The following is a 224,916-nucleotide window of genomic DNA, read 5'->3' as shown; positions in this document are numbered from 1 at the left end:
CCCGGACGCCCGAGGAGACCGCGCTCTCCATCGCGGCGGAGATCGTCGCCACCCGGCGCGGCGGAACGGGCGCACCCCTCACGGGCGGGGCGGCACCGATCCACCGCGACCTCACGGGTGTGGCCGCCTGACCTCTGCCGGCCGGTGGCTCGGTCCTGCGGCACCGTCCGGTGGGTCCGTCCGGTGGCAGTGGCACGGCGGGGGAGCCGTGCGGGTGGCGGGTGGCGAGCGGGTGTGTCGTGGCCCTGTCACCGGGCGGGGGACGGTCGAGAAGTGGTCCGTCCCCCTGTCCGGCGGCTCCCCGGTCGCCCGCCCCCTGTCGGCCGGTGGCTACCGGCCGGTGGCGGCTGCCCGGCCGGGCCGTCACCGGGCAGGTGCCGGCGTGTGCCGCGCGTCCGGCCGGCCCACCGCGTGCTCCCCCAGCGGCCCCACCGTCAGCCCCGCCTCCCGGCAGTCGCGCACGATGCCGGACAGGGCACCGAGGGCCGACCGCCAGCTGCCGGGGGCGGAGGCGTGGTCGGTGTCGTGGAGGAGGATCGTGCCGCCTCCGCGCAGGTCCGCCGCGACGGTGGCCCGCACCGACGCGGGCGTGGCGTCCGGCCGCCAGTCCTTCCCCCACGCCGTCCACAGCACCGGCCGCAGACCCGCCCGGTGTGCCGCGGCCCAGCGTCCGGAGGTGAGGATGCCATAGGGCGGGCGGTACCAGAACGGCGCGTGCCCGGCGACCTCGCCCACCGCGTGGGCCGCCCGCAGCAGCTCGCGCGCGTCCCGCGCCGGTGCCGGTGTCCAGGGGCGGTCGTGCGACCAGCCGTGGACGGCGAGTTCGTGTCCCCGCCGGGCCTGTTCACGGGCGGTCGCCGGGTGGCGGACGACGTCCTCGCCGAGCAGGAAGAACGTCGCCCGTACGCCCAGCTCGTCCAGCAGGTCCAGGAAGCGCGGGGTGGACGCAGGATCGGGGCCGTCGTCGAAGGTGAGCGCGATGTGGTCGGGGCGCCCCAGTCCCGCAAGACCCGGGAACGCGCGCCGACGGAACCCCGGCAGCCAGGTCGCGGCCGGGCCGACGTGGGCCAGCGCGAGGGCGACCGGTGCGGCGGCGTACACCGCTGCTCCGACGGCCGGTCTCCTACGCATCGTGTGCCTCCTGTTCCGGCCCGCGCGGACCCGTCACGCCCCCCAGCGGTCCTGGTCGCGATCCCGCTCCCGACCCCGCTCCCGACCGCGGTCACGCTCCCGCTCTCTCTCACGTCCTGGCTCAAGCTCCGCCTGTCGTCCGTCCGGCCGAGGCCCGTCCCGCGCCGCGGGGGCCGTGTCCCACGCCCCGTGGACCGACGGTGCCCGGGCCAGTCCGATGCTGCCGAGGCCGATCAGCGCCACGCCGACCAGCTCGGGCACCACCCGCACCCCGAGGGCGATCTCCTCGCCGAACAGCGTCCAGCCCAGGGCGACACTGGTCAACGCGTCGCCGAGGGTCAGCGCCGGCTGCGACGCCGCGAGGGTCCCCGCCCGCAGCGCGCTCTGGAGCAGCAGGAAGCTGACGACCCCGACGACCGCCGTGGCGTACGGCGGCCACTGGGTCAGCATCGCGCCCACCCCCTGGGGCAGGCGACCGGTGACCTCCTTCAGCAACGCCGCGGTACCGCCGAACGCCACCGCGGACGCCGATCCGAACAGCGCGGCGCGGGGTGCGCCCCGCACCAGGCTGCCGACCGAGGCGAGGGCCGTCACCAGGACGAACAGCACCAGGCCCGCCCAGCCCCAGCGTCCCGGGGTGGCGGTGTCCTGACCGGCCGACGGGCTGGCGGCGCCGAGGAACAGCGCGAGCCCCACGGCCAGGGCCACGAAGGCCAGCCAGGTCCGCAGGTCGGGCCGCCGGTGGAAGACGACGCTGCCGACCATCAGGGTGAAGAGCAGTTCCGTGGCCATCAGCGGCTGGACGACGGCCAGGCTGCCCACCGCCAGCGCGGCCCCCTGCAGGACCGTCGTCAGCGCGAGCAGCGCCGCGCCGCCCACCCAGTACGGGTCGCGCACCAGCCGCAGCAGCGAGCGCACCGCCGTGTGAACGGCGCCCGCCCGGTCCTCGTCCTGTGCCGCGGCCCGGCGCTGCAGGACCGACGCCGCGGCGTTGGACAGTGCCGCGAACAGGGCGAGGACGACGGTGAGGACACTCACCGCCGCGCGTTCCCGCTCATCCTGAAGTCACCCGAACCGCGTGGCCAGTCGCCGGTACAGTCCCGGAGCCGCACCCCGCACCCGGCACGGCAGCCGCAGCCAGCCGGGGACGTACACCTCGTCCCGGCCCCGCACCACCGCGGTGCGCACCGCTTCGGCCACCCGCTCGGCGGACACGGGACGTGGCCGTGACCGCCGGTAGGGCGTCCCGCGGCGCTCGAAGAACGGCGTGTCGACGACACCGGGCACCACATGCGTGACCCCCACCCCGGTGCCCCGCAACTCGTAGCGCAGGGCGTCCGCGAAGGCACCGACCGCGGCCTTGGCGGCGGAGTACACGGCCTCGTCGCGCACCGCCACGCTGCCCGCCAGCGATCCGATGAGCACCACCCGCCCGGCCCCGGCCTCCACCATCCCCGGCAGCACCAGCCGTACCAGCCGCAGGGTGGCCGGCACGTTGATCTCCAGCACCTCGTCGATGGTGTGCGGGGGCATGTCCACGAACTCCCCGGCCCAGCCGACCCCCGCCCCGGCCACCAGCAGGTCCACCGGCCCCACCGTCGCCAAGGTGAAGTCGGCGAGCTGCCGATCGGCGCCGGGAAGGGTCAGGTCCGCCGCGAAGGCGGTGGCCGACGCGTCCTCGGCGACCGCGCGCAGCCGGGACGGGTCGCGTCCGCTGAGCACCAGCCGCCAGTCGCCCTCTTCGCCCAGCCGGCGGGCCACGGCCGCGCCGATGCCGGAGGAGGCCCCGGTCACGAGCGCGGTGCGCGTCCGTGTGCCCCGGCCGCCGACGGGCTCCCGTCGCGGCCGGGCGTGATCCGCGTCGGGCGCGACGACCCGCGGTCCGGGGGCCGACCGGGGGCGGGAGAACGCATGGACCATGAGGACCACCTTGGCTCGGGGCGGACACCGGCGAGCGGCCGACCGGGCGGTCGGGCTCCGGCGTCCGGCCGGACGGGCGATCACGGAGTATCCCCGACGCGGCGCCCGAAACGCCCGCTTATGCAGCGGTTTGGATCGTGCCACACGGGCAACCCGGGCCGCCGTGCGTCCCCGCAGCTCATCGATGTCCCGCCGTTCCGCGGACCCCCCGCCCGGTCCGCCGGACGGCCGACGCCTGCTGGTGCTCAGCGCGAGCATGGGCGCCGGGCACGACACGGTCGCCGCCGAACTCGTCCGGCGGGCCGAGGAGCGCGGTGAGACGGCCGTGACCGTCGACGTCCTCACGCTGCTGCCGTACGGCCTGGGCGGGGCGCTGCGACGCTTCTACCGCGGGTCGGTACGCCACTTCCCCTGGGCGTACGCCCTCCTGTACCGCCTGTTCCTGCGCCCCGGCACCGGACGCCGCCCCGGCGGCACGCCCCTGGCCCGGCTGGCGGGCGGCCGGCTGCGGGAGCTGACCGAGCGCACGGGTGCCGACGTCGTCGTCCCCGTCTTCCACCTCGGCGCCCAGCTGACCGGCCACCTGCGTGCCCGGGGCCTGCTGCCCGTGCCCAGCGTCGTCCTCGTGATCGACTTCGCGGTCCACCGGCAGTGGCTCCACGCCGGCAACGACCACTGTCTGTGCCTCACCCCGGACGCGGCCCGCGAGGTGCGGGAGAGCACCGGCACGCGCGCGTCGACGTGCGGTCCGGTCGTGGCGCCCGAGTTCTTCGCCGACCCTCCCGGGGCGGCCGCGTGGCGGGGTCTCTTCGACCGGCTCGGCCCGGGGCGGCCCGCCGTGGTGCTCTCCGCCGGCGCCTGGGGGGTCGGCTCGCGTCTGCGCCCCACCGTCCGGTTCCTGGCGGATCACGGGTTCCTGCCGGTGGTGCTCTGCGGGGACAACGAGCGGCTGCGCCGTGCGCTGTCCGGGACCCCGGGGGTGCTGGCGCTGGGCTGGGTGACGGACATGCCCGGCCTGCTGCACGCCGCCCGCGCCCTGGTCGACAACGCGGCCGGCCAGACCGCCGTACAGGCGCTCGCCGCCGGGCTGCCGGTCGTGGGGCACCGCCCCATCCCCGGCCACGGTGCGGACGGCGTCCGGCGGATGGCCGCGCTGGGCGTCTCGGACCTCGCCGAGGACGACACCTCGCTGCTCCGCGCGCTGCGACGGCTCACCGCCCCCGGCCCGGCCCGGCGGGAGCGGATCGCCGCAGGACGGGCGCTGTTCACCGACGACGCCGTGTCCCGGTTGCTGGCCCTCACCGACGCCCGGCGGACGTGCCGGTGAGGCGACCCGCGTTTCCCCCACCGGGCCACGGGCACCCGGCCCGCAGGAGAACCGGCGGAAGGAGGCGACGCCGTGCGGCTCGACGCATTCCTGACCCTGGTCCGTGACCGCGGCGAATACCACAGCGACGACGAGGCCGAGCAGGTCAGCGCGGCCGTCCTCTGGGCGGTGGCGTCCCGGGTGGGGCCGGAGGAGGCCGCCGCGCTGGCTTCCGACCTGCCGGAACCGCTGGGCGACGCACTGCGCCTGGAACGCGGGCGCCCGGAGACCTTCGGTCGGGAGGAGTTCCTCCGACGCGTGGCCCAGCAGACCGGGGCCCGGCCGCGCACCGCCGAGTGGGACGCGGGTGCCGTGCTCTCGACCCTCACCGAAGCGGTCCCCGGCGAACGCGTCGACCGTCTCCTGACCCACCTGCCCGCGGACTGCGCCGACCTCTTCGGCAGGACCGCGGAGCGCTGAGACCGACCCGGTTCACGCGTGTGGACGGCGGACCGGGCACGCGGCTCCGGTGAGTCGGTGACCGGTTCGGTGCCCGCGAGCGCGTCCGTCGCGGAAGGTCAGTCGCGCTCGGCCCGCTCCGCGCGCTCGGCGTGCAGCTTCTTCACGCGGGCCGACTCCTTGCGCACGTCGGCCTGGACGTTCTGCTCCCGCTCCAGCCATTCCGGGCGCTCCTGCTTCAGCGCCTCGATCTGGTCCGTGGTGAGCGGTTCCGAGACGCCGCCCCGGTGCAGGCCCGCGATGGAGACACCCAGCTTGGCCGCCACCACCGGCCGCGGGTGCGGACCGTCGCGCCGCAGGTCCCGCAGCCACGACGGCGGATCGGTCTGGAGCGCGTTCAGCTCGGCGCGCGTGACGACGCCCTCCCGGAACTCGGCGGGTGTGGCCTCGAGGTACACACCCAGCTTCTTCGCCGCGGTCGCGGGCTTCATGGTCTGGGTGTTCTGGTGCGACGTCATGGTGACAAGGGTATCGAGCGTCCGAGCGACCGCCGACCACGCCGGGTGACCGCGGAACCCGGCCCTCCCCGGCGACCACGTCCTCGGCCACGGGCATCGACCGGGTCCCTCGCCCCCGGCTCCCGCCCCCGGTCCTCGACCGCGCTCCTCGGCCACGCCCGGTAACCTGGCCGGGTGACAGGCTCGGTAGAACCCCCCTCGTTCCGGCTCGCCTACGTCCCGGGGGTGACGCCCGACAAATGGGTGCGCATCTGGAACGAGCGAGTGCCCGACGTCCCGCTGTCCCTGACCCAGACCACCCCCGCCGAGGCGGCCGGCGTGCTGCTGGGCGGCGACGCCGACGCCGGGCTGGTCCGGCTGCCCGTCGACCGGACCGTGTTCAGCGCGATCCCCCTCTACACCGAGACCACGGTCGTGGTGGTCCCCAAGGACCACCTCGTCACCGCGGCCGACGAGGTGACCGTCGAGGACCTGGGCGACGAGATCGTGCTGCACCCCCTGGACGACGTCCTCGGCTGGGAGCGGCCGCCCGGCCGGCCCGCCCTCGAGCGTCCGGCCACCACGGCGGACGCCGTCGAGCTGGTCGCGGCGGGGATCGGTGTGCTGCTCGTGCCGCTGTCCCTGGCCCGGCTGCACCATCGCAAGGACCTCACGTACCGGACGGTCACGGACGCGCCCGAGTCGGGTGTGGCGCTGTGCTGGCCGGAGGACGCGCACACGGACCGCGTGGAGGACCTGATCGGCATCGTCCGGGGCCGGACCGTCAACAGCACGCGCGGCCGGCCGGCCGCCACGGCACGGCAGCAGGACGAGCGCACCGGAGCGCCCCACGCCGGGCGCAAGCCGACCGCCGGGGGACGGGCCGGCGGCGGAGGGAAGAGCGGCGCCAAGGGCGGAGCCAGGAGCAGCGCCAAGGGCGGCGCCAGAGGCGGAGCCAAGAGCGGCGGCAAGGGAAGCGGCGCCGGCAAGGGCGGGCGGCGCGGCAGGCCCCGCCAGCGGTGACCCGGCGGGGCGGCCGCGTCAGCGGACCGTCGGACTGGGCGTCGGCGCCGAGGTGTTGACGTCCAGCCCGGGCGGTTGGGTGAGGGAGAGCACCGGCTCACCCGGCTGCGGCGCCGGAGGCGTGAGCTGCACCTTGGGCAGGCCGGGCGGGGCCGACTGCTGGAAGTTGACCTGGTCGAAATTGACCAGGCCGGTCTTCTCCAGCACGGTGATGTGGTCCAGGACCGTGTCGTTGGCCTGGTCTGCCAGCTGCCGCACCAGGGAGTTCTTGGTGTTGGCGCGGATCTTGGCGATGGCCGGGAAGATCTGGCCGTGCGTGATGCGCATGATGTTGACCGCCGTCGTGTCGAACTGCTTGCCCGTGGTCCCGTCCACGGTCGACACGAACTGCTGCTGTTGCGGGGAAGCGAGGTTGGGCAGGGTGATGCCCAGCTCGGGCGCGATCTTGCGGCAGGTCGCGTCGAGCCGCGCGTGCCCGACGACGAGGTGCTCCCCGGCCTCCTTCATCTCCGGTGTCGTCCCCCGCTCCATGGCCATCAGCCCCAGCGGGTGCTCCCACAGCCCCGCGGCCCTGACCTTCACCACGAAGTCCCGGTCGGCCTCGGTGAGCGGCCCGTACAGCGTGTTGGTGATGACGCGGTCCTGGGCACTGGACGTGTTCTGCACCCCGAGCATGGTCGGATACGCGAGCGCGGTGAGGGTGAGGACCAGGGCACCGGCCACGAAGGCGGTCCCTGCCGTGGTGCGCGTGATGCGCATCGTGCCTCCTGGGGCGAGGGCAGACTCGGACACCAGGAGGTACGGACGCGGGCGGCGAACCGATCACCTCACCGGGCAAAATCTTGGCGCCCGGTACGGTCAGGCGGCCCGGTCCGCCCGCACGAGCCACTCGTACGCCGCCCGCGCCGTGAACTCCGCCTGCCCTCCGCGCACCAGCAGGTCGGCGGTGGCGAACTCCGGGGCATCGGCCTGCGCCGCGAGGTACGGGACCGCGATGCAGCGCATTCCGGCCGCGTGCGCGGCGGCGGCTCCGGGGGCGGCGTCCTCCAGGACCACGCAGTCGCCCGGGTCCGCGCCGAGCCGGCGGGCCGCCTCCAAGAAGACGTCGGGGGCGGGTTTGCCCTCGGTGACCTCGTCCGCCGAGACGGTCGTGCGCAGCCACGCGTCCAGTCCGGTGCGGGCCAGGATCGCCTCGATGGCCTCGGGCGACGAACCCGACGCCACCGCCAGGGGCACCCCGTCGTCCGCCAGCAGTTCGACGAACGCGCGCATCTGCGGGTACGCGCGGACCGAGGTGCGCGCCAGTTCCAGGTAGTGGCGGTTCTTGACGGCCAGCAGTTCCTCCACCGGGACCCGCAGGCCGTAGCGCCGCCTCCAGTCGGCGACGGTCTCCCGGGTGCTGATGCCCACGTATCCCTCGTGGTCCGCCCATCCGAAGTCCGGCACGCCGTACTCGGCCAGGGTCCGACGGCCCGCTTCGTAGTAGTTCGGCTCGCTGTCCACGAGCGTTCCGTCGAGATCGAAGATGACCGAGATGCCGCCGAGAGTGCTCATGGTGCCCAGCATGCCAAGGGGTCGGGGGTCACTTCCGCGCCGTCCGCCCGATCGACTCCACCAGGGGCAGCAGCCGGTGCGGGACACGCTCGCGCAGCGCCACCTCGCTGCGGGTCCGCACGACGCCGGGCAGGCTGATCAGCTTCTGGACCACGTCCTCCAGGTGTGCGTTGTCGCGCGCCACCACGCGGGTCATCAGGTCACCGCCGCCCGTGATGGAGAAGGCCTCGACGATCTCCGGGACGGCGGCCAGCGCCTCGCCCACCTCGTCCAGGTGGCCCTGGGTCACCTCGATGTGCACAAAGGCGAGGACCGGGTGGCCCAGTGCGGCGGGGGAGAGGGAGGGCGCGGTGCCGGTGATCACACCGTCGCGTTCCAGGCGGTCCAGCCGGGCCTGGAGCGTGCCCCGGGCGACCCCGAGGAGGCGCGCGTACTCGCGCACGCTGGTGCGCGGCCGCTCCAGCAGCAGCCGGAGGATGCGGGTGTCGAGTTCGTCGACCGCCATGGTGCTGCGTCCCTTCGTCGGCCATTGGCTCTTCGGTGGCCGTGGAAGTGCCGCGGAAACTGTACCAATGGCCCACTCGCACGCGGGCCTGTTGAGCCAGTGGTGGGAGGGATGCTCCTATAGGAAGGTCGATGGCGCTGCGGATCCCGCGGCGCCTTTTTCGTGCCGGTGACGTCCGGGTCCGTAGAAGGGGGCGGTAATCAGTGCTGAAGAGGGTGTTCGTGAGCCCGGACCCGGGGCGGACGCGGCTGCGGTTCGCCGCCCGGGCCGTCCTCGGTATCGGTCTGGCCGTCGTCGTCTGCGGCCTGGCCGGCACCTCCCTGGTGGGTGCCGTCACCGGCGGGCTCGCCGCGCTGCTCGCCCTGTTCACCGTCACCGACGCCACCGTGCGCGGGCAGGCGGTGACCACCGCGCTGCTGCCGGTGACCGGACTGCCCGTGCTCGCCGCGGCGGCCGCGCTGCACGACCTCCCCGTGGCACGGGACCTCACCTTCCTCGCCGTCGTCGGCGTCGGCGTGTACGCCCGGCGCTGGGGTCCGCGCGGGCACAGCCTCGGCGTGTTCGCCTTCATGACCTTCTTCGTCGCCCAGTTCCTGCACGCGACCACGGACCGGCTGCCCGAGATGTTCGCGGCCGTCCTGCTGTCCGTGGCCACCGCCGCGGCGGTGCGCTTCGGCCTGTGGTGCTACGAGCGCCGCCAGTCGCCGCCCTCCGCCCCCGCGGCCTCCTGGGCGTACCTGCCGAGCCGTCCGGGCACGGGAGGCGTCGTCCGCCCGGCCCGCATCACCACCCGCCAGGCCGTCCAGGCCACGGCGGGCGCCGGTTTCGCCCTGGTCGTGGGCCAGCTGGTGTCCGACGAGCGCTGGTACTGGGCCGTCGGCGCCACCTGGTGGGTGTTCGTCAACACCACCTCGCGCGGCGAGACCCTGGTCCGCGGCTTCCGCCGGGTCCTCGGCACGGTCGTGGGCATCGGCCTCGGCTTCCTCGTCGCCGTCCCGGTCGCCGGGTCCGCGGTGCCGACCGCCGTACTCGCCGGCGCCTGCGTCTTCGGCATCTTCTACACCGCCGCCGTCTCCTACACCTGGATGATGCTCTGCGTGACGCTCCTCGCCGAGCTGCTCTACGGCCTGCTGGGCGTCCTCACCCCCGGGCTGCTCGCCCTGCGGCTCGTGGAGACCGCAGTGGGCGCGCTGGGAGCCGCGCTCGCGGTGCTGTTCGTCCTGCCCGTCACCACGCACGCCGTCAACGACGCCTGGATCCAGCGCGCGCTGCGCTGCGTCCACGCCTGCACCGCCGAGGCGGCCGCGCGCCTCGCCGGAACCGAGGGCGCCGACCCGGCACCGCGGGTGGCCGAGCTGGAGCAGCTGCTCGGCCGGGTACGGCTGTCGCTCGCCCCGCTCGTGCACCCGCTGAACCCGATGTACGGCCGCAAGCGCCGCGCCCGCCGGGTCCTCGCGCTGCTCGACGACTGCGCCCGGGAGATCCGGGGCCTGGTCGCCGTCGCCGCCGACCCGGAGGCCTCGCACGACGCACGGCTGGCCGCCGCCTGCTGGCGGGTCGAGCACGCCGTCGAGGCACTCACCGCCGGCGGAGCGGTTCCCGCCCGGGCCGACGCACCCGGCGCCACCGAACCCGCGCTGGTCCATCTCCACGGCGTGGAACGCGCCCTGGCCGAACTCGCCGCGCCGCTGCACGCCCCCTCCCGCTCACCGATCGCCGGCGCCTGATCCCGGCCGGCCCCGCGCCACCCGTTTGGTCTAGACCGCAGCTGATCGACTGCTACCGTCGCCCCGGGGCAGACGATCAGTCGGCACTCGACCAGAAGCCGCACGAGCGGCGCGAAGCGTACGAGGCGGCATGAGCCGACACGAGAGGGGCCAGCGGTGGCAGACGGCGGCAGGCGGCAGCGACGGGCGTTCATCGGGTCGTTCACGGCGGCCGGCGGGCCCGGCATCGTCATGGCGGCCGTCGCACCCGACACCGGTGCGCTGACGGTCCTGAACGGCACGGACCGCCTGCCCGACCCCTCCTACCTGGCCCTGGCGCCCGACGGGGACACGCTCTACGCGGTCAGCGAGACGGCCGAGGGTGCGGTGGCCGCCTACCGGGTGAGCGGGGACAAACCCGAGCCCGCCGGGCGGCCGGTGTCCGTCGGGGGCGACGGACCGACCCACCTCAGCCTCCACGCCGGACACGTCCTGACCGCCAACTACGGTTCCGGCAGCGTCACCGCCGTGCCGGTCCGACCCGACGGAACCCTCGCCCGGACCCTCTCCGGCGTCCTGCGGCACACCGGCTCGGGCCCGCACGCCCAGCGCCAGCAGGGACCGCACGCCCACCAGGTGCGGCCCGACCCGAGCGGGCGGTGGGTGGTCAGCGTGGATCTCGGCACCGACTCGGTACGGGTCTGCACCCTGACGGACGGCGCCCTCGCCGTGCACCGGGAGATCGCGCTGCGCCCCGGCTCGGGCCCCCGGCACCTGGCGTTCCACCCGGACGGCTCCCGCGCCTACGTGGTCAACGAACTGGCGCCGACGGTCACCGTCTGCCGCTGGGACGCCGCCGACGGCGTCCTGCAGCCCGTGAGCGAGGTGCCGGTGCTGCCCGGGGCTCCGTCCGGTGACGCCTACCCGTCCGGGATCGTCGTCTCGCCCGACGGCCGCTTCGTGTGGACCGCGACCCGCGGTGAGGACGTCCTGTCCGTGTTCGCCGTGGAGCCGGACGGGCTGCGGCTGTCCGGGACCGTGCCGTGCGGCGGGCACTGGCCGCGGGAGATCACCGAGTCGGGCGGCTTCCTGTACGCGGCCAACGAGCGCTCGGGAGACGTGACCTGGTTCGTCCCGGACCCGGAGACGGGCGTCCCCCGACGGGCCGGCTCGCTCGCGCTGCCCGCGGCGTCCTGCGTGATCTTCGGCTGACCGGCGCGGCCGGCGGCCCGCCGGCGGTTCCGGCGGCCGCACGCCGCAGGTCACACGGTGGCCCCGGCGAACCACACGCCCGTACGACGGAAGGGGCCCGCTCCTGCAACGGAGCGGGCCCCTTCCGTCGTACGGGTCGCGTCGGCGCCCGCCGCGCGCGTCAGCGGACCGGCGCGCCCTGCGGCTGCTGCGGCGAGATGCCGAGCGCCGTCGTGTACTTGGCCAGCGTCAGCTTGCCGATCGCCGGGTAGGGGCCGAGGGGCTCGGCGGTGGAGCAGCCCGCCTCCTGGGCCGCCTCCGCCAGCAGGCTCGCCTCGATCTCCGGACCGATCAGGTACGGCGCGAGCGCCAGCTGCTGGGAACCCGAGGAACGCAGCTGCTCGGCCACCGAGGCGATCGAGCCCTCGTCGTCCAGGGCCGCCGCCATCACCGGCACCGCGAGCCGCGCGGCGAGCAGCATGCCGGTGATCCCGGCCGCCTGCACGGCCTCGTCACCGCCCACGGAGGCCAGGATGATGCCGTCCGCGGCGGTAGCCACGGTGAACAGGCGGGCACGGTCGGCGCGGGCCAGTCCGGCCTCGGAGAGCCGCACGTGCAGCGCCTCGGCCAGCAGCGGGTGCGGGCCGAGCACGTCGGTCAGCTCGGCCGCGATCCGGCTGTCCATCACGGCCTGCCGGATGCGGCGCAGCAGCGCGTTGTCCGGGCCGGCGAGCAGGGGAACGACCACGGCGACGGGGCCCTCGGGCTCCTTCACGTCCAGGCCGGCGGCGACCGCCTGCTCGTAGCGCGCGGCGCGTTCCTCGGCGGCGCGTACGAGCACGGCCGACAGGGAGGGGAACTCCTCGTCGTCCCCGTCGAGGTGGCCGATCCGCGCGTCGAGGCCGGGAAGCTCCGAGCGGGCGATGCTGATGACCTCGTCGGCGAGGCCTCGGGTGGCGCTGCTGGGCGTCCCCGGCACCGCGAGGACGAGCGCCGGCGCGCCCTCGGGAGCCACCAGCGGCTCGGGACGGCGGTGCCGTCCGGGCTGGCGGGGGCGCGGCATTCGTACTGGCAGGCCGGCGGGCCCAGTGGGGGAGCTCATGGCGCCGCATGTTACTGGTTTCCCGGGTTTCCCTGTTCGGGGAGGGTGCAGGTGAGCGGTATCCGTCCGGTTTTGTCGGAAGAGTGATGTACGGATCGGCTGACATCGGCACGATTCACCTCACCGGAGGGCGATTACCGGCCGCCCGGCACGGTTGTCACCCACAGCATCCGGTCATCGCCCGGAACGGTGAGCGAGCCGGCCGCCAGGTCCGTCGCGATGCGCACCGAGCCCCGCAGGGGATCACCCTCCGCGGCCGTCCGGCGCGCGTGCGGCAGCCGCTGCGCCAGTGCCTCCGCCAGGGGGACGACCAGCGGGTCGCCCAGCTTCAGCAGGCCGCCGGTGACCGCGACGCGCGGCTCCCCGTCCGGGGGGCACACCGCGGCGGCGGAGTCGGCCATGTGCCGTGCGGCGGCCCGCAGAACGTCCGCGGCGACCGGGTCGTCGGCGGCGCAGGCGGCCACCTCGGGCGCGAAGGAGGCGAGGACGGCGGGGCGGTCCGTCCGCGGATACAGCCGGCCGGGCAGCCCGGTCACCGGCCCGAACCGCTCCTCGGCCCGGGTGAGCAGCAGCGGGGAACCGCCCTGGCGCCCGTCGTGGGCGCGCAGCGCCGCCTCCAGGCCGGCCCGGCCGATCCAGGCGCCGCCGCCGCAGTCGCCCAGCAGATGACCCCAGCCGTCCGCCCGGCGCCAGCGGACCAGGTCGGTGCCGGTGGCGATCAGCCCGGTGCCCGCGGCGACCACGGCTCCGGCGCGGGGGCCGAGGGCGCCGACGTACGCGGTGACGGCGTCCGCGACGAGCGCGACCGTCCGTACCCCCAGCTCCCGGGCGAGCGCGCCCGGGAGTTCGGCCCGCAGGGCGTCGCCCAGGGTGGCCAGTCCCGCGGCCCCGACGACCACGGTGCCGAGCCGGTCCACGCCGGTCTCCGCGCTCAACGCCCTGGCCATGGGCAGCACTTGCGCCAGCAGGTGCGCGGGATCGATACCCCGTTCCCCGGTGCGGACGGGCTCCCGCGACGAACGCCGCGCCAGCCCCTCCGCGCCGTCACCGCCGTCACCGGCCCTGCCGACGACGACCCGCAGACCCGAACCGCCGGAGTCCACGGCGAGGAAGCCGCCGCTCACGGCAGGCGCCAGTCGACCGGCTGCCCTCCCAGCCGGACCAGCAGGTCGTTGGCCCGGCTGAAGGGGCGGGAGCCGAAGAAGCCCCGGTCGGCCGACATCGGGGACGGATGCGCGGACTCCACCGAGGGCAGGTCGCCCAGCAGCGGGCGGAGATTGCGGGCATCGCGGCCCCAGAGGATGGACACCATCGGCTTGCCCCGCGCCACCAGGGCCCGGATCGCCTGCTCGGTGACCTCCTCCCAGCCCTTGCCGCGGTGCGCGGCGGGCTTGCGCGGGGCGGTGGTGAGCGCCCTGTTGAGCAGCAGCACGCCCTGCCGGGTCCATGGGGTCAGGTCCCCGCTGGACGGCTGCGGGAGGTTCAGGTCGGTGTTCAGCTCCCGGAAGATGTTGACGAGGCTGCCGGGCAGCGGCCGCACCTCGGGCGCGACCGAGAACGACAGCCCCACGGCGTGCCCCGGGGTGGGATACGGGTCCTGTCCGACGATCAGGACACGGACGTCGTCGAAGGGCTGTTGGAAGGCCCGCAGGACGTTGGCTCCGGCGGGCAGGTAGGTGTGTCCGGCGGCGATCTCCGCGCGCAGGAACTCACCCATCGAGGTGATCTGCCCGGCGACGGGTTCCAGGGCCTTCGCCCAGCCCGCTTCGACGATTTCGTTCAAGGGTCGTGGTGCCACGGGCGTCACCCTACTGCCGTACGGGTGACGTGGATCAACCCGTGGCCGAGGCCGGTCCCCCCGGTCCGGATCACCCCACGACCGCCGCGCGCACGCACAGCACGTCCGGCAGGTGGGAGGCCAACTGCTCCCAGCTGTCCCCGTCGTCGGGGGAGGCGAACACCTCGCCGTTGCGGTTGCCGAAGTAGACGCCCGCCCGGTCCGCGTCGTCGGTGCACAGCGCGTCCCGCAGCACCGTGCCGTAATGGTCCTCCTGCGGCAGCCCCGCGGAGAGCGGCTCCCAGCTCTTGCCCGCGTCCGCCGTGCGGAAGACCCGGCAGCGGCGGTCCGCCGGGACCCGGTCCGCGTCGGCGTTGATCGGGAAGACGTAGGCCGTGTCACCGCGGTGCGGGTGGGCGGCCACCGCGAAGCCGAACGTGGACGGCAGCCCCTCGCCGATGTCCGTCCAGCGCGCGCCCGCGTCGTCGCTGCGGTACACGCCCCAGTGGTTCTGCAGGTAGAGCCGGTCCGGCGTCGCCGCGTCCCGTGCGACCTTGTGCACGCACTGGCCGAACTCCGGGTCGGGGTCGGGCAGGAAGACCGCGGAGACACCGGAGTTGGACGGGGTCCAGCTCTCGCCGCCGTCCACCGTGCGGAACACGCCCGCGGTCGAGACGGCGACCGTCACCGACTTCGGGTCCCGCCGGTCGGTGAGCACGGTGTGCAGTCCTTCGCCGCCGCCGCCCGGCACCCACTGGGACCGCGTGGGGTGCTCCCACAGGGGACGGACCAGCTCGAAGCTCTCGCCGCGGTCCTCGGAGCGGTAGAGCGCGGCCGGCTCCGTGCCCGCGTAGACGACGTCCGGCTCGGCGGCGGCCGGGTGCAGCTGCCACACGCGCTCCAGCGAGGCGCCGGTCTCCTTGGGGAACTTCACGGCCGGCCGCGCCGGTTCGGTCCAGGTGCGGCCCAGGTCGTCCGAGTGGAACACGGACGGCCCCCAGTGCGCGCTGTCGCCGCCGGCCAGCAGCCGCGGGGTGTCGCCGCGGGTGTCCAGGGCGACCGAGTACACGGCCTGCGCGTTGAAGTAGGGACTTTCGTCGAACTCCCAGGTGCCACCTTGCCGGCGCCCGATGAACAGGCCCTTTCGGGTGCCCACGGCGAGCAGTACCTCGGTCATGCCGATCACCTCCGCGGCGTCGTCGACGCCTTTGTCTCGGACACGGGCCAGTCTGCACCCAGGCACTGACAGTCACCTCTGCACGGCACGTCGTCGCAGGTCGGGGCGGTGGCGTCGGGTCCGACGCGGGGTCCGGCGCGGGTGCTCAGCCCTCGCCGGGCAGCGCCCGCGCCAGGACGCCGTCGAGGTCCGCCCCGGCCGGCAGCGTGCCGAAGGAGTGCCCCCAGTCGCCACCGAGCCGGCTCGCGCAGAAGGCGTCGGCGACGGCGGCCGGGGCGTGCCGGACCAGGAGGGAGGCCTGGAGGGTGAGCGCCATCAGCTCCACCAGGCGGCGGGCACCGCTCTCGGACGCCTCGGCCAGCCCCGACTCCAGCCGCGCCACGGCCGCGTCCAGGCGGGCGTCCGCCCCGCGCGCGAGGGCGAGTTCGCCGAAGAGGGCGTGCGCGGTGGCGGGGGAGCGGCCGAGCGCCCGCAGCACGTCGAGGGCGTTGACGTTCCCCGAGCCCTCCCAGATCGACAGCAGGGGCGCCTCGCGGTAGTGGCGGGGCATGCCCGACTCCTCCACGTAACCGTTGCCGCCCAGGCACTCCAGGGCCTCCGCGGTGAACGCCGGGCCCCGCTTGGTCACCCAGTACTTGCCGACGGCGGTGGCGATCCGCCGGAACGCCGCCTCCCCGGCGTCGCCGCGCGCCGCCCGGTCCGCCGCGCCCGCCAGCCGCAGGGTGAGCGTCGTCGCGGCCTCCGACTCCAGCGCCAGGTCGGCCAGGACGTTGCGCATGAGCGGCTGGTCGACCAGCCGGGCGCCGAAGGCGCTGCGGTGCCGTACGTGGTGACCGGCCTCGACGAGTGTCTTGCGCATCAGCGTCGCCGAGGACATCACGCAGTCCAGCCGGGTGCAGTTGACCATCTCGATGATCGTCTTGACGCCCTGCCCCTCGGGCCCGACCAGCCAGGCGACCGTTCCGTCGAACTCGGGTTCCGACGACGCGTTGGAGCGGTTGCCGAGCTTGTCCTTCAGCCGCTGGATGCGGAACGTGTTGCGGCTGCCGTCGGGCAGCACGCGCGGCACCAGGAAGCAGGACAGGCCCCCGGGCGCCTGGGCCAGGACCAGGAAGACGTCGCACATCGGCGCCGACGTGAACCACTTGTGCCCGCGCAGCGTGTACACGCCGGGCTCGGCGGTCGCGGTGGCCGCCGTGGTGTTGGTGCGGACGTCCGAGCCGCCCTGCTTCTCGGTCATCCCCATCCCGGCCAGCAGGCCCCGCTTCTCCGTGGGCGTGCGCAGCCCAGGCTCGTACTCCCGGCTGGTCAGCAGGGGTTCGTAGACCTTCGCGAGATCCGGCTGGACGCGCAGCGCCGGGACGGCCGCGTAGGTCATGGACGTCGGACAACCGTGGCCGGCCTCCGTGTGCCCCCAGACCAGCCCACCCGCGGTGCGCGCCACATGGGCGCCCGGGCGGTCGTCGGCCCAGGGCGCTCCCGCCAGCCCCTCGCCGACCGCCACGCGCATCAGGTGGTGCCAGCTCGGGTGGTACTCGACCTCGTCGACCCGGTTGCCGTACCGGTCGTGGGTGCGCAGCACGGGTTCGTGGCGGTTGGCCAGGTCGCCCCACTCCTGCGCCGCCACGCTCCCGGCCCGCCGGCCGAGCCGCCGCAGCTCCTCCTCGGCCCACCCGGCGCCCTCCCGCCGCAGGCCCTCCCGCAGGGCCGCGTCGTCGAAGGCGTCGTAGGGAGCCAGGGGAGGGGGCTGGTTGGTGACGTCGTGCGTGGCGTGCCCCTCCGGACGGCCGGCGGACTCCTCGTACGGCTCCTGCGCGCGTGTCGTCATGCACCCGAGTGTTGCACTCACGCTACGGCCGCAGCAATAGTGCAACACGATGGCCGCACGTACAGTACGTCTCCATGTGGACGGACGACTCGTGCTCGAACGGAGGGACCGGATGAACGATCCGGCACCCCCGGGCGATCTCGCGCTGCGCCCGCTGTCCGCGCGCTCGGTCGTCCTCAGCCTGCTGCTCGGCACCCATCCCCCCGAGCTGCCGGTCCGGGAGCTGGTGCGGCTGGTGGAGGGATTCGGGATCGGCGGGTCCACCGTGCGCGCGGCGCTCAGCCGGATGGCCGCCGCCGGGGACCTGCGGCGCACGGACGGCGGCTACCGCCTCAGCGAGCGGCTGCTGGAGCGCCAGCGGCGCCAGGACGAGGCGGTGCACCCGCGCACGCGCGCGTGGGAGGGCGACTGGGAGACGCTCGTGGTCACCGCCACCGGGCGTGAGCCCGGCGAGCGCGCCGATCTGCGGGCCCGGCTGACCGCGTTGCGCCTCGCCGAACTGCGCGAGGGCGTGTGGCTGCGCCCCGCCAATCTGTGCCGCCCGCTGCCCGCCGGGCTCGACCGGGTGGCCGAGCGCCTCGACGCGCGCCCCGGCCGGCCGTCCCGCGAACTGGCCGCGAGACTCTGGCCGCTGGCGGACTGGTCCGCGACGGCGGGGGCGCTGCTCGCCCGGGTGGACCGGGCCGGGAGCCCGGCCGACCGCCTCACCGCCTTCGCGGCCGTCGTGCGCCATCTGCTCGCGGACCCGGTCCTGCCCTCCGAACTCCTCCCGGACCACTGGCCGGGCGCGGCCCTGCGGGACGCCTACACGCACTACCAGCGGGAACAGGCCCGTCAGGTCCGGACGCGGAGCACCCGGACCTGACGGGGCGGGATCACCCGCGGGTCACCCGCGGCTCACTTGTACGTGATGTCGGACGACGCGTACTTGCAGTGCGTGCCGTCGGGGCCCGAGCCGTTCGAGTCCGGCTCGTCCCCGTCGTCGTTGCCGATGTACTTCTGACACGGGACGATCTTCTTGCTGCTGTCGCCGACGATCGTGATGTTGCGCAGGGTCGCGCTGTCGCCGTAGTTGGTGTTGATGCCGGCGATCCGGCTGCCCTTCCAGCTCACCTCGATGGTGTTGAGGTTGATCGTCCGCTTGTACTGCGTCGAGCAGTTGCCGCAGGAGCGGATGAAGGTGCCGAAGTTCTTGACGGCGAAGTTGGACACGTTCAGCGTCCCGGCGCCGTTGAACTGGAACACCTTGTCACTGGCTTCCTTCGCGCCGCCGCCGGAGACGGTGTAGACGTTCGACGAGGAGGAGCCGCGGAAGGTCGCGGCGTCCTCGCCGACGTCCTCCCACCAGACGTTCTGCAGGGTGCAGCTGCCCTTGCAGTGGACGCCGTCCGCGGCGGGGGCGCCGATGATCACGTTCTTGAGGACGGCGCCGGGTGCCAGTTCCAGGATCGGCCCCTGGTCCTCGTCCTGGCCGCCGGAGCCGAGGTCGCCGGTGCCGTAGAGGCGCTTCATCCCGTAGTCCTTGGTGCCGGACACCGCGATGGTGGAGGAGACGCCCTCGCTGCCGTTGGGGGTCGGCCAGGTCGCGGCGTGCGCGCCGGTGCTCCCGAGTGACATGAGCATGCCAATCGAAAGGCCGAGGGCGGCCAGCGCGCCGGTCGCCGCGCGCCCGTGGGTGCGGAGCCGTGTCACAGGAGTCATGTTCGGGTCCCTTCCGAAGGGAGTGGGGGTTGGAACGGAACATGTACATGAACGCCGTGCATGATGCTGTCCACATCGGTGCGGACGCTGTACGACCCACGCTGCTGGCGCGGGTCGACAGCATCCGTGGCGGTCATGCTGATGAACGGACCGTAGAGGGCAAGCGCTTTCTAGTCAACGCTTCCCGCGAAGATCCCACCCCGTGCTCCGGTCGCGCCCCGTCACATGCCCCAGCCGTACTGGTCCGGCATCCGGACCTCGTCGCCCAGCTCCCGGGCCGCGTGCTGGGCCCAGGAGGGGTTGCGCAGCAGCTCGCGCCCCAGCAGTACCGCGTCGGCCTCACCGTTGGCGAGGATCTTCTCGGCCTGTCCGGCGTCGGTGATCAGTCCCACGGCGGCGACCGGCAGGGTGGTCCCGGACTTCACCCGCGCGGCGAACGGCACCTGGTAGCCGGGCCCGGTCGGGATGCGGACGCGCGGGGCGTTGCCGCCGGTGGAGACGTCGAGGAGGTCGATGCCGTGCGCCTGGAGGTCGCCGGCGAAGCGCACGGTGTCCTCGGGCGTCCAGCTGCCCTCCTCCAGCCAGTCGGTCGCCGAGACGCGGAAGAACAGCGGCTTGTCGTCGGGCCACACCTCCCGAACGGCGTCGACGACCTCCAGGGCGAACCGCGTGCGGTTCTCGTACGACCCGCCGTACGCGTCGGTGCGGTGGTTGGAGTACGGGGACAGGAACTCGTGGATCAGGTAGCCGTGGGCGCCGTGGAGCTCGGCGATCTCGAAGCCGGCGGCGAGGGCCCGGCGGGCCGCGTCGGCGAACCGGCCGACCAGCTCCTGGATCTGCGCGACCGTCAGCTCGGCCGGCACCGGGTGCCGCTCGTCGAACGCGAGCGCGCTCGGGGCCACCGGCTGCCAGCCGTGGGCGTCCGGGCCCACCGGGGCACCGCCCTTCCACGGCTGCGCGGTCGACGCCTTGCGGCCGGCGTGGGCCAGCTGGACCGCGGGCACCGTGCCCCGGTCCCGGAGGAAGCCGGTGATCCGGCGGAAGGCCTCGACCTGGGTGTCGTTCCACAGGCCGAGGTCCTGCGGGGAGATGCGGCCCTCCGGTGTGACGCCGGTGGCCTCGACGACGATCAGGCCGGTGCCGCCGACCGCGCGTGCGCCGTAGTGGGTGAAGTGCCAGTCGCCGGGCGCCCCGGCCGCCGGGCCCTGGGGGGCGGCGGAGTACTGGCACATCGGCGGCATCCAGACCCGGTTGGGGATCGTGGTGCCGCGCAGCTGGAGAGGCTGGAAAAGGGCGCTCATGGAGGGCTGCTCCCAGGTCGAGGCGGGGCGGGACGCTTCGTACGATAGCCCTCGTAGTACGGTGAGTGTCAAACTACGGCGCCCTTCGTACAATGGGCCTTCTCGACGGAGGCCCCTCCTGGACGGTGGGCCCTCCCGGACGACTGGAGCCGCCGTGACCCCCGCCGCCACCGCCGCCGGCACCCGCGACCTGCCGCACCCTGCCCGGGACGAGATCAGGCTGGAGGGCGTGCTGCACGCGCTCTCCGATCCGGTGCGGATGCGGATCGTGCGCGCCCTCGCCGCCGACAGCGCGGAGCTGTTCTCCTGCTCGTACTTCGACCTGCCGGTGACCAAGTCCACCACCACGCATCACTTCCGGGTGCTGCGGGAGAGCGGGGTGATCCGGCAGGTCTACCGGGGCACGGCCAAGATGAACGGCCTGCGCAGGGACGACCTGGACGCGCTGTTCCCCGGGCTGCTCGACGCCCTCCTCGCCGCCGCCGCCCGCCAGGCCGCCCGCCTCGGCGCCGGCTGACGCCCGGTCGGCCGGAGCTGCTCAGCCCGTGGCGGTACGCGCCGCCGCCAGCAGCGACTCCCAGTCGGGCAGCTTCGCCACGCGGCGCCCCAGGGAGGCTCCGAGTTCCGCCTCGGCCCGCTCGATGGCCCGCCATCCGGCCCACTCGACCGGGTCGACGCCCTCGGCGCGCAGCATGCCGAGGGGGTCGGCGGGTACCTCCCGCTCCGCGAGCGCGCGGGCGTCCGCCAGCAGCGATCTGACGGTCTCCTTGGCGCAGGGGCGGTTGCTGCCGATGACGCCGGTGGGGCCCCGCTTGATCCAGCCGGCCACGTACTCACCGGGGACGACGGTGCCCGCCCGCAGGACGCGCCCCGCCCGATGCGGCACCGTGCCGCTCGCCGCGTCGAACGGCAGCCCTTCCAGCGCCACCCCGCGGTAGCCCACCGAGCGCAGGACCAGTTGGGCCTCGATCTCCTCGTACCGTCCGGTGCCCGTCACGCCGCCGCGCCCGTCCGGCGCCGTCCGCTCGAAGCGCACGGCGCCCACGCGGCCCGCGCCGTCCGCCGTCAGCTCCACCGGGCGCAGGAAGAAGCGCGGGTGGATCCGGCGGGCCGCGTCGCGCGGGGGGTGCCCGGCCCAGACGCGCAGCACCTCGACGTTGCGGCGCAGCGGACCGGGCAGGCCCGAGGGGTCCCGGAAGGCCGGGTCCAGCTCCAGCTCCGCCGGGTCCACGAGGACGGAGGTGTCCGGCAGCGCGCCCAGCTCACGCAACTCCTTGGTGGTGAAACGGGCCTGCGAGGGACCCCGGCGGCCCACCACGTGCACGTCGGCCACCCGCCCGGCGGCGAGGGTGTCGAGCGCCGTCTGCGGCATGTCGGTGCCGCTCAACTCGGCCGCGCCGCGGACCAGCATGCGCGCCACGTCGACGGCGACATTGCCCACCCCGATCACCACCGCGGCCCGCGCCCCGCGCAGGAAGCCGCCGTCCACGGCGTCCGGGTGCGCGCTGTACCAGGCCACGAACTCGGTCGCCGACCAGCTGCCCGGCAGGTCCTCGCCCGGAACGCCCAGCCGTCGGTCGGCGGCGGCGCCCACGCAGTACACGACCGCGTGGTAGAGCTCCCGCAACCGAGCGGTCGCAAGGCCGCCCGGGCCGACCGTGACCCCGCCGAGGAACCGCACCCGCTCGTCCTCCAGGACCGTGCACAGGGCGCCCTGCAGGGACTTGATCCTCTCGTGGTCCGGCGCCACGCCGTACCGCACCAGCCCGTACGGGCAGGGCAGGCGGTCCAGGACGTCGACGCGCACCTCGTGGTCGAGCTGCACGAGGCTCTGGGCGGTGTAGCACCCGCTCGGTCCCGAGCCGACGACGGCGACACGCAGCACGGCGGAACTCCTTGCCCTGGGCGGACGGACGGAGGTCGCTGGGGCTTTTCCAGCATCCCACCGCCGCCGCTCCGCTGACAGGGTGCTGCGCCCGGTGAACGACAGGTGTTCCGTGCGTGTTCTGTTCGTATGGAATGTGATCATGCGGTTACGTTGCGTGTGTGCTCGAAGCATCCTTCGTTGATCGTTCTCTTCAGCTTTCCGACCGCTGTCCGGACGACGGGGCGATGTCCGTGCGGCAGACCTGGGTGGTGCGCGAGGGCGGCGACACGACCTCCTGGTTCGACGTCCGGCTGACGTTCACCGACGGCGCCCGGGTGGAGGCGCTCGCCGTGCTCTCCGGTCAGGGCGTGCTGGTGGAGGACGTACGGGCCGAACCGCCCCTGTCCCTCGACGACCTGGCGGCACTCGCCGAGTGGCTGGAGAGCCCGCTCTTCGAGGCGTGCCTGCCGGCCTCCGCCCGCGCCGCCCGGGCCGCCGGCCGGCGGGCCCGTCCCGCATGGCCGCGGGGCAGGGAGGGGCGTCGGCTGGTCGCTCAGGAGTACCGGGCGGCCCGCGCGAAGGGCGCCGATCCCGTGCTCGCGGTGATGTGCGCGACGGGGCACAGCCGGCGGAGGTCGCTCCGGCTGATCGGGCAGGCGCGCGACGAGGGCTTCCTGGCGCCGCGCCGCGCCCGTCGCTGAGGCGTCGCCGGGAGCGTCAGAGCATCCCGCGCATCCGTGAGATCTCGCTCGTCTGCTGGGCTACCACGTCGTCCGCCATCTCCTCGACCTGGACGTTGTTGCCCTGCGACTTCACGTCCGTGGCCATGGTGATCGCCCCCTCGTGGTGAGTGATCATCAGCTTGAGGAAGAGCTGGTCGAAGGCCTTCCCCTTCGCCGCGCGCAACTTCTCGAGCTGGGCCTCGCTCGCCATGCCGGGCATCGCGGCGTGGTCGTGCCCGCCGTCCGTCTCCTTCTCGCCGTGTGTCTTCAGCCAGCCCTGCATCGCCGTGATCTCCGGTCCCTGCGCCGCGGAGATCCGGTCGGCGAGCTTGCGGACCTGGCCGGACCGGGCGCGCTCCGGCACGAGTTCGGTCATCTCCAGGGCCTGCGTGTGGTGCTGGATCATCATCCGGGCGTACGAGACGTCCGCCGAGTTGGGGGAGTCGTCGTCGGCGCGCTGCTCCTCGGCGTCCTGCGCGGAGAGCGTCCGGTTGGCCTCGCCCGGCTTGCCGGGGGCGATCACCGAGGGGCCGGACGAGGCCGCCGACCCGGTGTCCGAACCGGAGTCGCAGGCCCCGAGGCCGAGCACGGCCAGTGCGGTCAGTGAGGCCGTGACGAGCGACGCGCGGGTCGACGCGGAACGGAAGGGCACAACGTCCTCCTGTGGCTGGGCCCCCGGTGGGGGAGGAAAGCGGAACACCTCGTGAGTGCCGTGACCGTCTTAGCACGGTTGGGCGCGTCACTGATCAAAAAACTTCATTGCGAGTTTGTTGCCCCCTGTTGATATGTGCATGGTGAAGACGATACTGCGGGGTGCGTGAACCGTTCCGAAGGGAACGGACGTAGGGAGGAAACAGTGACCCTGTTCAATGACCCGCGAACGCGGCGCAGACGTCTGGGAGTTGCGGCGGCCGCCGCCGGTCTCCTGTCCGCGCTGCTGACGGCCGGCCCGGCGATGGCGACCCCCGACCCGGGTGACGGGCCGGCTGCCTCCAAGGAGGTGTCCAAGAGCGCGCGCGCCGAGGTCCGCGAGGCGATCGAGAGCGGCGAGATACCCGGTCAGGACGAGATCGTCCACTCGGACAACATCGAGCACCTGGCCAACATCCCCAAGGACGCACTGCCCGGCACCAACTCGGACCTGGCCTTCCAGGGCCGGTACGCGTTCGCCGGCAACTACGACGGCTTCCGCATCTTCGACATCAGCAACCCGAAGAAGCCGAAGACCGTCGCCCAGGTGCTCTGCCCGGGCTCCCAGAACGACATCTCCGTCTCCGGAGACCTGCTGTTCCTGTCGACCGACTCCTCGCGCAGCGACAGCAGTTGCAACAGCACCACGCAGCCGGCGACCGAGAAGTCCTCCTGGGAGGGCATGAAGGTCTTCGACATCAGCGACAAGCGGAACCCGAAGTACGTCGCCGCCGTCGAGACGGCCTGCGGCTCGCACACCCACACCCTGGTGCCCGAGCGCAAGAACGTCTACGTGTACGTCTCCTCGTACTCGCCGAACGCCGCGTACCCGGACTGCCGGCCGCCGCACGACGGCATCTCGGTCATCAAGGTGCCGCGCAAGGCACCCGAGCGTGCGGCCCTCGTGGGCTTCCCCGTGCTGTTCCCGGGTGAGGGCCCCGACGGCGGCGGCAACCCGGGCGGGCCCACCAACCCGGGCGTGTCCAAGACCACCGGCTGCCACGACATCACCGTGCTGCCCTCCGAGGACCTGGCGGCGGGCGCCTGCATGGGCGACGGCATCCTGTTCTCCATCAAGGACCCCGAGCGCCCGAAGGTGATCGACCGCGTCCAGGACAACGTCAACTTCGCGTTCTGGCACTCGGCGACCTTCAACCAGAAGGCGAACAAGATCGTCTTCACCGACGAGCTGGGCGGCGGCGGCGCCGCCACCTGCAACGCGGAGATCGGCCCGAACCGCGGCGCCGACGGCATCTACGACATCGTCGGCCGGGGAGACCACCGCGAACTGGTCTTCCGCAGCTACTTCAAGATCCCCCGCCACCAGGCGGACACCGAGAACTGCGTCGCCCACAACGGCTCGCTGATCCCGGTCAAGGGCCGCGACCTCATGGTCCAGGCCTGGTACCAGGGCGGCGTCTCCGTCTGGGACTTCACCGACTCCAAGCGCCCCAAGGAGATCGCCTACTTCGAGCGCGGTCCGCTCACCACGGACGGTGTCACCACGGGTGGTTCCTGGTCGGCGTACTACTACAACGGCTACATCTACTCGAACGACATCGCCAAGGGCTTCGACGTCCTGAAGCTCAGCGACCGGCGCACCGACCCGGCCAAGCGGGTCCACCTGCGCGAGCTGAACACGCAGACGCAGCCGGACTACTTCGACTGAGTCGTCCGTCCGGCCCCGTCGGCCCCGTCGGCCCCGTCGGCCCGGTCCGTCCGGGCCGGCCGGCGGGACCCGCCGGTCGCGAAGAAGCGCGACAGGTCCGTCTCGCACCCCGTCCCGCCGGGCGCCTCGGCGTCCGGCGGGACACCCAGCTCCCAGGCCAGCCGATAGCGTCCGAACAACTCGGCGCGCAGCACCGGCACGGGCATCGGCGCGCCCGGCACCAGAGCGGCGAAGACGGCGCCCATCAGCAGGGCACGCAGCATCGGGTAGTCGCGGTCGACGTCCCGGGAGCCGTGCCGGGCCACCGTGTCCCGCAGCAGCTCGGCCAGCCGCCGCTGCTCCGGGCACGGCACGAAGCCCACCTCGGCCTGGAGCAGGCCCGCCATGTGCTGCCGCATGAGCACCGGCCGGTCCCGGGCGAGGCCCAGGATCGCGTCGATGGCCCGGGCCATCCGCTCCGGTCCCTCGACCGTGCGCGGCTCGCGCTCCAGCGCCTCCTCCAGCGTGCGGTGCATCAGCCGGTGCACGGCGGACTGCACCAGCTGGCGCTTGCCGGGAAAGTAGTACGACACCAGACCGCGCGCCGCACCGGCCCGGTCGGCGATGTCGCCGAGCGTGGTCGCGTCGTACCCGTGCTCGCCCACCAGCTCCACCGCGGCCTGCAAAAGCCGCTCCTTGGAACGCCGACGCAACTCTTCATTGACCGAGGCGCTGCGCGGGGACATGCTGTACTCCTGCGTTGACTGGCTGCCAGCCAACTATACTCAGCGCAGGCGGACGGGCCCCGGTGGGCCCTGTCCGGCTACGTCTGCCTCGGGCGACACGGGGGATCGTCCGAGGCGGACGGCCCGCCCTGCTGGTTGCCTCGGGCTACGTGCCCGGCGGGAGGCCGCTTTCGCCACGTGTCCGCCGGTGAAGCTGCTCCGGTGACGACTTCGGGTGCCCGTCCTTCGCGCCCTCCCCTCGGCAGGCAGTGCCGTGCGGCGCGTTCTTCTGTGCGGCTCGTGCGGCTCGTACGGCCCCGGTGGCCGTCCCGGCCGGGGCGGTCCGCGCAACGGGCGTGGAGGGCGTGGTCAGGGGTGGCGGCGCCGGTGGACCAGTACCGCGACGGCCACGACCAGGGCGCCCATGAGCCAGCCTCCGACGACGTCCGTGGCCCAGTGGACGCCGAGCCACACCCGGGTCACGCCGACGCCGACGACGGAGACCACCGCCACGGCCAGGGCGGCCAGGCGCGCGCCACGGGGGGCGCCGTAGTGGTGGACCAGCCAGACCAGCAGGCCGCACACGAAGGTGGCGGTCATGGCGTGGCCGGAGGGGAAGGCCGCGTAGTGCGCGGAGTCCACGGGATCGGTCCAGACCGGGCGCGGGCGGTCCACCGCCGCCTTCAGGGCCTGCTGGAGCAGGCTGCCCAGCAGACACGTCGCCCCCAGCCACACGGCCGTCCACCGGTCCTCGCGCCGCAGCCACAGCCACAGCACGACCACCGCGCACAGCAGCCTCATCGTCCACGTGTCCCACACCCAGTCGGTGAGGATGCGCATGGCCTGCGTGATGCCCGGCTCGTCGACCGCCCAGCGGTGCGTGGTGCCGGCGATGTCGTCGTCCATGGCGATCAGCGGGTGCCACTCGACCGCGACCAGGGTGAGCAACAGCGCGGAGCACAGGGCGAGTACCCACGTCACATGGAGGGCGGTGCGGGCCTGCGGGGGACCGGGCGGGGATTCGACGGGCGGCGTCTGCATGCTGCGATACTCGCGGACTCGGGGGCTCCGGGGCCAATTGCCGGAGCGGGCGAGCGGTACGGGACCTACCCGAGCGCCCGCAGTCCCGGGACGAACGCCACCAGCACCGGCACGACCGGCACCAGCGCGGCCGCCGCGGTCAGCCGCAGCCGCCGGGCCGCCGTCAACCGGTTCGGCGGGGTGAGCAGCCGGTCCACCCGCTGCGGGACGTGGGCCTGCGCGGTCGGGCAGGGGCCGAAGACACCGCGGTCCTCGTTGAGTTCGACCAGGGCGAGGGCGGTGGTCAGCCGGCCGAAGTGCCGGGAGGCCACGTCGTCGGCGGCGAGTTCGACCAGGCGGTGCATCTCGTCGCGGAACGCCGCGAACACCGGGACCTGCGGGAATCCGTCCGCCAGCGCGGCCGAGCAGTGCAGCAGCCAGTCGTGCCGCGCCTGCGCGTGCCCCTTCTCGTGGGCGAGGACCGCGTCCAGCTGCCGGCCCTTGAGGCGGCGCAACGCGGCGGTGGTGACGACCAACTGCGGGGGAGTGCCGGGCAGCCACCAGGCGTCGGGCCGCTCGCCCTCCAGGACGACCAGCGGCTCCGAGCGGGGCGCCTCGCCGGGCAACAGCGGAGCGCGCAGCAGCAGTTCGGCCCGGCGGCGGCGACGCCGGGCCCTGGCCCGTACGATCTCCCGGGCCAGCATCGCGACGCTCCACAGCCCGCCGCAGGCCAGCGTGACAGCGGTGGCGTCCGCCCACGGGCCGGACGTACCGAGCGCGTAGGCCTCGACCGCCGGGCCCGGAGCCGTCGCGAAGACGTGCCCGCCCACCGCGTGCCAGGCCGCCGCCGCGCTGAGCGTCATCGACAGCGCGCAGCACAGGATCACGGCCGCCACGACGCACTGCCACACCCACAGGGCGACCACCGGTTCGCGGTCCGGCCAGTCGGCCCGCGCGAGCAGCCTGGGGGCCAGGACGGCGGCCAGGGCGCCGAGCAGCAACAGTGCCGCGGGGAGAATCATGGGGGCAGCCTATGAGCGCCGGGGGGCCGGGCGTACGGCCCGCGGCGCAAAGTGACGCAGGCAACGGCCGTCCACCGGGCCGGCGGGTGTGCCGGGCGCACGCCGATGTCACATCGCCAGCAGCATGGCGAGCATCGCGATCCCCATCGAGAGCCGACAGGCCCGGGCCAGCTCCGGCCGATCACCCCACCCCGCCGCCGGAACGCCCCCCGCCGGAACGCCCGTCGGCGGACCGCCGGCCGTCGGAACGCCTCCGGCCACGGCGGCGACCGGTATCAGGCGCACGCCGGTCAGCAGTACGTACCCGGTGAAGTAGAGCAGCAGCAGCCCGGTCAGGATGGGTACGCCGGAAGATCCGTGCCCATGGGCGTGGGCGGGGGAGACCGCCATCGCCACCGCCATGTGCACCATGGCCGCGGCCCCGACCAGATGGTGCAGGTGGTGCCGTCCGGACCGGGCCGCCCACAGGGCGCGCAGCCCGGCCGCCCCGAACACCACCGCGTACACGGGCCAGGCCCACCGCGGCGGAGTGAAGACCGCCGCCGGCACCGCCATGGCGGCCATGCCGAATCCCATGAGGGCCTCGCCGCCCGCCGCGTGGCGCTGCTCCTCGACGCTGCTGCGCATGCGCAGCAGGCAGTAGGCGCCGGTCGCCGCGCAGAGCGCGACCAGCAACCATCCGGACGACGCCGGTCCGTGCACGCGTGCCTCCCCGTTCGACGCTCGCCGGTCGGTCAAGGACTGCCCGGGCCGCGCGGCGCACACGCGAGCGCAAGGAAGTACACGGGGAGTATTCGGGGGAGCGTGGCGGGTCGCCGCAGGTGGCCGAGGTCCAGCTCACACAGCGAGCATTTATTTACAGGTAAAACACCTGTTAAGCTTTTCGTCATGAGCAGTGCGACCCCCACCTCCGGCATCTCACTCGGCCGACGCCTGTCCCTGGCGGGCGTGCTGCGCCTGCGCCGCCCTTCCGAGATCTGGTTCAAGCCCGCCCTCAGTTCGGTCGCCGCCGTGGCTCCGCCCAACCTGATCCTGCTGGCGCTCGGCCGGCTCGACCTCGCGATGTACACCATGGCGGGGTCCCTGTGCGCGCTCTACGCCCACAACCGCCCCTACGCCGCCCGGGCCCGCACCCTGGCCGGGGTGGTGCTCGGCATGCTCGGCGGCGTGGCCGTCGCCCTGGTCACCGCCTCGCTCACGCATGACGCCGTCGTGCTGGTCACCGTCGGCGCCCTGCTGGCCGCCGTGCAGAAGGCCCTGTGCGACGCCACCCGCCTCGGCCCGCCGGGCAACGTGGTCCTGACCTTCATCAGCTCCGCCGCCCTCTTCGTCCCGCAGACCCTCGGCCAGGTCCCCGGCCATCTGGCCCTGGGCGCCGCCGCGGGCGCCTGGGCCTGGATCGTCGGCATGGCTCCCGCGCTCGTCCGGCCGCACGGCCCCGAGCGCCGGGCCACCGCGCAGGCCCTGCACGCGGCCGCCGCGTACGCCGACACCCGCGGCGGCGACGACGGTCACGATCCCGCCCGCGCCGCCGGATATGCCGCGGTGCAGGCCGCCTGGCAGACGCTGCTCTCCCTCCCCGCGACCGGCAGGCGCGCCACCACCCGGCGCGCCCTGGAACACCTCGTGGTCCGTGCCGAGGTCGCGCTCGCCGCGCCCGCCGACTCCGATCCCGAGCGGCTGCGGACCTGGGCCCGCGCCCTGCGCGGCACCGGCCGCATCCCCCGCACCGGCGACGCCCCCGGGGCCGTGGAGGAACTCCTCGGCGTGGAGGCCGAACTCGCCGCCCGTCCCGCGTCCCTGTGGCAGCGGCTCGGTCCACTGACCCCGATCGCTCTGCGCACCGCCCTCGGCTGCGCCCTGGCCGGCTACGCCTCCCTCGCGCTCGGTATCGGCCGCCCCTACTGGGCGCTGGTCACCGCCGCCGCGCTGTACCAGGCCAACCTGACCCTGACGTGGAGCCGTGCGGTCCAGCGCGTGGTCGGCAACGTCGCGGGGGTGCTGGTGTTCGCCGCCATCGCCCCGCTGGCCCACCTCGGGCAGGCGCTCCTGGTCCTGTTCTGTCTCGCCCTCAACTTCGGGGCCGAGGCGCTCATCACCCGCAACTACTGGCTCGGCAGCGTCTGCGTCACTCCGATGGCGCTGCTCATCACCGAGTTCACCGGGTACCGGGCGCCCGGCGAGCTGATCACGGAGCGCGTGGTGGACACCCTCGTCGGTGCCCTCGTCGGCTTCCTGGCCGCCGTCGTCGTCACCGACCGGCGCGCCGGGAGCCGCGTCGGACAGGCGGTGACCGCCGCCGACCGCGCCCGCGAGCACGCCGCCCGCCTCCTCGCCGGGCCGGACCCCGCGCCCGGCGCCCTGGAAGCCGCCCGCCGGGGCCTGGCCGCCGCACTGACCGACCTGCGGACCACCGTCGACGCGGCGGCCGGCGAATGGTGGGGGCGCGCCCTGCCCCAGGAGAGGGTCGTGCTCGCCGAGCAGGCCGGACACCGTACGCTCGCCGCAACGGTCCGACGCCAGGCAGCGCGTGCGGACCGGGAAACGGGCACGAGAGTGGAGGACGTACGGCCATGACCGCAACCGACGGGGGCTCGGCGGCCGGGGACGACGCGAGGGGCGGACCGGGCGGGGACACCGTCGCCGCGGTCGTACGGCAGTGGCGGGCCGTCCACCCCGACCTCGACACCGGGCCGATGGAGATCATCGGCCGCATCAACCGCTGTGCGGCCCTCCTCCAGCAGGCCGAGGACGCTCCGCTGCGCCGGGCCGGCCTCAGCCGCGCCGAGTTCGACCTGCTCGGGGCACTGCGCCGCACCGGGCACGAGCTGACCCCCGGTGACCTGGCCCGGGAGACCTTCTCCTCGGGAGCGGCCGTCACCAAGCGCCTCAAGCAGCTCACCGAGCACGGTCTGGTGGAGCGGCGCGGCGACACCCGCGACCGTCGGGTGGCCCACGTCCGCCTCACGGACGCCGGACGCGACCTCGTCGACGGCATCCTGCCCGAGCAGCTCGCCTACGAGTCCGCCGTGCTCTCCGGCATCGACGGGGCCGAACAGCACGAGCTCGCGGTGCTCCTCGGCGGGCTGCTGGGCCGGCTGGAGGGGCGCCTGGACGCCCTGCGACGGTGACACCCGGCCCGCCCCGGTCGATCACCGCCCGCCCCACGTGCGGTGCGCGGGCTCACCGACCCGGTGCCGTACCGGCGGGATCGCTCCCGGGTCCCGCCCGGGGCCGTCAGCCCCAATTCCGGTCCCGCCCGAGGCCGTGACCCCAGGGTCCCGTCCGGGGCGCCCCCGGGGCCCGCGCGTGGCCGTCAGCGCTCGTCGCCCGCCCGGTAGACGCCGAACATCGCCCCCTGGGGATCCCGCAGCACCGCGATGCGCGGGCCGTCGGGCGGGGACGTGGGCAGCATGAGTACGGTGCCGCCGGCATCCGTCGTGTCGGCCGCGGCGGCGTCCACGTCCGCGACCGCGAAGTACGGCAGCCAGTGCGCCGGTACCTCGTGCGGGAACTTCTCGTCCATCGTCACCATCCCGCCGAAGTCCGCGCCGTCGATCCCCCACTGCGGGTAGCGGTCCGAGGCGGTCACGGTCCAGCCGAACACCGTGGTGTAGAAGTCGGCGGCCCGGCCGGGTTCCCGGGTCAGCAACTCCACCCAGCCCAGCGAACCGGGCGCGTTGAGCAGCTCCGCGCCCGGGAAGGACCACCCCTGCCACAGCTGGAACACCGCCCCGGTCGGGTCGACGGCCACCACGGACCGACCCGAGTCGAAGACGTCGGCGGGGCCCTGCGCGACCGTCCCGCCCGCCGCCGTCACCTGCCGTACGGCGGCGTCCGCGTCGCGCACGGCGAACGAGACGTTCCACGCGACCGGCCGGCCCCGCCGGTCCAGCGGGGCGAGGGCGGCGACGGCCGCGCCGTCGAGGCGGGCGATCGTGTAGCCGCCCGCCTGCGCACGGGTTTCCGTCCCGGAGTGCCAGCCGAACAGTCCGGCGTAGAACCGCTTGGCCGCTTCCAGATCGCTGGTCCCCAACTCGGCCCAGCAGGGCCCGCCGGTCACCGGTTCGTGGAGCTTCATGGCGTGGGGCGTCCTTCCGCTCGACCGCAGACCCGTCCGTCCCCCTCCAGCACGCTAAGGCCGGCTCGTGACCCGGGCCAGCCGGCACGATCCGCCCCGACGGCTCAGATCCCGGGCCGGTAGCGCAAGGGGTGGTCCGCGGGCACCTCGACCAGGACGATCCGGGTCGCGTCCGGGTCCTCGATCCACATCTCGACCAGCCCCCACGGCTCCTGGACCGGCGGCCGCACGATCCCGACCCCCTTGGCGCGCAGCTCGTCGTGGGCCGCCGCAGCGTCCTCCACCTGGAGCCACAGCCTGAGCGAGGGCGAGAGCGGGGTGTCGGCGCGGCCGGAGAGCTCCAGGAAACCGCCGCCGAGGAAGTAGACCGTGCCCCGCTCGTCACCCGTACCGAACTCGCGGTGGACGGCGAGGCCGAGCTGTTCCCCGTAGAAGGCGCGGGAGCGCTCGGGGTCGGTGGGACGGATCAGGATACGGCTGCTGAGTACATGCACCATGCGGCCCGAGCCTAAGGGCGGCGCTACGCTCATCGGTGCCCGCGCCGCGCCCGAGAACGAACCGGAGAAGCCTCCATGGACACCGCCGCCAGCCGACTGACCTACCGCGACGCGACGGACGCGGACGTGGACGCGATCGTCGCCCTCGTGGAGTCCGCGTACCGGGGCGAGTCCAGCCGGGCCGGATGGACCACGGAGGCGGACATCCTGCAGGGACAGCGCACGGACCCCGAGGGCGTGCTCGAGGTCGTCAAGTCGCCGGACAGCCGCCTGCTGACCGTCGAACGCGACGGCGTGCTCGTCGCCTGCTGCCAGCTGGAGCACCGCGGTGCGCACGCCTACTTCGGCATGTTCGCCGTCAGCCCGGTCCTCCAGGGCGGGGGACTCGGCAAGACGATCATCGCGGAGGCGGAGCGCCGCGCCCGCGAGACCTGGGGCGTGACCGAGATGCACATGACCGTGATCTCCGTGCGCGAGGACCTCATCGCCTGGTACGAGCGCCGCGGCTACCGCCGTACGGGAGAGACGACCCCGTTCCCGTACGGCGACGAGCGCTTCGGCATACCGCAGCGGGACGACCTGCGGTTCGAGCTCCTGGTCAAGTCGCTGGTCCGACCCGCGTGACGCTCACGGGGCTCACGCCGTGAAGCGGCCGGTGCGCTTGATCTCCGGGTAGTCGGTCGTCGCGCCGTCGAGACCGAGGGCGCGCACCAGCCGCAGCTGGTCCTGCGTGTTCACCGTCCAGCACAGGACACGGAGGCCGGCCTTGCGGGCCCGCTCCACGATCTCCAGCGTGATGCGGTTGATGTCCAGACACAGGGTCCCGGCACCGGCCTCGACGGCACGGTCCACGACGTCGGGGCCGTAGTACTGCGCGACCAGGGCGGTCCGCACCCCCGGCACCAGCCGGGCGATCTCGACGATGGCCTCGTCGTGGAACGAGATCACCTCCACCCGGTCCACCAGGCCCCGCCGGTGCATCACCTCGGCGAGCGTCCGCGCCGCCGCCGCGTCCTTGATCTCGGCCTGCAACGGCACCGAGACGGCGTCCAGCACCTCCTCGAAGACCGGGATCCGCTCCCCGCGGCCCGCGTCGAGCGCCCGCAGCTCCTCGAGGGTCTTGTCGGCGATCGCGCCCGTCCCGTCCGTGGTGCGGTCCACGTCGGCATCGTGCATGACGACGAGCGCGCCGTCCTTGCTCAGGTGCAGGTCCAGTTCGACGACGTCGAGGCCGGCCCGCTCGGCGGCGACGAAGGAACGCAGGGTGTTCTCGGGTTCGACACCCATCGCTCCGCGGTGACCGATGGTGAGGAAGTTCAAGGCTCGACTCGCTTCCGTCGACGGCGGCGATGGCAGGGCGCAGCCTAACGGCCCTGCCGGACCGTTTCCCCTCTGCCGCGCCTGGTATACGACTCAAGGACCCCGCAGGAAAAAATGCGGTCGAGGACCGGGTCGGGCAGGATAATTTACGGAGGCCTCCCTTGCTGGAAGAAACCTCGTATGCATACGGTGTCCTGACGCTAGCTTCTCCCGTGGAGGATGGGACATGACGGAAATTCTTGTGCAGGTGGGTGCGGAGGAGAACGTTCCTCCGGCGAGCAGGGTGGTGGAGCACCCGGCGTGGCCCGTGCTCAAGGATGCCGTGGAGCGGATCCGGCCATGGCAGTCCAAGGACGGGTCGATCGACTTCGACTCCGAGGGCGCTCCGGACCGGGCCGCCGCCGAGGACGCCGTGCGCCGTGTCGCCGGGGCCGTCCAGGAGCTGTCCCCGTTGCTCCCGCACGACCGCGCCTACCACGAGGCCCTCGTGAAGGACCTCGGCCGGTGGGCCGACAGCGGTTTCCAGGTGCCCGACTTCCTCGACTCGCTGCTGGCCTTCCAGCCCGCCGCGAGCCGCGCGGACGGCCTCCAGCACCTGGTCGTCTTCCCCATGTACACGCAGAACGGCAACCCGGACCGCAACCTCGAAGCGGTCGTGCTGCGCATGGTCTGGCCCGACTGGCTGGCCGAACTGGAGCGCACCCGCTACGACAACCCGCTGTTCTGCGGCATCACCTTCGAGGACTTCACCTCGGGCTACGACACCAACTCGGCCGTCCTCTTCCCGGAGACCATCGCCGTGCGCGAGGCCCCCGAGCGCTTCTCCTGGGGCGGCATCTTCTGCGACCGCGAGGCCGCCCGCTTCCGCCGCGTCACCGAGGCCGCCGTCGGCATCCTCGGCCTGGAGCTGCCCGAGGACATCGCCGCGATGGTCGACGACCAGAAGCGGTGCGAGGAGGCCTTCGTCCTGTGGGACATGGTCCACGACCGCACCCACAGCCACGGCGACCTGCCCTTCGACCCGTTCATGATCAAGCAGCGGCAGCCGTTCTGGATGTACGGCCTGGAGGAGCTGCGCTGCGACCTCACCGCCTTCCGGGAGGCCGTGAAGCTGGAGGGCGACGGCGTCCCGCAGGCCCGTGACGTGCAGTACGCGGTGCTCTTCGACCGGATGTTCCGCTTCCCGGTCACCGGCGAGCGGGTGCGCAACTACGACGGCCTGGGCGGCCAGCTCCTCTTCGCCTACCTGCACCAGCACGACGTCGTGCGCTGGACCGACAACAAGCTCTTCATCGACTGGCAGCGCGCCCCCCAGGTCACCAACGAGCTGTGCGCCGAGATCGAGACGCTCTACCGCGACGGCATCGACCGGCCCAAGCTGGTCCACTGGTTCGCCGGCTACGAGCTGGTCTCCACCTATCTCGCCCCGCACCCGGGCTCGAAGTGGGCCAAGGGCCCCGACGCCCTGGACCTGACCCTGCCGCCGCGCAAACTCGTCGATGACGTGCTTCCGGACGAGTTTCCGCTGAGCATGTTCTACGAGGCCCTGTCCAAGAAGCTCAAGGGCGTGATCGCGTCGACCCGGGGCATCACCAGGGACGGCGCCGAGCGGGCCGCCGCGTGAGCGACGGCACGGACAGGCAGGCACAGGCACAGGCTCGGGAGGCGAGGACCATGGGGAACGGGGCGCTCGACGGCGCGGTGATCGCGGTGGCGGGAGCGGGCGGGCCCGCCGGACGGGCCGCGCTGCTGCGGCTGGCGGAGGCGGGCGCGACGGTCGTCGGTGCGGACAACGACCCGCAGCGGCTGGCCGAGGCGGTCGACGCGGCGCGCTACGCGCACGGCGGCGCCACCGTCACCGGCGAGACGGTCGACCTGCTCGACCGGGACTCCGTCCGCGAGTGGGCCGACGGCATCGAGAAGGAGTTCGGGCGGATCGACGGCCTCGTCCACCTCGTCGGCGGCTGGCGCGGCAGCCAGAGCTTCACCAAGACCAACCTCGACGACTGGGACCTGCTGGAGCTGCTGCTGATCCGCACCGTGCAGCACACCTCCCTCGCCTTCCACGAGGCGCTCCAGCGCAGCGACCGCGGACGCTACGTCCTGATCAGCGCCGCGGGTGCGAGCAACCCCACCGCGGGCAACGCCGCCTACTCGGCCGCCAAGGCCGCCGCCGAGGCGTGGACGCTGGCCATGGCCGACTACTTCCGCAAGGCGGGGGGCGAGCAGGGCCCGACGTCGGCGGCTGCGATCCTGGTCGTCAAGGCGTTGGTGCACGACGCGATGCGCGCCGAGCGCCCCAACGCGAAGTTCGCGGGCTTCACGGACGTGCGCGACCTCGCCGAGGCCGTCGCCGGAGTCTGGGAGAAGCCCGCCGCGGAAGTGAACGGAAACCGTCTGTGGCTGACCGAGAAGCCGTGAACCCTCCGAAGACCGACGCGCGTCGCCACCACGACCCCGAGGTCCGCGGTTTCGCCAGTGACAACTACGCCGGCGCGCACCCCGAGGTGCTCGCCGCCCTGGCCCTGGCCAACGGCGGTCACCAGGTCGCGTACGGCGAGGACGAGTACACCGAGAACCTCCAGCGGGTGATCCGCAGCCACTTCGGCTCCGGCGCCGAGGCGTTCCCGGTCTTCAACGGCACCGGCGCCAACGTCGTCGCGCTCCAGGCGGTCACCGACCGCTGGGGCGCGGTGATCTGCGCCGAGAGCGCGCACATCAACGTCGACGAGGGAGGCGCCCCCGAGCGCATGGGCGGCCTGAAGCTGCTCACCGTCCCCACCCCCGACGGCAAGCTCACGCCCGACCTGATCGACCGGCAGGCCTACGGCTGGGACGACGAGCACCGTGCGATGCCGCAGGTCGTCTCGATCACCCAGAGCACCGAGCTGGGCACCCTCTACACGCCCGACGAGATCCGCGCGATCTGCGAGCACGCCCACGCGCACGGCATGCGGGTGCACCTGGACGGCTCCCGGATAGCCAACGCCGCCGCCTCCCTGGACGTGCCCATGCGCACCTTCACCAACGCGGTCGGCGTCGACCTCCTCTCGCTCGGCGGCACCAAGAACGGCGCCCTGTTCGGTGAGGCGGTCGTGGTCCTGAACCAGGACGCCGTGCGCCACATGAAGCACCTGCGCAAGCTGTCGATGCAGCTCGCCTCCAAGATGCGCTTCGTGTCGGTGCAGCTGGAGGCCCTGCTCGCCAAGGACCTGTGGCTGCGCAACGCCCGCCACGGCAACGAGATGGCCCAGCGGCTGGCCGAGGGCGTGCGGGCGGTGCACGGCGTGGAGATCCTCTACCCGGTGCAGGCCAACGCGGTCTTCGCCCGCCTGCCGCACGAGGTGAGTGAACGCCTGCAGAAGCGGTTCCGCTTCTACTTCTGGGACGAGGCCGCGGGCGACGTCCGCTGGATGTGCGCCTTCGACACCACCGAGGACGACGTGGACGCCTTCGTGGCGGCCCTCAAGGAGGAGATGGCGCGCTAGACCCCGCCGTCGGCCGTCGGGACCGTGCCGACGGCGCGGGTCCGCCGCCGCCCACGGGCCCCTCCGGCCGGCCCGGTCCGCACGACGGATCCGGGCCGGTCCTCGTCCGAAGAGGCCTTGGTGACGCCGAGGCGGCACTTCCCTGATGTGGGCGGCACCCTGTTCGTCGTGCATAGATATGCGGTTACCCGAAAAATCATTGACTGAAAGGTGATCGCGTTCCTATGCTCTGCGGGCATGGAGCTGATCCAGACGTCCCCTGACCTGTCAGACTATCTGGCCGCCGACGATGCCATCGACCATCACCATCCGCGCGTGCGGGAAGTGGCCGGGCGGCTGGCCAAGGAGGCCGAGGACTCGTATGCCTATGCACGCCTGGCCTTCGAGTTCGTACGCGACACCATCCCGCACTCGCACGACTCCGGAGATCCGCGCGTCACCTGGCGCGCCTCGGACGTGCTGGAGCAGCGCACCGGCATCTGCTACGCCAAGGCGCACGCGCTGGCCGCGCTGCTGCGGGCCGAGGACATCCCGACCGCCCTGTGCTACCAACGGCTCGGCGTGCTGCACGGGTTGGTCGCCGTCCGGCTCGACGGCGCCTGGCACCGCCAGGACCCGCGGGGCAACAAGCCCGGCGTGGACGCCCGGTTCTCGCTCGGGCGGGAGCGGCTGGCCTTCACCCCGGACACCGCGGCCGGTGACGCGGACTACCCGCAGCTGTACGCGGCGCCGCACCCGGTCGTCCTGGACGTCCTGAAGGCGGCCACCGACCGCTCCCACCTCTGGGCGACGCTTCCGCCCGGGCTGCCGTCGTAGGGGAGGCGGCCCGGGGCGGCCTCAGTGCGCCTCGGCCGTGCGCACCTGCTCGGGGGTGGGGGCGGTGCCGCCGAGGTGGGCCGGCATCCACCAGGTGTCGTCCGCTCCCTTGGGGCGCACCGGGTAGGCGCGCTGCGCCGCCTCGAGCAGCTCCTGGACCCGCTCGCGCAGCCGGCGGGTGATGGCGCCCGCGTACTGGTCGCGGGGGGCCTCCATCGCCTCGCCGACCCGGATCGTGATCGGGGTGTGGCTACGCTTGAAGTTGCGCGGGTGCCCCTTGGTCCACAGCCGCTGGGTGCCCCACACCGCCATCGGGACCAGCGGGACGCCGGCCTCCTGCGCGAGGCGCGCGGCGCCCGACTTGAAGCTCTTGAGCGTGAACGACTCGGAGATCGTCGCCTCCGGGAAGACCCCCACGATCTCACCGGACCGCAGCGAGTCCAGGGCGTGCGCGTACGCCGCCTCGCCCTGCTTGCGGTCCACGGGGATGTGCTTCATGCCGCGCATCAGCGGGCCGGAGACCCGGTGCCGGAACACCGACTCCTTCGCCATGAAGCGCACCAGCCGCTTCTGGGGCAGCGCGGCCAGGCCGTCGAAGATGAAGTCCAGGTAGCTGATGTGGTTGCTCACCAGCACGGCGCCGCCCGAGCGCGGGATGTTCTCCGAACCCTGGCAGTCGATCTTGAGGTCCCACACCTTGAACAGGGTGCGGGCGAGACCGACCACCGGGCGGTAGACGAGTTCAGCCATGGGCGGGTCGAACCCTTCCTTGTCAGCCTGGGAAGGGGCTCCCAGTCAAAAGTTACGCAGCCGTAGGTTTACGGCTTGTCGCAGATCGTGCCCCAAGAACGGCCGGTGTACCAGCCTTGGTGCCCGCCCACGGCGAGATCCTCATCACGTCCCGGCCCTCCGATGGCCGAAACACGCCGGTGATCCGGGAATCTCACCCGTCCCCCGAGCGCTGCACCTGTGGACGACCGGACTGGTGGCGCGCGTGTGAGGCGTGCCCGGGAGTGCCGCGGGGCGGCGGAACGGAGTGCGCGGGTGGGCGGGCAGGGCGACGGCAGGCGGCTCGATCCATCCGGCCCCCGCCTGGACGCGAACGACCTGGACGGGGAGCTGGGCGCCCGCGCGACGCTCGTCCAGTTCTCCAGTGCGTTCTGTGCCCCCTGCCGGGCCACCCGGCGGATCCTCGGGGAGGTGGCCGGCATGGTCCCGGGCGTCACCCACGTCGAGATCGACGCCGAGGCCCGCCTGGAGCTGGTCCGCGCCCTCGGCGTGCTCAAGACCCCCACCGTGCTGGTCCTCGACGCCGACGGACGTGTCGTACGGCGCGCCGTGGGGCAGCCGCGCAAGGCGGACGTCATCGCCGCGCTGGGCGAGGCGGTGTGACGACCGACACCTCACTGGTGAGGCGTTCTCCACTGCTTCCAGCTTCCGGGACGTATTTGACTGTGTGTGCCACCCGTCGTCAGCCTGCCCCCAGGTCCTCGATCCCCACGCCCCGGACCGAGGCGCCCCGCGGAAGGACACCCCGTATGACGGTCACCCCCGACCTGGCCGCACCGAGGCTCGCCGGTGCCGACCTGCTCCGGTCCGCCTTCCGGCGGCACGCGGCGGGGATCGCGGTGATCACCGCGCGCGGTGACGCCGGCCCCGTCGGGTTCACGGCGACCTCCCTCGCCTCGGTCTCCGTCGAGCCGCCGCTCCTCTCCTTCGGCATCGGCACCGGCTCCTCGAGCTGGCCCGTGATGTCCGAGGCGGAGCACGTCGGCGTCCACCTGCTCGGCGAGCACCAGGAGGAGCTGGCGGCCACCTTCGCCCGCAGCGGCGCCGACCGCTTCGCGCCGCCCACCGCCTGGGGCGAGGGTCCCGAGGGCGTACCCGTGCTGGACGGAGTGCTCGCCTGGCTCGTGTGCCGCGTGGTCGGCCGCGTGCCCGCGGGCGACCACCGGGTCGTGCTCGCGGAGGTCCTGCTCGGCGACCCCACGGGCATCGGCAGCCCGCTCCTCTACCACCAGGGGCGATACAACGGACTGCGGGAGTGACCCCCCTCCGGGGCGCTTCTGCGGGGGCGTCGGGTTCCGGTTACGCTGCGTTGCGAAGGTCACAGTTCAAAGCGCTTGCTTAGCGGGAAAGAACTGGATGTACTGACGAGTAATATTCCGGGCGGAGCGCGGGTCGCCCCGACCGGGATCGGCCGCTTGGGGCGCCTATGCTGCCTGCAAGAGGCAGCACTGAAATGTCGACGCAGTAGGAGAGCCGGCGTGAGCTTGAGGATCGTTGTCACCGTGAAGTACGTGCCCGACGCCACCGGCGACCGGCACTTCGCCGATGACCTGACCGTCGACCGCGACGACGTCGACGGTCTGCTCTCCGAACTGGACGAGTACGCGGTCGAGCAGGCGCTGCAGATCTCGGAGAATTCCGACGACGACGTGGAGATCACCGTCCTGACGGTGGGCCCCGAGGACGCGAAGGACGCGCTGCGCAAGGCGCTGTCCATGGGCGCGGACAAGGCCATCCACGTCGAGGACGACGACCTGCACGGCACCGACGCCATCGGCACCTCCCTGGTCCTGGCCAAGGCCGTCGAGAAGGCCGGCTACGACCTGGTCATCTCCGGCATGGCCTCCACCGACGGCACCATGGGCGTCGTCCCGGCCCTGCTCGCGGAGCGCCTGGGCGTGCCGCAGGTGACGCTGCTGTCCGAGGTCTCGGTCGAGGGCGGCACGGTCAAGGGCCGCCGCGACGGCGACGCCGCGACCGAGCAGCTCGAGGCCTCCCTGCCGGCCGTCGTGTCGGTCACCGACCAGTCCGGCGAGGCCCGCTACCCGTCCTTCAAGGGGATCATGGCGGCCAAGAAGAAGCCGGTTCAGTCCTGGGACCTCTCCGACCTCGACATCGACGAGGACGAGGTCGGCCTGGAGAGCGCCTACACCAAGGTCGAGTCCGCGACCGAGCGCCCGGCGCGCACCGCGGGCACCATCGTCAAGGACGAGGGCGAGGGCGGCAAGCAGCTCGCCGAGTTCCTCGCGGGCCAGAAGTTCATCTGAGCGCCGCTGGTTCCGCTGACCGCCCCTCCCATCTCGCAAGCAGGAGAGAAGAAGTCCCATGGCTGAAGTTCTGGTCTACGTCGACCACGTGGACGGTGCCGTCCGCAAGCCCACGCTGGAGCTGCTGACCCTCGCCCGTCGCATCGGCGAGCCCGTCGCCGTGGCTCTGGGCAACGGCGCCGGTGACACCGCCGCCGCGCTCGCCGAGCACGGTGCGGTGAAGGTCCTCACCAGTGAGGCCGCCGAGTACGCCGACTACCTGGTCGTACCGAAGGTGGACGCCCTCCAGGCCGCCGTCGAGCAGGTGTCCCCGGCCGCCGTGCTGGTCCCGTCCTCCGCCGAGGGCAAGGAGATCGCCGCCCGTCTGGCGCTGCGCCTGGGCTCCGGCATCATCACCGACGCCGTCGACCTGGAGGCCGGCGACGAGGGCCCGGTGGCCACCCAGTCGGTGTTCGCCGCCGCCTTCACCACCAAGTCCCGCGTCTCCAAGGGCACCCCGGTCATCACGGTCAAGCCGAACAGCGCGGCCGTCGAGCCCGCCCCGGCCGCCGGTGCGGTCGAGGCCCTGTCGGTGTCCTTCTCCGCCGCCGCGACCGGCACCAAGGTCACCTCGCGCACCCCGCGCGAGTCGACCGGCCGCCCGGAGCTGACCGAGGCCGCGATCGTCGTCTCCGGCGGCCGCGGTGTGAACGGCGCGGAGAACTTCGCGATCATCGAGGCCCTCGCCGACTCCCTCGGCGCGGCCGTGGGCGCCTCGCGCGCCGCGGTGGACGCCGGCTGGTACCCGCACACCAACCAGGTCGGCCAGACCGGCAAGTCGGTCTCCCCGCAGCTGTACATCGCCTCCGGCATCTCCGGCGCGATCCAGCACCGCGCGGGCATGCAGACCTCGAAGACGATCGTGGCGATCAACAAGGACGCCGAGGCCCCGATCTTCGAGCTGGTCGACTACGGCGTCGTCGGCGACCTCTTCGACGTCGTCCCGCAGCTGACCGAGGAAGTGAAGACCCGCAAGGGCTGAGCATCCCTCCGGACACCGGCCGAGGCCCCCGCGACCGTCCTGGTCGCGGGGGCCTCGGCGTCTGCGCAGGATGGGTGTTGACCGGCGCGTGACCGGCAGATAACTTCGCTCTACGGATTATTGATTCCGTTCAGCGGAAAACAGGAGGGTGTGGGATGGGTCAGCAGGAGAAGGTGGCAACGAGCCTCGCGGGCGCCGTCAGCGAGGAGATCAGTGCCTCCCTCGCGCCGGTCGACGCGGAACTGGAGCGCTGCTACCCCGGCGACCCGGGCACCCGTCAGCCCGTCCACACCGTCTACGTCCCGGGCGACGTCTTCGCCGCCGACACGATCCGCACCTGGGGCGACCAGGCACTCGCGGCCCTCGACGAGCACGCGCCGGACGCCTCATCCTTCGCCGCAGTCCTCGGCCTCACCGACGACCTCGCCGAGCCGGTGTACAGCCGCGTACGCGCCAAGCTGGAGCGCGAACCGATCGAGGACCTCCGCGTCGACTTCGAGGACGGGTACGGCAACCGCTCCGACGCCGAGGAGGACGAGGCCGCGGCCCGCGCGGCACGGCTCATCGCCGAGGCCTACGACCAGGGCACCGCGGCCCCGTACATGGGCATCCGCATGAAGTGCATGGAGGCTCCGGTGCGGGCCCGGGGCATCCGCACCCTCGACGTCTTCCTCAGCGGCCTGATGGAGGCCGGCGGCCTGCCCGACGGGCTGGTGCTCACCCTGCCCAAGGTGACGTACCCCGAGCAGGTCACCGCCATGGTGCGGCTCCTGGAGGCCTTCGAGAAGGCGCGCGGCCTGGAGCCCGGCCGGATCGGCTTCGAGATCCAGATCGAGACCAGCCAGTCCATCCTGGCCGCCGACGGCACCGCCGCCGTCGCCCGCATGATCCAGGCCGCCGAGGGCCGCGCCACCGGCCTCCACTACGGCACCTTCGACTACAGCGCCTGCCTCGGCGTCTCCGCCGCCCACCAGGCCAGCGACCACCCGGCCGCCGACCACGCCAAGGCGATCATGCAGGTCGCCGCCGCCGGCACCGGCGTACGCGTCTCGGACGGCTCCACCAACGTCCTGCCGGTCGGCCCCACCGCGAAGGTCCACGACGCCTGGCGCCTGCACTTCGGCCTGACCCGCCGCGCCCTGGCCCGTGCCTACTACCAGGGCTGGGACATGCACCCCGGTCACATCCCCACCCGGTACGCGGCCGTCTTCGCCTTCTACCGCGAGGGCTTCGAGCAGGCGGCCGCCCGCCTCGCCCGCTACGCCAACCGCACCGGCGGCGACGTCATGGACGAGCCCGCCACCGCGAAGGCCCTCAGCGGCTACCTGCTGCGCGGCCTGGACTGCGGCGCCCTCGACATCGGCGAGGTCGCCCGGCTCACCGGTCTGACCCGCGCCGACCTGGAGGGCTTCTCCGCGCCGCGGCGCGGTGACCTCACGGCATCGGCGCAGTAGGCGGCGGCTGGGTGCGGGGGAGGGGCGCGGGGCCGTCCCTCCGACCGTCGGAGCGCACGTAACGCTCCAGGCCGGAGGCGGTCACCCGGCCTTCCTCGGCGAACAGCCGCGTCCCCCGCTCGCACAGCCGCCGGTCGGCCCGGGCCCGCGCGCAGAACTCCTCGGGCGTAGCCCCGAACAGCCCCCGCAGCCGGGCCGACCCCCCGAGCAGCTCGCCGATCAGCACCCGCTGGTCGCCGGGGTGCCTGCGCACAGCTCCGTCAGCGCCGCGCAGGACACCGTGACGGTTGACGTAGGCGTAGGCGCCGGGCAGGACCGTGCCCTCCTCGGGCTCCACGCGTACGTCGGGCGCGGGGAGCCAGGCGCGGTCGAAGTTGCCGCCCGCCATCGGCACCCCCTCGCTCGCGTCGATCACCGCGAGCTGCTCGGTGTCGAGCCAGAGGACGAACAGCTCCCGTACGACGCCGGGGGCGCCCACCGGTGAGGCGGACAGGTAGCCCATGCGGCTCACATGGGCGGAGACACCGATGTCGACGCCGGTGACCCGGGCCCGGACCATGGGCAGTGGGGCGTCGACCCCGAACTCCGCCATCTTGTGCCGGAGCTGGCCCGGGGAGGCGTTGGAGCCGATGGCCAGTACGGGGACGCGGTCCTCGTAGGTCAGCCGGTCCAGCGGCAGCAGCCGGTCCCCGTCGAGCAGCCCCGACTCCCGCGGCCACGCGCCGGGGTACAGCAGCGGCTTCTCGCGCGGGACCCCGTCCAGCCCGAGGCCCCGCAGCGTCCGGTCGGTGCTGTCGGTGCTGTCGGTGCTGTCGGTGGTGTCGGTGGTGTCGGTGGTGTCCGTGCTGACCGTGGCGTCGGTGGTGTCCGGTGAGGTCCGCGCTCGTAGGCCCGCGTTGCGCCCGTCCGTGGGGTCCTGCGTCACGGGGCCGCTCAGTCCGCCGGCCGCAGCTCGCCCGAACCCCGGGTGACCAGCCTGGTCGGCAGTTCGATGCGGTCGGGCGTGAGCAGGGTGCCGTCCAGCTGCTGGAAGAGCCGCTCGGCAGCGGTCCGGCCGAGGGCCGCCGCGTCCTGGGCGACCACGGTGACGCCCGGCTGGAGCAGGTCGGCCAGCTCGATGTCGTCGAAGCCGACGAGGGCTACCGCGCGCGAGTGCTCGGCGAGCACGCGGATCACGGTGACCGTGACCCGGTTGTTGCCGGTGAAGATCGCGGTGACCGGGTGCGGATCGGCCAGCATCTCCTCCGCCGCTCTGCGCACCCGCTCGGGGTCGGTGACGCCCAGGGACATCCAGGAGTCCTTCACCGGTATGCCCGCGTCCTCCATGGCGGCGCGGTAGCCACGCAGCCGCTCGGCGGCGGTGTGGATGCGGGGCATGTCACCGATGAAGCCGATCCTGCGGTGCCCGTGCGCGATGAGGTGGGTGACACCGTCCCGGGCGCCGCCGAAGTTGTCGGACACCACCACGTCGGCGTCGATCCGGCCCGCCGGACGGTCGACGAAGACCGTGGCGACGCCCGCCTTGAGCTCGGGCTCCAGGTACCGGTGGTCGTCCCCGGCGGGGATCACCACCAGGCCGTCCACGCGCCGCGCGCACAGCGCCAGCACCAGCTCCTGCTCACGGTCCGGGTCCTCCGCGCTGGACCCGTTGATCAGCAGGGCCCCGTGGGCACGGGCCACCTCCTCCACGGCACGGCTGAGCGGCCCGTAGAAGGGGTCGGCCAGATCCTCCAGGACCAGGCCGATGCTGGCCGTACGGCCCTTGCGCAGCACCCGCGCGCTGTCGTTGCGCCGGAAGCCGAGCGCGTCGATGGCCTCGTGGACCCGGCGCTCCGTCTCCGGAGTGACCCCGGGCTCGCCGTTGACCACCCGGGAGACGGTCTTGAGACCGACCCCGGCCCGGGCGGCGACGTCCTTCATGGTCGGGCGATTGCCGTAACGGTTCCCGGGGAGGCGGTCTGCGCGGCGGGGCGTGTGGGGCACGATGCGGTGTCCTGTCCTGTCGTCCACGGGAGTGCGTCGGCTCCTGTCGTCCACGGTGTCGTCCGAGGGGATGTGTCGGTCGTGCGTTTGTATGAGGATGTGGCGTCGAGCATAGAGCCTGGACAACGTTGTCAGATGCGGGAGACACTGTTCATCGCACTCTCCGGTCCTCGTCCCCCACCCGGGGGCCGGTCTGCTGCGTGCTCTTGGGTTCGTCATTCCTTCTTTCTTTTTCGGTCCGACGGGGAGATCCGACTCTGATGCACACCGATCTCGTGGCAGCGCTGGACATCGGCGGTACCAAGATCGCCGGGGCGCTGGTGGACGGCCACGGCCACATCCAGGCCCGCGCGCAGCGCGCCACGCCTGCCCGGGAGGACGGCGACACCGTGATGCGGGCCGTCGAGGCCGTGATCGGGGAGCTGACGGCGTCGCCGCTGTGGGGACGGGCCACGGCCGTCGGCATCGGCAGCGCGGGCCCGGTGGACGCCTCCGCCGGCACCGTGAGCCCGGTGAACGTGCCCGGCTGGCGCGACTACCCGCTCGTCCGGCGGGTCCGTGCCGTCGCCGGTGGCCTGCCCGTCGAGCTGATCGGCGACGGGGTGGCCATCACGGCGGCCGAACACTGGCAGGGCGCCGCCCGCGGGCACGACAACGCGTTGTGCATGGTGGTCTCGACCGGCGTCGGCGGCGGTCTGGTCCTGGACGGACGGCTGCACCCGGGCCCCACGGGCAACGCCGGGCACATCGGCCACATCAGCGTGGACCTGGACGGTGACCCCTGCCCGTGCGGCGCGCGCGGCTGCGTGGAGCGCATAGCGAGCGGCCCCAATATCGCACGGCGTGCCCTGGACGCCGGCTGGCGTCCCGGTCCGGACGGCGACACCTCCGCCGCCGCGGTCGCCGCCGCCGCCCGGCTGGGCGACCCCGTCGCCGTGGCGTCCTTCGAGCGGGCCGCGCAGGCCCTGGCCGCCGGTATCGCGGCCACCGCGACCCTCGTCGAGATCGACATCGCGGTGGTCGGCGGAGGCGTGGGCAAGGCGGGGGACGTCCTCTTCGCCCCCCTGCGCAAGGCCCTGAGCGACTACGCGACCCTGTCCTTCGTGCAGCGCCTGACGGTGGTGCCGGCCCAGATGGGGACGGACGCGGGGCTGGTGGGCGCTGCCGCCGCGGCACTCACGAGGACGGCCGGCGTGACCCCGGCGGGGGTCTGAGCCGAGCGCGGTGGGCGGGCGGGGCGAGCCCGGCGCGTCCGGCCCGACCGGGTGCGGGCGGGAAGCCGGTCATGCGGAACCGGTCGCGCCCATGCCTGCCCCGGAAGGCGGCGGCTCCTCCGGTTCCGGGCCGGGCCGGCGGTGGACCGATTCTGCGGCTCCGGCGCCCCCGGCCGTGACCACGGAGCCGCGACGCAGTTGAAGCAGGGCATGAAGAAGCGCAGCATGCTCGCCATCGCCTCCCTGGCCACCGGTTTCGTCGTCGCCGCCGTCAGCCCCTCCCACTCCGCCCCGGCCGAACTCCCGCTCCACCTCGGTGTCGAGGACGCCGTCGGGACCGTCCAGGACACCGTCGCCGTCGAGAGCCTGAGTGTGGACGAGGACACCCTGGAGCAGCTGGGCTGACGCACGGGCCGCGTCGCACCGCACGGACCGCACGGCGCCGGTGCCCTTCCGAGGGGCACCGGCGCCGTTCCCGTGCGCCCTCAACTGGGCCTGGTTTCCGTGGCAGGGTGGAGCGGGCAAGCCACAGGGGGCCAACAGAAGAGGGGGACCTGTGACCGTCGTCTGGATCAACGGCGCGTTCGGTGCGGGGAAGACCACCACCGCACGGGAACTGATCGAACTGATCCCGAACAGCACACTCTTCGACCCCGAGGTCATCGGCGGTGCACTCGCGCATCTCCTGCCGCCCAAGCGCCTCGCCGAGGTCGGAGACTTCCAGGATCTGCCGATCTGGCGCCGCCTGGTGATCGACACGGCGGCCGCGATGCTCGCCGAGCTCGGCGGGACGCTCGTGGTGCCCATGACCCTGCTGCGCCAGGAGTACCGCGACGAGATCTTCGGCGGCCTCGCCGCCCGCCGGATCGCGGTACGGCACGTCCTGCTGGCTCCGGCGGAAACGATCCTGCGGGAGCGGATAGCGGGCCGCGAGACATCGGAGGGCGCGCCCGACGGTGAGATACGGGTACGGCAGTGGTCGTACGACCACATAGAGCCGTACCGGAACGCCCTCGCCTCCTGGCTGACGGCCGACGCCCACCCGATCGACACCGGGGCCCTCACCCCGTGCGAGGCCGCCGCCCGGATCGCCGAGGCCGTCGGCACCGGCTCCGTCCCGGCCTGCGACATCGTGCAGACACCCGAGCCCACCACCGAGACCACCGCCGCGGGCGTGCTCCTTTTCGACGAGCAGGACCGGGTGCTGCTGGTCGACCCGACGTACAAGCCCGGCTGGGAGTTCCCCGGCGGCGTCGTCGAACCCGGTGAGGCGCCCGCCCGCGCCGGAATGCGCGAGGTCGCCGAGGAGACCGGCCTACGCCTCGCCGACGTACCCGCCCTGCTGGTCGTCGACTGGGAGGCGCCCGTGCCCCCCGGCTACGGAGGGCTGCGCCTGCTCTTCGACGGGGGCCGACTCGGCTCCGCCGACGCGGCGCGGGTGCTGCTGCCCGGCCCCGAACTGCGCGCCTGGCGGTTCGTCACCGAGGACGAGGCGGCCGACCTGCTCCCCCCGGTTCGCTACGAGCGGCTGCGCTGGGCCCTGCGGGCCCGGGAACGCGGGGCTGCGCTCTACCTGGAGGCGGGCACTCCGGTCGGCTGACGTCAGCCGACGGCCCCGTACGTCCGGGCCGAGGCCCGGAGTGCGTCGCCCGCCCCGCGGCCACGGCGGCACCGCCACAAGCGCGGCACCGTGTCCGATGCGCGGCACCGTGCCCGTGAACAGGCCACCTCCGCGTCGTGGCCCGCCACCGTCCGATGGGGGCGCGATGCTACCGGCCGTGTACCCGGGGCGTGGACGACGCGCGCGCCGCCGCCGATGTCCGGCACGGCGGCGGCGGACACCTCGGTCACCCGCGCCGGACGGCCGAGACCGCCCCTAGGGGAGCCGCCGGAACGGGCGCTGCCGACGGCGGAACACGTCCCGAGCGGCTCGAGCGCGACCAGGGCGGGCTCAGCTCGCCGTGCAGGCGCGCGGGAGGAGGGGCGTACTCAGCTCGCCGCGTAGTTGCGCAGGAACAGCGCCTCCGCCACCGACAGTCGCTCCAGCTCCTCGGGGGACACGCTCTCGTTCACGGCGTGGATCTGCGCCTCCGGCTCGCTCAGCCCGATCAGCAGGATCTCCGCCCGCGGATACAGCGAGGCCAGGGTGTTGCACAGCGGGATGGAGCCGCCCTGACCGGCGTACTGCATCTCCTGCCCCGGGAACGCCGCCGCCATCGCGTCCGCCATGGCCTGGTAGGCGGGGCTGGTGGTGTCGGCGCGGAACGGCTGGCCCTGACCGATCTGTTCGACACCGACCCGGGCGCCCCACGGCGTGTGCGCCTCCAGATGGGCCTGGAGCAGCTTGGTGGCCTCGGCGGCGTCCACGCCCGGCGGCACCCGCAGGCTGACCAGCGCGCGGGCGCTCGCCTGGACCGACGGGGTGGCGCCGACGACCGGCGGGCAGTCGATGCCGAGCACCGTGACGGCGGGCCGCGCCCAGATCCGGTCGGCGACCGAACCGGAGCCGATCAGTCCCACGCCGTCGAGCACCCGGGCGTCCCGGCGGAACTGCTCCTCGTCGTACTCCAGACCCTCCCACCCGCTGTCCGCTGCCAGACCGTCGACGGTCGTCGAACCGTCCTCGGCGCGCAGCGAGTCCAGGGCGCGGATCAGGGCGGCCAGCGCGTCGGGGGCCGCGCCGCCGAACTGCCCCGAGTGCAGGTTGCCTTCGAGCGTGTCGACCTTCACCCGGACCAGGGTCATGCCGCGCAGCGTCGAGGTGACCGTCGGCAGCCCGACCCGGAAGTTGCCCGCGTCGCCGATGACGATGGTGTCCGCGGCGAGCAACTCGGGGTGCTGCTCGGCGTACCGCTCCAGGCCGCCCGTGCCCTGCTCCTCCGAGCCCTCGGCGATGACCTTGACGTGCACCGGCACGCCGCCGTTCGCCTTCAGCGCGCGCAGCGCGAGCAGATGCATCAGCACACCGCCCTTGCAGTCGGCGGCGCCGCGCCCGTACCAGCGGCCGTCGCGCTCGGTCAGCTCGAAGGGAGGGGTGACCCAGCCGGCCTCGTCCAGGGGCGGCTGCACGTCGTAGTGGGCGTAGAGCAGCACCGTCTTCGCGCCCTCGGGGCCGGGCAGATACCCGTAGACCGACTGCGTGCCGTCCGGCGTGTCGAGCAGGTCCACGTCCTGGAAGCCCTCGGCGCGCAGTGCGGTGGCTATCCACTCGGCCGCACCCACGCTCTCGCTCCGCGGGAACTGGTCGAAGTCCGCCACCGACTTGAAGGCCACCAGCGCGGCGAGTTCCTCCTTCGCCCTCGGCATCAGGGCGGAGACGGTCTCGGCGACCGGATTCGACGACATGGGCACGCTCCTTGTGGGTGCGACGTTGTACCAAGGAGTACTTGGATTGATGGGCCCGATCCTCCCACAGTGGCCTGCGGCGATGCCCGCCGTAGGATGCGGGGGTCAGGTGCGGCATGCGGTTTGATCGGAGCAGTAGACCATCGTGAGCAGCGAGAACTCTTCGGCGGACGACGCGCGTCAGGTCTGGGACGTCGTCGTGGTGGGCGCGGGACCGGCGGGGGCCTCGGCCGCCTACGCGGCGGCGGTCGCGGGGCGGCGCGTGCTGTTGCTGGAGAAGGCGGAGCTGCCCCGCTACAAGACGTGCGGCGGCGGCATCATCGGTCCTTCGCGCGACACCCTGCCGCCCGGCTTCGAGCTGCCCTTCCGGGACCGGGTGCACGCGGTGACGTTCTCGAACAACGGGCGGTTCACCCGGACCCGGCGCTCCCGGCAGATGCTGTTCGGGCTCATCAACCGGCCCGAGTTCGACCAGCAACTCGTCGAGCACGCCCAGAAGGCGGGCGCCGAGCTGCGCACCGGGGCGACGGTCACACGGGTGGAGCAGCACGGGTCGGCGGTTCCGGACCGGCGCACGGTCGCCGTCGTCCTCCAGGGCGGCGAGACGGTCCTCGCGCGGGCGGTCGTCGGCGCCGACGGCAGCGCCAGCCGCATAGGGGCGCACGTCGGGGTGAAGCTCGACCAGGTCGACCTCGGCCTGGAGGCGGAGATCCCGGTGCCGGAGACCGTCGCCGAGGACTGGAAGGGGCGGGTGCTCATCGACTGGGGGCCGATGCCCGGCAGTTACGGCTGGGTCTTCCCCAAGGGCGACACGCTGACGGTCGGGGTCATCTCGGCGCGCGGCGAGGGCGCGGCGACCAAGCGGTACCTGGAGGACTTCGTCGGCCGGCTCGGCCTCGCCGGTTTCGAGCCGAGCATCTCCTCCGGTCACCTGACGCGCTGCCGTGCCGACGACTCGCCGCTGTCCCGCGGCCGGGTCCTGGTCTGCGGGGACGCGGCGGGGCTGCTGGAACCGTGGACGCGGGAGGGCATCTCGTTCGCGTTGCGCTCGGGGCGGCTCGCGGGGGAGTGGGCGGTGCGGATCTCCGAGGCGCACGACGCCGTGGACGCACGGAAGCAGGCCCTGAACTACGCCTTCGCGATCAAGGCCGGGCTCGGCGTCGAGATGAGCGTGGGCAAGCGGATGCTGGCGGTGTTCGAGCGCCGGCCCGGCCTCTTCCACGCCGCCCTGACCGGTTTCCGTCCGGCGTGGAAGGCGTTCAGGGACATCACGCAGGGCTCGACCTCGCTGGGCGAACTGGTCCGCAGCCACCCGCTGGCACAGCGGGCGCTGGCGGCGATCGACCGGCGCCCCGCGGCTGCCGCGGAGTCCGCGGGCTCCGCGGACTCAGCGGGCGGTGCGAGCGGCGCGGGCGGTGCGGAGGCAGCGGGCGGCGCGGTGGCTCCGGGTCGCGGTCCGGAGGGTGCGGGTGCCGCGGGCGACGAGGTCAGCGGCTGACCTCGATCCGGAAGACGGGATGGTCCGCGGCGGCCGCGGCGATCTCCTCGTCGGAGGACGTGGCGGTGACGCCCTGGAAGTACTGGTTCACTTCCCAGCCCCACTTCTCCAGGTAGGTCCGCAGGATCGGGAGTTTCTCGGCGTCGGGAAGCTCCACCGCGGTAAAGGAGCGGACCTTGCGCCCGACGCGCAGTTCCCCGCCCCCGGCGACGCGCATGTTGCGGACCCACTGGGAGTGACCGCGGGCGGAGACGAGGTACTGCTCGTCGCCGTGAGTGTGCGGGTTCACGGGGACGCGCTGCATCTGTCCGCTCTTGCGGCCGCGGACGGACATCTCGGCGGCGCCGGCGAGGCTGAGACCGTGCCGGGCCAGCCAGCCGATGACGCTGTTGAACCGGACGTTGGCCTTGCTGCCCTTGCGGTAGTACGTCGCTGACGACATCGGTGACCCCCAGGTCGCTTGGGCGCCGAGGGCTCGCCCCGACGCCAAGAGCGTCGCTCTCTTTTGTGAGCACTGCTCTCTGACTGCTTCCAGTGTGCGCGCTGTCGTCATGGAAAAGCAAGAGCGGCGCTCTCGCTTGTGTGCGCCGCTCTTGGATGGGTGCGCTGCTCTCAACTGTGCACGCCGTTCCCAACCGTGCGCACCGCTCTTGTATGCGCGCAGCGCTCTCGTTTGTGTGCACTGCTCCGGCTCTGTGGAACACTGGACCGTATGAGCAGCACCGCACAGGGCAGCACTGCACAGGGCGTTCGCGCCCGCGCCCGTATCGAGGTCACCGCCGCCATCAAGGACGCGGCGCGCGCACAACTCGCGGCCGAGGGTGCCGCCAAGCTCTCGCTGCGGGCAGTGGCCCGCGAACTGGGCATGGCATCATCCGCCCTCTATCGCTACTTCCCGAGTCGCGACGACCTCCTGACCGCCCTCATCATCGACGCCTACAACTCGCTGGGCGAGGCCGCCGAGGCGGCACACGACGCGGTGGCCGACGCCGGGCACACCCGCCGCTGGACCGCGGTGTGCGAGGCGGTGCGCACCTGGGCGCTGGCGCATCCGCACGAGTATGCGTTGATCTACGGTTCGCCGGTGCCCGGTTACAGTGCGCCGACGGACACCGTTCCCGCAGCCTCCCGGGTGGCCTACGTGTTCATGGGCATCGTGCGCGACGCGTACCGGGGGCCGGGCCTGGCCAAGCCTCCGCTGCCCGCCGAGCTGCGCCCCGAAGCCCACCGCATGGCCGCGGACCTCGCCCCCGACCTTCCGCCGGAGACGGTGACGGCGTTCGTGGCGGCCTGGGCCGAGCTGTTCGGGCTGGTCGGCTTCGAGGTGTTCGGGCAGTTCAACCGGGTCGTCGAGGACCGGGAGGCGTTCTTCCGCCACGCGGCGGAGCGGCTGGCCCACGCCGTGGGGCTGGTCTTCCCGTCGGGTTGAGGAAGGCCCCGCGCCGGCAGTAGAGGCGTAGGACTGGACGGGGGACGGGGGACGGGGTGCGGGGGACGTCGACGACGTGACCTCAGCGCAGAGCGCGGCCCCCGCCCACGCACGAGCCCGGCGAGGTCGTCCCGACACGCTTCACGGCGTGGGTGCCCGGGCGGTAACTGGTCTCCCAGGCCTACGAGTCAGGGCTGGTGGGGCCGGGTCGGCCGGGCCGGCTCCCCCGGTCGAACCGGACGAGCACGCTCACCACGCGGGCGAGGAACACCACGACGGCCAGCACCGTGCCCGAGCCGACGAGCAGGCTCCGGACACCCGGGGGCGGACCGAAGAGGTACGCCGGTCCTGCCACGGCTCCGAACAGCACCGCCGCCGCGAACACCGCGCTGCACAGCGCGTATCCGATCTCGATCGTGATCGCGTCCCGTTCGCCCTGCGTACGCCGTTCCCCGTGGGTGTCCATGCGGGCAGTCTCCCGAAAGCGTCCGTCTCCGGCGGTCGGGCCCTGTCTCAGACCACGCACGACTTCTCACGCCACAACGCGGCGAGGGAGGCGTCGCCGGTCACCTCGGGGAACGGGCAGCGGTTCCACAGTGCGGGGTAGAGGCGCGCGGCCGGCCCGGTCACTTCGCAGTCGGCGTCCCCGGTGTCCCCGCGCTCCGTCACCGGTATCCGCGTCGACAGCCGGACGGTCCACACGGCACCGGGCGAGTCCGTCGCCCGCATCCGCAGTGTGCGGGGTACCTCGGTGCGCACGGCGCTCTTCGGTCGGGCGTGGAAGCCGCGCAGCAACTCGTCGATGCCGTCCACCGCCAGCTCCACGCCCACGGGGGTGGGGTCGCCGCCCCTGGCCGACTCGGCGTCGATGCGGTGCACGGTCGTCTCGTGCGCCTGCCGCCGGGCCCAGAACGCCAGGGGCGACGGCGCGGGCAGGAAGTGCCAGCAGTCCACGTCGGGCGAGGCGTCGGCGAGGGTGCCGACGAGCCGTCCGTGCCCTTCCCGGAACCAGGCCAGGAGGGCGCCGCCGTCGAGGTCGGGCAGGCCGCCGTCGCGCCGCGGGCCGGTGTGGCCCTCGGCGACGAACGCTGTCGCCCAGCGGTGCACCATGCCCGTGTGCCGGAGCAGGTCCCGCACCTGCCAGCCGGGGCAGGTCGGCACCGTGGCGTCGGGGCCGGCGAGTTCGGCGGAGGCGGCCAGCAGGTCGCCCTCGCGGCGCAGGACTTCGACGAACGCGGTGGTCTCCATGACGGTGAGTGTGCCGGATGGAGTGACCTCGAAGGGAGACCGCCGGACCGGGTGATCGAGAAGCCCGGGAGACGATCGCCTTCGCTCAGACCGGGGGACACGATCGCCCCGCTCGGCGAGGGACGCGGGCGCCCCCTCAGTCGGGCGCCGCCGCACGCCGGGTGGCGACGGCCACCAGCACCGCCACCGCCGCGAGCGCCGCCACGCTGGTGAGCGCGGCCGGCAGGGAGAACCAGTCGGCCATGAAACCGATGGCGGGCGGCCCGAGCAGCATCCCGCTGTAGCCGAGGGTGGACGCCGTCGCGACGCCGGTGGGGCCGCCCAGCGCGCCTGCCCGTTCCACCGCTACGGGAAAGATGTTGGCGAGCCCGAGTCCGGTGATCGCGAAGCCGAACAGCGCGGCCCACAGTGAGGGGGCGAGCGAGCCGAGGAGCATGCCGGCCACGGCGGTCGTCCCGCCCGCCACCACCGTCGTGGTGCGGCCGAGCCGCTCCAGCAGCGTGGTGCCGGTCAGTCGGCCCACGGTCATGGCGAGCGCGAAGCAGGAGTAGCCGGCCGCCGCCATGCCCGGCGACGCGTCGAGGTCCTGCTCCAGGTGCAGGGCACCCCAGTCGGCCATGGCGCCCTCGCCGTAGGCCGTGCAGAGGGCGATCAGGCCGAAGGTGATGACGAGGCGGCGGGTACGGCCGTCCAAGCGGCGTGGGGCGTCGTCGTCCTCGGCCTTGCGGTCCGGCGGCGCGGCGGGTGCGCAGCGCAGCAGGGCACGGCCCGCGAACAGGGTGACGAGCAGGCCGATCGCGGTGAGACCGAGCAGGTGCCGCAGCGGGGACAGCGACCCGGCGACGAGTCCGCCGAGCCCGGCGCCGACCATGCCGCCGAGGCTGAAGGCCGCGTGGAAGCTCGGCATGATCGGACGCCGCAGCACCGCCACCAGGTCGACGGCGGCGCTGTTGAAGGCGACGTTGATCCCGCCGTAGGCGCTGCCGAACACCAGCAGGACGGCGCCGAGGGCCGGGGCGGAGTGGGTGAGCGGGGGCAGGGCGATGCTGAGGCAGAGCAGGACCGCGCACGCGACGGTGACGGGGTGGCTGCCGTAGCGGCGGCACAGCCGCCCGGTGAGGGTCATGGTGACGACGGCACCGGCGGAGACACCGAGCAGCGCCAGCCCCAGGGCGCTGGCCGAGGCGCCGGTCTGCTCCTTGATGGCGGGGATCCGCACGACCCAGCCGGCGAAGACGAAGCCGTCGAGGGCGAAGAAGGCGGTCAGGGCGATGCGGAGGCGGGTGAGGTCGTCGCGAGGACCCGGCACGGCGTTGTGCGATCGGGCTTTGTTTATTTGCGGCACAAAGGCAGGCTAGGGTCGGGGACGGGACGTCGGCAAGGGCGTCGCCGACCCGTCGTAGGGGGGCGCGACCCGGCGCCGGGTGTCGCATACGCTCGACACCACCATGAAGAACAACCTCACCCCCCTGGGCCCGAAGGCCGACAAGGCCTCGGTCAGACGGCACAACCTCAGTCTGGTCCTGAGAGCCGTGCACGACGCGGGGGAGGTGACCCGGGCAGGGGTCGCCACGCAGGTCGGGCTCACCCGCGCGGCGGTGTCGTCCCTGGTCGAGCAGTTGCTGGAGTACGGCTTCGTCTCGGAGTGGGGCAAGACCAGCAGTGGTCAGGCGGGCCGGCCCGGCACCGTCCTGAAGGTGTCCCGGTCGGGTCCCGCGGGTCTCGGGGTCGAGGTCAACATCGACTACATCGCCGTGTGCGTCGTCGACCTGGCCGGGACCGACCGGGTGCGGCTCGTGGAGCACTTCGACAACCGCGGGGCGCAGCCCGCCGACGTACTGGCCCGCGCGGCGCGGCTGGCGGCGCGCGCCATCGGCTCGGCGGCCGAGCAGGACCTGGCGCCGGTCGGCGCCCATGTGGCGCTGCCCGGTCTGGTCACCGGCGGCACCGTGCGTCAGGCCCCCAACCTCGGCTGGCAGCGGGTCGCCGTGGAGGGCCTCTTCGCCCACGCCCTGCTCGCGCTGCGCCCTGCCCACCGGCCGCTGCCGGTCAGTTCCGACAACGAGGCCAACGCCGCCGCCCTCGCCGAGCTGTGGTTCGGCGCGGGCACCGAGGGCGTGCGCAGCTTCCTGTACCTGACCGGTGAGATCGGTGTCGGCGGCGCGCTGGTGCTCCGGGGCGAGTTGCTGCGCGGTGCGCACGGGTTCGCCGGGGAGATCGGGCACATGGTCGTCGACCCGGACGGGCCGCTGTGCCGGTGCGGGGCCCGCGGCTGCCTGGAGCAGTACGCCGGACAGGCCGCGCTGCTGAAGGCCGCGGGCCTCGACGCCGACGCCGGCGTGCAGGGCGTCGCCGAACTCGAACGCCGCGCCCGGCGGGGCGATGCGGCCGCGCTGGCGGCGATCGAGGGGGCCGGACGCCGACTGGGCGTCGTGGTGTCCGGCGCGGTGAACCTCTTCGACCCCGACGCGGTGATGCTCGGCGGTGTCTACCGCGAGCTGATGGACTGGCTCGCGCCCGCCGTCGACCGGGAACTCGCGCTCCGCGTCGTGTCCGGGCTGTGGACCGAGGACGGGAAGCGGCTGCGGGCCTCCTCGTCCCTGGGCGACGCGGCCCGGGGCGCGGCCGGCGTGATCGTGCGTGAGGTGCTGGCCGACCCGGCGGCGTACGCGGAGCGCGAGGCGGACTGAGCGGGAGGCGGCCGCGGAGCGCCAGACGGACCGACGTGACGTGGGGGCGTACGCGGTGCGCGCGGCGCACCGACGCGGGGGCCGTCCGGTGGCCCCCGCGCGGTACGGCACGTCATCCGCGGTTGGCGGCGATCATCTCCCGGTACCAGCGGTAGCTGTCCTTCGGCGTGCGCTCCTGGGTGTCGTAGTCGACCCGGACGATGCCGAAGCGCTTGTCGTAGCCGTACGCCCACTCGAAGTTGTCCAGCAGCGACCACACGTAGTACCCGCGCACGTCCACGCCCGCGTCCATCGCCGCCCGCAGCGCGCGGAGGTGGTCGCGCAGGTAGGCGACGCGGTCGGCGTCGTGCACCGCGCCGTCGGCCGCGGGCGCGTCGTCCTCCGCCGAGCCGTTCTCCGTGATGTGGATCGGCGGCAGCGCGTCACCGTACTGCTTCTTCAGGCGCACCAGCAGGTCGGTGAAACTGTCCGGGACGACCGGCCAGCCCATCGCCGTCTCCCGGACGCCGGGCAGTCGTACCTCCTCGTAGCGGTTGTCGGTCGCCACCCGCCGCGCCGGGTCGCTCTCGCGGTGCGGGGCGCCGGCGACCACGATCGGGCGGTAGTAGTTGACGCCGAGGAAGTCCAGCGGCCGGGAGATCAGCTCCAGGTCGCCGTCGAGCCGGAAGTCCGCGCCGGTGATCAGCTCGCCCCAGGTCTCCTCCTCGGTGGCCGGGTAGCGGCCCGCCAGGATCGGCTCGGTCCACACCAGGTTGTGCTGGGTGTCGGCGCGGACCACGGCCGCCAGGTCGGCGGGGGAGTCGGTGGCCGGCAGGTTGCGGTCCAGGTTGAGCGTGATGCCGACCTCGCGCACCCCGGCCGCGCGCAGCGCCCGCACGGCCAGACCGTGCCCGACCAGCAGGTGGTGCGCGGCGGCCAGCGCACCGCGGCCCTCCTTGGCACCGGGGGCGTGCCGGCCGATGGAGTAGCCGAGGAAGGAACTGCACCACGGCTCGTTGAGGGTGATCCAGCGCGGCACCCGGTCGCCCAGGTGCTCCGCGACCACGGCGGTGTACTCGGCGAACCGCTCCGCCGTCTCCCGCACCCGCCAGCCGCCCCGGTCCTCCAGGGCCTGCGGCAGGTCCCAGTGGTAGAGGGTGGCGGCGGGTTCGATGCCCGCCGCGAGCAGTTCGTCGACCAGGCGGGAGTAGAAGTCCAGGCCCTTCCGGTTCACCGCCCCCGAACCCTCCGGCACGATGCGCGGCCAGGCGATCGAGAAGCGGTAGGAGTCCACGCCCAGGTCGCGCAGCAGCGCCACGTCCTCCCGGTAGCGGTGGTAGTGGTCGCAGGCCACGTCGCCGGTGTCACCGTTCGCCACCAGGCCGGGCGTGTGGCTGTAGGTGTCCCAGATCGACGGTCCGCGGCCGTCCTCCCGCGCCGCGCCCTCGATCTGGTACGAGGCGGTCGCGGCGCCGAGCACGAAGCCGGGCGGGAAGCTGGGGTACTCACTCATGCTGTGCGGCTCATCTCCATGTGAACGGGGTGTACGGCGTGTACGGGGTGTACGGGGTGAACGAGGTGTACGGCGCGTGTGGCGTGTGCGGCGTGTACGGGGGTCACTTGACGGAACCGCCGGTGATCCCGGCGGCGATGTACTTCTGGGCGAGGACGAGCAGGATCGCCGCGGGCACCGCGGAGAGCACGGACGCGGCCATCACCGAGCCCCAGTCACCGACGTGCGCGCCGATGTACTGGTAGATACCCAGCGTGATGGGCTTCACCTCGTCGGTCGTGTTCAGGGTGAGCGCGAACATGAAGTCGCTCCACGCGAACAGGAACGCGAACAGCCCGGACGTGATCAGCGAGTTGCGGCTCATCGGCAGCACGACCCGGGTGAACGTCCGCACCGGCCCGGCACCGTCGATCTGCGCGGCCTCGATCACCTCGCCCGGGATCGACACCATGAAGGAGCGCATCAGCACGATGGAGAACGGGATGCCCAGCGAGGCGTCCGCCAGCATCAGGCCGAAGTACGAGTTGACCAGGCCCAGGTCGACGTACGAGCTGTAAAGCGCGTTGGCGATCACGATGCCCGGCACCATCTGGGTGATCAGCGTGCCGAACACGATCGTGCGCGAGCCGCGCAGCCCGAACCGCGCCAGCCCGTACGCCGCCGGCGCCGAGACCGCCAGGCAGATGGCGACCGCGCCGAGCGAGACGGCCAGCGAGGTCAGCAGGTGCCCTCCCTGGTCGCTGACGGCCTTGGAGAAGCCGGACAGGTCCAGGGTGCCCGGGACCGGGTCGACCTCGAGCAGCCCCGACTCGGGCTGGAGCGCGGTGTTGAGCATCCAGTACAGCGGGAACAGCATCACGCCGAGGACGAGAACGCCGGCGACGGTGGAACCCCAGCGGCGCCGGGAGGCGGTGGGCGTGTGGGCGGCCATGGACGTCACTTCCCCTCGGTGCGGTTGGCCCGCAGGTAGAACACCGCGAACACGGCGGAGATCAGGATGAGTACGTTGCCGACGACGGCGCCGGCGCCGAAGTCGAGCTGCACGAACGAGTTCTGGTACGTGAGCGTGCCCAGCGTCTGGGTGGCGTCGGCCGGGCCGCCGTCGGTCAGGGCGAGGATCAGGTCGAGGATCTTGACCGTCGACATGAAGCCGAGCACGAGCACGACCGTGATGACGGGCTTGAGCACCGGCAGGGTGACCGACCGGAAGGTCCGCCACGCCGAGGCGCCGTCCAGTGCCGCCGCCTCGTGCAGCTCCTTCGGGATCTCCTGGAGGCCGCCGTACAGGATCACCATGTTGAACGGGATGCCGATCCAGATGTTGACCAGGATCACGGAGACCAACGCCATCTCGGGGCTGGTCAGCCAGGGTGTGCTCCCGCCGATGCCGAGGGTGTCCAGGAAGGAGTTCAGCACGCCCGTGTCCTGGTCGAGGATGCGCCGCCAGACGATGCCGGACACCACCATGGGCACCAGCCACGGCAGCAGGATCAGCGAGCGCAGCACGCCGTTCAGCGGGAAGCGGCGGCTGAAGAACACCGCGAGTGCCATCCCGATGCAGAACTGCCCGAGCAGCGAGCCCGCGGTGAAGACGAGGGTGTGCCACAGCGCCTTGCCGAACAGGGCGTCCTGAAACACGTTGGACCAGTTGTCGGCGCCGTTGAAGGGCGCCTCGCCGGTGAAGAAGGTCTCCGGCGTGTAGTGCTGGAAACTCATCACGACGTTGCGGACGAGCGGGTAGCCGAAGAACAGCAGCATGAAGACGACGGCGGGGGCGACGAACCCCCACTGGGTGAGCCGGCGCCGGCGGGCGGCGCGGGCGGGGTCCGGCGCGGCGGCCGGCGCGGACGCCTTCGCGGGCGTCTGTGCGGTGACGGTGGACGTGGTCATGGGGCGCGTACCTCAGTTCCCGCTCGTGGCCCGCTGCTGGGCGCGCTTCAGGGCGGTCTCACTGGACTGGCCGGTCAGGGCGGACTGGAAGGCGCTCTGCAGGGCGAGCGAGACGCTCGACCAGCCGGCGCCGAGCTGCGCCGTCCGGGAGCGGGCGACGGCCACCTGGTCGGCGAGGGAGTCCAGTTCCGGCACCCGCTCGCGCCAGACCTCGGCGGCCTCGGCGTTGGCCGGGACCATCCAGCTGTTGAGCGCGTAGGTCAGCTGCTCCTTCTCGCTGGACAGACAGGCGACGATCTTCCCGGCGGTCTTCTCGCGCGCCTCGTCACCGGTGTTCGGGACGGTGAGCACGGCGCCGCCCAGCGGGCCCACCGAGTCCTCGCCGGCCTCGGGCACGGGGATGGGGGCGATGCCCCAGTGCAGCGACTTCTGGGCGTTGAGGGTCTCCACCTGCCACGGCCCGTTGATCATCATCGCCGCGTTGCCGGCCATGAACTGGTCGTTGACGTCCGCCTGCGTCCAGTTGACCGTCGACTTCGACAGCGAACGGTCCTTGAGCAGGTCCTTCCAGTAGTCGAGGGCCTCGACCACCTGCGGACTGTCGAGGTCGGTCTCGTCACCGCCGTTGGACCACATGAACGGCGTGAACTGGAAGACCCCGTCCTCCGCGCCGCCCGCGCTCAGCGCCAGGCCGTACTGCTTGCCCCGGGTGAGCTGCTTCGCGGTCTCGCGCAGCTCGGCCCAGGTGGCGGGGACCTCCACACCCGCCTCGTCGAGGACGTCCTTGTTGTAGAACAGCGCCAGGGTGTTCACCGACCGGGCCGCGCCGTAGTACGTGCCCTCGTACGAGCCGAAGTCGACGATGCCCTCGGGGATGTCGTCGGTGCTCAGCCCCAGGGACCTCAGGTCGACCAGCCCGCCCGCGTCGGCGAAGGTCGGCATCTCGGAGGCGTCGAACTGCACGACGTCGGGGAGCGACTTGGACGACGCCATCCGCAGTGCCTTGGTCATCACCTGGGCGGCCGGCACGCTCTGCTGCTCGATGGTGACGCCCAGCCGCTCCCCGCACCGGGCCATCGCCTCCGCGTCCCAGCGGTGGTAGGACTCGTCGGTCGAGGAGTTCAGCACGGTGTACACATCGGCGTCGCGCTGCTGTCCGCAGCCGGTGAGCGCCACCCCGGCGACCAGCACGGAGACGGCGGCGAACGGGGCGACGACGCGGCGTGAGGGTCCTCGCCCGCGGTGCCTGGCGGCAGGAGGGTGTGCTGTCAAGGCGAGCGAAGTGAAGCGCTTCGACATGGTGCGGCCCTTGCTGTCGTACCGTCCGGCTTCCCTGCCGGACCGTTTTGTTTGATGGGATGACTAATACGTCAAGGACCTGCTGTCGCGCTAGAGGAAAGTGGCCCCGGTCTCTCCGCTCCGTGGGGTGAGGGACCTGTTCTTGTCGGTGATCCTGCCTGATCAGAACGGTGAAGTCGGTGCAGAGGGCTCGGCTGCCGGTTTTGTTTTGTGTACGATCAAAATGCTGTGAGACGGCCCCCGTGCTCCCCATCCGACAGCTCCCGCCCCACCCGAGGAAGATCATGAAGTTCACCGACGGCTTCTGGCTCATCCGTGAGGGCGTGCATCTCTCGTACGCGACCGAGGTACGCGATGTGCGCCCCGAATCGAAGCGCTTCACCGCCCATGCCGCCGTGAAGAAGGTGACGCGGAGGGGGGACACGCTCAACGCGCCGCTCCTCACGGTCGAGTGTTTCTCTCCCGCCGAGGGCGTCATCGGCGTCCGCGTCACCCACCACGCCGGCAAGCGCCGTCCGGGCCCCGACTTCGCCCTCGCGGGCGCGGCGGACGGTGCCGGGACGGTGCGCGAGGACGGCACGGTCACCGAGCTGACCAGCGGCCCGCTCACCCTCCGCCTGGACCGCGAGGGCCCCTTCGGCCTCGTCTTCCACGACGCGGACGGCCGCGAACTGACCCGTGCGAACGCCAAGGGCACCGCGTTCGCCACCACCGGCGACGGCGCCCACCACATGCTGAGCCGGCTCGCCCTCGGCGTCGGCGAGCAGGTCTACGGCCTCGGCGAGCGCTTCACCCCGTTCGTGAAGAACGGCCAGGTCGTCGACATCTGGCAGGCCGACGGCGGCACCAGCAGCGAGCAGGCCTACAAGAACATCCCGTTCTACCTCTCCTCCCGGGGCTACGGCGTCTTCGTCAACCACCCCGGTGCCGTCTCCTTCGAGATCGGCTCCGAGTCCGTCGGCCAGGTGCAGTTCAGCGTCGAGGACCAGACGCTGGAGTACTACGTCGTCGCCGGCCCCACGCCGAAGGACGTCCTCGCCCGCTACACCGCCCTCACCGGCCGTCCCGCCCTGCCGCCCGCCTGGTCCTTCGGCCTCTGGCTCACCACGTCCTTCACCACCTCCTACGACGAGGAGACGGTGACGAAGTTCGTCGACGGCATGGCCGAGCGGGGCATCCCGCTGACCGTCTTCCACTTCGACTGCTTCTGGATGCGCGAGTACCAGTGGTGCGACTTCCGGTGGGACCCGGACGTCTTCCCGGACCCGGACGGCATGCTCGCCCGGCTCAAGGCCAAGGGCCTGAAGGTCAGCGTCTGGATCAACCCCTACATCGCCCAGAAGTCCCCCCTCTTCGAGGAGGCCGCCGCCCTCGGACACCTGGTGCGCCGGCCGGACGGCGACGTCTGGCAGTGGGACCTGTGGCAGGCCGGGATGGGCCTGGTCGACTTCACCAGCCCCGCGGCCCGCGACTGGTTCTCCGGGAAGCTCAAGCCGCTGCTCGACCAGGGCGTGGACTGCTTCAAGACCGACTTCGGCGAGCGGATCCCGACCGACGTCGTCTGGCACGACGGCTCCGACCCCGAGCGGATGCACAACTACTACACCCACCTCTTCAACCGCACCGTCTTCGAACTGCTGGAGAAGGAGCGCGGACAGGGCGAGGCCGTCCTCTTCGCCCGTTCCGCGACCGCGGGCGGCCAGCAGTACCCGGTCCACTGGGGCGGCGACTGCTGGTCGTCGTTCGAGGCGATGTCCGAGTCGCTCCGGGGCGGTCTGTCCCTGTCGCTGAGCGGCTTCGGCTTCTGGAGCCACGACATCGGCGGCTTCGAGGGGACGCCCGACCCGGCGGTCTTCAAACGCTGGCTCGCCTTCGGTCTGCTCTCCTCGCACAGCCGGCTGCACGGCTCCTCGTCGTACCGGGTGCCGTGGGAGTTCGGCGAGGAGGCGGTCGACGTCGCCCGCCGCTTCACCCTCCTCAAGCACCGCCTGATGCCCTACCTCTACGGCGTCGCCGCCGAGGCCCACCGCACCGGCGTGCCGATGATGCGGCCGATGGTCCTGGAGTACCCGCACGACCCGGGCTGCCGGACGCTGGACCGCCAGTACATGCTCGGCCCCGACCTCCTGGTCGCCCCGGTCTTCACCGAGGACGGAGAGGTCGAGGTCTACCTCCCCGAAGGGACCTGGACGCACCTGCTGTCCGGCGAGCGCGTCACCGGCCCGGCCTGGCGCACCGAGCGCCACGGCTACGACAGCCTGCCGCTGTACGTCCGCGAGGGTGCCGTCCTGCCCCTGGCCTCCGACGACCGGCGCCCCGACGGGGACTGGCTGGACGAGCCGACGCTGCTGGTCCACCCGCCCGCCTCGCCCGGCTACGTCGCCGAGGTCACCGTGCCCGACCTGCTGGGCACACCGGCCGCGACCTTCCGGGTCCGGCGGGACGGCGACGCCCTGCGGGTCACCGCGAACGGCACCGACCGGCCCTTCACCGTGCGGGTCGCGGGCGGGGCGAGTGAGCGGGGCAGCGGGGAGGTCGCGGTGCCGCTGGTGTGAGGCCGGGCGGCGCAGCGGCACGCGGACGGCGTGTCGCTCCGCCGCACGCGCAGCTCAGCGCCGCAGGGCGCCCAGCGCCGTCAGGAGCCGGTCCACGTCCTCCGCGCTGGTGTACGGCGCGAGCCCGACCCGTACGCCGCCCGCGTCACCGAGACCCAGCCGGCGTGCCGCCTCCACCGCGTAGAAGGAACCGGCGGGCGCGTCGACCGCCGCCTCGGCGAGCTGCCGGTACACGTCGGCCGGGCGCAGCCCCGCCACGGTGAACAGCAGGGTCGGCGTGCGCCGGGCCGCGCGCGAGAACACGGTGATCCCGCCGAGGTCCGCCAGTCCTCGCTCGATCCGTTCGCGCAGCGCGTCCTCGTGGGACTCCAGCGCCGCGAAGGAGGCCACCAGGCGGTCCCGGCGGGAGCCCCGGGCCCGCGGGTCGAGTTCCGCGAGGAAGTCCACCGCGGCCCGCGCCCCGGCCAGCGACTCGTAGGGCAGCGTGCCCAGCTCGAACCGTTCGGGCACGGTGTCGGCGGACGGCAGCAGTTTGTCCGGCCGCAGCGACTCCAGCAGCTCCGCCCGGCCGGTGAGCACGCCCAGGTGCGGCCCGAGGAACTTGTACGGCGAGCAGACCAGGGTGTCCGCGCCGATCGCCGCCAGGTCCACCACGGCGTGCGAGGCGTAGTGCACCGCGTCGACGTGGAAGAGCGCTCCGGCCGCGTGCGCGAGGGAGGAGAGGGCCGGCAGGTCGGGGATGGTCCCGATCAGGTTGGACGCGGCGGTGACCGCGACCAGCCTGGTGCGCGGCCCGAGCACCGCCTCGACGTGCTCGGGCCGCAGCTCGCCCGTGGCCGGGTCGAAGTCCGCCCACCGCACGGTCGCCCCGGCCGCCTCCGCCGCCTGCACCCAGGGCCGGATGTTGGAGTCGTGGTCGAGCCGGGTGACCACCACCTCGTCGCCCGGCGCCCAGTCCTTGGCCAGCGCCCGGGACAGGTCGTAGACGAGCTGGGTGGCGCTGCGCCCGAAGACCACCGTGCCCGGCGTAGTGCCCAGGAGGTCGGCCAGGGCGGCGCGTGCCTCGGTGACGATCCGGTCCGCGTTGCGTTCGCCCTCGGTGTTCCGGCCCCGGTTGGCGAGCGGGAGGGTCAGCGCCGCCGCGATCGCGTCGATCACCGGCTGCGGCGTCTGCGTGCCGCCCGGCGCGTCGAACCGCGCGGTACCGGACTTCAGGGCGGGCACGTGCGCGCGGATCGCGGCGACGTCGAGGGCCATGGCTCAACTCCAGGGACACGGGGGCCGGGCGGGTGGGGGAGGCGGGGCGGGCGGTGCGGTCCTTCGGCCGGGGCGGCGGGTACGTCGTGCGGCGGGGCCGCGGGCCGTACCCGCGACTCCGGGCACATGATCGCAGCCCCCGTCGGGTCGGCGACAGGGGCGGGCGGGGCGTCGTCGGCCCGGCACCGCGAAAGGGCGGCGGCCACGCCCGGCCTCCCCGGACCGTGGCACGGACCCCGGTCGGCGGTCTCCGAGCGTGGGCAGCCCCGCACCCCGACGGCCTTCAGGAGGCGGTGGCCTCCGGCGTCGGCTCCGGTGACTCCTTGTCCCTGCCGCCGGGATGGCGGTGCCGCCAGGTCCAGAAGACCGCGCAGGACAGCAACGCCCATCCGCCCAGTACGAGGAAGGGGAAGGCGTGCTGGTGGCCCTGGAAGTACACCGCCGTGTGCTGCGCGTTGACCGAGGCACCGGGCGGCAGCCACTGGCCGATCGTCCCGAGCGGGGACGGCAGCAGCGGCCAGGACACCGCGCCGCCGGACGACGGGTTGCCGAGGAGCACCATCAGGCCCCAGGTCGGCAGCATCGCCCAGCGCCCGAAGAGGGTGTTGAACATGGTGAAGACCATGCCGGACGCGAACAGGGTGAGCGCGAGGATCAGCCACGACTCGGCGAACGGCAGGTCGAGCGCGTCCAGCAGCCAGTCCACCGTCGCGGCGATGGCGAACCCGCCGAGCAGCGCGTAGGCCACCGTGAAGAGGATGCGTTCGAAGGGGGTCAGCGAGCGCGCGTGCACGCTGAGCTGGATGGCCCCGACGAAGCCGATGATCACGGCGGCCAGGGAGATGTAGAAGATCGCCAGTCCGCGCGGGTCGCCCTCCTGCAAGGGGTTGACCTCCCGGACGGTGACCCGCACGCCCGTCTGCCGCCCCACGGCCGGCGCGGTCTCGGCGAGCACCTCGGCGACCGAGGCACCCGAGGCGCTGGACAGGTCCAGCACTGCGGTCAGTCCGTCGCCGCGGAACTCGAAGAGCCCGAAGACCTCCTGGTCCTGGATCGCCTCCCGGGCCTCGGCCGTGCTGTCGTAGGCGTGCACCTTGACCGAGGCGTTGAGCGCCTTCTCCAGACCGTCCAGGAAGGCCCGCCCCCGGGCCTCCTCGTAGGAGCCGACCACGGCCGTGGGGATCGAGCGCGGCGTCGGATCCGCCATCGAGTACGTGTACGAACCCGCGAAGAGACCCGCCGCGGCGGCGAGGATGAGCACCAGCACGGTGGCCGGCCAGAACGGGGACCGCCGGAAGGTGGACCACCGCTGCCCGCGCGTCGGAGGCTGGGCGTGGGCGCCGTGGGACATGTGGGGCATGCCCCGGACGTTTCCACAGCCGCGGTGAAAGGGCATCAAGAGCGCCCTCGCCCGGGGGTGCACGGAGCGTGACGGCTGCCCCCGGCGACGCGGTGGAGGGAGCTCAGGAAGGGGCCGGGCCGCGGACCACCGGCCGACGGAGCGGGTCGCGGCGGTACCGGAAGGGCGCGTCGGCCAGGAGTTCGGCACCGTCGAGCAATTCCCCCGGGGGTTGTCCAGCCGCTCGCCTTCCACCTAGGGTCTGGCAGGGAGAAAGCGCTTTCTGGCCGGCAGGTGTGCCTGTCCCGCGCCGGTGTCCGATGTCCGAGGAGGACCGCATGCCCCCACGTCCCGCCCGCCACCGTGTCGCCGTGGTCGGCACCGGTGCCGTCGTCACCGGCGGCCACCTGCCCGCCCTCCGCGCCCATGCCGACCGCGTGGAACTGGTGGCCGCCGTGGACGTGGATGGGGCCCGGCTCGACGCCTTCCGGGCCCAGGCCGGCGGGGACGTCGCCGGGTACACCTCGATGGGCGCCATGCTGGACGCCGTACGCCCCGACCTCGTCCTCGTCGGCACACCGCCGTCCCTGCACCGGGAGCAGACGGTGGCCGCCCTGAAGGCGGGCGCCTGGGTGCTGTGCGAGAAGCCGCTGTGCCTCTCGCTCGCCGAGTACGACGACATCGCGGCGGCCGAGGAGGCGTCCGGCGCGTACGCCTCCGTCGTCTTCCAGCACCGGTACGGCTCCGGCGCCGCGCACGCCCGTGACCTGATCGCGCGCGGTGAACTGGGCGCGCCGCTGGTCGCGCACTGCCAGACGACCTGGCACCGCGACGCCGCCTACTACGCCGCGCCGTGGCGTGGACGCTGGGCCGGTGAGGGCGGCGGTCCGACGATGGGCCACGGCATCCACCAGTACGACCTGCTGCTGCACCTGCTCGGCCCCTGGGCGGAGGTGCGGGCGATGGCCGCGCGCCTGGTCCACGACACCGAGAGCGAGGACGTGTCCACGGCGTTGGTGCGCTTCGCGAACGGCGCCCTGGCGACCGTCGTCAACAGCGTGCTCTCGCCCGACGAGGTGAGTCGCGTCCGCATCGACTGCGCCGACGCGACGGTCGAGCTGACCCACCTGTACGGCCACCGCAACGACGACTGGACCTACACCCCCGCCCGGCACGTAGCCCCCGAACGCGCCGCCGCCTGGCGCACCCCGCCGGCGGACGTGCCCAGTTCGCACACCGGGCAGCTCGGTGCCGTGCTCGACGCCCGGGACGCGGGAGCGAGACCGCCCGGCAGCGGCCCCGACGCCCGCGCCACGCTGGAGTTCGCCGCGGCCCTGTACAAGGCGGCGTTCACCGGGCGCCCGGTGCTCGCGGGCGAGATCGCCCCCGGCGATCCCTTCCATACGGCCATGCACGGAAGCCACCCCGGCTGGGCCCCCGAGGAGCGCGCATGAGCACCTTGAGCGTCACCCACGTCCACGGCGACCACGTCGCGGTCACCGCGGCGAACGGCACCGAGATCCTCCGCTACGTCTACCGCCCCGACCCGGAGGCCTTCGAGTCCCGCAAGCCCTACGCCCACCCGGTGCGCACCCTCGCCGGGCGGACGGTGACCGGATACCGCCCCAGCGACCACCGCTGGCACAAGGGCCTGCAGATGACGGCCAGTCACCTCTCCGGGCAGAACTTCTGGGGCGGCAACTCCTACGTCCACGGCGAGGGTTACCGGCCGCTGCCCGGGCGGATCGGCTCGATGCGCCACGACGGCTTCCCCGGTCTCGTCGTCGAGGACGACCGGTTCGCCCTCACCGAGCACCTGACCTGGATCGAGAACGGCGGCGCCGAGTGGGCCCGCGAGGAGCGGGGTCTGACCCTCCACTCGGTCGACACGGCGGCCGGTGCCTGGGCCCTCGACTGGTCGCTGCGCCTCACCAACATCCGTGCCGAACCGCTGATGTTCGGCTCCCCGACCACGGCGGGCCGCGAGCTGGCCGGCTACACCGGACTCCAGTGGCGCGGTCCCCGCGACTTCACCGGCGGCACCGCCTTCGCCCCCGGCGGCGAAGCGGGCGCCGCCGAGTTGATGGGGACCCGGGGCGCCTGGCTCGCCTTCACCGCCGAGCACGACGAGGTCGACGCGCACTCCACCGTCGTCTTCGCGCACGCGCCCGAGAACCTCGACGAGAAACGGGCGATCCACCCCTCGCACTGGTTCGTGCGCGCCGAGCCGATCCCGTCCGTGGCGTTCTCCTGGGCCTTCTTCGAGGAGTTCGAGCTGCCGGCGGGCGCGTCCTTCGCCTACCGGTACCGCATCGTGGTCGCCGACGGCGCCTGGGACCGGGACCGGGTCGGGGCGCACCTGGAAGGACTGCCGTGGTGAGCGGACGCCCTCGTTCGCACGCCGTCCGCGCCCGGCGCGGCCGCTCGTCGGTGAACGTTCACGTCCCCATCCCGTCGGACGTTTCAGAGTTAACGGTTCATTAGGGTGGCGGAGGTGTGAAGGGGTGGGTGAAGTGCGCATCATCTTGACATGAACCTGCGGCCCGAGGGGCGGGTCGCAGCCTCATGGAGGTGTGGGATGCACCGCAGACTCGCCACCGGACTCGCCGCCTCGGCCATGGCAGTGACCACCGTCTTCGCCACCGCCGCGACCGCCGAAGCCGCTCCCGCCGACAAATCGCAGGTCCTCGCGAGCTGGACCCAGACCAGCGCGTCGAGCTACAACACCTGGACCGCCGCGCGGGCGAACCAGTCCGCCTGGGCCGCCTACGGCTTCGACTGGACGACCGACTACTGCTCCTCCTCGCCGGACAACCCGTTCGGCTTCCCCTTCAGCACCTCCTGTGCGCGGCACGACTTCGGATACCGCAACTACAAGGCCGCGGGCACCTTCAGCGCCAACAAGTCCCGTCTCGACAACGCCTTCTACGAGGATCTGAAGCGGGTCTGCGCCGGGTACGGCGGTGCCACCAAGACCGCGTGCAACAGCACGGCATGGACGTACTACCAGGCCGTGAAGGCCTTCGGCTGACGCGCCGTCACACGACCCGTCACACGGAGTCCGGGTGAGGACCGGGCCGGCGCCGCCGAGCGGAGCGGCCGCAGGCCCGGCACCTCGGCGGCGGCCGCCACCGCGAGCGCGGCGGCCGCGCCGGCGACGCCCAGGACGGCGCCCGCGGCCAGGGCCGGCCCGGGTGCACCGCTCGTGTCGCCGTCTGCGGCGGTCGGTTCGCTCATGGGTCCTGCTCCGCGGGGCGAGGGGGTGCGCGGCACGCCCGACAGGGCGGTGGGTACGTCGGCGCACCAGCCTGGCCGGTCCTCGGGCGCGGGGCGCGTCGGTGGGTCCGTCCGGGGGACGGCCGGCGGGGCGACCGGCCGACCGGTGAGGGTCGGCCGGTGGCGGGGAGGCTGGGCAGATGGGTGCGGTCGGGCGGATTCCGAAACCTCGGTCGGCTCGGCATGGCTCACCCCGCTCGCCCGGAGCGGTTGCGAGACGGGTCAGTTCGCGGCCTTGAAGCTCCGCAGGCGCAGGCTGTTGCCCACGACGAAGACCGAGGAGAACGCCATCGCCGCGCCGGCGATCATCGGGTTGAGGAGACCGGCCGCGGCGAGCGGCAGGGCGGCGATGTTGTAGGCGAACGCCCAGAACAGGTTGGACCTGATGGTGCCGAGGGTCCTGCGGGCGAGCCGGATGGCGTCGGCGGCGGCCCGCAGGTCGCCCCGGACGAGGGTGAGGTCACCGGCCTCGATGGCGGCGTCGGTGCCGGTGCCCATGGCCAGTCCCAGGTCGGCCTGGGCGAGGGCGGCGGCGTCGTTGACCCCGTCGCCGACCATGGCCACCGAACGGCCATCGCCCTGCAGCCGCTTGACGACGTCGACCTTGTCCTGCGGCATGACCTCGGCGATCACGTGGTCCGCGTCGATGCCGACCTCGCGGGCGACGGAGTGCGCCACGGCACGGTTGTCGCCGGTCAGCAGCACCGGCGTCAGACCGAGGGCACGCAGCCCGGCGATCGCCTCGGAACTGGTCTCCTTCACCGCGTCGGCGACCTCCAGCACCGCCCGTACCTCGCCGTCCCAGGCGACCGCGATCGCGGTCCGGCCGGCGCTCTCCGCCTCGGCCTTGGCCCGTGCGAGCTCCGCCGGAAGCTCCATGGCCCACTCCGCGAGCAACTGTTCGCGCCCCACGAGAACGGCGTGGCCGTCGACCACGCCCTGCACACCGAGCCCCGGGACGTTGGCGAAGTCCTCGGGGGCGGGCAGCGCGCCCACCCGCTCCCGTGCCGCGTGGGCGACGGCCCGGGCGACCGGGTGCTCGGAGGCGTGCTCCAACGCTCCGGCCAGGCGCAGCACGTCGTCCTCCCGCGCGTCGTCCGCGGTGTGCACGGCGAGCAGGGTCATGCGGCCGGTGGTGACGGTGCCGGTCTTGTCGAGGACGACGGTGTCGACCCGGCGGGTGGACTCCAGCACCTCGGGACCCTTGATGAGGATGCCGAGCTGGGCACCGCGTCCGGTGCCGACCATCAGCGCGGTCGGGGTGGCCAGACCGAGGGCGCAGGGGCAGGCGATGATCAGGACCGCCACGGCGGCGGTGAAGGCGGCCGTCGGTCCGGAGCCGTTGCCGATCCAGAAACCGAGGGTGGCCAGCGCGAGGGCGATGACGACGGGCACGAAGACACCGGAGACGCGGTCGGCGAGCCGCTGGGCGGCGGCCTTGCCGTTCTGCGCGTCCTCCACCAGCTTCGCCATCCGCGCCAGCTGGGTGTCGGCGCCGACCCGCGTCGCCTCGACCACCAGCCGACCGCCCGCGTTCACGGTCGCACCGGTGACCGCGTCACCGACGCCGGCCTCGACCGGCACCGACTCACCGGTGAGCAGGGACGCGTCGATGGCCGAGGTGCCCTCGGCGACCGTTCCGTCCGTCGCGATCTTCTCGCCGGGACGGACCAGGAAGCGGTCCCCGACCTTCAGCCCGGCGACCGGGATCTGCTCCTCGCGGCCGTCGCGCAGGACCGTGACGTCCTTGGCGCCCAGCTCCAGCAGCGCCCTCAGCGCGGCCCCCGCCTTGCGCTTGGAGCGGGCCTCGAAGTACCGGCCGGCCAGGATGAAGGCGGTGACCCCGGCGGCGGCCTCCAGGTAGATGTTCCCGGCGCCGTCGGTGCGGGCGATGGTCAGCTCGAAGGGGTGGGTCATGCCCGGGGTGCCGGCGGTGCCGAGGAACAGGGCCCACAGCGACCACAGGAACGCCGCCGACGTGCCGATGGAGATCAGCGTGTCCATGGTCGCCGCGCCGTGCCGGGCGTTGGTGACGGCGGCCTGGTGGAAGGGCCAGGCGGCGTAGGTCACCACGGGCGCCGCCAGGGTCAGCGACAGCCACTGCCAGTACTCGAACTGCAACGCCGGCACCATCGCCATCGCGATGACCGGGACGGCCAGCACCACGGCGGTGATCAGCCGCTCCCGCAGCGGCCGCAGCTCGTCGGCGGTCTCGGCGGGCTCCGTGCCGGACTCGGACGCGGTGCGCGGCGGCTCCGGTTCACGGGCCGTGTAACCGGTCGCCTCGACCGTGGCGATCAGCTCGGGGACGGACACGTCGGCGCCGTAGCTGACCCTGGCCTTCTCGGTCGCGTAGTTGACGGTGGCGGTGACCCCGTCCATCCGGTTGAGCTTCTTCTCGATCCGGGCCGCGCACGAGGCGCAGGTCATGCCGCCGATGGCGAGTTCCACCTCGGCCGGTGCGCTGGTCGTACTGGTCGTCATGGCAGCTCCTGGTGCGGGGGCGTCGGCCGCGACCCGGTGCGCGGGTCCCGGCGGTGCGGTGGGGGAGGGCGGGCCGCTCAGGCGCGGCCGGTCAGTTCGTAACCGGCGTCGTCGACGACCTCGGCGAGCGCGACGTCGTCCGGCTCGGCCGTGCCGGTCACGGTGACGCGGCCGGCGGCGCGCCGGACCTCGACGCCGGTGACGCCGTCCAGCTCGCCGATCACCCGGGTGAGCGTCGCCTCGCAGTGTCCGCAGCTCATGCCGGCGACGGCGTAGGTGACGCTGACGGCCGGGGTGGCCGGGGTGCCCGGGGTGGTGACGGACGAGGTCATGGCTTCCTCCATGAGGGGGTACGGGTACGCCCCGGGGGTATCCCGGCGGCTCCACCATGTATACCCCCAGGGGGTAAGGCAGGCAAGTCTCCCGGACCGCTTGACTCCCTACCCCCCAGGGGTATGGTGAAGTGCATGAAGGGGCCTCGGAGGAGCGCCAGGCCCGGTATGAGAGGGGACCGACCGCCATGCACACCGGACTCAGGATCACCGCGTTCGCCGCCGCACTGGCCGCCACCTTCGGCACCGCCTACGGCGTAGGCAGGGGAGTGGACCCGGTCGTCGCCGACAAGGCGCCCGCACCCCACGAGACACACGGCCGGCCCTCGACGGAACAGCAGGAACGGAAGGAGGGCGGCGATCACGAGGATCGGGAGAGCGCCCCGCCCGGCGGGCTCCAGATCTCGGAGAACGGCTACACCCTCGACCTCGCCACCGCCCGGGTCACCGCCGGTCAGCGCACCGAACTGCGCTTCACCGTCCGGGACGGCAGCGGCAAGGCCGTCACCGCGTACCAGCGCGAGCACGACAAGGAGCTGCACCTCGTCCTCGCCTCACGCGACCTGGTCACCTACCGCCACCTGCACCCCACCCGAGCCGCCGACGGCACCTGGAGCACCCCCGTCGACCTGCCCCGCGCGGGCGGCTACCGGGTCTTCGCCGACTTCACCCCCGCGCGGAAGGGCGCCGGGAACCTCACCCTCGGCGCCGACCTCGCCGCCTCCGGCCCGTACGACCCCGCGCCCCTGCCGGCCCCGAACGGCACGGTCCGGACCGGCGACTACCAGGTCAGGCTCGACGGCGCCCTGCGCCCCGGCAGGGCGAGCGAACTGAAGCTGAGGGTCTCCCGCCGCGGCGAGCCCGTCACCGACCTGCAGCCCTACCTCGGCGCCTACGGCCACCTGGTCGCCCTGCGCTCCGGCGACCTCGCCTACCTCCACGTCCACCCGAACGGGGAACCCGGCGACGGCGCCACGAAGTCCGGCCCGGAGGTCTCCTTCACGGCCACCGCGCCCAGCCCCGGCACCTACCGCCTCTTCCTGGACTTCCGGCACCAGGGCACGGTCCACACCGCGGCCTTCACCGTGCGGGCCGGCACGGCGCCGGGCACCCGGCCCTCCGCCCCGGCCGCCGAGACGGAGCACTCCGAGGGGCACGGGCACTGACACCCGCCTCCGGACCGTCACGATCGCGGGCCCGAGCGGGCCCGCCCCGCACCCCTAGGCCAGTACGACCCGGACCCCCGCCTCCTCGAAGCCCCGCACCAGGCCCGGGTCGGCCGCGCCGTCCGTGACCAGGGTGTCCACCGACTCGGCCGCGCAGATCCGGGCGAAGGCCCGCCGGCCCAGCTTGCTGGAGTCGGCGGCCACCACCACGCGCTCGGCGCGCTCGCACAGCAGCCGGTTGATCGCGGCCTCCGCCTCGTCGTGGGCGGCGGCACCGTGCGCCACGTCGAAGGCGACCACGCCCAGGACCGCCACGTCGACCGTGATCTGCCCCAACACCCCGTCCGCGAGCGGCCCGATCAACTCGTACGACTGCGCCCGGGCCACCCCGCCGGTCACCACGATCTTGAACTGGGGGCGGACGGCCAGCTCGTTGGCGATGTTGAGCGCGTTGGTGACCACCGTCAACGCGGGCGTACCGGAGGCCAGATCGGTGCGCACGGCCAGAGCGCGCGCCACCTCGGTGGTGGTCGTGCCCCCGGTGAGCCCCACGGCCTCGCCGGGTGCCACCAAGGCGGCGACCGCCTGCGCGACGCGCTGCTTCTCCGAGACCCGCCGGGCGGTCTTGTAGCGCAACGGCAGTTCGTACGACACCCCGTGCACCACCGCGCCCCCGCGCGTGCGCACCAGCATCTGCTGCTCGGCCAGCCGGTCGAAGTCGCGGCGGATGGTCGCGGCCGAGACCTCCAGCTCGGTCGCCGCCTCCTCGACGTCCAGCCGGCCGCGCTCGACGAGCAGCTCCAGCAGCGCCTTCCAGCGGGCGTCGCGCGACATCCGCGCCTCCGTTCCTCGATCTCCCGCGACCCTAGCGCACCGCACTCTTTCCTCGAATTGCTTGATTGTGCTTGAAAGGCCGCTATATCTTGCAGGAACAATCAGCCTGCTGAGCGTGGGGCCAGGGACCGGGGAGTGTGCGGCATGACGTATGTCGAGGACGAGCTCAACAGCCAGCCCGAGTGCTGGGCACGCGCCGCCGAACAGGCGGCCCGGCACACGGCGGCGCTCCCCGCGGCGGGGGAGCGGGTGGCCGTCGTCGGCTGCGGCACCTCGTACTTCATGGCGCAGTCGGTCGCGGCACTGCGCGAGGAGGCGGGACTGGGCGAGACGGACGCCTTCGCCGCCTCCGAGTTCCCGCGGGGGCGCGCGTACGACCGCGTCGTGGCCCTGACCCGCTCCGGCACCACCACCGAGGTGCTGGAGCTGCTCGCCGCGCTCCGGGGCCGCACCCGCACCGTCGCGCTCACCGCCGACCCGGACACGCCCGTCATGACCACCGCCGACGACGTGGTGGTGCTCGACTTCGCGGACGAACGCTCGGTCGTGCAGACCCGGTTCGCGACCACCGCCCTCACCCTGCTCCGCGCCCATCTGGGGCTGCACACCGACGCGGTCGTCGGCGACGCCCGCACCGCCCTCGCGGCCGAGCTGCCCGAAGGGCTCGTCGAGTGCACCCAGTTCACCTTCCTCGGCCGCGGCTGGACCGTCGGACTGGCCAACGAGGCCGGTCTGAAGATGCGTGAGGCCTCCCTGTCCTGGACCGAGGCATACCCGGCGATGGAGTACCGACACGGTCCCATCAGCATCAGTACCGCCGGCACGGCGACCTGGATGCTCGGCGAGGCACCCGAGGGCCTGGCCGGTCAGGTCCGGGACACCGGCGCGCTGTGGGTGCCCGGAGATCTCGACCCGCTCGCCGAACTGGTCCGCGCGCAGCGGCTCGCCGTGGCCGTCGCCGCCGCCCGGGGCCTCGACCCGGACCGGCCGCGGCACCTCACCCGCTCGGTGATCCTCGCCCCCTGACACCCGCCCCGACACCCGCGTTCCCCCGCCCGGGAAGGGAGAGACCGTGCCCCTCGCCACCACCGGTGACCTGGTCGGCCGCGCCGCCGCCGCGCGCTCCGCCGTCACCGCCTTCAACGTCATCACCCTGGAGCACGTCGAGGCCGTCGTGGCCGGCGCCGAGTCCGTGCACAGCCCCGTCGTCCTCCAGGTCAGCGAGAACGCCGTGAAGTACCGCTACGGCCGTCTGCTGCCGCTGGCCCGCGCGGCCGTCGCCGCCGCCGAGGCCGCCGCCGTTCCCGTCGCGCTGCACCTCGATCACGTCCAGAGCGACAGCCTGCTGCGGCAGGCCCCGGACGCCGGGTTCAGCTCCGTGATGTACGACGCCTCCGGGCTGCCGTACGCGGAGAACCTCGCGGCGACCCGGGCCGCCGCCGACTGGGCGCACGCCCAGGGGCTGTGGATCGAGGCCGAGTTGGGAGAGGTCGGCGGCAAGACCGGGCCGGGGAGGGCCGCCGCGCCGCCGCTCGACGCCCACGCGCCCGGGGCCCGCACCCGGCCCGCCGAAGCGCGGGCCTTCGTCGCCGACTCCGGTGTGGACGCCCTGGCCGTCGCGGTCGGCAGCTCGCACGCGATGACGACCCGCACCGCCGCCCTCGACCACGACCTGCTCAAGGAGCTCTCCGCCGCGCTGGAGGTGCCGCTCGTCCTGCACGGCTCCTCCGGGGTCCCGGACGACGAGCTCACGGCGGCGGTCGCGGGCGGCATCGCCAAGGTCAACGTCGGCACCGCCCTCAACCTCGCCATGACCGGCGCGATCAGGGAGTACCTGGCCGCCCGCCCCGACGCGGCCGACTCGCGGGGCTACCTCACCGCGGGCCGGGAGGCCATGGTGCGGACGGTCGCCTCGATCATCCGGGTGGTCGCCCCGACCGCTTCCTGACGGTTGCCTTCGGACGACCGCTTACTGACGGCTGCATTCGGACGACCGCTTACTGACGGCTACTTCCTGACGGCCTTCAGCACCACGAACTTCCGGTCGCTCGCCACCAGGCGGCTGCCGCCGAACAGCCGCCGCAGGGTGACGTGGTAACCCAGGTGCCGGTTGCCGACCACCCACAGCTCACCGCCGGGGCGCAGCACCCGCCGCGCGTCGGCGAACATCCGCCGGGCGGTGGCGTCCGTCGTCGCCTGGTGGGAGTGGAAGGGCGGGTTGTTGAGCACCAGGTCGACACTGCCGTCCGGCACCCCCTCCAGACCGTCACCGACCCGGAACTCGGCCTTCCCCGCGGCCCCGCTCGCCCGGTACGTCGCCTGCGCCGAGGCCACGGCCTGGAAGGACTCGTCGGTGAACAGCACCTCGGCCCCGGGGTCGGCCAGCGCCACCGCGGTTCCCACCACACCGTTGCCGCAGCCCAGGTCCACCACCCGCCGCGCGCCCGCCTTCGGCAGGTGCCCGAGGAAGAAGCGGGTGCCGATGTCGAGGCGGTCGGCGCAGAAGACACCGGCGTGGTTGACGACCTCCAGGCCGGAGAAGGGACCGACGTCGTCGGGGAGCCGGTAGGCGAGCGGCCAGGGGTTGGCGGGCCGCTTCAGCGACAGGTCGGGCGTGCAGAAGACGAGTCGGGCCTTCTTCTCTGCCAGCGAGGTCCGGGTCGGTCCGACGATCCGCTCGAAGAGCCTGAGCGTCGAGGTGTGGATCTCCTTGACCATCCCGGTGCCGACGACGACCGTGCCCTCGTGCAGGGCGGGCGCCAGCCGCAGCAGCTGGTCCTCCAGCAGCGCCAGACTCTTCGGCACCCGCACCAACAGCACGTCGACGCGGTCCGGCGGCGGGTCCTGCGTGGTCAGCAGGCGCACCGAACCCGGCTCGACGCCGGCCCGCTCCAGGTTGGCGCGGGTCGCCTCCCGCGTGAGATGCGAGTCGGTGACCTGCACCGGCCGGTGCGCCGCCAGCGCCGTCACCAGCGCGCCCCAGCGGTCGCCGAGCACCACGACGGTGCCGGACAGCGGGACCTCCCGCTCCGCGAGGTGCCGGAGCAGGTACTCGTCGGAGGCGTCCCAGGCGCGGAGCCGCTCACGAGGGTCCTCGGGGAAACGGGCGAGCACGAGCTCGCCCCACGGTGTCGTCATACGGTCGCTGCGGTCGTTCATCGTGCGACCAGGCTAGCCGAGCCGCAGCTCAGGCCGGGTCGGGCGGAGCGGGGCCGGGCCGGGCAGGATGGGAGAATGGACGCCGAGCTGTTCCCCAGGGCCCCTGCCGAGATCGCGCCCGGCGCCGTCCACCTGCCGGACTGGCTGGACGTGGGGCGGCAGCGCGAGTTGCTGCGGGCCTGCCGCGCCTGGGCCCGCCCTCCGGCCGGACTCCGCACGGTCCGCACCCCCGGCGGCGGCACCATGAGCGCCCGGCAGGTGTGCCTCGGCTGGCACTGGCACCCGTACGGCTACGCACGCACCGTCGTCGACGGCGACGGCGCGCCCGTGAAGCCCTTCCCCGGCCGGCTGGGCGAGCTGGGCCGCCGGGCGGTGACCGACGCGCTGGGCGCCGACGCGGTGGCGGAGGCGCCCTACGACATCGCGCTGATCAACTTCTACGACGCCGACGCCCGCATGGGCATGCACCGCGACGCCGACGAGAGATCCGACGCGCCGGTGGTCTCCCTGAGCCTCGGCGACACCTGCGTCTTCCGCTTCGGCAACCCCGACACCCGCACCCGCCCCCACACCGACGTCGAGCTGCGCAGCGGCGACCTGTTCGTCTTCGGCGGGCCCTCCCGGCAGGCGTACCACGGGGTGCCGCGGGTGCACGCGGGCACCGCGCCGCCCGCGTTGGGACTCACCGGGCGTCTGAACATCACGCTGCGGGTCAGTGGCTTCCAAAGCCTAGACTCGCCCCCATGACCGGCAAGGCGGACCCCCGGGCGGGGGAAGGGACCACCTCCAGGACGCGGTTGGACCGGGGGCGCGGCGCGCTCGGACCCGCGCTGGAGCTCGTGCACACCGGACGCGCCCCCACCCGGGCCGTCCTCACCGCGGAACTCGGCGTCACCCGCGCCACGGCCGGCGCGGTCGCCGCCGAACTGGAGGCGCTGGGCCTGATCCGGGTCGACGCACGGCCCGGCGCGGCGGCCGGTTCGCAGGGCCGCCCCTCGCACCGGCTCGCGGTCGCCGAGGACGGGCCGGTCGCCCTCGCCGCGCAGGTCCACTCCGACGGGTTCCGCGCGGCCCTGGTCGGTCTCGGGGGCCGCATCGTCGCCACCGCGCCCGGCTGCGAGGTCGTCGACGCCGACCCGGCGAAGGTGCTCGGTTCCGTCGTCGAGGCGGGTGCGGAACTCCTCCGCGAGACCGGGCGGCGCTGCGTCGGTGCGGGACTCGCCGTACCGTCCGCCGTCGCCGAGCCGGAGGGCCTGGCCCTGAACCCGCTGCACCTGGCCTGGCCGGCTGGCGCGCCCGTGCGGCGGATCTTCGCCGAGCAGGTGCGCGCCGCCGGTATCGAGGGACCGGCGTTCGCCGCGAACGACGTCAACCTCGCGGCGCTGGCCGAGCACCGGCACGGTGCCGGGCGCGGCGCGCGCGACCTGCTGTGCGTGGCCACCGGCCACCGGGGCGTCGGCGGCGCGCTCGTCCTCGACGGCCGCCTGCACAGCGGCAGTTCCGGTCTCGCCCTGGAGGTCGGCCACCTCACCGTCAACCCCGAGGGCCGCCCCTGCCACTGCGGCAGCCGGGGCTGCCTGGACGTGGAGACCGACCCGCTGGCCTTCCTGACGACGGCCGGCCGCGAGCCGGGACCCGAGGTGTCCCTCCTCCAGCAGTCCCACGAGCTGATCCGCGACCACTACACCGACCCGGCCGTCCGCACCGCCACCGAGACCCTCATCGACCGTCTGGGGCTCGGTCTCGCCGGGCTGGTGAACATCCTGAACCCGGACCGCATCGTCCTCGGCGGACTCCACCGGTCACTGCTCGACGCCGACCCCCAGCGCCTGCGCGCCGTCGTCGCCGACCGCAGCCTGTGGGGGCAGAGCGGCGGGGTCCCCATCCTGCCCTGCGGCCTTGACCACAACAGCCTGGTCGGCGCGGCCGAACTGGCCTGGCAGCCGGTCCTCGACGACCCGCTGGGCGCGTCGGCCTAGCGGATCGCGCCCGGCACGGGGAGCGGGCGGGCCCGCCCGCTCAGGGCGCCGGCCGGTTGCCGCCGCTGGGGGCGCGGCTGAGGTCGACGACGCAGAAGATGTTGTCGTCCGGATCGGCGAGGACGACGAAGTCGGGGTCCGGCGGGTACAGGTCCCACTCGACGGCGCGCGCACCCAGGCCGATCAGCCGCCGCACCTGTGCCCGCTGTTCCTCCTCCGTGTCCGTGAAGAGGTCGAGGTGGAGGCGGGGTCGCGGCTCGGCCGGCGAGGCACTGCGCATCAGACCGAGAGCCCGCCCGGAGCCGTCGGCGTGAGCGAGCGTCCGCCACGTCTCGCTCGTCCACTCCTCCGCCACGATCAGGTCCAGGGCCGCGGTCCAGAACTCCACGGCGCGATGCAGGTCCGTGACGCCGATGACAGGGATACCGAGTCTCAACATGGCTGCGAGCCTACGGCGTTGCTCCGCGCGGCCCGGCCGGGGACCCGGTCGTGCGCGCCCGCCCCGTCCGGGGAGGGCCCGGGAGTACTCCGCGCGAGCCACCCGTACTGCCGCCGGCCGCCGTGCCGGCCCGCCGGCACCCTGACCACAAGCCCGCACCAGGCACCCGTCACGAGACGCACGGGCGCACGGTACGAGGCACCAGGCGACCGGCACGAGGCGACCGGCACCGAACCGCTCGCGGTCGGCGCGTCACCCGCCCAGCAGCCCACCCGGCAGCCCACCGCACGGCCCGCGGCAGCGAGGGGTCACCGCCCGGTCAGCCTGCAACGGCCGACCGGGCGGGAGCGGGTTGGGGCCCGCGCAGGTCGACCGCGTGCTCGACCTCCGCCGCGAAGGCGGCGGCCGGCACCTCCTCGACCAGGCGCCGCGGCGGACGGGCGGAGACGGGTGGCGCGGTGACCGGCGCGCAGGAGGCCGTCGGGAGCGTGAACCAGACCACCTTGCCGGACTCACCGTCCGGCCGGGCACCCCAGCTCTCGCTCAGCGAGGCCACCATGGACAGCCCGCGCCCGCACGTCGCCAGCGGCTCGGCGTCGTCCACCACGGGCAGGCGCGGATCGTGGTCCCGCACAGAGACGGTGAGCCGGTCCAGGAGCAGCTCTATCTCCACGGTGCACGTCTTGTCGGGTTGGGCGTGCAGATGGACGTTGGTCAACAACTCCGTCACGCCGAGCGCGGCCCGGTCGATCAGGGAGTCCATATGCCAGTAGCGCAATTGCGCAGATACGATTCTGCGGACCTGGCCGATCCGCGACGGCAGGGCTTGGAGCTCCACCGTGCAGTGTCTGCTTGGGTGACTGATCACGGCTGCGACTCCCCGACATAGAGGTCCGGAAGAACACGGAGTTCGGATCCAGCAGGGCGCACGCGGCACGCCGCCGCCTGCTGTCGTGGCCGGCGGGCTGGTTCGCAGCGTTATCGCCGGTAAACCCAGAGTGACGTGAGACCAGCGTGACGCAAGGGGTGAGGCACCGCAACTTACGGACATCTCAACCGCGATGCCCGCCCGCCCTGCGCACCGCTTCGATGAAACGGTGAGCCGCGGGCGGACCCGGCTCACCCGGCGCGGGGTCCCGCTCACCGAGGGTCAGCAGGTAACGCGTGCCGTCGAGGTCGGCGAAGGCCCGGTCCTCCGGGGCGAACCAGGGCCGGGAGGCGCGCACGGCCCGCACCGGAGCGCTGTCGATCTCACTGCCGTAGCTGGTGAGCAACTCCACCCTGCCCCCGCTGATCCGGACCGTCCCGGCCCGGGTGAGTGAGCGCAGCCGCTTGCCGATCCGCACCCCCGTGGCCCTGAACTCCGGCTCCGCCATGCCGTCGCCCCCTTGCCCCTCGATCGGCCGGACCGTGTACCGCGCTGGGCCCCCGGTACGGCCGGCTCGTGTCGTGCTCCCGTGTGCGTCCGCGGCGGGTACCCGGTCCCGCCCGCTGGCAGTCTGCCCGCACCACGCGCCGAGCACCAGTACGCACCCTCCCTTTCCGAGGGCGACCGGAGCATTCGCGCGAATGCGCCCCCACCGGGCCGGACGCCTTGCCCCAGGCCTGCCTTTGGTGCCGTCAAAGGTGTGTTTATGCAGGTGAGAAGCGTGCTGTAGGTGCCTATGATCGAGGCGTCGGCCGCGCGACGCGCCGTCGGCGCGCAGCGTAAGGAGCCCCCTCGTGAGCACCCCCCAGCACACCCGTACCGGCGCCACCCTCGACGTCGACCACAGCGATACCGCCTACCGAGCCTGGCTGAAAGAAGCCGTGCGCAAGGTCCAGGCCGACGCCAACCGCTCGGCCGACACCCACCTGCTCCTCTTCCCGCTGCCCGAGCGGTGGGGCATCGACCTGTACCTGAAGGACGAGTCCACCCACCCCACCGGCAGCCTCAAGCACCGGCTCGCCCGTTCGCTCTTCCTCTACGGCCTGTGCAACGGCTGGATCCGGCCCGACCGCCCGGTGATCGAGGCGTCCAGCGGTTCGACGGCCGTCTCCGAGGCGTACTTCGCGAACCTGATCGGCGTGCCCTTCATCGCCGTGATGCCGCGCACGACCAGCGCCGAGAAGATCCGCCTGATCGAGTTCCACGGCGGGCGGTGCCACTTCGTGGACGACTCCCGGCGGATGTACGAGGAGTCCGCCCGCCTCGCGGCGGAGACCGGCGGCCACTACATGGACCAGTTCACCTACGCGGAACGTGCCACGGACTGGCGCGGCAACAACAACATCGCCGAGTCGATCTTCCGGCAGCTGCGGCTCGAACGGTTCCCCGAACCCGCGTGGATCGTCGCCACGGCCGGTACCGGCGGCACCTCGGCGACCCTCGCGCGCTACGTGCACTACATGCAGTACGACACCCGCATCTGCGTCGCCGATCCCGAGAACTCGTGCTTCTTCGAGGGCTGGACCACCGGCGATCCGGACGTCACCTGCGACTGCGGCTCCCGCATCGAGGGCATCGGCCGGCCCCGGATGGAGCCGAGCTTCGTGCCCGGCGCCGTCGACCGCATGATGAAGGTGCCGGACGCGGCGAGCGTGGCCGCCGTCCGGGCCCTGGAGCGGGCCATCGGCCGCAAGGCGGGCGGTTCCACGGGCACCGGACTGTGGAGCGCGCTGAAGATCGTCGCCGAGATGGTGGCCGAGGGCCGCCGGGGCAGCGTGGTGACCCTGCTGTGCGACCCGGGTGACCGGTACCTCGACAAGTACTACTCGGACGCCTGGCTCGCCGGCCAGGGCCTCGACATCGGGCCGTACACGGCGGCGATCGAGTCCCTGCTGCGCACGGGGGAGTGGCCGGTCTGATTCCGGCGCCGCGGCCCAGGGCGGCGGCTACGGGCGGGTCAGTCGCCGGTCCAGCGAGGCGACCGCGTCCCGGAAGGCGCGCGCCAGGCCCGGTCGGGCACGGTTCAGCACGAAACGGAACGGAGCCGTACCGTCCGCGGCGAACGTCCACCGCACGCGCGTACCCGTCCCGGCGGGCGCCAGCCGCCACTCCTCGACCACGGCCCGGGCACCGGGCGCGTTGGTGACGTCCACGCGATAGGCGTACACCTCGGGCCGCCGGGCCGTCAGCACCGTCTCCACGAAGCGCGTACCGCCCCTGAGCCGGATCTCGCGCCCCGCTCCCTCGCCGATGGGCCGGGCCAGCGTCACCGCCGAGAACCACGCGGGCCAGCCCGGCACGTCCTCGGCGAGCGCCCGGAAGACCGCATCCGGAGATGCGGAGATCTCCCTGGCGAAGACCAGGCGTACCGGTGCCTTCTCGACGAAGCCGAGTCCCACCGGACGCAGACGGCGAGCCATGGACGCAACCCCCTTGAGCAGAGCCGCGGACGAGGGTGACCGGGCGGATGGCGCCACGATAGCCGCGGACCGGCCCGGTGTCAGCGGGGCCGGACAGGACGAGGGGGGCGGGCTTCAGCCGGCCGTCTCCGGTTCCCCGGCCGCGACTTCTCCGGCCACGACTTCTCCGGCCACGACCAGGCCCAGGTGCTCCGAGATCTCCGCGCGGGCGTCCGACGGCAGACCGGCGTCGGTCACCAGGGTGTCCACCTGCTCCAGCCCCGCGAAGGAACTCAGCCCCACGACCCCCCACTTGGTGTGGTCGGCGACCACCACGACACGCCGCGCGGACTGCACCAGGCGCCGGTTGGTCTCGGCCTCCGCCAGGTTCGGCGTCGACAGACCGGCCTCGACCGATATCCCGTGCACACCGAGGAACAGCACGTCGAAGTGGAGCGTCGCGATCGCCTGGTCCGCGACCGGCCCCACCAGGGAGTCGGAGGGAGTGCGCACCCCGCCCGTCAGCACCACCGTGGCCGCGCCCTGCCTCGCCCCCGAGGTGCGCTGGGCCACGTGGAACACGTCGGCCACCCGCACCGAGTTGGTGACCACCGTCAGATCCGGCACGTCCACCAGCCGGTGCGCCAACGCGTACGTCGTCGTACCGCCCGACAGGGCGATGGCCGCGCCCGGCGCGACCAGCTCCGCCGCCGCCCGGGCGATGTCCTCCTTGGCGGTCGGCTCCAGACCCGACTTCGCCTCGAACCCCGGTTCGTGCGTGCTGGCCTCGACCACCGGGACCGCACCGCCGTGCACCTTCTCCAGCACGCCCTGCCGGGCCAGTGAGTCGAGGTCGCGGCGGACCGTCATGTCCGACACGCCGAGCTTGCGGGTCAGCTCGTTGACGCGGACCCCGCCCCGGCGGCGCACCTCGTCGAGGATCAGGGCGCGCCGCTGCTCCGCGAGGAGGTTCGGATTCTCACTCACGTACGCCTCGGTCCTTTCGCCGCAAACCGTCCGCCACGCCCGGCGCACCGGCTCCGACGAGGAGTTCTCCCCGCTCCGGTGCGCGGACGTCCCATCCTCGCACGCCGTGCCTCGGGCCGCGCCACCGCCTGTCTGCCGCGCACATGTCATTTCTGTCCCGTTCCGGTGTCGCCTGTCACACGGTTCGGGGAGATCCTGTGCCGAGGGGTGTGCGACGTCCTCGCAACGGAGATCCTTGTGCCCGCGCGGACAGAGCCGACGGCGCGTCACGGGGGAGTGCGGACAGTGGAACAGGCGCAGGAACCGGCCGGGACGGGCACACCGGACGCCCCCGGGCCCGGTGACGGGGGAGACGGGAGAGCCGGCACCGCCCTGGAACTCCTGGTGCACGGAGTGGGCGGCACCACCCCGGCGGACATGCTGGACGACCCGCGGACCGTACGCGTCACGGGCGACGACGTCGCGGCCGTCTTCCGGCGCACCGAGGACGCCGACGCCGAGTCCCGGCCGGAGGACTACCGGGGCCGGCCGGTGCCCGAGGCCTACGTCTGGTGCAACCTCACCTCCGGCAACGGCACCCGCGCCCTGTGGCTGCTCCTCCTGCCCTTCATGGTGGTCAACCTCGCCCACTGGATGCGGCCCACCGCCGAGGGCAGGACGCGCACCGTCCGCCTGTACGGCCTGCTGGTGCGGCTCGCCGGGCTGACCCTGACGGTCCTGCTGGTCGCCGCGGCCTGCGAGGTCGCGCTGGACCTCGTCGCCTGGCAGTGCGCGGGCACGAGGCGCTGCGCCGAGCGGCACTCCTGGCTGGGGTTCCTGTCGCCGACGATGTCGGACGGCGGCTGGTGGAGCGCGCCGGGCCGCAGGCTCGCCCTGGCCGCCGCGGTACCCGCCGCGCTCACCGGCCTGCTGTGGTACCTGTCGCTGCGCACCTGGCGGGCGTACGAGTCCCAGCAGCCGATCGACCGCGGCACAGGACCCGAGGAGGAACCCGCCCGCAACGCCCTGAGCAGGCCCGGTTTCTGGTACGGGCGCCGCCTGGTGGCCCGGCTGCGCGCCGCGCACACCGCAGCCGCCCTGCTGACGGTCGCCGCGGCGGTCGGCGTACCGGCGGCCCGGTTCGACCACCGAGGCGGCGGACCCGCGCCGCTGGACACGCTGGGTTGGCTCCTGACGGCGGCGCTGGCCGCCGGGGCGGTCGCCGTGGTCGCCGTGGTCTGCCGCCGGGGCCGCAGCGAGAGGCGCCTCGACCGGGCCCTGGACGAGCGCCTGGTCCGGCGCCTGCCGCTCGCGGCCCTCCTCCTGCTCGCCGGCGCCCTGCTGTACGGCGGCTGGACCCGCCCGGGGTGGACGTCGGCCGGCCGGCTGCCGGGGGACACGGCCTTCGGCGGACTCGCGCTGGCGCAGGGCCTGCTGGTCATCGTGCTCGCCGTGGTCGCGCACCTGCTGCACCGCAGCCTCCCCGACGCCCGCGCCGCGATCCGCGGCCTCGGCGGCCCCGCCGTCGCCATGCTGGCCTGCGCGCTGGGCGGCGTGATGTCCGGCGGTGTCTCCCAGCGCGTGTCCGACTGGCTGGACGGCACCGACGCCTCCATCGACGGCCCGCCCGTCCTGCTGACCTGGCAGGCGTCCGTCATCCCGCCGCTGCTCGTCGTCGTGCTGCTGATGTGCGCCGTCCTCGCCCGCCACACCTGGCGCCTGGTCCGCGCCGAACGGGCCGCCGTGGAGGAGGGCCACGCCGGCGAGGACGGTGACCCGGGACGCACCCGGCGCATCGCGGTCGCCCGCGCCACGGCCGGTCTCACCGACCGGGCGCCCCTCCTCGTCGCGATCACCTCCGCCGCCACCCTGCTGCTGGGCGCCGCGGCCCTGGTCGGCGCGATGACGACCGACCGGTCGCCTGCCGACGCCGCACGGGGAACGCCCGCCGCCGTGCACGGCGCCGCCGAGACCGCGCAGGCCCTGGGCTCCTGGCTCATCGGCCTCGGCTTCATACTGTTCGTCACCTGGGGCAGGCGCGCCTACAAGGACGCCTCCGCGCGGCGCACGATCGGCATCCTGTGGGACGTCGGCACCTTCTGGCCGCGCGCCGCCCACCCCTTCGCCCCGCCCTGCTACGCCGAGCGCGCGGTCCCCGACCTGACCTGGCGGATGGCGTCCTGGACCCGGGCGACCGGCGGACGGCTGGTCATCTCGGGACACTCCCAGGGCAGCGTCCTCGCCGCCTCGGCGGCCTGGCAGCTGGAACCGTCGGCCCGCAAGCGGGTCGCCCTGCTCACCTACGGTTCCCCGCTGGAGCGGCTGTACGGCCGCTGGTTCCCCGCCCACTTCGGGCCGGCCGCGCTCGACTCCCTGCACACGGAGGTCGACTGCTGGCGCAACCTGTACCGGCGCACCGACCCGATCGGCGGCCCGGTGCGGCTGCCCGGCGCCTCGGGCCCCGCCGTGGACCGCGCCCCCCTCCAGGACCCGCTCAGCTACGGCCGTACCGCACTGCACCCCCTGCCGGCACCGATCCTCGGCCACTCCGACTACCAGGCCGATCCGGCCTTCGCCGAGGAACGACGGCGTCTGCTGGCCCGGCTGCGTCCGGAGGTGCCCGCCCCGCGCCACACCGGCCGGCCGGAGTCCGTCCCCGCGGCGGACGACGGGCCCGGCTCCTGCTGAGGCGACCGCCGGTGCGCTACGGCAGCTCCGGCAGGTCCTCGGCGTAGAGCAGCGTCAGGTCGTCCGTGCTGGGGTCGGTCAGCTGGGCGACCCGGCTCGCGTGCCGTTCCACCATCGCCTCGAACGTCTGGCGCGCCGTGCGGCCGTTGCCGAAGGCCGGGCCCTTCGGCAGTGCGGTGAAGTACTTGGTCAGCGCCTCGGCCGTACCCGGCGCCAGCCGGTACTCGTGCTCGTCGGCCTGCTGCTGCACGATCCGCAGCAACTCCTCGGGCCCGTAGTCGCCGAAGGTGATGGTCCGCGAGAAGCGGGACGCCACCCCCGGGTTGACGGACAGGAACCGCTCCATCTCCGCCGTGTAGCCCGCGACGATCACGACGACCGAATCCCGCTGGTCCTCCATGAGCTTCACCAGCGTGTCGATGGCCTCCTTGCCGAAGTCGCGGCCCGCGTCCTCGGGGGAGAGCGCGTACGCCTCGTCGATGAACAGCACGCCGCCGTGCGCCCGCTGGAACGCCTCCTGGGTGCGGATCGCCGTGGAGCCGATGTGCTCGCCGACCAGGTCCACTCGGGACACCTCGACGAGGTGCCCCTTGTCCAGCACCCCGAGGGAGGCGAGGATCTCGCCGTACAGCCGGGCGACGGTGGTCTTGCCGGTGCCCGGGGAGCCGGTGAAGACCAGGTGGCGTTTGACCGAGGCGGCCTTCAGGCCCGCCTGCTGCCGGCGCCGGCCCACCTCGATCATGTCGGTCAGGGCCCGCACCTCGCGCTTGACGCTGTCCAGGCCGACCAGCGCGTCCAGTTCACCCAGGACCGCCTTCGACGTGCGCGCCGGCTCCCGCGGTCCGGGGTCCGCGATCAGGGACTCCTGCTCGGTGCTGCGCTGGCCGGGGATCGACCCGAGGAGCCCCGCGGTCTGCACGACCGGCTCCGGTGCCGCGGGCGCCGCCGGACCGCCGCTCTCGTCGCTGGTGCAGTCCTCGACCAGCGGGCCCGAGTCGGACCCCGCGTCCGGGCCGGCGTCCGCGAACTCGTACCCGCCGCGCGCGCACCGCTCCGTGCGGCACTTGCGCAGCGTCGTACGGCAGCCGTCGATCACGTGGAAGCCGTAGCCGGCGCTGCCGGTGACGCGGCAGCCGAGGAAACTGCCGCGGCCCCCGGCCGACACGTAGACCCCCGCCTCCGAGGGCGAGTCGACCGTGCAGCGCTCGATGGTCGGGTCGGCGCCCTTGGTGACGATCACGCCGGTGCGGTTGCCGTCCAGGGTGCAGTTGTTGAGGGTGCCGCCACTGCCGTGGTCGCGGAACCAGGCGCCGGTCGCCGCGTCCCGGATGCGGCAGTCGTCGAGCTGGGCGGTGGCCCCGTCGCTGACCGACACGGCGGTGTTGCGGACCTGGGAGAGGTCGCTGTCGACCACGTCCACGCGGGAGCCGCGGTCCAGGACGAACAGCGCGTCCGGCACGTCGTGCACCCGGCAGGAGTCGAGCACCGCGGTGGCGCCGTCGCTCACCCAGACCGCCGGATAGTCGCCGGTGCTGTCGAAGATCTCGCACTGGTTGGCGTCCACCCGCGTGCCCGGGTCCCACACCGACAGGCCGTTGCGGCCGAACTGGCGGACGGTGGTGCGGGTCAGGGTGAGGACGGAGCGGGAGCGCAGGTCGACCGCGTTCTCCGGGATGTCGTGGATCCGGCAGTCGGCGAGGGTGAGCACCGCGTCCGTGTCGAGGGTGACACCGTCGCCCGTGGTGCGGTGCACGTCACAGTCGGTCAGGTGCGCGGTGGCGCGGCCGGTGACCTGCACGCCGCTGCCCCGCACCTCGTAGACCTCGCAGCCCACGGCCTCCAGCGCGGAACCCTCGCCCGTGACCGTGAGGCCCGAGCCCGCAGCGTGGTGGATCCGGCAGCGGTCCAGCCGGGGGTGCGCGCCGGAGCGCACCGCGACGCCCGCCTGACCGGCCGAGACGACCTCGCACTCCTCGAAGACACCGCCCCCGCCGTCGAGGACGGCGATACCGACGCCGGCCGGGTTGTCGACGGTGCAGCGTCGCACCGTGGGACGCGCGCTCGCGCGCACCTCTATCCCGGAGGCCGAACGCGCCACCACCCTGAGGCCCAGCAGCTCCGGTGTACCGTCCTCGACGAGGACCGCGGGCGCCGCCGCGTCCTGGCCCTCCACGTGCAGGTCCTGGATCACCGCCGCGGCCCGCACGGTCAGCGGGACACCGTCGACCGGCGCGATCCGTACCGAGCCCTGTCCGCCCTCGGGCCCGCGGAGGGTCACCGCACGCTGGACGACGAGGTTCTCCCGGTAGGTCCCGGGGGCGACGGTGAGGACGTCACCGTCGGCCGCGGCCTCCAGGGCGGCGGCGAGCGATGCGTACTCACCTGTGCGGCGCCGCCACCGCGAGGTGCCGGTGTGCGTCACCTGGACCGTGCCCTGTGCCATGGCGTTGCTGTGCCCCCACCTCGTCGTACGCGGGTCGTCGCCGATTCGGTTCGGCCGGTCCACCGTAGCGTGCGCGCAGGTGGTGAGTTGACCGGAGCCGGAAGCCCGTCAGCTGCCCGTGCCGGTCCTGCCCCAGTCCGGCCCCGCCCGTTCCCACTCCTGGTCCAGGCGGGCGTACCGGCGGCGGACCAGGCGCCAGACGACGAACCGCCGACCGGCCTCGACCAGGGCCGCGGCCCCCAGGGCGGCGCCGAGCCCGGCGAGGGTGGCGTGCGTCGTGGCGCTGGCGGAGTCGAGCGGCCGGGCCACCGCCCTGCCCTGCCCGTCCGTCCACAGTGCGAAGCGGTCGCCGGCGCCGGGGTCGTCCAGGCCGGCCGTGACCGGACCCTCGTGCCGCGAGCCGTCCGGCGCCGACCAGCCGGCGAGGACACGGCTGCGCAGGTCCCCGCCGACCGCGCCCTCCGGGTCGAGGGTCAGCGGCGGACGCTCCAGGGTGCGTATCACGGTGGCCGTCACCCGGTGCCGGGACTCGTGCTGCTCGCGCACCGAGCGCTGGAGGACGTCCTGTACCGCCCCGCCCACGACCACGCCGATCAGGGGCGCCGCGAGAAGGATCGAGAGCAGTCCGGCCAGGGCCACCCAGGCCTCGGCCAGGTCGGTCCTGCGGCACAGCGGATTGTGCCGCCAGTGCCAGAGCCCTCCGATCGCCCGCACGATCAGCTCCCCCTTCCCGCTCGCCCCCGGTCGAGCCGTGCACACGCGGGCCGTCGGGGGACTCCGTCCTGCGCGGACGACCCCCCACCGCGCTTCTCACGCATCTCTCATGAACCCCAACGCCCCAGGCCGTGGGCCGGGTTCCCGTACTACGGCGCCTGACCGGAATCCGTCCGTGGGGAAGCGACGGGTCACTCGATGACCCGCACCGGGTCGCCGACCCGGACCGTGCCGCGGCCGACCGGCACCAGGTTCTGCCCGAACACCAGCTTGCCGTCGACGCGGCGGTGCCGGCCGAGGCTGTGCAGGGGCTCCCTGCCGCGCCCGGCGGTGCCCTGGTCGGTGGTGGTCACGACGCAGCGTCCGCACGGCTTGGCGACCCGGAAGACGACCTCACCGACGGAGACGAGGGACCAGTCGTCCTCGGCCCAGGCCGCGGTACCGGAGACGACCACGTTCGGCCGGAAGCGCGCCATGGGCAGCGGGCCCTCGTCCGCGTGCTCCCCCTCGGCGATCAGCGAGTTGAGGGCGTCCAGGGAGGCCGTCGCCGTCAGGAGCAGCGGAAACCCGTCGGCGAAGGTGACGGTCTCACCCGGCAGCCCGTACTGCGGGTCCACGGGCCGGCGGGTGGCGGGGTGGTCCAGGTACACCAGCCGCACGTCGGCGCCGAGGAAGGCGCTGTACCAGGCGTGCGCGGACTCGTCCTCGGCGGGAACCGCCTCGACCTTGTCTCGGAAGACCTGGGTGACGACGGTGCTCGTGGCGCGCGGCACCGGCACCGTCAGCGGCTCCCGGCCGGGCGCGGACAGCCGGACGCCGCCGCCGGGCAGAAGCTCGGCGGCGGCCAGGGCGAGGCGCGGCTGCTGGCGTTGCGTGACGACCTTTCCCCCGTCGTCGATCAGCATCCAGCGGCGGTCTCCGGCCAGCCCCCAGGGCTCCACGACGGCCTCCCGGAGCGACAGGCTCCGGGACGACTTGACCGGATGGACGTGAATCGACTGCAGTCGCGCGTTCCCCATGACGCCATCGTGCCAGGTGGCACCGACAAACCCCGGGGTCGGCTCAGTAGCCGCGGTACTGCTGCTGGTTGTACGGGTCCTGGTACGGCGCCGGCGCCGGCCGGGGCGCCGCGGGACGCATCGCCTCGTACCCCGCCGGGCCGGGAGCGGCCGGCCGGGGCTGCTGCTGGTACTGGGGGCCGGGGTACCCGCGGGGCGCGGTCGCCTGTTGCGGGATGTACGCGGCGGGGGCCTGCTGCAGCGGGGCGGGCTGCGGGGCCTGCTGCGGGTAGCCGTAGGAGGATTGCGAAGGTGCCGCCGGGAGGGCGGGCAGGGCCGACGGGAGGGCCGGCAGGTGGCTGGGCGCGTCGTACGCGGCCGGGACCCGGATCGGGGCGATCTGCGGGGTGCCCCGTTCGGCGACGAGGGAGTCGTAGATCGGGGTGTCCGGGAAGGAGGCGGAGTAGTAGCCGCCGCCATAAGTGGAGCGGGGGGAGGTCATGGCACATAAGTTAAGCCCACGATGTGCTGGTTGGGGAGACCGATAAGAGGGTTGTTTTCCGTGCCCGCGGCGCCCTGGTACCACCAATGGGAGCGAACGCGCCGAAATGGGGCGTCACGTCACGCGTTCCAGGGGTAAAGGCCGAGTTCCGGGCGGGTTACCGGCGGTTGTCCCCGCCTCTTCGCACACTCCTCGCCAGGGGTGGGTGGCGGGGGAGCGGGTTGACGCGGAAAACTGGCGGACCCGCCGGGAAACGGCCCGGCTCGGTGGAACGCGATGGGGGCGGACATGTCGATGTCGAAAGGTTCCAACACCCCGGTGCCGACGACGGCGCTGCGGGTGGAGCTGGGCTGGCGGTCCGGCCCCGGGGTGCCCGACGCGGACGCCTCGGCCCTGCTCCTGGTGGGTGGGAAGGTCCGCTCCGACGCGGACTTCATCTTCTACAACCAGCCGGCGCACTCCTCCGGAGCGGTCCGCCACGAGGGCAAGCGGGAGGCCGGCGGCCGGGTGACCGACAGCCTGCTCGTCGACCTCACGCGCGTGGAGCCCGCGATCGAGACCGTCATCCTCGCGGCCTCCTCCGACGGCGGATCGTTCGGAAGAATTCCCGAGTTGTACATCGAGGTCCGCGACGCCGCGCGGAACACCGTGGCGGCCCGCTTCGACAACCCGGGCGCGACCGTGGAGACCGCCTTCGTGCTCGGCGAGTTCTACCGGCGCCAGGGCGCCTGGAAGTTCCGGGCCGTCGGCCAGGGGTACGACAGCGGGCTGGAGGGCCTGGCCACGGACTACGGCATCTCGGTGGACGAACCGCAGCAGGCACCGCCGCCCGCCGCACCGGCCCCCACCGCGCCACCCCCGGCCCCTCCCGTGACGCGGCCGGCCACCGCCCCGCCGCCCGCTCCGGCCGCGCCCCCCGCCGAGCCGGTCCGGCTGACCAAGGTCACGCTCACCAAGGCGGCGCCCTCCGTCTCCCTCACCAAGCAGGGCGGCACCTCCGGCGCCCTGCGGGTCAACCTCAACTGGGAGGTGCGCAAGCAGTTCTCCGGCTGGGCCCGCAAACTGGGCCGCCCGGTCGCCCTGCACGACGACCTCGACCTCGACCTGTGCTGCCTGTACGAACTCACCGACGGCAGCAAGGGCGTCGTCCAGGCCCTCGGCAACGCCTTCGGCGCCCTCCACCAGCCGCCGTTCATCCACCTCGACGGCGACGACCGCACCGGCGCCGTGACGAGCGGCGAGAACCTCACGGTCAACCTGGACCACAAGCAGCACTTCCGGCGCGTCCTCGTCTTCGTGACCATCTACGAGGGCGCCCGCTCCTTCGCCGACCTGCACGCCACGGTCACCCTCCAACCGCAGTACGGCGCCCCGATCGACTTCTCGCTCGACGAGTGCACGGTCCCCTCGACCGTCTGCGCCCTCGCCCTGATCACCAGCACCGGCAGCGACCTGGTCGTCCAGCGCGAGGCCCGCTACCTGGTGCCCGAGCGGGGCGTGAGCCCGCAGCGCACGGTCGACCACGCCTACGGGTGGGGCATGAACTGGACCCCCGGCCGGAAGTGATCAGCCACCCGCGGTGGGCCGGCCCTCGTCCGGCACGACAGCGGGACGTGCGTAGGTGCGGCCCTTCCAGGCCGCACCCCGCCCGCGGTAGTGCTGCACCGCCGAGTCGACCGTCATCAGCAGGTACAGGAACGCCGTGAACGGCAGCAGCGGAGCGAGCCACCCCGGCTGCCGGTAGTAGCGGAGCATCGGCAGGTAGGTGCCCGCCATCACCAGCCACGCCGCGGCGCCGAGGACGGCCGCCACCGCGGACCCCGTCACCGCGCCCACCACCACGGCCACGGGCGGCACCAGGTACACGAGCGCCAGGCCGGCCACGGTCCCGGCCAGCAGCAGCGCGTTGTGCCGCAGTTGCGCGTACGCACTGCGCGAGACCATCCGCCACAGGTCGTGCAGCCGCGGATAGGGGCGCACGCTGTCCACCCGGTCCGCGAGACCCAGCCAGACGCGTCCGCCGCGGCCCTTGACGGCCCGGGCGAGGGCCACGTCGTCGATGACGGCGTGCCGGATGGCGTCCGGGATCCGCGCCCGCTCGGCCGCTTCGGCGCGCAACAGCACACAGCCCCCCGCCGCGGCGGCCGTTCCCGTCCCGCGGCGCCCGCGCTCCTGGGAGATCCACCGGAACGGGTACAACTGCGCGAAGAAGTACACGAAGGCCGGCACCACCAGCCGCTCCCACCCGCTCTCCACGCGCAGCCGGGCCATCTGCGAGACGACGTCGAAACCTCCCGTGCGGGCCGCCGCCACCAGCCGGCGCAGACTGTCCGGGGCGTGCGCGATGTCGGCGTCCGTCAGCAGCAGGTACTCGGGCTCGCGCCCCCGGGCCAGACCGACGCCGTGCCGCACCGCCCACAGCTTGCCCGTCCAGCCGGCCGGCGGCTCCCCCGGTGAGGCCACCGTCAGTGGCAGCCCGCCGTGCCCGCGGGCCAGCTCGCACGCCAGCCCGCCCGTCCCGTCCGTGCTGCCGTCGTCGATCAGGAAGACCTCCGCCCGCCCGGGGTAGTCCTGGCCCAGCAGCGACGGCAGGCTCGTACCGAGGACGGCCGCCTCGTCGCGTGCCGGGACGACGACGCACACCGAGGGCCAGTCGGCGGGCTCCCGCAGCTCGGGCAGCCTGACGTCCGTACGCCAGAAGAAGCCCCGGGCGAGCAGCAGCCACAGCCAGGCGGCGAGAGAGAGGGCGGGCACGACGGTCACGGCGGAAGACCACACATCGGCGCTCACCTGCGCAGTGTGCCCCACGACAGCGGCCCGCGGCGGACCATCGACTATGGTGGCCGGGTGAAGATCGCGCTCATGGACTCCGGAATCGGTCTGCTGGCGGCCACCGCCGCGGTACGGCGCCTGCGACCGGACGCCGATCTCATCCTCTCCCTCGACCCCGACGGCATGCCCTGGGGTCCGCGTACCCCCGACGACCTCACCGGACGCGCCCTCGCCGTCGCGGAGGCCGCGGCCGCGCACCGTCCGGACGCCCTGATCGTCGGCTGCAACACCGCCACCGTGCACGCGCTGCCCGCGCTGCGCGACCGGTTCGAGCCCGCACTGCCGGTCGTCGGCACCGTCCCGGCGATCAAGCCCGCCGCGGCGGGCGGCGGGCCCGTGGCGATCTGGGCGACGCCCGCCACCACCGGCAGCCCGTACCAGCGCGATCTCATCGAGAGGTTCGGTGGCGGCGCGGCGGTCACCGAGGTGCCGTGCCCGGGGCTCGCCGACGCCGTCGAGCACGCGGACGAGGCCGCGATCACCGCGGCCGTCGCCGCGGCGGCCGCCCTCACCCCGGACGACGTGACGACCGTCGTCCTGGGCTGCACCCACTACGAACTGGTCGCCGAACGCATTCGCGCCGCCGTGCAGCGCCCCGGGACGCCGCGCCTGGTCCTGCACGGCTCCGCGGGTGCCGTCGCGGCGCAGGCCCTGCGCCGGATCGGTGCCCGCCCCGAGCCGGGCGCCCCGGCCGAGGGCACCCTCACCGTGCTGCTGAGCGGACGCGAGGGCGTGCTCCCCGCGGCCGCGCTGACGTACGACGAGGGCCGGCTGCTGCGCACGGTGACACCCGCGCGCTGACCGACGGCACGCCCGGTCGGCCCAGTCACCCTGTGCGACCGAGTACCCGCGCAGCGAAACCTGAGTAACCTCATAGCCATGAGGCATCGCCACGGCGAGACCATCCCCCCACCGGACGTCTGGACCGGACGCGCCACCAACCGGGTCCAGTGGTTCCTGGCGCTCATCGGCGCCGCCTGTGTGGCGTTCGGCATCGCGCTGGCCGTCGAGTCGGCCTGGGAGTCGGGCGTCGCCCCGCTGGCCATGGCCGTGGTCGGCTGCATCGCGGCGGGCCTCCTCGTGCTCTTCGGGACGCTGGCCTTCGTGCACGTCGCCCTGAGAGTCGACGAGGAGTGCCTGGAGGTGCGCTGCGGCCACATCGGCGTGCCCCGCCGCCGCATCCCGCTCTCCCAGGTGGTCGGCGCGGAGTTCGCCCCGCACGTCACCCCGCGTCACTGGGGCGGCTGGGGATACCGCTGGAGGCCCGAGAAGGGCACCGCGGTCGTCGTACGGCGCGGGGAGGGCCTGATCCTGCGCCTGGGCGACGGCCACACCTTCACGATCACCGTGGACGACGCGGAGGCGGCCGTCCAGGTCATCAAGAACCGGCTGCGCCCGAAGGCCCCCGGCCCGTCCGCCGAGCCAGCGCCGTGAACCCCGGGCCGGACAGCGTCCGGCCCGGTCACGGCGCCACCGCGCTGTCGGCGGCGCGCTCACCCGCCGTACACTCCGGGGGGTGACAGCCACCGCAACCTCCGTCGGCGAGTCGGATCGGACGCAGCCGCGGACCACGCCCGCCGCGCGCGTCGCCGCCCGGCTCCCGCGCCTCCTTCCGGCAGCCGCCGCCGCGCTCTCCGGAGTGGCGCTCTACGTCAGCTTCCCGCCGCGCGACCTGTGGTGGCTGGCCCTGCCTGCCTTCGCCGTCCTCGGCTGGGTGCTGCGCGGGCGCGGCTGGAAGGCCGGCCTCGGGCTGGGTTACCTCTTCGGTCTGGGCTTCCTGCTGCCGCTGCTGGTGTGGACCGGTGTGGAGGTGGGCCCCGGCCCCTGGCTCGCCCTGGCCGTGATCGAGGCGATCTTCCTCGCACTCGTCGGCGCGGGCGTCGCCGCGGTGTCCAGGCTTCCCGGGTGGCCGGTGTGGGCCGCCGCGCTGTGGACCGCGGGGGAGGCCGCACGCGCGCGGGTGCCCTTCGAGGGCTTCCCCTGGGGCAAGGTCGCCTTCGGGCAGGCGGACGGCGTGTTCCTGCCGCTCGCCGCGGTCGGTGGCACCCCGGTCCTCGGGTTCGCGGTCGTCCTGTGCGGCTTCGGCCTCGCCGAGGCGGCGCGGTGGGCCGTGCGGGCGCGCCGCACCCGCGAGGTACGGCGCGGTGCGGCGGCGGTGGCCCTGCTCTGCGTGGCCGTGCCCGTCGTGGGCGCCGTGGCGGCCCGGCCCCTGGTCAGCGACGCGGCGGAGGACGGCACCGCGACCGTCGCCGTGATCCAGGGCAACGTGCCCCGGGCCGGCCTCGACTTCAACGCCCAGCGCCGGGCCGTCCTGGACCACCACGCGCGCGAGACGGAGCGGCTGGCCGCCGAGGTCAGGGCCGGGAAGGTCGACCGGCCGGATCTCGTGCTCTGGCCGGAGAACTCCTCGGACATCGACCCGTTCGCCAACGCCGACGCGCGCGCGGTCATCGACCGCGCCGTCAAGGCGATCGGCGCGCCCGTCTCGGTCGGCGGCGTCGTCGAACGCGACGGCGAACTGCTCAACGAGCAGATCCTGTGGGACCCGGACAAGGGCCCGATCGACACCTACGACAAGCGGCAGATCCAGCCGTTCGGCGAGTACCTGCCGCTGCGCTCGCTCATCGGGGCGATCAACGACGACTGGACCTCGATGGTCAGCCAGGACTTCAGCCGGGGCACCGAGCCGGGTGTGTTCACCATGGCCGGCACCAAGGTGGGGCTCGTCACCTGCTACGAGGCCGCCTTCGACTGGGCCGTGCGCTCCGAGGTCACCGACGGCGCCCGGATGATCTCCGTGCCCAGCAACAACGCGACGTTCGACCGCAGCGAGATGACCTACCAGCAGCTCGCCATGTCCCGCGTCCGCGCGGTCGAGCACAGCCGGACGGTCACCGTGCCGGTGACCAGCGGCGTGAGCGCGATCATCATGCCGGACGGGAGGATCACCCAGAGGACCGGCATGTTCGTGGCGGACTCCCTGGTGCAGGAGGTGCCCCTGCGCTCCTCCCTCACCCCGGCCACCCGGCTCGGCGTGGCGCCCGAGATCGCGCTGGTGCTGGTCGCGGCCGGCGGGCTCGGCTGGGCCGTCGGCGCGGGTGTGCGCGGGCGGCGCGCCCGTGGCGTGTAGCCGTACGCCGACCGCACGCCCCGCCGGGGCACCGGGGGAGCTCCGGGAGCCCCGTTAGGGTCGGGGCATGGCTACTCCCGACTTCCTCCTCGACCTGCGCGCCACCGCCGGGCATCAGCTGCTGTGGCTCCCCGGAGTCACCGCCGTGGTCTTCGACGACGAGGGCCGGGTCCTGCTCGGCCGACGATCCGACAACGGACGGTGGTCGCTGATCGGTGGCATCCCCGACCCGGGCGAGCAGCCCGCCGCCTGCGCCGTGCGCGAGGTGGAGGAGGAGACGGCCGTCCGCTGCGCCGTGGAGCGCCTGGTGCTCGTCCAGGCGCTGAACCCGGTCACGTACGAGAACGGCGACGTCTGCCAGTTCATGGACATCACCTTCCGCTGCCGGGCCGTGGGCGGGGAGGCCCGGGTCAACGACGACGAGTCGCTGGAGGTCGGCTGGTTCGCGGTGGACGCGCTGCCCGACCTCGGGCCGTTCGGGCAGCTCCGCATCAAGCAGGCGCTGTCCGACGCACCCACATGGTTCGAGACCACTGACTGCCTCTGAAATATGGGGCGTGCCCACATGGGGTGCGAGGGGGGCCCTCCCTAGGGTCGGAGCATGACCTCGCCCAGTGTCCTCCCGGCCCCCCACGCCCCCTCGCTCGACCTCGGCGGCCGTACCGCCCTCGTCACCGGCGCCGCCGGCGGCATCGGCCGTGCCTGCGCGTTGCGACTGGCGGCGGCCGGGGCCGAGGTCAGAGCGATCGACCGGGACGCCGGTGGTCTGGACGCGCTCGCCGAGAGCTGCGCGGACCTCCCGGGCAGCGTGCGGACCCAGGTCCTGGACCTGACCGACCTGGACGCCGCCGAACGCGCCGCCGCCGGCACCGACGTCCTCGTCAACAACGCCGGGTTGCAGCTGGTGCGGCCCCTCGAGGAGTTCCCGCCCGACGTCTTCCACACCGTGCTCACCGTGATGCTGGAGGCCCCCTTCCGCCTCATCCGCGGAGCCCTGCCCCACATGTACGGGCAGGGCTGGGGACGCATCGTGAACATCTCCTCCGTCCACGGGCTGCGGGCCTCGGCCTACAAGGCGGCCTACGTGTCCGCCAAGCACGGACTGGAGGGTCTGTCCAAGACCGCCGCCCTCGAAGGCGCCGCCCACGGCGTCACCTCCAACTGCGTGAACCCCTCCTACGTGCGCACACCGCTCGTGGAGAAGCAGATCACCGACCAGGCCCGGGCGCACGACATCCCCGAGGAGCAGGTGCTGACCGACGTGATGCTGCGGGACAGCGCGCTGCGCCGACTCATCGAACCGGAGGAGGTCGCCGAGGCCGTGGCCTACCTGTGCGGCCCGCAGGCCTCCTTCGTCACCGGCACCTCACTCGTCCTGGACGGCGGCTGGACCGCGCACTGAACCGCGGGCCGGCCCGCGCCTCCGGCAGCCCTGTGGACAACACTGACCGCCCGCGCCGGGTTGTCCACAGGGCTGCCGGGACGACCGTGCGATGGGGAATCCTGTGAGCATGTCCCGTGATCACCTGCAGGCCGCCGAGCGCTCCGTCCACGATGCCGGAGCTCCGGCCGGCGACGCCGGGGACCGGAGGCCCGCCGCCGTCGAGACACCCTTCCTCGAACTGCTGGCCCGGGGCGCCTCCGCCGACGCCTACGAGCAGCCGGAGCTGCTGGCCCGCGCCGAGGGGGCGCCGGCGGAGCGGCTCGCCGCGCTCGGACAGGCCAAGCGCCTCGCGCTCCGCGTGCGCTCGGAGCTGGAGGGCCGCCGACGTCGCGAGGCCGAGCTGTCGGCGCTGTTCGAGACCGCCCACGACCTGGCCGGACTGCGCGACCTGGACGCCGTACTGCGCGCGATCGTGCAGCGGGCCCGCTCGCTGCTCGGCACCGACGTCGCCTACCTCAGCCTCAACGACCCGGCCCGCGGCGACACCTACATGCGGGTCACCGAGGGCTCGGTGGCGGCTCGCTTCCAGCAGCTGCGGCTCGGCATGGGCGAAGGGCTCGGCGGCCTCGTCGCCCAGACCGCCCGCCCCTACGTCACCGACGACTACTTCAAGGACGCCCGCTTCCAGCACACCCGCACCATCGACGCGGGGGTCAGCGACGAGGGCCTCGTCGCGATCCTCGGCGTCCCCCTCATGCTCGGCCACCACGTCATCGGGGTGCTCTTCGCCGCGGACCGGCGGGCCCGCGTCTTCGAGCGCGAGCAGATCGCCCTGCTGGGCTCCTTCGCCGCCCTCGCGGCGGCCGCCATCGACACCGCGAACCTGCTCGCCGAGACCCGCTCGGCCCTCGCGGACCTGGAGCGGGCCAACGAGATCATCCAGGACCGCAGCGGTGTCATCGAGCGCGCCTCCGACGTCCACGACCGGCTCGCCGAACTCGTCCTGCGCGGCGGCGGCGTCCACGACGTGGCCGCCGCCGTCTCCCAGGTGCTGGACGGCACCGTCGAGTTCACCGAGGCCGGCGCGGCACCGGCGCACGCCCTGGAGGCGTCCCGCGCCGAGGGACACGCGGTGCCCCACCGGGCGGACTGGATCGCCGCCGTCGCCGCCGGCGACGAACTGCTCGGCGCCCTCGTCCTGCGCGGCCACCCGGGACTCGACCCCGTCGACCAGCGCACCCTGGAACGCGCGGCGATGGTCACCTCCCTCCTGCTGCTCGCCCGTCGCTCCGCCGCCGAGGCCGAGCAGCGCGTCCGCGGCGAGCTGCTGGACGACCTGCTCGACGCCCGCGACCGCGACCCCCGCCTCCTGGGCGACCGCGCCCGCCGGCTGCGCGCCGACCTGGACGCCACGCACGTCGTGCTCGCCGCCCGCCTCGACGCCACCGCACCCGACGCCGACGAGGAGGCGGACGCGCGCAGACGCCTGTGGGCCGCCGCCTCCCACCTCGCCGCCACCCGCCACGGGCTGGCCGCCGCACGCGACGGCGGCACCGTCCTGCTGCTCCCCCTCACCTCCGGGGACGGCGCCACGGACCTGGCCCGCCGTACCGCCCGGCACCTCGGCACGGCCGTCCACGAGGCGGTCACGGTCGGAGCCTCGGCCCCCGTGGAGGACCTCGCCGCCCGCCCCGACGCGGTGGCCACCGCGTACACCGAGGCGAGACGCTGCCTCGACGCCCTGCGTCTGCTGGGCCGCTCCGGCGACGGCGCCGCGGCCGAGGACTTCGGCTTCCTGGGCCTGCTGCTCGCCGGCGACCAGGACGTCACGGGTTTCGTCGAGCGCACCGTCGGCCAGGTCGTCGCCTACGACACCCGCCGCGGCACCGAGCTCCTGCGCACCCTGGACGCCTACTTCGCCTGCGGCATGAGCCCCGCCCGCACCAAGGACGAACTGCACGTCCACGTGAACACGGTCGCCCAGCGGCTGGAGCGCGTCGGCCGCCTGCTGGGCGAGGACTGGCAGCGCCCCGACCGCGCACTGGAGATCCAACTGGCCCTCAGACTCCACCGGTTGTCGACACCGACGACACCGACGACACCGACACAGCACTGACCCCCGCACGCACGCGCGTACGGGGGTCGGTCCCGGAGCGGGTCAGAGACTGCGCGCACCCGGTGCGCGGGAGGCCGCCGCCTCGGCCTCCTGGCTGACCCCGCCCCCGTCCCCGTCCGCGGGGGACGGCTCGACCTCGGCGAGGTCGCGGTGGCGGGTCTCCTTGGCCACACCCACGGCGATCAGTGTCAGCACCACCGAGGCGATGACGTAGAGGGAGATCGGGGTGGAGCTGTCGTACGCGCTGAGCAGCGCGGTGGCGATCAGGGGTGCGGGCGCACCGGCGGCGACCGAGGCGAACTGCGCGCCGATGGAGGCACCCGAGTAGCGCATCCGGGTCGCGAACATCTCCGAGAAGAAGGCCGCCTGGGGGGCGTACATCGCGCCGTGCAGCACCAGGCCCACGGTGACCGCGAGGAGCAGACTGCCGAAGCCGCCGCTGTCGATCAGCATGAAGAACGGGAACATCCACAGTCCGACCCCGGCCGCGCCCAGCAGGTACACGGGGCGTCGGCCGATCCGGTCCGACAGCGCGCCCCAGGCGGGGATGACCGCGAAGTGCACGGCGGACGCGATGAGCACGGCGTTGAGCGCGGTCTGCTTGGACACGTCGGCGGCGGTCGTGGCGTAGACGAGGATGAAGGCCGTGATGACGTAGTAGCTGATGTTCTCCGCCATCCGCGCGCCCATCGCGATCAGGACGTCGCGCCAGTGGTGCCGCATGACGGCGACCAGGGGGAGCGGCTCGGCCTCGGCCTTGCGCGTCTCGGCCTGTGCCAACGCCTGCTTGAAGACGGGCGATTCGTCGACGGAGAGCCGGATCCACAGACCGACCATCACGAGGACGCCCGAGAGCAGGAACGGTATCCGCCAGCCCCAGCTGTTGAACGCGGCGTCGGACAGCAGGGCCGTCAGCAGCGACAGCACACCGGTCGCCAGCAGCTGCCCCGCCGGCGCACCGGTCTGCGGCCAGGAGGCCCAGAAGCCGCGCCGCCGCGCGTCCCCGTGCTCCGACACCAGCAGGACGGCCCCGCCCCACTCACCGCCCAGCGCGAAGCCCTGGACCAGCCGCAGCACGGTCAGCAGCACGGGAGCGGTCGTGCCGATGGTGGCGTGCGTGGGCAGCAGCCCGATCGCGAAGGTCGCCCCGCCCATCAGCAGCAGGCTGAGCACCAGCAGCTTCTTGCGCCCGAGCCGGTCGCCGTAGTGCCCGAACACCAGGGCGCCGAGGGGACGTGCCGCGAAACCCACGGCATAGGTGAGGAACGACAGCAGCGTGCCGACCAGGGGGTCGGAGTCCGGGAAGAACAGTTTGTTGAAGACGAGGGCGGCGGCGGAACCGTAGAGGAAGAAGTCGTACCACTCGATGGTGGTGCCGATGAGGGAGGCGGCGACGATGCGCTTGAGGTTGTTCGGGGTGGGTGGAGCGGTTGCGGGCGACGACATCGGCACCACTTCCTGGGGATCTGCGGGGACGGTTGTGTGTCGCCATACCGTAGGAAGGTGCAGGTGAGAGACGTATGTGGTGGGACACCATAGTTCGGAGGCGAGCTATGCGCACAGTCTCCATGTGTCCTCACCAAGGGGCGCTTCGGCCGCCTGGAAGGGGGCGGATCGAGCGGCACCTGTACCGCGTAGATTGACATGATTTGCCGATGGCGTGCTGACTCCCGTGCTGGCTCGGTGCCGACCGAAAGCGCACGTCATCACCCGTCCTCACCCGCACACACAGGACTGTGACCCGCAGTTCACGGTGCCCGCGTCTCGTTCCTCGGGCGGAGACAGGCGGCGTCGATGAAGGCGTGCTCGGCGGCGGTGGCGTTGGCGAGCATCACCATGGTCCGGCAGTTGCGGACATCGCCGGTCAGGCCACAGTGCAGTCCCTCGGTGAACTGCGCGACCACCACCCGAGGCCCGGACCGGTTGGACAAGAACTCCAACGAGCCCTGCAACGCTGATGGTTCGGCCTCCTGCTCGGGGTATCTCCTCAGCCGTCACGCCGCGCATCATGCCCGGTCAACGACACCACACGAGCGCCGTCACAGATCTCCGGCTGTGGTACGTGGGCCTCGGAAGACGTAGGCGGCGGTTCCGGCGACGGTGAGTACCGCTGCCACTACGACCGCGGGTCGGCTGTCGGGGGCCTGTGTCTGCCAGGTCAGTGCCTCCCCCGCGGTGCCCGCGCCCGGGAACGCCGTCGCGCCGAGCGTCCACCCGAGAGGCAGGAACCACGAGCGGGCGGTGCCGACCGTGGCCGTCCCCAGGGCGGTCAGGCCCAGCAGGCCGGCCGCGTCGCGGACGACACATCCGAACGGCCCGAACCGCGCGCCGGTGAGCAGTGTGGCCAGCAGCAGCATGAGTACGCATCCCAGGGCCGCGGCCAGGTGGGACATCCGCAGCCACCCCCACGGCCTCGCCGCCGTGCGGTCCAGGGTGTCGTCGGGGCCGCCGAGCGTGGTGGTGGCGACGGCCACCAGGAGCATGACCGTCAGGGCGAGTACGGTGCTGCTCACCTCGCTCCTGACGCTGAAGGCCGTCGCCAGCAGCCACGTGAGAGCGGTGCCCGCGCCGGCCGCGCCGAGCGCCGCCGGCACCTGGCGCGAGCGGACGTAGAGCGTCAGTCCTGTCATCGGGCGCCTCCGCTCAGGAGGTCGGTGGTGTCCTGGCACTTCTGGGCGGCCTGATAGACGGCGACAACCCGGGCTTCGGCCTCGGCTCGCGGCAGTGTCTGCAGTCCCTTCCAGAGCTCGACGGCGTCCGGGTCGTCGAATTCGAGGCCATCGGGACCGGCGGTCGGCTCCCGGTCGAGTAGCCAGTAGGCCGCAGCGGTGGCGACTGTGAAGTTCTGGTTGTCTCCGCAGCTGAGAGGGCTGATGAACACCCTGGTGAGCATCGTCGGTTCGAGCCGTCCCGGGTGGGCGAGGCGACCGTGCTCGTCGACCGTGATAATCATCAGCGCGGTGTCGGCCCGCGACCTCGGTGACGTAGGAGGAGAGAACGTGGAGGTGTCCTCATGGGCCTCGACGATCGATGTTCTCGTCAGGAGTTCCAATGCGTGCCGGGCCTTGGGGGTTACCTCGGGCAGCAACCCTTCGTGCGCCCGGCTGACGCAGACCCGTGGGGTGTCGTCGGTGCACACCAGTTCCTGGGCGACCGGATCGAGCGTCCCTTGGTCGTAGGCATCGCCGGTCGGCACCACCAGGGCCGTGGCCGTGGCCCCGATGGCCAGCGGCAGCAGCGCGGCGAACGCGAACTTATGGTCTTGGACGGTGAAGAGCACGACGCCGGCCACCGCGACCGCGGCCGTCCAGAGTGCCTGGGCGGCGCTGACTCCGCCGTCGACGGTGTCGTAGTCGCTGAACACGCTCATCCCCATGGCCGGGGAGAACGCCGCCGTGAATCCGCCGTCCGGAAGGGCGTGGGGCGCGAGGATCAGTAGCGCGAAGCCGATCAAGGCCAGCGCGGGTGCGGTGGCGAGCGCCGGCACCAGGCGTCCGACGGCCAACCCGAGCCAGACCGAGGCGATCATCGCGACCAGCCCGACGGCCACGACGAAGAACGCGGCCGGCGGCAGGTAGCGCGCCGTGTCGGCGATCCGTGGTGCCGCCGCGAGGAGCGCGACCAGGTAGGCGACGACCACCGCCAGGGCCGTCGTGGCCAGGATCGGCACCATGCGATGCGGTCTCGGGCGGGGCACGGTGGCGAACAGTTCGGCCACGTTCGCCCGGTGCTCGCGATAGGAATGCCAGGCGCCGGCGGCCATCGCAAGGGGCGAGAGAACCGCGAGGTATTCGCGCTGCGTCATGGCCAGCGCCATCCACCCCGTGGACCATCGCCCCGCGGTGGCGTGGAGGATGATCGTGCCGGCGACTGCGATCAGGAGCGCGGCGCCGAGGGCGGCCGAGCGCCGGAGTTCGATGCCGAGGATGCGGTTCATGCGTTGCTCCGGTGCTGGCGCAGGAGTGCGGAGTAGCCGCGTTCCGCCGGGCTGTCGCCCGCGTCGCCCTGCCCACCGCGGGCGGTCAGGTCGTCGGGGGTGCCCTGGAAGAGGAGTCGGCCTTCGTTCATGAGGATGACGTCGGTGCAGGCGGCGGCGACGTCCTCGACGAGGTGGGTGGAGACCAGGACACAACTGTCGGCGCCGAGGTCACGCAGCAGGTCGCGGAAGTCAAGACGTTGTTCGGGGTCGAGTCCCACGGTGGGCTCGTCGAGCAGGAGCAGTTCGGGGCCGTTCACGATGGCCTGGGCGATGCCGGCCCGGCGCAGCGTGCCGCCCGACAGCGTCTTCATCTTGGCGTCGGCCTTGGTGGTGAGACCCACCCGATCGATCGCGCGTTGTACGGCGTCGGGTATCGCGGTTCTGGGCATTTCCTTGAGCCAGGCCATGTACGCGACGAACTCGCGGACAGTGAACCGCGGGTAGAAGCCGAACTGCTGCGGCAGATACCCCAGTTTGCGACGCACTTCGCGCAGGTCGGCACGGCCGTCCACCTGCGCGCCGAGCAGGGTCAATGAGCCGCCGGCGGGCTTGACGACGGTGGACAGCGCGCGCATCAGCGTGGTCTTGCCGGCGCCGTTCGGGCCTAGCACACCGTGCACACCAGAGGTCAGCGTCAGGTCGAGTCCGTCGACGGCCAAGTGCCGGCCGGCCCGAACACGCAGTTCTTTTGCGTGGACGAGCCAGGGATGAAGGGTGGGAGCCGTTTCGGCAGCGCGCACCGCTCGCATGGGTCACTCCTGTTGATCCTGTTGATTGGGGGGTCAGTTGCTACTGCTCAGGCGGCGGAAGCGCGGGGCGGCGAGCGGTGTGATCATGGCGAGGGCCACGGTGGCCACCCCCCAGTCGGCGGTGCTGCCCGGTTGCAGTGCCGGGGGCAGGGACTGGGCCGCCACACTCGGCAGCAGGACCGCCGCGGACCAGACCACCGCGAGTCCGATCGCCGCGCGCCGTACGCCGATGAGGGCGCCGAGCACGAGGGTGGCTGCCGTGAACGCCAGGCACGGAAGCAGGGTGAGGGCCAGCGAGGTCCCGGTGCTCACACCCGCCACCAGCAATGCCGGAAGCACGACGACGAGCACCGCGAGCGTCCGCCGCAGCACCATGGCCAGGCCGGCTGCCGGTGTAGTGGCGATCAGTTCCCAGGCGGGGTCGATCCGCCGGCTCCAGGCCACCGCGACGCCGGGCAGCGGAGCCACCGGGGCCAGCAGCAGCACGAGCGACGGCAGGCTCGGCTCGGCGGAGTCCAGGAGGACGCCACAGCCCAGCACCGCGACGGTCACCGCGAGCCAGGGCAGCAGCGTCCACGCGAGCCAGCGTCGGTGCACGGCCGCCGCTGGGGTGGAATACCGGGTCGGCGACGGGCTCGCTTCGATCGCCTGGCCGAGCGAGACGGCGACACGGTCGAGCAGATCCGTCGTGGCAGGGGTGGCCTCGGCGGCCAGTGACTCACGGCAGTGGGCGCACGCGTCGAGATGGACCTCGATCGACCAGAGCGCGGCGTCATCGAGTCCGCGCCCGCCGTCCGCGTAGCGGGCTAGGATCGTGGTGGTGGGATGAGTCATGAGAGCGCCTTCCGCAACGCCATCCGAGCCCGCCGCGCGCGGGTTTTCACCGTGCCCTCCGGCACACCGAGCAGCACCGCCGTCTGACGGACCGACAGGTCATCGAGCACCATCGCCTGCAGCACCTGCCGCAACTCCGGTGGCAGCCGCAGCAGCGCCTGCTCGAAGTTCTGGTCGACGCGGTTCGCCATCACCTCGTCCTCGGCGGCCGGTGCGGTCGTGTCGAGCAGGGCAACCGTCGGTACCCGCTCCTGCCGGGCACGTCGGCGAAACGCGTCGACGAGACGGTTCGCGGCGATCGCCCAGAGCCAGCCGACCGCGCTGCCCTCGGTAACGGAGCCCGCATAGCTGCCGGCCGCGCGCCAGACCGCCAAGTACGTCTCCTGGAGCACGTCGGCGACGACGTCGTCGTCGGCGCAGCGGCGGCGGAGCCGCACGGCCAACCAGGGCGAAGTACGTCGATACAACTCGTCGAACGCTGCCCGGTCACCACCGGCGACGCGACGCACGAGTTCTGCCTCGTCGAGGTCTGCCATCCCTTTCACGATCAGGGAGACGAAACGACCGTCCATTCAGGTTCTCGGACGCTTCGGCGGCTACCGAAAGCAACGGCGTCTTGCGCCGAGCGCGAGGTCGTCCACATCACCGACCGGCCCGAATCGCACCGTGGGCCTACCCAAGGCCACTCACGCCGGGCGATCGCCCGGCACCTGGGCTGGGGCCTCCACACCGTGCTCCGATACGCGAGCGCCGCCCGCTGGCAGGACAGCATCCGCGAGAACCAGCCCCGACCAAGCAGACCGGACCCTACAAGCCCTACTCGGAACGGCGATGCACGGAGGGATGCACCAGCGTCGCTCGACTGCACAGCGAGCTGATGGTCGAGCAAGCTCCTGTCACCCACGGGATGGTCCGCGCGCACGGCGCCACTTTGCGCGGGGCTCCATCCGGGGCGCCCCCCCCCGGCCGCCGGCGGTGCGGCAGGTGACCGGCTGAACTCTTGGGCTTTCTGCGTTAGTCGGCTTAGCACGACCTCGTTACCAAGACCGCACCCGACCTACGGGACCGGCTGTCTTGATCACTTAGCCGGAGGCGACCCTGTCCTCTCGGGCCGCCCACTGATGAGGAGCGACTTTCACGCCGCACCGTAGTACGACCACCAGCTTCCGCCCGACAGCCTGGCGCTCAGGTGGAGTTTGCTGGTGAACCCGCCCCGTGAGCGGCACAGGCACTCACCTCCTGCACCACCTCCACCAGCCGGGCAAGCAGGGTCTGCGACGGTGTATCGCCCTGGTGTTCTGCCGTTTCGGCACCCTCTGACGCGGGCGTCGTCGGTGGTTCCGTCCGGCCGGCTGCGTGCTGATGGGCCCACACGATGGTGGGAGGAGGGCAAGACCCGCCGTGAGATCATCCGACGCCTCGAGCGTTATGCCGCCCACGAGGCCTTCAACGTGGTCAGACCGGTTTGCCGTACCCCGCGTCATAGGGCGTCCGCAACTCGCGCGAATACGCGAGCACGGGTGGAGGTGCGCCCTGCCTCGGTGTGTTCATCCGCTGCCTCGCGAAATGGTTCAAACGGGGAAGTGTTCTCTTCACTCCCTTCATGCTGTCGCACACCCTTGTGTGTCGGGCAGCGGAGTAGCAGCGTGACCGGGGCAACCTGCGACGTCCAGTCGACCGGCGCCACGTCCGTCGTGAGACGCTGCAGAATCCCTCGCCGTTGCGACCCACTCGGGAAGGAACCAGGAATGTTACGGACCATACGCACGGGAATGACCAGAACCGGCACGCTGTTGGCTGCAGTGTGTCTCCTCCTGGTCGGCACTCTCCTGACGGCGTCACCGGCCAGTGCTGACGCGAAGGGCACCAGCGGTTTGCTGGACGTCACCTGCACACCTCCGAGTAGCGCGGTCTCCAGCTACAGCCCGCCGCTGAGCAACACGCCGCAGAGCTCCCAGTCCACGGTCTCCTATCAGTTCGGACCGTGTCTCTCGCTGTCGCAGCCGGGTATCACGTCCGGGTCGTCCGTCGTCACCAACCCGCCCCGGCAACGAACCTGCCTCGACCTGCTCGCCGGCGGAAGCATGACGATCGTCATCACGTGGAACACCGGTCAGACCAGCACCGTGTCAGCGAACTTCAACACGAACGTGGTGGGTGCGGTACTGGCGGTCGTCATCACCGGGACCGTGACCTCCGGGCTGTTCCAAGGGGACACCGTGATACTGAACCAGACCGGGCCGGCGACCCAGGTTCTGCAGTGCACCCTCGGGCTGGGCACCGTCTCAAGTATCTACAGCGCGGTGACGCTGGAGATCACCTCGATCTGATGCCTGACCCCAGAGCCCGGCATTCCGCGCCCCGCCGGACAATCCGAATCGGTCATGTCCGGTGGGGCATAGGTGGATCGGCCGATATGCGAGGACTCGTACAGGCAGTCTGCGTCGGCTTCTTGCGGCCCTTAGAGTCCTTGCGGGGCAAGCCTTTTTTGTCGTGCAGCGCCTCTACGGCACCGGTTGAACCACGGCATTGAAGGAGACGGCTCCGACGCTGGCCAGGTGCCACCAGCGCGGTTGGCCGCGGCCGTCGGACCGCTTGTTGGGGAGGCATCGTCATGCCGGGGCTCCTCACGCCGGTCCAACTGCGGACCGCGGTGCGTGTCTGCGTACCGCGAGCAGTGCCGCATCGCCGGTGAGGCGGCCTCCCGTGTGATCCAAGACGGCCTCGATGACAGCGTCCAGCAGTTCGGTCGGGCCCACGCCGTCCGGTCGCCGCGGGGACAACAGCTCCAGCCATGACCGCAAGGGGAAGAAGACGCCTGTCTCGTCGCGGGCCTCGGTCACGCCGGCCGTGACCATCAGCACCGTTTCCCGCCGGTCGAGCGGCACGTGCCGCGCCGGGGGCGTGCCCCCGGCCAGATCCGGACCTAGGGCCCGTCGTTTGGATCATCTGATAGTTGGCCAAGGTTCTGCTGACCAAAGAGTCGTTCGCGGTGCCGATTGTGGCGTGCGCGTCGGCGGAGGACTTCTGCGTGGACTCACTGGATGAGCTCGATGTGGGGGTGGGACGGGTCGGTCGGGCAGGCGTGGAGCTGGAGGTTGTAGCCGCCGACGATGTCGATCAGCGTGAAGTTGCCGTCCCGCGCTCCCAGGGGGAGCGGGGCCGGGTTCGTCGGCTCCTCCTCGGCAACCCAGGTTCCGCTGCCGGCGTCCCATTCCGAGGAAGCGATGGTGAGAAGCGGCACCTCGTCCGTGCCGCACTCGGGGCAGGGCCGGTCGACGGGGTCGCCGAGGCCCCAGCCGGTCCAGCCGCCGGTCTTCCAACCCGGCGCGTGGCAGGCGTTGTTCAAGTACAGCTCCCCCGGGTCGTACGCGTAGTTGCTGTACAGTGCCGGGTCGATCGACGCCCATCGGCTCATGTCCTCCAGTTGGGCGCGCAGCTCCTCGGGCAGCTCTGAGGGATTGGGGTACTCCGTGACCTGTTCCGGGGAGAACAGGCACGGCTCCGGGAGGTACCACTGGGACTGGATGACCGGCGGCTCGGGCGGTGCGTCGAGGACATCGGTGACAGTGGCGGAGGAGCGCCAGAAGAGTGCGGTCGTGGGGTGGGCGCGTTCGGCGTGGTCGAAGGGGCACCACAGAACCTGGAGGAGGTCCGCGTCGGGCGGGCGCGGGAAGGCGACGTCACGGGCGTGGAGCTGAGCGACGGGGAGAAGGGGGATCGGGCCGTCGAACCACGGGCGGCCCACCTTGATCCGCTCCCAGTTCTCCCGTTCCTCGGGGGTGACCTCGGGCGCCTCGGGGTCGAGCCGCAGCCGCTGCTCCGCGGCAGCGAGATCGCGGCGCAGCAGCCGGACGTCGTCCGGGGAGTGGACCGTCTGCGACGCGTGCCTGTCGTGCGGCTCGTCGCAGTGCGGCCACGGCTCGTCGGCGGGCCAGAGGAGCGGCCCACCGACGGAACTGTCGTACACAGTGGGCGCCCCCGGCCTCGGGTGCAATCGGATGGCCGACCGCGCCAGTGGAACCAGCTGAGGGAAGAGTGCGGCGATGTCGAACGGCCGTGGCGGGGTGGTGAATATGGTCCTCATAGCAGTGATGCTGCCAGCGGCGTCTGACAATGGGTGTACCGATCCACGTCAGCTGACACCACTGAGCCTGCCTGAGGCACCGTTGCGGCTCATGCCTGCATAACGTCTGCGACGGGGACCGGTACCGCGGCAGGCTCTGCTGTGGCCCGTTCGCCGCCCGAAGGTGGCCGAGGTCGACGCGGCGATCCATACCGTCCCGTCGGGCTGCGGAACGAAAGGCGTCCCCAGCACGCGAAGCGTACCCGGAGGGTGAGGACGGCTGTTGAGCGCCGTGGGGTAACGAATAACTGCCACGCCGCCCATCGCAGACCTTGCCCACCGTCACGGTGAATAGTCCCGAGAGATTCTGTCCCTGACGATTGCGGTGGGTGACGGGCGGGGACGAGCGTCCCGGCTGCCAGAGTGAGACGGCCCAAACATAGTCAGCGCCGGGTCGTGCTGTGCAGCTCCCCAGCGTCCCGGTCGCCGAACAGCACAAACAGCTGCTGCCCGGGCCGACGGCGGTGCGGGAGCCCGCGCCGGGGCCGGGCTCCTCGGCCGCCCGTGCGGGCCCTGTTCGCGTGACACGGGCCCGGGGGAGGGGCGCACCAGCTTGGTGCCGGTCCAGTCCTGCGCCGCCGTCAGGGTGGTCACCTGGGTCAGGCCGACCGCCTGCACCCCTCGTGCACGTCGCTGGGCTCGACGTACCCCTCGCGACCCGTCTTGGGGGTCACCAGCCAGATGCAGCCGCCGTCCTTGAGACCCGTGACGGTGTCCATGAGACCGTCGGCGAGATCTCCGGCGTTCTCACGCCACTACAGCAGCACCACGTCGACGGCCTCAGCCGTGCCCTCATCGAGCAGCTCTGTGTCGGTCACCTCCTCGACCGACTGGCGCAGCTCGTCGTCGCAGTCGTCGTTCCATCCGATCTTTGCGACCGTCTGACCGGGAGTGAACCCCAGTCGCTTACCCAGACGTATCTCCGCGGTCGTCATCGCCGCCCCCGACTTCCTCGACTTCCTCGACTTTCGAGAGGCGGCCTGTCGGTACGCCCTGACGTTTCAACGGGCACCGCCACCCGGGCGTCACGCATAACCGCTGCCCCGAGCCGGACACGCCACGGGCCTCCCGAGACTCCCTTGATGCTCGCTATCGCGACACCGGCAGCGGGGCCCACCGGTTGACCGGCCAGGCGATGACGATGGCCCGGCCGATGACCTGGTCCTCGTCGATGGTTCCACTGCCGGGCAGGTCCTGGTGGTACCGGGAGTCAGAAGAGTTCTGGCGGTGGTCACCCATCACCCAGAGCTTGCCCTTCGGCACCTTGACCGGTCCGAATGGCCGGTCGCCGCAGGGGGTGTTGCCGGGATGGACGAACGGCTCGTCCATCACCTTCCCGTTGACCTTCACAGGACCGTTCCCCGAGCATTCCACGGTGTCGCCACCCACCGCGATCACCCGCTTGATCAGGTTCTTCTCGTCCGCCGACGGCATCAGGCCGACGAAGCCGAGAACCCTCTGCACCGCGTTCGGCTCCTCGGCCTTCTCGGGCAGCCAGCCCCCCGGGTCGTGGAAGACGACGACCTCTCCGCGCTGCGGCTTGGACCCGAACCACGGCGTCAGCTTGTCGACCAGCACGCGGTCGCCCCTCTGCAGCGTGTTCTGCATCGAGTCGGACGGGATCGAGAATGCCTGGACGAGGAACGTCTTGATGAACAAGGCGAGCAGCAACGCGACGCCGAGCAGGATCGGCAGCTCCTTCCACAAGGAGCGCGTCTTCCGCCGGCCGCCGGCCGCCCCCTCGTCGTCGGTTTCACCGTCCCTCGATCTCGACCGTGCGCCGGCGACAAGATCTTCCATAGCCACGCCTCCCATCCCTCCTGCGCCCCCGCTGTGGCGCACCTTCTCCGTGGTGGGCAGCGTGCACAGCGCCGGGCCCACCACCGTGTCAACGAGCGGGAGTTCCCGGCGACCGGCATGCCTCGCCATGCTCCCGCAGGCCGCTCCGTCTGTTACCCGACCAGGTCGGTGAGACAGGAACCTCAGCGGGCACCCACGCGTGCTCGTGGCAGGTTCCTGTCCTGGCACTGCGATGCAGCACGACGCGGAAGCGGGCCGACCGCTGGGACTCGATGCGATCGGCGGAGCCTTGCTCCGGGCGGCAGAACGACACGGACTCCACGTGCCGCTCCAGACGTCTGGTGGTCGAACTGGACACCGACTGAGCCACCGCCCTCCAGTCCCTCGTCGGCCGCACAGGGACAGGCCGTGTTCGACGTCCTTCACGTGGACGGCGCACACCTCACGGCCTAGCCCTGACCCCACCGCCAGACCACCCCGAAGTCCCTGCTCGCGGAAGCGGCGTCGGCTGCGCCCTTGACGCTGTATCCGTCGACCATCGCCCCGGCAACAGCCCGCGCGCGGCTTACCTGGGGGGTGACTGCGGGCGACGAGGCCGTGCTTCGAGACGGGAGCGAGTCGTACCCGCCGGGGTGCGGAGGCGGGACAAGTGCAAGGGCCGCGCCGTCACCGGGCCCCGCACGCTGCTGCTCGCACGCCGTGACCCCACAGACGCCATGCGCTGCACCGGCTGTTGAGACTGCGCGATGCCGTGATCTGCTTGACCACGGCGCATCCGCACGAGTTCCCTACGCCGTGAGGAAGTCGATGAGCGCCTGGCCGATCTTGCCGGGCACGTTCTCCGTGGGGATGTGGTCGGCATCCGGGATGCGTACGAGCGTGGTGTTCGGAATCTCCGAGGCGAATCGCTCGGCGTACTCCACCCTCTCGTGCATGTCGTCCTCGCCCCAGATCAGCAACTTGGGCGTCGTGGAGCACCGTAGTGCCGGGATCAGTTCAAGTGTGTAGCGGTGGTGGGCCGCGCCCGCCAAGGCCATCCAGGAGCGGCGGACCCGCGCTTCGGCCCACGGATCCACGTACTCCGCGACTCGCTGCTCGGTGGCCGCACCGGCGAGTGACCGAGTCACCGCCTGTCGGCGGGCGTCGAGCACGTCGTCGGCGGTGGTCCCCGGGCCTTGGAAACGGGCTACGTGGGGCGCCGGCCAGGAGTCGTAGAGGACCGAATTGACCAAGGCCAACCGGGACACCTCCAGACGGTCGTGGACGAGGAGATGCTGGGCAATCGCACCGCCGATGTCATGACCCGCCACGGCGATCGGCCCGGAAAGCCCCGCCGCTGAGGCAAATCGCATCACCCAGGCCGCAAGGGCCGGGACCGTGGCCGTCTCCAGGGTGAGTTCGCCACCCGAGCGCCCAAGCCCGGGAAGATCGACGGCAAGGGGCCGCAGTCCTCCCGCCGCGAGGTGGTCGAGTACCGGGAGCCAGACCCGGCTCCAGTACGTTCCGTGCAGCAGCAACACGGCAGGACCGTCCCGCTCCACGGACAGGTAGCTGGCCGTTTCGCCGTCCACTGGGACCGTGGACCGGAAGACTCCCGTTTCGGTGATCGCATTCATAGGATCACCGTGCCCGGGGACGACCGTTGCGGCCGAGAGTCTGGAAAGACACCTGTGGGTACTTTCCTGCCATGAGCCTGCATAGAGTGGTGGCCCTGCTCAATCCACCCCAGTCCCCTTTCGAGCTCGCCTGCGCCGCCGAGGTGTTCGGCGCCGTCCCGCAGGACATGCCGGCCCACTACACCTTCCGGATCTGTGCCGAGCGGCCCGGCCCCCTACCGACCACCGTGGGTTTCACGATGCTCGTCGACGCCGGGCTGACGGCCCTCCAGGAGGCGGACACCGTGGTCGTCCCCGGCTGGCAGCCCCCCGGCGCACCGGTGCCGCCGACCGTCACCGACGCGCTGCGGGCCGCCCACCGGCGAGGGGCGAGGATCGTCGCCATCTGCACGGGAGCATTCGTCCTGGCTCGAGCCGGACTGCTCGACGGCCGCGACGCCACCACCCACTGGCGCCGCGCCGCCCAGCTGGCCGCCGCTTTCCCCCAGGTGCGGGTGAACCCGGACGTTCTCTTCGTGGACCACGGTGACGTGGCGACCAGCGCCGGAACCGGCGCGGGCATCGACCTGTGTCTGCACCTGGTCCGTTCCGACCACGGATCCGCCTACGCCGCCCAGATCGCCCGCAACATGGTTCTGCCGCCGCACAGGGAGGGCAGCCAGCGCCAGTACGCGACACAACCCGCACCGGCCAGGGCCGACGAGTCACTGGCGCCGCTGCTCGACTGGGCCACCTCCCGGCTTCATACCCGGCTGACCCTTACTCTCCTCGCCGAGCACGCCGGGCTCTCCAGCCGAACCCTTGCCCGCCGGTTCACCGAACAGCTCGGCACCAGCCCTGGACAGTGGCTGCTCGGGCGGCGCCTCGACGCGGCACGGGCTCTGCTGGAGGAGACCGACCTGCCGGTCGAAGCCATCGCCACGCGGGTCGGACTCGCCTCGGCGGTCAACCTGCGCCGCCGCTTCCGGGCGCATACCGGCACCACACCCGGCACCTACCGGCGGATCTTCGGTGAAACCTGACGGCCGATCCGGCGTCCAAGGGGACGTCGTAGGTCAAGAAGGCACCGCCACCGCGCTGACCCGGCCTAGCGCACGTCCACAGCTATCCAGGCAGTGCTTGTTGTCGGGCACACGAGCCCTCGGCTTGTCGGGCACACGAGTCCTCGGCGAACGTGCAGGTCATCGTGGACGCGGACACCTGCCTGGTGGTGGCTGCGGCCCGGCAACACGGCGGACGCGAAAGCCTGGCGGGACTCCGGCCTGGCCGAGCACTGCCAGGGCGTGACCGTTCTCGGTGACGGCGCCTACATGGGCACCGGCCTGGTCGTCCCGCACCACAAGCGCCCGGGACGTCCCCTGCTCAGGGCGAGGAGGACGACAACGCGCAGCATCGCAAGGTCCGCGCCCGTGTCGAGCACACCTTCTCCCGCATGAAGAACTGCACTGCAGGATCCTCAGTGACCGCCGGCAGCGAGGCGACGGCCTCCACCACGCCGTCCAGGCCGTCGCCCGCATGCACAACATCGCGCTCGCCGCGTGACCCCACACACCCGGACACTGCCCATGCCTGCGAAAGCACGGGCTTCTGCAGCATCCTGTAGCGCCTGTAAAACGAAAGTGGCTGGTTGTGACTATGTGGCCCGTGTTTCCATGCCGGAGTGAACATCGAGAGTTCCGTGGTGCCGGATGAGAGGCCGAGCCGCTGGGTCCGGCAGAGGGCTGATGGTGATGTCGAGGAGTGCGTGCGGATCCTCGCGGAGGTCCATGCGCGCGACGGCTATCCGGTGAACTGGCCGGACCGGCCCGGAGAGTGGCTGTCACGCGGTCCCCTGCTGGGATCCTGGGTTGCCGAACTCGGGGGCGGCCTGGTCGGGCATGTCAGTTTGTCGCAAGGCGGCGAAGACGATCTGGCCCCGACGTTGTGGAACGAGCGGAAGGGGGCGACGCGGGGCATGACCGCCGTGGTCAGCAGGCTGTTCGTTGCCCCGCAGGCGAGGGGGCATCGGATCGGTGCACTGCTGATCGGCCAAGCAGTGGAGGAAGCGCGGCGCCGTGGCCTGCATCCGGTGCTCGACGTCGTCGCCTCCGATACCGCAGCGGCAGCCCTGTATGAGCGGCTGGGCTGGGAGCTGATGGCCACAGTCGAGCAGCAGTGGAGTCCGCACCAGACGGTAGCCATCCGCTGTTATGCAGCGCCATCGTGACGTGGTCAGTCAGTTGTTGCACGCTCGGGGTGTCAGTGAAGCATGCCAGGATCTGAACATGTCAGGTACTGGTAAGGCTCGTGGTCTGGACGTTCTTCGTGCGGACCTTCCCATCTACACCCTCACCTTCGCCAAAGGCTTGTCTCCCACCGAGTTGCTGGGACGCATGGGGGCGGATCCCGAGACCGTGGCGCTCCGCGACTCGGTGGACCTGGTGGACGAATTCGGTGACACCCTGCTCGACGAGGACGAGCCGGTGGTTACAACGGGAAGCGACGGCCTGTGGACCTGGGCGTGGGAGCAGGGCGGCATGCACGGACTGGACGAGGGAGTGCTGTCCAGGGTCTCCCATGGGACGGAGGTCGTGGCGCTCCACTACAACGAGAAGCCGATGTACTGGTTCAAGTACGCGGTCGAGGGCGGCATCGTCGTCGACTTCCACACCCTTCAGCCGCTCGACCCGACCGGCCTGGATCCCCACCGGCTTGAGGCATTCATGCACCCCCTCGGCCTCGTTCCGAGAGGGTGGGCTCCCATACACAGCGTCCTGGCTCTCGCAGAAGATGCCTTCGGCCTCCGGGTGACGCCGGCCGCAGAGGGAGAGGAACGCTGGAGTGGCAGCTTGCTGCCCCTGCCCCTGGAAGAATGACGCTCAGCAGCGCTTCACGCACGACGGCGCCGATCTGGCAGTTCTCGGTGCGGCCGGCGGTGCCGGAGTACTGGAGCTGCTGCACGCCCGCGGAGTGGCGCCCTTCTTGAGTAGGCCGGTGTCGTCGAGGACCAGGACTCCGTCGGCCTCGCCGAGCTTGTCGGCGACGTATGTCTGCAGATCGTCGCGGACGTGGTCACGCATGCGTCGCCGCAGGTCGGCCCGGCCGAAACGGTGGCCGATCCGCAGGAAGGCTTGTCGTCGAGTTCACGGTCTCAGGTCGCGTCGGCAAGGTCGTCCATCACGCGGAGAAGCTGCCCTCATCACCGCGTAGACAGTTCTCGATGTCATTCGTTGGAGGGCCGGTCCGGCAAGACCACCCCTGACATGCCAGCAGCCAACTACACTCCCGGCGATACCTCTGATCAGGCCAGATAGCGAACCGCTGCTGGAGTACTGGACCTCCCTACAGCCGGTCCCCCCTGCTGGGTGGTTCCGGAGGGTGTATGCCTCCACCATCCTTGACGTCCACTTCACAGGTGCGTCGGTCATAGGACTGGTCATTGGGGATCAGTAGCACTCTGGCAACCTGCTCAGGGTGCTCGACGGCGAGCCAGTCGTCGCCCGTCTGGGGATCGTCGGCCGGCCCGAATGCCTGGTAGGAGTAGATCGTCTGGCACCCCAACGCCACACGCTTCTTGTCGACCGCGCAGGCGTCCACTGCGGGGCCGGAATATTCGTCGGCACCGTCGAAGCGGAAGCGGAAGTGGACCCGGTCGCCTTCGGAGGGCACCTGCGGGTGAGGCTCGAGGCGCCAGTCAACGACCGCGGCGGTGACGCCGAGAGGCTGCCCCTTCGTGTTCACGACCTGCACCCTGGAACCGGCCTTGCCGCGCTCCGCCGTCGTGTCGTTGCACCCCAGGGAGGAGCAGCCGGACAGGGCGAGAGTCACCAGAGCCAGCGGGGAAACGGCGATCACCCGTGCAGGTACCACTGAGATGACCTCCGGTCGGGCTGGGGCGGGGCATTACACCACGGATTCTGTCAGCTCCGGCGTGCGGGCCGAGGCGCGCGCAGGAGCGGAACAGCTCTGGATCGCCCAGGCTGGATAGCCGGCCCCTCCGGGCGGGTCGGCTATGACCAGGGCCAACGGGCGAACGGTTCGCGCCGGTTGACTTAGAACACCTGGACGTGCTGAGCCGACAGGTAGCGGGACAGGCCCGCACTGAAGGCGCCCATGCCCCCGCGGCGCCTTCGCGAAGGGTCGGTGGTCCTTCACTGATCCTTCGCTTCGAATGCCTGTGCGACAGCCAGGCTGTCCTCGTAGACATGGTGCCGGGTGACAAGTCCGCCTTCGACGGTGAGATGCAATGCAAAGCGCGCCTTGTAGGCACGTCCCGTGGGGCGGGCGGTCTGCCGAATCTCGCCCAGCACGACTGCGTCGCTTCCGTCGATCAGGATGCGCTCGACCTCGGTCGCCACATGCTCCGGCACGTGGCTCTCGGCCAGTTCGCGATAATGGGCGGCCGCGTCGGCCCGGGTGGATCGGTGACGGATCCACGGCGTGGCAGTACGGCCGTGCTCGGCCTCAGGCCAGTCGAGCTTCCAGTCGCCCTGCTCGGCATACAGCTCGGCGATGCGCTCTGGGTTGCCCTCACCGATTCTGTGCAGCAACTCCTCAACTACGGTACGCGTGTTCGTCGGTGTGTCTATGGTCATGGCTGGTCTCTCCGTTCTGGTCCGCGTCCTGTGACGCGGAGAGATCACCAACCCTGCCGTCGTAGGCGTGCCGAGACGATCACCTCGGACGTAAGGCGAGTGGATCACCAAGATCCGCTAGCGATGTACGCCTCGTAAGACAGGGAAAGGGGCATTGGCGGGTATCGAGGGGACGGGGTCAGGCCGCTGCGCACGGTATGGGATTCGTTCACGCGGCCCAGCCGGGCCAGGAGTTGCTTGCGCGCGACGCGGCATCGTCGCAGCGGTCGACAAGATGTGTGCAGCGGGTCATGAGGACCGCGACGATCGGATCTGCCTGAAGCGAGGCCGGTTCGCCACCAGCTGCTACGGCCGGCGTGATCTGATCACGGACGACCGCAGCCAAGGCGCTGTGCGGAGCGGGTGGCACCCTGGATGAACCCGGCCGGCTGCGCCTGAGCCAGGTACCGTACGAGGGCTCGAACTCCATGTTGTATCCCGACCCTGCCCCGCTGCCAGACTGCCCGGCAGGGCGGAGATCGTCTCACGGCAGCTGGTGATCACCGCTCTTCGGTGCGGGGCGCGGCTTCGGCCGCATGTCTCCGGCGTAGGTGGTGTGGTAGTCCGGGACGACGATCCGGCTCTCCGGGGACTCCTGGCGGACCAGCGCGACGAAGGCGTCCAGGTCCGTCGCCGGGTCGCGGCGCGGTGGTTGGCTCAGGGGCGTTTCGAAGTTGTCCCAGTGGACGGGTACGACGACGCCTGGCTGCCCGAGTGCTCGCAGCAGTCGTGACACATAGCGGGACGTCGACTTGCTGGACGGCACCGCGATCATCGCGAGATCGGGGCCGAGTCCTTGGACCGCCCGCTCGGAGAAGTCGCTGGCACCCATCAGGAAGACCGAGGGCGCGCCACTGCCGGCCGTCACCTGGAAGGCGAGCGTGTCGCCCTCCGGCAGGTCGGAGATGGTACGGGGGACTGTCGACGGTGGCGCGTGCAGGGTTCCCGGAGCGAAGTAGGTGTGCCGCTTGTTGCGGCTGTGCAGGCTCGACACCACCTGGACCGTGATTCCGTCGAAGTCCAGCACCTCCCCACCCTTGACCACCGAGATCTGCCCGGGGTCGACGCCGAACGCGACCAGCAGGTGGAACGTCGTCTCCGTGCCGACGACCCGGGCACCGGTGGCCTTGGCGATGTACGGCACGTCGGCGATGTGGTCCCAGTGGGAGTGGCTGACCAGGACGAGTTCGGGGCGGCCGACATGCTCCCGCACCCGTTGAGGATCGGAACTCAGCTTCGTACCCGGCTCGAAACTCCCGTCGAACAGGCCCGTCCTGAACCGGGTGAGGTACGGGTCGAAGAGCACGGTCCGCCCCTCGACGTCGATGCGCCAGCCGGACGTGCCCAGCCAGCGGAAGGAAGGTGAACCAGCCCGCGCGGCCGTGCGGGTCGTGGCGGTGGTGGTGGCGGTGGCGGGGGAGGCGAGAAGCGGGGCGGCCGCGCCGAACGCGGCGCCGCGCAGCACCGTGCGCCGGCCGAAACCCTGGATGCGTCGCTTCGGGCGGGGTGCGTCTGTGTCGTCGCTCATGCGGCCAGGAGATCAGGAGACGTCCATCACAGTCCAAGATCGAATTGCACGCGGTCTCATATGCATTCCTGTATGGGGCCAGGTCATCGATGGTGGCGGCGGAGAAAGTCGACAGCGATCCGAGCCGCTGTGCCGATCGCCGCGTCGACGGCCGTCCGTGATGCGGCGAGTTCCCTCGTGCGGGCGAAGACGGAGACCGCGTAGCGGCCGCCGTCGGGATACCGGACGACCCCCGCCTCCATGTGAAGGCCGGGAAGGGTGCCGGTCTTCGCCGCGACCGTCGCCTCGTCCGGGAACCCCGACACCAGCCGGTGCCGGAACACCTGGCGGGACATCAGTTCCCGCACCTGCGCGCAGGCTTGCGGCGGGCCCGCCTCGTCCCGCCAGATGAGGCGCAGCAGCCGGGTGACCTCGCGGGGCGTGCTGGCGTTGGTCCGCGAGGGATCCAGCACGCTCATCCGTCTCTTGCGCTCCTCCGGGAGCGCCGGGTAGCGGAGGGCGAACTCGCTCTCGTCGCGTGCGCCGACCTCGCTGAGCATCGACTGCAGCACATCGCGAGGACCGCCCACGATCCTGGTCCGGTCGAGGCGGAGCTCCTCGGCCAGGAGCCGTACCGTGTCCAGACCGACCTGTGCCAGCAACAGGTCCGCCGCCGAGTTGTCGCTCACCGAGATCGTGAAGAGAGCCAGGTCGCGCAAGGACATCTCGACATCGTCCGCACAGCCGGCCGTACCCCAGCCCCCGAGCCGGTCCGCTGCGGTGACCCGGACCCGCGCACGGGGGTCGAGCTGACCGGCGGCGACCTGGCGCGCGAACTCCAGGACCAGCAACACCTTGAAGATCGAGGCGATCACGACGGGCTCGTCGGCGCCGACGGCGACCTCGTCGGATGCCGCCCCTTCACCCGCGGCCGCCGTATCGCCCGCCGAACACCTGCCGCTCCTCGCCTCACCACAGCCCGGCGCCCCACCGATGGGAACCGCGTGCAACACCCCCTCGGCACCCGCCCCCGCGAAGACCGCACGGATCTGATCCTCGACCATCACTCAGCCCCTCACGTACAGTCCCTGACTGTGGATCTCTTGCGCCACCTGCGCATCTTTGTCGCTGTCGCCGAAGAGCTGCACTTCAGCCGGGCCGCCGACCAGCTCGGTATGGCCCAGCCACCCCTCAGTCAGGCGGTGCGCAGGCTGGAGAAGGATCTCGGCGCCGAGCTGTTCGACCGATCGCGCCGGCAGGTCGAACTGACACCCGCGGGCGCAGTGCTGCTGGACGAAGCCCGTGAACTCCTCCTCGGCGAACAGCGGTTGCGGACGCTGGCCCGCCGCGCCGGGCAGGGCGACGCGGGCACCTTGCGCGCGGGCGTGCCCCCCGGCACGACGGTTGCCACCCTGGCGCTGCTCCTCGGCGCATGTGCGGAACACTATCCGGGCATGTCCGTCGATCTCCAGGAGATCACCACCGACGAGCAACTGCGCCTGATCGGGTCCGGCGAGCTCGACGTCGGCCTCGTCCACCACCCCGTGGACGTCACCGGCCTGCGTCTCGGTCCGGAGGTGCGCGTGGAACTCGGCGTCGTCCTGCCCCGTGTCTCACCACTGGCCCGGCTGCCGGAGGTCGCGCTGGCCGAGTTGAACGGTCACGACCTCGTGCTCCTTCCACGTGCGCAGGCCCCTGGCTGGTACGACCGGATCCTGGACACATGCCGGGCCGGGGGCTTCGCTCCCACCGGACTGCGGCATGCCTCGCGCCCCGAACTCCTGCTGGCCCTCGTCACCGCGGGGCACGGCATCGCCTTCGACCAGGGGCCGGTGGCCGGCAAGGAGCCCCGCGTCGTCTGGCGGCCGCTTGCGGGCCGACCCCTCACCCAGCGGACCAGCGGAGTCTGGCCCGCCGACCGCTCCTCCCACCCCGCCGCCCCGCACTTCGCCGAACTCGCAGCCGACGTACTCGCCCGCGATCGCCCGGCGATCCCGCACCGCAGCGACGACGCGCCCGCGGATGCCGAGCTGCCCCGCCCATGGGCGGTGGTGTATGACGAGGCGGCATCGCGCGGGTAGGCGGTCCCGACTCCGTAGACGACCGGTGGAGGCATTCCTAGGGTTCGTGCTGGGGTGCTGAGGCCGAGGCGATTTTCCTCGTTGCACAAGGTGAAGCTCGGTTCGCTTGGAGGTCCCAACAAAGGCGTCGGGCGTGGCGGTGGGTGATCAGGCAGGCGGCGAGGCGGAGGGCTGCCGTGGATGTCGTCACGTCTCTCCCAGCGGATGAGTAGGCGGCGGAAAACCGTGGCGCCAAGCGATCGCGCGCTCGGCGACGTAGCGGAAGATGACCAGGCCGATGCCGTGCGGCTCTCCCAGAATCCGTTGCCAGCTCTCCTCACTGGGGATCCACGGGGCTTGTTCGATGTGTCGCACGAGGCCCCGCCGCGGTCTGCGACCACCACGGCTTGCCTGTCCCGAGGCGCTGTTGGACGGTCGCGTTCGAGAGGCCTGTCGGCGCGTCGTGGGCCCTTTGCGGGTCGAAGAGGCCCGGTCCAGCATGTCCCTGATCCAGGCTGCAATAGTGTCCGGGCGGGACAGAAGCGGGTCCGCGCCTCCCACAGCGCAGAACCGCAGGTGGGCCTCGGCCGCCCGCCCGTACGCGTCGATCGTGTTCGGAGGACGTCCGATGTTCGCCATGAACTGCAGCCACCGGCGGGCCAGATGATGATCTGCGACAGCGGGGAACTTACCCACGGGAGCGGGCCATCTCGGCGTGGTGGCGCCGCAGTCGAAGTCGGCATGCGGGTTGTTGTGCACATGAGGTAGCGATATCCGGTGAGGATCATGCTTCGTGATCCACAGCACAAATCGGTGATGGTGAGTGTCGGCGGCAGGCAGGATGCCTTCTGGCGGCTGACTCGAACAGTAGGTGGCACGGTGATCCTCTTCGTACCGGTGGTAGCCCTTGCTGCCGTCGCGCTGACCGTCTTCCTTGTGGGCAAGGGCATCGGAGTGGCTCTCCCGGGGCATGAGCGCTGGTCAGGATGGCGTCGTCCGCTTGTTGTCGTGGCCTTCGCTTGTTCCGCCTCGGCTACGGTCTTCTACTCGCTGGGCGTCCTCGTTTTGATGATGACGGTGTCCACGGCTCAGGACGGTGGGACGGACTCTGCCCCGTTCCCGTACAACCACCCGTGCCGGATCCACCTGACGGGATCTGTGGACTATGAGGTCCAATTCCACAGTTTGCGCACTCTGTGTGTGATGGAAGACGGGGAGCGCATAGCGGTTGACGACGTTCCGCAAGGAGTTCGGGTGGCCGCAGCGGGATCGATCGTTGCCGCCGCTGTGTCAGCGGGCGTCGTATGGGCATTCTCTCGTCGGCTGCAGAACGGCACCTCCTCGTCCGGTTAGTCCTCCCCGTCGCAGCGGTCAGTCCGACCGGTTCCACATGAAGCGAAACGTGCACTACTGAGTTTCTCGTTAGTTCTGTGGGTGGGAAGCTGAGGCGGTGCCAGCATGTGAAGGTGCCATACGAGTCGCAGACTGTTGATGCTGATGTCTCCGTTCCGTCGTTGACACGGCCGCAGTTGGCCGAGGCCCGGCGTATGCGCGCGGTCGAGTTGTTCGAGCAGTAACGTCCTTCATCCGAGGTCGCCCGGGCGGTGGGGATCCATCCCGAAAGCGTGCGCCGGTCGAGACGGATGTGGGAACAGGGCGGGGCAAAGGCCCTGCGACGGCGTCCAGCCCCCGGCCGGCCACCCGAACTCGACGACACCCAGGTCGAGGCGGTACGGGCCGCGCTGGAACAGGGCGCCCAGGCGCACGGGTTCGCCGCAGACTTGTGGACCCTGGAGCGGGTCGGTGTGGTGGTGGAACGGGTCAGCGGGGTCAAGCTGGCCCGGGCATCGGTGTGGCGCCTGCTGACCGGACGGCTGGGCTGGAGTCTGCAGCGGCCCCGGCGCCAGGCTGTCGAGCGGGACGAGAGCGAGATCGCCCGGTGGGTCGCCACGGAGTGGCCGCGCATCAAAAAGGGGCGGTGAAGAAACATGCCTGGATCGTCTTCTTCGACGAATCGGGGGTCTCGCTGCTGCCCGAAGTGCGCCGCACCTACGCACCCCGCGGCCGCACTCCCATACTGCGGCACCGGCTGAACCGGAAGCGGGCCGGCATGGCTGCCGCGCTGGGCTACCACGCCAGTGACCCGCACCGTGGCCCGCGGCTGTGCTTCCACCTCAAGCCCGGCAGCTATGACACCACCAGCCTGATCGGAGTGCTGGAACAGGTCAAGACCTTCTATGCCGGCGAGGCGGTGGTGCTGGTGTGAGACGGACTGTCGGCCCACTGGAGTCGCGGCATGCGAGCCTGGGTGGCCGAGCAGGACTGGCTGACGCTGGAGCGGCTGCCGGCCTATGCCCCCGAACTCAACCCGGTCGAGCTGCTGTGGTCGGCCATCAAAGGCCGCGAGCTCGCCAATTTCGCCGGCGACCACCTGGCCGACGTCGCCGACGCAGCCGAGCGCGGCATCCACCGCATCTGCAGCGACCAACACCTCCACTGGTCCTTCCTCACCCACACCAGACTGAACATCCACCCCCAAACACCACAGAACTAACGAAAAGCTCAGTGATGGTGCCGACTCGTCAGCCCACGTCGGGCAGTGGGCGGCGGGCGACCTCGTGGGCGTCGTCCGGCGGAACACCCAGCATGCGCAGGACCATCTCCGCGAAATTGGCGGCGGCCTCGTCGCCGTCCAGGTCAGGGCGGGCAAAGCGGAGCTCCACCAGCGACAACAAGGTCCCGCCCAGCGCGGACAGGGCGACGACCGGATCGACGGCGGTGAAGCGGCGGGAGGCGATGCCGACCTGAAGATCGCGCAGCGCCCGGGAAGCCAGGCCGTTGTCCGAGTGGAGGTGGCCGAGGCCGCGGCGGCGCAGCACCTGCATGACTTCCGGGTGGGACTTGGCCATCCGGGCGCTGAGCCGGAAGCCGGCCGCGACGAGTTCCGCGGGGTCGTCGATCCCGGCGAGTCGCTCGTCGAAGCTCTGCCCGAACTCCTCCAGGGCATCCGCCACCGCCGCGTCGAACAGCTCCGTCTTGGACTCGAAGTGGTTGTAGAAGGAGCCGAAGCCGACGTCCGCGCGCTCGGCGATCGCCTGGATGCTGGCGCTGGTGTCCCCGGTCTCGGCGAGGATCTGCCGAGCGGCGCGGACGAGCGCCCCGCGGGTCTCGGCGCGACGCCGTTCGAACCGGTTTCTGGGCGGGGCTGACATGGGCATGGGCCGAGTCTAACCGCGGAGCCCAGAACTTTCACAGTTCTGATGAAATCCTCATCCCATGTGGGGCGACCCATTGACGAGGCTTCTGTCAAAGCTGATGATTTCCTCATTATGGCTAGTTGCTCGGAGGGCACCATGTCTGAAACACGCGTGGCCGGAGCCGCCGTCGCGACGCCCCACCAGGACCTGCACAGTGAGCAGGGCGCCTTGCGCGGCGAACATCCGGGTCGGTCCCGAAACCCTGTGATCAAGGTGGTGGCCCTGGCCTGGCTGGAGTTCGAGAAGCCCGACCTGGACCGGGCCGAGGTCTTCGCCCTTGACTTCGGCTTCCAGATCGCGGCGCGCACCGAGAGCGCGCTGTGGCTGCGGGGCAGCTTCGCCGGCACCCCCTGCATGGTGATCCGGCACGGTCGTACGTCCCGTTTCGTCGGGCCGGTGTTCCGCGCGGCCGAGCGCGCCGACCTGGACCGGCTGGCGCGGGCGACGGGGTCGGCCGTACGGGACGCGGACGTGCCCGGCGGCGGCAAGGTGGTCGCCTTGCTCGACCCGTCCGGCTTCCCGGTGCGGGTCGTGCACTGCGCCGAGCAGTTGCCCGCGCTGCCCGAGCAGCGGCCGCTGCTCCTCAACTTCGGCACACAGCACCGTCGTACGAACGCCACCCAGCGCCCGCCCCGTGAACCCTCCCGCATCCAGCGTCTGGGTCATGTGGTTCTGGAAACACGGGTGTTCAGCCGCGCCCTGGACTGGTACCTGGACACCCTCGGGATGATCGTGTCGGACTTCCTGTTCCTGGACGGGCAGCGCGGTCGTGGTCCGACGATGGCGTTCATCCGCTGTGACCTGGGCAGCGTGCCGGCCGACCATCACACGCTGGCCATGCACCTGGGGCCGGGCACGGGGTATGTCCACTCCGCCTACCAGGTCACCGACCTGGACTCGATCGCCGCCGGCGGCGAGTACCTGAACGAACGCGGCTACCAGCGCAGCTGGGGCATCGGCCGGCACATCCAGGGCAGCCAGCTCTTCGACTACTGGCGCGACCCGGACCACTTCATGCTGGAGCACTTCGCCGACGGCGACCTGTTCTCCTGCGACATCGAACCCGGCTGGGCGCCGCTGTCGGCGAGCGGGCTGGCTCAGTGGGGGCCGCCCGTCACCCGGGACTTCCTCGGCGCCAGCCCGTCCCCCGCCAAGGTCCGCGAGGTGCTGCACGCCCTGCGCGGCGACAACGAACTCGACCCCGCGCGTCTGCTGGGCCTGATGAAAGCGATGAACTCATGAGCACCAACGTCCTGCGCACCGCCGACGGCTGGTGGGCCGTCCTCGGCGACCGTGCCATCCGTGTCGACACCAAGGCCGTCACCACCGCCGAACTGCTCGCCGACCGGGCCGCGGTGTGCGAGGCCGCCGCGAGCGGCGAGGTGGGCACGCCCGTCGCCGACCTGGTCGCACTCTCCCCGGTCACCACGCCGTGCCGGGTCGTCGCCCAGATGGTCAACTACCGCAGCCACGCCCGTGATTCGGGCTTCACCGGCGACATCCCGCCCGCCTTCTTCCGCAAGGCGTCCGGCTCGGTCAGCGGCCCCGGCGAGGCCATCGTCCGGCCCTCCCACGTGAAGTTCCTCGACTACGAGATCGAACTCGGCCTCGTCATGGGCGCACCCCTGCCCATCGGCACAGTCGTCGATGAACGCGACCTTCCCTCGTACGTCGCCGGACTGGTGATCACCAACGACGTCAGCGCCCGCGAGGTCCAGCTGACCAAGACGCAGTTCTACGAGAGCAAGTCGTACCCGACCTTCACGCCCACCGGCCCGTACCTCTCCCTTCTGGAGCCGGAGGACTTCGCCCATCTCCTCGATCTGCGGCTCAAGTTGTCCGTCAACGCCGAGCTGCGCCAGGACCGCACCCTCGCCGACATGATCGTCCGTCCGGCGCAGGCACTCACGCTGCTGGCCCGCTTCCAGACCCTGGACGCCGGCGACCTGTTGCTGACCGGCACCCCCGGCGGCACGGCCCTGAAGGCACCTCCGAAGCCGGTCGAGAAGATCGGCGCGCTGCTGCCGCCCGCGCTGAAGTGGAAGGCGTTCTTCAAGGCCCAGGCCAAGAACCCCCACTACCTGCACGCGGGCGACGTCGTCACCGCCACCATCGCCACCCCGGACGGCCGGATCGACCTGGGTAAGCAGCGCACACCCGTGGCCGACGCGCACTGAGACCTGAAGTGAGCCGCACATGACCGCCAACCAAGCCGCACCCCCGGACGTCGCCGAGCACGTACAGGTCGTGGTCGTCGGAGCCGGCCCCGTGGGCGTGACCGCAGCCCTGCTGCTCGCCCGGCGCGGGGTGCGTACCGTCGTCCTCGAACGCCACCGGGACGTCTACCCCCTGCCTCGAGCCGTCGCCATTGACGACGAGGTCCGCAGAATTCTCCAAGCCGCCGGAATCGCCGACGAGTTCGCCGCCGTCACCCGTCCCGCGCGCGGGCTGCGACTGCTGGACGCCCGGCACCGCACGATCGCCGAGTTCCGGCGCTCCCCGCAGGGACACCACGGCTACCCGCAGACCAGCATGTTCGACCAGCCCGAACTGGAGCGGCTGCTGCGGGACGCGCTGGCCGCCCGCCCGGAGTGCGAACTGCGGGGCGGGGTCGAGGTCACGGCGGTCGAGCAGCGCGCCGACGGATCGGTCCGCGTCACCTACCGCGACGACGAGGGTGAACACCTGCTGCGCGCCGAGGCCGTCCTCGGCTGCGACGGCGCGGGCAGCCTCACCCGCACCGCGATCGGGGCGAGCTGGGAGGACCTGCGCTTCGAGGAGCACTGGACCGTCATCGACGCCACGACGAAAGCAGCCGTCCGCTCCTGGGAAGGCATCGAGCAGGTCTGCGACCCGCACCGCCCGGCAACCTTCATGCGCATCAGCGAGGATCGCTACCGCTGGGAGTTCCGGCTGGGGGAGGGAGAGGAACTCGACGACGCGCGGCTGCGCGAACGGGTCGCCCCCTGGGTGGACCTGACCCGCGTCGACGACTTCCACGTCGTCCGCAAGGCCCAGTACACCTTCCGGGCGCGCGTCGCCGACCGCTGGCGCCAGGGCCGGGTCTTCCTGCTCGGCGACGCCGCCCACCTCACCCCGCCGTTCGTCGGACAGGGCCTGTGCTCAGGTCTGCGGGACGCCTACAACCTGTCCTGGAAGCTAGCCCGTGTTTTGCGACAGGGTAGCGACGAGCGGCTGTTGGACACCTACGAGCGCGAGCGCAAGCCGCACGCCCGCCACGTGATCCGCCTCGCGGTGGCCACCGGCTGGGCCATGACCGGCGGCCAGGACCGCGCGGCCGCCCTGCGCCACGTCGCCGTCGCCACGGCCTGCCGCATCCCAGGCGTGACGGGTCTGGCGAGCCGGGACCTCAGCCGCCCACTGCGCATCGGTCCGCTGATACGCCGCAGCCGGCTCGGCGGTACGTACTGCCCGCAGCCCCGCGTGACGGCCGAGGACGGGCAACAGGTCCGCTTCGACGACATCCTCGGCGATCCCTTCGCCGTACTGACCGCGGTGCCACTGCCGCCCGCACTGCGCGCGCTCACCGACGGACTCGGCGCCCGGGTCGTCGACGTCCACGGCTCGGGTGATGACGGCACCCTCGCCGCCTGGCTGCGCGCGGGCCGTGCCGATGCCGTCCTGCTGCGCCCCGACCGCGTCGTCCTGGACGTCGTCCCGGCGGGCGGCGGCGCCTTCACGGACACCGCCGCCTGGGCGCCCCTGCTGTGCACCACCCGCGGGCCCGCCGCACAGCCCGTATCCACCTCCCTGCCGAGGAGCATCGCGCGATGACCACGCCGTACGCCAACCCCTTCTGGAGCCCGGACCCGGAGTCCGCCGCACGCAGCCGGATCGCGGACTTCGGCCGCTGGGCAGCCCGGCACCAGGGCCTCGAAGCCGACCTCACCGACTACTCCGCCCTGCACCGCTGGTCGGTCACCGACCTGGAAGGCTTCTGGGGCGCGGTCTGTGACTACTTCGCCATCGACGCGGACACTCCGTACGAGCGGGTCCTGGCCGAAGGGACCATGCCCGGCGCCCGCTGCGCGTCCGGCTTGGTCGGCAGGGCCGGGCTGCCGTCGTAGGTGCAGGTCGTGGCACCCGTCAGCAACGGTGGCGGGCCGCCAGCTCCCAGAGGATGTGTCGCTGAGCGCGGCGTTCGGCGCCGAGGCGGGCGTAGTGCTCGATCAGGTCGGGGTTGTCCACGGCTGACGGATGGGTCGATGCCGAGCTTTTCCACAGGGCGTGCCGCCAGCTGGGGCCCGTGTCCGGTTCCTCGGCGGTCAGCGAGGCCATTCCGCCGCCGCGCGCGGATCGGGTCGGTGGGGCTCGGTGTGGCGTGGGCGACGGTGACGTGCCCGTGCCCGTGGCCTTGCCGTCGCAGGTGACGGAGACGTCGTACGTGCCCGGGGTGGCCGTCGGGCGGGCCATCGCCTCGCCGCTCAGCGGATAGCCGGCGGCGAACAGTTGCGACTTGGCCGCCCCGGTCGTGCCGTCGCACCCCGTGATGCTCAGCTCTGTCTGAGCGCCCGGTGTGGCGGTACCGGGACTGACCTTGACCACACCGTCGGCGGTGACTGCCGCGGACGTGCTGAGTGCGAGGACGGTGACGGCGCCGCATAGACTGCGCCGGACTCGGGGTGAAGCATGGTGGACCTCCTGCGTCGAGCCGCGCTCGCAGGTCCGGGGTGCATGAGGGTGTGACCGTTCGGGTGGTTCACCGGGCCGGCCCGCACGCGCGAGTCAGATCAGATCCGCCAGGTCCGCGATCGAGTCCACGGTGTGCGGGGGGCGAAACGGGTACTTGCCGACCTCTTGCGGGGTCGTGAGGACCGGGTACGTGATCACCCCGGCCTCCGTGCCCGCGAGGACCTCGTGTCCATCAGGTCGCCGATCATCGCGCTGGTCTCGGAGGTGTGGTTGCCCGCGACGTACGGCGCCTTGCCCGTGGCCTTCGTGATCAGTGCCGCGACCGCGCCCGTCGCGGGGAGCGGGCCTTCGAGGGAGGGACCCGTATCGTCCGGATTGGTGCAGATGAAGCGTGCCACCGCACGTCGTTCCACAGCCTCAGGTGGTGCCGCGCCAGCGCAGAACCTCCAGGGCCGCGCCGACGTTGACGACGTCTTGGGACAGGGGGCGGGGCAGCAGGCGGTCGGCTAGCGCGAGGCGCCGCAGCAGCGTGTTGCGGTGGATGTAGAGCCGCTGAGCTGCGTGGGAGGCGTTGCACTGGGCGGCGATGAAGACCCGGGCCGCATCGCGGATTTCGGGATGGGCCTGGGCTAGGTCGCCCAGAACGCGCCGGATGAAGCCGTCGGCGGCCGCCACATCCGAGGTGGCGAGGGCGACGAGTTCCACCTCGTCGTGGGTGGCCAGTTGTTGTGGTGAGGCAAGGCGGGCGAGCATGCGTTGCACGGTGAGGGCATCGAGGTGGCTGCGCCGAAAGCCTGCCAGGTCCTTGCCGGTTGTACCGATCGCCACCCGCACGCTTGGTTCGGCTGCCAGCGCTTGGTGCAGGGCAGGCGCTTCGGGTGGGGTGTGCAGCCACATCCAGCGGGTGGCGTCGCCGGCGAGCACGGTCAGGGCCCGCGGGTCGGCGGCGGACGTGATCCGGTCGCATACCCGGGTGAAAGCGGCAGGATCGGCCGGAGCTTCCTCGCTCCAGAGGATGAGGGCGGTGTGGTGTCCCGTCAGCCGGTAACCGAGGCGTTGTTCGGCCCGAACGGCGGGGATCGGCGCTCCGTGCAAGAGCAGACTGACCGTCTCGCGACGCTGGGCGTGGGTGGCCTGGGCGAGTTCGTCACGTTGCTTGGCGATGAGTTCGGTGATGCCTGCGATGGTGTCGTCGATGAACGCGGCGATTGAATGGCAGGAGAGGTCGAGGAGTTCACGCAGTTCGTCGGTGTCAGCGGTCAAAGAGAGGCAGATGCCGGTCCACCGCCGGATCGCAATGGCCTGGCCGACCCGGTAGGCGTCCAGTGTCGTCTGGTTGAGCCCTCGTTGCACCAAGTCGCGGGCAATGCTCACCGGTTCCTCGTCGAGGTTCGGGGAAACCCGCTCGCCGGGCTGGTCGATGTTGGCCAAGGCCCAGAAGCGCAGGTTGGACCGGTTGGCGCGACGGACGGAGGCGATCAGGACCGGGTCATCGCCGATCTGGTCCCGGTGCGGGCCCGCGAGAGTGGCCTCATCGAGCTCGCGCAGCCACCCCTCAGGCGGGTCCAGGGCCTGGCGTGCGCCTTGACGGATCAGTTCACGCACACGCGGCGACGGCAGCTTCCATGACACGCCCACAGTCTAACCCGGCAAGGGCATTTTGCCTCATAGCCCGAGGGAACTGGTGCAATTTGTGCCTGGAGGCTGCGCCGTACAGGCGCTGACAATGACCACAGACCGCCCTGCACGGCTACGCCAGGAGCTGACCCATGTCCGCGAATACCTCTGCCCCCACCGCGTTCGACGTGCTGATCGTGGGCGCAGGCATCTCCGGGATCGGCGCCGCCTACTACCTGCAGCGCGAGCATCCCGGGCGCAGCTTCGTAGTCATCGAGGCGCGCGGCGCCCTGGGCGGCACCTGGGATCTGTTCCGCTATCCCGGTATCCGCTCCGATTCCGACCTGCACACCTTTGGGTATGCGTTCAAGCCGTGGCGCGACAAGGACGCAATCGCTGACGGCGACAAGATCAGGTCCTATCTGCAGGAAACTGCGGCGGAGAACGCCATCGACCGCCGCATCCGCTTCCACACCAAGGTGGTCAGTGCCCACTGGTCCTCACAGCATGGTCGATGGACCGTCGTGGCGGAACGCACGGACACGGGGGACCGGTCGACTCTCACCTGTAAGTGGCTGTTCGGTGCCGCCGGCTACTACCGCTACGACGAGGGCTTCACCCCGCAGTTCACCGGGCGCGAGCGCTTTCGCGGCCGGATCGTCCACCCGCAGCATTGGCCACAGGATCTCGACTACGAGGGCAAGCGCGTGGTCGTCATCGGCAGCGGCGCCACCGCGGTCACCCTGGTGCCGGCCATGGCCCGCACTGCGGGACACGTCGTCATGCTGCAGCGCACCCCGAGCTACATCTTGCCTGTGCCGCCCGGTGACAAGATCGCCGACGGTCTCAAGAGGGTTCTTGGCGAGAAACGCGGCCATGAGCTCGCCCGGCGCAAGAACATCCTGCGCCAGGCCGCGCTGTGGAGTCTGTGCCGGCGTTTTCCCCGCACGGCACGGCGGCTCATCCGCCGGGCCAACGTGAAGCTGCTGCCCGAGGGCTATCCGGTCGACGAGCATTTCAATCCGCCCTATGAGCCGTGGGATCAACGGCTGTGCGCCGTGCCCGACGGTGACCTGTTCCAGGCGCTGCGCCGCGGCGATGCCACGATGGTGACCGACCGGATCGAGACGTTCACCGAGAGCGGACTGCGTTTGGTCTCGGGCCGTGAACTGGCTGCGGACATCGTGGTCACCGCCACCGGTCTCAACGTCCAGGCCATGGGCGGCATCTGCCTGAACGTGGACGGCCGGGCGATCGAGTTCGAGGACACCGTCGCGTACAAGGGGATGATGTTGTCCGGGGTCCCCAACTTCGCCTTCGCGGTCGGCTACACCAACTCCTCATGGACGTTGAAGATCGGCCTGCTGTGTGAGCACTTCTGCCGCCTGCTCACACGGATGGACGAGGAAGACTTCGACATCGCCTGCCCCGTGATTAGCGATGCGCAGATGCCGCTGCGTCCCTTCCTCGACTTCCAGGCCGGCTACATCCGGCGGGCCGTGGCCCGGTTGCCCAGGCAGGGCGACCGCGCGCCGTGGCTGACCTCCATGCACTACGGCAAGGACGTCAAACTGCTGCGGAAACTTCCGGTGGAGGACCCGGAACTGCAGCTGACCCGCAGCGCAGGCCATCGCCATGCCCCCGCAGTATCGCCTCAAGTGGAGGTGTGATGGCTGTGCCTTTCAACCGCTTCGATTTCACGGCCGGTACCGCGATCGTCACCGGCGCGGCCAGCGGCATCGGCGAACAACTTGCCTACCTCCTTGCCCGCAAGGGCAGCGATCTGGCGCTGGTCGACCGGGACGCCGCTCGCCTCGAGCAGGTGGCCGAGGCCGTGGCTACAGCCACGACTGTCACGGTCACCACCTATGTGGTAGACCTCGCCGACCCAGGCGCCGCCCGCCGCCTGGGTGAACAACTCGCCGCTGAGCACCCCGACACCCGCCTGCTGATCAACAACGCGGGTGCCACCCTGGGTGGCACGTTCGACGATGTCAGCGCCGAGGAGTTCGACTGGCTGCTCGCGGTCAACCTGCACTCCGTAGTCACCTTGACCAGGGCGTTGCTGCCGATTCTGCGCTCGCGCCCCGGCTCCCATCTTGTCAATGTCTCCAGCGTGTTCGGTCTGGTCGCACCGGCCGGTCAAGTCGCTTACTGCACCAGCAAGTTCGCGGTGCGCGGCTTCACCGAGGCGCTGCGCGCCGAGCTGACCGGCCAGGTGGGAGTGACCGTGGTGCATCCCGGGGGCGTCCGCACCCGTATCGCCGAGAACGCCCGGGTCGCCGCCACGCTCGACCAGGGCGCGCAGCGCACACACGACGCGGCGATCGCCCGAATGCTGACCTATCCGCCCGATCGGGCCGCCGTAAAGATCCTTGAGTCCATCGCACACCGCCGCCCGCGCACCCTCATCGGCATGAGCGCCCGTCTGCCCGACCTGCTCTCCCGGCTCAGCCCCGGCTTCCTTACCCCCCGGCTGCTGGAAGCCCACCGCAAGCACTCCACCCGCCGCGCCTGACCGACCCGCACCCCTGGGAGTGAGCCGTGCCCCATCTCGACTGGAAGCCGGACCTGCTCGACGGCTACCACCAGCACACCTTCGACCTCGGACCGGACCCGGACGGCGAGGGCACTGCCACCGCAGTCCTGATCCGCCGCAACCCCGGCCCGCACCGGAACCAGCGCACTTCCACTCGGGCAGCCGTGCTGTTCCTCCACGGGTTCTCCGACTATTTCTTCCAGACCGGCCTGGCCGACTTCTTCACGGCCCGCAGTATCGCCTTCTACGCGCTCGACCTGCGCAAATGCGGCCGCAGCCGGCTCCCGGGGCAGACCCCCCACTACACCAGCGACCTCGCCCTGTACGACCGAGAGCTCGACCTTGCACTGGACGCCGTCGCCCAGGAGAACCCGGGCCGGCCGGTGCTGCTGGGCGGCCACTCCACCGGCGGACTGATTCTGCCGCTATGGCTCGACCGCCGCCGGGCCGCAGGCCGCACCGAGCCCGTCCGCGGTCTCATCCTCAACAGTCCCTGGTTCGACCTGCAGGGCACCGCAGCCCAGCGCGGCCCGGTCACCCAGCTGCTGCGCCTGGCCGCCAAGGCGACGCCGCTGCGCGCGCTGCCGCTGTCGGCCAGCACCGTGTACGGCGACACATTGCACCAAGGCCGCGGTGGCGAATGGGACTTCGACCTCGACCTCAAACCGCTCGCCGGCTTCCCGGTCACCGTCGGCTGGCTCAACGCCGTCCGCCGCGGCCACGCCGCGTTGCACCGCGGCCTCGACGTCGGCGTCCCGTCGCTGATCCTGCGCTCGGATCGCAGCCACCTCTCCCGCCAGTACTCGGAATCGAGCGAGGGCGCCGATCTCATACTCGACGTCACCCAGATCGCGCGCTGGGCCGGCTGCCTCGGCCACCACACCACCGTCGTCCCTATCCCCGGCGCCCGCCACGACGTCTTCCTCTCCTCACCCCGTGTCCGGGCGCACGCCTATGACACGGTCGACACCTGGCTGCAACAGCATCAACCCGCCTCCTGCTGATCGGCCTCGCGACCAGACGACTGGCGATCGACCAGCGTCTCGAGGCCCAGACGCAGGTCAGGGCCGCTTTCGCCATACCGCGGCCCACCACCGGAAATAGTACGGTTGCGTTTCTCCCACCCCCGGCCTACCGTTTGGTACGAAACCGTTCCGTTCTATATGGAGATTCGATGACCGGCGACACGACCCCCGGCGCCCCGGTCCGGCGCCCTCGGATGACACCGGACCGCGAGCTGGAACTGCTCAACGCGGCGCTGGAGGTGTTGCGCGAGGCGGGCTACGAGGCGCTCACCATGGACCTGGTGGCGACCCGGGGCCGCTGCAGCAAGGCCACGCTCTACCGGCAGTGGGGCAGCAAAGAGCACATGGTCGCCGCCGCAATGCACGCCGCCCGGCCGGTGGACCTGGCCGAGATCGACACAGGGTCCCTGCGCGGCGACCTCCTGGCCTTGGGTAGGGAGGCAGCGGCACACGCCGAGAAGAATACGGAGCTGTTCGCCGCCATGGCGCACGCGATCCTGGGTAACGAGGAGCTCGCCACCGTCGTACGCACCACGTTGCTCGAGCCGGAGAGCCGCAACTTGGCGCGGTTCGTGGAGCGGGCCGTCGAACGGGGAGAACTGCAGGAGTGGCCGCCGGGTGCGGAATTCCTGCCGCAGCTGATGTTCGGGGCGGTCATGTCACGCCAGCTCTTCGACGCCACTTTCGCCGACCGGGACTATGTCACCCGCTTCATCGAGCACGCGATCCTCCCGACGCTGCTGTCCTGATCTCCATTGCCCCTCACTCCTTCCCGCACGTTCTGGAGCAACTCCCCATGTCCCACGCAGCAAACGGCGTCTCATCCGAGGCCCCCACACCTGTCCGGCCCGACCGGAAAAACCGCCACCGCTGGTGGATCCTCGGCGTCATCGGCATTGCCCAGCTGATGGTGGTCCTGGACGGCACCATCGTGAACATAGCCCTGCCCTCGGCCCAGCAGGACCTGGGCTTCACCGACGGCAACCGGCAGTGGGTCATCACCGCCTACGCACTGGCCTTCGGCAGCCTTCTGCTGCTCGGCGGACGCATCGCTGACCTGTTCGGCCGCAAGGTCACGTTCTTGGTGGGGCTGCTCGGCTTCGCCGGCGCCTCCGCTCTGGGCGGTGCGGCCACCAGCTTCTCGATGCTGGTCGCCGCCCGTGCCGGGCAGGGCCTGTTCGGAGCGCTCCTCGCACCGGCGGCACTGTCGTTGCTGACCACCACGTTCACCGACGGAAAGGAACGCGCCAAGGCGTTCACGGTCTTCGGTGCCATCGCGGGTGCGGGCGCTGCCGTCGGTCTGCTCCTGGGCGGTGTACTCACCGAGTACCTCGACTGGCGCTGGACGCTCTACGTCAACCTGTTCTTCGCCGCCATCGCCTTCGTCGGCGGAGTCCTGCTGCTGACCCGCGACGTCCGCGACAAGGGATCCAAGCTCGACATCCCCGGCACGATCCTGGTCTCGAGCGGCCTGTTCTGCCTGGTCTACGGCTTCTCCAACGCCGAGACGCACGGCTGGAGTTCGGTAGCCACCTGGGGCCTCCTCCTGGCCGGAGCAGTCCTGATCGGCGCGTTCGGCTGGTGGCAGACCCGCAGTGCCCACCCCCTGCTGCCCCTGCGGGTCCTGCTCGACCGCAACCGCAGCGCCTCCTTCCTTGCCATCCTGATCAGCGGCGCGGGCATGTTCGGCGTCTTCCTGTTCCTGACCTACTACATGCAGCAGACCCTCGGATACACCCCGGTCAAGACCGGCCTCGCGTTCATGCCGATGGTCGCGGCGCTGATGCTCACGACCGGACTCGCCAACAACATCCTCCTCCCGCGCATCGGCCCCAAGCCGGTCGTGCCCCTCGGCATGGGCCTCGCCGCAGCCGGGCTGGTCTGGATGACCGGACTCGACCTGACCAGCGGCTACGCCGCCCACGTGATGCCCCCGCTGATCGCGATGGGCCTCGGCCTCGGCCTGATCATGGCCCCGGCGATGAACCTGGCCACCTCCGGCATCGCCGCCGAGGACGCTGGCGTGGCCTCCGCCACCGTCAACACCATGCAGCAGATCGGCGGTTCCATCGGCACCGCCCTGCTGACCACGCTCTCCGCGAGCGCGGCCACCGACTACCTGACCGGCAAGAATCCCAAGGACCCCGCTGTGCTCGCCCACTCCGCCCTGGAGAGCTACTCCGCCGCGTACTGGTGGTCCGCCGCGTTCTTCGCCGCCGGCCTGGTCCTGAGCGTTCTGCTCTACCGCCGCGGCGTACCCAAACAGGATGAGAACGCCGCGCCAGTCATCCACATGTAGCCCTTCGGACGGAGCCGCGGATAGTGGACGCGGCCTCCGGGCAGCGCCGGGCCAGGGGACGGGCACGGCGCTGTCCCTCGCAGCGCCCGTCGGATGGATAGGACCGCAACGTCGTAGTGTCTGCCGCCGCTCCCGGCATACGTTCGTGCATCGCCGTGGAGCACCTCGGGGAGGGCTGACGGGAGCGGTCACTATGTACGGCGAGCCGTTCGGTGGTGGGTTAAAAGGGGAAGAACTGCACGGGAAGCACAAGGCCCACGGCCGGCTCTGTCTCGCGCTCACCGACGAACGTGGCAACCTGATCTGGTTCTCCACCGCCCGGCCCGGCCGGTTCGGCGATTTCGTCACCACCCGCCACCACAAGATTGCGCAGCACCTGCGGGACGCCGGCCTCGGTTTCGTCGGCGTCGACGACAGCGAGCAGCCCCAGGACGGCCCGGTGATCTCATGGCCGCAAAGCCACCCGCAACCACCGCCTCACCACCGCGGAGAAGGAAGCGAACCGGCTGCTGAACAGCGAACGCGCTGCCGTCGAGCACGGCTTCACTGACCTCAAGAACTGGCGCGTCCTGGCCAAGCTTCGTCCATCAGGGGCTGCTTGCGGTGCTGCGGAGCTGGGCGCGCTGTGTACCCCGGCGCCCCGCGCAGTGTCGGCGCGAGGCACTTCAACTCTTACACCTCGCAGTCCGGTTGGGCCCAACGGGGCCCACAGGGCATGTCCGGCCGGCCCGTCCTAGCCTCCAAGATCCAGCATGGTTGACCCATCAACCAGCCGCCTCTAGCGTAGGTGATGCGTCAACCACATGGTGTGTGGGCGCCGGCTACGTCATCCCGTTTCCGCCTCACTCGGGGCATCGGGATGTCGGTGTGCTGCCGGAGGCCCGCGGACGCTGAGTGCCTGAAGGGGAATCTCGTGACTACTGGGAACAAGGCCGGACTCGGCGCGCTGTTGACGCCCGAGGAGAGTGTGCTCGCCCTCATCGACCACCAGCCGTTCCAGGTCGCCAACCTGCACAGCCACGAACCGACGATGGTCATCAACAATGCCGTGGGGCTCGCCAAGGCCGCCAGGGTGTTCGACGTTCCGACCATTCTGACCACCGTCCTGGAGGAGCGCGGCGGTCTCATCCTCCCGGGGCTGCAAGAGGTGTTCCCGGAGCAGAAGCCGATCGACAGGACCTTCATCAACACCTGGCAGGACGAACGTGTCGTGGACGCCGTGAAGGCGACCGGACGCAAGAAGCTGATCATCGCCGGTCTCTGGACGGAGATCTGTGTGGCCATGCCGGCGATACAGGCGGTGGGGGAGGGCTTCGAGGTCTTCGTCGTCACCGACGCGTCGGGCGGTGTCTCCAAGGAGGCCCACGACATGGCGGTGCAGCGCATGATCCAGGCCGGCGTGGTGCCGATCACCTGGATGGCCGTGCTGGGCGAGTGGCAGCGCGACTGGGCCCGCGAGCAGACCGTGGCGGGCGTCGCCGAGGTCCAGGCGCAGCACGGTGGCGCCAGCGGTGTGGCCTTCGCCTGGGAGACGCAGCTCCTGGCCACGCCCACCGGCGACGAGGCCTGACACAGCGGCTGATCGGCGGGCGAGGCGTCGATCCCGGCATCAGCGGCCAGGGCGTCGAGCTCTGCTGTGGGCCGTGCCGTTGAACTGTCGTTTTCTCCCTGTGATCCCGTGGCCGAGGGGCCCGTGCAGCGCCTCTTCATCGCTGTCTCGGCGCCGCATGAGCCCCTCCGCCGCGGCTATGACGCGGTCGCCCGCCGGGTGAAGCCGTCGGGGGGAGCCGTCGGGCGAAACCTTCGGGGGCGCACGGGGCGATCCGCCGTCACTTCGCGAGGAAGTCGCGCAGCGCGGTGTTGACCTCGTCGGCGTGGGTCCAGAGCAGGCCGTGCGGTGCTCCTTCGACCTCGACGTAGTCCGCCTCGGGAAGGGCTTCGTGGAATCGGCGCCCGGTGGCGTCGATCGGGAGGATGTTGTCCTTCGTTCCGTGCAGGATCAGTGCGGGCTTGCCGCTCGCCCGGACCGCCTCGACATCGCTGCGGAAGTCCTCGATCCATGCCGGGACCACGGCGTACGCCGCCACCGGCGCGCTGCGGATCGCGACGTTCCAGCTGCCGGTCACGGCCTCCTCGCTGATACGGGAGCCGAGGTTCTCGTCGAGGTTGTAGAAGTCCGCGTAGAACTGCTTGAACCAGGCGTACCGGTCCGCCTTCGCGGTCTCGGCGATGCCGTCGAACACCTCCTGCGGCACGCCGTCGGGGTTGTCGTCGCGGGCGACGAGGAACGGTTCGAGCGACGCGAGGAAGGCGAGCTTCGCGACACGCTCATGTCCGTGGCGGCTCACGTAGCGGGCGAGTTCGCCGGTGCCCATCGAGAAGCCGACGAGGACGACGTCCCACAGGTCCAGGGTCTCGAGGACGGTGTTCAGGTCGGCGGCGAAGGTGTCGTAGTCGTAACCGGAGTTCACCTTCGACGACTGGCCGAAGCCTCGACGGTCATAGGTGATGACCCGGTAGCCCTGGGCCAGCAGTTCGCGGGTCTGGCGTTCCCAGCTGTGCCCGTTCAACGGATAGCCGTGGATCAGGACGACCGGCTGCCCGGAACCCTGGTCCTCGTAGTAGAGCTCGACCGGCGTGCTGTTCTCCGCGCCGACGGTGATGTAGCCCATGATCTCCTGCCTTTCGGTCGACGACACGCACGCCGACCCCTGTCCGTGTGCTGTCTGTGTGCGCGAACCCGCTGTCAACGGAGACGAGTCGGAGGATGCGCCGTTCCGCCTCCGGGTGACTCCCGTGCCGGGTCGTTCCGCGTCGGGGGCACGACCTGATCCACGGTCTCGACGACCGTGACGCGGCCACCGTCTCCGGGGTCGGGATCGGGCATGACCGATTCCGGGTCGACGAGGTAGACCTCGTGGCCGCTCAGCGTCAGCCTGCGGGCTACCTCCAGCAACACGCGCCGTGCCACGTCGTCGATCGAATGGACCATGGTCAGGTCCAGAGCCACCCTTGTGTCCGAAGGGGGGATGGTCATGGCTCCCTGAACAACTCTCTCGGCTCCGGCGAAACCGATGCCGCCCTGGAGTTGCAGGACCCGCAGCGCGTCCGGTCCGCTGCCCACGACATGGTGGGACCGCACGACGGCACGCGCGGCGGCGGGGGTCTCCATCACGTGCAGACCCATGTCCGAGGAGAAGCGTTCGAACAGGGACACCCCGCGCACGCTGTTCCCGTGACGATCCAGTCGTGGTGAGAACGTCGCGATGCCGATCTGTCCGGGGAGCGCGCCGATCAGGCCGCCCGCCACCCCGCTCTTCGCCGGAATGCCGACCTGGGTCGCCCAGTCACCGGCGGCGTCGTACATTCCGCAGCTGAACATGACGCTCAACACCTGGCGCACCACCGGTTCCGGCACCACCTGCTCACCCGAGAGAGGGTTCGTCCCGCGGTTGGCGAGGGTCGCGGCCATGATGGCCAGATCGCGCGTGGTGACGAGCACGGCGCACTGGCGGGTGTAACCCTCCACCACGGCCCCGGGGTCCTTGGTGAGGACATCGTGACTGCGGAGCATGTGGGCGATGGCGAGGTTGCGGTGCGCGTGCTCCATCTCCGAGGCGCATACCGCCTCGTCCATCGTGAGCCCGCGACCGGCGAACGCCGAGAGGCCCTGGCGCACGCGTTCCACACGCTGTTCCGGAGTGAGGTCCTCCGCGCCGGCCAGCGCGTGCACGGTGATCGCGCCGGCGTTGATCATGGGATTGCGGGGGCGTCCGGTCCCGGTCTCGAGAGAGATCTCGTTGAACGCCTCTCCGGACGGCTCGACGCCGACCTTGGCGAGGACGGGGTCGAATCCGTGATCGGCCAGGGCCAACGCATAGACGAACGGCTTGGAGATCGACTGGATGGTGAACTCGATATCGATGTCACCGGAGCCGTAGACCTCTCCGTCGAGCATGGCGAAGGCCGCGCCGAGGCGCTCGGGGTCCGCTGCCGCCAGCTCGGGGATGTACCCCGCCGGCTCTCCTGACGTGTCCGACTCCACATCGCGCAGTACCTCTGCCAGATAGTCGGGGATGATCGGCCGCACTGGGTCCTCCATGCACGAGTCCCATCGGGCACCAGGGCACGACGGTTCGTCCGGTTGTCTTCTGTCACGCTGTCACGCTGTCACGCGTCCTCAGGCTTCTGTCACGCGTACTCAAGCAGCACTCGCTCAACGCTTCCGTCGGGTCGGGGTGTGGCGATGCGTGGTTCGTGACGCCCGGGCGGGACGTCCGTCCCGGGTGGAATAGCGGGGTTTCCCCGTCGGTCAGGTACCGCGACCGCGCCACCGCCGACGATCTAGTTGACGTGACAACCATGACACTCTGTTGTTTACGTGTCAACCAAGTTATGGGTGTGAGGGGCGGGATCGTGCGTCGCGGGCGGGTCGGCCGGTGTGGTGTCGGCGGTCGGGTGGCCGGCGTCGAGGGGGGATCCATCCCGGTGGGGCGTGCCGGCGCCCGGTTGGGGCACATGGGGATGGCGTGCGGCTGCCTGCGCCCTCGCGGGCGTGGTGGGCGCGCCGGGCACGCTGTCGTAGGGCTCCGGTCAGTCCGGCTGCTTCTCCATGTGGTCCAGGACGCGTTGGGAGAGTCGGCCGAGCGTGTTGAGCTGGTTCGGGGTGAGGGCGTCGATGAAGAGGCGACGGACGTGCTCGACGTGCTGCGGCGCGGCCTCCTCGATCGCCTCGTAGCCGGCCGGGGTGGCGACGATGAACGCTCCCCGTCCGTCGTCGGGGCACTCCTCCCTGGCCACGAGCCCGCGTTTCGCCATCCGCGTGACCTGGTGGGACATCCGGCTCTTCTCCCACTCGACGAGTTTGGCCAGATCGAGGAAGCGCATCCGCCCGTCGCCCCTCTCCGTGAGGCTGACGAGCACGACGTAGTCCGCCGCCGACAGTCCGGAGTCGACCTGGACGCGTCGGGACAGCCGTCCGATGAGTTTCTCCTGCATGCGGATGAAGCTGTCCCAGGCGGCCTTCTGTTCCGGGTCGAGCCAGCGCGGCTGTACGTCCATGGCGGCAGTCTAACGAGATCGTTGACACCTCATCTACCGGCGTCGGTGACACGCCCTTCACCGGGCTGCTGTCGTGATGGATATGTTGATGCGTCAACCTCATGGGGTTAGGGTGACGCCCTGACCCACGGGATCCCGCCGGGTCGAGCGGGATCGGACCCCACGAGGAGGACGCACGCATGACGGTCGAAGTGAGCGACGTTCCCGAGGCGAAGCGCTACGAAGCCCGTGTCGACGGGGAATCCAAGGTGGCGGGCGTCGCGGAGTACATCCGTACGGCGGAACTCGTCGCCTTCGTGCACACCGAGGTCGAGGCGGAGTACGAGGGTGCGGGGGTCGGGTCCGCGCTGGTCCGCACGGCCCTCGACGAGGCGCGCGCCGCGCGTCTGCGGGTGCTGGCCACCTGCCCCTTCTTCGCGGGCTGGATCAGCCGGCATCCCGAGTACCAGGACCTGCTGTACCAGTCCCGCAGCAAGGTCAGTGACTGAGGAGCCTGGCGCGCTCGGCGGAGATCGTGCGGCTCTGCCCCTACGGCTCCGCGACATCAAGGTCGACATGACAAGTGCAGAACGGAAGAGGTGCTCGCGATGGTCAATCCGGAAGGCGATACCGAGACTTCGAGCGGTGGCCCGCTCGTCGACGGCGGCCGGCCGGCCGGTGCCCCCCGGGTCGATGTCCTGTCGGCGCGTGAGGTCCCGCTCGGGGGGCCACGTGCGATGCGGGTGCGGCGCACGCTGCCCCAGCGGGCGCGCACGCTCATCGGCGCCTGGTGCTTCGCCGATCACTACGGTCCGCTCGAGGTCGTCGCGTCGGGCGGCATGGTCATGGCTCCGCATCCGCACACCGGTCTGCAGACGGTGAGTTGGCTGTTCGGCGGAGAGATCGAGCACCGCGACACCCTCGGCACTCACGCCCTGATCCGGCCCGGCGAGGTGAACCTCATGACCGGCGGGCACGGCATCGCCCACTCGGAGGTCTCCACCCCGCACACCACCGTGCTGCACGGCGTCCAGTTGTGGGTGGCGCTGCCCGAGGAACACCGCGGGCCGCCCGGGACTTCCAGCACCACGTACCCGAAGCCGTACAGGTCGACGGAGCCGAGATCAGGGTCTTCCTGGGGTCGTTGCTGGGCCGCACCTCTCCGGTCCGGACCTTCACGCCGCTGCTCGGCGCCGAGATCGTCCTCGCGCCCCGCGCGACCCTCACCATCGATGTGGACGGGGTCTTCGAGCACGGTCTCCTCGTGGACAGCGGGGACGTACGCCTGTTCGGCACCGTGCTGCGGCCCACCGACCTCGGCTACGTCCCGCAGGGCGTGGAGACCCTGACGATGGTGAACGAGAACGACGCTCCGGCGCGGACCCTCCTCCTCGGAGGGCCTCCCTTCGGAGAGGCGATCGTCATGTGGTGGAACTTCATAGGCCGCAGCCACGAGGACGTGGTGAAGGCCCGCGAGGACTGGGAGGCATCCTCCGACCGTTTCGGCGTGATCGGGGACTTCCCCGGCGGCCGCCTTCCCGCTCCGGCCCTGCCGAACGCCGTGATCACACCGCGCCGGAACCCGCCGATCCACTGACGTCCCCGTCGATGTCCCCGTTCACGTCCCCCAGGAAGGGCACAGCATGAGCGAGTCCACCACCCCCGCGGTCGTCGAACGGGCGGACGCAGAGCGCCGGTACGAGATCCTGGTCGACGGCCGACGCGCCGGTCTGACCGCCTACCGTGACGCGGGCGTGCAGCGTGTCTTCTTCCACACGGAGATCGACGAGGCGTTCGCCGGCCAGGGACTGGCCCCGCGCCTGGTCCGGCAGGCACTCCTCGACGTGCGCGCATCCGGGATGCGGATCGTTCCGGTCTGCCCCTACGTCGCCAAGTTCCTCAAGCGGCACGACGAGTTCGCCGACATCACCGACCCGGTCACCCCTGAGGTCCTGCGGTGGCTGAAGCCGCAACTCGGCTGAGCGGTTCCTCTCAGGAGAGCCGAGGGGAATCTCGATGGTCGTCGTCATGAGGCGACCTCCGGAGCGGTCCCGGCCGCGGCGGCCGGCAGCGGCACCGCGGCCGTCAGCAGGAACATGCCCTTGCCGACGGGCCCCCGCCTTCAGGGTCCCGTCCACCGCGGAGAGCCGCTCACGCAGTCCCACGAGCCGGTGGACTACGCGGCGATCGCCCGCGGTGCGGGCATCGAGGCGATCCGCGTCGAGCGCCCCGAGCATGTCGCCGAAGGGCTCAAGCGGGCGCTCGCCCACGACGGGCCTTTCCTGGTCGGCCTGGTCGGCCTGGTCGGCCTGGTCACCGATCCCCACGCGCTGTCGATCCCGCCGCACCTCTCGGCCGTCCGGGTCAGGGGATTCGCCTTCGCCGCCGGCCGGACCGTGCTCGACGGCGGTGTCGGCAGGATGCTCGACCTGGCCCGCGCCAACCTGCGGAACGTCCCACGTCCCTGAGGCACTCGCCGCCCAGCAGGGCGCCTTCGACGGTTTCGCGTGGCGGTCCGGCGTACTCGCACCCGGCCAAGCGCTGTCGCGTGCCCGCGGATACTCCCGCGCCGTCGGACCGGTCGCGTACGGCGCCGGGACTTCGTGAGTTCGTGGAGCCGACCGGCAACGGCGGAGGACGCCGGGCCGCCGTGCCGTTCGTTGTGGGCCGTGCCGATCGTTGTGGGAGGGGCTGTGGTCGGGCTGTGGTCATGGAGTACTTCTGGCATCACCAGGACCGGACGGGGCTCCAGCGTGCTGCGCGAGGAGCCGGTGGAGGAGCACGCCGAGTGTCCTGAGCTGCCCAGGACCGCGCCATGGGGACCGGTCGCCCGCCGACGGTCCCCTGGCCGGTGGCGGTGGTCAGGGGCGTGGACCGTCCGGTCCGGTGGACGAGGGCTCGCGGATCTCGTCGAGTGACTCCTCCATGGCCTGCCTCGCCCGGGTGAACCAGTCAACCAGCACGGCGGTCTCCTGCGGCGTGTAGTCGGCGGCGAGCTCGGCCAGGCGCCGGTAGTGCGGGCCGTAGACGGCGAAGACCCGGGCGGCGGCGTGCTCGTCAAGGACCACCCGGACCCGTCGTCGGTCCGAGGGATCCGGTTGCCTGCTCACATAACCGGCACGTTCGAGACGGTTGATCACTCCGGTGATCGCACCGGTGGTCACGTTGGCGTGCTGCGCCAGGTCACCGGCGGTCAGGTGCCGTGGTCCGGCGCCGATGACGTGCCCCAGGCACGTCAGGTCGGTGACGTTCAGTCCGAGCCTCTGGGCGATGTCGTGCTGGGACACCAGGGCGAGGGCGACCATGCGATCCATCGCGTCCAGCGCCTCCTGTGCTGTCGCGTCGTGACGCGGCTTGCCCTCCACCAGTTATCTCCTTAGTATCTAAGAAACTTAGCTTAGGAGCTAAGACTCTTGCCGCTCGGTGTCCCTGCCGAAGATACAAAGCCACGGGAGCACGTCATGAACCCCACCCACAGCGGCCACGACCACGGCCACACCGTCGCCGGCTGGACGGGTACCGGTACGGCGCTCGCGGGAAGCGTGGTGTCCGGCGGTTCGATGGTCACCGCGTGGTACCCGGGAGTCGCGCTGGGAGCGGGCCTCATCGTCCTCGCGGCCTGCGTCACCTGGGTGCTGCACCTGGCCGGGTGGGGCAAGGTCGGCGGGCCCAGGCCCTTCGCCGAGCGCGACTGGCGTGTGCGGGACGCGGCCGCCGCGCAAGGCCACCCCGGCTGTGCCGGATGCCGGCTGGCCGGACGTGGCCGACGCGCCGCCCCCGCCGCAACCGTCGCCGAAGCGACGACGCACGCCGACGCCGAGGGTTACCGGACGCCGGCCCCTGGCCGAGCGGGCGAGATCGCCCCCGAGGCGAGCGCCGCGATCTGAAGGCGAGCCGCCCGGGCCGTCCGCGCGACCCCCGCCGGCCCGCCCGCGCGTGCGGGTGCGCTGCCCCGCAGCGCTAGTCGCAGGTGATCTCGTCGCGCGGGGAGTAGTGCGTGCGGAACGGTTCGCGTCGTACTTCCCGGCCGTCGTCGTGGAAGACCCGCTCGACGGTGACGTCGAAGCCCTCGAGCGGGGTCTGCGGCACGCACTGCTCGTCGGTGCTCACCCTCGTCTCCGGTTCCCGCACGTCGGTGCGCGGACCCTTGACCGACGTGATCTCGTCGTACTTCTTCGTACCGATGAAGTTGACGGTCAACGAGGTGTCGGTGGACTCGGCCTCGATGTAGAGGGCCTTGCCGGAGTCGTTGGCGAACTTGAGGTCCAGGCTGCCCCAGGCGACCGTCGCCTCGCGGCCCTCGGGGTAGCGCTCGATGTAGAAGGAGTGGGCGCCGTACTCGACGGGCTTGACGCCCGCGAAGAACATGGCGTTGAAGACCGTGGTGGCCACGGCGGAGACGCCGCCGCCGGGCGCCTTCCGGTACTGGTCGTCGTAGATCATGACGCCGTCGACGAAGCCGTTGGCCTCGGTGCGCTCGCCGACCGTCCGGTTGAAGCTCCAGGTCTCGTCCGGCATCACCACGGAACCGTTGATGAGGTCCACGGCCCGGCCCACGTTCGTCGTGCGGTAGGCGGCCGGTTCGAAACGGACGGTGAAGGAGGACAGCTTCTCGGTCAGCCCCAGGCGTGCCGCGTTCTCCCGCGTGACCTCCGGCCGCGTCTCCCGTGCGGCCACCGCACCGGTGCGGGCGGTGCCCGCCTTGGTCAGCAGAGGCAGCACCGCCTTGCCCAGGGCCTTGTCGGTGACCTCCACGCCGGTCCTGGCGTCGGCGGTCACCACGGCCTTGTCGCCCTGAAGGCCCAGGCGGGCGTTCCGGGGGGTGGCGGGCAGGCTCTTCAGCGCGCCGGCCACCCCCGGCGCGGCGCGCAGACCCTTGTCGTCCAGCCTCGGTGCGAGCCTGCCCGTGTCGTCGGGCCGCATCGTCAGGTACTGGCCCAGAACGGCCGGGGTGATCGTGAACCGCCTGCCGCCGGCGGTGAGGGTGACGGGTGCCGACATCGCGGGCTCCGCGAACGCGCGAACCGCCCGCCGGACCTCGTCCGCCGTGACCCGGGGCCTGGTCTCCCGCACGGGCAGCGTCGTGACCGAGTCCGCCGCGCCGCGCAGGAAGGGGGCGCGAAGCGTGCCGATCGAGGCGTCCACGTCCAGCGCGTAGCCGGTGCGCGGGGCGACCTGCTCGACACGGCCGTCGTCGAAGGAGACGGCGCCGTCGCGGACCTTCGTGTCGGTCCTGCCGGCCAGCTTCCCGAGGGCGGCACGCGCCTTGTCCTCGTCGATCCGCACGACGGGTTCGACCTCGCCGCCCGAGCGGAACAGCCCGCCGATCACGCTGACCGGATCGGCGCCGGTGGACGTGGCCCGGTCCAGGGTTCCCCCGAGGTCGAAGGCCAGCCCCGCCTCCCGCGGATCGACCGCGGCCTTCCGGTCCCCGACCTGTACGGCCAGCTCCCGCGGGCCGCCCGCCACCAGGTGCCGCTCCAGTTTCCGGGTGGCCTCCTCGCGGCTCAGGCCCCCGATGTCCACGCCGCGCACCGTCGTGCCCGCCTCGATCTCACCGCCGGTGACCAGCAGCCCGACGAGGTAGAGGCCGCCGAGGCCGACCGCCAGCGCGCCGCCCGCCAGGGCGACGGGCGGGAAGGACACTGTCCGCGGGCGCATGGGTCTCCTGAAGGGTCGATGTGACATCCACCCGGCACCGCGGCCCGGTGAATGGAGCGCCGCGGGTCAAGCTACGCACATCCGCCCGCCAAAGGTATATCCAAGGTCACACCGGACGATCCGGATCATCGTCCGCCGGGATCGCCCCCACGTCGACCCCGCCGGCGCGGTGCCGGAACCCGACCGGCTCAGGGCTTACGCATGATCGGGCCGGTGGCCGCGGCCGACGCGCCCGCCCCCGGACATGCCGAGGGCCCCGCGGTGAGCGGGGCCCTCGGCCGGTGCGCGAGATGGCGGCGCGGCTCAGTAGATGTTCGCCGCCACCGGCGGGCCGTCGCCCCGGGTGCTGTTGATCTGGGCCCGCAGGGAGATCTCGTCGTAGACGCGGAACTCCCGGACGATACGGCCCTCCTGGACGAGGAACTGGGAGACTCCCAGCAGGGTCACCGGCCGGTCGGTGAGCGGGCCGAAGGCCGGGGTGCCCCGGTAGGTCCCGTGCATGGTCCACAGCACCGCCACCCGCAGACCCGCGTACCGCACCGAGTAGTTGGTCTGCACGTCCCGCACCGTGAACCGGGCGTCGGGGAAGGCCCCGACCATCGCCATGAGGTCGCTCTGGTAGCGCTCGGGACGGATGACGGTCCGGTCGCCGATCGTGTGCAGGAAGAGGTCCCGCGCCATGAAGTCGTTCACCCTGTGCAGCCGGCGCCGCGTCCACACCTCGTCGATGAACTCCAGCACCATCTCGCACTCGGGCCGGAACTCGTCCGGACGCGGTCCGCTGACGCCCTCCAGCAGCACGTCCTTCGGCGGCTCCTCGGTCATCGATCCGCTCCACCCCTGGAAGCGCAGGGCGCGGGCCGCCTCGTCCGGGTCCACTCCGCGCTGCAGGCAGTCGGCGAGCTCGTCGCGCACGACCCACTCCTCGACCATCCGGCCCCGGCGGTAGAGGCAGTTGGCCACCGTGCGCTTGCGGATCCTGATGTTGCGGCCGCCGACCAGGTGCTCGTCCGCGGAGAACACGAGGTGGGAGCTGAGGAAGGCGTCGTCTCCGCGCGCCTCCCACACCACGTCCTCGGCCTGGCCGATGTGGCCGGGCGTGCTGCCCATCCGCATCGTGGTGCCCTCGATCACGCCGTCGCGCCCGACCACGGTGCCGAGACCGGTGTGGACGATCGAGTCGGGCTCGTAGTTGTCGACGATGTAGGAGATGTCGCGGTTGACCCAGATGTGGTCGGTCACCTCGCGGATGAAGTCGTCCGGGTCCTTGTAGGGGAGGTAGGCGGCCGGGTCGAGTGCCATGGGGTCTTCCTCTTCGTCGGTTTCGTCGGTGCGCGATCGGGTTCGTCGGTCGACGGTGGGCTGGTCGTGCGTACGTATGTATGGGTCAGGTCGGTGGGGCCCGGGGTGTCCGAGCCGGCCGGGCGGGGCGCCGGTCGTCATCGGGCGAACTTGTCGGCCCCCAGCCGGCTCCGGTACGTCTCCGTCATGAAGGCGCTCACCACGACCAGTGCCATCACCGCGGCCGCCGCGAGGTAGGCCCACACGGCGTAGATCGTGTCGAAGGTGTTCACCAGCAGTGCCGCGACGAACGGCGTGATGCCCATGAAGATGGAGAACGAGCTGTTGTAGGCGATGGCGCTGGCGCTGAACCGGGTGCGGGTGGCGAAGAGTTCGGCCGCGCAGACCGTCACGATGCCGGTCAGGAAGAACTCGGGGACGATGTAGATCAGCTGACTGGCGACGGCCGCGCCGAAGGTGCCCGCCTCGCCGACCCGGAAGGCGAGCGGGACCAGGACGATGCAGGCGACCGCCCCGGCGATCAGCATCGGCTTGCGGCCGATGCGGTCCGAGAGCTTGCCGGCCAGCGGGAGCATCGGGATGAGGACGGCGATGGAGATCGCGTTCGAGACCAGTCCCATCCAGCGGGGCAGTCCGAGGGTGCCGGTCAGGTACTCCGGATAGAAGGTGACCCAGCTGTAGGAGAGGATCGCGACCATGATCGAGATGCCGCAGAAGACCAGGATGGGCCGCCACTGGGAGCGCAGCGCCTCCCGGACGGGCGCCTTGACGACGTGGGTGCCGTCCGCCGTGGCCCGGACGAACTCGGGCGACTCCTCGATGTGCCGCCGCAGCCAGATGCCGACCGCGCTGAGCGGCAGCGCGAGCAGGAACGGGATCCGCCAGCCCCACGACTCCAGCGCGGGTCCCTGGATGGCCCAGCTCGTCAGCGCGGCCGTGCCGGCTCCCGCCAGGATCCCCACGAAGCAGCTGTTGGAGGCGTACGAGGTGTAGTAGGCGCGGCGCTCGGGCTCCGCCCACTCCACGATGAAGGCCACCGCCCCCACGTACTCGCCGCCCGACACCATGCCCTGCACCACGCGCAGCAGCAGGAGGAGGAGCGGGGCCGCGATGCCGATCTGCTGGTAGGTGGGCAGGAGGCCGATGAGGGTGGTCGCCACGCCCATGAAGACGATGGTCCACAGCAGGGTCTTCCTGCGGCCCACCCGGTCGCCCCAGCGACCCACCAGCGTGCCGCCCAGGGGACGGAACAGGCAGGCGATGGCGATGATCGCGTAGGTGCTCAGGACGGCCACGGTCTGGTCGCTCTCGGGGAAGAACGCGGGGGCCATGACGGGGGCCATGTAGCCGTACAGCCCGTAGTCGAACTGTTCCACGAAGTTTCCGATGCTTCCCGCACCGATGGCCCGGCGTATCGCGGCCCGCTTCGCCGGGTCGGTCCCTCGGGTGCCGACGGCGGCGCTGGGTGGCGCTGTAGCGGACATGGCTTCTCCGTTCGCGCGGTGGGGCTGGGACTGTGCATACGTATGAATGTTGCCCGAACACTAAGGAGCGGGAGAGGGGCCGTCAAGGGTCGGTGACGGGTGGGCCGCGCCGGCCGTGCCGGGGGCCGCGAGGGAGCGCATGGTCTCCATGAGGACGTAGGTCATGTTGAACAGGACGAGCCCGGTCCCGGTGCGCTCGGCCGCCCGCGCGGCGTCGGCGTCCGGCACGATCGTCATGACCGCCCGGCCGGCCTGGCGTGCCGCCCGGTGGACCCCGTGCAGCAGGCCGTCGACGACGTCCCGGCCGGGGAAGCCGCAGTCCGCCGCCAGGTCGGCCGGGCCCACGAGGATCGCGTCCACGCCCTCGGTGGCGGCGATCTCACCCGCGGCGGCGCAGGCCCGCTCGGTCTCGACCATCGCCACGACCAGGGTGTCGCGTGCGGCGGTCAGGTGGTCGCCCGGCGGGACGGTGCCGAAGCGCCCGGCCCTGCTGTAGGTGGCGAAACCCCGTTGCCCCAGCGGCGGGTAGTGGGTCGCCGCCACCGCCCTGCGGGCGTCCTCGGCGTCGTCGACGTGGGGATGGACGAGGCCGGCGGCGCCCAGGTCCAGGCAGCGCAGGGCGAGCGCCGGTTCGGCGGTGCCCACGCGGACGAGGACGTCGACGCCGTGCGCCGCGGCGGCCGTCAGGTGGTGCTGGAGGAGTGCCGTGTCGGCCGGTCCGTGCTCGCAGTCGACGACCACGTAGTCGAACCCGGCCACGCAGGCCATCTCCACCAGCGTCTCCGAAGGGAGCCGCAGCAGGGCGCCGCGCAGTCGCTCACCGTCCGCGAGGCGTCGCTTGAGGGAGCGGCGTTCCGCCCGGCGGCCCGTCACCGCGCCACCATCCCCGCGGAGAGGTCGATGTCGGCCCCGCACAGGCCCGGCATGCGCAGCATGGCGCTCACCGCGGAGCCCACCTCCTCCTCGGTGACCATCCGCCCGAGCGCCGACCGCGACACGAAGGCGCGCTCGGCCTCCGCGTAGCTGCTGCCCGTGCGCTGTGCCTCCAGCCGGAAGTTGCGCTCCATGCGGGGGCCGGAGACGGGGCCGGGGGAGAGGGAGTTGACCGTGACGCCGAACGGACCCACCTCTCCCGCCAGGGTCGCCGTCAGCCCCAGGACGGCCATCTTCGACGCGCAGTACGGAGTACGCCGCAGCAGAGGGCGCTTGCCCGACACCGAGGCGATGTTGACGACGTCGCCCGCGCCCCGCTCGGTCATGCGCGGGAGGAACGCCCGGCACATCAGGAACACCCCGCGCACGTTCACGTCGAAGACCTCGTCCCAGTCCTCCGCCGTGATCTCGGTCAACGGTGCCACGGGCCCGGCGATCCCGGCGTTGTTCACCAATACCGAGATCTCCTCGTCGGCGAGACCGTCCGCGAGCGCCTCCACGTCAGCGGGCCGCGAGACGTCGCAGACGCGGTGCACGGCGCGGGGGCCGAGGCGCGAGGCCGTCTCCTCCAGGGTGCGCTCGTCGCGCCCGGTGATCACCACGCGCGCCCCGTCGGCCAGCAGGGACCGCGCGATGGAGCTCCCGAGCCCGCTGCCGCCTCCGGTGACGAGTGCGGTGCGGCCGGCCAGCGGGCCCGTACCGCCGCTCACGCGTCCGCCCCGACGTTCCACGGCAGGGTGCCCTTGCCGTACTTGGCGGCGCGCACGTCGCCGGAGCGGGCGTGCCCCTCGAACAGCTCGACGCGGGCCGCCCGGCCGCACACCTCGCCCAGCAGCGCCGACGAGGAGGTGTCGGTGACCTCCTGGTACGTCACCGTCTTGAGGTACTTCCCCACCCACAGACCGCCGGTGTAGCGGGCGGCCCCCCGGGTGGGCAGCACGTGGTTGGTGCCGATGACCTTGTCGCCGTACGAGACGCAGGTGCCCTCGCCGAGGAAAAGCGCGCCGTAGTCGCGCATCCGCTCCAGCGCCTGGCGCGGGTCCTCGGTCAGCACCTCGACGTGTTCGCTGGCGTAGGAGTCCGCGATGTCGAAGGCCTCCGTCAGGGAGCCGGCCACGACGATCTCCCCGTGGTCGCGCCAGGCCGGCGCGGCGAAGTCCTTCGTCGGCATGCCGGGCAGCAGCCGCTCGATGTGACGCTCGACCTCGCGGCCCAGGGCCTCGGACGTGGTCACCAGCACGGCGGGGGAGTCCGGTCCGTGCTCCGCCTGCGACAGCAGGTCGACGGCGACCACGAAGGGATCGGCGTGCTCGTCGGCGATCACCAGGATCTCCGTGGGGCCGGCGAACAGGTCGATGCCGACCTCGCCGAACAGCTGGCGCTTGGCCTCGGCGACGTAGGCGTTGCCCGGGCCGGCGATCATCGGGACCCGGCCGATGGTCTCGGTGCCGACGGCGAGCGCGGCGACCGCCTGGACGCCGCCCAGCAGGTAGATCTCGTCGGCGCCGGCCAGGTGCATCGCGGCGACCGTGGCGGCGGGGATCTCGCCCCGGATCGGCGGTGTGCAGGCGGCGACCCGCGGTACCCCGGCCACCTTCGCGGTCACGATCGTCATGTGCGCCGAGGCGGTCAGCGGGTAGCGCCCGCCGGGCACGTACGCGCCGGCGCCGGCGACCGGAACGTGCCGGTGACCGAGGTGGACACCGGGCAGCGTCTCGATCTCGACGTCCCGCAGCGAGTCGCGCTGCGCCTGGGCGAACGTGCGCACCTGGCGCTGGACGAAGCGGATGTCCTCCAGCACGGTGTCCGGCACCCCGGCGACGATCCGGTCGATGTCGTCCGGGCCGAGGCGGAAGGACTCGGGGCTCCAGTCGTCGAACTTCTCCGAGTACCGGCGGACCGCCTCGTCACCCCGCTCGCGGACGTCGTCGAGGATGTCACGGACGCGGTCGGCGACATCCGCACGGGCCGCGCGCACCTGGGCGGCGGGTACGGGGGACTTCAGGACATGGGGCATGACGGCTCTCTTTCCACGGCTTGGAAGGGGTCGGTCGGACGGGTGGCGGGAGAGGGGGCGAGGAGCGGCCGGGGGACACGGCGGCCCGGGGGGCACGGCGGCCGAGGTCTCCCGGGCCGGGAGACGGCCGCCGAGGAGACACGGCGGCCCGGACGGCCAGGGACCCGGCCCGGGGGGACGGTTCTGGGACCCGGTGCGGGGACGGCTCAGGGACCCGGTGCGGGAGCGGCTCAGGGACCCGGTGCGGGGACGGGCGGTCGGTGGGCGGTGGTCGCCGCTCGCCGCCGCTGCACCGCGGCGAGCAGCTCCCGCAGCGCGTCCGACACGGCGGACGGCCGCTCCCACGGCAGCAGGTGGCCGGCCCCGGGCACCTCGCGCAGGGTGGCCTCCGGCAGGGCCCGCGCGATGACCCGGTGGAACTCCGGCGGGCACAGCGCGTCCCGCGTCCCGCACAGGACGACGGCCGGACACCGGGCGCCGCGCAGCGCCTCCACGGCGTCCACCCGCGTCGCCTGCGCGGCGAGCTGCTCGAGGGCGGTGCCGGCGCCCACGGCACGGGCCATGCGCCGGTAGCGGTCCGCGTCCTGCTGCCGGGGACGCGGCTCGGCGAACATGCCGGGCAGGGTCCGCTCGACGACGTCCGCGTACCGTCCCTCGTCGATCAGCCCGGCCATCGACCGCCACTGCGCGCGCTGTCCGGCACGGGGCGCGGCGGCGTTCGTGGACATCACGCACAGGCCGGCGATCCGCTCGGGGGCCCGGCGCAGTGCCTCGAAACCGACGATGGCCCCGAGGCTGAGCCCGACGAGGACGAACGGTCCGTCCACCGAGGCGAGCACGTCGTCGGCCAGCGATCCGATGTCGGCCCGGCCCGGCGTGACGTGCCGGACCTCGTGGCCCGCCGGGAAGTGGACCTCGGACCACAGGTCGGCGTCGCAGAGCATCCCGGGGACCATCACGAGCGGGAGCCCGCGGGGGAGGGCGGCGGCGGCCACGCCGGTCACCAGCGGCGCGCGGAGCGCGGCAGCAGCGCGTACGGGGCGACGTACCCGTTGTGGTCGACGCCCAGGCCGGCGTCGGCCGCGCTCTTGAGGACCTCCTCGTCCCACTCCAGGCGGACGCGCCCGTCACCGGAGTTGACGACGAGGAGGTCTCCCGTCGTGTCACCGACGTTGCGCAGGGACCGCCAGGCGTCCTGCGGGACGGAGAGCATGTCGCGCGGGCCCAGGCGGACCTGGACGGGGTCGGTGCGGTTGAGCGTGACCTCCCACAGCCCGTCCTTCACGATCAGGGTCTGCGTCTCGTGCTGCCGGTGGAGGGAGACGCCCTGTCCGGGCTCGGCGCGCAGCCAGGCGACGTTGTGGCCGTGCGGGTTGAAGACGCAGGGCTCCTGGTGCGGATCCTCGGTCATACCGAAGCCGATGACGCAGCTGAGGCGGGCGCCGCCGCCGGGGAGGGTGCTGTCGAGGAAGGGGTGGTCGCTCCACACCAGCTCGTCCGCCGCCGCGACGCGGCGCCTCATCTCGTCCGGGCCGTAGTGCCGCAGCCGGTCGATGTGCTCCTGCCGCATCGGCTCGGTGAGTTCGGCACCGGGCGGGACGGTGTCACCGGCGACCGTGTCGATCAGTTCGTTGTCGGCGGTGAGGTACAGGCCGTGCCCCTCCGCCTCGCGCAGCACCGAGGGCCCCCAGATGATGCCGCCGGTGTCGTCCATCCCGAGGACGGTGAACAGCCAGCCGCTGTCCGGCCCCGTGTTGGTGAAGCCCCGGAAGATCCAGGTGGGAACGGAGACGATGTCGCCCGCCCGGACCGGCAGTTCGCCCTCCGTTCCGTCGGCGCCCCAGCGCAGCAGGAACTCGCCCTCGGTGCAGACGAAGACCTCGGCCGTGTAGTGCAGGTGCAGGTTGTTGGTGATGCCGTGGGGCATCGCCGCCGCGCCGATGTTGTAGCCGTGCGGCAGGCGGAGGTTGACGTGCTGGCCGGCGGCCTGCGAGACGCCCGGCCCGATCATGGCGTAGTTCTCCTTCCGGTCCGAGCCGGGCGTGCGGCAGTCGATGAAGGCCTGGTTGCAGGAGACGAAGTCGCTGCGGCGCACCGTACGGCGCCCCAGCTCGGTGGTGGACACGACGACATCGGGCATGACGGGCTCCCTGGTTGTGAATACGTATGTATTCCATGACAGGTGGTCGCTGGGGTGTTGTCAAGGGGGTGAACGCGGGGCGTCTGGCGAGAGAGTTGAGCGCGGTGGCGTCCGGACGTCAGCCCGTACCGAACGTAGACATACGTATACTGGGCAAGGTCGGCGCCGGAGGGGCGCGGCGGGCGACGGAAGAGGGCCGATGGCGATCACGAGTCACGACGTGGCGAGGCTGGCGGGGGTCTCGCAGCCCACGGTGTCCCGGGCCCTGCGGGACGACCCCCGGGTGTCGGCGGCGACCCGGGAGAAGGTCAGACGGGCCGCGCGGGCGCTGAACTACGTGCCCAGCGAGGCGGGACGCACCCTGTCGACCCGGTCGACCCGACGTGTCGGGGTGATCGTGACCGATCTGACCAACCCCTTCTACCCGCACGTGATCGCGCCCCTGCACGACGAGCTGGAGGCCCTGGGCTACCGGATGATGCTCCTGACGGAGCGGTCCGACGAGGCCGTCGCCGAGGAGAACCTCCTGGACCAGTCCCTGGACGGCGTGGTGCTGGCGACGGCCACCACCGACTCCCGTCTGCCGGCCCAGCTGGACCGGCGGGGGATGCCCTACGTCTTCCTCAACCGCGACACCGGCGGACGCGGCGACTACGCCTCCGTCGTCGACAACGAGGGCGGCGGACGGCTCGTGGCCCGCGAGCTCGTCGCACTCGGGCACCGGCGGATCGCCGGCGTCTTCGGCGCGGCCAACACCACCACCGGCCGCGAGCGCGAGCTGGGCTTCCGGCTGGCCCTCGCCGACGCGGGGATCGGACTCCCCGAGGACCGCGTGGTGCGCGGGCCCTTCGAGTACGACACCGGCTACGGCGCCCTGCCCTTCCTGCTCGACGCGCGGGAGACGCCCACGGCCGTCTTCTGCGGCAACGACGTGGTCGCCATCGGTGTGCTGAACGCCGCCCTGGCGGCCGGGCTGCGGGTGCCCGACGACCTCACCGTGATCGGTTTCGACGACCTGCCGATGGCCGCCTGGGAGGTGTTCCGACTGACCACCGTCCGGCACGACCTGCGCGAGCTCTCCCGTCGGGCGGCCCGGCTGCTGGTCCGGCGGATCAACGACGAGGTCGACCCTGCCGGTGAGCGGCTGCTCCTGCCGACCGAGTTCGTACCGCGGGCCACGCACGGCCGCGTCGCCTGAGCCGTCCGGGCCGCCCGGGCGCTCACCGGAGGGGCGCTGCCGTCCGCGCACGCGCTGCGGCCTCGTCCTTGGCAGGCGTGGCAGGCGTGGAAGGCGTGCCGGCGCCCGGCCGGCCGCCCCGCTGCCGCAGGACGCCGACGCCCACGAGCACCGCGGCGAGCCCGAGGGAGAGCCAGAGTTCGAGCCGGTGTCCGGGCAGTACGGCCATGAGGACCAGCACCCCGGCGATGAAGACGATCGTGGCCAGGGTCAGGTAGGGGAAGGCCCACATGCGCACCTCGGGCGGATGCCCCTGCTTGCGCCGGGTCGCGTACTGGGTGAGTGCGATGACCAGGTACATCATCAGGGCGATCGCGCCGCTGGAGGCGATGAGGTAGGTGAAGACGCTCGGCAGCAGGTAGTTGGCGATCACCGCGACGATGCCGATGACGGTGGAGCCCACCACGGCGTTGCGCGGCACCCCGTTCGGGGAGGTCGCGGCGAGGGCGGCCGGTGCGTCGCCGCGCCGGGCCAGGGAGAACGCCATCCGGGAGGCGGTGTAGACGGCCGAGTTGAGGCAGCTGCTGACGGCGACGACCAGCACGACGTCCATGATCCGGCCGGCGCCCGGGATGTTCATCCGGTCGAGCACCGCCTGGTAGGACCCGGCGGCCAGGGCGTCCGAGTTCCACGGCACGAGACTGACCACCAGGAAGATCGAACCCAGGTAGAACAGCCCGAGGCGCCAGACGACGGCGCGGACGGCCTTCCTGATGTTCTTCTTCGGCTCCTCGGACTCGGCGGCGGCGATCGTGACGATCTCGCTGCCCTGGAAGCTGAACATGGCGGTGAGCAGACCGGCGAGGACGGCCACCCCGCCTTCGGGGGCGAAGCCGCCGTGGCTCCACAGGTTCGCCACCCCGTGGGTGTCGGAGCCGGGGAGCGCACCGAGGACGGCGAGCAGTCCGAGGACGAGGAAGGCCACGATCGCGACGACCTTCAGCAGCGCGAACCAGTACTCGAACTCGCCGTAGTTGCGTACGGCGAGCAGGTTGCTGCCCGCCAGCAGGACGATCATGGCCAGGGCCGGGATCCAGCTGGGCACCGAGGTCAGACCGGCGATCACCTCACCCGCGGCGATGGCCTCGATGGGGATGACGAGGATGTAGAACCACCAGTACAGCCAGCCGATCGAGAACCCGGCCCAGCGGCCCAGCGCGCGGTCCGCGTAGGTGGAGAAGGAGCCCGTGTCCGGATGGGCGACGGCCATCTCGCCGAGCATCTGCATGACCAGCACCACCAGGGCGGCGGCCAGCAGGAAGGAGATGAGGACGGCCGGACCGGCGGTGGCCACGGCGGTGGAGGAGCCGACGAAGAGACCGGCTCCGATCACCCCGCCGATGGAGATCATGGTGATCTGCCGGCCCTTGAGGCCCTGGGTGAGCGCGGTGCCCGTCCCGTCGGACGGGCCGGGAGCGGAGGTTCGGTGGCGCATGGGGGAGATCCTCGGGGGAGGGGGAGCGGGGCTCCCGGAGGACGATGCTCGGTCGGGCGGGTGGGGACGGGCCGGGGCCCGGGACACCGGGCGCGCGGCGGTGCGCGGTGTCCCGGGGGCCGGAGAACGGCTCAGAGCTGGTCGCGCAACGCCTCGGGGACGGCGTCGAACGCCCCGGACCTGCGGCCGATACGGTCGATCCGCAGCGTCGCGGTCGCACCGTGCGCGGCCAGGCCCTCGAACGCGGAGATCCGCTCGACGGCGGGGGCCAGCGCAGCCGTACCCTCCTCGACGGCCCTCTGGTACGTCAAGGGCTTGAGGAATCGTGAGACGGACAGCCCGGCGTTGTAGCGGGCGGTCTTGCCCGTCGGCAGGACGTGGTTGGTCCCGGCGATGCCCTTGTCGGAGTAGGCGACGGTGGACCAGGGGCCGATGAAGAGCGACCCGTAGTTGGTGAGGTGCCGCAGGAAGTAGTCGTCGTCGCCGGTCTGGATCTCCAGGTGCTCGGGGCCCAGGACGTCCGCCACGGCCACCGCGTCGGCGCGGTCGCCCACGACGATGACGGAGCCGAAGTCCCGCCAGGCCGGTCCGGCGATGTCCCGGGTGGTGAGGGTCTCCAGTTGGCGCTCGATCTCGGCGGCGACGGCACGGCCCAGCTTCTCGGACGTGGTGATCAGGGCGGCGGGCGAGTTGGGCCCGTGCTCGGCCTGGCCCAGCAGGTCCGCGGCGACCCACACGGGGTCGGCCGTGTCGTCGGCGATGACCGCCACCTCGGAGGGGCCGGCCAGCAGGTCGATCCCGACGCGTCCGAAGAGCTGCCGCTTCGCCTCGGTGACGAAGGCGTTGCCCGCGCCCACCAGCATGTCGACCGGGGCCTCGCCGAGCAGGCCGAACGCCATCGCGCCCAGGGCCTGGACACCGCCGACGGCGAAGACGCGGTCGGCGCGGGACAGGTAGGCGCCGTAGAGCACCGCCGGATGGGCGCCGTGCTCGCCCGACGGGGGAGTGCACGCCACGACGGTGGGGACACCGGCCGTCTTCGCGACGTTCACGGTCATGAAGGCGCTCGCCAGCAGCGGGAAGCGGCCCGCGGGCAGGTAGGCGCCGACCCGGGAGACCGGGACGTAGCGCTGGCCGCCGGCGACGCCCGGGGCGAGTTCGATCTCGAAGTCGGTCAGGTGCTCGCGCTGGGCCGAGGCGAAGCGGTGGGTGCGCTCGTAGCCCATCTCCAGGGCGGTGCGGACGTCGGCGGGCAGGGCGTCGCCCGACTTCTTCAGCTCGTTGGGCCCGATCTCCAGCTCACCGGACCAGCCGTCGAGTTCCTGGGCGTAGGCGCGGACCGCGTCCATGCCCCTGCGCTCGATCTCCCGGAGCATCTGCGACACCCGCTCGACCACCTTGGGGTCGCGCTGGGCGGGGGGACCGTCGACCGCCGGCTTCTTGAGCCACTTCAGGGGCGGGAGGGCCTGTGCTTCGTCGTGCGTGATCTGCATACCCCGGACGCTAGACGCGGCGCTGCCACAGGACCAGAGGGGCAGTTCCTGTGCGAACCACAGGCTTTCCCTGTGACTCCTTCCCCATGGCTGTCCCTGTCGGGAGCCGTGCCTCCGGTCATGCGGACGAGCCGTTGCCGAGCTCGCGGATGGTGTCCTCGGCGAGGCGGGCCAGTTCCCGGGTTGCGCGGGAGAGGGGGTGGCCCCGGCGCCGGACGAGCGCGATGGTGTCGTGCAGGGGCTCCTCGAAGGGTGCGGTGTGCAGACCGGACGGAAAGGACGGGCTGCTGATCACCGCGCGGCTGGCGATCGTGTCACCCACGCCGGCGGCGGCCAGCTTCAGTGCCGCCTCCACGTGCTCGATCTCGATCATGGGCTCGACGCGGACCCCGGCGAACTGCGCCCGCTCGGCGATCTGTCGTCGCGTCGGGTCCCGCCAGCCGTAGTGGGCGTCGTACAGCACGAGGGGCGCCCGGGAGAAGGCCTCGATGGTCACCGGGGTCCGGGTGCGTTCCGGGTCGGCGCTGACGTAGAGCACCTCGTCGCGCATCAGGGGGGTGACCACCAGCCCCTCGTCGTCGATCGGCAGGATGACCAGGCCCGCCTCGATGTGCCCCGCCGCCACGGCCGCCGCGGTCTCGGCCGAGTTCTGGCCCACGAGCCGGACCCGGACCGCGGGGTACCGGGCGTGGAACAGCTGCACGAGGTTGGCCAGCAGGTAGTAGTCGGCGTTGCGCAGCACCCCGAAGGTGGCGGTGCCCCCGCCCAGCGACCCGAGGGAGTGCACCGCCCGGACCCCGCTGTCGGCCGCCTCCAGTGCCTCCTGGGCGTAGGGCAGCAGCTCGTGTCCGGCGGCGGTCAGGGTCAGCGTGCGGCTGCCGCGGAGGAACAGGTCCGTGTCCAGTTCCGTCTCCAGACGGCGGACCAGCTCCGAGGCCGACGCCTGGGCGATGTCCATGGCCCTGGCGGCGGCGGTGAACGACCCGAGCCGCTCGGCCTCGACGAAGGCCCTCAGCTGGTTGAGGGTCATTCGGTCCCCCTGCCGGGGGGCAGGGGCGGGGGCGATGGCGGGTGGTGTGGTTCCAGGCATGGCCGCACTCTAGGGAAGACCCCCGGTCCGGTCGTCGCCCGCCTCGCGCTCGCGCACCCGGCGGGGTCCGGCGGGGTCCTTCGTTTCCGCCTCTGCGGAGGTGCCCTGGAGGTTCCCGGCGGCGCCCGGTGCCCCCGAACGACCGATGCGGACCTTCGAAACTGTCGGGGTGCGGTGCCCGCTCCTTTCGCCCGCCGCGACCGGCTCCCCCTCGCGGTGCGTCCTCCGCCCCTCCTCGCGCGCAGAGCCCGGGGAGCGGCGCGCGATCGATAACGTTTTGAGTCGGCGCCCGCACGACCATTGACCGCAAATCCCGTCTGACTTTACTGTCCGTCAGCATGGACTTTCGGTGATGGCGCCGAAACATTCGAAAGGCGAACGATGAAGACACGTGCGCGCTTGCCCAGACTGGTCGCCACCGGTGCGACGCTCGCCCTCGCGCTGAGCCTCGCGGCCTGCGGGGACGGGAACGGCGGGGCGTCGTCGGACGACGGCAAGATCCATGTCCTGGTCTACGGGGACGCCAGCAACAAGGTCGAGCAGCGAATCGTCGACACGTTCAACAAGACGTCCGACGTGAAGGCGGTCCTCGACACCATCCCCGGCGCGGACTACCAGCAGAAGCTCCAGACGATCATCAACACCCCGCAGGCTCCGGACGTCTTCTTCAACTGGGGCGGCGGCAGCATCAAGCCGTTCGTCAAGGGCGACCTGCTGCTGCCGCTCGACGACTTCATCAAGAAGAACCCGGACCTCAAGGCGAAGTTCCTGCCGTCCGTCTTCGACAGCGCCGTCGTCGACGGCAAGCCGTACGGCGTCCCGATGCGCGGCACCCAGCCGGTCCTGCTCTTCCACAACAAGAAGGTCCTCGAAGACGCCGGCGTCCAACCGCCGAAGACCTGGGACGAGTTGATCGAGGCGGTGGGCAGGCTCAAGGACGCGGGCGTCACACCGATCGCGCTCGGCGGCGGCGACGTCTGGCCCACCCAGATGTGGTTCCAGTACCTCTACGACCGCATCGCCGGGCCGGAGCTGTTCGCCAAGGCCGTCGGCGGCGACAAGAGCGCCTGGGAGAGCGCGGACAGCAAGAAGGCCCTGGACATGATCAAGGAGCTGGTCGACACCGGCGCCTTCGGCAAGAACTACGACTCCGTCAAGTACACCAACGGCGGCTCGGTCCAGCTGATGGCCTCGGGCAAGGCCGGCTTCGAGCTGATGGGCTCCTGGTACTACTCCCAGCAGCTGACGGACCACCCGGAGTTCGCCGAGAAGGACCTCGGGTACACCGCCTTCCCGGCCGTCGAGGGCGGCAAGGGCGACCCGGCCAACGTCGCCGGCAACACCAACAACTACTACTCGGTGATGAAGAAGACCAAGCACCCCGAGGCCGTCGCCGAGTTCCTGAAGCTCATGTACTCCGACGAGTTCGTCAAGGCGCAGCTGGACATCGGCAACCTGCCGACCACGACCGACACCGGCAAGTTCATCGACGGCTCGGGCACCCCCGAGTACTCGCGCTTCCAGTACGACCTCGTCGCCGACGCCCCGTCGTTCCAGCTCTCCTGGGACCAGGCGTACCCGCAGAAGGCCAGCTCGGACCTGCACAAGGCCGTCCAGCAGTTCTTCAACGGACAGCTCGACACGGACGGCTTCGTCAAGGCCATGCAGGCCCTCCCGACCGACTGACGAACGGCTCATGACCACACAGATCACGAGTGCCCGGCCCGCCGCCGGACCCCGCAAGGAGTCCCGGCGGCGGCCGCCCGCCTCGTCCGCAACGACGGTGGGACGCCCCGGCTTCGCCTGGGCGCTGCCCGCCGCGATCTTCTTCGCCCTCTTCGCGATCGTCCCGCTGATCATGGTGGCGGTGCTGTCCTTCATGAGCTGGGACGGGATCAGCTCGCCCGAGTTCGTCGGCACGGACAACTGGTCGCGCCTCATCGACGACCCGGTGATGCTCAAGAGCATCTGGCTGACCCTGCTGCTGACCGTGCTAGGCGTGGTCCTCCAGACCCCGCTGAGCATCCTGCTCGGCGTCTGGGCCGCCGGCCACCAGCGCAACCGGGCCGTCCTGTCGGTCATCTACTTCATCCCGCTGCTCCTGTCCGCGACGGCCGTGTCCGTGCTGTGGCGGGCGCTGCTCGACCCGAACTTCGGCATCCCCGCGGACGCCACCTGGCTCTTCGGCGACGGCAACCTCTTCGGTGAACAGGCCACCGCCATCGGGGTGCTGGCGTTCGTCAGCACCTGGCAGTTCACCCCGTTCCACACGCTGATCTACCAGGGCGCCGCCCGCGCGGTCCCGCAGGTGCTGTACCAGGCGGCGGAGATCGACGGGGCGGGCCGCTACCGGCAGTTCTTCCACATCACGCTGCCGCAGCTGCGCACGTCCATGATCACCTCGATGATCCTGATGATCGTCGGTGGTCTGACCACGTTCGAGACGGTCCTCATCCTGACCCAGGGCGGACCCGGTACCGACACCACCATCAGCGCCTACTACATGTACGACAAGGCCTTCAAGAGCTTCGACTACGGCACCGGTTCCGCGGTCGCCCTGGCCCTGGTCGTCGCGGCCACGATCATCTCGCTGATCGTCGTCCGGGTCTCCGGCTACGACAAGATGCGCAGCTCCGCGGAGGGTGTGTCATGAGGCGCCGACCGAACTACCTGGCCGGTGCCGGCTCGCTCGTCTGGCTGCTCCTGGTGGGCCTGCCGCTGTACGTGATGCTCGCCGCGACCCTGCGCACCCGCCAGGACTACGCCGAGAACGGACCGGTCTCCCTCCCGGACAGCTTCACGCTGGACAACTACATCGGCGCCTTCGACTCGGGCTTCGGCCAGTACTTCCTCAACACGCTGATCGTCACCGCCTGTGTGATCGGCATCGTGCTGCTGCTCGTCCCGCCGCTCGCCTACGCGATCGTCCGCAGCCGCAGCAGAACCACGTCGGCGATCTTCCGGCTCTTCCTGCTCGGCCTCGCCATCCCGGCCCAGGCCGTGATCGTGCCGATGTTCTACCTGATCAGCGAGGCCGGGCTGTACGACAACCTCCTCGGCGTCATCCTGCCCACGGCGGCCTTCTGCCTGCCGATGTCCGCGCTGATCCTCAGCGGCGCCATGCGCGACATCTCCCCGGAGCTGTACGAGGCCATGGCGATGGACGGCGCGAGCCAACGGCGCGTCTTCCTCCAGCTCGTCGTGCCGCTGTCCCGCGGCGGACTCTCCACCATCGTGGTGTTCTCCGCGCTCCAGGCGTGGAACGGCTTCCTGTTCCCGCTCGTCCTGACCCAGTCCGACTCCACCAAGGTGGTCACGCTGGGCCTGTACAACTTCCAGACCGCGCACGGCATCGACATCCCCGGTCTGCTGGGAGCCGTGGTGCTGTCCATGGTGCCCATCCTGCTCGTCTACCTGTTCGCCCGTCGCGCCCTGGTCCAGGGCCTGATGGGCGTCGGAGGAAAGTGATCGACAACGTGGCCGTTGAGACCGCCCCCGAAGTCCCCCTCTGGAAGAACCCCGCCCACCCCGTCACCGCCAGGGTGTCCGCGCTGATCGACGCGATGACCCTGGAGGAGAAGATCGCCCAGCTGTACGGCGTGTGGGTCGGCGCGTCCGACGAGGGCGGCGACGTGGCCCCCCACCAGCACGACATGGAGGAGGCCGTCGATCTCGACGCGCTCCTGCCCCGCGGACTGGGCCAGCTGACCCGCCCCTTCGGCACCGCCCCCGTCGACCCGGCGCTCGGCGCGCTCTCCCTGCTGCGCACGCAGACCCGCATCGCCGCGTCGAACCGCTTCGGCATCCCCGCCGTCGCCCACGAGGAGTGCCTGGCCGGCTTCGCCGCCTGGGGCGCCACCGCCTACCCCGTCCCGCTGTCTTGGGGCGCCACCTTCGACCCGGACCTGGTCCACCGGATGGCCACCGCCATCGGCCGCGACATGCGGTCCGTCGGGGTCCACCAAGGGCTCGCGCCCGTCCTGGACGTCGTGCGCGACGCCCGCTGGGGGCGCGTCGAGGAGACCATCGGCGAGGACCCGTACCTCGTCGGCACCATCGGCACCGCCTACGTCCGCGGCCTGGAGGACGCGGGGATCGTCGCCACCCTCAAGCACTTCGTCGGCTACTCGGCCTCCCGCGCCGGACGCAACCTCGCCCCCGTCTCCATGGGGCCGCGCGAGCGCGCCGACGTCCTGCTGCCGCCCTTCGAGATGGCCGTCCGCGAGGGCGGCGCCCGGTCGGTGATGCACGCCTACACCGACACCGACGGGGTACCCGCCGCGGCCGACGAGGAACTGCTCACCGGGCTGCTGCGGGAGACCTGGGGCTTCGAGGGCACGGTCGTCGCCGACTACTTCGGCATCGCCTTCCTCAGGACGCTGCACGGCATCGCCGCCGACTGGGCCGGCGCCGCCGGCGCCGCGCTGCGCGCGGGTGTCGACATCGAACTGCCCACCGTCAAGACGTTCGGCGCGCCCCTGGTGGAGGCCGTCACGGCCGGCCGGATACCGGAGAAGCTGATCGACCGCGCGCTGCGCCGGGTCCTCACCCAGAAGGCGGCGCTCGGCCTGCTCGACCCGGGCTGGGACCCCGTGCCCCCCGCGCTGGCCGGCGCCGACCTGGACGACCTGGACGCCCTGCGCGGCAGGATCGACCTGGACGGGCCCGCCAACCGCGAGCTGGCCCGCACGGTCGCCGAGGAAGCGGTCGTGCTGCTGAGCAACGACGGCACCCTGCCGCTCGACCGGCCGCGCCGCGTCGCCCTGGTCGGACCCAACGCCGACGAGGCCACCGCCGTACTGGGCTGCTACTCCTTCCCCCAGCACATCGGCGTGCACCACCCGGCGACGCCCGTCGGCATCGAACTGCCCACCCTGCGCGACACCCTGGCCGCCGAGTTCCCCGACACCGAGTTCACCCTCGTACGCGGCACGGGCGTCGACGACGGCGACGTCTTCGGCATCCCCGAGGCCGTCCGGGCCGCCCGCGACGCCGATGTGGTCGTCGCCGTCCTGGGCGACCGTGCCGGACTGTTCGGCCGCGGCACCAGCGGTGAGGGCTGCGACGTGGAGTCGCTGGCGCTGCCCGGTGCCCAGCAGCAACTCCTGGACGTGCTGCTCGACACCGGCACCCCGGTCGTCACGATCCTGCTGGCGGGCCGCCCCTACGCCCTCGGCCGGGCGGTGGCGGAGTCCGCCGCGATCGTCCAGTCGTTCTTCCCCGGGGTGGAGGGCACCGCCGCCCTCGCCGGGGTGCTGAGCGGACGGACGAGCCCCTCCGGCCGGCTCCCGGTCGGCGTGCCGCGCGGTGCGGGCGCCCAGCCGGCCACCTATCTCGGGGCACGGCTCGCGCAGGCCGGCGAGGTGTCCAACATCGACCCGACGCCCGCCTTCGGCTTCGGGCACGGCCTCACGTACACCACGTTCGCCTGGAGCGACCTCGTGACGTACACCGGGGAAGCGGCCACCGACGGTGAGTTCTCCCTGGCGTTCACCGTCCGCAACACCGGGCGACGGCACGGCACCGAAGTCGTCCAGCTCTACCTGCACGACCCGGTCGCCACCGTCGTCCAGCCGGTGCAGCGGCTCGTCGGCTACACGCGGGTGCCGCTCGCGCCCGGCGAGGCCCGGCGGCTGCGTGTCACGGTCCCGGCCGACCTCGCCTCCTTCACCGGCCGCGACGGACGGCGCGTCGTCGAACCGGGCGGCCTTGAGCTGCGGCTCGCCGCCTCCAGCACCGACCCGCGCCTGACGGCGACGGTCACCCTCACCGGTTCCGAGCGCCATGTCGACCACACGCGGCGCCTGCACGCGGTCTTCGAGGAGGAGGGGGAGGGCACCGGCGTCTGACACCCGACGCCGACGTCGCGAGCGGTGCCGCCGGGGGCACCGCCCGCGCCGCCGGGGGCCTGGCCTTCGGCCGGTCGGCGCCCGGTCAGCGGACGACGTCGAACACGTTCTTCTGCAGGCCGTTGGCGTAGGCCTCGTACTCGACCAGCTTCAGCCTCTGTGCGTCCTTGTCCGTGGCGCTGAACAGCCGCTTGCCCGCGCCGAGCAGCACCGGGAAGACGAGCAGGTGGTAGCGGTCGATCAGGCCGGCGTCCGACAGGCCGTGGTTGAGTGTGGCACTGCCGTGGACGATGATCGGGCCGCCCTCGGTCTCCTTGAGCGCGGCGACCTCGTCGAGCGAGCGCAGGATCGTGGTCTCGTTCCAGTCCGTGACCAGTGCGTCCTCGGAGAGGGTGGAGGAGACGACGTACTTCGGCATCGCCTTGTACCCGGTGAACTCCTCCATGCCCGGCCACACCTTGCTGAACGCCTCGTAGCTCACCCGGCCCAGCAGCAACGCGCCGGCCTCGCTCTGCTCGCGGCCCTTGATGTCGTACGCCTCGGGGAGGAAGTCCACGTGCTCGACGGTCCACCCGGAGTTCCGGTAGCCGGGCTCGCCGCCGGGGGCTTCCATCACGCCGTCGAGCGAGACGAAGGCGGTGCTGATCAGGGTACGCATGTGAGGTCCTCGGGGTCTGGTGTGCGGCTGCTGCAACTCTGACCGACGGTGGCGGGGAAACTCATCGCTCCTCGCGACACATCCTGCGCCGTGCGTCCCACCGGCGGGGCGTCGGCCGCCCCCGACCAGGTCGTCGGCACGGTGACCCGGTGATCCTCCTCAGCGCGTCCTCGGCCGCCTCCACCACGTGGCGCACCCGGTCGGTGAGGATGGAGGGCCCGTCGGCCGAACCGAGGACGCAGAGATGTGCTGGAGCGCGGAGGCCGACCTGGTCGCGGGTGCCGGGATCACCGCCGTCGGGGTGGCCTGCGTGGTGCGGGCGGGCCGGGCCCGTGACCTTCCGCTGGCCGCGCTCCCCCTGCTGCTCGGCGTGCACCAGATGGTCGAGGCGGCGGTCTGGGCCTCGGACGGCGGCACCGGTCCGGCCACCCTGGCCTGGACCGTCATCGCCCTTCCCCTGCTCGCGCTGTGGCTGCCGGCGGCGGTGCTCTGCGCCGTCCCGCCCGGTGCGCGGCGCCGGCTGCTCGTGCCGCTGGCCGTGGGAGCCGTGACGGCGACGGTGCTCGCCTACGTGCTGGCCACCCGTCCGGTGCTGGCGGAGGTCCGCGGTCGCACCGTCGGCTACGTGGTGGACCTGCCGCACGCCCCGCCGCTGATCGCGGGCTACCTGGTGGCCACGGTCGGCTCCCTGCTGCTGTCCGGTGACCGCGGCCTGCGCCGGCTGGGGGCGGTCATCGCCGCGGGGGCGCTGGTCTGCTGGGGGGTGTGGCGGCTGGAGTTCGTCTCCACCTGGTGCGCGTTCGCCGCGGTGTGCTCGGTGGTCCTCCTCGGCTGGGTGAACGGGCGCCGGACGAGACCGGCCGTCCGCCCTTCGTGACGGGACGTCACGGGCCGGGCCGGACCGTGCCGTGACCCGTTCCCCGTGTCGTGACCGGGCCGCTCGCCCCCCCCGTGACGGGATCAGCGGCCCCGCAGCGCGTCCAGCGCCTGCAGCGCCACATGCAGTTCGGTGCGCTGCGCACCGGATTCCAGGTCGCGGCCGAGGAGCCGTTCGATCGCGCGCAGCCGTTGGTAGACCGTCTCCCGGGACAGACCGCCGGCGCGGGCGGCGACGGTCTTGTTGCCGGCGGCGTCCAGGTACCCGCGCAGGGTCGCCAGGAGGTGCGTGCCGTGCCGGGCGTCGTGGTCGAGGAGCGGCCCCAGCTGCCGCTCCGCGTACTCCTGGACGCGGAGGTCGTCGCGGAGCGCGAACAGCAGCCGGCGCAGGCCGATGTCGCACCGTTCGTGGAAGGAGCGGTCCGGCGGGAGCGCCTGGCCGGGCTCGGTGGCCTCCGCCACCCGGGTCGCCTCCCGGAACGAGCGGGGCACGCCGGCCAGGTCGGAGGCCGGGGTGCCGACGCTCACGGCGGTGCCCGGGGCCGGGTCGAGCGCGGCGCGGCTCAGCCGCTCCACCACCGGCCGCCAGGGCTGCGACGGACGCAGCGCCAGCAGCACCCCGAGGCGGGTGGGGGCGAGGAGGCCGACGAGCGCCGGGGCGCCCGAGACGCCCACCTCCCGCGAGAGGAGGTCCTCGGTGCGCGCGGTGTCCCGCGCCGCCGGCACGTCCACGACCGCGGCGACGAAGCGGGAGTCCCGCGTGGGCAGCCCCAGGGCCGTGATCCGGGCGTGCGCCTCGGCGGGGGAGCGGTAGCGCTGCTCCACCAGATCGCGCAGGGCACCGCGGTGCGCCGTGCGCTCCCAGGACGTGGGGTGGGTGAGGCGGGCGATGGTGAGGGCCATCGCGGTCCGCTCCAGCACGGTGACATCCTCGGGCCCGAAGTCCGGCACCGGGACGGTACCGGACGGGCCGGGGAGCATGGCCACGCGTCCCCACCGCTCGCCCCGGTACTCCACCGGGGCCACGAGCCACCCCTCGGGGCCGCGGACACCCACTTCGCCCGCGTCATTCTCGCGGTGCTCGCGGTCCTCGCCGTCCGTACGGACGGTGGCCCGCGAGCGCCGCTCCCAGTCGGTGAGCGCGGATTCCGCCGGGCCGCCCGGGACCGCGCAGAGCAGCGCCCGGTGGACCAGGTTCTCCAGCACGACCGTGTGTCCGCTCGTCTCCGCCGCGACGCGCAGCAGCTCCTCGGGGCCGGCGCCCCGCAGGGTGAGGGCGGTGAACGCCTCGTGGACACGCTGCGTCCTGCGCATCGCGTCCGCCTGGTGGCCGAGGAGCAGGGTGTGGACGACCTGGGTGACCTCCAGGAAGTTGACGTCCCTGGCGAGCGTGACCAGGGGCAGACCGCGTGCCCGGCAGGCGAGCACGAGGGCGTCGGGCGGCCGGTGGTAGCGGCGGACGAGTTCGAGGACCAGGGCCGCGGCACCGACGGCGGCGAGTTCGTCCACGTAGCGGCGCACCCCGGCGGGGTCGTCGGGCAGGGGCATGCCGGTGGTGAGGACGAGTTCGCCGCCCTTGAGGAAGGAGGCGGGGTCGGTCAGTTCGGTGATGTGGACCCAGCGGACCGGGCGGTCGACCCCGTCCGGTCCGGTCACCACCCTGGGGCACCCCCCGGCCAGGACCGGCAGCGCCAGCACGTCGGCCACGGTGAGCGGACGGCCCTCGGGGGCCGGGGCCCTGCGCTGGTTCTCGCTCACGGTGCCTCCCTGCGCCCCCGTCACTGTGACAAGCCGTTGCTGACCTGCGCAAGGGCGCCGGTGCGGCGGACGGGGCGCACACCAGGGGCGTGACGGGGACGGAGCGGTTGACACATCGTCCGGATACCGCCCCTCGGCCGGACAGATCACGCGTTGCCGGTCCCCGGGCCGAGGGAAGGCTCGGGACGCCGCAGCAGACCGACGAGCAGGCCGGGAGACGAGCATGACCGCACTGTCGCCGCACCTTCGCCAGGCCACGCCCGTGGTGGCCGTCCGGGGCGAGGGCGTCCACCTCCACGGCGAGGACGGCCGCCGCTATCTGGACTTCACCGCCGGCATCGGCGTCACCAGCACCGGGCACTGCCACCCCAGAGTCGTGGCCGCCGCCCGGGAACAGGTGGGCACCCTGATCCACGGCCAGTACACGACCGTCATGCACCAGCCGCTGCGGCGCCTCGTCGACCGGCTCGGCGAGGTCCTGCCCGCCGCCCTGGACAGCCTCTTCTTCACCAACTCCGGCAGCGAGGCGGTGGAGGCGGCGCTGCGCCTGGCCCGCCAGGCCACCGGCCGGCCCAACGTGCTGGTGTGCCACGGGGGCTTCCACGGACGGACGGTGGCCGCCGCCTCCATGACCACCTCCGGCACCCGCTTCCGGTCCGGTTTCTCCCCGCTGATGAGCGGCGTGGTCGTCACCCCCTTCCCGACGGCCTTCCGCTACGGCTGGGACGAGGAGACCGCCACCCGCTTCGCCCTCCAGGAACTCGACTACACCCTCCAGACCGTCTCCTCGCCCGCCGACACCGCCGCCGTCATCGTCGAACCGGTGCTCGGCGAGGGCGGGTACGTGCCCGCGACCCGCGCCTTCATGGAGGGCCTGCGGGAACGGGCGGACCGGCACGGCTTCCTGCTGATCCTGGACGAGGTGCAGACCGGCGTGGGCCGCACCGGCCGCTTCTGGGGCCACGAGCACTTCGGCGTCGCCCCCGACGTCCTCGTCACCGCCAAGGGGCTGGCCAGCGGGTTCCCACTGTCCGCCATCGCCGCCCCCGAGGAGCTGATGCGCAGGGCCTGGCCGGGCTCGCAGGGCGGCACGTACGGCGCCAACGCGGTGGCCTGCGCGGCGGCCTGCGCCACGCTCGACGTCGTCCGGGACGAGAAGCTCGTCGAGAACGCCGAGGCGATGGGCGCGCGGCTGCGCGCGGGGCTGGAGACGGTCGCCGCCCGCACGCCGGCCATCGGGGACGTGCGGGGCACGGGGCTGATGCTGGCCAGCGAGTTCGTCACCGAGGACGGCGGCCCGGACCCGGAGACCGCCGCGCGGGTCCAACGCGCCGCCGTCGACGAAGGGCTGCTCCTGCTGCTCTGCGGGGCCTGGAACCAGGTGGTGCGGATGATCCCGGCCCTGGTGATCGACGCGTCCGCCGTCGACGACGGACTCCGTGCCTGGTCGGCCGCCGTCGAGGCCGGCACCTCGGGGCCGGTGGAGCGGTGAACGCGGCAGGCGGGGGCGCCGTGGCCGGCACACCGACGCGGCTCCTCATCGGCGGGACCTGGACGGACGCCGCCGACGGCGCCACCCTGGCGGTGGACGACCCGGCCACCGGCGGCATCCTCGGCCGGGTCGCCGACGCCGGCCCCAAGGACGCCCGGCTCGCCGAGGACGCGGCGGTGCGGGCGCAGGAGGGGTGGGCCGGCACGGCACCCAGGGCCCGCGGCGAGATCCTGCGCCGCGCGCACGAGATCCTCCTCGACCGTGCCGAGGCGTTCGCCCGGCTGATGACGTCCGAGATGGGCAAACCCCTGGCGGAGGCCAGGGGGGAGGTGGCCTACGCCGCCGAGTTCCTCCGGTGGTTCTCGGAGGAGGCCGTGCGCGTCGACGGCGACCACGGCGTCCTCCCCGACGGACGCCACCGCATGCTGCTCTCCCGGCGCCCCGTCGGGCCCTGCCTGCTGATCACCCCGTGGAACTTCCCGCTGGCCATGGGCGCCCGCAAGCTCGGCCCGGCGCTCGCGGCCGGCTGCACGACGGTGCTCAAACCGGCGCCGCAGACCCCGCTCTCCAGCCTCGCCCTCGCCGCGGTCCTCCAGGAGGCCGGGCTGCCGGACGGGGTGCTCAACGTCGTCACCACCTCCCGGGCGGGGGAGGTCTGCGAGCCGCTGCTGCGCGGCGGACGCATCCGCAAGCTGTCCTTCACCGGCTCCACCCGGGTCGGCCGCCTGCTGCTCGCCCAGTGCGCCGACACGGTGGTGCGCGCCTCGATGGAGCTGGGCGGCAACGCGCCCTTCATCGTCTTCGACGACGCCGACCTGGACGTGGCCGTGGACGGCGCGATGATCGCCAAGATGCGCAACATGGGCGAGGCGTGCACCGCCGCGAACCGCTTCTTCGTCCACCGGTCGGTGGCCGAGGAGTTCGCGCGGCGCCTCGCCCGGCGGATGGCGGCGCTCGTCGTCGGGCCCGGCACCCGGGACGGGGTCGACGTGGGCCCGCTCATCGACGCCGCCGGGCGGGCCAAGGTGGAGGACCTCGTGGCCGACGCGGTGGAGCGCGGCGCCCGGGTCCTCGTCGGAGGCCGTACGCCCGAGGGCCCCGGCTGGTTCTATCCCCCCACGGTCCTCACCGACGTCCGGCCGGACAGCCGTCTGACCAGCACGGAGATCTTCGGCCCCGTGGCGGCCATCCTCACCTTCGACGACGAGGACGAGGTCGTACGGCGCGCCAACGACACCCCCTGGGGGCTCGTCGGCTACGTCTTCACCGAGGGCCTCGCCCGGGCCCTGCGCGTCAGCGAACGCCTGGAGGCCGGCATGGTCGGCCTCAACACCGGCCTCGTCTCCAACCCGGCCGCGCCCTTCGGCGGTGTCAAGCAGTCCGGGCTCGGCCGCGAGGGCGGAAAGGCGGGCATCGAGGAGTTCCTGGAGTACCAGTACGTCGCGATCCCGATGCGGTGACCATCCGTCTTTGCATGATCATGCGTCATGATGCATACTCTTCCTATGTCCAAGGTCCTCACCTCCCTTCCCACCGGCGAGCGCGTCGGTATCGCCTTCTCGGGCGGCCTCGACACCTCGGTCGCGGTCGCGTGGATGCGTGACAAGGGCGCCGTCCCCTGCACGTACACCGCCGACATCGGCCAGTACGACGAGCCCGACATCGCCTCGGTGCCCGACCGTGCCCGGACCTACGGCGCCGAGATCGCGCGCCTGGTCGACTGCCGCGCGGCGCTGGTCGAGGAGGGCCTGGCCGCGCTCACCTGCGGGGCGTTCCACATCCGCTCGGGCGGGCGCGCCTACTTCAACACCACGCCGCTGGGCCGTGCCGTCACGGGCACGCTGCTGGTCCGCGCGATGCTCGAGGACGACGTCCAGATCTGGGGCGACGGCTCCACGTTCAAGGGCAACGACATCGAGCGGTTCTACCGGTACGGGCTGCTCGCCAACCCGCAGCTGAGGATCTACAAGCCCTGGCTGGACGCGGACTTCGTGACCGAGCTGGGCGGCCGCAAGGAGATGTCGGAGTGGCTCCTCGCCCACGACCTCCCCTACCGGGACTCGACGGAGAAGGCGTACTCCACCGACGCCAACATCTGGGGCGCCACCCACGAGGCCAAGACCCTCGAACACCTGGACACCGGCGTGGAGACCGTGGAGCCCATCATGGGCGTCCGGTTCTGGGACCCGTCGGTCGAGATCGCCGCCGAGGACGTCACGATCGGCTTCGACCAGGGCCGCCCGGTGACGGTCAACGGCAAGGAGTTCGCCTCCCCGGTCGACCTGGTGATGGAGGCCAACGCCATCGGCGGCCGGCACGGCATGGGCATGTCCGACCAGATCGAGAACCGGATCATCGAGGCCAAGAGCCGCGGTATCTACGAGGCCCCGGGCATGGCCCTGCTGCACGCGGCGTACGAGCGCCTCGTCAACGCCATCCACAACGAGGACACCCTCGCCCAGTACCACAGCGAGGGGCGGCGGCTGGGCCGGCTGATGTACGAGGGCCGCTGGCTCGACCCGCAGTCGCTGATGATCCGGGAGTCCCTGCAGCGCTGGGTCGGCTCGGCGGTCACCGGCGAGGTCACGCTGCGGCTGCGGCGCGGCGAGGACTACTCGATCCTCGACACCACGGGCCCGGCGTTCAGCTACCACCCGGACAAGCTGTCCATGGAGCGCACCGAGGACTCCGCGTTCGGGCCGGTGGACCGGATCGGCCAGCTCACCATGCGCAACCTCGACATCGCCGACTCCCGCGCCAAGCTGGAGCAGTACGCCGGCCTCGGCCTGATCGGCAGCGCCAACCCCGCCATCGGCGCGGCCCAGGCCGCGGCGACCGGGCTGATCGGCGCCATGCCGGAGGGCGGCGCCGAGGCCATCGCCTCCCGCGGCGAGGTCTCCGGTGACGACGAGCTGCTCGACCGCGCCGCCATGGAGTTCGGCACGGACTGACCGAGGCGCCCCGGAGGGCTCCTCGACCGGCAAGGGCCGGCCCGACACCTGAGGGTGTCGGGCCGGCCCTTCTGTTTCTCATGTCGGTGCACGACTTGCGTTCGATACGAGCTTCCCGCATCGCTCTCTCTGCCGTATCACGCCCTTTTTCCAGCTCACCGCGTACGCAAGAAGTGTGCAAGCCACGCAAGCGTGTTACGGGCCAAATCCCGTCGTAGCGGGGACCGTTGACAAAGCGGTGACGTACTAGAAATCTGATGACGCACTTTCCGCAAAGAATCGACTGTCCTGCTCAATTGGCGCGCACGGTCGGTGTCCTCCCTGTCTCACCGGCCTGTCGTGCTCCACGCCTCCCCACGGAACATGAGGACCCCCATGAGATGGAGATCCCCTGGCCGACGGCCGCTGACGGGCGCCGTCGTGGCCGGGCTGATGACGGTCGGGCTGCTCCCGCTGCCGTTCGCGGCCACCGCCCGGGCCGCGGCGCCCGCCGCCGACGTCAACCTCGCCCTCGGCCGCCCGGCCACGGCAGGCGGTTCGCACGGCGCCTACCCGGCCGGCAACACCACCGACGGCACCCAGGCGACCTACTGGGAGGGCCCGGCCGGTTCCTTCCCGCAGTGGGTGCAGGTCGATCTCGGCACCGCCCGCGAGGTCGACCGGGTGGTCCTCAAACTGCCCACCGGCTGGGAGAGCCGCACCCAGAGCCTCTCCCTCCGGGGCAGCACCGACGGCTCCACCTTCCGCACGCTGGCCGCCTCCGCCGCGCGTGCCTTCAGCCCGGGCCAGGCCAACACGGTCGCCATCGACCTCGCCGCCGCGTCCGACGCCCGCTACGTCCGCGTCGACGTCACCGGCAACACCGGCTGGAACGCGGCCCAGCTGTCCGAGCTGGAGGTGTACGGCGAGGACGTCGACACCGGCCCGCCGCCCACCGGCACCAACCTCGCCCGCAACAAGCCCGTCGAAGCCACCTCGACCACCCAGAACTACGTCGCCGCCAACGCCACCGACGACTCCACCTCCACCTACTGGGAGGCCGCCGGCCAGCCCGCCGACCTCACCGTCAAACTCGGCGCCGACGCGGACGTCAGCGGCGTCGTCGTCAAGCTGAACCCGGACGCCGCGTGGGGCGCCCGCACCCAGGGCATCCAGGTCCTCGGCCGCAAGCAGGGCGCGAGCGACTTCACCTCGCTGCGCGCCCGCGCCGACTACTCCTTCAGCCCCGGCACCGGCAACACGGTGAGCATCCCCGTCACCGCCCAGGTGGCCGACGTACGGCTGCGGTTCTTCTCCAACACCGGCGCCGGCGGCGGCCAGGTCGCCGAGTTCCAGGTCGTCGGCACCGCCGCCCCCGCGCCCGACCTCACGGTCACCGGCCTCGCCTGGACGCCGGCCGCGCCCAGCGAGCGCGACGCGGTCACCGTGAACACCACGGTGCGCAACGCCGGTACCGCGCGCTCGGCCGCCACCACCACCGAGGTCACCGTCGAGGGCGCGGTCGCGGGCAGCGCCGCCGTCCCCGCGCTCGACCCCGGCCAGTCCGCCCAGGTAGCCGTCTCCACCGGCACCCACACCGCCGGCAGCTATGCGGTGGGCGCCGTGGTCGACCCCCGCGGGACCGTCGCCGAGCTGGACGACACCAACAACAGCCGCACGGCCGCGAACAGGCTGGTCGTCGACCGGGCACCGGGCCCCGACCTGGAGGTCACCTCCCTCACCACCAACCCGGCCGCCCCGGCCGTGGGCGCCCAGGTCTCCTTCACCGTCGCCGTGCACAACCGCGGCACCAGCGCCGCCGCCGCGGGCTCGGTGACCCGTCTCCAGGCGGGCTCCACCACCCTCAACGGCACCACCGGTCAGATCGCGGCCGGCGCCACGGTCGACGTGCCGGTCAACGGCACCTGGACGGCGACCGGCGGCGGCGTCACGCTGACCGCGACCGCCGACGCCACGGGCGTCGTCGCCGAGACCAACGAGAACAACAACGTGCTCGCCAAGTCCCTCGTCGTCGGCCGCGGCGCCGCCGTGCCCTACACCGAGTACGAGGCCGAGGACGGCCGCACCAACGGCACCCTGGTCACCGCCGACGCCGAGCGCACCTTCGGGCACACCAACTTCGGCTCCGAGTCCTCGGGCCGCAAGTCGGTCCGGCTCAACTCGACCGGCCAGTACGTCGAGTTCACCTCGACCACGTCCACCAACTCCATCGTGGTCCGCAACTCCATCCCCGACGCCCCCGGCGGCGGCGGAACGGAAGCCACCCTCAGCCTCTACGCGGACGGCGCCTTCGTGCAGAAGCTGACCCTGTCGTCCAAGCACAGCTGGCTGTACGGCACCACCGACGACCCCGAGGGCCTCACCAACCGGCCCGGCGGCGACGCGCGGCGGCTCTTCGACGAGTCCCACGCCCTGCTGAACCGGACCTTCCCGCAGGGCACCCAGTTCCGCCTCCAGCGGGACGCGGGCGACACCGCCGCCTACTACGTCGTCGACCTGATCGACCTGGAGCAGGTCGCGCCCCCCGCCGCCAAGCCGGCGAACTGCGTCTCGATCACGGAGTACGGAGCCGTCCCCGGCGACGGACTCGACGACACGGACGCCATCCAGCGCGCCGTCACCGCCGACCAGAACGGCCAGATCCCCTGCGTGTGGATCCCCGCCGGACAGTGGCGCCAGGAACAGAAGATCCTCACAGACGACCCGCAGAACCGCGGTCAGCACAACCAGGTCGGCATCCGGGACGTCACCGTCCGCGGCGCGGGCATGTGGCACTCCCAGCTCTACACCCTGACCCCGCCGCACGAGGCCGGCGGCATCAACCACCCGCACGAGGGCAACTTCGGCTTCGACATCGACCACAACACCCAGATCTCCGACCTCGCCATCCTCGGCTCCGGCACCATCCGCGGCGGCGACGGCAACCACGAGGGCGGCGTCGGGCTCAACGGCCGCTTCGGCAAGGGCACCAAAATCAGCAACGTGTGGATCGAGCACGCCAACGTCGGCGTCTGGGCCGGCCGCGACTACTCCAACATCCCCGAACTGTGGGGCCCCGGTGACGGCCTTGAGTTCACCGGCATGCGCATCCGCAACACCTACGCCGACGGCATCAACTTCGCCAACGGCACCCGCAACTCCACCGTCCACAACTCGTCCTTCCGCAACACCGGCGACGACGCGCTCGCCGTGTGGGCCAGCAAGTACGTGAAGGACACCTCGGTGGACGTCGGCCACGACAACCACTTCCGCAACAACACGATCCAGCTGCCCTGGCGGGCCAACGGCATCGCGGTGTACGGCGGTTACGGCAACTCCATCGAGAACAACGTCATCTCCGACACCATGAACTACCCGGGCATCATGCTGGCCACCGACCACGACCCGCTGCCCTTCTCCGGGCAGACCCTCATCGCGGGCAACGCCCTGCACCGCACGGGCGGCGCCTTCTGGAACGAGGACCAGGAGTTCGGGGCCATCACCCTCTTCGCCCAGGGCCAGGACATCCCGGGCGTGACCATCAGGGACACCGAGATCCTCGACTCGACCTACGACGGCATCCAGTTCAAGACGGGAGGCGGCGCGATGCCGGACGTGAAGATCCAGAACGTCCGCATCGACAGGTCCAACAACGGCTCCGGCATCCTCGCGATGAGCGGCGCCCGCGGCAGCGCGACGCTGACGAACGTCACCATCACCAACTCGCGGGACGGCGACGTCCTGATCGAGCCGGGCTCCCAGTTCAAGATCAATCAGTAGGAGGGTCCACCCGTACCGGTAGAGGACCAACCAGTAGGAGAGGACCGAACAGTAGGGGACCGACACCCTGACCGCCCGGCGACGCGGAGCACCTCCGCGTCGCCGGGCGCCTGGGTGTCAGGGCCCCGGCGCGCGGGTCGTGCCGGGGCCGCCCAGCCGGTCCGGGGACCGTCGTACGGGCACGCTGGTGTCGTCCCGCAGGCGCTCCGCGTTCAGCTCCTCCACGGCGCCGAGCGCGTCGCCGATCGTCGCGTAGTCCACCGCCACGAAGTTGACCGGTCTGCCGCGCCGCAGCTCACAGGCGTGCGCCCGCTCCAGCACCCGCTGCCGGGAGTTGACGACCCCGGCGTCCAGCCGCCGTCCGCCGCCGGCCGTGACGAAGTGGTTGAGCAGGAACAGCCGCTTGTCGCTCCCGCCCCGGTTCGGCAGGCAGGACATCTCGTCCGGGCTGCGGAAGGCGAACGGCGTCTCCATGCCGTACCGGTAGAAGTTCCGGTACCACGGCGCGGGACCGTCCGCTTTCTCCGCGAAGACGACCAGTCGCCGCCCGCCGTCGATCATGTCCTTGAGCCTGGGCCACGGGCGGTCCGGGTCCGCGTCCGGCTCGTACAGCAGGTCGGACAGCCCGGCCCGTTCGAAGGCGCCCTGGCTCACCACGGAACCGACACCGTCCTGCAGGACCAGGGTGACGACCTCTGTGGGGTGGGCGCGCAGCCAGTCACCGATCTGCCGCAGCGTGGGCACCAGGTCGAGGGCCCCGGCGCCGCACACCGAGTGGCACAGCCACAGACCGGGGTGCGGAGGGTTCACCCGCTCCAGGATCCGGGTGAGCCGCCGCCGCAGGTCCGGCGAGAAGTCCGAGCTGCTCAGCCGGTCCGCGACCTCCTCGGGCCGCTCCCAGCGGTGCGTGTCGAGAAGCAGGACCCGGACCCCGGCGTCCAGCTGGCCGACGATGTCCGGGTCCTGGAGGGGGCCGATGAACCGGTCCGCCGTCGTGGCCATCGCGTTGTGCGACGCGAGCTGGGCGATCTCGTCGTAGCGGGCGTCGCACAACTCGGCACTGCCCTGGCAGATGCGCGGGGACGAGCCGGTGATCGCCACCGGGGCCACCATGGTGCCGACGAGCGCGCAGGCCGTGACGGCGAAGGTCAGGGTGGGGCCGTGCCGCGGATCGGTGAGGACCGGCATGCCGGGCCGGGTCTGCCAGACCCAGCTGACGGTGATCAGCAGCGCTCCGGCGGCGAGCAGGATCACCGCCACGACGGTGGCGGTGGTCACGAGCCGGTCCACGGCCGCGGCCTGGACGTCGCCCAGCAGGTCCGACGCGGAAGGGGGCCAGGACGAGGGGGAAGCGAACCACGCGTTCCCCAGTGCGAGGCGCAGCAGGAGCACGGTCAGGGCCATCAGCGCGGCGGCGGCGGCCGGCACCCAGCCCAGCGGCATCAGCCGGCGCCTGGCGGGGGACGGCGTCGAGAGCCACAGCAGGGTGAGCGCGGCGGCGCAGAGCACCGCGGCCGCCGGCTCCACCACCTCCTGGAAGAGGCGGGTGACGGACCGGGCCCGGTCCACCGCGGCCGGCGCCTCGTGCGAGGGGTCGATGTCGACGGTGACGATCCAGGTGCCCTGCCGCGCCTCCCGCAGCAGCTCCGTCGCGGTCGCCCGGACCTGGTCGTTCAGGGCGACCGGCGCGATCGCGGCCAGGGCGGAGGCCACGTCCCCCCGGTCCAGCGCCGTCTGCACGGTGGGGCCGAGGCCGGCGCGGGCGGCGGCCGGCACCAGGCGCATCAGCGCGTCCGTGGCCTCGACCGCCTGACCGTGGGAGAGCGGCAGGGACGGCAGGCCCTCCAGGGGCGCCTCGCCGGCCACCACCTGCGCGGCCAGTTCGGACAGGCGCTGCACGAAGGCCTGGAAGTCGGGTTCGGAGCGCTGCTGGAGGGCGGCGACCGCCTCACCGAAGTAGGCCTGGCTGAGCCGCTCGACGTTGGCGACGACGGGCTCCAGGTCGACCGTGACCCGCAGCCGGTCGCGGTCGCCCTCCAGGTAGTGGATCACCTCGGCGATCTGCCGGTCCGTCATGACCCGCAGCGTCTCCGGCGGGATCACTACCTTGAGGTTCGAGGTGATGGTCGACTGCGGGACCGGCAACCGGTCCAACAGGTCACTGGTCAGCGGCGTACTGCCCGGGTCGACCAGCACCTCGTCGTAGAACCGCTGGTAGGCCCGTTCGTCCTCCAGCACCTGGCCGTAGAACTCCGGGTCGAGCACGGTGCTGCGCACCACGGCCGCCGCGGCCAGCACGGTCGTGCTCAGCACCGCCACGCACCAGATCAGCACCCGGGCCCACGGGGAGCGCCGAACCAGTCCGTCCATGGCCCCATTCTCGTTCCGGCCGACCGTCGTGCGACACGGCGTTCACACCGAACGCCACCCCACTCGTGCCCCGGGCCGCGAGGCTGATGCGACGACGGGGGCGGTGGGACACCCTGTCCCACCGCCCCCGGACGACTCGCCCTGCTCCGATCAGACCGCCGGGGCCGGGTAGGTCGGGTACTCCACCCCGGAGACGTGCTGCACGACGCGGACGACCTGGCAGGAGTAGCCGAACTCGTTGTCGTACCAGAGGTAGAGGATCGCGTTGTCGCCGTCGACCTTGGTGGCTCCGGCGTCGACGATCGACGCGTGGCGCGAGCCCACGAAGTCCATCGAGACGGCGTCGGGGGCCGTGGTGAAGTCGATCTGGCGCTTCAGCGGCGAGTGCAGCGACACGTCGCGCAGGTACTCCAGGACCTCCTCGCGCGTGGTCTCGCGGCCGAGGCGCAGGCTCAGGATCGCGATCGACACGTCCGGGACGGGAACGCGGATCGAGCTGCCGGTGATCGGCGCCTTGAGGTCCGGCAGCGCCTTCGCGACGGCCGAGGCGGCCCCGGTCTCGGTGATCACCATGTTGAGCGGCGCGGAGCGGCCGCGGCGGTCGGCCTTGTGGTAGTTGTCCAGGAGGTTCTGGTCGTTCGTGAACGAGTGGACGGTCTCCACGTGGCCGCGCAGCACGCCGTACTCGTCGTCCATGGCCTTCAGCGGCGGGACGATCGCGTTGGTGGTGCAGGAGGCACAGGACAGGACGCGCTCGTCCGGCTTCACCGTCTCGTGGTTGACACCGTGCACGATGTTCGGCACGTCGCCCTTGCCGGGCGCGGTCAGGACGACCTTGTCGATGCCGGGGCGCAGGTGCTGGGAGAGGCCCTCGCGGTCGCGCCACTTGCCGGTGTTGTCGATCAGGATGGCGTTGTCGATGCCGTACGCCGTGTAGTCGACCTCGGAGGGGTCGTTGGCGTAGATCACCTTGATCGTGTTGCCGTTGGCGACGATCGAGCCGGTCGCCTCGTCGACGGTGATGGTGCCCTGGAACTGGCCGTGGATGGAGTCGCGGCGCAGCAGCGAGGCGCGCTTGACGATGTCCTCGGCGGCCCGCTCGCCGCCGCCGCGCACGACGATGGCACGCAGTCGCAGGCCGTTGCCGGAACCGGCCTTCTCGATGAGGAGGCGGGCGACGAGGCGGCCGATGCGGCCGAAGCCGTAGAGGACGACGTCGCGCCCGTCGCGGCGCTCGATCTTGTTCTCGCCGATCGCGCCGGCGACGGCCTCGGCGGTGAACTCCGCCACCGTCAGACCGCGTCCGTCGGTCTTGTAGTCGGCGGCCAGCATGCCGATGTCGATCTGCGACGGGCCGAGGTCGAGCGTGGTGAGCGTCTGGAGGAAGGGGAGCGTCTCGGTGACCGACAGCTCCGCGCCGGCGATCTGCCGGGCGAAGCGGTGGGTCTTGAGGATGCTGACCACCGACTTGTTCACCAGGGAGCGGCTGTGGAGGAGGACGGTGACGTCCTGCTCCCGGTGCAGCTTCCCGATGATCGGGATCATCGACTCCGCGATCTCCTCGCGGTTCTTCCAGCTGGTGAACGAGTCGTCATTGACAGTCACAAGTTTGTCTTTCGAGCTAGGCGGCGCTCATATGCTAACCCGACCGCACTTCTGATCGATCAAGTGGGCCCCCTCGTGATCAGATGATCGCCTCCCGCTCCGGACGGGGCGCCGGACAGGATTGCCGCGGGAGCGATCGGGTACGCGAGCCTGAACCGCCCCGTGACGGATCATCGGGGCGGGTCCACCACCGCCGCGACCAGGGACCTGTCATGGAAACACCCGCGAACGACAACTCCGTCTCGCCCGCCCAGCGGGCACTGGACACACTCGCCGAGAACACCGAGGACACGGCCGCCCTCGACACGCTCGCCGGCAGCGACGTCCTCGTCCCGGTGCCGGACGACGCGAACGACCAGGACGCCGCCGACCCGGGGATGCTGGCTCTGCCGGTGCTGGAACAGCAGGGCGGCCGTCAGGTGGTGCCCGTGTTCACCTCGGAGCTGGAGATGGCGGATCTGCTGCCGTACGTCTCCCGCTACCGGATGGTGCCGCTGGGCGCCCTCGCCGCGCAGTGGCCGGCCGACGACCTGTCGCTGTCGATCGACGCCGGCTCGGAGCACCGCCTCACGCTCACGTCGGACGGCGTGCGCACGCTGCTGGCCCGCCCCTGAGGGCGAGCGGTACTACACGTCGCCGAGCATGCGGGCCAGTACGGCCCGCTGCAGCGGCAGCACCTCGGCGTGCAGTGCGCGCCCGCTGCGGGTCAGGGTCACGTAGACACCGCGTCGGTCCTCCGCGCACATCGAGCGTTCCACCAGCCCGTCCTTCTCCAGCCGGGCGATGAGCCGGGACAGGGCGCTCTGGCTCAGGTGGACCCGGCCGACCAGGTTCTGCACCCGGCACTGGGCGCCCTCCTCGGGCCCCTCGGTCGCGAGGATGTCGAGCACCTCGAAGTCGCTCGCGCCCAGACCGTGGGGGTGCAGGGCACGGTCGATCTCGCACATCGTGCGGGCGTGCACGGAGAGGATCTCCCGCCACCGTTCCTCGAGCCGCGCACCGGCCGTCGTGACTGCCATACCTGCACGGTAGCACCGGAACGGTGGTTCGTTGACGGTGCACATTGTGCGCGTGCAAGGACCGGGCGGCAGGGGGCGCCGCACCGCCCCGGCGCTAGGCTGGCCCTGCTCACGAACCGGGGACGTCCACTGCCCCGCGAGCAGGAGACGTACGACCATGACAGCCCCGATCCCCGAAGGTGCCGACGGCGCCCGAGCCACCGCCCCCATGCGGCCGCGGTGGCGTGCGCAGGCGCCGGTCCTCACGGTCGTGGCCCTCGGCGGCGCCGTCGGCGCCGGTGCGCGGTACGGGGCCGCCCTCTGGTGGCCGACGCGGGCCGGCGGCTTCCCCTGGACGACCTTCTGCGTCAACCTCGTCGGCTGTGCCGTGATCGGCGCGTTCATGGTGCTCGTCACCGAGGTGCGGACCGCCCACCGCCTGGTCCGGCCCTTCTTCGCGACGGGGGTGCTCGGCGGTTTCACCACCTTCTCGACCTACGCCGTCGACGCCCGGCACCTGCTCGCCGCCGACCAGGCCCGCACCGCCCTGGCCTACCTGGCGGCGACCCCGCTCGCCGCGCTCACGGCGGTGTGGGCCGCCGCGTGGGCGACGCGCCGCGCCCTGAAGGGCACCCGGACCGGAACCGGAGACACGGGCCCGCGGGACGGGGAGCCGTCGTGAACTGGCTGCTGGTCGTCGCGGGCGCCATGGTCGGCGCCCCCCTGCGCTACCTCACCGACCTCGCGGTGCGGTCCCGGTACGCGGACTTCCCCTGGGGCACCCTCGTGGTGAACGTCGTGGGCAGCCTCGTCCTCGGCCTGCTGACCGGCGCGGCGCTCGCCGGAGCCGCGGGGCCCCGCCTGCAACTGCTGCTCGGCACCGGGCTGTGCGGGGCCCTCACCACGTACTCGACCTTCTCCTGGGAGACCCTCCGGCTCGCCGAGACCGGCGCCCGCCCGCGGGCGGTGGCCAACGTGGTGGTGAGTGTGGCGGCCGGCCTCGGCGCGGCGTACGCGGGGGTGACGCTGGCCGACGCGCTCTGGGCGTGACGCCCGGCGCCGACCCGCGTGTAGTAGGACTGGCCCCTCCGCCCCTACCGTCCGCGAGTCCGCCCGCCCCGGGCAGAACTGGATCCCATGAGCGCCATCAGCATCGGCCAGGCCGTCGTCCTCGGAGCCGTCGAAGGGGTGACCGAGTTCCTGCCGGTCTCCTCCACCGGCCACCTCAAGATCGTCGAAGGGCTGATGGGCATCCCCGTCGACGACGACGCCGTCATCGGCTTCTCGGCGGTCATCCAGGTCGGGGCGATCGCCGCGGTGCTCGTGTACTTCCGCAAGGACATCGCGCGGATCGTCTCCGCGTGGCTGCGCGGCCTGACCGACCGGGAGGAGCGCTACCACCACGACTACAAGTTCGCCTGGTGGGTCATCTGCGCGACGATCCCGATCGTGCTGGTCGGCCTGGCCGCCAGGCCGCTGATCAAGGGCCCGCTCGCCTCGCTGTGGGTGGTCGCGGGCTCCCTGATCGTCGGCAGCGGCGTGATGTGGGCGGCGGACCGGAAGGGCCGGCACAAGCGGGGCGAGGACGACACCTCGTTCAAGGACGCGATGCTGGTCGGCGGCTCCCAGATCCTCGCCCTGCTCTTCCCGGGCTTCTCCCGCTCCGGCGCCACCATGTCCACCGCCCTGATGCTCGACCTCGACCGGCTGGCCGCCACGCGGCTCTCCTTCTTCCTCGGCATCCCGGCCCTGACCGGTGCCGGCGTGTACGAGCTGAAGGACGCCCTGGGCACCGGAGCCGGCGCCGCCCCGCTGGTGGTCGGCACCCTCGTCTCCTTCGTGGTCGCCTACGCCTCCATCGCCTGGCTGCTGAAGTTCGTCGCCAAGCACACCTTCAACGCCTTCGTCGTCTACCGGATCGTGGTCGGCGTCCTGCTGTTCGCGCTGCTCGGCGCGGGCGTGCTGCACAGCTGAGCGCCGCGCGTCGCCCGCCGGCCCCCGGCACCGGCGGGTCGCCGTCAGCGCCCGTCGCGCAGCGGTTCCCCGACGCTGCGCAGGTGCCGCAGCGCCTCACGGTGCGAGGCGAGCAGTCCCGTCCGGTGGTACGGGACGCCCAGCTCGGCGCAGTACCGCTCGGTGATCACCTGGGCCTTGGCCAGGGCGGGCGTCGGCATGCTCGGGAAGAGGTGGTGCTCGATCTGGTAGTTGAGGCCGCCCATGAAGGCGTCGACGAGCACCCCGCCCCGCACGTTGCGGGAGGTGAGGACCTGGCGGCGCAGGAAGTCGAGCCGCATGCCCTCCTCGATCATCGGCATGCCCTTGTGGTTGGGCGCGAAGACCGAGCCCAGGTAGATGCCGAACAGTCCCTGGTGCACGGCTATGAAGGCGAGGGCCTTGCCGGGGGAGAGGACCGTGAACAGGCCGCCGAAGTAGAGGGCGAAATGGGCGACGAGCAGCGTGCCCTCCAGGACCGGCCGTTTCACGGACGGGCCGCGCAGCGCCCTGAAGCTGCTGAAGCTCAGGTTGAGTCCCTCCAGCGTCAGCAGCGGGAAGAAGAGGGCGGCCTGATGCCTGCCCACGAACCGGGGAAGCCCCTTGGCCCGGCTCGCCTGGCGCCGTGACCAGACCAGGATGTCGGGGGAGACGTCCGGGTCCTTCTCCTCGTGGTTGGGGTTGGCGTGGTGGCGGGTGTGCTTGTTCATCCACCAGCCGTAGCTCATCCCGAGCAGCAGGTTCGCCACCAGCAGACCACCGGCCTCGCTGGGACGGCGACGCGAGAAGACCTGCCGGTGGGCGAGGTCGTGCGCGGCCAGTCCGAGCTGGCCGAAGACGACGGCCAGCGCCACCGCGACGAGCAGCTGGCTCCAGCTGTCCCCCAGCACGACCAGAGCGGCGACACCGCCCGCCAGCGCGAGCGCCACGGCACCGAAACGCAGCGTGTAGTACAGCGGACGCCGCCGCAGCAGCCCCGCGTCGGCCACGCGCCTGGACAGCTCGGAGAAGTCGCTTCCCTTCTCGCGTCCCTTGTCCTGTTCCCGCGGGGGAAGGCTCTCGATGAGCACCGTTGAATTCGCCATGCTCATCAGTATGTGAACGGGGGCCGGGCCGCAGAATGACGGCTGCCCCCGGAGCAGGGTGTGGCTGGCACCACCCCCCACCCTGTGGTCCGCCCCTGGCGGGGGCGGCCCGGCCCACCGGACGGGCGGGGCAGGGAGGCGTCAGGTACCGCGCGTCCGGACGAGCTTGAGCCGCAGGACGAACGCCACCACGCCGGCGCCGAGCCCGGCCACCCCCACGATCGCGCCGGTCTCCCGCCAGCCCGGTGCGTGGTGTGCCGGCCGTGCGGCCGCGACCGCCGCGGGCACGGCCGCCGGACCGGGCCGCGGCCGGGCGCCGCCAGCGGTCAGCGAGCCCACCGGCACGACGCGTCCGGACGCCTCGAAGCCCCAGTCGAGCAACGAGCGGGCCTCCTCGTACACGGCGTGGCCGCCGCCCTCCTGAGGGTTCATCACGGTCACCACCAGGGTCCGTCCGTCACGGCGGGCGGCGGCGACCAGCGTGTTGCCCGCGTTGCTGGTGTAACCGTTCTTGATGCCGATCAGCCCCGGGTACGGCTCCACGCCGTCCTCCCCGGTGAGCAGCCGGTTGGTGTTCCGGATCCCGTAGGCGTCCCCGCTCCGGCCGGGGAACATGGCCTCGACCTTGGCGCAGTACCTCGCGAAGTCGGGGTTGCGCAGCCCCGCCCGGCCGAAGAGGGCCAGGTCGTACGCCGACGACACCTGGCCCGGCGCGTCGTAGCCGTCGGGTGAGCGCACGTGGGTGTCGCGGGCGCCGAGCGCACGGGCCTCGGCCTGCATCCGGGCCGCCGTGGCGTCCCAGCCGCCGGTGAGCGAGGCGAGGACGCGCACGGCGTCGTTCCCGGAGTTGAGGAAGACGCCGTTCCACAGGTCGGACACCCGGTACGTGTGGCCCTCGACGACCCCGACCAGGCTGCTGCCCGGACCGATGCCGGTCAGTTCGTCCCCGCGCACCTCGTGCCGGATGCCGCCCGGCAGGGCCGGCAGCACCGTGAGGGCGAACAGCGTCTTCAGCGTGCTGGCCGGCGGCAGCCTGCGATGGGCGTCGTGCGCCGCCAGGACGTCACCGGAGTCGGCGTCGGCCACCACCCAGGACAGCGCGGAGACATCGGGGACCCCGGGTGCCCCGGGGCGGGGCCGGACCTGGGTGCCGGAGCGGTACAGCAGCGACGGCTGGGCCGCCGACCGTGTCCCGCCGGGCGGCCCGGGGTCCGGGCGCCCGGCACGGGCGGCCGCGGCGGCGGGCATGAGCGTCAGCAGCCCTGCCACACAGAGCACACAGGTGGAGCGAACCGCCCGAGATGAGAATCCGATAGTCATACCGCAAACGTAGGAATGGCCCCCCGGGTCGCCACGCTGACCGGGCCGAGTCGCCTCCGGAAGCACCCGGATGCCACAGGTGGGGCCGTGCGGATCCGCTCGGCGCGGCCGGCGTGGGGCCGCGCGGGTCCGCTCGGCGCGGCCGGCGTCAGTCGGCGGGCAGGGTCGGCTGGACCTGCCGCAGGAACGTGGCGTTGTCCGGCGTCCGGCGCAGCCGCTCCAGCAGTGTCTCCAGGCCGGAGTGTCCGTCCCGGGACCCGAGGACCCGTCGCAGTCCCCGCACGGTGGTCGACTCGGGGGCCGAGAGGAGCAGTTCCTCGCGGCGGGTGCCGGAGCCGGTCACGTCGACGGCCGGGAAGACCCGGCGGTCGGCGAGCTCCCGGCTCAGCCGCAGCTCCATGTTGCCGGTGCCCTTGAGTTCCTCGAAGAAGAAGTCGTCGGCCCGCGACCCGGTCTCCACCAGGGCGGTGGCGAGGATGGTGAGCGAGCCGCCCTCCTCGGCCGCCCGGGCGGCGCCGAAGAACCGCTTGGGCCCGAGCAGTGCCCCGGCGTCGACACCGCCGCTGAGGGTGCGGCCGCCGGAGGAGGCGGCGTTGTTGTGCGCCCTGCACAGCCGGGTGAGGGAGTCGAGGAGGACGACGACGTCCTCGCCGGCCTCGACGAGCCGTTTGGCCCGCTCGATCACCAGGTCGGCGAGGGCGATGTGCTCCTTGGCGCTCCGGTCGAAGGTCGAGGAGTACACCTCGCCGCGCACCGCCCGCCGCATGTCGGTGACCTCCTCGGGCCGTTCGTCGAGCAGCACCACCATCAGGTAGGAGCCGGGGTGGTTGCCGGCGACCGCGGCGGCGATCTGCTGGAGGAGGACGGTCTTGCCGGTCTTCGGCGGCGCCACGATCAGGCCCCGCTGACCCTTGCCGACCGGGGCGACGAGATCGGCGACCCGTCCGGTGAGGCCGGCCGCCGGGTGTTCGAGGCGCAGGCGCTCGTGCGGATGCAGCGGTGTCAGGTCGTGGAAGTGCCGCCGGGTCCGCCGGTCGGGTGCGCGGCCGCCGACCCGGACGACCTCGGACAGGGTGCGCCGCTCGCCCCGTACGCCCTCCACCAGGTCGCCCTTGCGCAGGCCGTGGCGGCGGATCAGCGCGGGGGAGAGGGTGAGGTCGGCCGGCTCGGCCTGGAGGCTCCGACCCCGTAGGTGGCCCCTCCCGCTCGCGTCGATGTCGAGGACACCGCTCGCGATCTCGGCCGGGGCGTGCTGGGCGGGAGGCTTCTCGAGTGTGGTGGTCATGGTGTTCGGTCCTTTCGAGGACACGGTCAGGGGACGTGCGGAAGGGAGGGGGGAAGCCGCGTGAGGGGTCGGTCGACACGCCTCGGGACGGCGGGGAACAGCGCCTCGGACACAGCGGGGAGAAGGCCTCGCTGACGAGGTGGCTGAGAAGCGGACGCGCCGGTCACGACGGGACGGGCGGGTCGGCGAACCGAAGGGAAACTGGCACCGGCGCCCCAGCGGGGCGTACACAAGTGCTGAGGGAACTGTACCACGCGGCAGGCCGCGGGGCGGTGGGACGGGACGCGTCCCGCCCCACCGGGCGGCGCACCGGCCGCCCGGTGGGTCTTCCGCACGAACCTCCCGCGCTCAGGCGCCCGAACGGGCGGCGGCCTCCTGCGCCTCCTGGGCGATCCGCTCGAACTGCGCCGCCATCGCCGCCTGCAGCGCCTGCGCGCCCGAGAGCGGGCGCACCATCACCGTGAACTCGTCGATCCGGCCGGACTCGTCGAGGTGCAGGAAGTCGCAGCCGCTGATCTCCCGCTCGCCCACGCGGGCCGTGAAGAGGAGCGCGTGGTCGCGGCCGTCCGCCGCGCCGATGACGCGCTCGTAGCGGAAGTCCTCGAACACGCGGGCCGCCCCGCGCAGGATCGCCGCCGTGAGCGCCTTGCCCCGGTAGGGCTTGAACACGACGGGACTGGTGAAGACCACGTCCTCGGCCAGCAGTGCTTCGAGGGCGTCGAGGTCGTGCGTCTCGACCGCCGTGCGGAATGCCTGCATCGCAGCTCCCCGGGTATGAGTACTAAACTATTTGAGTAGGTGCCGAGTAGGGTATTCATTTCTTGCTAGCGTGTCGACATGTCTCTCAAGTACGCCGTCCTGGCGGCCCTGCTGGAGGGCGAGGCCTCGGGCTACGAGCTGTCCAAGGTGTTCGACGTCTCGCTCGCCAACTTCTGGCCCGCCACGCCTCAGCAGCTCTACCGGGAGTTGGAGCGCCTCGCGGGCGACGGACTCATCGAGGCCCGCACGGTGCCGCAGGAACGACGGCCCACCAAGCGGCTCTTCCGGCTCACCGCGGCCGGCCGGGAGCGGCTGAGCGCCTTCGCCGCCGAACCGACCCGGCGCCCCACGGCCGTTCGCGACGAGTTCCTGATCAAGATGCAGGCCATGGACGGTGTCGACCCCGCGGAGGTCCGCGCGCTGGTGGAGGAGCGCAGGGCCTGGGCCCTGGGCAAGCTCGCCCGCTACGAACGGGTCCGTGAGCGGCTGCTGGACGGCCGTACCGAGGAGGGGTACCTGCGGGAGTCCGACCGTGTCGGCCCCTATCTCACCCTGCTCGCCGGCATCACCTTCGAGCAGGAGAACGCCCGTTGGTGCGAGCGCGTGCTCACGGTCCTGCGGGAGCGGCGCGCCCCCGCGGGACCCGCCGGGCAGGCCCTAGGCTGACCGGATGTTCAGCCCCGAAGGCCCCACCCTGCGCGAACTCGCCGTCCAGGCACTGTCGTCGGTCGAGCACGGTTACGACCTGCTCGCCCCGAAGTTCGACCACACCCCGTACCGGACGCCGGACCGGGTGCTCGACGCCGTGGCCTCGGCGCTGGCACCGGTGGGCCCCTTCGGTACCGGCCTCGACCTGTGCTGCGGCACCGGTGCGGGGATGGAGGTGCTGGCCCGGGTGTGCGGCGGGAGCGTCACCGGGGTCGACTTCAGCGCGGGCATGCTGGACGTCGCCCGCAAGCGCGCCGTGCCCGCGGGGCCCGCGGTCTCCTACGTGCGCGCGGACGCCCGCGCCCTGCCGTTCGGCCCCGCCTTCGACCTCGTGGTCAGCTTCGGGGCGTTCGGGCACTTCCTGCCCGGCGAACTGCCGGGCCTGTTCTCGCAGGTGCGCGCTGTACTGCGGCCGGGCGGCTGCTTCGCCTTCCCCGTCGCCGCCCCGCCCCGACCCGGCTCGCGGGCGTACTGGACCCTGCTCGGCTTCGACACCGCGATGCGGGTGCGCAACGCGCTGTGGCGGCCGCCGTTCGTCATGTACTACCGGACGTTCCGGCTCGCGGACGTGGGCCGGGAGCTGGCCCGCGCGGGTTTCCGGGCGGAATTGCGCGCCCTGCCCGAGTTCGGGCGCCGGCCCGACGGCGCCCCGCGTGCCCGGCTGGTGGTGGCCCGGCGGTTGTCGTGACGGTGGGCGGCGGCGCTCAGCCGGCCGCCGGCAGCGTGAACTCGTAGACCAGCGCGTCCTGACGGGCGTCCACGAGGAGGTCCGTGATCTCCAGGGGCCGCGCGTACTGGTCGTGCACCCGCCGGACCACCCGGACCGACGACGACTCCGTGAGCGGGGTGATGGTGTCCCGGTGGTGCAGGGTCAGACCGGCCCTGCGCATCCAGTCGTAGGCCCGCCGCAGTTGCGCCGAGGCGGCGCCGTCGGCGCGGTCGCGGTACCGGGCGAGTTCCTCGACCTCGGCGAGCGCCACGGCGGAGAACGAGGTCACGGCCGTGCGCCGGCCGCCGCCGTCGGCGGTCGCGGACGTGTAGCGGTGGACCAGGGTCGGCCGGCCCGGCGCCAGCCCCAGGGCCGCGGCGTGCTCCCGCGGTGGTGCCTCCCAGGTGACGGTGGCCCGGTCGCCGGGGCACGGTTCCGCGGCCCGGGCGCCGACCGGGAAGGTGAGGGCCGCCGGGCTCCGGGCGGGCCGGGTCGGCAGGGCGGCGTGGCTGCCCCGCCGGTCGGTGGCGAGCAGCCCGTCCCGGCGCAGCACCTCGAGGGCCTGCCGGACGGTCTCCCGGCTGACTCCGAAGTGCTCGGCCAGTCGGCGTTCGCCGGGCAGCCGTTCGCCCGGTGGGACGGTCCCGTCGCGCAGCTCCCCCAGCAGCCGGGTGGCGACCCGGAGGTACAGGGGCTGTGCGTCGGTGAGGGGGTGGTCGTGCGGGGTGGTGCGGGCCATGCCGCGCCCTCCTGTTGGTGACGTGCGGTAGCCGTGCGGGCTCGGTGCGCCACCAGGAGTACCATTGGTCTAAACCAGCTGGGAAGTGCGGTCCGCCGGTTCGGCCGAAACCTCACCCGCACGTCGACCGGCCGTCACCTCGGCACAAGCCCCGGTACAGGCCTCCGACCGGCGCCGTTCCGCTTGGGCCGTCGGTGATGCGCGGCCCCGGGCGGTTCAGGGCGCGGCCCGGCAGGCCCCGCGCCGGAGGCCGCCGGGCCCCGTGCGCCGCCGCGACCGTCGTGTCCGAAAGCGTCCGAAAGCGCGCGGCCCGGGGCCCGGGGCGGGACCGCACCCGCCCGGCTCAGACGTACGAGCGCAGCCAGCGCAGCTTCGCGGCCTCCTGGAAGGGACCGCCGCCCTCGTGGTCGTTGAAGTCGTACACCTCGATCGCCTTGTCCTCGTGCGCCCAGGCGTTGAACGCCGCGAACACCGTGGACGGCGGGCAGGTCTGGTCCTCCAGGGCCGCCGAGAACAGGGCGGGGGCCCGGCCGCGCGCCGCGAAGTGCACGCCGTCGAAGTAGGACAGCGTGCGCAGCGCGTCCTGGGTGCGGCCCCGGTGCGTCTTGAGGTACAGGCCGATCTCCCGGTAGGGGTGCCGGTCGGTGAGCCGGGTGGCGCGCGGGAAGTCGCACAGGAACGGCACGTCCGGCGCGACGGCCGTCAAATCCGGCACGAGCCCGCCGACGGCGATCGTGATGCCGCCGCCCTGACTCCCGCCGAGGGCGACCGTGCGCGCCGGGTCGGTCAGCGGGTGCGAGCGGGCCGCCTCGACCGCCCGCACGGCGTCGGTGAAGACGCGGCGGTAGTAGTAGTGCTCGGGAGCGTCCAGGCCGCGGGTCATGAAGCCCGGGTAGGCGGGCGTGCCGCCGACCGGGTCCGCGGTGCCGCCACCGCCGCCCCAGGCGCTGCCCTGACCGCGGGTGTCCATCACGAAGTGCGCCCGGCCGGTGGACGCCCACAGCAGGTGCTCGTGCGGCAGCCCGCGCCCGCCGCCGTAGCCGACGAACTCCACGATCAGCGGCAGCGGTTCGGTGGCGGCGGCCGGCAGGATCAGCCAGCCCTTCACCGGGTGGCCGCCGAACCCGGCGAACGTCACGTCGTGCACCCGCACGGTGGACAGCCCCGTGTCCACCGGCTCGAAGCGGGCGTCCAGGTCGTGCTCGCGGGCTTCTTCCAGCGTCCTGCCCCAGAACGCGTCGAAGTCCTCGGGCTCGGCCGACTCGCTTCGACAGTGGCGGAGTTCGTCGAGCGGGAGGTCGAACAGGGCCATCGAGAACCGCCTTTGCGGGGAGTCGGTGCCGGACCGTACGGATGATCACACCGTACGGGAGTGATCGGAGGTCTCGCCAGATCCGACCAGCGGCGTGGATGTCGATGTCCGTGCCGTTCGGCCCGTCGAACACCAGGTCAGGGTGGTGCGATGGGCCCGTCGAGGGGGCGGGTGTGTCGGCTGCCCGGGGGGAGCACCGCCGAGGTGGTCGGGTCACCGGCGCCGTGTCAGGCCCGGCGATGTGTCCACCGGGGCTCGGTGAGGGCCCAGTCGCGCTCCCACTCGGCCATCCGGTGCCGGAGGGCCACCCTGCGTACGGCACAGTGCGCGAGGAGCACCGTGAGCGCCGCGCCGAGCGTGGTGCACGCGCCGATGGTGACGCTGTGCTGCCACACCGCGGCGTCGCCCACCGGCGGGGACACGCCCCGGCCGCGGGAGTCCAGCCACACGTCGACCCTGTCACCGTGCCGGGTGCCCGCCGGGACCCGTGCCGTGGTGCTGCGTTCGCCACCGTCCGGCGTGCTCCAGCGGACGGCCGCGCGGTACGAGTGGTCCCCGCCGGCCTGCACCGACGGCAGCGCGTCGGGGGTCGTGCCGACCACCGTGGCGCGCACGCGGTGCCGCTCCGCCCGCTGTTCCACCGCCGTCGCCCGGGCCTCGCCGTGGCTCCACCAGGCGGTGGCGGCGCCGAGCAGCGGGGCCCCCAGGAGGAGCAGGACGGCGACGGCCAGCACGGTCCACGCCTCGACGACGTCCGACCGGCGGTGCAGCGGATTGCGCCGCAGGCGACGGACCCGGATCCTGGTGCGCATCACGACCTCCTCGCGGATCGTCACGGGCGGCCGGAGGACGCGGGGGGCCGGAGGGCCGGGCGGACGGCCGTGCGAAGGCCGGGGCCGCCGCGTCTCCGTGGGCAGGTGTCTCCGTGTCGCGCCGCGCGTACGAGTGCCCGCACAGGTCTGGTACCCCGTCCGACGGCTCCCGCTCACCCGTCGCCCACCCCGAGGGGTCCGGAACGCCGGCGATCCGCGCCGCAGGGCAGGTTTCCGGCGTGGGCGCCACCGGGGCCCTTCCCGGGTGAGGGCCGCGCAGCCCGCTCGGGCGTACGGGTCAGCCGAAGCGTTCGATCCTGATCCGGTCCACCGGCTGCCCGGCCGCCACCAGCAGCCGCGAGGCGTGTTCCGCGAAGGAGTTGGAGCCGCACACGTACGCCTCCCAGCCCTCGGTGGGCGGCCTGGACAGGAGCGGTGCCAGATGCGCGGCGGCGATCCGGCCCACGGGCGTCCCGGCGGGCGCGCTGCGGGTGAACACGGGCGTCGTCTCCGCGCCGTACTCGTCGGCGTAGATCAGGTCCCCGGGAGTGCGCGCGGACACCAGCAGCCGCAGCGGGACCGTCAGACCCCGCGCCCGGTGGTGCCGCACCATGGACATCAGCGGGACCACGCCGGAGCCCGCGCCCAGCAGCAGGGCGGGCCGGTCGCCCGGCCAGGCGAAGAAGCCGCTCAGCGGACCGCGCACCTCGATCCGGTCGCCGGGCCGGGCGACCGTGTGGAACCAGCCGGACACCTCGCCCTCCTCGACGTGGTCGAGGGTCAGCTCGATGTGGCCCGAGTCGTCGGGCGCGGACGCCAGCGAGTAGTGGCGCTGGGCCACGTACCCGTCCTCGGCGGTCAGCCGCAGCATCAGATGCTGGCCGGGCACATGGCCCGCCCAGCCGGGCACCGCGAACCGGAAGGTGGACACGCGCGGCGTCTCGCGGCGGATCTCGGTGAGGGTGGCCGTCTGCCACGTCCCGGCCACCCGGCCGTTCACCTCGATGCGCCCGGGCACCGCGAAGCGCGTCGGAGGAGTGAAGCCCGCAGCGGTGTGTGTCGCCGTCTCAGTCACCGGAGTACCTCTGCTCCTCCCAGGGGTTGCCGCGCGCGTGGTAGCCGTTCCGCTCCCAGAAGCCCGGCTCGTCGCGGTCGAGGAGTTCCAGGCCCGCGACCCACTTCACGCTCTTCCAGAAGTACAGGTGCGGCACCACCAGACGTGCCGGACCGCCGTGCTCCGGGGCCAGCGGCCGCCCGTCGTACTCCCACACGATCCAGGCCCGGCCGCCGGTCAGGTCCGCGAGGGGCAGGTTCGCCGAGTAACCGGTGTGCGCGTAGGCGACCGCGTGGGTGGCGGACGGCAGCGGGCCCGCCTCCTCCAGGAAGGTGTCCAGGGACACACCCGCGAAGCGCACCCCGAACTTCGACCAGCCGGTCACGCAGTGGATGTCGCCCGCGTACGCCGACGCCGGCAGCCGACGGGCCCCGGCCCAGTCCCACGTGCGGGGCTCGGCGACCAGTCCGCCCACGCGGAAGGTCCAGTCGGCGGGCGACAGGTCGGGCGTGACCTCCGCGGACAGCACGGGCCAGTCGTCGCCGGCGTCGTACTGGCCGGGCGGCAGCTGCGGTCCGGTGGCGCGCGGGCGTCCGGTGAAGCCTCGGGTGGTGTGCATGCGGTGGGGCCTTTCGGGCCGCCGCGAGCAGGGCCCGCGGCCGGCGTGATCAGTGCGTACCCCCCACCGTACGTGCCGCCGCACGCCGGCCGGGACCGGCCCGGTGGCTCAGGCGTCGTCCCGCCGCGGTCCCGGCCACGCGTTGTACCGCTCCAGATACGTGGCGAAGCGGACCAGGTCCTCCTCCGGCCAGTCCGCGAGCCGCCCCCGGAAGGCCGTCCGGCGGCTCTCGGTGACCTGGGCCAGGATGCGCCGTCCGGCCTCGGTCAGGTGCACGACCTGGACGCGGTGGTCGACCGGATCGCCCCGCCGCTCGACGAGCCCGACGCGTTCCAGGGCGGAGACCTGACGGCTGACGGTGGACTTGTCCAGGGCGTAGTGGGCGGCCAGGTCGGTGGCCCGGCAGCCGTCCCGCTCCTCCAGGTGGCCGAGCAGGGTGTAGGAGACCAGGGACAGCTCCGGGTGCATGCGGCCGGCCGAGGCGCGGGCTCGGCGGGCGAAGGCCGTCATCTCCCGCTGGATGGTCTCCACGGCCGCGTCCGCAGGGCTGCCGCCGGTGGGGACGGTCCTCTCGTCGGGCGGGTCGGCTGCCAGCACGGGTCCTCCTCGTCGCTGGTCACGGAGTGCCACTCGGGAAGTGGTTGCATAAGTCAACCACGTGCGTCCGGCGGTGGCGGATCGGGCCGTGGCCTCCCGGCGCCGGACGCCCGGCCGTCGGCCGGCTCCCTGTGGCGACGGCGGCGCTGGGGTAGGGTGACCGACGGCCGCGGACCGCCCCGGCCACCGGATGCCTGGGAGGTGGGACCCATTACCGCTGTGTCGGCCCGGGTGCTCTTCCCCCACGACGGCGCGGTCACCGGCAACGGGTGACCGTGGGAGCGCCCTTCGGTTCTCGAAAGGCTCTCGCCCTCCATGCCTCCCTCGTCCCCCGCTTCTCCCTCCTCCGCCTCCCCCTTCTCCGCGCCCTCGCGGACTGCGGTCGTGGCCGCACTGCGCGCCGCCGGCTGCGTCTTCGCCGAGGACGAGGCGGAGCTGATCTCGGCGGCGGCCCGCACCGCCGGGGAGCTGACGTCCCTGGTGGACCGCCGCGTCAGCGGGCTGCCCCTCGAACTCGTCCTGGGCTGGGCCGAGTTCCACGGCCTGCGCATCGCCGTCGCCCCCGGTGTCTTCGTCCCCCGGCGCCGTACCGAGTTCCTCGTGGCCGAGGCCCTCGCCCAGGCGCCGGACGCGGCCGTCGTCGTGGACCTGTGCTGCGGCTCCGGCGCCGTCGGCGCGGCCCTGGCCGCCGCGCTCGACCGGCCCGAGGTGCACGCCTCCGACGTCGACCCGGCCGCCGTGCGCTGCGCCCTCGGCAACCTCGCCGGCGTCGGCGGCCGGGTGTACACCGGTGACCTCTTCGACGCGCTGCCCGATGCCCTGCGGGGCCGGGTGGACATCCTCGCGGCCAACGTGCCGTACGTCCCCACCGGCGAGGTCGCCCTGCTGCCGGCCGAGGCCCGCGACCACGAACCGCTGGTCGCCCTCGACGGTGGCGCCGACGGCCTCGACGTCCTGCGCAGGGTCGCCGCCGAGGCGCCCCGCTGGCTCGCGCCCGGCGGTTGCCTGCTGGTCGAGACGAGTGAACGCCAGGCGCAGGCGGCCGTCGAGGCCTTGGCCCGGGCCGGCCTGAGGACCCGACTGGCGGTCAGCGAGGAGCTGTACGCCCACGTGGTGACCGGCGTCGCACGGTAGCGGCGCCGCACGGCGTCGACGGGGACCGCCGCTGCGGGACTGCGACAGGGGCTCCCCGCGGCCGCGGACGGGGCCGCCGCGCCGCTACGGCGGACGCGGCACGGGCTCCCCGCGTCCACGGAACGGGGCCCGGCCACTACGCGGGATGCGTGGCCCGGGCGATCAGCAGGGCCACGTCGTCGGAGTTCTCCGGCTCGTGGAGGGTGCGCAGCAGCAGCTCGCAGACCTCCTCCAGGGGGCGGTCCGGGCCCTCCAAGAGGGCGAGGAGGGCGTCCAGTCGCTCGTCCAGCGGCTGCCGGCGCGTCTCCACGAGGCCGTCGGTGTAGAACACCAGCCGGTCGCCCGGCTCCAGGTCGACCGTCGTGGTGGCGAAGGCGACGCCGCCCACCCCGAGCGGCACCCCGGTCGGCAGGTCCAGCAGCTCCGGCGGACGGCCGGCGCGCAGCCGGACGGGCGGCAGGTGCCCGGCGTTGGCGATCCGGCACTCCCGCCGGTGCGGGTCGTGGACGGCGTAGACGCAGGTCGCGATGGCCTGGTCCAGGCCGGCGGTGGTCCGGTCGAGGTGTTCGAGCAGGAACGCCGGGTCGAGGTCGAGCGCGGCCAGGGTGTTGGTCGCGGTGCGCAGGCGTCCCATGGAGGCCGCCGCCGCGATGCCGCTGCCCATCACGTCGCCCACCACGAGCGCGGTCTTGCAGCCCTCCAGCTCGATCACGTCGAACCAGTCGCCGCCGACCTCGCTGGTGGCCTCGGCGGGCTGGTAGCGGGAGGCGACCTCCAGGCCGCCCGTCACCGGCGGATGGCGCGGCAGCAGGCTGCGCTGGAGGGTGAGGGCCGCGTCGCGGGCGTTCTGGTACCAGCGCGCGTTGTCGATCTGCACCGCGGCGCGGGCGGCGAGTTCCCGGGCCAGCAGCAGGTCGTCCTCGTCGAACGACTGCGGGTTGCGGGTCCGTTTGAGGTCCAGGGCGCCCAGCACCTCGCCCCGCGCGATCAGAGGTACGGCCAGGTAGGAGTGCACGCCCGCCCGGCGCAGCAGCTCGGCGGCTTCGGGGGAGCGGGCGATGCGCGGCAGGTCCTCGCCCGTCACCAGCGCCATCATCACCGGCCGGCCGGTGCGCACGCACTCGGTGACCAGGCGCTCGGGCCCGTACCGGGCGACCTGTCCGGGCGGGTCGGCCGCGCGCAGGGCCAGCGGGGCGCCGTCGGCCTCCACGGCCAGCGCGCGGATCACGGCGGGCTCGGCCGGACCCAGGCTGCTGCGCCGGCCCTTCACCACGGCCTCCAGCAGGTCCACGGCCGCGATGTCGGCGAGGCCGGGCACGGCCACCTCGGCCAGCTCGTGCGCGGTGCGGTCCAGCTCCAGCGTGGTGCCGATCCGGGCCGAGGCGTCCGCCACGGCGACCAGCCGGTGTCGCGCGGCCTCCGCCTCGACCCCCGCGCGGTACTGCTCCGTGACGTCCACGACGGAGACGGCCACCCCCAGCACGGCTCCGGCGGCGTCCTCCAGCCGGTACAGCGAGAACGACCAGGCGTGCTCCTCGTCCGGGTCGGCGGGTGTCCGTCCGGTCGCGGACAGGTCGACGACCGGGCGCCCGGTCTCCAGCACCCGGCGCGCCGTCGCCTCCAGCGGGCCCACCTCCAGCTGCGGCAGCACCTCGCGGACCGTCCGCCCCAGGTGGTCCTCGGCGGACAGGCCGTTCATCCGCTCCAGGGCGGGGTTGACCGACACGTACCGCAGCCCGGTGTCCAGGACGGCCAGCCCGATCGGGGACTGCCGGATCACCCGGCTGGACAGTGCCACCTCGCGCTCCAGCTCGCGCACCGTCGACCGGTCGACCGCGAGTCCCAGCGCGTAGACGTCCCCCTGGTCGTCCAGAAGCCGCATGTTGCGGAACTCCACCAGTCGGGTGCCGCCGTCCTTGCGGCGGACGGGGAACGCCCCGGCCCAGCTCCGGCCGGTCTTCATGACGTCGGCGAACAGCTGCACGGCCAGGTCGAGGTGGCGTTCGTCCACCATGATGTGCGCCGCGTAGTGTCCCAGCGCCTCCGCGGCGGAGTATCCGAACAGCTCCTCGGCCTGCGGGCTCCACAGCACGATCCGGCCTTCGGTGTCCAGTACCACCGAGGCCACGTTCAGCACGTCGAGCAGCCCGCTCGGCCCCACGGGCCCGTGGGGCGACGCGTCGCCCTCGAACCCGGCAGACCCGGCTGCACTCATCCAAGCCCCGCCTTCGCCGTTCACCGCGGCACGCCCTTTTGCTGCCGACTCCTTTGTTCTACCGCGTTCCACCGCGTACAGGGCCGCTTCTCCGCGGCCCGAGTGGTGCCCTTCCAGCATCACCCGGCACGACGGCGACCGCCGCACGGAGCGCGACGGAGCACGGCCGAGGTTGGTCTGTACATGACTGCAAGGCCCGCGTCAGACTGTGCGCCGAACGCGCACCCTCGTGGCCCGACCACCCCCCCCCCGCCGAGGAGCCCGCCCATGTCCCCGCACACCCGGCAGCGTCGTCGCTCCGCCCTCATCGGACTCGCCGTCCTGGCGCTCGGTCCGGGCCTCGCCGGCCCGGCCGCCGCGGCCTCCCCGCCCGCCGGTACGCCGAGCGGGGTGACCGCGGCCTCCCCGGCCGCCGGTACCTGGACCGAGGTGGGCTCCGACCGTGCCGACCCGCTGACCGAGAGCCAGGGCCTGGCGTCGGTCGAGGTCCCGGCCGGCAGCCCCAACCGCTACACCGGCATCGGCACCATCCCCCTGGGGCTCGGCATCCGCGGCTGGAACCACGTCGGCGACCCCGACGCCTCCTACGGCGGCCACTACATCGAGCCGTACCAGCGCGACGACGGGAACACGAAGATGTTCCGCGTCCAGGCGCCGGACGGCCGCTGGTCGGAGTACGTGCACACGCTGAGCCCGGGTGAGGCCCGGAACAACTCCTGGTCCGCCGTCTCACCGGACGGCCAGTGGATGCTGGCCGGCGAGTGGGGCACCATGACCCGGCTGCTGGTCTTCCCGACGCCCGGCGTCAACCCGGCCACCTCGCCCTCGGCGAACCTCCCGCAGGTGGCGACCGTCCGCCTGGACCGCGCGGTGCGTGACGTCCAGGGCTGCGACTTCCTCGACGCCACCACCCTCCTGTGCTCCTCCGACGACCCGGAGGGCACCCTCTTCGGCATCACCAAGCCACTGCTGCGCGTCGACCTGTCCGCCGCGCCGAACGGCACCGCCGACATCACCGGCCACGTCACGGCCCTGCGTCAGCTGCCCCTGCGCAGCGCCTGCTCGGGCGACTTCGAGACGGAGGGCGTCGACTACGACCGCCGTACCGGCACCCTGCGCGTGATCGTCGTCTCGCCGGGCTTCTGCGTACTGACGGACAGCAGGACCTACCGCTTCACACAGGGCTGAGCCGTCCCCTTCGCGCCGCACCCCAGGTGGTGCTTTTCTGGGGGTAGGGGTGAAGCGGGGTGGGCGAGGAGAGGAGCGATCGCGATGGACGGTGAGCGACTGCACCCGGAGTCCGTCTCCGTGGAGCTGAGCGGGTGCAGCAAGGAGGACGCCCGGACCGTGTTCGACGCCCTGGGCGCGTGTTTCTCGTCCGACCGGCGCGCGGACGAGGTGCCCCGGGACTGCCACGAGGTGCGGCCCACGGTGTGGCTGGGCACCTTCGACGTGGCCGACGCCCACGGCGGGTGCGACCCCGCCCGGCTCGCGGCCTCCGTCGAGGCGGACGTGCAGGGCGGCTACTGGGCGATCGAGCGCTTCCGCACCACGCTGGACTCCCTGTTCACGGTGCACGACCTGAGCGGGGCCTCCGGCGACCAGGAGCGGGAACTGCACGTCCGGCTGGAGAGCCACTGACCGGGGACGCGGGTTCCGTGCCGACGGCCGGTGTGGTGTGCGCCGCCTCTTTGTGCAACTAGTTGCACAAAGAGGCGGCCGTCCTCTACAACAGAGGCACGACACCGCGCACGGAGGCCCCGATGAGCCCGTACCCCCACCTGCTGAGCCCCCTGGATCTGGGCTTCACCACGCTGCCCAACAGGGTCCTGATGGGTTCCATGCACGTAGGCCTGGAGGAGGCCGAGCACGGCTTCGAGCGCATGGCCGCCTTCTACGCCGCCCGCGCCCGCGGGGGAGTGGGCCTGATCGTCACCGGCGGCATCGCCCCCAACGACGAGGGCCGGCCCTACGAGGGCGGCGCCAGGCTCACCACCGACGCGGAGGCCGCCCAGCACCGGACCGTCACCGACGCCGTGCACCGCGAGGGCGGCCGGATCGCTCTCCAGATCCTGCACTTCGGCCGGTACGCCTACCACGCCGACCTGGTCGCGCCGAGCCCCCTCCAGGCGCCGATCAGCCCGCACGTGCCCCGGGAGCTGACCGACGCGGACGTCGAGCGCACCGTCGACGACTACGTCCGCACCGCCCGCCTCGCCCGCGAGGCCGGGTACGACGGCGTCGAGATCATGGGCTCCGAGGGCTACCTGATCAACGAGTTCATCGCCGCGCGGACCAACCACCGCACCGACCGCTGGGGCGGCTCGTACGAGAACCGCATGCGCTTCCCCGTCGAGATCGTGCGCCGGGTGCGCGAGGCGGTCGGCGAGGACTTCATAGTCGTCTACCGCCTGTCCATGCTCGACCTGGTGCCGGGCGGCTCCACGCTGGACGAGGTGATCACCCTCGCGAAGGCGGTCGAGGCCGCCGGAGCGACCCTCATCAACACCGGCATCGGCTGGCACGAGGCCCGCATCCCCACCATCGCCACCTCCGTGCCGCGCGGCGCCTACACCTGGGTGACCGAGCGCCTCATGGGCGAGGTGTCGGTGCCGCTGGTCACCACCAACCGCATCAACACCCCCGAGGTGGCCGAGCGGCTGCTCGCCGAGGGCGCGGCCGACATGGTGTCGATGGCCCGCCCGATGCTCGCCGACCCCGACTTCGTCGCCAAGGCCGCGGCCGGCCGCCCCGAGGCGATCAACACCTGCATCGGCTGCAACCAGGCCTGCCTCGACCACACCTTCAGCGGCAGGATCACCTCGTGCCTGGTCAACCCGCGCGCCTGCCACGAGACCGAGCTGGTCCTCGCCCCGACCCGGCGCCGCAAGCGCGTCGCGGTCGTCGGCGCGGGCCCCGCCGGGCTGGCCTGCGCGGTCAGTGCCGCCGAACGCGGCCACGAGGTCGCCCTGTTCGACGCCGCCGGCGAGATCGGCGGGCAGCTCAACGTGGCCCGCAAGGTCCCCGGCAAGCAGGAGTTCGACGAGACGCTGCGCTACTTCCGCACCCAGCTGGAGACGCACGGCGTCGACGTGCGGCTGAACACCCGGGTCGGCGCCGGCGACCTCGCCGGCCACGACGAGGTCGTCGTCGCCACCGGAGTCACCCCGCGCACCCCGGACATCCCCGGCGTCGACCACCCGAGCGTCGTCGGTTACCTCGACGTGCTCCGCGACGGAGCGCACGTGGGCGACCGGGTCGCGATCCTGGGCGCCGGGGGCATCGGCTTCGACGTCGCCGAGTACCTCACCGACGGCGGCGACAAGGCGCACGAGGACCCCGGGACGTACTTCCGCCTCTGGGGCGTCGACATGGACTACCGCGCGCCCGGCGGTCTCGCCGCACCCGAGCGCCCCGCGCCGCCGCGCACCGTCCACCTGCTCCAGCGCAGGACCTCGAAGGTCGGCGCCGGGCTCGGCAGAACCACCGGCTGGATCCACCGCACCGAGCTGAAGCACCGCGGCGTCACCATGGTCCCGGGCGTCCGCTACGACCGGATCGACGACGCCGGGCTCCATGTCACCGTCGGCGGCGAGTCCACGGTGCTGGAGGTCGACACGGTGGTCCTGTGCACGGGCCAGGAGCCGAACCGCGGTCTCTACGAGGAACTGGTCGCCGCCGGGCGCGGCGCCCACCTCATCGGCGGCGCCGACGTGGCCGCCGAACTGGACGCCAAGCGCGCCATCAAGCAGGGCACCGAGCTGGCGGCGGCGCTCTAGGGGGCCTCGGGGAGGCGCCGGCCGTCCCTAGGATGAGCCCATGTCACTCCCGCACGCGATCCTCACCGCCCTGGTCGAAAAGCCGTCGTCGGGGCTGGAGCTGACCCGCCGGTTCGACCGGTCGATCGGCTACTTCTGGTCGGCGACGCACCAGCAGATCTACCGCGAGCTGGGGAAGCTGGAGACGGACGGTCTGATCCGCGCGCTGCCCGGGCAGCAGCCGGCGCGCGGACAGAAGAAGTCCTACGAGGTGCTGCCCGAGGGCCGCGCCGAACTGGCCCGCTGGACGGCCGCCGCGCAGGACCCCAAGCCCCTGCGCGACACGATGCTGCTGCGGCTGCGGGCCGCGGCCGTGGTCGGCACCACGGGGGTCGAGGCCGACCTGCGCCGCCACCTGGAGCTGCACGAACGGCAGTTGGCCGAGTACGAGGAGATCGAGGAGCGGGACTTCCCACCGGGGAAGGACGGTACCGAGGACCGGCTGCGGCACCTGGTGCTGCGCGCCGGCATCGACCTGGAGACGTTCTGGACCCGGTGGCTGAGGCACGCGCTGGCGGAGTTCGCCGAGCTGCCCGGCGAGGAGTCCGCCTGACCGCCGTGCGGGTGCCGCCGGAGCGGCTCAGAACCGGTACGGCTTCGCGCGGCGGCGCAGGAACCAGGTGGCGGCGATGACGCCGGCGCCGACCAGTGCGCCGCCCGCCACGAGGGTGGCGGTGCCGTAGTCCTCGACGGCACCGCCGAGACCGCCCATGACGCCGCGCGGCGACGCGGACGGTGAGGGGGAGGCCGGGCGGCTGGGCGAGGGGGTGGGCGCCGCGGAGACGATGACGGTCTGGCTGCCCGCGGTGCTGTTGTTGGAGCACAGGACGATGACGGTGTAGGTGCCCGGGCTGATCCCCGTCCAGCCGGCGGACTGACCGGAACTCGTCCCGGACAGGGCCACCTGCCGCCCCTGGGCGAAGTCTCCCTGGCTGCCGGTGAGCAGCGAGGCGGTGCCCCAACTGCCGTTGAGCTGGGCGCAGGCGGTGGTGGTGACGGACACCGTGGTCCCCGTGGTGCTCACGGAGATCCCCGGACCGGCCGAGGCCGGCCCGGCGCCCAGGGTGACGGGCAGCGCGGCGGCTGCCACGGTCAGGCCGGAGCGGAGGAATGGCGATGAGATGCGCATGTGGACTGCCCTCCGGCGGCACGGTCGACGGTACGTCCCTTGCGCCGCCGAAACGGAAACGCCCGTGCTGCCTCAGGGGCAGCCAACAGCGCGGCGGCGGCCCCCGCATGCGGAGCGCGACCGCCCAGGTGACGCGCCCTCCGCCCGGTGCCCGGCGGCGGGACGTCAGCCGTTCCCGCCCGTGGTCACCTTCCGCTCCGCCGAGAGGCCTCCCCAGGTGCCGTCCGACAGCCTCGCCCGGACGCGCACCCGGTGCGTGACCCCGGCCTCGGGTCCGGCGTAGAAGCTGTACTCGGCCCGGTCGCGCGGCGCGTCGCCGCCGAACACGAGGGAGGTGGCCGGGTGGCCGTCCAGATGGATCTGGTACTCGGTGACCACGCCGTCCGTGCGGGGCGGCACCCAGGTCAGGTCGATGTGGTAACCCCCGTCGGCGTGACGGGAGACGGCCCGCAGCGCGGTGGGCGCGGTGGCCCGGCCGTCGTCGGCGCCCGGGGTGGTGAGCCGGACGGCGTCGCCGGCGGCGGAGAGGTTGTCGGCGGCGTCCCGCGCCCGGACGGTGAAGGCGTAGCGGGTTCCCGGCCGCAGCCCCGTGACCACGGCCGCCGTCTGACCACCCCCGACGCTGTGGACCTTGGAGCCGCCCTGGTGGACGTCGTACGACACCACCCCGCGGTCGTCGGTGGCCGCGGACCAGCTGAGCTGGACCGCGCGGCTGCCCACCACCCGGCCCCGGACCCCGCCGGGGCGGCTCGGGGCGGAGTCGTCGGCCACGGTGGCGGGGGTGGTCGCCCGCACCTCCTGGCTGCGCGGCCCGAGCCGTCCGTCGGCGCGCGCCCGCACGGTGAAGGCGTAGGCCGTCGAGGGGCGCAACCGGGTGACGTCCACCATGCGCTCGGACGCCGGCACCTCCTTCACCAGCGTGCCGCCGCGGTACACCTCGTAGGCCTCGACGTCGTCGACCGCGTTCCACATCACGTGCACGGTCGTCGCGCTGCCCGCCTCGGCGGTGACGCCCGTCGGCGCGCCGGGCAGTGCGCCGCCCTCGTCGCCGCCGCCCGTGCCCCAGGCGCAGGAGGTGACCAGGGCGAGCGTCCCGCAGAGCAGGGCGCAACGGCGCAGCAGGGAGGCGGCGGGAACGGTGGGAACGGGAACCTCTCGCACGGCTCGGCCTCCAGGGCGGCTCCGGCTCGACGACGGCCCGGGGTCCGGGACGGCCTCGACGTGACGGCAATGGTCCGGACCAATATGACGGGGTGACGCGATCACATCAAGGGGGTGGGTGGCGGTGGCCGCCCGGGAGGGTTACGTATGCTGAGGCCCTCACGGCCGAAGTCCCTTTCATGTCCGGGACGTTCGGGCCACGGCGCGGGCCGCTGTCGTCGCTGATCCCGCGCCGGCGCGAGCGGCCGGGCGGACCGGAGCCGGCACGGGCCCGGCCCGCCCGACCCGCTCGCGCGCTCCCACCGCGGCGCCCCGGGCGCACGGGAGCCCACCGCCCGGTTCCGCCGCCGGGGATGCACCGTCTGGCCCGTCTGGCCCACAGAAGGTGGCCGCGCGGCGGATTCGGGGACAGATGTGGCCGAGTGATCGCCCCAGTCCCGAGGAGAGGCCCATCGTGCGTGTCCAGTCGCTGACACTGGTCGCGGCCAGCGCCGCCCTGCTCGCCCCCACCACGTTCCCCGACGCGCCGGCCGCCCACCGGCCGGGTTCCCGGGCCCACCTCGGCTCCGGTCACCAGCTCGAGGCCGGGCCCGTCCGCGCGGACCGGTCCGGCCCCCGGATCGGACCTCTCGCGCCCGTGCGGCGCGGACTCATGGGCCCGTACCGGGACCGGCCGCGGTCCGAGGCCGGGAGGGGGGCGCGGGAGGTGGCCGGCGAGGGGCCCGTCCGCGCGGCCGACCTGCTGGCCCGGATGCGGGACTGCGACCCCGTCTCGGAGGGCCGCTACCGCAGCGACGCCGGAGCGCCGGCGGACATCCCGGTCTGCGGCACGCGGGACGCCGTGTACTGGAAGGCGGACCTGGACGTCGACTGCGACGGCCGGCCCGGCGACCGCTGCAACGCCCGCACCGACCCGCACTTCACCTCCGCCACCGCGTACACCCGGCCGGACGGCACGCCCCTGGACGCCGAACGCCTGCCCTACGTCGTCGTCCCCCAGCCGAGCGACATCTGGGACCACCGGGAGGACGACGTCCGCGGCGGATCGGTGGCGGCCCTCGTCCACGGGGACCGGGTGCGGTACGCGGTCGTCGGCGACGTGGGCCCGCGCGACATCCTCGGCGAGGCCTCCTACGCCGCCGCGAAGACCCTCGGCATCCCGGCCGACCCGCACGGCGGCGGTACCGACTCCGGCGTGACGTACATCGTCTTCAAGGGCAGCGAGGCCGAGCCCATCGACGACGAGGCCGCCGCCGAGAAGGCGGGGAAGCGGCTGGCGCGGGAGTTCGTGGACGGCGGGTGACCCGCGGGGCGGCTGGGGGCCCGGGGGCCCTCCGCGGTCACCGTGGCGTCGACGGCGGACCGGCCGTCGTCGACGGGCAGGACGGCGCCCGTCGATGCTGCTCGCCGCGTCGGAGGCCAGGAACACGATCGCCGCGGGCTGGTCCCTGGAGCCCTGAACGACGACGCCGACCCGACGGTCTCGGGGGGTCGGCTCGCAGGCCGTCGGGGGACCACCTACGCGGGTCGGCCGGCGGTTTCGGGCGGATGCACCTCGCCGGAGCCTCTCCGGCCGTCCTCGACGCCGTCGCCCGCGCCCTCCGCCCCCTGGCCGGCCCGGGGCGGAGGGGTGGCCAGGAGGCCGGGGCGGGAGCCGCCGTCCTCCTCGCCCTTCCCGCCGGAGCAGCCGTCCCGGCTTCGGTCACTGCTTCCGGTAGGAGTACGCCTCCGCGGCCGCCGCCTCGACGGCCGAGAGGTCGGCGCCCGTCGCGGCCGTGACGACCGCGGCCACCGCACCCTCGACGAAGGGGGCGTCCACCAGACGGGTGTCCTCGGGCAGTTCGTCACCCTCGGCGAGCAGCGCCTTGACCGTGAGCACGGCACTGCCGAGGTCGGTGAGGACGGCGACCCCCGCGCCCCGGTCCACGGACGCGGCCGCGGCGGACACCAGCTCGGAGCTGGTGCCGAACCCGCCGGACGCGGTACCGCCCGCCGCCGCGACCGGCACCGCCGGGCCACCGCCCGACAGGGCCTTCGCCAGCTCGGCCACCGACGCGGCGACCTCGGCGCTGTGCGACACCAGCACGATCCCGACCAGCTTCTTCTCACTCACCGGAGGCCTCCTCCAGCGCGGCCACCAGCAGCGCCGCCGAGGTGGCCCCGGGGTCCTGGTGGCCGACGCTGCGCTCGCCGAGATAGCTCGCCCTGCCCTTGCGGGCCCGCAACGGCACGGTGGCCCCGGCTCCCTCCTCGGCCGCGGCACGGGCCGCCGCGAACGACTCGCCGAGGGCGTCCACGGCCGGTACCAAAGCGTCGATCATGGTCTTGTCGCCCGGCGCGGCGCCCCCGAGGGTCCGCACGGCGTCCACCCCGGTGCGCAGCGCGTCGGCCAGTTGCTCGGCGCTCACCTCGGCGGCGTCCCCGAGGGCCTTTCCGGTACGGCGCAGCAGCGTCCCGTACAGCGGCCCCGAGGCGCCGCCGACCGTCGAGATGAGCTGCCGTCCGGCGAGGGTCAGCACCGCGCCGGGCGTGTCGGGTGCCTCCTTCTCCAGCGTGGCCGTCACTGCGTGGAAGCCGCGCTGGAGGTTGCTGCCGTGGTCGGCGTCGCCGATCGGCGAGTCGAGGGCGGTGAGCCGTTCCGCCTCGCGGTCGACCATCGCGGCGGTCGCCGTCATCCAACGGCGGAAGAAGTCGGCGTCGAGCACTGGATCTCCTTGCCTGGTAGGTACGGTGCGATCCCTTCCCCGTCCACCGTCACATGCCCCACCTCAGACCCGCTGTCCGCACCGGCGCGTCCCACAGGGCGAGCAGCTCCTCGTCGATCTCGCACAGGGTGACCGAGGCACCCGCCATGTCCAGCGAGGTGACGTAGTTGCCGACGAGGGTCCGGGCGACGGCGACACCGCGCTCGCCGAGCACCCGCTGCACCTCGGCGTTGAAGCCGTACAGCTCCAGCAACGGCGTCGCACCCATGCCGTTGACCAGCACGAGTACGGGACTGCGCGGAGCGAGGTCCGTCAGTACCGCGTCCACGGCGGCCTCGGCGATCTCACCGGAGGTCATCATCGGACGCCGCTCCCGGCCGGGTTCCCCGTGGATGCCGATGCCCAGTTCCAGTTCACCGGCCGGCAGGTCGAAGGTGGGACTGCCCTTGGCCGGTGTGGTGCACGCGCTGAGCGCGACGCCGAAACTGCGGGAGCGGTCGTTGACCTGACGGGCGATCGCCTCCACCCGCTCCAGCGGCCGCCCCTCCTCGGCCGCGGCGCCGGCGATCTTCTCCACGAACAGCGTCGCCCCCGTGCCGCGCCGCCCGGCGGTGTAGAGGCTGTCCGTCACCGCCACATCGTCGTTCACCAGCACCTTCGCGACCTGGATGCCCTCGTCCTCGGCCAGCTCCGCGGCCATGTCGAAGTTGAGCACGTCGCCGGTGTAGTTCTTGACGACGAACAGCACGCCCGCGCCGCTGTCCACGGCCGCCGCAGCCCGCACCATCTGGTCCGGCACCGGCGAGGTGAACACCTCACCCGGACAGGCCGCGGACAGCATCCCGGGACCCACGAACCCGCCGTGCAGCGGCTCGTGCCCCGAGCCGCCCCCCGACACCAGGGCGACCTTCCCGGCCACGGGGGCGTCCCGCCGCACGATCACCCTGTTCTCGACGTCGACCGTCAACTCGGGATGGGCCGCCGCCATCCCGCGCAGCGCGTCCGCGACGACGGTCTCGGGGACGTTGATGAGCATCTTCACGGGAACCTCCTGGGAAGCCCGGCAGGCCGGTCGGGGACCTGCGTCCTGGCTGGTCGGTGTGGGTGGGAGCCTTTTCTCGATCGCGGCATCCAACACGGCTCGGAGCGGTTTCGGCGGTATCGGTGCCGACTGGATGCCGGCTTCGGTTACGGGTCGTCAGGGCGTCGGACGGTCGGACGCGGAGGGGTCGGGATGCCGCTGTCGGCAGTATCGACCTTGCGGGAGCGAAGGTCACGCGCGAGAGCCGCATGGGCGCGCCCCGGTCCGTCGGGAACCGCGCGGCTGCGGCCGCACGCCGGTGCCGCGCCGCGTCGCGCCGCATGAGACCGTCGGCCACCGGCGCGGACGCGCCTCAGCGCCCGGGCACGGGCAGCCCCACCCCGGCGGCACCCGCCACCGGTACCGAGAGAGCGGGCCCGCGCGGCCCGGGCCTCACGCCGGCTGCCAGATCCGGGTCAGTGCCTGAGGGGTGAGTACCTGCTCGGGAGGGCCGTGTCCGACCAGCCGTCCGTCGCTGAGGAGCAGACAGGCGTCGGCCGAGCGGGCGGCCTCGAGATCGTGCGTGGCCTGGACGACGGTCGTGCCGTCGGCCACCAGGTCCCTCAGCAGGGCCGTGATGCGTTCCCGGGCTTCGGGGTCGAGGCCGGTGGTCGGCTCGTCCAGGAGCAGGAGGTCGGACTGCTGGGCCAGGCCCTGGGCGATCAGGACGCGCTGGCGCTGGCCGCCCGACAACTCGCCGAGCTGGCGGGCGCCGAGGCCGGCGACGCCCAGCCGTTCCATGGCGGAGTCGACCACGGCTCGGTCCTGCCGGGTCGGCCGCCGCCACAGTCCGTGCTCGCCCCAGCGGCCCATCTCCACGGCCTGCCGTGCCGTGAGGGGAAGCGTGTCGCCGACGGCGCCGCGCTGCGGGACGAACGCCGGTGGCGAGCCCTCCGCGTACCTGAGCTGTCCGGATGTGGCAGCGATCACGCCGGCCAGGACGCCCAGCAGCGTGGACTTGCCGCTGCCGTTCGGTCCGACGAGTGCGGTCATGGTCAAAGCCGTTATTCCTGCGCTGAGTTGGTGGAGAACGGGGCGGCCGGGGTAGCCCGCGTTCAGCTCGTGGAACCGGACGCGCTCGTCGCCGGCTTCGCCGTCCGGCGGTGACAGCGGGTTGTTTTTGAACATGGTTGTCATTGTAGGGTCCTCGTATGGAGTGGTTGACGGCCCCTTTCGAGGTGGCCTTTGTGCAGCGGGCCCTGTGGGCCGGGATCCTGGTGTCGGCGATATGCGCCCTCGCGGGTACGTGGGTGGTGCTGAGGGGCATGGCCTTCCTCGGCGACGCCATGTCCCACGGGCTGCTGCCCGGCGTCGCGGTCGCCTCGCTGCTCGGCGGCAACCTGCTGGTGGGGGCGGTGGTGAGCGCGGCCGTCATGACGGCGGGCGTCACGGCGCTCGGACGCACTCCGAGACTGTCCCAGGACACCGGCATCGGCCTGCTGTTCGTCGGCATGCTGTCGCTCGGCGTCATCATCGTGTCCCGTTCGCAGTCCTTCGCGGTGGACCTCACCGGCTTCCTCTTCGGTGACGTCCTCGCCGTGCGGGAGAGCGACCTGACGCTCCTCGGGGCGGCATTGCTGTCGGCGCTGGCCGTCTCGGTGCTCGGCCACCGCGCCTTCCTGGCCCTGGCGTTCGACGAGCGCAAGGCCCGCACGCTCGGGCTGCGCCCCCGGCTCGCCCACGCCGTGCTGCTGGGACTGCTGGCGCTGGCCATCGTCGCCTCGTTCCACATCGTGGGCACGCTCCTCGTCCTCGGCCTGCTCATCGCCCCGCCTGCGGCGGCGCTGCCCTGGGCGCGCAGCGTGAGCGGGGTCATGGTCCTGGCCGCGCTCCTCGGTGCCACCGCCACCTTCGGCGGCCTGCTCCTGTCCTGGCACGCGAGCACCGCGGCCGGTGCGACCGTCTCGGCCCTCGCGGTCGGCCTGTTCTTCCTGTCCCACCTGGCGTCCGGTCTCCGGCACCGCCGCCGTGCGCGCCGGGCCGGCCTCCCGGCTCCGGCGGTCGCCTCGGCTCCGAGCGCTCCCATGTCCCGACCGAACGAAACCTGAGGCGATCACCTTGTTCGTCCGAAGAAACGTCACATCGCTGGCTCCGGCTCTGGCGGCCGTGGTCCTCCTGACCGCCGGGTGCGGGGGCCAGGACGACGTCACGTCCGACTCCGAGAAGCCCGCTTCCTCCACCACTCCGCACGGCTACGTCGAGGGTGCCACCGAGGCGGCCGAGCAGCAGTCCCGGCTCCTGCTCGCAGACATCGGCAGCGGCGACTCCCGGGTGCTGGACCTGATCACCGGCAAGGTGCACGACACAGCCCGCAGACCCGGTGCCACCGCACTCACCACGGACGGCCGCTTCGGCTACTTCCACGGTGCGGACGGCACCCAAGTCCTCGACAGCGGCGCGTGGATGGTCGACCACGGGGACCACGTGCACTACTACCGCGCGAAGATCCAGGAGGTCGGCGAGTTCCCGGGAGGCACCGGTACGCGCGTCCGCGCTGACGCGGGCGTCACCGCGGTCACGGCGGCGGACGGGAAGGCGAGCGTGTACCCCCGCGCCGAGCTGGAACAGGGCGCCCTCGGCACCCCCACCCGGCTCCCGGACACCTACGCCGGCGCCGTCGTGCCGTATGCGGAACACCTGATCACCCTCACCGGCGAGAGCCCCGCGAGGGTCGCCGTGCTCGACCGGTCCGGCAAGCGGGTCGCCACCCCGGAGGGGGAGTGCGAGGACCCGCGGGGCGACGCGCTGACCCGGCGTGGGATCGTCCTCGGCTGCGCCGACGGCGCCCTGCTCGTCCACGAGGACGACGGCACCTTCACCGCCGAGAAGATCCCCTACGGTCAGGACGTGCCGCGGCACGAGCGTGCCACCGAGTTCCGGCACCGCCCCGGCAGCAGCACCCTCACGGCGCCCGCGGGCAAGGACGCCGTCTGGGTCCTGGACGTCACCAAGGGCACCTGGACCCGGGTGAAGACCGGCCCCGTGGTCGCCGCGAACACCGCCGGTGAAGGCGCACCGCTGCTGGTCCTGGAGACCGACGGAGCCCTGCACGGCTACGACATATCCGCCGGCGAGGAGACCACGGTCACCGACCCCCTGCTGAAGGACCTCCCCGAAAGCGGGCCCGGGAGCACCACCACTCCGGTGATCGAGGTGGACCGCAGCCGCGCCTACCTCAACGACCCCGAGGGCAGGCGCGTGTACGAGATCGACTACAACGACGACCTCCGCGTGGCCCGCACCTTCGACCTGGACGTCAGGCCGTCCCTGATGGTGGAGACGGGCCGATGAGCGTGCGGGTGGGGGCGGCCCGGGTCCGTGCCCTGCTGGTGACCCTGGTCAGCTTCTCCGTCCTCGTCGGCACGGCGACCGGCTGCGCGGGCGGTGGCGGCGAACGTCCCCGGGTCGTGGTGACCACCAACATCCTCGGCGACATCACCCGGGAGATCGTCGGGGACGAGGCGGACGTCAGTGTCCTGATGAAGCCCAACGCCGACCCGCACTCCTTCGGGCTGTCGGCCGTGCAGGCCGCGGAGCTGGAGAACGCGGACCTGGTCGTCTACAACGGGCTCGGCCTCGAGGAGAACGTACTGCGGCACGTGGAAGCGGCCCGCGAGTCCGGCGTGGCCACCTTCGCGGCAGGCGAGGCGGCCGACCCGCTCACCTTCCACACCGGGCAGGAGGGCGGCCCCGAGGAGGCGGCCGGCGAACCCGACCCGCACTTCTGGACCGACCCCGACCGGGTGCGCAAGGCCGCCGGCCTGATCGCCGACCAGGTCGCCGAACACGTGGACGGCGTGGACGAGAAGGCCGTCCGGGCCCACGCGGCACGCTACGACGGACAACTCGCCGACCTCACCACCTGGATGGAGAAGTCCTTCGACGCCGTCCCCGAGGACAGGCGCGCCCTGGTGACCAACCATCACGTCTTCGGTTACCTCGCCGACCGCTTCGGCTTCCGGGTGATCGGCGCCGTCATCCCCAGCGGCACCACCCTCGCCTCACCCAGCTCCTCCGACCTGCGCTCCCTCACCCAGGCCATGGAGGCGGCCGGCGTGCGCACCGTCTTCGCCGACTCCTCCCAGCCCACCCGGCTCGCCGAGGTGCTGCGCCAGGAGATGGGCGGCGACGTCGACGTCGTCCCGCTGTACTCCGAGTCGCTGACCGAGAAGGGCAAGGGCGCCGGCACCTACCTGGAGATGATGCGCGCCAACACCTCGGCCGTGGCCGGCGGCCTCACCGGCGACTGAACGAGCTTCCCCGCGGCCCGGCGAACCGAACACGCCGGCCGTTCCACCACCCAACCCCGCGCCCTGAGGGCCGGAGAGGAAAGACACGCGATGAACAGGTCGACACGCGCCAGAACGCTCACCGGCACGGCACTCGTCCTGGCGGCGGCCATGACGCTGACCGCCTGCGGCGGCAACGACGACGCCTCCTCCGACGCCGAGCCGAAGAAGCAGACGAAGAGCAACGAGGCCGCTGCCGTCAAGAACCCGGTCGTCGCCTCCTACGACGGGGGCCTCTACGTCCTCGACGGCGAGACCCTGAAACTGGCGAAGACCGTCGAACTGCCCGGCTTCAACCGGATCAACCCGGCCGGTGACGAGGACCACGTCATCGTCTCCACCGACACCGGCTTCCGCGTGTTCGACGCCGCCCGGCAGGAGTTCACCGGCGCCGAGTTCAAGGGTGCCAAGCCGGGTCACGTCGTACGGCACGGCGGCAGGACGGTGCTCTTCACCGACGGCACGGGCGAGGTGAACGTCTTCGACCCCGCCGACCTGGCCGGCGGGAAGCAGCCGGAGGGCCGCACCTACACCTCCGCCGAGCCCCACCACGGTGTCGCCATCGAACTGGCGGGCGGCGAACTCGTCACCACGCTGGGCACCGAGGAGAAGCGCACGGGCGCCCTCGTCCTGGACAAGAACGACAGGGAGCTCGCGCGCTCCGAGGACTGCCCCGGCGTGCACGGTGAGGCCGCCGCCCAGGGCGACGTGGTCGGACTCGGCTGCGAGGACGGCGTCCTGCTCTACAAGGACGGCAAGTTCACCAAGGTCGACGCCCCCGACGACTACGCCCGCACCGGCAACCAGGCCGGCAGCGGCGCCTCCCCGATCCTCCTGGGCGACTACAAGACCGACCCCGAGGCGGAGCTGGAGCGGCCGACCCGCATATCGCTGATCGACACCCGCACCGCGAAGATGAAGCTCGTCGACCTCGGCACCAGCTACTCCTTCCGCTCCCTCGCCCGCGGCCCGCACGGTGAGGCCCTGGTACTCGGCACCAACGGCGTCCTGCACGTCATCGACCCGGAGACCGGCAAGGTCGAGAAGAGGATCGACGCCGTCGGCGACTGGACCGAGCCCCTGGACTGGCAGCAGCCCAGGCCCACCCTGTTCGTCCGTGACCACACGGCCTACGTCTCCGAACCGGGCAAGCGCCAACTGCACGCCCTCGACCTGGACTCGGGCGAGAAGCTGACATCCGTGACGCTGCCGAAGGGCACCAACGAGCTGTCCGGGACGGTGGCCGGTCACTGACCGGTCCTGCTCGACGGACCGCTGAACGGTTCTGCCGAACCGTCCGTCCCACGGCCGTCCGTACGGATTCCAGATCGACACGACCAGACGGGCACCGGTGCCGGTGCGTGGAACAGGCGCGGAGCTGCTGGCCGGCGCCGCGTGTCGGTACGCGTCTCGCTGCCGTGAACGCCGCACGGCTGGGTCCTCGGTCCGGACCCAGCCGCTTCGTCCGTGCGGGCCGGCACTCGGACAGCGGGCAGTGGCGCTGGGCTACATGTCGAGGTAGGCCCAGTGGATCCAGACGTTCGACGGACCGCCCCACAAGGTGCCCTTGAACCAGTCGCCGCTCAGCTCCACCACGTCGAAGCCCTGGCCCCGATGGACCTGGCCGAGCGACGGGTAGTTGGTACCGGGCCCGCTGCGGAAAGCGCGGGGGGACTCACCCTGGGGATTCTTGTCGCTCTCGCGGGGATGTCCTCCACGGCCTCGGCCTCCGTCCCAGGCATCCGCGGCTCGACTGGGCCCGGTCCCGGTCCCGGTCCCGGTCCCGGTTTCGGCCGGTCCGGATCGGGTCGGGTCGGGCCCGCCCGTGTTCGCGCGGTGCGTGCGGTGCGGGCGGGCGGTCCACCGGAGCTGCGCCGCCCCGGAGGCTCCGCCCCGCACGGATCAGTCGAGGAGCGCCGTTGCCTCGACCTCGACGAGGACGTCCGGCTCGAAGAGGTACTCGACGCCGATGAGGGAGGACGGCGGCATGGGGGAGAGGAGTCCGAGTTCGTCGGCGACGGCCTCCACGCCGTCCATGAACGCACCGATCTTCTCCGGGCTCCACCGCGTCACGTAGAACGTCAGGCGCAGGACGTCGGCGAAGGACGCTCCCGCGCCCGCCAGGCCGATCGAGGTGTTGCGCAGCGCCTGGGCGACCTGCCCGGCCAGATCGTCGGGCGCCACGGGGGTTCCGTCGGCCCGGCGCGCGATCTGCCCGCTGACGTGGACGTGTCTCGTCCCGGTGCCCACGGCGACGTGGTGGTAGGGGGTCGGCTGCAGCATGCCGTCCGGGGTGAAGTACTGAACGGTCATCTTCTTCTTCCTCACGAGCGACGGAGTAGGTATCGGTAAGCTACTTAGTGGAAGAAGGACACTTCAACGAGACCAGGTTTCGTCATGGATACCGACGAGGAACTCGTCATCGAGGCCCCGCACCGCGAACTGCTCGACCAGATCCTCGACAAGTGGTCGCTCAGCATCCTCAACGAACTCTGCGAACGTCCGTGCCGCTTCAACGAACTGCGCCGGGCCATCCCCCAGGTCACGCAGAAGTCGCTGACCGCGACGCTCCGGCGACTGGAACGCAACGGCGTGATCGAGCGCGAGGTCGTCTCCACCCGCCCGGTGGCGGTCGTGTACCGGATCACGCCGCTCGGCAAGACCCTTCGGCACCCCGTCGACGTGCTGCTGGCCTGGGCCTCGCGGAACATGCCCGCGGTCGAGCGCGCGCGCGAAGCCTTCGACGCACGGGACGAGGCCGAAGGGCGCTGACCGCCTCGCGCGCGTCAGGCGAGGGCCGGGGAACGCCGCCCCGCCGCCGGGTCCCCCGAGCCCGCCCCGACGCCCGGGCAGGCCCCAACCACCGCGCCCGAGACGCCCATTGACACCCACCGTGCCGGGTGATTGCATCCCGTCATGCCTCCTTCGGAGCCTCTGACCCGTCGCCGCGCCGTGGACCTCGTCCGCGTGGCCGCCGCGCTGTGTCGGCTCCACGGCTGATCGACCTCTCCGGTTCGCCCCCCCTCTTCCGTCGGTCGCGCGACGCGTGCGCCGCCGGCCTCCCCGGGGCCTGCCCGCCGACCCTCCCGTGCGTGCCGGTGCGCCGGCGTCGGCCGCGCCATGGCCGGGCCCCCTCTCCCACACATGCCGAGGACTGCCATGTCTGCTGCCGGTTCCGCCGCCCACCACGAGACCGCCTACGACCAGCGCAGGCTGCGCCAGTGGCTTGCCGGAGAAGCCAGAGCGGACGGGGTCACGCGCCGCCGGCTGCTCACCCTGCTCGCCGCGACCGCCGCCGCCACCGCGCTCCCGGCGACCGCCCCGGCCCGCGCCGTCGACTCGCCGATCGTCAAGCCGTTGCCACCGGACTGGTTCATCCCGCGCGGCACCAACGCCGAGACCCGCTGGGAGGCGCTGCGCGGGACCGGCCACCACACCCCGAACGACCTGTTCTTCGTCCGCAACCACACGGCGACGCCCGTCCTGGACGCCGCCGACTGGCGGTTGAGGCTGTGGGGCGACGGACTGCGCGGCAAGCCGGCCGAGGGGCGGCCGGTGGAGTTCGGCTACGACGACCTGCGGGCCCTGCCCTCCACGACCCGCACCGCCTTCGTCGAGTGCGCCGGAAACGGCCGCAGCCACTACGCGACGCAGCAGGGCGAGACGCCCACCGGCACCGCCTGGACGCTGGGCGCGGTGGGCGTGGCCCGCTGGCGCGGTGTCCGCCTGTCCCACGTGCTGCGCAGGGCCGGACTGTCCGCGTACGCGGTGGACGTCCAACCCCGTGGCCTGGACGCCGAGTACGTGAGCGGCGGGGAGAACCTCGGCCGGGTGCGTCGCCCCCTGCCGCTGGGCAAGGCCCTGGACGACGTGCTCCTCGCCTACGAGATGAACGGCGAGCCGCTGCCGTACGACCACGGATACCCGGTGCGGGTGCTGGTGCCCTCGTGGGTGGGGATCGCGTCGGTGAAATGGGTCGGTGACATCCAGGTGTCGGCGCAACCGCTGTACTCGCCGTGGAACACCACCTTCTACCGGCTGTTCGGCCCCGCCCACCCGGAGGAGGGCAGCGCGCCGCTCACCCGGCAGACGGTCAAGAGCGCCTTCGAGCTGGCGAGCGGAGCGAGCTTCCCGGTGGGGGAGGAGCAGGTGCTGCACGGCCGGTCCTGGTCCGGTGCGGGTGGCGTCAGACGGGTCGACGTCAGCACCGACGGCGGGGCGAGCTGGCGGCGGGCCCGCCTGCGCGACCGGCCGCGATCCGGCACGTGGTCCCGCTGGTCCCTTCCCTGGACGCCCACCGCACCCGGCCCCACGCACCTGCTCGCCCGCGCCACCGACACGGCAGGCCGCACCCAGCCGGACACCACCGTCTTCAACACCCAGGGGTACCTCTTCGACGCCGTGGTGCGGCACCCCGTGACGGTGGTCTGAGGACAGGGGCGGGTGCGCAGGAGGCCCTGTTCCATCACAGTTCGGTCCCGGGCCGGAACTGTGGCCTCCACCACAGCCAACGCGATCTTGTGCTGGTGAGATCACCGGATGCTCGGTTTCCTCCTCCGTCTCCTGCCCTTCTGGGTCCGCGAGCCGCTGCTCATCCTGGTCGGGTCCGTCTTCGGCGTGCGCATCATGTATCTCGCCGTGCAGGACGGCTCATGGCCGGCGGCCGGGATCGGGACGGTGTTCCTGGTCTTCACGGCGGTCCGCGTCCGCACGGTGGTCCGGGCCTTCCGCGCCCGCCGGAACCCCGCCCCGGTGGTGCCCGCGGACGGGACGGCGACCGACGCCGCCCCGCAGCCGCAGCCGCAGCCGCAGCCCGCGTCCCAGTCGCCGGCCCCGGCTCCGGCCGCGCCGCGGCCCGCCCCGGTCGCGCGGGAGAAGGAGCCCAGCGCCTGGGGCCAGGCCGTCGCTGCCGTGGCCGTGTTCGCGGCGCTCGGGGCCGCGCTGTGGCTGGGGGAGCTGCTCCCCTCCGAGAACACCGGCGCGCCGCGGGCCGCCACGTGTGCGAGCGGCGAGGACAGCGAGGACACGGAACTGCCGAGCGCCTACGCGAAGACACCCCGGGCCGCCACCGGCGAGGAACTGTGCGAGGCGCTCAACCGGCCCGACCTGGCCCAGCTCCTCGGAACGCCCGCGGAGACCGCCACCGTGGCGTCCGGCACCAGCAACACCGCCCCGCTGACCGATGGCAAGGTCGCCCAACCGGAGGCCGAGGTCCAGTTCGACACCTACACCGTGAACGTCTCGGCCACGTACAACGAGCTGTCGATCGCCCAGTACGTCAAGCTGATGGAGTTCGGTCAGGAGACGGACGTCAGGACGCTCACGGTCCTCGGCCGCCCAGCGGTCCTCGCCTCGGACCACACCATGAGGATCGAGTTCGACCTCGGGAGCGGCGGAACGGGCGGACCGGTCGAACAGGGCCCCCTGGCCAGGACGCTCTCCGTGGCCTTCGACGGCAAGGACCGGGGCGGCTACTACGACATCACCGTGTGGAGCGAGTCCGGAACCCTCCCGGAGGACAGCGCCCTGCTCGACATCGCGGAGAAGGTCCTTCCCGCGATCCCGGAGCGGGCCGTGTGACGAGGCGCTCGGGCGCCCCGCCTCGGGGAACGCGGACGGCGTGGGCTGCCCCGCCCGTGCCGCGGGAGGCGGGGCCGCTGACGGCGGTCCGCAGGTGCCCCTCGCGGGGACGGTGGGCCGAACCCCCGCGGTGTCGCGGACTCGGGCCGTCCAGCCGTGCCCATAATGAGGCATATGTTCGTGATTCGCGCACGGCGAGTGTCAGCACGCGGGCCGAAGGTGCGGACCGTCGCCGGACAGGTGTTCCTGCTGCAACTGGTGCTCGTCGTGCTGCTCGCGGCCGCGGCCGTCGTGGCACTGGTGCTCCAGGTCCGGCGGGACAGCACCCAGGCGGCCCGGGACCGGACGCTGTCGGTCGCGCAGACCTTCGCCAACGCCCCGGGAACCGCCGAGGCGCTGGACGGCCCCGACCCCACGGCCGTGCTCCAGCCCCGCGCCGAAGCGGTCCGCGAGGCGGCCGACGTCGCCTTCGTCGTCGTGTCGAACACCCGGGGAATCCGGTACACGCACCCCGATCCGGGCCTGATCGGCAAGCGCGTGCTGGGCCCGTACGAGGAGGCGGCCCAGGGCGTTCCCGTGACCAGGGAGCTGAGCGCCAGCGTCGGTCCGGCCGTCGACTCGGTCGTGCCCGTCTTCCGGAGCGACGGCTCGGTCGCCGGGCTCGTGGCCGTCGAGATCACCGTCAGCGACGTCAACGAGTCCGCCGAACGCCAGATGCCGGTCATCCTCGCCGGCACCGCCGCCGCCCTCCTCCTGGCCGTCGGCGGCTCGGCGCTCGTGAACCGGCGCCTGTCCCGGCAGACCCGCGGGCTCGGTCCCGGCGAGATGACCCGGATGTACGAGCACCACGACGCGGTGCTGCACGCCGTGCGGGAAGGCGTCGTGATCGCCGACGGCGGGCAGCGGCTGGTGCTGGCCAACGACGAGGCCCGCAGGCTGCTCGGACTCCCGGCGGACGCCGAGGAGCGCCCGCTCGCCGAGTCGGGACTGCACCCGCGGATCGCCGAACTCCTGGCGTCCGGCCGGCCCGTCACCGACGAGGTGGTGCCGGTGGAGGACCGGCTCCTCGCGGTCAACGTGCGGATCACCGGCGACCACGGTGGGCCGCCCGGCGCCGTCGCCACCCTGCGGGACACGACGGAGCTGCGCGCGGTCCTCGGCCGGGTGGAGGCGGTGCGGGAGCGCCTCCTGCTCCTCTACGAGGCCGGCGCGCGCATCGGCAGCACCCTGGACGTCACCACGACCGCGGAGGAACTGACCCGGGTGGCCACCCCGCGGTTCTCGGACTTCACCACCGTGGACCTGGTCGAGTCGGTGTTCCGCGGGGACGAGCCGCGGGAGTCGCAGGGGCCGCTCGTCCGGATGCGGCGGGCCGCCGTCGCCGGCCTGCACGAGGACCACCCCCTGCACCCGCCGGGCCGGGTGACCGGCACGGTGCCCACCAGCCCCGGCTCTCTGGGCGGCACCGCGCGGCACTCCCTGCCCGAAGCGGACGTGAACGTGGCGCTCGGCTGGTACGGCAGCGACCCCGAGCACGCCGAGCGTGTCGTCGCGTACGGCTTCCACAGCGTCCTGACCGTCCCCCTGCACGCGCGCAGCGTGGTCCTCGGCATGGTCAACTTCTGGCGTTCGGAGAACCCGGAGCCGTTCGTCGAGGACGACGAGGCGTTCGCCCGGGAACTGGCCGCCAGAGCGGCGACGTGCATCGACAACGCCCGCCGTTACACCCGCGAGCACGAGACGGCCGTGGCCCTCCAGCGCAGCCTCCTGCCGAGCGGACTGCCCGAGCAGAACGCCCTCGACGTCGCCTACCGGTACGTGCCGGCCGAAGCCGGGGTGGGCGGGGACTGGTTCGACGTCATCGCACTGCCGGGCGCCCGGGTCGCCCTGGTGGTCGGCGACGTGGTGGGGCACGGTCTGCACGCCGCCGCCACCATGGGGCGGCTGCGGACCGCCGTGCACAACTTCGCCGCCCTCGACCTGCCGGCCGACGAACTCCTCGCACGCCTCGACGAGCTGGTCTCCCGGCTCGATCACGAGGCCGGCCCGGACCGGGCCGAGATCGCCGGGGCGACCTGCCTCTTCGCGATCTACGACGCGGTGGCGGGCCGGTGTTCCCTGAGCCGGGCGGGACATCCCGGCCCCGCGCTGGTGCTGCCCGACGGATCGGTCCGCTTCCCCGACAGCCCCGTCGGACTGCCGCTCGGCGTCGGCAGCGGCCTGCCCTTCGAGGCGGTCGACCTCGACGTGCCCGAAGGCAGCCGGCTGGTGCTGTACACCGACGGACTGCTGGAGAGCGGCGGCCGGGACGTCGACGAGGGCGTCGAGCTGCTGCGGCGGGGGCTCACCCGGGCCGGCCGCACCCCCGAGGAGACGTGTGCCGAGGTGCTGGCCCGCCTGCCGACCGACCGGAGCGCCGACGACGTGGTGCTCCTGGTGGCCGGCACCCGCGTCCTCGACCCGTCCCGGGTGGCCGTCTGGGACGTCGAACGCGACCCGGCGGTCGTCTCCCGCGTCCGCCGCGAGGTCACCCACCGGCTCGCCGAGTGGGGCCTGGACGAGGAGGCCTTCGTCACCGAGCTGATCCTCAGCGAGTTGCTGACCAACGCGGTGCGCCACGGCACCGACCCGGTCCGGGTGCGCCTGCTGTACGACCGGACCCTGGTCTGCGAGGTCTGCGACGGCAGCAGCACCGCACCGCACCTGCGCTACGCGGCCACGACCGACGAGGGAGGGCGCGGCCTCTTCCTCGTGGCCCAGATGGCCGACCGCTGGGGGACCCGCTACACCGAGACCGGCAAGGTCATCTGGTCGGAGCAGACCCCGTCGTCCGGGACGCCGCCCGGCCCGTGACCGGCGCCCGTCCGGCGCCCTCACCGTCCCGGGAGGCTCGAACCGCGGACGACCAGCTCGGGCTGGAGCACCACGTGCTCGTGACGGTGTCCGGCCGCCCGGTCGCCGGCCTCCTGGAGCAGCAGGTCGGCGGCCGTGGCCCCCATCGCCCGCGCGGGCCGGCGGACCGAGGTCAGCGGTACGGTCGCCGCGGCGGCGAACTCGATGTCGTCGTACCCGACGAGGGCCAGGTCGTCGGGGACCTTGACCCCGGCCGTGTACATGAACTGGAGCACTCCGAGGGCCAGCAGGTCGTTGGCGCAGAAGACGGCGGTGGGCCGCTCCGCCAGACCCAGCAGTCCGGCCCCCGCGTCCCGTCCGGCGGCCACGTCCAGGCGCTCGGTGGCAATCTCCCGCAGGGCCGCGGGGGACAGGCCGGCCTGGGCGACGGCTTCCCGTGCCCCCGTCCTGCGGTCCCGCGCCTGCCCGAGGTGGGGCGGCCCGCTGACGTAGGCGAGGGAGCGGTGGCCCGCACCGGTGAGGTGGCGGACGGCCAGGGCGCCACCGGTGACGTCGTCCACCGAGACGGAACAGCCCGTCGCGTCCTCGGCCACCCGGTCCACGAGAACGAAGGGGATGCCGTGCCGGCGGAAGCCGGCCAGGCTGCGCCCACTGGGGTCGGCGGGGGTGACCAGCACCCCGCGGACCCGCTGTTCGGCGAAGAGTTCGAGGTACTCCGCCTCCTTCCGCGCGCTCTGCGCGCTGTTGCACAGCGTGACGGCGAGGCCCGCCTCCCGGGCCGTGCGCTGGGCCCCCTGGGCCAGGTCGACGAAGAAGGGGTTGCCCATGTCGAGGACGAGCACGGCCACGACACGGCTGCGGCCCGCACGCAGCTGCCGCGCGGACTCGCTGCGCACGTAACCGAGGCGCGCGATCACCAGCTCCACATGGCGCCGCGTCCGGGGCGAGACGCGGCCGGGCCGGTTGAGCACGTGGGGGACGGTGCCCACCGAGACACCCGCCTCCCGGGCCACGTCCTTGATGCCGACGAAGGCGGTGCTCCGGTTCACGCCAGGTGGAAGACCTCGGTGAGGGGACGCATGGCGGCGTCGGGGGCCTCCCCGTCGAGTTCCTCGAAGAAGTGCGCCATCTCGGCCTGCCAGCGCGCGTTCACCTCGGTCGCGGCCATGGCGGCCCGGGCCGCCTCGAAGTCCTCGGTCTCCAGGTAGCCCACGAGCAGGCCGTCCTCCCGCAGGAAGAGGGAGTAGTTGTGCCAGCCGGCCCCGGAGAGCGCGGCACGCATGTCGGCCCACACGTCCCGGTGGCGTTCGCGGTACTCGGCGACCATTCCGGCGCGGACCTTCAGAAGAAAACAGACGCGTTGCATCGGACCACCCTCGTGCCGGTCGTGGGGGGGCCCCGCCGCGGGCGGGGGCCCCCCGCGGCCCCGCGGGTGAGAAGTCGGACCCCGACCCCGTGTACGCCGCGGACCCCGGCGGGGCCCCCCCCCGGGTCACAACCACCCCCCCCCAGGGCAAAGGGGCCC

At 72.5% G+C, this 224,916-nt stretch carries 208 protein-coding genes and 10 pseudogenes (1 of these 218 only partly in view); 104 read left to right on the top strand and 114 right to left on the bottom strand.

The genetic code is table 11. The features are described 5' to 3' along the window. Positions 1–131: the final stretch of an XdhC/CoxI family protein gene (locus tag ACGF5T_RS25650; protein ID WP_366768597.1), read on the top strand. The gene continues 1,000 nt to the left of window position 1, outside the view; only the last 131 of its 1,131 coding nucleotides appear in the window; its start codon lies beyond the left edge, outside the window; the stop codon is at positions 129–131. Between the two features lie 232 nt (positions 132–363). Here ACGF5T_RS25650 and ACGF5T_RS25645 read toward each other — a convergent pair whose 3' ends face one another. From ACGF5T_RS25645 to ACGF5T_RS25635, 3 genes are read right to left on the bottom strand one after another with little or no spacing between them, the layout of a single operon-like run. Continuing rightward, positions 364–1,131: a polysaccharide deacetylase family protein gene (locus ACGF5T_RS25645; RefSeq protein ID WP_366768598.1), complete on the bottom strand. Its 768-nt coding sequence runs from the start codon at positions 1,129–1,131 to the stop codon at positions 364–366. Positions 1,132–1,164: 33 nt separating this feature from the next. Continuing rightward, a complete protein-coding gene (locus ACGF5T_RS25640) occupies positions 1,165–2,169 on the bottom strand; it encodes a DMT family transporter (protein WP_366768599.1) in 1,005 nt (334 codons plus the stop codon). A gap of 27 nt (positions 2,170–2,196) precedes the next feature. Beyond that, a complete protein-coding gene (locus ACGF5T_RS25635) occupies positions 2,197–3,051 on the bottom strand; it encodes an SDR family NAD(P)-dependent oxidoreductase (protein ID WP_356606629.1) in 855 nt (284 codons plus the stop codon). A 256-nt stretch (positions 3,052–3,307) separates the two neighbouring features. On the opposite strand from ACGF5T_RS25635, the gene ACGF5T_RS25630 reads away from it, so the two are divergent. Together ACGF5T_RS25630 and ACGF5T_RS25625 are read left to right on the top strand one after the other, a co-directional pair. After that, entirely contained in the window at positions 3,308–4,378 is a 1,071-nt protein-coding gene (locus ACGF5T_RS25630) for a galactosyldiacylglycerol synthase (RefSeq protein WP_366768616.1), read from the top strand. Between the two features lie 72 nt (positions 4,379–4,450). Beyond that, positions 4,451–4,837, top strand: a complete 387-nt coding sequence (locus ACGF5T_RS25625; protein ID WP_356606631.1) for a DUF2267 domain-containing protein — start codon at positions 4,451–4,453, stop codon at positions 4,835–4,837. A 98-nt stretch (positions 4,838–4,935) separates the two neighbouring features. On the opposite strand, the gene ACGF5T_RS25620 is transcribed toward ACGF5T_RS25625, so the two are convergent. Continuing rightward, a complete protein-coding gene (locus tag ACGF5T_RS25620) occupies positions 4,936–5,334 on the bottom strand; it encodes a DUF5997 family protein (RefSeq protein ID WP_356606633.1) in 399 nt (132 codons plus the stop codon). Positions 5,335–5,508: 174 nt separating this feature from the next. Between ACGF5T_RS25620 and ACGF5T_RS25615 the strand changes: the two genes are divergently transcribed. Further along, positions 5,509–6,336 (top strand): LysR substrate-binding domain-containing protein, encoded by an 828-nt coding sequence (locus ACGF5T_RS25615; protein ID WP_366768600.1) that lies wholly within the window; start codon positions 5,509–5,511, stop codon positions 6,334–6,336. 18 nt (positions 6,337–6,354) lie between these two features. Here the strand turns inward: ACGF5T_RS25615 and ACGF5T_RS25610 are convergent, their stop codons facing one another. From ACGF5T_RS25610 to ACGF5T_RS25600, 3 genes are all read right to left on the bottom strand, one after another. Beyond that, complete coding sequence (locus ACGF5T_RS25610; protein WP_356606637.1) at positions 6,355–7,095, bottom strand: DUF4142 domain-containing protein; 741 nt, start codon at positions 7,093–7,095, stop codon at positions 6,355–6,357. A gap of 99 nt (positions 7,096–7,194) precedes the next feature. Then, positions 7,195–7,890 (bottom strand): HAD family phosphatase, encoded by a 696-nt coding sequence (locus tag ACGF5T_RS25605; protein ID WP_366768601.1) that lies wholly within the window; start codon positions 7,888–7,890, stop codon positions 7,195–7,197. Between the two features lie 28 nt (positions 7,891–7,918). After that, positions 7,919–8,395, bottom strand: coding sequence for an Lrp/AsnC family transcriptional regulator (locus ACGF5T_RS25600; RefSeq protein ID WP_356606641.1), 477 nt, complete (start codon positions 8,393–8,395; stop codon positions 7,919–7,921). Between the two features lie 203 nt (positions 8,396–8,598). Here ACGF5T_RS25600 and ACGF5T_RS25595 point away from each other — a divergent pair, with 203 nt between their 5' ends. Both ACGF5T_RS25595 and ACGF5T_RS25590 read left to right on the top strand, forming a co-directional pair. Continuing rightward, positions 8,599–10,122 (top strand): FUSC family protein, encoded by a 1,524-nt coding sequence (locus tag ACGF5T_RS25595; RefSeq protein WP_366768602.1) that lies wholly within the window; start codon positions 8,599–8,601, stop codon positions 10,120–10,122. 156 nt (positions 10,123–10,278) lie between these two features. Next, complete coding sequence (locus ACGF5T_RS25590) at positions 10,279–11,313, top strand: lactonase family protein (protein ID WP_356606645.1); 1,035 nt, start codon at positions 10,279–10,281, stop codon at positions 11,311–11,313. A 160-nt stretch (positions 11,314–11,473) separates the two neighbouring features. On the opposite strand, the gene ACGF5T_RS25585 is transcribed toward ACGF5T_RS25590, so the two are convergent. The 5 genes from ACGF5T_RS25585 to ACGF5T_RS25565 form a co-directional block, all read right to left on the bottom strand. Beyond that, the gene (locus ACGF5T_RS25585) at positions 11,474–12,394 is read right to left on the bottom strand and encodes a hypothetical protein (RefSeq protein ID WP_361010356.1); all 921 of its coding nucleotides are present in this window, start codon (positions 12,392–12,394) and stop codon (positions 11,474–11,476) included. A 134-nt stretch (positions 12,395–12,528) separates the two neighbouring features. After that, positions 12,529–13,518, bottom strand: coding sequence for a BadF/BadG/BcrA/BcrD ATPase family protein (locus ACGF5T_RS25580; protein WP_366768603.1), 990 nt, complete (start codon positions 13,516–13,518; stop codon positions 12,529–12,531). Continuing rightward, positions 13,515–14,192 (bottom strand): uracil-DNA glycosylase, encoded by a 678-nt coding sequence (locus ACGF5T_RS25575; RefSeq protein ID WP_366768604.1) that lies wholly within the window; start codon positions 14,190–14,192, stop codon positions 13,515–13,517. Before ACGF5T_RS25575 ends, ACGF5T_RS25580 begins: the two co-directional genes overlap by 4 nt. Before the next feature lie 70 nt (positions 14,193–14,262). Beyond that, positions 14,263–15,414 (bottom strand): exo-alpha-sialidase, encoded by a 1,152-nt coding sequence (locus tag ACGF5T_RS25570; RefSeq protein ID WP_361010360.1) that lies wholly within the window; start codon positions 15,412–15,414, stop codon positions 14,263–14,265. Positions 15,415–15,493: 79 nt separating this feature from the next. Next, a complete protein-coding gene (locus tag ACGF5T_RS25565) occupies positions 15,494–17,176 on the bottom strand; it encodes an acyl-CoA dehydrogenase family protein (protein ID WP_366768605.1) in 1,683 nt (560 codons plus the stop codon). A 112-nt stretch (positions 17,177–17,288) separates the two neighbouring features. On the opposite strand from ACGF5T_RS25565, the gene ACGF5T_RS25560 reads away from it, so the two are divergent. Next, positions 17,289–18,041, top strand: a complete 753-nt coding sequence (locus ACGF5T_RS25560) for a PaaX family transcriptional regulator C-terminal domain-containing protein (RefSeq protein ID WP_356606656.1) — start codon at positions 17,289–17,291, stop codon at positions 18,039–18,041. 32 nt (positions 18,042–18,073) lie between these two features. Here the strand turns inward: ACGF5T_RS25560 and ACGF5T_RS25555 are convergent, their stop codons facing one another. Together ACGF5T_RS25555 and ACGF5T_RS25550 are read right to left on the bottom strand one after the other, a co-directional pair. Beyond that, positions 18,074–18,877, bottom strand: coding sequence for a pectate lyase (locus tag ACGF5T_RS25555; protein WP_366768606.1), 804 nt, complete (start codon positions 18,875–18,877; stop codon positions 18,074–18,076). A 221-nt stretch (positions 18,878–19,098) separates the two neighbouring features. Beyond that, on the bottom strand, positions 19,099–20,178 hold the full coding sequence (locus tag ACGF5T_RS25550; RefSeq protein ID WP_366768607.1) for an NADH:flavin oxidoreductase/NADH oxidase: 1,080 nt from the start codon (positions 20,176–20,178) through the stop codon (positions 19,099–19,101). A 154-nt stretch (positions 20,179–20,332) separates the two neighbouring features. Between ACGF5T_RS25550 and ACGF5T_RS25545 the strand changes: the two genes are divergently transcribed. Further along, on the top strand, positions 20,333–20,695 hold the full coding sequence (locus tag ACGF5T_RS25545; protein ID WP_356606662.1) for a helix-turn-helix transcriptional regulator: 363 nt from the start codon (positions 20,333–20,335) through the stop codon (positions 20,693–20,695). A gap of 21 nt (positions 20,696–20,716) precedes the next feature. Here the strand turns inward: ACGF5T_RS25545 and ACGF5T_RS25540 are convergent, their stop codons facing one another. Further along, positions 20,717–22,063 carry an FAD-dependent oxidoreductase gene (locus ACGF5T_RS25540; protein WP_366768608.1) on the bottom strand — a complete coding sequence of 449 codons (1,347 nt, stop codon included), beginning with the start codon at positions 22,061–22,063 and terminating at the stop codon, positions 20,717–20,719. Between the two features lie 227 nt (positions 22,064–22,290). Here ACGF5T_RS25540 and ACGF5T_RS25535 point away from each other — a divergent pair, with 227 nt between their 5' ends. After that, complete coding sequence (locus tag ACGF5T_RS25535; protein ID WP_366768609.1) at positions 22,291–22,746, top strand: DUF6214 family protein; 456 nt, start codon at positions 22,291–22,293, stop codon at positions 22,744–22,746. A gap of 16 nt (positions 22,747–22,762) precedes the next feature. Here ACGF5T_RS25535 and ACGF5T_RS25530 read toward each other — a convergent pair whose 3' ends face one another. Beyond that, positions 22,763–23,419 (bottom strand): DUF305 domain-containing protein, encoded by a 657-nt coding sequence (locus tag ACGF5T_RS25530; RefSeq protein ID WP_356606666.1) that lies wholly within the window; start codon positions 23,417–23,419, stop codon positions 22,763–22,765. Positions 23,420–23,623: 204 nt separating this feature from the next. Here ACGF5T_RS25530 and ACGF5T_RS25525 point away from each other — a divergent pair, with 204 nt between their 5' ends. Beyond that, on the top strand, positions 23,624–25,126 hold the full coding sequence (locus ACGF5T_RS25525) for a hypothetical protein (protein ID WP_361010378.1): 1,503 nt from the start codon (positions 23,624–23,626) through the stop codon (positions 25,124–25,126). Here ACGF5T_RS25525 and ACGF5T_RS25520 read toward each other — a convergent pair. From ACGF5T_RS25520 to ACGF5T_RS25505, 4 genes are all read right to left on the bottom strand, one after another. Continuing rightward, the gene (locus ACGF5T_RS25520) at positions 25,114–25,851 is read right to left on the bottom strand and encodes a helix-turn-helix domain-containing protein (protein WP_366768610.1); all 738 of its coding nucleotides are present in this window, start codon (positions 25,849–25,851) and stop codon (positions 25,114–25,116) included. The genes ACGF5T_RS25525 and ACGF5T_RS25520 overlap by 13 nt on opposite strands. 348 nt (positions 25,852–26,199) lie before the next feature. After that, on the bottom strand, positions 26,200–26,871 hold the full coding sequence (locus ACGF5T_RS25515) for a phosphatase PAP2 family protein (RefSeq protein ID WP_356606672.1): 672 nt from the start codon (positions 26,869–26,871) through the stop codon (positions 26,200–26,202). A 65-nt stretch (positions 26,872–26,936) separates the two neighbouring features. Next, positions 26,937–27,872: a M56 family metallopeptidase gene (locus ACGF5T_RS25510; protein ID WP_356606673.1), complete on the bottom strand. Its 936-nt coding sequence runs from the start codon at positions 27,870–27,872 to the stop codon at positions 26,937–26,939. Between the two features lie 108 nt (positions 27,873–27,980). After that, entirely contained in the window at positions 27,981–28,574 is a 594-nt protein-coding gene (locus tag ACGF5T_RS25505) for a DUF5134 domain-containing protein (RefSeq protein ID WP_366768611.1), read from the bottom strand. A gap of 186 nt (positions 28,575–28,760) precedes the next feature. On the opposite strand from ACGF5T_RS25505, the gene ACGF5T_RS25500 reads away from it, so the two are divergent. Both ACGF5T_RS25500 and ACGF5T_RS25495 read left to right on the top strand, forming a co-directional pair. Beyond that, positions 28,761–30,449 carry an FUSC family protein gene (locus ACGF5T_RS25500; protein ID WP_361010390.1) on the top strand — a complete coding sequence of 563 codons (1,689 nt, stop codon included), beginning with the start codon at positions 28,761–28,763 and terminating at the stop codon, positions 30,447–30,449. Then, positions 30,446–31,003, top strand: a complete 558-nt coding sequence (locus ACGF5T_RS25495) for a MarR family transcriptional regulator (RefSeq protein ID WP_361010393.1) — start codon at positions 30,446–30,448, stop codon at positions 31,001–31,003. Before ACGF5T_RS25500 ends, ACGF5T_RS25495 begins: the two co-directional genes overlap by 4 nt. Before the next feature lie 185 nt (positions 31,004–31,188). On the opposite strand, the gene ACGF5T_RS25490 is transcribed toward ACGF5T_RS25495, so the two are convergent. Beyond that, on the bottom strand, positions 31,189–31,953 hold the full coding sequence (locus ACGF5T_RS25490) for a VOC family protein (RefSeq protein WP_366768612.1): 765 nt from the start codon (positions 31,951–31,953) through the stop codon (positions 31,189–31,191). Positions 31,954–32,057: 104 nt separating this feature from the next. Next, the gene (locus tag ACGF5T_RS25485) at positions 32,058–32,450 is read right to left on the bottom strand and encodes a VOC family protein (protein WP_366768613.1); all 393 of its coding nucleotides are present in this window, start codon (positions 32,448–32,450) and stop codon (positions 32,058–32,060) included. A 75-nt stretch (positions 32,451–32,525) separates the two neighbouring features. On the opposite strand from ACGF5T_RS25485, the gene ACGF5T_RS25480 reads away from it, so the two are divergent. Next, a complete protein-coding gene (locus ACGF5T_RS25480) occupies positions 32,526–33,074 on the top strand; it encodes a GNAT family N-acetyltransferase (protein ID WP_356606685.1) in 549 nt (182 codons plus the stop codon). Between the two features lie 12 nt (positions 33,075–33,086). Here ACGF5T_RS25480 and ACGF5T_RS25475 read toward each other — a convergent pair whose 3' ends face one another. Further along, a complete protein-coding gene (locus ACGF5T_RS25475) occupies positions 33,087–33,770 on the bottom strand; it encodes a glycerophosphodiester phosphodiesterase family protein (protein WP_366768614.1) in 684 nt (227 codons plus the stop codon). A gap of 226 nt (positions 33,771–33,996) precedes the next feature. Here ACGF5T_RS25475 and ACGF5T_RS25470 point away from each other — a divergent pair, with 226 nt between their 5' ends. From ACGF5T_RS25470 to ACGF5T_RS25455, 4 genes are all read left to right on the top strand, one after another. Next, the gene (locus ACGF5T_RS25470; RefSeq protein ID WP_361010402.1) at positions 33,997–35,394 is read left to right on the top strand and encodes a DUF6421 family protein; all 1,398 of its coding nucleotides are present in this window, start codon (positions 33,997–33,999) and stop codon (positions 35,392–35,394) included. A 50-nt stretch (positions 35,395–35,444) separates the two neighbouring features. Next, on the top strand, positions 35,445–36,191 hold the full coding sequence (locus tag ACGF5T_RS25465; protein WP_356606690.1) for an SDR family NAD(P)-dependent oxidoreductase: 747 nt from the start codon (positions 35,445–35,447) through the stop codon (positions 36,189–36,191). Further along, positions 36,188–37,258 (top strand): low specificity L-threonine aldolase, encoded by a 1,071-nt coding sequence (locus tag ACGF5T_RS25460; RefSeq protein ID WP_356606692.1) that lies wholly within the window; start codon positions 36,188–36,190, stop codon positions 37,256–37,258. The genes ACGF5T_RS25465 and ACGF5T_RS25460 overlap by 4 nt, the downstream gene beginning before the upstream one ends. 237 nt (positions 37,259–37,495) lie before the next feature. Beyond that, on the top strand, positions 37,496–38,074 hold the full coding sequence (locus ACGF5T_RS25455; RefSeq protein ID WP_366768615.1) for a transglutaminase domain-containing protein: 579 nt from the start codon (positions 37,496–37,498) through the stop codon (positions 38,072–38,074). 21 nt (positions 38,075–38,095) lie between these two features. Here the strand turns inward: ACGF5T_RS25455 and ACGF5T_RS25450 are convergent, their stop codons facing one another. Further along, positions 38,096–38,824, bottom strand: coding sequence for a lysophospholipid acyltransferase family protein (locus ACGF5T_RS25450; protein WP_356606696.1), 729 nt, complete (start codon positions 38,822–38,824; stop codon positions 38,096–38,098). A gap of 246 nt (positions 38,825–39,070) precedes the next feature. Between ACGF5T_RS25450 and ACGF5T_RS25445 the strand changes: the two genes are divergently transcribed. From ACGF5T_RS25445 to ACGF5T_RS25425, 5 genes are all read left to right on the top strand, one after another. Then, the gene (locus ACGF5T_RS25445) at positions 39,071–39,466 is read left to right on the top strand and encodes a TlpA family protein disulfide reductase (RefSeq protein WP_392889289.1); all 396 of its coding nucleotides are present in this window, start codon (positions 39,071–39,073) and stop codon (positions 39,464–39,466) included. 146 nt (positions 39,467–39,612) lie between these two features. Continuing rightward, positions 39,613–40,122 carry a flavin reductase family protein gene (locus ACGF5T_RS25440; protein ID WP_356606700.1) on the top strand — a complete coding sequence of 170 codons (510 nt, stop codon included), beginning with the start codon at positions 39,613–39,615 and terminating at the stop codon, positions 40,120–40,122. Positions 40,123–40,341: 219 nt separating this feature from the next. After that, complete coding sequence (locus tag ACGF5T_RS25435) at positions 40,342–41,130, top strand: electron transfer flavoprotein subunit beta/FixA family protein (RefSeq protein WP_356606702.1); 789 nt, start codon at positions 40,342–40,344, stop codon at positions 41,128–41,130. A gap of 58 nt (positions 41,131–41,188) precedes the next feature. Continuing rightward, on the top strand, positions 41,189–42,151 hold the full coding sequence (locus ACGF5T_RS25430) for an electron transfer flavoprotein subunit alpha/FixB family protein (RefSeq protein WP_356606704.1): 963 nt from the start codon (positions 41,189–41,191) through the stop codon (positions 42,149–42,151). A 155-nt stretch (positions 42,152–42,306) separates the two neighbouring features. Beyond that, positions 42,307–43,605, top strand: a complete 1,299-nt coding sequence (locus ACGF5T_RS25425) for a DUF6986 family protein (RefSeq protein ID WP_361010413.1) — start codon at positions 42,307–42,309, stop codon at positions 43,603–43,605. Here ACGF5T_RS25425 and ACGF5T_RS25420 read toward each other — a convergent pair. Continuing rightward, a complete protein-coding gene (locus ACGF5T_RS25420; protein WP_366767563.1) occupies positions 43,586–44,383 on the bottom strand; it encodes a hypothetical protein in 798 nt (265 codons plus the stop codon). The genes ACGF5T_RS25425 and ACGF5T_RS25420 overlap by 20 nt on opposite strands. 155 nt (positions 44,384–44,538) lie before the next feature. Then, positions 44,539–45,615: a LacI family DNA-binding transcriptional regulator gene (locus ACGF5T_RS25415; RefSeq protein ID WP_366767554.1), complete on the bottom strand. Its 1,077-nt coding sequence runs from the start codon at positions 45,613–45,615 to the stop codon at positions 44,539–44,541. Between the two features lie 233 nt (positions 45,616–45,848). On the opposite strand from ACGF5T_RS25415, the gene ACGF5T_RS25410 reads away from it, so the two are divergent. From ACGF5T_RS25410 to ACGF5T_RS25400, 3 genes are all read left to right on the top strand, one after another. Next, a complete protein-coding gene (locus ACGF5T_RS25410; RefSeq protein WP_356606709.1) occupies positions 45,849–46,802 on the top strand; it encodes an ROK family protein in 954 nt (317 codons plus the stop codon). Positions 46,803–47,012: 210 nt separating this feature from the next. Then, positions 47,013–47,207 carry a hypothetical protein gene (locus tag ACGF5T_RS25405; protein WP_356606711.1) on the top strand — a complete coding sequence of 65 codons (195 nt, stop codon included), beginning with the start codon at positions 47,013–47,015 and terminating at the stop codon, positions 47,205–47,207. 151 nt (positions 47,208–47,358) lie between these two features. After that, positions 47,359–48,402 (top strand): NUDIX domain-containing protein, encoded by a 1,044-nt coding sequence (locus ACGF5T_RS25400; RefSeq protein ID WP_366767553.1) that lies wholly within the window; start codon positions 47,359–47,361, stop codon positions 48,400–48,402. Positions 48,403–48,791: 389 nt separating this feature from the next. On the opposite strand, the gene ACGF5T_RS25395 is transcribed toward ACGF5T_RS25400, so the two are convergent. Continuing rightward, positions 48,792–50,147, bottom strand: a complete 1,356-nt coding sequence (locus ACGF5T_RS25395; protein WP_366767552.1) for a dipeptidase — start codon at positions 50,145–50,147, stop codon at positions 48,792–48,794. Positions 50,148–50,292: 145 nt separating this feature from the next. Here ACGF5T_RS25395 and ACGF5T_RS25390 point away from each other — a divergent pair, with 145 nt between their 5' ends. Continuing rightward, positions 50,293–51,645 (top strand): geranylgeranyl reductase family protein, encoded by a 1,353-nt coding sequence (locus tag ACGF5T_RS25390; RefSeq protein ID WP_361010420.1) that lies wholly within the window; start codon positions 50,293–50,295, stop codon positions 51,643–51,645. Here the strand turns inward: ACGF5T_RS25390 and ACGF5T_RS25385 are convergent. Further along, positions 51,635–52,087: a nitroreductase family deazaflavin-dependent oxidoreductase gene (locus ACGF5T_RS25385; protein ID WP_356606718.1), complete on the bottom strand. Its 453-nt coding sequence runs from the start codon at positions 52,085–52,087 to the stop codon at positions 51,635–51,637. The two genes, ACGF5T_RS25390 and ACGF5T_RS25385, sit on opposite strands and share 11 nt — an antisense overlap. A 270-nt stretch (positions 52,088–52,357) precedes the next feature. Here ACGF5T_RS25385 and ACGF5T_RS25380 point away from each other — a divergent pair, with 270 nt between their 5' ends. After that, positions 52,358–53,074, top strand: coding sequence for a TetR/AcrR family transcriptional regulator (locus ACGF5T_RS25380; protein WP_356606720.1), 717 nt, complete (start codon positions 52,358–52,360; stop codon positions 53,072–53,074). Positions 53,075–53,255: 181 nt separating this feature from the next. On the opposite strand, the gene ACGF5T_RS25375 is transcribed toward ACGF5T_RS25380, so the two are convergent. From ACGF5T_RS25375 to ACGF5T_RS25365, 3 genes are all read right to left on the bottom strand, one after another. Continuing rightward, positions 53,256–53,540 carry a DUF6332 family protein gene (locus ACGF5T_RS25375; RefSeq protein WP_356606722.1) on the bottom strand — a complete coding sequence of 95 codons (285 nt, stop codon included), beginning with the start codon at positions 53,538–53,540 and terminating at the stop codon, positions 53,256–53,258. A gap of 47 nt (positions 53,541–53,587) precedes the next feature. Further along, a complete protein-coding gene (locus ACGF5T_RS25370; protein WP_366767551.1) occupies positions 53,588–54,322 on the bottom strand; it encodes a maleylpyruvate isomerase family mycothiol-dependent enzyme in 735 nt (244 codons plus the stop codon). 136 nt (positions 54,323–54,458) lie between these two features. Next, complete coding sequence (locus ACGF5T_RS25365) at positions 54,459–55,631, bottom strand: MFS transporter (protein WP_366767550.1); 1,173 nt, start codon at positions 55,629–55,631, stop codon at positions 54,459–54,461. Positions 55,632–55,770: 139 nt separating this feature from the next. Between ACGF5T_RS25365 and ACGF5T_RS25360 the strand changes: the two genes are divergently transcribed. Then, the gene (locus ACGF5T_RS25360) at positions 55,771–57,012 is read left to right on the top strand and encodes an ROK family protein (RefSeq protein WP_361010432.1); all 1,242 of its coding nucleotides are present in this window, start codon (positions 55,771–55,773) and stop codon (positions 57,010–57,012) included. Positions 57,013–57,124: 112 nt separating this feature from the next. On the opposite strand, the gene ACGF5T_RS25355 is transcribed toward ACGF5T_RS25360, so the two are convergent. The 4 genes from ACGF5T_RS25355 to ACGF5T_RS25340 all read right to left on the bottom strand — a co-directional run bounded on the left by ACGF5T_RS25355 (position 57,125) and on the right by ACGF5T_RS25340 (position 61,693). After that, entirely contained in the window at positions 57,125–58,504 is a 1,380-nt protein-coding gene (locus tag ACGF5T_RS25355; RefSeq protein WP_356606730.1) for a GH1 family beta-glucosidase, read from the bottom strand. A gap of 103 nt (positions 58,505–58,607) precedes the next feature. Then, a complete protein-coding gene (locus ACGF5T_RS25350) occupies positions 58,608–59,435 on the bottom strand; it encodes a carbohydrate ABC transporter permease (RefSeq protein WP_366767549.1) in 828 nt (275 codons plus the stop codon). 5 nt (positions 59,436–59,440) lie between these two features. Then, positions 59,441–60,394 carry a sugar ABC transporter permease gene (locus ACGF5T_RS25345; RefSeq protein WP_356606734.1) on the bottom strand — a complete coding sequence of 318 codons (954 nt, stop codon included), beginning with the start codon at positions 60,392–60,394 and terminating at the stop codon, positions 59,441–59,443. Between the two features lie 12 nt (positions 60,395–60,406). Continuing rightward, positions 60,407–61,693 (bottom strand): sugar ABC transporter substrate-binding protein, encoded by a 1,287-nt coding sequence (locus ACGF5T_RS25340; protein ID WP_361010440.1) that lies wholly within the window; start codon positions 61,691–61,693, stop codon positions 60,407–60,409. 284 nt (positions 61,694–61,977) lie between these two features. Here ACGF5T_RS25340 and yicI point away from each other — a divergent pair, with 284 nt between their 5' ends. Next, positions 61,978–64,248: an alpha-xylosidase gene (yicI, locus tag ACGF5T_RS25335; RefSeq protein ID WP_366767548.1), complete on the top strand. Its 2,271-nt coding sequence runs from the start codon at positions 61,978–61,980 to the stop codon at positions 64,246–64,248. A 54-nt stretch (positions 64,249–64,302) separates the two neighbouring features. Here yicI and ACGF5T_RS25330 read toward each other — a convergent pair whose 3' ends face one another. Both ACGF5T_RS25330 and ACGF5T_RS25325 read right to left on the bottom strand, forming a co-directional pair. Then, complete coding sequence (locus ACGF5T_RS25330; protein ID WP_366767547.1) at positions 64,303–65,505, bottom strand: cysteine desulfurase-like protein; 1,203 nt, start codon at positions 65,503–65,505, stop codon at positions 64,303–64,305. 283 nt (positions 65,506–65,788) lie between these two features. Continuing rightward, positions 65,789–66,865 carry an ABC transporter permease gene (locus ACGF5T_RS25325; protein ID WP_392889275.1) on the bottom strand — a complete coding sequence of 359 codons (1,077 nt, stop codon included), beginning with the start codon at positions 66,863–66,865 and terminating at the stop codon, positions 65,789–65,791. Between the two features lie 317 nt (positions 66,866–67,182). Here ACGF5T_RS25325 and ACGF5T_RS25320 point away from each other — a divergent pair, with 317 nt between their 5' ends. The 3 genes from ACGF5T_RS25320 (at position 67,183) to ACGF5T_RS25310 (ending at position 69,875) form a co-directional block, all read left to right on the top strand. Next, the gene (locus ACGF5T_RS25320; RefSeq protein WP_366767546.1) at positions 67,183–68,298 is read left to right on the top strand and encodes a Gfo/Idh/MocA family oxidoreductase; all 1,116 of its coding nucleotides are present in this window, start codon (positions 67,183–67,185) and stop codon (positions 68,296–68,298) included. After that, complete coding sequence (locus tag ACGF5T_RS25315; protein ID WP_356606744.1) at positions 68,295–69,224, top strand: PmoA family protein; 930 nt, start codon at positions 68,295–68,297, stop codon at positions 69,222–69,224. The genes ACGF5T_RS25320 and ACGF5T_RS25315 overlap by 4 nt, the downstream gene beginning before the upstream one ends. Before the next feature lie 198 nt (positions 69,225–69,422). Next, positions 69,423–69,875: a phospholipase gene (locus ACGF5T_RS25310; protein WP_356606746.1), complete on the top strand. Its 453-nt coding sequence runs from the start codon at positions 69,423–69,425 to the stop codon at positions 69,873–69,875. On the opposite strand, the gene ACGF5T_RS25305 is transcribed toward ACGF5T_RS25310, so the two are convergent. The 3 genes from ACGF5T_RS25305 to ACGF5T_RS25295 all read right to left on the bottom strand — a co-directional run bounded on the left by ACGF5T_RS25305 (position 69,848) and on the right by ACGF5T_RS25295 (position 72,936). Next, positions 69,848–70,081: a hypothetical protein gene (locus ACGF5T_RS25305; protein WP_361010448.1), complete on the bottom strand. Its 234-nt coding sequence runs from the start codon at positions 70,079–70,081 to the stop codon at positions 69,848–69,850. The two genes, ACGF5T_RS25310 and ACGF5T_RS25305, sit on opposite strands and share 28 nt — an antisense overlap. A 261-nt stretch (positions 70,082–70,342) precedes the next feature. Next, positions 70,343–72,604 carry a heavy metal translocating P-type ATPase gene (locus ACGF5T_RS25300; protein WP_366767545.1) on the bottom strand — a complete coding sequence of 754 codons (2,262 nt, stop codon included), beginning with the start codon at positions 72,602–72,604 and terminating at the stop codon, positions 70,343–70,345. Positions 72,605–72,681: 77 nt separating this feature from the next. Further along, positions 72,682–72,936, bottom strand: coding sequence for a heavy metal-associated domain-containing protein (locus ACGF5T_RS25295; RefSeq protein WP_361010454.1), 255 nt, complete (start codon positions 72,934–72,936; stop codon positions 72,682–72,684). 188 nt (positions 72,937–73,124) lie between these two features. Between ACGF5T_RS25295 and ACGF5T_RS25290 the strand changes: the two genes are divergently transcribed. Next, the gene (locus tag ACGF5T_RS25290; protein WP_366767544.1) at positions 73,125–74,102 is read left to right on the top strand and encodes a hypothetical protein; all 978 of its coding nucleotides are present in this window, start codon (positions 73,125–73,127) and stop codon (positions 74,100–74,102) included. A 54-nt stretch (positions 74,103–74,156) separates the two neighbouring features. On the opposite strand, the gene ACGF5T_RS25285 is transcribed toward ACGF5T_RS25290, so the two are convergent. Beyond that, positions 74,157–74,936, bottom strand: coding sequence for a DeoR/GlpR family DNA-binding transcription regulator (locus ACGF5T_RS25285; RefSeq protein ID WP_356606754.1), 780 nt, complete (start codon positions 74,934–74,936; stop codon positions 74,157–74,159). Between the two features lie 144 nt (positions 74,937–75,080). Between ACGF5T_RS25285 and ACGF5T_RS25280 the strand changes: the two genes are divergently transcribed. Together ACGF5T_RS25280 and ACGF5T_RS25275 are read left to right on the top strand one after the other, a co-directional pair. Then, on the top strand, positions 75,081–75,962 hold the full coding sequence (locus ACGF5T_RS25280; protein WP_361010462.1) for an SIS domain-containing protein: 882 nt from the start codon (positions 75,081–75,083) through the stop codon (positions 75,960–75,962). Between the two features lie 46 nt (positions 75,963–76,008). Continuing rightward, positions 76,009–76,884, top strand: coding sequence for a ketose-bisphosphate aldolase (locus tag ACGF5T_RS25275; RefSeq protein WP_361010465.1), 876 nt, complete (start codon positions 76,009–76,011; stop codon positions 76,882–76,884). Positions 76,885–76,943: 59 nt separating this feature from the next. Here the strand turns inward: ACGF5T_RS25275 and ACGF5T_RS25270 are convergent, their stop codons facing one another. Next, positions 76,944–78,074 carry a methyltransferase gene (locus tag ACGF5T_RS25270; protein ID WP_356606941.1) on the bottom strand — a complete coding sequence of 377 codons (1,131 nt, stop codon included), beginning with the start codon at positions 78,072–78,074 and terminating at the stop codon, positions 76,944–76,946. Positions 78,075–78,170: 96 nt separating this feature from the next. Here ACGF5T_RS25270 and ACGF5T_RS25265 point away from each other — a divergent pair, with 96 nt between their 5' ends. Together ACGF5T_RS25265 and ACGF5T_RS25260 are read left to right on the top strand one after the other, a co-directional pair. Further along, on the top strand, positions 78,171–78,842 hold the full coding sequence (locus ACGF5T_RS25265; protein ID WP_356606760.1) for an alpha-ketoglutarate-dependent dioxygenase AlkB: 672 nt from the start codon (positions 78,171–78,173) through the stop codon (positions 78,840–78,842). Beyond that, complete coding sequence (locus ACGF5T_RS25260) at positions 78,839–80,074, top strand: ROK family protein (RefSeq protein WP_356606762.1); 1,236 nt, start codon at positions 78,839–78,841, stop codon at positions 80,072–80,074. The genes ACGF5T_RS25265 and ACGF5T_RS25260 overlap by 4 nt, the downstream gene beginning before the upstream one ends. Positions 80,075–80,114: 40 nt before the next feature. On the opposite strand, the gene ACGF5T_RS25255 is transcribed toward ACGF5T_RS25260, so the two are convergent. The 3 genes from ACGF5T_RS25255 to ACGF5T_RS25245 all read right to left on the bottom strand — a co-directional run bounded on the left by ACGF5T_RS25255 (position 80,115) and on the right by ACGF5T_RS25245 (position 81,889). Further along, on the bottom strand, positions 80,115–80,513 hold the full coding sequence (locus ACGF5T_RS25255) for a VOC family protein (protein ID WP_366767543.1): 399 nt from the start codon (positions 80,511–80,513) through the stop codon (positions 80,115–80,117). Positions 80,514–80,832: 319 nt separating this feature from the next. Beyond that, positions 80,833–81,381: an ATP-binding protein gene (locus ACGF5T_RS25250; protein ID WP_366767542.1), complete on the bottom strand. Its 549-nt coding sequence runs from the start codon at positions 81,379–81,381 to the stop codon at positions 80,833–80,835. A gap of 184 nt (positions 81,382–81,565) precedes the next feature. Beyond that, complete coding sequence (locus tag ACGF5T_RS25245; protein ID WP_361010474.1) at positions 81,566–81,889, bottom strand: hypothetical protein; 324 nt, start codon at positions 81,887–81,889, stop codon at positions 81,566–81,568. Positions 81,890–82,235: 346 nt separating this feature from the next. On the opposite strand from ACGF5T_RS25245, the gene ACGF5T_RS25240 reads away from it, so the two are divergent. Then, positions 82,236–83,360: a PLP-dependent cysteine synthase family protein gene (locus tag ACGF5T_RS25240; protein ID WP_366767541.1), complete on the top strand. Its 1,125-nt coding sequence runs from the start codon at positions 82,236–82,238 to the stop codon at positions 83,358–83,360. A 27-nt stretch (positions 83,361–83,387) separates the two neighbouring features. On the opposite strand, the gene ACGF5T_RS25235 is transcribed toward ACGF5T_RS25240, so the two are convergent. Together ACGF5T_RS25235 and ACGF5T_RS25230 are read right to left on the bottom strand one after the other, a co-directional pair. After that, on the bottom strand, positions 83,388–83,861 hold the full coding sequence (locus tag ACGF5T_RS25235) for an SRPBCC family protein (protein WP_366767540.1): 474 nt from the start codon (positions 83,859–83,861) through the stop codon (positions 83,388–83,390). A gap of 114 nt (positions 83,862–83,975) precedes the next feature. Beyond that, positions 83,976–84,827 (bottom strand): DeoR/GlpR family DNA-binding transcription regulator, encoded by an 852-nt coding sequence (locus tag ACGF5T_RS25230; RefSeq protein WP_361010483.1) that lies wholly within the window; start codon positions 84,825–84,827, stop codon positions 83,976–83,978. Positions 84,828–85,112: 285 nt separating this feature from the next. Between ACGF5T_RS25230 and ACGF5T_RS25225 the strand changes: the two genes are divergently transcribed. Next, positions 85,113–87,494: a hypothetical protein gene (locus ACGF5T_RS25225; RefSeq protein ID WP_366767539.1), complete on the top strand. Its 2,382-nt coding sequence runs from the start codon at positions 85,113–85,115 to the stop codon at positions 87,492–87,494. Between the two features lie 16 nt (positions 87,495–87,510). Here the strand turns inward: ACGF5T_RS25225 and ACGF5T_RS25220 are convergent, their stop codons facing one another. From ACGF5T_RS25220 to ACGF5T_RS25205, 4 genes are all read right to left on the bottom strand, one after another. Further along, positions 87,511–89,937 (bottom strand): right-handed parallel beta-helix repeat-containing protein, encoded by a 2,427-nt coding sequence (locus ACGF5T_RS25220; protein ID WP_356606777.1) that lies wholly within the window; start codon positions 89,935–89,937, stop codon positions 87,511–87,513. Positions 89,938–90,045: 108 nt separating this feature from the next. Then, entirely contained in the window at positions 90,046–90,651 is a 606-nt protein-coding gene (locus ACGF5T_RS25215) for a hypothetical protein (protein ID WP_356606779.1), read from the bottom strand. 191 nt (positions 90,652–90,842) lie between these two features. After that, positions 90,843–91,670, bottom strand: coding sequence for an MOSC N-terminal beta barrel domain-containing protein (locus tag ACGF5T_RS25210; RefSeq protein ID WP_356606781.1), 828 nt, complete (start codon positions 91,668–91,670; stop codon positions 90,843–90,845). 43 nt (positions 91,671–91,713) lie between these two features. Next, on the bottom strand, positions 91,714–92,151 hold the full coding sequence (locus ACGF5T_RS25205; RefSeq protein ID WP_356606783.1) for a DUF6643 family protein: 438 nt from the start codon (positions 92,149–92,151) through the stop codon (positions 91,714–91,716). A 294-nt stretch (positions 92,152–92,445) separates the two neighbouring features. On the opposite strand from ACGF5T_RS25205, the gene ACGF5T_RS25200 reads away from it, so the two are divergent. Beyond that, positions 92,446–93,717, top strand: a complete 1,272-nt coding sequence (locus tag ACGF5T_RS25200; protein WP_366767562.1) for a TerD family protein — start codon at positions 92,446–92,448, stop codon at positions 93,715–93,717. On the opposite strand, the gene ACGF5T_RS25195 is transcribed toward ACGF5T_RS25200, so the two are convergent. Then, the gene (locus tag ACGF5T_RS25195) at positions 93,718–94,959 is read right to left on the bottom strand and encodes a glycosyltransferase (RefSeq protein ID WP_356606785.1); all 1,242 of its coding nucleotides are present in this window, start codon (positions 94,957–94,959) and stop codon (positions 93,718–93,720) included. A gap of 39 nt (positions 94,960–94,998) precedes the next feature. Here ACGF5T_RS25195 and ACGF5T_RS25190 point away from each other — a divergent pair, with 39 nt between their 5' ends. From ACGF5T_RS25190 to ACGF5T_RS25165, 6 genes are all read left to right on the top strand, one after another. Then, entirely contained in the window at positions 94,999–95,784 is a 786-nt protein-coding gene (locus ACGF5T_RS25190) for an aspartate/glutamate racemase family protein (protein ID WP_361010495.1), read from the top strand. Positions 95,785–95,862: 78 nt separating this feature from the next. Beyond that, positions 95,863–96,417, top strand: a complete 555-nt coding sequence (locus tag ACGF5T_RS25185) for a hypothetical protein (protein WP_356606789.1) — start codon at positions 95,863–95,865, stop codon at positions 96,415–96,417. 82 nt (positions 96,418–96,499) lie between these two features. After that, the gene (lnt, locus tag ACGF5T_RS25180) at positions 96,500–98,113 is read left to right on the top strand and encodes an apolipoprotein N-acyltransferase (RefSeq protein ID WP_361010499.1); all 1,614 of its coding nucleotides are present in this window, start codon (positions 96,500–96,502) and stop codon (positions 98,111–98,113) included. A 67-nt stretch (positions 98,114–98,180) separates the two neighbouring features. Then, positions 98,181–98,660, top strand: a complete 480-nt coding sequence (locus ACGF5T_RS25175; RefSeq protein ID WP_356606793.1) for an NUDIX domain-containing protein — start codon at positions 98,181–98,183, stop codon at positions 98,658–98,660. Positions 98,661–98,714: 54 nt separating this feature from the next. Continuing rightward, on the top strand, positions 98,715–99,515 hold the full coding sequence (locus ACGF5T_RS25170) for a 3-hydroxybutyrate dehydrogenase (RefSeq protein WP_356606795.1): 801 nt from the start codon (positions 98,715–98,717) through the stop codon (positions 99,513–99,515). Between the two features lie 109 nt (positions 99,516–99,624). Continuing rightward, on the top strand, positions 99,625–101,613 hold the full coding sequence (locus ACGF5T_RS25165) for a GAF domain-containing protein (RefSeq protein WP_366767538.1): 1,989 nt from the start codon (positions 99,625–99,627) through the stop codon (positions 101,611–101,613). A gap of 42 nt (positions 101,614–101,655) precedes the next feature. On the opposite strand, the gene ACGF5T_RS25160 is transcribed toward ACGF5T_RS25165, so the two are convergent. From ACGF5T_RS25160 to ACGF5T_RS25130, 7 genes are all read right to left on the bottom strand, one after another. After that, positions 101,656–103,059 (bottom strand): MFS transporter, encoded by a 1,404-nt coding sequence (locus ACGF5T_RS25160; RefSeq protein WP_366767537.1) that lies wholly within the window; start codon positions 103,057–103,059, stop codon positions 101,656–101,658. A gap of 302 nt (positions 103,060–103,361) precedes the next feature. After that, positions 103,362–103,544, bottom strand: coding sequence for a hypothetical protein (locus tag ACGF5T_RS25155; protein ID WP_366767536.1), 183 nt, complete (start codon positions 103,542–103,544; stop codon positions 103,362–103,364). A 108-nt stretch (positions 103,545–103,652) separates the two neighbouring features. After that, positions 103,653–104,243, bottom strand: coding sequence for a hypothetical protein (locus ACGF5T_RS25150; protein ID WP_366767535.1), 591 nt, complete (start codon positions 104,241–104,243; stop codon positions 103,653–103,655). Beyond that, positions 104,240–105,550, bottom strand: a complete 1,311-nt coding sequence (locus ACGF5T_RS25145; protein WP_366767534.1) for a hypothetical protein — start codon at positions 105,548–105,550, stop codon at positions 104,240–104,242. The genes ACGF5T_RS25150 and ACGF5T_RS25145 overlap by 4 nt, the downstream gene beginning before the upstream one ends. Further along, positions 105,547–106,341 carry an ABC transporter ATP-binding protein gene (locus ACGF5T_RS25140; RefSeq protein WP_366767533.1) on the bottom strand — a complete coding sequence of 265 codons (795 nt, stop codon included), beginning with the start codon at positions 106,339–106,341 and terminating at the stop codon, positions 105,547–105,549. The genes ACGF5T_RS25145 and ACGF5T_RS25140 overlap by 4 nt, the downstream gene beginning before the upstream one ends. Before the next feature lie 33 nt (positions 106,342–106,374). Next, positions 106,375–107,175: a hypothetical protein gene (locus ACGF5T_RS25135; RefSeq protein WP_366767532.1), complete on the bottom strand. Its 801-nt coding sequence runs from the start codon at positions 107,173–107,175 to the stop codon at positions 106,375–106,377. After that, a complete protein-coding gene (locus tag ACGF5T_RS25130) occupies positions 107,172–107,711 on the bottom strand; it encodes an RNA polymerase sigma factor (RefSeq protein ID WP_079155779.1) in 540 nt (179 codons plus the stop codon). The genes ACGF5T_RS25135 and ACGF5T_RS25130 overlap by 4 nt, the downstream gene beginning before the upstream one ends. A 1,236-nt stretch (positions 107,712–108,947) precedes the next feature. Here ACGF5T_RS25130 and ACGF5T_RS25125 point away from each other — a divergent pair. Further along, positions 108,948–109,505, top strand: a complete 558-nt coding sequence (locus ACGF5T_RS25125; RefSeq protein ID WP_356606811.1) for a hypothetical protein — start codon at positions 108,948–108,950, stop codon at positions 109,503–109,505. A 297-nt stretch (positions 109,506–109,802) separates the two neighbouring features. Here ACGF5T_RS25125 and ACGF5T_RS25120 read toward each other — a convergent pair whose 3' ends face one another. The 4 genes and pseudogenes from ACGF5T_RS25120 to lepB all read right to left on the bottom strand — a co-directional run. Next, positions 109,803–110,063 (bottom strand): SpoIIE family protein phosphatase, encoded by a 261-nt coding sequence (locus ACGF5T_RS25120; protein ID WP_392889261.1) that lies wholly within the window; start codon positions 110,061–110,063, stop codon positions 109,803–109,805. A gap of 149 nt (positions 110,064–110,212) precedes the next feature. Then, positions 110,213–111,262: a hypothetical protein gene (locus ACGF5T_RS25115; protein WP_366767531.1), complete on the bottom strand. Its 1,050-nt coding sequence runs from the start codon at positions 111,260–111,262 to the stop codon at positions 110,213–110,215. A 558-nt stretch (positions 111,263–111,820) separates the two neighbouring features. Continuing rightward, positions 111,821–112,236, bottom strand: a pseudogene (locus ACGF5T_RS25110) (DUF3052 domain-containing protein); the annotation flags it as partial. 163 nt (positions 112,237–112,399) lie between these two features. Further along, positions 112,400–113,101 (bottom strand): annotated as a pseudogene (gene lepB / locus ACGF5T_RS25105) (signal peptidase I); the annotation flags it as partial. Positions 113,102–113,327: 226 nt separating this feature from the next. Here lepB and ACGF5T_RS25100 point away from each other — a divergent pair. After that, a pseudogene (locus tag ACGF5T_RS25100) lies at positions 113,328–113,432 on the top strand (ketopantoate reductase C-terminal domain-containing protein); the annotation flags it as partial. Between the two features lie 457 nt (positions 113,433–113,889). On the opposite strand, the gene ACGF5T_RS25095 reads toward ACGF5T_RS25100, so the two are convergent. Continuing rightward, the gene (locus ACGF5T_RS25095; RefSeq protein ID WP_366767529.1) at positions 113,890–114,717 is read right to left on the bottom strand and encodes an alpha/beta hydrolase; all 828 of its coding nucleotides are present in this window, start codon (positions 114,715–114,717) and stop codon (positions 113,890–113,892) included. A gap of 71 nt (positions 114,718–114,788) precedes the next feature. On the opposite strand from ACGF5T_RS25095, the gene ACGF5T_RS25090 reads away from it, so the two are divergent. The 4 genes and pseudogenes from ACGF5T_RS25090 to ACGF5T_RS25075 all read left to right on the top strand — a co-directional run bounded on the left by ACGF5T_RS25090 (position 114,789) and on the right by ACGF5T_RS25075 (position 117,572). Further along, positions 114,789–115,739: a helix-turn-helix domain-containing protein gene (locus tag ACGF5T_RS25090; protein ID WP_366767528.1), complete on the top strand. Its 951-nt coding sequence runs from the start codon at positions 114,789–114,791 to the stop codon at positions 115,737–115,739. A gap of 128 nt (positions 115,740–115,867) precedes the next feature. Continuing rightward, positions 115,868–116,259, top strand: a pseudogene (locus ACGF5T_RS25085) (transposase family protein); the annotation flags it as partial. A 202-nt stretch (positions 116,260–116,461) separates the two neighbouring features. Continuing rightward, positions 116,462–116,923: a GNAT family N-acetyltransferase gene (locus tag ACGF5T_RS25080; protein ID WP_366767560.1), complete on the top strand. Its 462-nt coding sequence runs from the start codon at positions 116,462–116,464 to the stop codon at positions 116,921–116,923. After that, a complete protein-coding gene (locus ACGF5T_RS25075; protein ID WP_392889258.1) occupies positions 116,907–117,572 on the top strand; it encodes a DUF6461 domain-containing protein in 666 nt (221 codons plus the stop codon). Before ACGF5T_RS25080 ends, ACGF5T_RS25075 begins: the two co-directional genes overlap by 17 nt. A 24-nt stretch (positions 117,573–117,596) precedes the next feature. Here the strand turns inward: ACGF5T_RS25075 and ACGF5T_RS25070 are convergent. The 5 genes and pseudogenes from ACGF5T_RS25070 to ACGF5T_RS25050 form a co-directional block, all read right to left on the bottom strand. Next, a pseudogene (locus ACGF5T_RS25070) lies at positions 117,597–117,821 on the bottom strand (transposase); the annotation flags it as partial. 217 nt (positions 117,822–118,038) lie between these two features. Next, positions 118,039–118,566: a hypothetical protein gene (locus ACGF5T_RS25065; protein WP_366767526.1), complete on the bottom strand. Its 528-nt coding sequence runs from the start codon at positions 118,564–118,566 to the stop codon at positions 118,039–118,041. Positions 118,567–118,847: 281 nt separating this feature from the next. After that, the gene (locus ACGF5T_RS25060) at positions 118,848–119,291 is read right to left on the bottom strand and encodes a nuclear transport factor 2 family protein (RefSeq protein ID WP_356606824.1); all 444 of its coding nucleotides are present in this window, start codon (positions 119,289–119,291) and stop codon (positions 118,848–118,850) included. Positions 119,292–119,814: 523 nt separating this feature from the next. After that, positions 119,815–120,858 (bottom strand): MBL fold metallo-hydrolase, encoded by a 1,044-nt coding sequence (locus ACGF5T_RS25055; RefSeq protein WP_366767525.1) that lies wholly within the window; start codon positions 120,856–120,858, stop codon positions 119,815–119,817. An 83-nt stretch (positions 120,859–120,941) separates the two neighbouring features. Further along, complete coding sequence (locus ACGF5T_RS25050) at positions 120,942–121,901, bottom strand: serine hydrolase (RefSeq protein ID WP_361010539.1); 960 nt, start codon at positions 121,899–121,901, stop codon at positions 120,942–120,944. A 39-nt stretch (positions 121,902–121,940) separates the two neighbouring features. On the opposite strand from ACGF5T_RS25050, the gene ACGF5T_RS25045 reads away from it, so the two are divergent. The 5 genes and pseudogenes from ACGF5T_RS25045 to ACGF5T_RS25025 all read left to right on the top strand — a co-directional run bounded on the left by ACGF5T_RS25045 (position 121,941) and on the right by ACGF5T_RS25025 (position 125,451). Then, a complete protein-coding gene (locus ACGF5T_RS25045; protein ID WP_366767559.1) occupies positions 121,941–122,918 on the top strand; it encodes a LysR family transcriptional regulator in 978 nt (325 codons plus the stop codon). A gap of 756 nt (positions 122,919–123,674) precedes the next feature. Continuing rightward, on the top strand, positions 123,675–124,250 hold the full coding sequence (locus tag ACGF5T_RS25040) for a hypothetical protein (RefSeq protein WP_356606830.1): 576 nt from the start codon (positions 123,675–123,677) through the stop codon (positions 124,248–124,250). Between the two features lie 245 nt (positions 124,251–124,495). Further along, positions 124,496–124,879 (top strand): annotated as a pseudogene (locus tag ACGF5T_RS25035) (winged helix-turn-helix domain-containing protein); the annotation flags it as partial. Next, complete coding sequence (locus ACGF5T_RS25030) at positions 124,876–125,163, top strand: hypothetical protein (protein ID WP_366767523.1); 288 nt, start codon at positions 124,876–124,878, stop codon at positions 125,161–125,163. The pseudogene ACGF5T_RS25035 and the gene ACGF5T_RS25030, both read left to right, overlap by 4 nt. Positions 125,164–125,205: 42 nt before the next feature. Next, positions 125,206–125,451: a transposase gene (locus ACGF5T_RS25025; RefSeq protein ID WP_366767522.1), complete on the top strand. Its 246-nt coding sequence runs from the start codon at positions 125,206–125,208 to the stop codon at positions 125,449–125,451. Between the two features lie 28 nt (positions 125,452–125,479). On the opposite strand, the gene ACGF5T_RS25020 is transcribed toward ACGF5T_RS25025, so the two are convergent. Next, on the bottom strand, positions 125,480–126,115 hold the full coding sequence (locus ACGF5T_RS25020; RefSeq protein ID WP_361010549.1) for a TetR/AcrR family transcriptional regulator: 636 nt from the start codon (positions 126,113–126,115) through the stop codon (positions 125,480–125,482). Between the two features lie 135 nt (positions 126,116–126,250). On the opposite strand from ACGF5T_RS25020, the gene ACGF5T_RS25015 reads away from it, so the two are divergent. From ACGF5T_RS25015 to ACGF5T_RS25000, 4 genes and pseudogenes are all read left to right on the top strand, one after another. Beyond that, positions 126,251–127,396, top strand: a complete 1,146-nt coding sequence (locus ACGF5T_RS25015; protein WP_366767521.1) for a VOC family protein — start codon at positions 126,251–126,253, stop codon at positions 127,394–127,396. Next, a complete protein-coding gene (locus tag ACGF5T_RS25010; protein ID WP_366767520.1) occupies positions 127,393–128,331 on the top strand; it encodes a fumarylacetoacetate hydrolase family protein in 939 nt (312 codons plus the stop codon). Before ACGF5T_RS25015 ends, ACGF5T_RS25010 begins: the two co-directional genes overlap by 4 nt. A gap of 19 nt (positions 128,332–128,350) precedes the next feature. Continuing rightward, the gene (locus ACGF5T_RS25005) at positions 128,351–129,949 is read left to right on the top strand and encodes a bifunctional 3-(3-hydroxy-phenyl)propionate/3-hydroxycinnamic acid hydroxylase (RefSeq protein ID WP_366767519.1); all 1,599 of its coding nucleotides are present in this window, start codon (positions 128,351–128,353) and stop codon (positions 129,947–129,949) included. Further along, positions 129,946–130,212: pseudogene (locus tag ACGF5T_RS25000) on the top strand (acetyl-coenzyme A synthetase N-terminal domain-containing protein); the annotation flags it as partial. The gene ACGF5T_RS25005 and the pseudogene ACGF5T_RS25000, both read left to right, overlap by 4 nt. A gap of 49 nt (positions 130,213–130,261) precedes the next feature. Here the strand turns inward: ACGF5T_RS25000 and ACGF5T_RS24995 are convergent. From ACGF5T_RS24995 to ACGF5T_RS24985, 3 genes and pseudogenes are all read right to left on the bottom strand, one after another. Further along, entirely contained in the window at positions 130,262–130,720 is a 459-nt protein-coding gene (locus ACGF5T_RS24995; RefSeq protein WP_366767518.1) for a hypothetical protein, read from the bottom strand. A gap of 180 nt (positions 130,721–130,900) precedes the next feature. Continuing rightward, positions 130,901–131,202: pseudogene (locus tag ACGF5T_RS24990) on the bottom strand (HAD hydrolase-like protein); the annotation flags it as partial. A 22-nt stretch (positions 131,203–131,224) separates the two neighbouring features. Further along, positions 131,225–132,439, bottom strand: coding sequence for a PucR family transcriptional regulator (locus ACGF5T_RS24985; protein WP_356606845.1), 1,215 nt, complete (start codon positions 132,437–132,439; stop codon positions 131,225–131,227). A gap of 137 nt (positions 132,440–132,576) precedes the next feature. On the opposite strand from ACGF5T_RS24985, the gene ACGF5T_RS24980 reads away from it, so the two are divergent. The 7 genes from ACGF5T_RS24980 to ACGF5T_RS24950 all read left to right on the top strand — a co-directional run bounded on the left by ACGF5T_RS24980 (position 132,577) and on the right by ACGF5T_RS24950 (position 139,857). Next, positions 132,577–134,094, top strand: a complete 1,518-nt coding sequence (locus ACGF5T_RS24980) for an NAD(P)/FAD-dependent oxidoreductase (RefSeq protein ID WP_366767517.1) — start codon at positions 132,577–132,579, stop codon at positions 134,092–134,094. Continuing rightward, positions 134,094–134,942: an SDR family oxidoreductase gene (locus tag ACGF5T_RS24975; protein WP_366767516.1), complete on the top strand. Its 849-nt coding sequence runs from the start codon at positions 134,094–134,096 to the stop codon at positions 134,940–134,942. Before ACGF5T_RS24980 ends, ACGF5T_RS24975 begins: the two co-directional genes overlap by 1 nt. Positions 134,943–134,968: 26 nt before the next feature. Continuing rightward, positions 134,969–135,967, top strand: coding sequence for an alpha/beta hydrolase (locus ACGF5T_RS24970; protein WP_366767515.1), 999 nt, complete (start codon positions 134,969–134,971; stop codon positions 135,965–135,967). A 170-nt stretch (positions 135,968–136,137) separates the two neighbouring features. Beyond that, positions 136,138–136,737 (top strand): TetR/AcrR family transcriptional regulator, encoded by a 600-nt coding sequence (locus ACGF5T_RS24965; protein ID WP_366767514.1) that lies wholly within the window; start codon positions 136,138–136,140, stop codon positions 136,735–136,737. A 47-nt stretch (positions 136,738–136,784) separates the two neighbouring features. Further along, complete coding sequence (locus ACGF5T_RS24960; protein WP_356606855.1) at positions 136,785–138,287, top strand: MFS transporter; 1,503 nt, start codon at positions 136,785–136,787, stop codon at positions 138,285–138,287. A 193-nt stretch (positions 138,288–138,480) separates the two neighbouring features. Continuing rightward, positions 138,481–138,837: a hypothetical protein gene (locus ACGF5T_RS24955; RefSeq protein ID WP_366767513.1), complete on the top strand. Its 357-nt coding sequence runs from the start codon at positions 138,481–138,483 to the stop codon at positions 138,835–138,837. Positions 138,838–139,200: 363 nt separating this feature from the next. Continuing rightward, the gene (locus ACGF5T_RS24950) at positions 139,201–139,857 is read left to right on the top strand and encodes a hydrolase (protein ID WP_366767512.1); all 657 of its coding nucleotides are present in this window, start codon (positions 139,201–139,203) and stop codon (positions 139,855–139,857) included. A 259-nt stretch (positions 139,858–140,116) separates the two neighbouring features. On the opposite strand, the gene ACGF5T_RS24945 is transcribed toward ACGF5T_RS24950, so the two are convergent. The 3 genes from ACGF5T_RS24945 to ACGF5T_RS24935 all read right to left on the bottom strand — a co-directional run bounded on the left by ACGF5T_RS24945 (position 140,117) and on the right by ACGF5T_RS24935 (position 143,348). Further along, on the bottom strand, positions 140,117–140,959 hold the full coding sequence (locus ACGF5T_RS24945; RefSeq protein WP_366767558.1) for an alpha/beta hydrolase: 843 nt from the start codon (positions 140,957–140,959) through the stop codon (positions 140,117–140,119). Between the two features lie 74 nt (positions 140,960–141,033). Then, on the bottom strand, positions 141,034–142,377 hold the full coding sequence (locus ACGF5T_RS24940) for a glutaminase (RefSeq protein ID WP_366767557.1): 1,344 nt from the start codon (positions 142,375–142,377) through the stop codon (positions 141,034–141,036). A 503-nt stretch (positions 142,378–142,880) separates the two neighbouring features. Beyond that, positions 142,881–143,348, bottom strand: a complete 468-nt coding sequence (locus ACGF5T_RS24935) for a MarR family transcriptional regulator (protein WP_366767511.1) — start codon at positions 143,346–143,348, stop codon at positions 142,881–142,883. 179 nt (positions 143,349–143,527) lie between these two features. On the opposite strand from ACGF5T_RS24935, the gene ACGF5T_RS24930 reads away from it, so the two are divergent. The 4 genes and pseudogenes from ACGF5T_RS24930 to ACGF5T_RS24915 form a co-directional block, all read left to right on the top strand. Then, positions 143,528–143,836 (top strand): GNAT family N-acetyltransferase, encoded by a 309-nt coding sequence (locus ACGF5T_RS24930; RefSeq protein ID WP_356606858.1) that lies wholly within the window; start codon positions 143,528–143,530, stop codon positions 143,834–143,836. 99 nt (positions 143,837–143,935) lie between these two features. After that, positions 143,936–144,924, top strand: a pseudogene (locus tag ACGF5T_RS24925) (pirin family protein). Between the two features lie 46 nt (positions 144,925–144,970). Continuing rightward, entirely contained in the window at positions 144,971–145,309 is a 339-nt protein-coding gene (locus tag ACGF5T_RS24920; RefSeq protein WP_366767510.1) for a GNAT family N-acetyltransferase, read from the top strand. Positions 145,310–145,489: 180 nt separating this feature from the next. Then, positions 145,490–145,795, top strand: a pseudogene (locus ACGF5T_RS24915) (thiamine pyrophosphate-dependent enzyme); the annotation flags it as partial. 393 nt (positions 145,796–146,188) lie between these two features. Here the strand turns inward: ACGF5T_RS24915 and ACGF5T_RS24910 are convergent. After that, a complete protein-coding gene (locus ACGF5T_RS24910; protein WP_366767509.1) occupies positions 146,189–146,692 on the bottom strand; it encodes a MarR family transcriptional regulator in 504 nt (167 codons plus the stop codon). 96 nt (positions 146,693–146,788) lie between these two features. On the opposite strand from ACGF5T_RS24910, the gene ACGF5T_RS24905 reads away from it, so the two are divergent. Further along, a complete protein-coding gene (locus tag ACGF5T_RS24905; protein ID WP_366767508.1) occupies positions 146,789–147,214 on the top strand; it encodes an HGxxPAAW family protein in 426 nt (141 codons plus the stop codon). A 73-nt stretch (positions 147,215–147,287) separates the two neighbouring features. Here ACGF5T_RS24905 and ACGF5T_RS24900 read toward each other — a convergent pair whose 3' ends face one another. The 8 genes from ACGF5T_RS24900 to ACGF5T_RS24865 form a co-directional block, all read right to left on the bottom strand. Next, entirely contained in the window at positions 147,288–148,988 is a 1,701-nt protein-coding gene (locus ACGF5T_RS24900) for a VanW family protein (RefSeq protein WP_366767507.1), read from the bottom strand. A 303-nt stretch (positions 148,989–149,291) separates the two neighbouring features. Beyond that, positions 149,292–150,290, bottom strand: coding sequence for an ester cyclase (locus tag ACGF5T_RS24895; protein ID WP_366767506.1), 999 nt, complete (start codon positions 150,288–150,290; stop codon positions 149,292–149,294). A gap of 137 nt (positions 150,291–150,427) precedes the next feature. Beyond that, positions 150,428–151,774 (bottom strand): MFS transporter, encoded by a 1,347-nt coding sequence (locus ACGF5T_RS24890; protein ID WP_366767505.1) that lies wholly within the window; start codon positions 151,772–151,774, stop codon positions 150,428–150,430. A gap of 60 nt (positions 151,775–151,834) precedes the next feature. Then, the gene (locus tag ACGF5T_RS24885; RefSeq protein ID WP_366767504.1) at positions 151,835–152,647 is read right to left on the bottom strand and encodes an aldolase/citrate lyase family protein; all 813 of its coding nucleotides are present in this window, start codon (positions 152,645–152,647) and stop codon (positions 151,835–151,837) included. Beyond that, positions 152,644–153,417, bottom strand: coding sequence for an SDR family oxidoreductase (locus tag ACGF5T_RS24880; RefSeq protein ID WP_366767503.1), 774 nt, complete (start codon positions 153,415–153,417; stop codon positions 152,644–152,646). Before ACGF5T_RS24880 ends, ACGF5T_RS24885 begins: the two co-directional genes overlap by 4 nt. Continuing rightward, positions 153,414–154,724: a histidinol dehydrogenase gene (gene hisD / locus ACGF5T_RS24875; protein WP_356606874.1), complete on the bottom strand. Its 1,311-nt coding sequence runs from the start codon at positions 154,722–154,724 to the stop codon at positions 153,414–153,416. Before hisD (ACGF5T_RS24875) ends, ACGF5T_RS24880 begins: the two co-directional genes overlap by 4 nt. Before the next feature lie 230 nt (positions 154,725–154,954). Further along, positions 154,955–155,719 (bottom strand): alpha/beta fold hydrolase, encoded by a 765-nt coding sequence (locus tag ACGF5T_RS24870; RefSeq protein ID WP_366767502.1) that lies wholly within the window; start codon positions 155,717–155,719, stop codon positions 154,955–154,957. A 5-nt stretch (positions 155,720–155,724) separates the two neighbouring features. Beyond that, positions 155,725–156,864, bottom strand: a complete 1,140-nt coding sequence (locus ACGF5T_RS24865; RefSeq protein WP_366767501.1) for a hypothetical protein — start codon at positions 156,862–156,864, stop codon at positions 155,725–155,727. Between the two features lie 199 nt (positions 156,865–157,063). Between ACGF5T_RS24865 and ACGF5T_RS24860 the strand changes: the two genes are divergently transcribed. Beyond that, positions 157,064–158,062 (top strand): LacI family DNA-binding transcriptional regulator, encoded by a 999-nt coding sequence (locus tag ACGF5T_RS24860; protein WP_356606879.1) that lies wholly within the window; start codon positions 157,064–157,066, stop codon positions 158,060–158,062. A 22-nt stretch (positions 158,063–158,084) separates the two neighbouring features. Here ACGF5T_RS24860 and ACGF5T_RS24855 read toward each other — a convergent pair whose 3' ends face one another. The 3 genes from ACGF5T_RS24855 to ACGF5T_RS24845 all read right to left on the bottom strand — a co-directional run bounded on the left by ACGF5T_RS24855 (position 158,085) and on the right by ACGF5T_RS24845 (position 162,059). Continuing rightward, entirely contained in the window at positions 158,085–159,536 is a 1,452-nt protein-coding gene (locus tag ACGF5T_RS24855) for an amino acid permease (RefSeq protein WP_366767500.1), read from the bottom strand. Positions 159,537–159,667: 131 nt separating this feature from the next. Beyond that, positions 159,668–161,029, bottom strand: a complete 1,362-nt coding sequence (gene hisD / locus ACGF5T_RS24850) for a histidinol dehydrogenase (RefSeq protein WP_366767499.1) — start codon at positions 161,027–161,029, stop codon at positions 159,668–159,670. A gap of 118 nt (positions 161,030–161,147) precedes the next feature. Next, entirely contained in the window at positions 161,148–162,059 is a 912-nt protein-coding gene (locus tag ACGF5T_RS24845; RefSeq protein ID WP_356606885.1) for a LysR family transcriptional regulator, read from the bottom strand. Positions 162,060–162,500: 441 nt separating this feature from the next. On the opposite strand from ACGF5T_RS24845, the gene ACGF5T_RS24840 reads away from it, so the two are divergent. Genes ACGF5T_RS24840 through ACGF5T_RS24825 form a run of 4 tightly spaced genes read left to right on the top strand, consistent with a single transcriptional unit; the run spans position 162,501 to position 167,968 of the window. After that, positions 162,501–163,805: an extracellular solute-binding protein gene (locus tag ACGF5T_RS24840; RefSeq protein WP_361010606.1), complete on the top strand. Its 1,305-nt coding sequence runs from the start codon at positions 162,501–162,503 to the stop codon at positions 163,803–163,805. 10 nt (positions 163,806–163,815) lie between these two features. Further along, positions 163,816–164,772 carry a sugar ABC transporter permease gene (locus tag ACGF5T_RS24835; RefSeq protein ID WP_356606889.1) on the top strand — a complete coding sequence of 319 codons (957 nt, stop codon included), beginning with the start codon at positions 163,816–163,818 and terminating at the stop codon, positions 164,770–164,772. Further along, complete coding sequence (locus tag ACGF5T_RS24830; protein WP_356606891.1) at positions 164,769–165,587, top strand: carbohydrate ABC transporter permease; 819 nt, start codon at positions 164,769–164,771, stop codon at positions 165,585–165,587. Before ACGF5T_RS24835 ends, ACGF5T_RS24830 begins: the two co-directional genes overlap by 4 nt. After that, on the top strand, positions 165,584–167,968 hold the full coding sequence (locus ACGF5T_RS24825; protein ID WP_366767498.1) for a glycoside hydrolase family 3 N-terminal domain-containing protein: 2,385 nt from the start codon (positions 165,584–165,586) through the stop codon (positions 167,966–167,968). The genes ACGF5T_RS24830 and ACGF5T_RS24825 overlap by 4 nt, the downstream gene beginning before the upstream one ends. Before the next feature lie 85 nt (positions 167,969–168,053). On the opposite strand, the gene ACGF5T_RS24820 is transcribed toward ACGF5T_RS24825, so the two are convergent. After that, positions 168,054–168,626 (bottom strand): dihydrofolate reductase family protein, encoded by a 573-nt coding sequence (locus ACGF5T_RS24820; RefSeq protein WP_366767497.1) that lies wholly within the window; start codon positions 168,624–168,626, stop codon positions 168,054–168,056. Positions 168,627–168,870: 244 nt separating this feature from the next. Here ACGF5T_RS24820 and ACGF5T_RS24815 point away from each other — a divergent pair, with 244 nt between their 5' ends. After that, positions 168,871–169,503, top strand: a complete 633-nt coding sequence (locus ACGF5T_RS24815; RefSeq protein WP_356606897.1) for a DUF6629 family protein — start codon at positions 168,871–168,873, stop codon at positions 169,501–169,503. A gap of 83 nt (positions 169,504–169,586) precedes the next feature. Here the strand turns inward: ACGF5T_RS24815 and ACGF5T_RS24810 are convergent, their stop codons facing one another. Next, the gene (locus tag ACGF5T_RS24810) at positions 169,587–171,260 is read right to left on the bottom strand and encodes a PucR family transcriptional regulator ligand-binding domain-containing protein (protein WP_366767496.1); all 1,674 of its coding nucleotides are present in this window, start codon (positions 171,258–171,260) and stop codon (positions 169,587–169,589) included. A 223-nt stretch (positions 171,261–171,483) separates the two neighbouring features. Here ACGF5T_RS24810 and ACGF5T_RS24805 point away from each other — a divergent pair, with 223 nt between their 5' ends. The 4 genes from ACGF5T_RS24805 (at position 171,484) to ACGF5T_RS24790 (ending at position 179,462) form a co-directional block, all read left to right on the top strand. Next, positions 171,484–172,752 carry an aminotransferase class III-fold pyridoxal phosphate-dependent enzyme gene (locus ACGF5T_RS24805; protein WP_366767495.1) on the top strand — a complete coding sequence of 423 codons (1,269 nt, stop codon included), beginning with the start codon at positions 171,484–171,486 and terminating at the stop codon, positions 172,750–172,752. A 20-nt stretch (positions 172,753–172,772) separates the two neighbouring features. Beyond that, positions 172,773–174,212 (top strand): NAD-dependent succinate-semialdehyde dehydrogenase, encoded by a 1,440-nt coding sequence (locus ACGF5T_RS24800; RefSeq protein WP_366767556.1) that lies wholly within the window; start codon positions 172,773–172,775, stop codon positions 174,210–174,212. Positions 174,213–174,257: 45 nt separating this feature from the next. Then, positions 174,258–175,703: an argininosuccinate synthase gene (argG, locus tag ACGF5T_RS24795; protein WP_361010619.1), complete on the top strand. Its 1,446-nt coding sequence runs from the start codon at positions 174,258–174,260 to the stop codon at positions 175,701–175,703. A gap of 375 nt (positions 175,704–176,078) precedes the next feature. Next, complete coding sequence (locus tag ACGF5T_RS24790; protein WP_366767494.1) at positions 176,079–179,462, top strand: CARDB domain-containing protein; 3,384 nt, start codon at positions 176,079–176,081, stop codon at positions 179,460–179,462. Positions 179,463–179,579: 117 nt separating this feature from the next. Here ACGF5T_RS24790 and ACGF5T_RS24785 read toward each other — a convergent pair whose 3' ends face one another. Both ACGF5T_RS24785 and ACGF5T_RS24780 read right to left on the bottom strand, forming a co-directional pair. Further along, positions 179,580–181,832 (bottom strand): PI-PLC domain-containing protein, encoded by a 2,253-nt coding sequence (locus ACGF5T_RS24785; RefSeq protein WP_356610044.1) that lies wholly within the window; start codon positions 181,830–181,832, stop codon positions 179,580–179,582. A gap of 150 nt (positions 181,833–181,982) precedes the next feature. Beyond that, positions 181,983–183,437 (bottom strand): glyceraldehyde-3-phosphate dehydrogenase, encoded by a 1,455-nt coding sequence (locus ACGF5T_RS24780; protein ID WP_356610045.1) that lies wholly within the window; start codon positions 183,435–183,437, stop codon positions 181,983–181,985. 212 nt (positions 183,438–183,649) lie between these two features. On the opposite strand from ACGF5T_RS24780, the gene ACGF5T_RS24775 reads away from it, so the two are divergent. Next, positions 183,650–184,051 carry an SseB family protein gene (locus tag ACGF5T_RS24775; protein ID WP_053127200.1) on the top strand — a complete coding sequence of 134 codons (402 nt, stop codon included), beginning with the start codon at positions 183,650–183,652 and terminating at the stop codon, positions 184,049–184,051. A 12-nt stretch (positions 184,052–184,063) separates the two neighbouring features. On the opposite strand, the gene ACGF5T_RS24770 is transcribed toward ACGF5T_RS24775, so the two are convergent. Continuing rightward, positions 184,064–184,456: a MarR family transcriptional regulator gene (locus ACGF5T_RS24770; RefSeq protein ID WP_356610046.1), complete on the bottom strand. Its 393-nt coding sequence runs from the start codon at positions 184,454–184,456 to the stop codon at positions 184,064–184,066. Positions 184,457–184,613: 157 nt separating this feature from the next. Between ACGF5T_RS24770 and crcB (ACGF5T_RS24765) the strand changes: the two genes are divergently transcribed. From crcB (ACGF5T_RS24765) to ACGF5T_RS24755, 3 genes are all read left to right on the top strand, one after another. Continuing rightward, entirely contained in the window at positions 184,614–185,117 is a 504-nt protein-coding gene (gene crcB / locus ACGF5T_RS24765) for a fluoride efflux transporter CrcB (RefSeq protein WP_392889226.1), read from the top strand. Continuing rightward, positions 185,114–185,485: a fluoride efflux transporter CrcB gene (gene crcB / locus ACGF5T_RS24760; protein WP_356610048.1), complete on the top strand. Its 372-nt coding sequence runs from the start codon at positions 185,114–185,116 to the stop codon at positions 185,483–185,485. Before crcB (ACGF5T_RS24765) ends, crcB (ACGF5T_RS24760) begins: the two co-directional genes overlap by 4 nt. 87 nt (positions 185,486–185,572) lie before the next feature. After that, a complete protein-coding gene (locus ACGF5T_RS24755) occupies positions 185,573–186,409 on the top strand; it encodes an undecaprenyl-diphosphate phosphatase (RefSeq protein ID WP_356610049.1) in 837 nt (278 codons plus the stop codon). A 44-nt stretch (positions 186,410–186,453) separates the two neighbouring features. Here ACGF5T_RS24755 and ACGF5T_RS24750 read toward each other — a convergent pair whose 3' ends face one another. From ACGF5T_RS24750 to ACGF5T_RS24735, 4 genes are all read right to left on the bottom strand, one after another. After that, complete coding sequence (locus ACGF5T_RS24750; RefSeq protein WP_356610050.1) at positions 186,454–187,512, bottom strand: acyl-CoA desaturase; 1,059 nt, start codon at positions 187,510–187,512, stop codon at positions 186,454–186,456. Between the two features lie 141 nt (positions 187,513–187,653). After that, positions 187,654–188,832, bottom strand: a complete 1,179-nt coding sequence (locus ACGF5T_RS24745) for a serine hydrolase (protein ID WP_366767493.1) — start codon at positions 188,830–188,832, stop codon at positions 187,654–187,656. 148 nt (positions 188,833–188,980) lie between these two features. Continuing rightward, on the bottom strand, positions 188,981–190,117 hold the full coding sequence (gene rho / locus ACGF5T_RS24740; RefSeq protein WP_366767492.1) for a transcription termination factor Rho: 1,137 nt from the start codon (positions 190,115–190,117) through the stop codon (positions 188,981–188,983). A gap of 348 nt (positions 190,118–190,465) precedes the next feature. Then, positions 190,466–190,876 carry a nuclear transport factor 2 family protein gene (locus ACGF5T_RS24735; RefSeq protein WP_356610053.1) on the bottom strand — a complete coding sequence of 137 codons (411 nt, stop codon included), beginning with the start codon at positions 190,874–190,876 and terminating at the stop codon, positions 190,466–190,468. A 78-nt stretch (positions 190,877–190,954) separates the two neighbouring features. On the opposite strand from ACGF5T_RS24735, the gene ACGF5T_RS24730 reads away from it, so the two are divergent. Both ACGF5T_RS24730 and ACGF5T_RS24725 read left to right on the top strand, forming a co-directional pair. Next, positions 190,955–191,542: a PadR family transcriptional regulator gene (locus tag ACGF5T_RS24730; protein WP_366767491.1), complete on the top strand. Its 588-nt coding sequence runs from the start codon at positions 190,955–190,957 to the stop codon at positions 191,540–191,542. Between the two features lie 4 nt (positions 191,543–191,546). After that, the gene (locus ACGF5T_RS24725) at positions 191,547–192,272 is read left to right on the top strand and encodes a class I SAM-dependent methyltransferase (RefSeq protein ID WP_356610055.1); all 726 of its coding nucleotides are present in this window, start codon (positions 191,547–191,549) and stop codon (positions 192,270–192,272) included. Positions 192,273–192,288: 16 nt separating this feature from the next. Here the strand turns inward: ACGF5T_RS24725 and ACGF5T_RS24720 are convergent, their stop codons facing one another. From ACGF5T_RS24720 to ACGF5T_RS24695, 6 genes are all read right to left on the bottom strand, one after another. Then, positions 192,289–193,032, bottom strand: coding sequence for a GntR family transcriptional regulator (locus tag ACGF5T_RS24720; protein ID WP_356610056.1), 744 nt, complete (start codon positions 193,030–193,032; stop codon positions 192,289–192,291). A gap of 343 nt (positions 193,033–193,375) precedes the next feature. Then, positions 193,376–194,344 carry an acetylxylan esterase gene (locus ACGF5T_RS24715; protein WP_356610057.1) on the bottom strand — a complete coding sequence of 323 codons (969 nt, stop codon included), beginning with the start codon at positions 194,342–194,344 and terminating at the stop codon, positions 193,376–193,378. A 227-nt stretch (positions 194,345–194,571) separates the two neighbouring features. Continuing rightward, complete coding sequence (locus tag ACGF5T_RS24710) at positions 194,572–195,156, bottom strand: hypothetical protein (RefSeq protein ID WP_361010650.1); 585 nt, start codon at positions 195,154–195,156, stop codon at positions 194,572–194,574. A 298-nt stretch (positions 195,157–195,454) separates the two neighbouring features. Then, positions 195,455–196,174, bottom strand: a complete 720-nt coding sequence (locus tag ACGF5T_RS24705) for a ferredoxin reductase (protein WP_356610168.1) — start codon at positions 196,172–196,174, stop codon at positions 195,455–195,457. Positions 196,175–196,223: 49 nt separating this feature from the next. Then, positions 196,224–196,829, bottom strand: a complete 606-nt coding sequence (locus ACGF5T_RS24700; protein ID WP_361010653.1) for a sulfite oxidase-like oxidoreductase — start codon at positions 196,827–196,829, stop codon at positions 196,224–196,226. Positions 196,830–196,937: 108 nt separating this feature from the next. Beyond that, positions 196,938–197,426, bottom strand: coding sequence for a MarR family winged helix-turn-helix transcriptional regulator (locus tag ACGF5T_RS24695; protein ID WP_392889217.1), 489 nt, complete (start codon positions 197,424–197,426; stop codon positions 196,938–196,940). A 315-nt stretch (positions 197,427–197,741) separates the two neighbouring features. Here ACGF5T_RS24695 and ACGF5T_RS24690 point away from each other — a divergent pair, with 315 nt between their 5' ends. Next, positions 197,742–198,560, top strand: a complete 819-nt coding sequence (locus ACGF5T_RS24690) for a putative protein N(5)-glutamine methyltransferase (RefSeq protein ID WP_356610060.1) — start codon at positions 197,742–197,744, stop codon at positions 198,558–198,560. 136 nt (positions 198,561–198,696) lie between these two features. Here the strand turns inward: ACGF5T_RS24690 and ACGF5T_RS24685 are convergent, their stop codons facing one another. Continuing rightward, positions 198,697–200,775 (bottom strand): SpoIIE family protein phosphatase, encoded by a 2,079-nt coding sequence (locus ACGF5T_RS24685; RefSeq protein WP_366767490.1) that lies wholly within the window; start codon positions 200,773–200,775, stop codon positions 198,697–198,699. Positions 200,776–201,042: 267 nt separating this feature from the next. On the opposite strand from ACGF5T_RS24685, the gene ACGF5T_RS24680 reads away from it, so the two are divergent. The 4 genes from ACGF5T_RS24680 to ACGF5T_RS24665 all read left to right on the top strand — a co-directional run bounded on the left by ACGF5T_RS24680 (position 201,043) and on the right by ACGF5T_RS24665 (position 205,146). Further along, positions 201,043–201,963 carry a hypothetical protein gene (locus ACGF5T_RS24680; protein ID WP_356610062.1) on the top strand — a complete coding sequence of 307 codons (921 nt, stop codon included), beginning with the start codon at positions 201,043–201,045 and terminating at the stop codon, positions 201,961–201,963. Positions 201,964–202,047: 84 nt separating this feature from the next. Continuing rightward, positions 202,048–202,416 carry a hypothetical protein gene (locus ACGF5T_RS24675; RefSeq protein ID WP_356610063.1) on the top strand — a complete coding sequence of 123 codons (369 nt, stop codon included), beginning with the start codon at positions 202,048–202,050 and terminating at the stop codon, positions 202,414–202,416. Positions 202,417–202,538: 122 nt separating this feature from the next. After that, complete coding sequence (locus ACGF5T_RS24670) at positions 202,539–204,554, top strand: NADPH-dependent 2,4-dienoyl-CoA reductase (RefSeq protein WP_366769144.1); 2,016 nt, start codon at positions 202,539–202,541, stop codon at positions 204,552–204,554. 40 nt (positions 204,555–204,594) lie between these two features. After that, positions 204,595–205,146 carry a PadR family transcriptional regulator gene (locus ACGF5T_RS24665; RefSeq protein WP_356610065.1) on the top strand — a complete coding sequence of 184 codons (552 nt, stop codon included), beginning with the start codon at positions 204,595–204,597 and terminating at the stop codon, positions 205,144–205,146. A gap of 27 nt (positions 205,147–205,173) precedes the next feature. On the opposite strand, the gene ACGF5T_RS24660 is transcribed toward ACGF5T_RS24665, so the two are convergent. Beyond that, complete coding sequence (locus tag ACGF5T_RS24660) at positions 205,174–205,722, bottom strand: hypothetical protein (RefSeq protein ID WP_366769143.1); 549 nt, start codon at positions 205,720–205,722, stop codon at positions 205,174–205,176. Between the two features lie 165 nt (positions 205,723–205,887). Beyond that, entirely contained in the window at positions 205,888–206,883 is a 996-nt protein-coding gene (locus ACGF5T_RS24655) for a fibronectin type III domain-containing protein (protein ID WP_366769142.1), read from the bottom strand. A 454-nt stretch (positions 206,884–207,337) separates the two neighbouring features. Between ACGF5T_RS24655 and ACGF5T_RS24650 the strand changes: the two genes are divergently transcribed. Beyond that, positions 207,338–208,186 (top strand): glycoside hydrolase family 75 protein, encoded by an 849-nt coding sequence (locus ACGF5T_RS24650; RefSeq protein ID WP_366769141.1) that lies wholly within the window; start codon positions 207,338–207,340, stop codon positions 208,184–208,186. A gap of 399 nt (positions 208,187–208,585) precedes the next feature. On the opposite strand, the gene ACGF5T_RS24645 is transcribed toward ACGF5T_RS24650, so the two are convergent. From ACGF5T_RS24645 to aztA, 4 genes are all read right to left on the bottom strand, one after another. After that, on the bottom strand, positions 208,586–208,996 hold the full coding sequence (locus ACGF5T_RS24645; RefSeq protein WP_356610069.1) for a PTS fructose transporter subunit IIA: 411 nt from the start codon (positions 208,994–208,996) through the stop codon (positions 208,586–208,588). Further along, a complete protein-coding gene (gene dhaL, locus ACGF5T_RS24640) occupies positions 208,989–209,588 on the bottom strand; it encodes a dihydroxyacetone kinase subunit DhaL (protein WP_356610070.1) in 600 nt (199 codons plus the stop codon). Before dhaL ends, ACGF5T_RS24645 begins: the two co-directional genes overlap by 8 nt. A gap of 49 nt (positions 209,589–209,637) precedes the next feature. Continuing rightward, positions 209,638–210,630 carry a dihydroxyacetone kinase subunit DhaK gene (gene dhaK / locus ACGF5T_RS24635; protein ID WP_361010677.1) on the bottom strand — a complete coding sequence of 331 codons (993 nt, stop codon included), beginning with the start codon at positions 210,628–210,630 and terminating at the stop codon, positions 209,638–209,640. A 432-nt stretch (positions 210,631–211,062) separates the two neighbouring features. Beyond that, the gene (aztA, locus tag ACGF5T_RS24630) at positions 211,063–211,806 is read right to left on the bottom strand and encodes a zinc ABC transporter ATP-binding protein AztA (protein WP_392889208.1); all 744 of its coding nucleotides are present in this window, start codon (positions 211,804–211,806) and stop codon (positions 211,063–211,065) included. Between the two features lie 14 nt (positions 211,807–211,820). Between aztA and aztB the strand changes: the two genes are divergently transcribed. The 4 genes from aztB (at position 211,821) to aztD (ending at position 216,212) form a co-directional block, all read left to right on the top strand. Next, the gene (aztB, locus tag ACGF5T_RS24625; protein ID WP_366769140.1) at positions 211,821–212,717 is read left to right on the top strand and encodes a zinc ABC transporter permease AztB; all 897 of its coding nucleotides are present in this window, start codon (positions 211,821–211,823) and stop codon (positions 212,715–212,717) included. A 10-nt stretch (positions 212,718–212,727) separates the two neighbouring features. Beyond that, positions 212,728–213,960 carry a hypothetical protein gene (locus tag ACGF5T_RS24620; protein ID WP_366769139.1) on the top strand — a complete coding sequence of 411 codons (1,233 nt, stop codon included), beginning with the start codon at positions 212,728–212,730 and terminating at the stop codon, positions 213,958–213,960. Then, on the top strand, positions 213,957–214,919 hold the full coding sequence (gene aztC, locus ACGF5T_RS24615) for a zinc ABC transporter substrate-binding protein AztC (protein WP_366769138.1): 963 nt from the start codon (positions 213,957–213,959) through the stop codon (positions 214,917–214,919). Before ACGF5T_RS24620 ends, aztC begins: the two co-directional genes overlap by 4 nt. Before the next feature lie 90 nt (positions 214,920–215,009). Beyond that, positions 215,010–216,212, top strand: a complete 1,203-nt coding sequence (gene aztD / locus ACGF5T_RS24610; RefSeq protein ID WP_366769137.1) for a zinc metallochaperone AztD — start codon at positions 215,010–215,012, stop codon at positions 216,210–216,212. A 252-nt stretch (positions 216,213–216,464) separates the two neighbouring features. On the opposite strand, the gene ACGF5T_RS24605 is transcribed toward aztD, so the two are convergent. Together ACGF5T_RS24605 and ACGF5T_RS24600 are read right to left on the bottom strand one after the other, a co-directional pair. After that, the gene (locus ACGF5T_RS24605; protein ID WP_366769136.1) at positions 216,465–216,857 is read right to left on the bottom strand and encodes an SH3 domain-containing protein; all 393 of its coding nucleotides are present in this window, start codon (positions 216,855–216,857) and stop codon (positions 216,465–216,467) included. A 3-nt stretch (positions 216,858–216,860) separates the two neighbouring features. Continuing rightward, positions 216,861–217,271, bottom strand: coding sequence for a RidA family protein (locus ACGF5T_RS24600; RefSeq protein WP_361010698.1), 411 nt, complete (start codon positions 217,269–217,271; stop codon positions 216,861–216,863). A gap of 84 nt (positions 217,272–217,355) precedes the next feature. Here ACGF5T_RS24600 and ACGF5T_RS24595 point away from each other — a divergent pair, with 84 nt between their 5' ends. The 5 genes from ACGF5T_RS24595 to ACGF5T_RS24575 all read left to right on the top strand — a co-directional run bounded on the left by ACGF5T_RS24595 (position 217,356) and on the right by ACGF5T_RS24575 (position 223,391). After that, complete coding sequence (locus ACGF5T_RS24595; protein ID WP_356610162.1) at positions 217,356–217,730, top strand: helix-turn-helix domain-containing protein; 375 nt, start codon at positions 217,356–217,358, stop codon at positions 217,728–217,730. 144 nt (positions 217,731–217,874) lie between these two features. After that, positions 217,875–217,958: a putative leader peptide gene (locus ACGF5T_RS24590; protein WP_356610175.1), complete on the top strand. Its 84-nt coding sequence runs from the start codon at positions 217,875–217,877 to the stop codon at positions 217,956–217,958. A gap of 159 nt (positions 217,959–218,117) precedes the next feature. Further along, the gene (locus ACGF5T_RS24585; protein ID WP_366769134.1) at positions 218,118–219,389 is read left to right on the top strand and encodes a sulfite oxidase; all 1,272 of its coding nucleotides are present in this window, start codon (positions 218,118–218,120) and stop codon (positions 219,387–219,389) included. 108 nt (positions 219,390–219,497) lie between these two features. Next, entirely contained in the window at positions 219,498–220,538 is a 1,041-nt protein-coding gene (locus ACGF5T_RS24580; protein ID WP_356610164.1) for a DUF6215 domain-containing protein, read from the top strand. A gap of 174 nt (positions 220,539–220,712) precedes the next feature. After that, positions 220,713–223,391 carry a SpoIIE family protein phosphatase gene (locus ACGF5T_RS24575; RefSeq protein WP_366769133.1) on the top strand — a complete coding sequence of 893 codons (2,679 nt, stop codon included), beginning with the start codon at positions 220,713–220,715 and terminating at the stop codon, positions 223,389–223,391. A gap of 20 nt (positions 223,392–223,411) precedes the next feature. Here the strand turns inward: ACGF5T_RS24575 and ACGF5T_RS24570 are convergent, their stop codons facing one another. Both ACGF5T_RS24570 and ACGF5T_RS24565 read right to left on the bottom strand, forming a co-directional pair. After that, positions 223,412–224,440 carry a LacI family DNA-binding transcriptional regulator gene (locus ACGF5T_RS24570; protein ID WP_366769131.1) on the bottom strand — a complete coding sequence of 343 codons (1,029 nt, stop codon included), beginning with the start codon at positions 224,438–224,440 and terminating at the stop codon, positions 223,412–223,414. Beyond that, positions 224,437–224,757, bottom strand: coding sequence for an L-rhamnose mutarotase (locus ACGF5T_RS24565; protein WP_356610167.1), 321 nt, complete (start codon positions 224,755–224,757; stop codon positions 224,437–224,439). The genes ACGF5T_RS24570 and ACGF5T_RS24565 overlap by 4 nt, the downstream gene beginning before the upstream one ends. Between the last annotated feature and the right edge of the window lie 159 nt (positions 224,758–224,916).

The organism is Streptomyces sp. NPDC047853, assembly GCF_043204535.1.
Classification (GTDB): Bacteria; Actinomycetota; Actinomycetes; order Streptomycetales; family Streptomycetaceae; genus Streptomyces.
Note: the sequence above shows the minus strand (reverse complement) of the source record. Positions and strands in the feature narration are given on the sequence as shown.

Coding starts and splice junctions, on each gene's coding strand:
- ACGF5T_RS25645 (WP_366768598.1), bottom strand. CDS start 1,131: ATGCGTAGGAGACCGGCCGTCGGAGCAGCGGTGTACGCCGCCGCACCG.
- ACGF5T_RS25635 (WP_356606629.1), bottom strand. CDS start 3,051: ATGGTCCATGCGTTCTCCCGCCCCCGGTCGGCCCCCGGACCGCGGGTC.
- ACGF5T_RS25630 (WP_366768616.1), top strand. CDS start 3,308: ATGGGCGCCGGGCACGACACGGTCGCCGCCGAACTCGTCCGGCGGGCC.
- ACGF5T_RS25620 (WP_356606633.1), bottom strand. CDS start 5,334: ATGACGTCGCACCAGAACACCCAGACCATGAAGCCCGCGACCGCGGCG.
- ACGF5T_RS25610 (WP_356606637.1), bottom strand. CDS start 7,095: ATGCGCATCACGCGCACCACGGCAGGGACCGCCTTCGTGGCCGGTGCC.
- ACGF5T_RS25605 (WP_366768601.1), bottom strand. CDS start 7,890: ATGAGCACTCTCGGCGGCATCTCGGTCATCTTCGATCTCGACGGAACG.
- ACGF5T_RS25600 (WP_356606641.1), bottom strand. CDS start 8,395: ATGGCGGTCGACGAACTCGACACCCGCATCCTCCGGCTGCTGCTGGAG.
- ACGF5T_RS25585 (WP_361010356.1), bottom strand. CDS start 12,394: ATGAGCTCCCCCACTGGGCCCGCCGGCCTGCCAGTACGAATGCCGCGC.
- ACGF5T_RS25565 (WP_366768605.1), bottom strand. CDS start 17,176: ATGACGACACGCGCGCAGGAGCCGTACGAGGAGTCCGCCGGCCGTCCG.
- ACGF5T_RS25560 (WP_356606656.1), top strand. CDS start 17,289: ATGAACGATCCGGCACCCCCGGGCGATCTCGCGCTGCGCCCGCTGTCC.
- ACGF5T_RS25555 (WP_366768606.1), bottom strand. CDS start 18,877: ATGACTCCTGTGACACGGCTCCGCACCCACGGGCGCGCGGCGACCGGC.
- ACGF5T_RS25550 (WP_366768607.1), bottom strand. CDS start 20,178: ATGAGCGCCCTTTTCCAGCCTCTCCAGCTGCGCGGCACCACGATCCCC.
- ACGF5T_RS25535 (WP_366768609.1), top strand. CDS start 22,291: ATGTCCGTGCGGCAGACCTGGGTGGTGCGCGAGGGCGGCGACACGACC.
- ACGF5T_RS25520 (WP_366768610.1), bottom strand. CDS start 25,851: ATGTCCCCGCGCAGCGCCTCGGTCAATGAAGAGTTGCGTCGGCGTTCC.
- ACGF5T_RS25515 (WP_356606672.1), bottom strand. CDS start 26,871: ATGCAGACGCCGCCCGTCGAATCCCCGCCCGGTCCCCCGCAGGCCCGC.
- ACGF5T_RS25510 (WP_356606673.1), bottom strand. CDS start 27,872: ATGATTCTCCCCGCGGCACTGTTGCTGCTCGGCGCCCTGGCCGCCGTC.
- ACGF5T_RS25500 (WP_361010390.1), top strand. CDS start 28,761: ATGAGCAGTGCGACCCCCACCTCCGGCATCTCACTCGGCCGACGCCTG.
- ACGF5T_RS25495 (WP_361010393.1), top strand. CDS start 30,446: ATGACCGCAACCGACGGGGGCTCGGCGGCCGGGGACGACGCGAGGGGC.
- ACGF5T_RS25490 (WP_366768612.1), bottom strand. CDS start 31,953: ATGAAGCTCCACGAACCGGTGACCGGCGGGCCCTGCTGGGCCGAGTTG.
- ACGF5T_RS25485 (WP_366768613.1), bottom strand. CDS start 32,450: ATGGTGCATGTACTCAGCAGCCGTATCCTGATCCGTCCCACCGACCCC.
- ACGF5T_RS25480 (WP_356606685.1), top strand. CDS start 32,526: ATGGACACCGCCGCCAGCCGACTGACCTACCGCGACGCGACGGACGCG.
- ACGF5T_RS25470 (WP_361010402.1), top strand. CDS start 33,997: ATGACGGAAATTCTTGTGCAGGTGGGTGCGGAGGAGAACGTTCCTCCG.
- ACGF5T_RS25465 (WP_356606690.1), top strand. CDS start 35,445: ATGGGGAACGGGGCGCTCGACGGCGCGGTGATCGCGGTGGCGGGAGCG.
- ACGF5T_RS25455 (WP_366768615.1), top strand. CDS start 37,496: ATGGAGCTGATCCAGACGTCCCCTGACCTGTCAGACTATCTGGCCGCC.
- ACGF5T_RS25450 (WP_356606696.1), bottom strand. CDS start 38,824: ATGGCTGAACTCGTCTACCGCCCGGTGGTCGGTCTCGCCCGCACCCTG.
- ACGF5T_RS25440 (WP_356606700.1), top strand. CDS start 39,613: ATGACGGTCACCCCCGACCTGGCCGCACCGAGGCTCGCCGGTGCCGAC.
- ACGF5T_RS25430 (WP_356606704.1), top strand. CDS start 41,189: ATGGCTGAAGTTCTGGTCTACGTCGACCACGTGGACGGTGCCGTCCGC.
- ACGF5T_RS25425 (WP_361010413.1), top strand. CDS start 42,307: ATGGGTCAGCAGGAGAAGGTGGCAACGAGCCTCGCGGGCGCCGTCAGC.
- ACGF5T_RS25410 (WP_356606709.1), top strand. CDS start 45,849: ATGCACACCGATCTCGTGGCAGCGCTGGACATCGGCGGTACCAAGATC.
- ACGF5T_RS25405 (WP_356606711.1), top strand. CDS start 47,013: ATGAAGAAGCGCAGCATGCTCGCCATCGCCTCCCTGGCCACCGGTTTC.
- ACGF5T_RS25395 (WP_366767552.1), bottom strand. CDS start 50,147: ATGTCGTCGAATCCGGTCGCCGAGACCGTCTCCGCCCTGATGCCGAGG.
- ACGF5T_RS25385 (WP_356606718.1), bottom strand. CDS start 52,087: ATGTCGTCAGCGACGTACTACCGCAAGGGCAGCAAGGCCAACGTCCGG.
- ACGF5T_RS25380 (WP_356606720.1), top strand. CDS start 52,358: ATGAGCAGCACCGCACAGGGCAGCACTGCACAGGGCGTTCGCGCCCGC.
- ACGF5T_RS25375 (WP_356606722.1), bottom strand. CDS start 53,540: ATGGACACCCACGGGGAACGGCGTACGCAGGGCGAACGGGACGCGATC.
- ACGF5T_RS25370 (WP_366767551.1), bottom strand. CDS start 54,322: ATGGAGACCACCGCGTTCGTCGAAGTCCTGCGCCGCGAGGGCGACCTG.
- ACGF5T_RS25360 (WP_361010432.1), top strand. CDS start 55,771: ATGAAGAACAACCTCACCCCCCTGGGCCCGAAGGCCGACAAGGCCTCG.
- ACGF5T_RS25355 (WP_356606730.1), bottom strand. CDS start 58,504: ATGAGTGAGTACCCCAGCTTCCCGCCCGGCTTCGTGCTCGGCGCCGCG.
- ACGF5T_RS25350 (WP_366767549.1), bottom strand. CDS start 59,435: ATGGCCGCCCACACGCCCACCGCCTCCCGGCGCCGCTGGGGTTCCACC.
- ACGF5T_RS25345 (WP_356606734.1), bottom strand. CDS start 60,394: ATGACCACGTCCACCGTCACCGCACAGACGCCCGCGAAGGCGTCCGCG.
- ACGF5T_RS25340 (WP_361010440.1), bottom strand. CDS start 61,693: ATGTCGAAGCGCTTCACTTCGCTCGCCTTGACAGCACACCCTCCTGCC.
- yicI (WP_366767548.1), top strand. CDS start 61,978: ATGAAGTTCACCGACGGCTTCTGGCTCATCCGTGAGGGCGTGCATCTC.
- ACGF5T_RS25330 (WP_366767547.1), bottom strand. CDS start 65,505: ATGGCCCTCGACGTCGCCGCGATCCGCGCGCACGTGCCCGCCCTGAAG.
- ACGF5T_RS25325 (WP_392889275.1), bottom strand. CDS start 66,865: ATGCCCCACATGTCCCACGGCGCCCACGCCCAGCCTCCGACGCGCGGG.
- ACGF5T_RS25320 (WP_366767546.1), top strand. CDS start 67,183: ATGCCCCCACGTCCCGCCCGCCACCGTGTCGCCGTGGTCGGCACCGGT.
- ACGF5T_RS25315 (WP_356606744.1), top strand. CDS start 68,295: ATGAGCACCTTGAGCGTCACCCACGTCCACGGCGACCACGTCGCGGTC.
- ACGF5T_RS25310 (WP_356606746.1), top strand. CDS start 69,423: ATGCACCGCAGACTCGCCACCGGACTCGCCGCCTCGGCCATGGCAGTG.
- ACGF5T_RS25305 (WP_361010448.1), bottom strand. CDS start 70,081: ATGAGCGAACCGACCGCCGCAGACGGCGACACGAGCGGTGCACCCGGG.
- ACGF5T_RS25300 (WP_366767545.1), bottom strand. CDS start 72,604: ATGACGACCAGTACGACCAGCGCACCGGCCGAGGTGGAACTCGCCATC.
- ACGF5T_RS25295 (WP_361010454.1), bottom strand. CDS start 72,936: ATGACCTCGTCCGTCACCACCCCGGGCACCCCGGCCACCCCGGCCGTC.
- ACGF5T_RS25290 (WP_366767544.1), top strand. CDS start 73,125: ATGCACACCGGACTCAGGATCACCGCGTTCGCCGCCGCACTGGCCGCC.
- ACGF5T_RS25285 (WP_356606754.1), bottom strand. CDS start 74,936: ATGTCGCGCGACGCCCGCTGGAAGGCGCTGCTGGAGCTGCTCGTCGAG.
- ACGF5T_RS25280 (WP_361010462.1), top strand. CDS start 75,081: ATGACGTATGTCGAGGACGAGCTCAACAGCCAGCCCGAGTGCTGGGCA.
- ACGF5T_RS25270 (WP_356606941.1), bottom strand. CDS start 78,074: ATGACGACACCGTGGGGCGAGCTCGTGCTCGCCCGTTTCCCCGAGGAC.
- ACGF5T_RS25265 (WP_356606760.1), top strand. CDS start 78,171: ATGGACGCCGAGCTGTTCCCCAGGGCCCCTGCCGAGATCGCGCCCGGC.
- ACGF5T_RS25260 (WP_356606762.1), top strand. CDS start 78,839: ATGACCGGCAAGGCGGACCCCCGGGCGGGGGAAGGGACCACCTCCAGG.
- ACGF5T_RS25255 (WP_366767543.1), bottom strand. CDS start 80,513: ATGTTGAGACTCGGTATCCCTGTCATCGGCGTCACGGACCTGCATCGC.
- ACGF5T_RS25245 (WP_361010474.1), bottom strand. CDS start 81,889: ATGGCGGAGCCGGAGTTCAGGGCCACGGGGGTGCGGATCGGCAAGCGG.
- ACGF5T_RS25235 (WP_366767540.1), bottom strand. CDS start 83,861: ATGGCTCGCCGTCTGCGTCCGGTGGGACTCGGCTTCGTCGAGAAGGCA.
- ACGF5T_RS25220 (WP_356606777.1), bottom strand. CDS start 89,937: ATGGCACAGGGCACGGTCCAGGTGACGCACACCGGCACCTCGCGGTGG.
- ACGF5T_RS25210 (WP_356606781.1), bottom strand. CDS start 91,670: ATGGGGAACGCGCGACTGCAGTCGATTCACGTCCATCCGGTCAAGTCG.
- ACGF5T_RS25205 (WP_356606783.1), bottom strand. CDS start 92,151: ATGACCTCCCCCCGCTCCACTTATGGCGGCGGCTACTACTCCGCCTCC.
- ACGF5T_RS25200 (WP_366767562.1), top strand. CDS start 92,446: ATGTCGAAAGGTTCCAACACCCCGGTGCCGACGACGGCGCTGCGGGTG.
- ACGF5T_RS25185 (WP_356606789.1), top strand. CDS start 95,863: ATGAGGCATCGCCACGGCGAGACCATCCCCCCACCGGACGTCTGGACC.
- ACGF5T_RS25175 (WP_356606793.1), top strand. CDS start 98,181: ATGGCTACTCCCGACTTCCTCCTCGACCTGCGCGCCACCGCCGGGCAT.
- ACGF5T_RS25170 (WP_356606795.1), top strand. CDS start 98,715: ATGACCTCGCCCAGTGTCCTCCCGGCCCCCCACGCCCCCTCGCTCGAC.
- ACGF5T_RS25165 (WP_366767538.1), top strand. CDS start 99,625: ATGTCCCGTGATCACCTGCAGGCCGCCGAGCGCTCCGTCCACGATGCC.
- ACGF5T_RS25160 (WP_366767537.1), bottom strand. CDS start 103,059: ATGTCGTCGCCCGCAACCGCTCCACCCACCCCGAACAACCTCAAGCGC.
- ACGF5T_RS25150 (WP_366767535.1), bottom strand. CDS start 104,243: ATGACAGGACTGACGCTCTACGTCCGCTCGCGCCAGGTGCCGGCGGCG.
- ACGF5T_RS25145 (WP_366767534.1), bottom strand. CDS start 105,550: ATGAACCGCATCCTCGGCATCGAACTCCGGCGCTCGGCCGCCCTCGGC.
- ACGF5T_RS25140 (WP_366767533.1), bottom strand. CDS start 106,341: ATGCGAGCGGTGCGCGCTGCCGAAACGGCTCCCACCCTTCATCCCTGG.
- ACGF5T_RS25135 (WP_366767532.1), bottom strand. CDS start 107,175: ATGACTCATCCCACCACCACGATCCTAGCCCGCTACGCGGACGGCGGG.
- ACGF5T_RS25130 (WP_079155779.1), bottom strand. CDS start 107,711: ATGGCAGACCTCGACGAGGCAGAACTCGTGCGTCGCGTCGCCGGTGGT.
- ACGF5T_RS25125 (WP_356606811.1), top strand. CDS start 108,948: ATGACCAGAACCGGCACGCTGTTGGCTGCAGTGTGTCTCCTCCTGGTC.
- ACGF5T_RS25115 (WP_366767531.1), bottom strand. CDS start 111,262: ATGAGGACCATATTCACCACCCCGCCACGGCCGTTCGACATCGCCGCA.
- ACGF5T_RS25095 (WP_366767529.1), bottom strand. CDS start 114,717: ATGAATGCGATCACCGAAACGGGAGTCTTCCGGTCCACGGTCCCAGTG.
- ACGF5T_RS25090 (WP_366767528.1), top strand. CDS start 114,789: ATGAGCCTGCATAGAGTGGTGGCCCTGCTCAATCCACCCCAGTCCCCT.
- ACGF5T_RS25075 (WP_392889258.1), top strand. CDS start 116,907: ATGCAGCGCCATCGTGACGTGGTCAGTCAGTTGTTGCACGCTCGGGGT.
- ACGF5T_RS25060 (WP_356606824.1), bottom strand. CDS start 119,291: ATGACCATAGACACACCGACGAACACGCGTACCGTAGTTGAGGAGTTG.
- ACGF5T_RS25055 (WP_366767525.1), bottom strand. CDS start 120,858: ATGAGCGACGACACAGACGCACCCCGCCCGAAGCGACGCATCCAGGGT.
- ACGF5T_RS25050 (WP_361010539.1), bottom strand. CDS start 121,901: ATGGTCGAGGATCAGATCCGTGCGGTCTTCGCGGGGGCGGGTGCCGAG.
- ACGF5T_RS25020 (WP_361010549.1), bottom strand. CDS start 126,115: ATGCCCATGTCAGCCCCGCCCAGAAACCGGTTCGAACGGCGTCGCGCC.
- ACGF5T_RS25015 (WP_366767521.1), top strand. CDS start 126,251: ATGTCTGAAACACGCGTGGCCGGAGCCGCCGTCGCGACGCCCCACCAG.
- ACGF5T_RS25010 (WP_366767520.1), top strand. CDS start 127,393: ATGAGCACCAACGTCCTGCGCACCGCCGACGGCTGGTGGGCCGTCCTC.
- ACGF5T_RS25005 (WP_366767519.1), top strand. CDS start 128,351: ATGACCGCCAACCAAGCCGCACCCCCGGACGTCGCCGAGCACGTACAG.
- ACGF5T_RS24980 (WP_366767517.1), top strand. CDS start 132,577: ATGTCCGCGAATACCTCTGCCCCCACCGCGTTCGACGTGCTGATCGTG.
- ACGF5T_RS24975 (WP_366767516.1), top strand. CDS start 134,094: ATGGCTGTGCCTTTCAACCGCTTCGATTTCACGGCCGGTACCGCGATC.
- ACGF5T_RS24965 (WP_366767514.1), top strand. CDS start 136,138: ATGACCGGCGACACGACCCCCGGCGCCCCGGTCCGGCGCCCTCGGATG.
- ACGF5T_RS24960 (WP_356606855.1), top strand. CDS start 136,785: ATGTCCCACGCAGCAAACGGCGTCTCATCCGAGGCCCCCACACCTGTC.
- ACGF5T_RS24955 (WP_366767513.1), top strand. CDS start 138,481: ATGTACGGCGAGCCGTTCGGTGGTGGGTTAAAAGGGGAAGAACTGCAC.
- ACGF5T_RS24945 (WP_366767558.1), bottom strand. CDS start 140,959: ATGGGCTACATCACCGTCGGCGCGGAGAACAGCACGCCGGTCGAGCTC.
- ACGF5T_RS24935 (WP_366767511.1), bottom strand. CDS start 143,348: ATGGACGTACAGCCGCGCTGGCTCGACCCGGAACAGAAGGCCGCCTGG.
- ACGF5T_RS24930 (WP_356606858.1), top strand. CDS start 143,528: ATGACGGTCGAAGTGAGCGACGTTCCCGAGGCGAAGCGCTACGAAGCC.
- ACGF5T_RS24920 (WP_366767510.1), top strand. CDS start 144,971: ATGAGCGAGTCCACCACCCCCGCGGTCGTCGAACGGGCGGACGCAGAG.
- ACGF5T_RS24905 (WP_366767508.1), top strand. CDS start 146,789: ATGAACCCCACCCACAGCGGCCACGACCACGGCCACACCGTCGCCGGC.
- ACGF5T_RS24900 (WP_366767507.1), bottom strand. CDS start 148,988: ATGCGCCCGCGGACAGTGTCCTTCCCGCCCGTCGCCCTGGCGGGCGGC.
- ACGF5T_RS24895 (WP_366767506.1), bottom strand. CDS start 150,290: ATGGCACTCGACCCGGCCGCCTACCTCCCCTACAAGGACCCGGACGAC.
- ACGF5T_RS24890 (WP_366767505.1), bottom strand. CDS start 151,774: ATGTCCGCTACAGCGCCACCCAGCGCCGCCGTCGGCACCCGAGGGACC.
- hisD (WP_356606874.1), bottom strand. CDS start 154,724: ATGCCCCATGTCCTGAAGTCCCCCGTACCCGCCGCCCAGGTGCGCGCG.
- ACGF5T_RS24865 (WP_366767501.1), bottom strand. CDS start 156,864: ATGCCCGATGTCGTCGTGTCCACCACCGAGCTGGGGCGCCGTACGGTG.
- ACGF5T_RS24860 (WP_356606879.1), top strand. CDS start 157,064: ATGGCGATCACGAGTCACGACGTGGCGAGGCTGGCGGGGGTCTCGCAG.
- ACGF5T_RS24855 (WP_366767500.1), bottom strand. CDS start 159,536: ATGCGCCACCGAACCTCCGCTCCCGGCCCGTCCGACGGGACGGGCACC.
- hisD (WP_366767499.1), bottom strand. CDS start 161,029: ATGCAGATCACGCACGACGAAGCACAGGCCCTCCCGCCCCTGAAGTGG.
- ACGF5T_RS24845 (WP_356606885.1), bottom strand. CDS start 162,059: ATGACCCTCAACCAGCTGAGGGCCTTCGTCGAGGCCGAGCGGCTCGGG.
- ACGF5T_RS24840 (WP_361010606.1), top strand. CDS start 162,501: ATGAAGACACGTGCGCGCTTGCCCAGACTGGTCGCCACCGGTGCGACG.
- ACGF5T_RS24835 (WP_356606889.1), top strand. CDS start 163,816: ATGACCACACAGATCACGAGTGCCCGGCCCGCCGCCGGACCCCGCAAG.
- ACGF5T_RS24830 (WP_356606891.1), top strand. CDS start 164,769: ATGAGGCGCCGACCGAACTACCTGGCCGGTGCCGGCTCGCTCGTCTGG.
- ACGF5T_RS24820 (WP_366767497.1), bottom strand. CDS start 168,626: ATGCGTACCCTGATCAGCACCGCCTTCGTCTCGCTCGACGGCGTGATG.
- ACGF5T_RS24815 (WP_356606897.1), top strand. CDS start 168,871: ATGTGCTGGAGCGCGGAGGCCGACCTGGTCGCGGGTGCCGGGATCACC.
- ACGF5T_RS24805 (WP_366767495.1), top strand. CDS start 171,484: ATGACCGCACTGTCGCCGCACCTTCGCCAGGCCACGCCCGTGGTGGCC.
- argG (WP_361010619.1), top strand. CDS start 174,258: ATGTCCAAGGTCCTCACCTCCCTTCCCACCGGCGAGCGCGTCGGTATC.
- ACGF5T_RS24790 (WP_366767494.1), top strand. CDS start 176,079: ATGAGATGGAGATCCCCTGGCCGACGGCCGCTGACGGGCGCCGTCGTG.
- ACGF5T_RS24785 (WP_356610044.1), bottom strand. CDS start 181,832: ATGGACGGACTGGTTCGGCGCTCCCCGTGGGCCCGGGTGCTGATCTGG.
- ACGF5T_RS24775 (WP_053127200.1), top strand. CDS start 183,650: ATGGAAACACCCGCGAACGACAACTCCGTCTCGCCCGCCCAGCGGGCA.
- ACGF5T_RS24770 (WP_356610046.1), bottom strand. CDS start 184,456: ATGGCAGTCACGACGGCCGGTGCGCGGCTCGAGGAACGGTGGCGGGAG.
- crcB (WP_392889226.1), top strand. CDS start 184,614: ATGACAGCCCCGATCCCCGAAGGTGCCGACGGCGCCCGAGCCACCGCC.
- ACGF5T_RS24755 (WP_356610049.1), top strand. CDS start 185,573: ATGAGCGCCATCAGCATCGGCCAGGCCGTCGTCCTCGGAGCCGTCGAA.
- ACGF5T_RS24750 (WP_356610050.1), bottom strand. CDS start 187,512: ATGGCGAATTCAACGGTGCTCATCGAGAGCCTTCCCCCGCGGGAACAG.
- ACGF5T_RS24745 (WP_366767493.1), bottom strand. CDS start 188,832: ATGACTATCGGATTCTCATCTCGGGCGGTTCGCTCCACCTGTGTGCTC.
- rho (WP_366767492.1), bottom strand. CDS start 190,117: ATGACCACCACACTCGAGAAGCCTCCCGCCCAGCACGCCCCGGCCGAG.
- ACGF5T_RS24735 (WP_356610053.1), bottom strand. CDS start 190,876: ATGCAGGCATTCCGCACGGCGGTCGAGACGCACGACCTCGACGCCCTC.
- ACGF5T_RS24730 (WP_366767491.1), top strand. CDS start 190,955: ATGTCTCTCAAGTACGCCGTCCTGGCGGCCCTGCTGGAGGGCGAGGCC.
- ACGF5T_RS24725 (WP_356610055.1), top strand. CDS start 191,547: ATGTTCAGCCCCGAAGGCCCCACCCTGCGCGAACTCGCCGTCCAGGCA.
- ACGF5T_RS24720 (WP_356610056.1), bottom strand. CDS start 193,032: ATGGCCCGCACCACCCCGCACGACCACCCCCTCACCGACGCACAGCCC.
- ACGF5T_RS24715 (WP_356610057.1), bottom strand. CDS start 194,344: ATGGCCCTGTTCGACCTCCCGCTCGACGAACTCCGCCACTGTCGAAGC.
- ACGF5T_RS24710 (WP_361010650.1), bottom strand. CDS start 195,156: ATGCGCACCAGGATCCGGGTCCGTCGCCTGCGGCGCAATCCGCTGCAC.
- ACGF5T_RS24700 (WP_361010653.1), bottom strand. CDS start 196,829: ATGCACACCACCCGAGGCTTCACCGGACGCCCGCGCGCCACCGGACCG.
- ACGF5T_RS24690 (WP_356610060.1), top strand. CDS start 197,742: ATGCCTCCCTCGTCCCCCGCTTCTCCCTCCTCCGCCTCCCCCTTCTCC.
- ACGF5T_RS24685 (WP_366767490.1), bottom strand. CDS start 200,775: ATGAGTGCAGCCGGGTCTGCCGGGTTCGAGGGCGACGCGTCGCCCCAC.
- ACGF5T_RS24680 (WP_356610062.1), top strand. CDS start 201,043: ATGTCCCCGCACACCCGGCAGCGTCGTCGCTCCGCCCTCATCGGACTC.
- ACGF5T_RS24675 (WP_356610063.1), top strand. CDS start 202,048: ATGGACGGTGAGCGACTGCACCCGGAGTCCGTCTCCGTGGAGCTGAGC.
- ACGF5T_RS24670 (WP_366769144.1), top strand. CDS start 202,539: ATGAGCCCGTACCCCCACCTGCTGAGCCCCCTGGATCTGGGCTTCACC.
- ACGF5T_RS24665 (WP_356610065.1), top strand. CDS start 204,595: ATGTCACTCCCGCACGCGATCCTCACCGCCCTGGTCGAAAAGCCGTCG.
- ACGF5T_RS24660 (WP_366769143.1), bottom strand. CDS start 205,722: ATGCGCATCTCATCGCCATTCCTCCGCTCCGGCCTGACCGTGGCAGCC.
- aztA (WP_392889208.1), bottom strand. CDS start 211,806: ATGACAACCATGTTCAAAAACAACCCGCTGTCACCGCCGGACGGCGAA.
- aztB (WP_366769140.1), top strand. CDS start 211,821: ATGGAGTGGTTGACGGCCCCTTTCGAGGTGGCCTTTGTGCAGCGGGCC.
- aztC (WP_366769138.1), top strand. CDS start 213,957: ATGAGCGTGCGGGTGGGGGCGGCCCGGGTCCGTGCCCTGCTGGTGACC.
- aztD (WP_366769137.1), top strand. CDS start 215,010: ATGAACAGGTCGACACGCGCCAGAACGCTCACCGGCACGGCACTCGTC.
- ACGF5T_RS24600 (WP_361010698.1), bottom strand. CDS start 217,271: ATGACCGTTCAGTACTTCACCCCGGACGGCATGCTGCAGCCGACCCCC.
- ACGF5T_RS24595 (WP_356610162.1), top strand. CDS start 217,356: ATGGATACCGACGAGGAACTCGTCATCGAGGCCCCGCACCGCGAACTG.
- ACGF5T_RS24590 (WP_356610175.1), top strand. CDS start 217,875: ATGCCTCCTTCGGAGCCTCTGACCCGTCGCCGCGCCGTGGACCTCGTC.
- ACGF5T_RS24585 (WP_366769134.1), top strand. CDS start 218,118: ATGTCTGCTGCCGGTTCCGCCGCCCACCACGAGACCGCCTACGACCAG.
- ACGF5T_RS24580 (WP_356610164.1), top strand. CDS start 219,498: ATGCTCGGTTTCCTCCTCCGTCTCCTGCCCTTCTGGGTCCGCGAGCCG.
- ACGF5T_RS24575 (WP_366769133.1), top strand. CDS start 220,713: ATGTTCGTGATTCGCGCACGGCGAGTGTCAGCACGCGGGCCGAAGGTG.
- ACGF5T_RS24565 (WP_356610167.1), bottom strand. CDS start 224,757: ATGCAACGCGTCTGTTTTCTTCTGAAGGTCCGCGCCGGAATGGTCGCC.